The sequence below is a fragment of the Micromonospora sp. NBC_00898 genome (assembly GCF_045207895.1).
Taxonomy (GTDB): Bacteria; Actinomycetota; Actinomycetes; order Mycobacteriales; family Micromonosporaceae; genus Micromonospora.
This window is the reverse complement of record NZ_CP108775.1, coordinates 5,235,442-5,460,423: the sequence shown is the minus strand read 5'-3', so window position 1 is coordinate 5,460,423 and position 224,982 is coordinate 5,235,442. Positions and strand designations below refer to the sequence as shown.

Genomic DNA, 224,982 nt, shown 5'->3' with positions numbered 1-224,982 from the left:
CAGGCGGCGGGCGAGCACGGCCTGGAGGGGGTGATGGCCAAGCGGGTCGACTCGGTCTACCGGGCCGGGGTGCGCTCGCCGGACTGGGTGAAGGTCAAGCTGGAGGTGACCGGCGACTTCGTGGTGGGCGGCTGGCGGCCCGGCGCCCGGAAGATCGGCGGCCTGCTGGTGGGGGTGCCCCGCCCGGACGGCCGGCTCACCTATCGCGGGCGGGTCGGCGGCGGGATCGGCGCGGCCCTGGAACGGGAGCTGCTGCGTGAGCTGGAGCCGCTGCGCACCTCGGACCCGCCGTTCGCCGGGGACGTGCCGCGTGAGGATGCCCGGGGCGCGAACTGGGTAACCCCGCAGATCGTGGTGGAGGTGAAGTACGGCCAGCGCACCCCGGACGGGCGGCTGCGCTTCCCCCGGATCCTGCGCCTGCGCCCCGACAAGCCGGCCGAGGAGGTCGAGGATGCCAGCTGACCGGTTGAAGGTGGACGTCGAGGGGCGCCCGCTGGAACTGTCCAACCTGGACAAGGTGCTCTACCCGGAGGCCGGCTTCACCAAGGGCGAAGTGATCGACTACTACACCCGGATCGCCCCGGTTCTCCTGCCGCACCTGGCCGACCGGCCGGTCACCCGGATCCGCTACCCCAACGGGGTGGGCGGTGGCTCGTTCTTCGAGAAGAACGCCCCGGCCGCCACCCCCGCCTGGGTACGCACCGAGACCCTGCCCGCACCCGGGTCGAGCAAGGGCCGGGAGACCATCGACTACGTGGTCGCCGACGACCTGCCCACCCTGGTCTGGCTGGCCAACCTCGCCGCCCTGGAGCTGCACACGCCGCAGTGGAAGATCGGCGAACACCCGGACATGATGGTGGTCGACCTGGACCCGGGTGCCCCGGCCGCGCTGAAGCAGTGCTGCCAGGTGGCGCTGCTGATGCGGGACCGCCTCGCCGAGGACGGTATCGACAGCTACCCGAAGACGTCCGGGAAGAAGGGCATGCAGCTCTGCTGCCCGATCGCCGGGACGCAGTCCTCGGACGGGGTGTCGGCCTATGCCCGGCGGATCGCCCAGGAACTGGAGAAGGCGCACCCGAAGTTGATCGTGTCGAAGATGGCGAAGAACCTGCGGCCGGGGAAGATCTTCATCGACTGGAGTCAGAACAACGCGGCGAAGACGACGGTGGCGCCGTACTCGCTGCGCGCCCAGGCGGTGCCGTCGGTGTCCACCCCGCTGACCTGGGACGAAGTCGAGGCGGGCGCGGCGGGGAAGCGGCCATCGACGAAGCCGTACACGGCGGGTGAGGTGCTCAAGCGCGTCGAGAAGCAAGGCGACCTGCTGGCCCCGCTACTGGACGGCGGCCCGGAGCTGCCCACCGCGTGACAACGCGCCCGCGCCCCGGCCGCTCGTCGGTCGGCATCTCCGGAAACGTCCGCAGCCCGTGACAACCTTCTGCGACACGGCGACGTGTTAGGGGCGTGACCGACCAAACGCAACCCCTGTCCGCGGCGGACCGGTCGTACGTCGCATTCGTCGAGGTGGCATGGCAGCGACATATCCGGCTGGCCATGCTGCTGACCGGTGACCGGTGGCGGGCCGAGGAACTGCTCCAGGACAGCCTGGTCAAGGTGTACGAGCGGTGGCGGCGGCTGTCCCGGCTCGACGACCCGCACGCCTACCTGCGCCGCGCCCTGGTCAACAACCACACGTCCGGTTGGCGACGGCGTCGCCGCGAGAGGCTCGTCGCGGACGTCCCCGACCGGGCCGCCCCGGCCGGCGACGTCGGCCCCGATGCCGTCGTCCTGCGCCGGGCGCTGATGTCGCTACCGACGAAGCAGCGCGCGGTGGTGGTGCTCCGCCATTACGAGGACCTGACCGAGCGTGAGGTGGCTCAGCTGCTGGGTTGCTCGGTGGGCACCGTCAAGAGCCAGAACGCTCGGGCGTTGGACAAGCTTCGCCACTTTCTCGATGAACCCTCCTACCCAGTGAGCAGGTGATCAGCCATGAACACACTTGATGAGCGTCTCGCCAACCGGCTGCACGACATCGTCGACGGCGAGTCGGCCTCCGTACCCCCGGTGGGGGCGCTGCTCGATCGCGGCCGGCGGGCCCGCCGACGCCGGACGACCACGATGGTCGGTGCGACGTGCGCGCTGCTGGCGCTGGGCGTCGCCACCGCGGCGACCGTGGCGACGACGCCGACGTCGAGCCGTCCCGGCGTCACCGCCGAGGCGTCGCAGCCGGGGCCGGCCTCGCCGGCGATGGAGCTGGTCGCGGCCGTCACCGCCAGCGAGAACCTCAGTTACCGGATGCGGCTGACCAACTCAGCTCCGGGCGGGCTGACGTACGAGGGCGCGTTCGACCCGAGGACCGCCACCGGGTACGTCCGTGCGCCAAAGGACGACTCGGTCATGACTGAGCTGCTGATTAACGGCACCCGGTACGTCGGCGGGGAACGACCGCTGGGCAAGCTGCCGGCCGACAAGGGCCCGGGCGAGACGTACGGCCGATACGGCCAGTACCCGGGCAGGTACGACCGGCTGTCCCTCTACGACGAGGGGAGCGGCGTCCTGGGTGCCGTGTCGCCCGACCCGGCGGCCCTGTCCACGGCGCTGAAGAGCGCGAACGCCACCATCACCGAGAACCGGGACGGCACCCTGCATTTCGCGTACACCACGATGCAGGAGATCGGGTCGACCAGCGCGGCCGGTGACGTCACGCTGGACCGCTACGGTCGGATCGCGAAGGTGGCGCTCACCGTAACGTGGCAGACGACGGCGAAGGGCCGGCTCGACCAGGGGACGTCCACCTTGACGCTCGAACTGTTCGACTACGGCGTCGCGGTGACCGTGAAGCGCCCGACCGACGTCGTCATGTTCAACAAGTAGTCCCATGCCCCGGGACGACCGCCAACCGGTTGGTGGTCTCCCAGCCAGTGACGATGGGCCCGAACTGCCCGCCTCCTGAGCGGCCCGGGCAGTTCGGGCCCGGGGGTCAACGGCGGGCGGCGTCCCAGGCGGGGCTGCTACGGAAGTACGTGTCGTACAGCTCCTGCACCTCCAGCAGGCTCTCCGGCGGCACCTTCCCGTACGCGATCCGCTCCAGGTGGCGGAAGTACTCGAACCGCTCGACCCCCGGCGTGATGACGATGAGGATGTCGGCGTTCTCGCCCGGGGCGGCGGCGAACGCGTGCGCCAGGCCGGGCGGCACGATGACCAGGTCGCCGCGTTCGGCGGTGACCACCTGCTCGCCGGAGAGCAGTTGGGCGGTGCCGTCCAGCAGGTAGAACAGCTCGGCGGAGTTGGCGTGGTGGTGCGGCCGGGCGCCGTCCGCGCCGTCGTGCAGGGTGACCCGCTGGGTGGAGAGCGCGCCACCGGTGACGCTGCTGTCGGCGAGCAGCCGGATGGTGGTCGGTGCCCGCCCCACCACCTCGGCGTCGGCGTCCCGGACGATGACGGACCGGTCGAAGTCGGGCGTGATCAGGGACATCTGAGGGCTCCTTCGCGGGGATGGCGGGTGTCTACAGGGCGAACAGCAGGACGGCGTCGAGGAGTACGACCACGGCGGTGGCGAAGTGGATGCCGAAGGCGGCCGCCTTCGTACCGCCATTCCGGAGCACGATCACGGTGTCGCCCAGCGGTTCGAGCGCGCCGAGCAGCATGTACCAGGCGACCGCGGTGGGGGTGGCGAACGCGATCAGGGCGAGGCCGAGCAGGCCGTAGGTGAGGTCGCGCAGTCCCTTGACGGTGAGGTAGGCGCGGTCACCGTCCGGCTTGGCCGGCACGCCGTAGCCGGCGGCGGCAGCCTCGGGCTGCAGGAGGAAGCGGGCGCCGATGACGACGACGAGGAGGCTGATGACGACGGCGAGTCCGTAGGCGAGGGGGCTGAGCATGTCCGACTCCCAGGTGCTAGCGCTGCTAGGTCTGAGATCGAAGCTAGCAGAACGTCGGCAGAATCGCTAGCAGTGCTAGAGTTACGGTCATGGCTATACGAGAGCGCCGGGAGCGCGAGCGGGCGGAACGGGAGCGGGCCATCGTCGCCGCCGCCCGGGAGCTGGCCGAGTCGGAGGGCTGGGACGCCGTCACCACCCGCCGTCTCGCCGCGCAGATCGAGTACAGCCAGCCCGTCCTGTACAGCCACTTCAAGGGCAAGGACGCCATCATGGCGGCCGTCGCCGTGGAGGGCTTCGGCGATCTGGCCCGGGACCTGGCCGCAGCGCGTACCGCCGCGACCGACGAGCGGCAGGCGGTGGCCGACGTCGCCGCGGCCTACGCCGCGTTCGCCGAGCGGCGGCCCGCGCTCTACGACGCGATGTTCACCCTCGCGGTCGACCTGCCGTTCGCCAGCCAGGACGTCCCGGTCGACGTGGCCCGGGCCTTCGCCGAGCTGGCCGAGATCCTGCGGCCGGTCGCCGGCGACGACGACCTGGAGACGTTCACCGAGACCTTCTGGAGCGGGCTGCACGGCCTGGTCACGCTCATGCGCAGTGGCCGGCTCCGGCGTACGGACCATGAGCGGCGACTGGCGATCCTGGTGGACCGATTCTGCCGCTGACGCTGGATCGTTAGGGTGGGCGGACCGGCAGGGAGGAGCGACCCGATGGCTGTCCACACGCCCATATCCGTTCCGGCCGACGCGCGGCGCGAGGCCGACCTTCCGCTGCTCACCTACTACGACGACGCGACCGGGGAGCGGACCGAGCTGACCGCGCAGCAGCTCGGCGGCTGGGCGGCGCGCAGCGCGGGCCTGCTCCGGGACGGCTGCGGACTCGGGCCCGGCAGCCGGGTGGCGGTGCTGCTGCCGCCGCACTGGCGTACCGCCGCGGTGCTGGTCGGCGCCTGGTCGATCGGGATGGCGGTCTCGTTCCGGCCGCGGGCCACCGCCGGCCTGCCGGTCCTCGAACCCGGCGCCGACCGGCCGTACGACGCGGTCTTCGTGACCCCGGAACGCCTCGACGACTGGCTGGAGGACGTGCCCGACGGAGTGCACCGCTACCTCGTCGGCACCGGGCCCGGCCCGCTGACCGACGTGCCCCTCGGTTGGCTGGACTGGTCCGCCGAGGTGCTCCGGCACACCGACACTCCGCCCGACTACACCGGCATCCGCCCGTCCGACCCGGCCAGCCCGGACGGCACCAGCTACGGCGAGTGGGCCGCCGTGGCGAAGGGGATCGCCGAGCAGCTCGACCTGCGGGCCGGGGATCGGCTGCTGGTCGACGCGGCCGAGTACGAACAGCCGCTCAAGTGGCTGCTCGCGCCGCTCGCCGCCGGCGCGTCGGTGGTGCTCTGCGCCAACCTCGACCGGGCGCGGCTCGACGCCCGCACCGCCGCGGAGCAGGTCACCCGGGTCCTGTGAGGCGTCCGTCACGGACAGCCGGGGATCCACCGTGCCCGCTCGCTGTGCGAGGCTGGCGATCATGACGAATGCACTCGTACTCGCCGGGGGCGGAGTGGCCGGAATCGCGTGGGAGCTCGGCGTCCTGCGCGGCATCGCCGACGCCGATCCGGCGCTCGCCGACCGGATCCTCACCGCCGACCTGGTCGTGGGCACCTCCGCCGGCTCGTCGGTCGCCGCGCAGATCACCAGCGGCGTCGCGCTCGACGAGCTCTACGCGGCCCAGCTGCGCCCGGAGACCGCCGAGATCGAGGTCGACGTCGACACCGAGAAGCTCTTCGCCGAATACGCCGCCGTGCTGACCGGCGCGTCCGGGCCGGAGGACGCCCGCCGCCGCCTGGGTGAACTCGCCCTCGCCGCGCAGACCGTGGACCCGGCCGTCCGGCTCGCCGCCATCGACGCCCGCCTCCCGGTGAAGCAGTGGCCCGACCGGCGCATGCTGCTACCCGCGGTCGACGCCGAGTCTGGCGAGGTCGCGCTCTTCAGCCGCGAGTCCGGCGTCACCCTGCTCGACGCCGTCGCCGCCAGCTGCGCCGTGCCCGGCGTCTGGCCGCCGGTCGCGATCGGCGGCCGGCACTACGTCGACGGCGGTGTGCGATCCATGACCAACGCCGACCTGGCCGCCGGCGCCGACCGGGTGCTGATCATCCAGCCCATCCTCGCCGACGCGCCGCAGCCCTGGGGCAGCCTCGACGCCGAGATCGCCGCGCTCGCCCCGGCCACGGTTCACGTGATCAGCGCCGACCAGGCGTCCGTCGACGCGTTCGGCACCAACGCGCTATCGCCCGCGACCCGGGCACCGTCCGCCCGCGCCGGCCGCACCGTCGGCGCGACGCACGCAGCCGCCGTGGCGGCCCTGTGGGGATGACGCGCCGGGACCACCAGGACGCGGTCGAGTCCGGACGCGGCGGAATCGAAACCAGTTGACGCTGCTCCGGGTCGGGGTGCCTACTAGCCCACCGGGTGCCGTCACACCGGCCCGGCACCAGCCGGCACGGCCGGACGACGGGTGATCGGCGGCAGGCGACAGGGGCGAGGATGACGGTGGACCGGACGGAACCGGGCGCGGACGCGCTGACCTGCAAAGAGTTCGGCGAGGAACACCTCGCGGCGCTGACGGAACTGGCCGAGGCGTGCCTGGCCGTCGACGGTGGGCTGCCGCTGTTCACCCGCCCTCCGCTGCTGCGGGCCCGGCTGCTCCAGACGCGTACCCTCGGCGCCTGGCACGACGGCAGCCTGGTCGCGGCCGTGGGCGTCGGCACCGGCCGGCAGCCGGCCACCAGCACCGGCCTGGTGCATCCGACCTGGCGCGGGCGCGGCCTCGGCGGCCGGATGCTGAGCTGGGCGGACGAGCAGGCCGGCGACCCCGACCTGCTGGTGACCACCGAGTCCTGGAGCCCGGGCGCGGAGGCCCTGTTCACGGCGCACGGCTTCGAGCGGACCTTCGCCGAGTGGGTGCTGCGGCACGACCTCACCGCCCTCCCGGTGGTCGCCCGCCCCGACGGCGTGACCACCGAGCCGGTGACCTGGGAGATCGGCCCCGAACTCTTCGAGACCTACCGCGCGTCCTTCGCCGACCGACCCGGCTTCGCCGCGCCCACGGCCGAGGACTGGTTGGCTGAGCTGCGGGAGGACGACGAGTACCGGCCGGACCTGTCGATCATCGCGCGCGGTCCCGACGGCACGGCCATCGGCTTCGGAAACATCATCGACAACTGGATCGACCAGGTGGGCGTCGTCCCCGGCTGGCGGCACCGCCGGGTCGGGGCGTACCTGGTGGCGAGCGCGCTGCTGGCGCTTGCCGCCGACGGCGCCGGCGAGGCGTGGCTCTGCGTCAACGACAACAACCCGGCCGCCGCGCTGTACCGGCGGCTCGGCTTCCACGACGCCGGCCGCCGCGCCCGCTACCTGCGCCGCCGCCCGTGACCGCCGCCGCGCGCTCGCCCCGCCGCGGCTCCCCGAGGCTCGCCCAGCGATCGACTCCGTCCCCGCAATAGGGCGGTGTTGGCGACTTCACCGGCGGCTGAGCCACGGCGCGCGCCGCGCGCAGGGCGAGGTGTGGTCCACCGGCAACGCACACCGCCCGCCGGTCGGCAGTGGTCGGTCGCAGAAGACCCAGTGGCGTACGCCCTGCTGGTCCTCGGCCGAGACGGTCACCCCGCCCGGCTCGACGCGGGCGCTGAGCCGGGCCAGTACCCGGGCGGCGGTCCGGGCGAAGATCCGGGCCCGCAGCAGGTCGGGCGCGGTGACCGGCAGGTGGATTACCCAGCGGTCGGTCATCGGTAGCGGTGGTTCGCCGACTGGGCGCTCTGCCAGGCGCGCAGGGCGTTCTTGATCCGTACGTTCTCCTCCTGCACCGCGACCAGGGCGGTCTGCGCGACGGTGAGTTCGTCGGCCACCCGGTGCAGGAAGGCGCGGATCTCGACCGGGTCGACGCCGCGCCGGCGGACGTTGAAGCACCGCTCGCGGATCTGCCAGGGCCGGAGGGGAAGCCGGCCGTGGGCCTCCTCCATCGGGTGTCGTTCCTCGTGTCGGCTCGCCAGCCGACGGATCAGGTTGCGCACGGGTGCCCGCCCTTCATCGGATCGCGTCGAAGTGGAGGGGGCGGTCTCCGCCGGTTGCGGTCGGCGGAGGCCGCCCCGCCCTGCCAGCGCAGCCTTGATCGGCGGTACGACAGCAGGGCCGCGCTGGGGGAGCGCGGAGGGTGAGGTCTCGGCGGCGATGCGAGACCGGTACGAGAGGCGCCAACCGACCGCAGCAGCACCGCATCACCGAGAGCGACGCTACCGATGCAGCATCACTTACGTCAAGTACAGCTCTGTCCTCTTATACCGAACCTCCATCATCATCAGCCAAGTCACCACTGTCACCTCTTTCAGTAGATGCATTGCCTAGGTCGACGGCGTAGATCAATACTGGGTGGGCCAACCGACTGCAAGGGGCCACATCGTGCCTATTCCGCCCACCATGGACGAGCTGCTAGACGACCTGCGGAGCAAGATCAAGGACGGGACGTATCCACCGGGGAGTCAGTTGCCCGCAGGTCGCGTGCTCGCCGACTCCTACGACGTCTCGCACTCGACCATTCAGCGGGCGATCGCGACGTTGCGAGAGCAGGGCGTGCTGGTCGGGCGCCCGGGTCGTGGTGTCTTCGTCGCGGAGTCCCGCCGGCGCTGACCCGCGCTGGCCGGCCGTGAGCTGGCCACGGCCCGGTTGGCACACAGTGGTTCAACCTTGGGACTGGAAGATCAAAACCTCAGTAGGCCGGGGCTCCCGAGATCTGAACGGGAACAACGTGGCGTTCGGTCGCGATGCTGATCTTCCCCGAGTAGGGCTCACTCATGCCGCTGGCCGTGGGATCGTGCCACCCACCTGCGGGAGCCGGCGTCAAGCATGTCCGTGACAGGACGCGACGGGTTGCCGGGAGCAATGCTCGAAACCTGTGGATGAGCGCCGTGGGGCGTACCCTCCCGGCGAGTCCAAGTCCAAGGAATCGAGTAGAGCCCGCGCGCCAACGCGGGTCGGGAAGGTACGCCCGTGCTTACGGTAGTCAACCCCGAGGACCCGACGCCACCGGCCGCGCCCGACGCCGGCTCGACCGGCGGTTCGTTGATCGACGAGATCGTGCGTGACGGTGCGCGGCGGATGCTGGCTGCGGCGTTGGAGGCCGAGGTCGCCGCGTACATCGCCGCGCACGCCGACCAGGTGGATGAGCAGGGCCGCAGGCTGGTGGTACGCAACGGTCACGCGAGGCCCCGGGAGGTGCTGACCAGCGCCGGGGCGGTCGAGGTGGTCGCGCCGCGGGTCAACGACAAGCGCGTCGAGGAGACGACCGGCGAGCGCAAGCGGTTCGCCTCGGCGATCCTGCCGGCGTGGTGCCGCAAGTCCCCGCGGATCAGCGAGGTGCTGCCGCTGCTGTACCTGCACGGCCTGTCCTCGCAGGACTTCGTGCCGGCGCTGGAGCAGTTCCTCGGCACCAGCTCCGGGCTGTCCGCGGCCACGATCACCCGGCTGACCGGGCAGTGGCAGGACGAGTCCCGCGCGTTCGCCGACCGGGACCTGTCCAGTGCGGACTACGTCTACGTGTGGGCCGATGGCGTGCACCTGAACGTGCGCCTCGACGAGGCGAAACTGTGCCTGCTCGTGATCGTCGGGGTGCGCGTCGACGGCCGCAAGGAACTCGTCGCCCTCGCCGAGGGCTACCGCGAATCGGCCGGGTCGTGGGCCGACCTGCTCCGCGACTGCAAGCGGCGGGGCATGCGCGCCCCGATCCTGGCCGTCGGCGACGGCGCGCTCGGGTTCTGGAACGCGCTACGCGAGGTGTTCCCCGAGACCCGGGAGCAGCGCTGCTGGTTCCACAAGATCGGCAACGTCCTCGCCGCCCTGCCGAAATCAGCTCATCCCGGGGCGAAGAAGGCCCTCGCCGAGATCTGGAACGCCGAGGACCGCGACCACGCCCGCCGCGCCGTGGCCGCGTTCAAGCTCGCCTACGGGGCGAAGTTCGGCAAAGCCGTCGCCAAGGTCGTCGACGATCTGGACGAACTCCTCGCCTTCTACGACTTCCCCGCCGAGCACTGGGTGCACCTGCGCACCACCAACCCGATCGAGTCGACCTTCGCCACGGTCCGGCACCGCACCAAGGTCACCAAAGGCCCCGGCTCCAAGGCCGCCGGCCTCGCCATGGCGTTCAAGCTCATCGAAGCCGCCCAGCAGCGATGGCGGGCCGTCAACGCGCCCCACCTGGTCGCCCTGGTCCGCGCCGGCGCCCGCTTCGAACGCGGCAAACTCGTCGAACGACCCGCCACGAGCACGGCCACGGCTGCCTAATCAAGATTTCTCATCCACAAGTCTTGACTATTGCTCGTTGCCGGCGATGCCTGCCGATGCGCGGCGAGGCGGTCCAAACTTTCTGTACCTCTATCAAGGCGGCCCTGAACGGGCCGCACGCGCCGCCGCCAGGGCGCGTGCCAGCCGCTGCCGCTGTCGCTCTGCGGCCGTCACGCCTGATGCCCGGCGGCTGGCGCGGAGAGCGGGGAGCCCGGAGGGCCGCCGCAGAACGACAGACCGTCGACGGGTGGAGTGGTGGGCCGGCAGCCGGCCGGGCCGCGCGGCTAGGACCCGCGCGGCGTAGGGGAGGGCACGTCGGCTGCGTCGGCGACCTGGGGTACCGGGCGGGGTTGCGGCAACTGCGCCTCCGGCGGGGGCGCTCCGGCTCCAGGACGGCCGAAGCCGCCGGCAGCCACCGGGTCCGTGGGTGGTTGCGCAAGGCCATCCCGCCTGCCCTCGACCCGGGCAAGCCGAGCAGACCGCCTCCCGACCCGCCAGCGTCCGTACATGCGTCAAGGTCCGCTTGACATGGCGGGCCGGGCGGCGACCCGCTCCCCAGTAGGGCGGGTCGAGGGCAGACGGGATGGCAGAGTATTGCCGTCGTTCAGACGGCGTTACTCGCCTTCTTGCGCACCGTCCGAATGGGCGACTCTCGCAGCGTGCCAAGTTCCTCGCCGGTCGAGGCGATACGCCAGATCTTCCAGCCGTTGGTGCTGCCGTGCAGCTTTGGGTTTTCGGCCTGGATGACGGCGGCGCTAGCTCCGCTTGGCGACTTAAAGTGCTCGCCCTTTAACGGCCCTGTCGTTACTTCAATTGCGCCCGTCTCGACGTCAAACAGCGCTTCCGTCCGAACGTGACGATATCGGCAATAGACTGGGACTCTGCTACTTCCGGACCTCCGTGGTGCACTCATTCACGCCTCCTGGGAGCGGGAGCACTTCATCTGGCTAAGCTTCCGGGTCCTGTACGGTCTCATCCATCACCTGTTGCGCTCCGCTGGCGCGGTTACGGTCCAACCGCCGTCGTTGAAGGATGTAGCGGGCATCTGCAATGGACGCCAACAAAGAATCGGTAAGGCCATCCACGGCCTTGGAAAGACGCCGATCGGTCTCCTCAACAAGCGACTCGTCCTTGTCCGGGTCGGTGGACCGAGCGATGGTATCCAACTTTTCCAGGTCGTCGGCTAGTGCTGGAGCCACGAAGACGCGGAGCCGACGGACCTCGCTTGGCACGAGCGCCGATGTGGCGCAGGCTCTGAAGGCGAGGCGTCAGGTCCCGCCGAGCAGCCAAGCAAGCAGCCAAGCCGGCGAGCATGAGCGGACTGTCGCGGACCTGGGCACCATGCCGGGCACGAGGACTAGGCGGTGGACCAGCGCCGCGGAACCGACTCGTAATGCGTAGGTCACCGCCGGCGGTTGTCAGTCAGCTGCCTCGAAAGCCTGGGGCTGCCGGTACCGATGGACCTGGGTGTCCTGTCCGTGTCATTAAGCCTGTCAGGGACGTACACGGGCTCAATCGCGGCGGAGGTTCGACCGGCGCAGCGGGCGCCCGACCCGCTCGCGGAAGACGAGGGCTCGCGGGTCCGGGTCGCCGGCCTCGGTACGTAGCTGACACAGCGCAGATGCCAGGAAGTCCGGCAGGAGCACCGTCCGAACGTCGGCCCGGCTCTTGGGGTACGGGCGGAGCACGATGCCGCCGTGAGTCTCCTCCGCGACCTGGCCGAACGCCTGATTTGGTTTTCCCGGGCGCGAAGGTAGCCGTCTTCCTCGACGACATCGAGACAGACGCGTTGATCAAGCGCGCTGGGTGGGCGTCCTGCGGGTATGGGAGCACGAAGACCCCATTATCGCAGCAGACCGCATTGCCAAGAATGCAATTGGCGCTAAGGCCAGGACGGGGCCCAGCGAATCCTAAATCAAATCTGTGACGTGGCCGAGATCCTGGCCTGACAGCTTTTTATGCAAGGTGAGGGCCATGCTTTCAGTCAAGCTAACGATGTAGTCGGCGACTGCACGGAGAACGTCTCCATGCTCCTGCAGCTCCTCCGCCCTGTCTTCGGGGAGCAGTCGTTCCGGGTCGGCGGCCAACCAGTTAACGAGGTTGGTGACAATTCGGTCCTGACCAAACTGCTGAGCGGCAAACTGCGGGCGGCGGATGACGTAGAACCAGATCAACTTCTTGAGTAGCTCGCACGCGATCCTACGTTCATCGGGCACCTCGAGCTTGGTCTCGTAACCGGCACCAGGGCCACTAACCGCAGTAATGTCAGCGAAGTATTTGATCAGGTCACTTGTCGTGGTCTGCATCATCCCCTTGTGATACCGAGACGAACGGTAGGGCTCTGCGACACTGATATTATCGGCCAGTTCGTGTAGGAGCTTCACGAACTCAGTCTCGTCGTATGGACCAAATAGGCTCTCACTCCAGTCCTTTGCAACGAACTCCAGAAAGCGCTGCAGTTCCTCGCTAGAATCTCGGCCCGCTTGAGGATGCTCTGCGGGGAGTGAGAATTGAAAGATCCGGTGCAGCGGAATGAAGCCCAGCCGATAAAAGTCTTCCACATCATGAACGGCGTACGTGATGTCATCGCACCAGTCCATGAGTTCCGCCTCGACGGAACGGATCGCACCCTCAGGCCGGCCGTCGAGAATCCACTCCAAGGTCTTCCGCTCAGCTTCGAAGGCCCCCCATTTCTTCGCCTGCTTTCCCGTTAATTCCCGAGTCCAAGGATATTTGAGGGTAGCGACCAGAGTGCCTCTAGTTAAGTGCAGCCCACGGGTGTTCCAGACTCTATGCGTCGAGAGGCACGTCAATATCCGGAGATTCTGGGCGTTGCCCTCGAAGCCGTCTAGCGGCTGCGTTGGCTCTTGTTCCCCCGATAGCCCGAGCTCTTTCCGGCGATGCGCGTCCATGGCGAGACCAAGGGCTTTTTCGCCGACATGACCGAACGGCGGGTGACCAATGTCGTGGGCAAGGCAGGCGGCCTCAACAAGGTCAGGGTGAGGACCAGCGCCCGAATCTCTGAGACGTCCCGCGACGGCCCGGCCCAGTTGCGCGACCTTGATCGAATGCATCTGCCGGTTATGAGCGTAGCCCAACTCCCCGGCGGCCATTACCTGGGTCTTGCCATGCAATGCCCGGAAGGCGCTGCTGTACAGAACGCGATCCCGATCCCGCGCGAAGTCATTGCGCCCGGAGGCCTCGCCCGGAGGATCTTCGTCGTTGTGCCGCGCCAACCAGGCATCGACGTAGCCCTCAATCCCCATGGTCGCTATTAGACCAAGGCAGCCTCTTAATTGCTAGGGTGCAACCGGGTCTATCGCGGCTCTACGTCCCAGCGGGCTCGAAGATCCCTGATAGACAAAACAGCCTCACGAAGGCGTTCGTTCGTGGTGTTGTCGCCGCCTAGGGCCCGGAGCAAGTCCTGGCCCTCCTCGGTCAGACGGAACCCGTCCTCCTCCAAGGCGACCAGTGACCGAGTGCGGAGGCTGTGCAGTGCTTCAGCCAGGGCCAGCCTGAGACCACCAGCCGAAACGTCTGCCGCCCACGAACTAGCCTGACTGGCGCCGAGCCGCGCATACGCCTCAAGGGTCGTACGGCGCACGGTGGGAGAGCTTGTTGCCTGCTGGTGCGCGCCGAGTAGCATCAGAACCTCTTCCTCCACTGGTGCCAGCTCGAGCTCTGCCGCACGCATCGGAGCCTCCAATCGATCGTCGTCGCTCATGTCAACGCTGCTGCATACCTTTCCAGGCTACGTAGCTCTGGGAAACCCCCCGACTGGATTGAGTGTGGTGACGTTCTTAGAGGCCGCCGCACCCGCACAGCACTTGGGCTATCTCCCCTCCGCCGGCTCGCCTTGGGACCCATGGGGCTGGATGTCACCCCCATCATCCGGTCCCAGACCTGGACATCCCCGCATTTCGCGGCCTAAAACGCTGTCCGGCTTAAGTCGTTACCGTCGCAACCACCTGCTAGGAGCCTCGGATCAGCCAGGCCCGGTGCGGAGCCCGTGCACAGACGCGTGATTGGACCTCGCGGTCCGTGACGTGCCAGCGGCGTCGACCGGTACAGGCACCGTGGCCGCTGCGGCCTGGGGGGCGGCTCGGACCGAGCGCACAGAGCTTGTTAGCGAGGCGGCCCAGGGGCTCGCCGGGCGAACTTACGACCAGGACGAGGACCAGGACCTGGGGGTCCGGCAGTCACGGTCTGCGGAGTCAGCAGGGAGTCAGCAAACGGTCTGCTGCGCGACGATGACGGGCGGATCGAGCGACAGAGCCGCCGCGCCTAAGCGCACAGGACGATGTCCGATGACAACGGCTGACGACCGCGACCAGACTCCCCCCGGCGGGGGTCAGGTCCGGCCGGAGCGCCGGCGGGAACGCTGTCGACAGCAACGCCGACAGCAGCACAGTGGACGGCTGCCGTCCCACCGGATCTCCACCTGCACGGCGGGGCGGGTCCAGGCACCCGGAGCATGTCGACCGTGGCGGCAGTTTGTCGCGGCGAACCGCCCGGTACTCCGGGATCTTGACTGTGGCCAAGTCGCAGCGGACCGCACCCGTCCAGTAGCTGGCCGGGGCGCTCCAAGGCGATCTTCACCTCGCCCGGATCGGCGGCCTTAGCCGCTTGGACTCGGAGTGTTCGTTGTCGAGTCGAGGAAGGCGCTGACGGCTGAGTCGTTTACGACATCAGGTCCATAGCGAGTACGAAGGACAGCCGGTCCCGGCGGCGGTCGTCCCAAGGCTCGCACAGTGATCAGCTCCGTTTCCGGCACATGGGGTGTCGGGGTGACCCGACACCGCAACATCCCGCAAGCGGAGTCGACCAACGCGGGGTCAGTCGACTGTGGGGAGCTTGGGGCCGAGGACGTCGTCGGCGTCCACGATGGTGTACGCGCACCCCTGCTCCGCCAGAAACCGCTGCCGGTGGGCGGCGTACTCGGTGTCGATGGTGTCCCGGGAGACCACCGTGTAGAAGTGCGCCTGCCGGCCGTCGGCCTTGGGCCGGAGCACCCGGCCGAGGCGCTGCGCCTCCTCCTGCCGGGAGCCGAAGGTGCCCGACACCTGGATCGCCACCGCCGCCTCGGGCAGGTCGATGGAGAAGTTGCCGACCTTGGAGATCACCAGGGTGCGCAGTTCGCCGGAGCGGAATGCGTCGAACAGCCGCTCCCGCTCCTTGTTTGTGGTGGAGCCCTGCACGATCGGCGCGTCGAGGTATTCGCCGAGCTGGTGGAGCTGGTCGATGTACCCGCCGATCACCAGGACCTGGTCGCCGGGGTGCCGGTCCACGAGCGCGCGGACCACCGGCAGCTTCGTGCGGGCGGTCGCCGCCATCCGGTAGCGCTCCTCGGCTTCCGCCGTCGCGTACGACATCCGCTCGGCGTCGGTCAGGGTGACCCGTACCTCGGTGCACTCGGCCGGGGCGATCCAGCCCCGCGACTCGATGTCCTTCCACGGCGCGTCGTACCGCTTGGGGCCGATCAGGCTGAACACGTCGCCCTCCCGGCCGTCCTCGCGGACCAGCGTCGCCGTCAGCCCCAGCCGGCGGCGGGCCTGGAGGTCCGCGGTCAAAAGGGGGTTTCTTGAAGATCACCAAGGTAAGCGCCCGGCCCAGGATCGGATGATCCTGGGCCGGGCCGGATTCGTCCGCGCGTCAGTCGAACGCGGCGGCGAACATGCCGGGCTGGTAGGAGCCGCCCTGCTGGTGCACGATCACGGCGAGCCGGTTGGCTGCGTTGATCAGGGCGACCAGGGAGACCAGCGCGGCGACCTGGTCGTCGTCGTAGTGCTTGCGTACCTGAGCCCAGGTCTCGTCGGACACGCCCTGGTGGGCGTCGGCGAGCCGGGTGCCCTCTTCGGCGAGCGCCAGCGCGGCCTGCTCTGCCTCGGTGAAGACGGTGGACTCGCGCCAGGCGGCGACCAGGTGGAGCCGGACCGCGGTCTCGCCGGCGGCTGCGGCCTCCTTGGTGTGCATGTCGATGCACCAACCGCAGCCGTTGATCTGGCTGGCGCGCAGCGACACCAACTCCTGCGTGGACTTCGGCAGCGGCGACTGCTGGATCACCATGCCTGCGTTGGCGAACCGCTTGAAGAACTTCATGGCGATCTCGTTGTCGAACATGTTGAATCGGGCGTCCATGGTTCCGTCCTTCACTCGTGGTGTTCGGTGGACGAACATGAGATGCCGGCGATCGGATCCCTGTGACGGCGCGGCCAGGTGACGGCCGCCACTCCCCGGAGGTGTCACACAACGGCGGGGTCCGGCATCTGGTGGGCGACACAGTCGAGAGCGAACGGGAGTCACCCATGGTGGGCACGCCGCAGACCGCAGCCGGCGATCGAGGCCGGGGCATGGGCCGTGACAACCGCCCGGATCCCGCCACCGAGGCGTTCCTCGCCCACCGCAACCTGCTGTTCACCGTCGCGTACGAGATGCTCGGCTCGGCCGCCGACGCGGAGGACGTCCTGCAGGAGACGTGGTTGCGGTGGGCGGGCGTCGATCTTGGCACGGTGCAGGATCATCGTGCCTACCTTGTCCGGATCACCACCCGCCAGGCACTCGGCCGGCTGCGTACGCTCGGCCGCCGCAAAGAGTCCTACGTCGGCTCCTGGCTGCCCGAGCCGCTGCTCACCGCGCCCGACGTGGCCGAGGACGTCGCGTTGGCCGACAGCGTCTCGATGGCGATGCTGCTGGTGCTGGAGACGCTCGCGCCGACCGAACGGGCGGTGTTCGTGCTCCGCGAGGTGTTCGACGTCGGGTACGACGAGATCGCCGAAGCCGTCGACAAGAGCCCGGCCGCGGTCCGTCAGATCGCACACCGGGCACGGGCACACGTCGCGGCGCGCCGGCCGCGCCGGGTCGTCTCAGCGGCTGAGACGCGGTACGCGCTCGATGCGTTCCAGCGGGCGGTCGAAACCGGCGACATCCAGCGCCTGCTCGACATCCTCGCACCCGATGTCGTCCTTCTCGGCGACGGTGGCGGGATCAAGCAGGCCGTCCCGCGGCCCATCGTCGGGGCCGACAAGGTGGCCCGCCTGCTCGCCGGCGGCTGGGGCAAGATCGCGGACAGCACGTCGTGGCGGCCGGCGCAGGTCAACGGCTACCCGGCGCTGATCGTCCAACTCGACGGAGAGCTCGACACCGTCCTGGCCGTGCGCATCGACGACGGCCTCGTCACCGGAATCTACGCCGTGCGTAATCCCGAGAAGCTGTCGCACATGGAGCGGGAGACCACTCTGAGCCGCTGAGTCGGGAGCGGACGCGCGGCCGGCTGATTCGTTTACGACATCAGCTCCACAGCGCGTGAGACAGACACCTGCGCCGGGCCGCGCGTCAGTCGACCGTCGGCAGCTTCGGCCCCAGCACGTCGTCCGCGTCCACGATCGTGTACGCGTAACCCTGCTCGGCCAGAAACCGCTGCCGGTGCGCCGCGTACTCGGTGTCGATGGTGTCCCGGGAGACCACCGTGTAGAAGTGCGCCTGCCTGCCGTCGGCCTTCGGCCGCAGCACGCGGCCGAGCCGCTGCGCCTCCTCCTGCCGGGAGCCGAAGGTGCCCGACACCTGGATCGCGACCGCTGCCTCGGGCAGGTCGATGGAGAAGTTGCCGACCTTGGAGATGACCAGGGTGCGGACCTCCCCGGAGCGGAACGCGTCGAAGAGCCGCTCGCGCTCCTTGTTGGTGGTCGAACCCTGGATGATCGGCGCGTCCAGGTACTCGCCGAGCTGGTGCAGCTGGTCGATGTACCCGCCGATCACCAGCACCTGGTCGCCCGGGTGCCGGTCCACCAGCGCCTTCACCACCGGCAGCTTTGTGCGGGCGGTCGCCGCCATCCGGTAGCGCTCCTCGGCTTCCGCCGTCGCGTACGACATCCGCTCCGCGTCGGTCAGGGTGACCCGTACCTCGGTGCACTCGGCCGGGGCGATCCAGCCCTGCGACTCGATGTCCTTCCACGGCGCGTCGTACCGCTTGGGTCCGATCAGGCTGAACACGTCGCCCTCCCGGCCGTCCTCGCGGACCAGGGTGGCGGTGAGCCCTAGCCGGCGGCGGGCCTGGAGGTCCGCGGTGAACCGGAAGATCGGCGCGGGGAGCAGGTGCACCTCGTCGTAGATCACCAGGCCCCAGTCGCGGGCGCCGAACAGGTCCAGGTGGGTGAACGTGCCGCCGCGCCGCGAGGTGAGCACCTGGTACGTGGCGATGGTGACCGGGCGGATCTCCTTGCGCTCGCCGGAGTATTCCCCGATCTCGTCCTCGGTCAGCGAGGTGCGGGCGATCAGCTCCCGCTTCCACTGCCGGCCGGCCACCGTGTTCGTCACCAGGATCAGCGTGGTCGCCTTCGCCTCGGCCATCGCCGCCGCCCCGACCAGCGTCTTGCCCGCGCCGCAGGGGAGCACCACCACGCCCGACCCGCCGGCCCAGAACGCCTCCACGGCCTCCCGCTGGTACGACCGCAGCGTCCACGGCTTGCGCCCGTCCTTGCCGGCCTCGGCCAGCTCGATCGGGTGCGCCTCGCCGTCGACGTACCCGGCCAGGTCCTCCGCCGGCCAGCCCAGCTTCAGCAGTGCCTGCTTCAGCCGGCCCCGCTCGGACGGGTGCACCTGGATGGTGTCGTCGTCGATCTTGTCGCCGAGCATGCCGGCGAGCTTCTTGCTCTTCGCCACCTCGACCAGCACCACCCGGTCCAGCGCCCGCAGCACCAGGCCGTGCGCCGGGTCGTTGGCGAGCTGGAGCCGGCCGTACCGGTCCATCGTCTCGGCCACGTCCACCAGCAGCCCGTGCGGTACCGGGTAGCGGGAGTACTTGATCAGGGTGTCCACCACGCCCTCGGCGTCGTGGCCGGCGGCCCGGGCGTTCCACAACCCCAGCGGGGTCAGCCGGTAGGTGTGCACGTGCTCGGGAGAGCGCTCCAGCTCGGCGAAGGGGGCGATCGCCATCCGGCAGGCCTGCGCGTCCGGGTGATCGATCTCCAGCAGCAGGGTCTTGTCCGACTGCACGATCAGTGGTCCACCGCTCACGCCAGTGTCCTCTCCCTTGCCGGATTTCCGCACCCGTCGGCCGGCTGACCTGCCGAAGGCGGACCATCCAGTGTTGCACGCGCGGAGCTGTCGGGAAAAAGTCACGCGCGACAGGCAACGTGACGCTCCTCCCGTACGTCTAGAAAGCGGGACGGCTGTCCAGGGAGGGCCTATGAAGCATGTCCGGATTGTCGCTCGGGCCGTCGCCCTGGGAGCGGTTCTGCTGGTCGGCGTCGGTGCGTGCGCGCTCGATCCGCAGGGCGACGGGTCCGGCGCGGGTGCGCCGGCCCCCGTCGGCGTGACGGAACGGGCATCGGGGGCGAGCGCGGCGCCCACGCCGGACCCGACCACCGGTCGTCCGACTCCGGAGCCGAGTCGGACGACCACGCCGAGGCCGAGCCGGACGGCGACGCCGAAGCCGACCGCCACGGCCAAGCCGAGCAGCTCCGGCTTCACCGGCTGCCCACAGGGCGAGCAGCAGCGGGCCGTGGAGACGTACCTGGCCCGGCTGGGCGGGTTCGGGAAGCTGACCGTGGACGGGCGGCAGTCCGCCGCCGACTGCGCCGCGATCAAGAAGTTCCAGCGCCGGTACGGGATCAGCCCCGCCGCCGGTCGCGCCGGCGCCACCACGTACGACGTGGCGAAGCGACTCGCCACCACCGACGTAGGCCGCTGCCGGGCCGGCTCCGGGCTGACCTTCTGCGTCGACCTGACCCGGCAGACGGTCTGGGCGATGCGCGGCGGCACCGTGGTGCTGGGTCCCACCGTCACCCGCACCGGCATGGCCGGGTACGCCACCCCGGCCGGCACCTACCACGTCGGCGGGCGGAACCTGCGCGAGTGGTCCAACCCGTACGAGGTGTGGCTGCCGTACTGGCAGCAGTTCAACGGCGGGATCGGCTTCCACGAGACCACCACGTACCTGCACAACGGGTCGATCGGCTCGCACGGCTGCGTCAACCTGCTGCACGCCGACGCGGTCCGGCTCTGGGAGCTGGGCTCCATCGGCACCCGGGTGGTCGTCATCGGCCGCCGCCCCGGCACCTGAGACTGATCGCGGCCGGGCCGTCACCGGGCCGACCGGATCGGGGTTTTATCCCCTGTCACCGCCGCCCGCCGGGTGACACGCTGGAGGTCAGGTCCGGACGGGACGGGGGCGGAAGATGACGGTCCACCACGACGCGGTCCCCGACGACGATCAGGCCCCGGCCCACGAGGTCACCACCGCCGCCCTGCTCGGCTACGCGGCGGCTGCCGTCGGCCTCGTCGGCTGGTTCTTCTTCGGGCTGCTGGTGCAGCGGCAGGGTTTCGTCGACTCGGTCGGCGAGTCGGCCGGCGCCGGGTTCGCGCTGCTGCTGGCCGTCTCGGTGATCGGCACCGTGCGGCGCAACGGGCGCTGACCGGCCGGCTCAGTCCTCCAGCACCGCCGCGGTGATCCGGTGCAGCGCGAAGGTGTGCAGCATCTCCGTCCGCTCGTCCTCGGCGCGCAGATAGCCCGCCCCGATCGACACCGGCCGCACCAGCCGCGACGCGGTCGCCCCGTGCGCGTCGACGTACCCGACCCAGACCAGCGCCTTGTCGCGGACCGCCTGCTGGAGCACGGCCAGGGCCTCGCCGTGCCCGTGCGCGGGCGCCGGGCCGGTGCGCGCCGCGCCGCCGCGGACCACCGCCGGGGCCCGCCGGGCCGCCCGCGCCGCCGCCTCGCCGCGCCGGATCTGCTCCACCACGCCGAGCAGCCGGGGCAGGGGCAGCTTCGGCGCCGCCAGCGGGTCGAGGGCGCGGGTCGACACCGGCACCCGGGCCGGCGCCCGCCGGGTCTTCGGCCGGGCCAGCACCGCCGCGCCGCTGGCGTCCTCCGGCACCGGGGCGTAGCCGGCGTCGCGCAGCGCGACCAGCATCCGCTGCACCTGGTACGGGGTGGACAGCACCGTCGGGGCCAGCCGGCGGAACGCCAGCGACTCCAGCCGCTTGTCGGCCAGCACCTCGGTGAGCAACGCCTCGTCGTCGCTGCGCACGTACCCACCGGCGGAGCCGACCCGCAGCCCGCCGTGCTTGCGGGCCACGTCGTCCACCAGGTAGGTCAGCCCTTGCGGGACCGGCGTGCGGGACCGGCGGCGGAACAGCTTGTGCAGGTCGTCGGCCGAGTAGCCGGCGTCCAGGGCACGCCGGACGCTGGCCGTGGTGACCCGGTGCACGCTGGCCCCGCCCGCCGACTCGTGCTCGGCCACCACCTCCAGCTCGCCGGCGAGCGCCGGGTCGGGCGGGCCGGGCACCACCACGGTCAGGTCGGCCTGCACCAGGAAGTGGTCGACCGGGGCGGGGAGCAGGGCGTCCAGCGCGCGTACCGCGGTGGACGGCTCGCCCGACTCGGCCTCGGAGCGCAGCCCCAGCGGGTCGTCCGCGCCCCGCTCGTCGGCCTCGGTCACGTCGGCCAGCAGCAGCCGCCCGTACGAGGTGAGCGCGCCGAGCCCGGTCACGCCCAACTGGGCCGCCTCGGCCAGCACCTCCCGGTGCGCGGTCTCCCGGCCCCGGGCGCGCCGGGGCGCCCGCCAGTCCAGCAGCTCCAGCAACTCGTCGGGGGTCGGCGCGGTCGCCGGTTCCAGGTCGGCCAGCACCCCCAGCACGGCCCGGCGGGCGGCCGGCGCCCCGGCCCGTTCCGCCTCGGCGGAGAGCACCGAGATCGGCCGGTCCCGGTCGTCCCGCTGGCCCACCAGGCCCACCTGGCGGGTCATGGTCAGCCAGGCCCGGGCCAGCTGCTCCCAGCGCTGCGCGAGCGAACCGGCCCGCCACACCTCGTACCCGCCGGTGGGCAGGACCTGCTGGTCGTCGCCGTACCGGCTGGTGGCGCTGCCGGTCAGGTCCAGCTCGCCGAGCAGCCCGGCCGCGTACGCCACCTCGAAGAGCAGCGCGGTGGTCGGGTCGTCCAGGCCGAGTCCCCGGGCCAGCCGGCGCAGGTCACGGACGCCGACGCCGCCCGAGCGGAGTACCGGGGCCGGTTCGGCGGCGAGCGCCTCCAGCAGCGCCTCGGTGTGGCGTACCACCTCCATGGTCTGCCCGGCCCCGGCGGAGTCGGCGGCCTTCGGCTCGCGCGGCGGGCTCGACACCACGGGCGGGCTGGTGCGCAGCGGGCCGAGCGGGCCGCTGTCCCGGCGCAGCAGCAGCCCCACCTCGCGGGGCAGTTCGACGGTGCCGCCGTCCTTGCCGCCCGATACCCGCACGAGCAGCCGGTGGTCGACCAGCCAGCGGATCGGGGAGCCGGTCGGCGCGCCGCCGTTGGTGGCGTCCGGGGGCACGGTGTCCTCCGCGCCGACGGCGGGCGCCTGCAGCGCGCCCGGGGGCACGCTGCCCACCGGCGGGCCGGCGGCGAGCCGGTCCAGGATCGCCCGCGCGGAGGGGGGTGCGGCCAGCAGCGTCCGGCGCAGCTTCGCCGGGTCCGCACAGAGGGCCGCCGCCCGTGGGTCCAGGTCCGCCGCCGGTCGGCCCAACCCCGCCGGGTACGGGGAGACCTCGTCGACGCCGGCCACCACGTGCAGGTCGTGCTCCGGGCCGTACAGCAGGAAGAGCGCGCGGAGCCTGCTCACCGCGGCGCGGATGGCCGTCGGGGCGGGCGGGTGCGGGCCGGCGGTGGCCATCGCCAGGATCGCCTCGGTGGCGGTGCCACCGGAGCCGGGGTCGCGGGTGAGCCGGGCGGCGTCCAGGATCTGGAGGGTGAACTGGTCCAGCCCGTCGAGGGCGCGGGCCACGGAGACGCGGGACTGGGCGCGGATGGCCAGGGCGGAGATGTCGGCCGGCACCGGCACGACGAGGTCCGGCCGCAGTTGGAGCAGGGCGGCGAGGGACTCGTCGGGGAGCGTCCGCAGTTGGTCGGCGAGTGAGGTGGTCATCGTCGTTCCACGCTAGCCCGGCCGGGGGCCGTCCCGCCCCTCGGACGTCCGGCTCGCCGGGGTTGGGCGGGTACGTTCTCGGCATGCCTGCTCTGATGGTCGGATTCGACCTCGACATGACCCTGGTCGACTCGCGTCCCGGCATCGCGGCCGCCTACCGGGCCCTGACCGCGCGGACCGGCGTGTACGTGGACGCCGACGCGGCGGTGTCCCGGCTGGGCCCGCCGCTGCGTACCGAGATCGCCCGCTGGTTCCCGCCGGAGCGGGTGGCGGAGGCGGTGACCGCGTACCGGGAGCTCTACCCGGCGTACGCGATCACACCGACCCTGCCGATGCCCGGCGCGCAGGCGGCGATCGGGGCGGTGCACGCGCGCGGCGGTCGGGTGATGGTGGTGACCTCGAAGATCGGCCGGCTGGCGAAGCTGCACCTGGACCACCTCGGCCTGGCGGTCGACGAGCTGGCCGGGGACCTGTTCGCGGCGGAGAAGGCCACCGCACTGCGGGAGCACGGGGCCTCCGTCTACGTCGGCGACCACGTCGCGGACATGGTGGCGGCGACCGCGGCGGGCATCCCGGGCGTCGCGGTGGCGACCGGCCCCTGCTCGCCGGCGGAGTTGTCGGCCGCCGGAGCGCACCTGGTGCTGGATGATCTCACCGGATTCTCGGCGGCGCTGGACCGGATCATCGGGCTAGCCTTGGAGGAGTAGACATCTCGAGCGAAGCAGGGGATTTCAGGTGCCGACGGGTCGAGTGAAGTGGTATGACGCGGCCAAGGGATACGGGTTCGTCACCAGTGACGAGGGTGGCGACGTGTTCCTGCCCAAGGGCGCGCTACCGGCGGGCGTCAGCGACCTGAAGGGTGGTCAGCGGGTCGACTTCAGCGTGGTCGACAGCCGCCGGGGCGCCCAGGCGATGGGGGTCAAGCTGCTGGAGGCGCCGCCGTCCGTGGCGGAGCTGCGCCGCCGGCCGGCCGAGGAGCTGCACGGCCTCGTGGAGGACATGATCAAGGTGCTGGAGGCGAAGGTCCAGCCGGACCTGCGCCGGGGCCGCTTCCCGGACAAGAAGACCGCGCAGAAGGTCGCTCAGCTGGTCCACGCGGTGGCCCGCGAGCTGGAGGTCTGAGGGACGAGCCCGGCGTCGGCGGCCCGGCCCAGCAACGCCTCGACGGCGGCGAAGCCGGCCTCTCCCAGGTCGGCGGTGAAATCGTTGACGTAGAGGCCGATGTGCCGGTCCACCACGTCGGGCTCCATCTCCTGCGCGTGCGAGAGCACGTACTCCCGGCTGGCCTCCGGGTCGGCCCACGCCTGGCGTACCGACTCGCGGATCCAGGCGGCGGCCTCGACGGGGTCGACGGTGCCCTTGCGGGCCAGGATCGCGCCGAGCGGGATCGGCAGGCCGGTGTCGCCCTCCCACCACTCGCCGAGGTCGACCAGGGCGGTCAGCCCGTGCCGCGGGTAGGTGAACCGGGCCTCGTGGATCACCAGCCCGGCGTCGTACTTCCCGGCGGCGACGCCCGGCATGATCTCGTGGAACGGCACCACCTCGATCCGCGCCGGCGGCCGCTCCGCCGACCAGAGCCGGAAGAGCAGGTACGCCGTGGTCCGCTCGCCCGGCACCGCCACGGTCGCGCCGGTGAGGTCGGTCCGGTCGCCCCGGGTGAGCACGAGCGGGCCGCAGCCGCGGCCGAGCGCCCCGCCGCAGGGCAGCAGGTGGTAGTCGTCCAGCAGCCACGGCAGCGCCGCGTAACTCACCTTGACCAGGTCGAACGCCCCGCGCTCGGCGGCCGTGTTGGTGACGTCCACGTCGGCGTAGGTCACCTCGACCGGCGGGGCGCCGGGCACCCGCCCGTGCACCAGGGCGTCGAAGACGAACGTGTCGTTGGGGCAGGGCGAGATCGCCAGAGAGAGCGCCACGCCCCCACGTTAGCCCCGTCCCTGTTCCCACCTCCCGCCCCGGGCCTCCGGGTGTGACCCCGGGCCGGCCGCCTGGCGCCCGCCGGTGGCGCGCGTCTCTTGCCGGCGGCGCGCGTCTCTTGCCGGCGGCGCGCGTCTCTTGCCGGCGGCGGATGTCCTCAGCACTCGCTTTGGAGCTGATGTCGTAAACGAATCGGTTCCGCGCTCACCCGTCACCCCTGCCACTCACCTACTCGGCCGTGCGCCGCTCGCCCGGCCGCCGCTCGGTGCCCGTCGCCCGTGGGCCGTGCGCCGCTCGCCCGGCCGCCGCTCAGGGCCGGGAGTCCCCGGGGCCGCCCACCCGCCCGCCGCCCGCTGCTCGCCACGTGCGGCCGGCCATCCCGGCGCCGATATCACGGACGATTCAGCTCCAAAGCGTCCTGCCATCCACATCCCGACCGCGCGTAAACGAGATGTCCACAGGGTTTTCCACAGGGTCGCGGCGCCTGTTGAAGACGCCGCCCGGACGCTGGAGCATCGGGGTGTGGCTGACCGGGATCCAGGGATCGACCAGCCGACCGATCTGGGTGATCTGCTCCGACGCCTACGCCGGCGGGCGGATCTGAGCCAGCGTGAGTTGGCCGAGCTTGCCGGCGTCCCACAGCCGACGGTCGCCCGGATCGAGTCCGGCCGCGCCGCCGATGCGAGGTTCCGGACCGTGGAGCGGCTCGTCCGGGCGGCGGGTGGTGACCTTCGGGTCGACCTCGCGGGCGACGTGCCGGGCGAGCGACCGCACTCGGGGCTGCCGGCGGCGGTGCCGCACGACGAGTTGCGGGACGAGGCGGGCCGTCGCTACCCCGCCCACCTGGATGTGTGGGAGGTCCGGGAGCCGAGGGACTGGCCGGGCGCCTGGTGGGCGGAGTGGTACAACCTGCCGCCGGAGCGGTGGCCGCGGCCGGTGCCGCTGGCGACGTACGAGCTGAACCGGGTCTACCGGGACCGGCGGCGCCGGACGGAGCAGGTCCGCGGTGCGGTCGTGGTGCGGCGGGTGAGCGGGGCCGCCCTGCCGGCGACGTCGTGGCGGTTCGTGGCGGAGCTACCCGGTGGTGAGCTGGTCGGGGAGCTGCGCGCCCACGAGCAGAGTCCGCACCTGCGCTGGGGCGGCGACGAGCGGCCCGGGGAACGGGAAGTGGTGCTCGACGGGGTGCTGGTCGCCGCCGAGCATCGTCGGCTGGGCATCGGGCGCCGGCTGGTGGAGGCGTTGGTCGCGCAGCTCGACCGGGCCGGGATCCGGACCGCCCGCGCGCTGACCGAGCAGCACGGGATCGGTTTCCTGCTCTCGTGCGGTTTCCGGGTGACAGCGCCTCGCCCGGCGGCGCTGCGGCTGGAGCGGCCGGTCAGCGGAGAGCGGCGGCCGCCGCGGTGAGGGCGGCGAAGGCCTCCTTCAACCGCCAGGCCCCCCGGTCCCGCGGCCCGATCGGGTTCGACACCGTCCGCAGCTCGGCGAAGGGCAGGCCGGCCTGGGCGGCGGCGACGGCGACGCCGTACCCCTCCATGGCCTCGGCCACCGCGTCGGGGTGCCGGTCGGCCAAGGCCTCGGTGCTCGCGGCCGTGCCCGTCACCGTGCTGACCGTGAGCACCGCGCCGACCGTCGCCGCCGGCAGCGCCGTCCGCAGCGCCCCGAGCAGCCCGGGATCGGCGGGGACGGCCACCCCGCCACCCAGCAGCTCCGCCGGCATGCCCAGCTCGTCGACCGGGATGAAGCCCTCCGGGGACTCGGCGCCCAGGTCCGCGGCCACGCTGCGGGTCGCCAGCACGGTCCCGCCGACGGTCACCCGGCCGGCGAAGCCGCCGGCTATCCCGGCGCTCAGCACCGCCCGGTACGGTCGCCCGGCCGCCTCGGCCAGCGCGAGCAGCCGGGCGGTCGCGGCACCGGCGACCGCCGGGCCCACGCCGACCGGGACGACGGTCACGCTGGGCTCGGTGAGGCCCGCCCGGACCGCCTCCGCCTCGGCCGGCACGGCCGTCACCACCAGCAGGCCGGTCACGCCACCGGTCCCCGGGGCTCCCGCCGGTTCTCGTCCTCGATGCCGCCCGGCCCGCCCACAGAGGAGGAGGGGCGGTAGATGTGGTAGCCCGGCGGCGCCAGGCTGTCGTCGTCGACCGGCGCCGCCGCACCGCTCTGGGAAGGGGCCGGGGAGGTGGGCGTCGGGTCGGCTAAGTCAGCCCGCTGGTCCTCGGTGCCGAGCGGCCCGGTCTGCTCGGCGGCCAGTTCGTTGTCGCCGAGTGGCCGCCCGAGCAGCCGCTCGTTGCGCAGGCGGCCGGCCATGACCAGGCCACGCGCGGCCACCAGGGCCGCGACGCCGGCCACCACCGCGACGCCGACCCGGCCGGTGAAGGGCACCAGCCCGAGCCCGCCGCCGGCCACGAAGGCGAGCATCAGCGCGGTCTCCGAGTGGGCGAAGGAGCTGGCCCGCAGCCGCTCCGGGATCCGCTCCTGGATCGACGCGTCGACCGTGAGCTTGGCGATCCCGCTGATCAGGGAGGTCACCAGGCAGAGCAGCGCCACCATCGGCAGCGAGAACTTCAGTGCGGCGAGAACCGCCACGCCGGCCACGATGACCGTGCCGCTGGACTGGATCGCGGCCGGTCGGTGGATGCGCAACCGGGTGCCGACCGCGGTGGCCAGGAAACTTCCCACGGCCAGCGCGCCGCCCACCAGGCCCAGCGCGCCCTGGGCACCGAGGGTACGACCGAAGAAGTCCGTGGTCAGGTCGCCCGCCTTGATCGCGAAGGCGAGGAAGAGCAACAGGAAGCCGTACACGCCGCGCAGCGCCGCCGCCCCGATCAGGGTGGCGATCACCAGGCGCCCGGCCGGGCGGCCCCGGCCCAGTGGCCGTTCCCCGTCCCGCCGGCGCAGCGCCCGCAGCGGCCGGGGCGCCCGCTCCGGCGGGTCCGAGTCGGCGCGCGGCGGCAGGCGCAGCGAGATCACCATGCCGATCAGGAAGATCACCGAGGCGACCCGGAGCGGCCACTGCGGTCCGAGCCAGAACGCGGCCAGCCCGATCGGGGCGACCAACGCCCCGGCCACCGTGCCGTAGACGCTGGCCCGGGCGCCGACCTGGGACAGCCCGATCCCCTCCGGCAGCAGCCGGGGCACGGCCGCCGAGCGGGCCACCCCGTACGCGCGGGAGAGGGCGAGCACGCCGAACGCGGCGGGGTAGAGGCCGAAACCGCCGATGTAGTCGGAGATCAACCAGGCGAGGAAGGCCCGGCCCAGCATGGTCGCGGCCAGCGCGTACCGGCGGCCGTGGCGGAAATGGTCGAGCAGCGGCCCCACCACCGGCGCCAGCATGGCGAACGGCACCATCGTCACGAGCAGGTAGAGCGCGACCTTGTTGCGGGCCTCGCCGAGCGGCACGTCGAAGAAGATCGTCCCGGCCAGGCCGATCGCGATCAGGGTGTCCCCGGCGCAGGAGAGGGCGTGCAGGTCGAAGAGGCGGACCATGCCCACCTCGTTGCCGGCGCTGCGCGCCCGGGCCCGCCCGGCCCGCCTGGTCATCCAGCGCCCGCTGCTGACCGAGCCGCGCAGCAGCAGGCGGGTGGCGCGGATGCCCGTGCCGACGGTCCGCCCGAGGACGGACCGCCCGGAGCGGGAGGACAGCGGCATGTCCACCATCCTCGCCCATCTGATCCACGTGCGCCCCACCACCCGGGGAGAACGACTCCGGGGAGTGCCTGTCGGTCGACCGTGGGCATGGGGAACAATGGGCGGGTGACCAGGCCCGCCTCCGCCCGTGCCGCCCGTCTCGACCAGGTCTGCGCCGCCGCCGTCGAGGTGGCCCGCGCCGGCATCACCGAGGTGGACCCCGCCGACGTCGGCGACCACCTGCAGGCCGTCGCTGAGGGTGACCGACTCGTCACGCACTACTTCGAGTGCCGGCTCGCCGGCTACCGCGGCTGGCGCTGGGCCGTCACGGTGACCCGGGTGCCGCGCAGTCGCCAGGTCACCATCTGCGAGACGGTCCTGCTGCCCGGCCCCGACGCGCTGCTCGCCCCGGGCTGGCTGCCCTGGCAGGAGCGGCTCAAGCCGGGCGACCTCGGCCCTGGCGACCTGCTGCCCACCCCGGCCGACGACGAGCGGCTGGCCCCCGGCTACCTGCTCTCCGACGACCCGGCCGTCGAGGAGACCGCCTGGGAGCTCGGCCTGGGCCGGGCCCGGGTGCTGTCCCGCGAGGGCCGCACCGAGGCCGCCCAGCGCTGGTACGACGGCGACCACGGCCCCTCCGCCGCGATCTCGGTGGCCGCGCCCGCGGCCGCCCGCTGCGGCACCTGCGGGTTCTACCTGCCGCTCGCCGGCACGCTCCGGCGGGCCTTCGGCGCCTGCGGCAACTTCTACGCCCCGGACGACGGTCGGGTGGTGAGCGCCGACCACGGCTGCGGCGCCCACTCGGAGACGTTGGTGGAGGCGGCGGAGACCCCGGTCGACGAGCTGCCCACCATCTACGACGACAGCGCGGTCGAGGCGATGTCGGTCAGCCGGGCCCCGGGCTCGGTGGAGTCGGCCGAGCCGGCGGAGCCGTACGGCCACTCCTGACCGTCAGTCCTGCCGGGCCGCCGCCCGGCGGCGACGCCGGTTGGCGTCGTGCCGCATCATCACCGCGAGCCCGGGAAAGCCCCACAGGAATCCGGCCAGGCAGGTCCAGAGCCAGTTCTGGTGCCCGTGCTCGGTGAGCCAGCGGCGGCAGAAGATCAGCAGGACGAGCCCGACCACCGCCCAGGCGACCAGCCCGGCGACGGCGATCGGCACCATCGGGGGGTCGAGGGGTTCGGGACGCGGCGGTTGCTCTTCCAGCACGGGGAAAGGGTACGCGATCGACCTTTCCCGCCGGCCGGGTGATCTGGGACGATGCGCGCGACCGTCGACGGCTCGAACCCGCGGCGGAACCGGGTCACCCCGCCCGGGGCAGGACGAACTTCCTGGTGAGCATGGTCATATCCCATGTCGTTAGCCAGGCTCATTAGTTAAGCTAACTATCGTGACGGAGCGGACGGTGACGGCGAAACGCGTGCCACCGGCGCAGCTGGCCCCTCAGCTGCGTGATGCGATCACCCGGTTCAACCGGCGGGTCCGACGGGCCCGCCCGGTCGGCGACCTGACGGTCACCCAGCTCTCCGCGCTCACCAGCCTCACGCTGGCGGGCGCGCTGACGCCGCGGGAACTGGCCGACATCGAGCGGGTGCAGCCGCCGACGATGACCAAGATCGTCGCGAAGTTGGAGGAGCGCGGCCTCGTGCAGCGCACCCCCCATCCGACCGACGGCCGACAGGTCATCCTCGCGGCGACCGAGGGGGGACGGGCCGTGCTCGAGCAGTTCGAGCGGGCCCGCAACGAGTGGCTGGCCAGCCGCCTGGCCGCGCTCACGGAGGACGAACGCGACACGCTGCGGCGCGCCGCCGAGATCCTCCAGCAGCTCGCTCGCGCCTGACTCGAGCGTCCCGCGGTCCGCGCCGTCCATCGTCGATGACGCGTACGACCGCAAGGAGGCGCACCAAGAGTGCAGGCCAAGCTGAGCACGATGTTCCAGTCCCTACGAGTCCGTAACTACCGACTCTTCGCCACCGGACAGCTGATCAAACTGATCGGCGTCTGGATGATGTTCATCGCCCAGGACTGGCTCGTCCTCGAGCTCTCCGACAACTCCGCCACCGCGCTCGGCGTGGTCACCGCGCTCCAGTTCACCCCGGTACTGCTGCTCACCCTGCTCTCCGGCCGCCTCGCCGACCGGTACGACAAGCGGCTGCTGCTCTTCATCGCCAACGCGTTCTGGACCGTGCTGGCGCTCGGGATGAGCCTCCTGGTGCTCACCGGCCTGGTGCAGCTCTGGCACGTGTTCGCGTTCGCGGCCCTGCTCGGCGTGGCCAACGCGGTGGAGACCCCGGTCCGGCAGGCCTTCGTCTCCGAACTGGTCGGCATGCCGCTGCTGCCGAACGCGCTCTCGCTCAACGCGGCGGTGTTCAACTCCGCCCGAATCATCGGCCCGGCCGTCGCCGGCCTGGCCATCGCCGCCTTCGACGTCGGCCCGGTCTTCCTGATCACCGCGTTCAGCTCGATCGCTCCGCTGGTCAACGTGGTCCGGATGCGCCCGGCGGAGCTGCACCGGCCGGACCTTCCACCGGTCGGCGAACGTGCTCAGGCGAAGGTGGTCGACGGACTGCGCTACGTCTGGCGCCGCTCGGACCTGTTGCTGCCGATGGTGCTGATGTCGGTGAACGGCATGAGCCTGTTCAACTTCCAGCTCACCCTCGCCGCGCTGGCCAAGACCGTCTTCAAGACCGGGGCGGCCTCGTTCGGCCTGTTCACCACCGCGCTCGCGGTCGGCGCGCTGGTCGGCGCGCTGGCCGGCACCGGGCGACGCAGCCGCCCCTCGGTCTGGCTGGTGCTCGGCGCGGCGATCGGCTGCGCCAGCTTCGGCACCCTGGTCGGGCTCGCGGGGGCGTACTGGCTGGTGGTGGCGCTGCTGCTGCCGACCGGGTTCTTCATGGTCTTCTTCGCCCAGGCCGCCAACCAGCGGGTCCAGCTCGGCGTCGACGCCGCCTTCCGCGGCCGGGTCATGGCGCTCTGGGTGCTGGTGTTCCTGGGCACCAACCCGGTGGGCGCGCCGGTGATCGGCTGGGTGGCCGAGACCTTCGGCGCCGGGGCGAGCATCTGGATCGGCGGGCTGATCTCGCTGGCCGCCGCGCTGCTCGCGCTGACCTGGCAGCTGCGCCGCTCCGGTGCCCGGCTCCGGATGCGGGTGCTGCCCATGCCGCGCTTCTACGTGGTGTCGCCCACCGGCGAGTGACGCCGGCGATCGCCGCCGAAAGACCGGTTCCCGCCGCGGGGACCGGTCTTTCCGCACTCATTCGCGTCCGGATACCGGCAATCGGGTGGCGGGCGGTCACGGCGGGGCTTAGCGTCGATTCGTGGGACTGGGACGGGGTCTGCTGCTGGTGCTGGCGATCCTCGCCGTCTGCTGCCTGCCCGCCGCCTTCGCGCTGCTCTTCTGCGCCGACGAGATCATGGACCGGGTGGCCTGCCGGTGGGCCGAGTGGCGGGAGGAGCGGCGCGAACGACGCGCCATCGCCCGGCTGGACCGGGCCATCGAGGCGGACGCGCTCACCCGCGACATCGACCTGACGGAGTTCGACCGGGCGGACCGGCGCCCGCTGGAACAGATCGCCGCCGACCTGCGCCGGTTCGGTGGGCACCGGCTCGCCGCCGCCGACCGCTCGGTGGTCTGGCACGGCGCGGTCATCGACGCGTACGACGAGCGGCTGCGCGCCGCCTGCCGGGCGCTGGGCATCACCGAACACCTGGCCGAGCTGGACGGTGTGGACCGGGAGATCGAGCGGGTCCGGGTGGAGGGGCTGCTGCACGCCGCCGGGATCACCCTGCCGACCGCCCGGGCCGGGCACCGCCAACGGCACCGCTGAGCAAGGCCTCCGGGTGCGGCTCTTCGTCGCGGTCTACCCGCCCCGACCGGCGGTCGACGACCTGACCGCCCAGGTGGCCCGGCTCCGGGTGGGCGCCGCCTCCGCCGCCGGCACCAACGTCCGGCTGGCCGACCCGGCCCACGCCCACCTGACCCTCGCCTTCCTCGGCGACGTCGAGGAGGGGCGGCTGGTGAACGTGGCGAGCACGCTCGGGCTGGCCGCCGAGACGTTCCGGGACGGCCGGGACAGCTCGCCCCGGCTGCGCCTCGGCGGCGGGGGAAGCTTCGGGCGGGGCCGGTTCACCGTGCTCTGGGTGGATCTCCAAGGCGACGTCGAGGCGCTGGCGACGCTGGCCGGGCTGATCCGGTTCGGGCTGCGCCGGGCCGAGCTGCCGCACGACGAGAAGCCGTTCCGGGCGCACCTGACCATCGCCCGCCCGGGCGATCGGATCGACCCCGCCGACGTGCTCGCCGACCGGGAGACCCTGCACGACTACCTCGGCCCGGAGTGGCCGGCCACCGAACTGGTCCTGGTCCGCAGCCACCCGGGCCCACGCACTACGTACGACCGCCTCGCCGCCTGGCCGATCTGATCGTTGCTTGCGGCATGTCGCGGTCCTACCCGTGCGGGAGACCGCGACATGCCGCACAGCGCAACGGGAGTTACCAGGCCCAGGCCTCCGGGCCGGGGCCGCCGTTGCCGACCGGGGGGAAGAGGTCGTCGAGGCGCTTCAGCGTCGACTCGTCGAGGTCGACGGTCAGGGCGCCGAGGCTGCGGTCGAGCTGGTCGAGGGTGCGCGGGCCGATGATCGGGGCGGTCACCCCGGGGCGGGAGAGCAGCCAGGCCAGGGCCACGTCCGCCGGGTCGTGGCCGAGGTCGGCGCAGAGCTTCTCGTACGCTTCGATGGTGGGTCGGTGCTCGGCGAGCGCGTCGGCGGCCCGGCCGCTGGTGCCGCGCGCCGCGCCGCCCTCGGCCATCTTGCGCAGCACCCCGGCGAGCAGCCCGCCGTGCAGCGGTGACCAGGGGATGATGCCCAGCCCGTAGTGCTGGGCGGCGGGGATCACCTCCAGCTCGACGTGCCGGGTCATCAGGTTGTAGATGGACTGCTCGGAGACGAGGCCGAGGAAGTTGCGCCGACCCGCTGCCGCCTGCGCCTGCGCGATGTGCCAGCCGGCGAAATTGGACGATCCGATGTAGATGACCTTGCCCTGGGCGACCAGGGTCTCCATCGCCTGCCAGATCTCCTCCCACGGCGTGGTCCGGGAGACGTGGTGCATCTGGTAGAGGTCGATGGTGTCGGTCTGCAACCGGCGCAGCGACTCCTCGCAGGCCCGGATGATGTGCCGGGCGCTCAGGCCCTGGTCGTTGGGCCAGTCGCCCATCTTGCCGTAGACCTTGGTGGCCAGGACGACCTTGTCGCGGCGACCACCGCCCTGGGCGAACCAACGGCCGATGATCTGCTCGGTGATGCCCTCACCGAGCTGCCAGCCGTAGACGTTCGCGGTGTCGAAGAAGTTGATCCCGTGTTCCAGTGCGCGGTCCATGATGGCGAAGCTGTCCGGCTCGGTGGTCTGCGGCCCGAAGTTCATGGTGCCGAGGCAGAGCCGGCTCACCGACAGACCGGTGCGTCCCAGGTTCGTGTACTCCATGGGTCCACCCTGGCACGCGGACACTTCGAGTGCCTCGCGACAACTCCAGTTCGGCTGACGGCCATAATTCGGCCTCCGCGCCGCTTGGCGGCGCTCCGGACCGAATGAAGGCCGGTCTGACGCCGCGCTGCGACCTGGAGCCGTCGCGCGGTACCAGGGTGGCGAAGAGATCAGGAGGACTCGCGGGCTGCGGGACCGGTGCCGAACAGGACGTCGTCCCAGCTCGGCAGCCGCTTGCGCGGCTTCCCGTTGGCGTCGGTCGACTCGCCGCCACCGGCGGCCGCCGCGCCCGTCCGGCGCGGTCGGAGCACCGCCAGCGACGGTACGGCCGGGATCTCCTTCGGCGCGTCCGAGTCGTCGTCGAACGCCGAGCCCTGACCGCCGCCGAGCAGCGCCGCCGCGCCGCCGCCGACCGCCCGCTGCCGGGGTGCGTCCTGCGCGGCCGGCGAACGCGGGTCGAGCCCGCGCCCGGAGGTCGAGCCGAGCGGCCGGTCCAGCGAGGCGAGCAGCGCGTCCCGCCCGGCCCGGATCGGGTCGCGGCCCGGACGGGCGTGCTCGCCCGCCGACGGCAGGCCGTGCCCGCCCCGGCTGGGCTCGCCCCGCGACGGGCCGGGCAGCGCGTGGCCGCCCCGCTCCGGCGCCGGCTCCTGGCCGAGGATCGGCGTGGGCCGTTCGGCGCAGAGGTATTGCGCCATGTCGTCGTGCGGGGTGACGTTCTGCCGGAGCTTGTCGAGATCCCAGACCGCCTGGGCGGTGGCCTTGCCCGACGGCCAGGTGGCGATGATCCGCCAGGTGCCGTCGTCGCGCCGGTAGGCGTCCCAGGAGATCTTCTCGGTGTCGATGCCGTGCTGGGCCAGCCGGCCGTTGACCACCTCGGCCAGCGGGGTCGGCTTCTCCGCGCCCTTCAGCCGGGTGCGCCGGGCATGCTGGGCGAGCATGGCCCGCTCCTGGAGCACCGGGCCGGCGTAGCGCAGGACCCGGTCGACCGGGACGCCGGCGATCCGGGCGACGTCCTCTGCGGACTCGCCGGAGCGGATCTTGGCCTGGATGTCCCGAGGGGAGAGTGACGGCATCGGGTCGGCGGCGGTCGGCACCACCGCGAGGGGGGCCGCGCCGGGCTCGGCGTGCAGCGCCGAGGCGATGCGTTCGTCGATGGGGAGGGCGAGCAGGCGTCCAACCTCGTCGGCGAGCACCATAGCCTGGCCGTCCTCGGAGAGGGCGACGAAGCGTACTGGGCGCATGGCGTTGCCTCCGTCCCGCTTCGCTGGCCGTCACGCCACGAGCCGGCCACCCGGGCGTCTCGGACCACCGTACGCTCATCTACCCGGAGGTGGGGGATGCGACACCCCGGCATGTCGTGACTGAGCTGCGCCGATGATCACAATGGGTGGTCGACGAAGGCGCGTCGACCACCCATCGTGACGACCGGTTAGAGCCGCTCCACCACGTGGTCGATGGAGGCGGTCAGCGCCTCCACGTCGGCCGGCTCGACCGCCGGGTAGAGGGCGATCCGGAGCTGGTTGCGGCCCAGCTTCCGGTACGGCTCAGTGTCGACGATGCCGTTGGCGCGCAGCGCCTTGGCGATCGCGGCGGCGTCCACCCCGTCGGCGAAGTCGATGGTGGCCACCACGTTGGAGCGCAGCGCCGGATCGGTGACGAACGGCGACGCGACGGCGGAGCGCTCGGCCCAGCCGTACACGATGCCGGCGCTCTCGGCGGTGCGCTTGGCCGCCCAGGCCAGGCCGCCCTGCGAGTTCATCCAGTCGGTCTGCTCGGCGGCCAGGAAGATGGTGGCCAGCGCGGGCGTGTTGTAGGTCTGCTCCAGCCGCGAGTTGTCGATCGCGGTGACCAGGTCGAGGAAGGCCGGGATGTAGCGGCCCGAGGCCTTGATCTCGGTGGCCCGCTCCAGCGCCGCCGGCGACATCAGGGCCAGCCAGAGGCCGCCGTCGGAGGCGAAGCACTTCTGCGGGGCGAAGTAGTAGACGTCCGTCTCGCCGACGTTGACGTCCAGGCCGCCGGCCGCGGAGGTGGCGTCGACCAGCAGCAGCGAGCCCTCGTCGGCACCGGCCACCCGGCTGATCGGCACGGCCACGCCGGTGGAGGTCTCGTTCTGCGGGAGGCCGTAGACGTCCACGCCGGCCTCGGCCACCAGGGTGGCCGCGGTGCCCGGCTCGGCCTTGCGGACGGTCGGCTCACCCAGGAACGGCGCGTCGGAGACCGCCTTGGCGAACTTGGCGCCGAACTCGCCGAAGCTGGCGAACTGGGCCCGGTCGCGGACCAGGCCGAAGGCGGCGGCGTCCCAGAACGCGGTGGTCCCGCCGTTGCTGAGGATCACCTCGTAGCCCTCGGGGAGGGAGAAGAACTCGGCGATGCCCTGGCGGAGCCGGGCCACCTGGTCGCGGACCGTCTTCTGCCGGTGCGAGGTGCCCAGGTAGCCGGTGGCCACGTCGGCGAGGGCGGAGACAGCCGCCGGACGGATCTTGGACGGCCCGCAGCCGAACCGCCCGTCGGCGGGCTTGATGTCGTCGGGAATCCGGATGGTCGGTGCGTCAGCCACGGTGGTCGAGATCCTTCCGCAAGGGCGAGGGCGGGCCCGTTCAGCGGGCGCGGATCGACGGCGGACGCGTGCGCGGGGCGCACGTCACGGCCGGGATCCGGGCCCGGTCCGGCGACACTGCCGGCCTTCATCCTCGCACCCGGGGCGGGTCGCCCGTCGGCTGGTCCCATCCGGCGGGGTGAGGCATACGCCACAGGACGCGCGAAGGGGCCCCGCCCGCGCGGACGGGGCCCCTTCGACGGGTACGCGGATCAGACGCCGTGCGGGATGGCGTCCCAGCCCTCGACCTGCTGCGGCTTGCGGGTGCCCGGGCCGATGTAGCGGGCCGACGGGCGGACCAGCCGCTGGAGCTTCTTCTGCTCCAGGATGTGCGCGGACCAGCCGCCCATCCGGGCGCAGGTGAACATCGAGGTGAACATGTGCGCCGGCACCTCGGCGAAGTCCAGCACCACGGCCGACCAGAACTCGACGTTGGTGGCCAGCACCCGGTCCGGGCGGCGGGCCTGAAGCTCGGCCAGGGCGGCCTTCTCCAGCGCCTCGGCGATCTCGAAGCGCGGCGCGCCCAGCTCCTTGGCGGTGCGGCGCAGCACGCGGGCGCGCGGGTCCTCGGCCCGGTAGACCCGGTGGCCGAAGCCCATCAGCCGCTCGCCGCGGTCGAGGACGCCCTTGACGTACCCCTCGGCGTCGCCGCTGCGCTCGACGGCCTCCAGCATGCTGAGCACCCGGGACGGCGCGCCGCCGTGCAGCGGGCCGGAGAGGGCGCCGATGCCGGAGGAGATGCAGGCCGCGGCGTCGGCGCCGGTGGAGGCGACGATCCGGGCGGTGAAGGTGGAGGCGTTCAGGCCGTGCTCGGCGGCCGAGATGAAGTAGGCGTCGACGGCCTTGACGTGCCGCGGGTCGGGCTCGCCCCGCCAGCGCTTCATGAACCGCTCGACGATCGTCTCCGCCTTGTCGATCTCCTTCTGCGGCACGGCCGGCAGGCCGAGGCCGCGGGCGGACTGGGCGACGAAGGAGAGCGCGGTGACCGACACCCGGGCCAGGTCCTCGCGGGCCTGCTCGTCGGAGATGTCGAGCAGCTGGTCGAGCCCCCAGTACGGGGCGAGCATGGCGACGGCGGACTGCACGTCGACCCGGATGTCGCCGGAGTGCACCGGCACCGGGAACGGCTCGGCCGGCGGCAGGCCCGGGCCGAACCGGCCATCGACCAGCAGCGCCCAGACGTTGCCGAAGGAGACCTGACCGATCAGATCCTCGATGTCGACGCCGCGATAGCGCAGCGCGCCGCCCGCGCGGTCCGGTTCGGCGATCTCGGTCTCGAAGGCTACGACGCCTTCCAGGCCCGGTTTGAAGTCGGACATGTCGTCTCCTGGCTTCCGGCTCGGTGCGCCCGAGCGGGCTCCATCCGGCCCCGCACCTTAGGCGACCCTCAGGGATGTGTTCGTGACATCTTGCCTGCTGGCCAACCGAGAGCGCGACCCACTGCGACTGTGCCGCACGCGACATCCCCGCGGGTGGACAAGCTCACAGGCTCGGCCAGACTTGGCGGTGGGGTCTGGCCAGCGTCTCCGGGACGCGGGCGGCCCGACAAGGGGGAAGAGCAACGTGACGGGCGACACAGTGGCGCCGGCGGCCATGCGTAACGAGTACGCCGCCGACCAGGGCCTTTCCGAGGCGGATCTGGCACCGGACTGGCGCACCCAGTTCGACCGTTGGTTCGCCGACGCGGTGGCGTTCCCCCTGCCCGAGCCGAACGCGATGGTCGTCGCCACCGCAGACGCCGCCGGGCGGCCCAGCGGCCGGACCGTCCTGCTCAAGGGGTACGACCCGGAGGGCTTCGTCTTCTACACCAACTACGACTCGCGCAAGGGCGCCGAGGCGACCGCCAACCCCTGGGCCAGCCTGGTCTTCCCCTGGTTCCCGATGCAGCGTCAGGTGGTGGTCACCGGGCAGGTGGCTCGGGTCGACCGGGCGGAGACCGAGGCGTACTTCGCCAGCCGGCCGCGCGGCTCCCAGCTGGGGGCCTGGGCGAGCGCCCAGTCCCGGGTGATCGCGGACCGGGCCGCGCTGGACGACGCGTACGCGGCGGTGGTCGAGCGGTTCGCCGGGGTCGAGCCGATCCCGGCGCCGCCACACTGGGGCGGGCTGCGGGTCCGCCCCGAAACGGTGGAGTTCTGGCAGGGGCGGGCCAGCCGGCTGCACGACCGGCTGCGGTTCCGGCGTACCGAGGGCGGCGGCTGGGTCACCGAGCGGCTCGCGCCGTGACCGGGGTCACCCAGGCCCGGCCGCGCGGGGCGCGCCGCTGGGCGATCGACCTGCGTCCGCTGCGGGTGCCCGCGTACCGGCGGATCTGGCTCGGCGGCAGCATCGCCATGCTCGGGTTCCAGTTCACGGCGGTGGCCGTGCCGGTGCAGATGTACGCGCTGACCCGGGACTCGTTCTGGGTCGGGCTGCTCGGGGTCGCCGGGTTCCTGCCGCTGCTGGTCTTCGGGCTCTGGGGCGGCGCGGCGGCCGACGCCCGGGACCGGCGGGCCGTGCTGCTCGTCAGCCAGGCGGTGCTCTGGGCGTCGATGCTGGCGCTGCTGTTGCAGGCGGTGCTGCGGGTGGGCAGCCCGGTGCTGCTGCTGGCCCTGGTGGCGCTCCAGTCGGCGGGTTTCGCGATCAGCGGGGCGGCCCGCACCGCGAGCATCCCCCGGCTCGTCCCGGCGGAGCTGGTGCCCGCCGCGAGCACGCTGAACTTCACCACCTACACCGCCGCGTCGGTGGTCGGCCCGCTCGTCGCCGGGCTGATCTTCGCGACCTGGGCGATCGGGGTCGCGCTGCCGATCGCGTACGGCCTGGACATGCTCTTCTTCACCGCCGCGGTCTGGGCGACGGTCCGGATGCCGGCCCTGCCGCCCGAGCCGGACCCCGACGGCGACGGCTCGCCCCGCCGGGCGGGGCTGGCCAGCATCGTCGACGGGCTCCGCTACCTGAGCACCACGCCGGTGCTGCTGCTCTCGTTCGCCATCGACCTGATCGCGATGGTCCTGGCCATGCCACGGGCGCTCTTCCCCGAGGTGGCGCTGGAGCGGTTCGGCGGCGGCGCGGCGGTGGGCTGGCTCTACAGCGCGATCGCCATCGGGTCGATGCTCGGCGGGCTCACCTCGGGCTGGATCGGGCGGCTGCGCCGGCAGGGGCTGGTGCTGGTGGTGGCGGTGGTCGGCTGGGGGCTCGCCGTCGCGGCGGCCGGGCTGGCCGGCCGGCTCTGGCTGATGATCGTCCTGCTCGCGGTGGCCGGCGCGGCCGACCTGGTCAGCGCGGTGCTGCGGCAGTCGATGCTGCTGGTCTACGCGCCGGACCGGATGCGCGGCCGGCTCCAGGGCGTGAACACCGTGGTGATCGCCGGCGGTCCACGCCTGGGCGACCTGCGGGCCGGCGGGGTGGCCGCCGGCTTCGGCACCGGCGTCGCCTGGGTCGGCGGCGGCCTCGTCTCGGCCGCCCTGGCGGTGCTGCTGGCGGTGGTCTTCCCGGCCCTGGTCCGGTACCGGGCCGCCGCCACGTCGGCCGCCGACCGCGACTGACAGCCGCACCGGGGCCCCTGGTGTTGAGAAGGGGCCCCTGCGCTACCGCAGGCGTCAGGAGGGGGCCCCTCCTTGCCCGGGTCCAGCGGGGGGCGCCGGGGACCGACTAAGGTCGCCGGCATGGAGCACGCCGCGAACCGGGCACCGTCCGGTGCACAATGGACAATTGCCGCCAATGGCCACGAGGCGGTCATCGTCGAGGTGGGCGGTGGGCTGCGGGCGTACCGGCACGACGGGGTGCACTACGTCGACGGGTACGAGGCGGACGAGCTCTGCCCTGGCGCGGCCGGGCAGGTGCTGGCGCCCTGGCCGAACCGCATCCGGGACGGGGCGTACACCTTCGGCGAGCGGTCGTTGCAGCTCGACCTGAGCGAGCCGGCCCGGCACAACGCCATCCACGGCCTGGTCAACTGGGTCTCCTGGGAGCTGGTCGAGCAGTCCGCCGACGCGGTGACGGTCGGCTACGACCTGCCGCCGACCCCGGGCTACCCGTGGCCGCTGCGGCTGCTTACCCGGTGGAGCGTCGGCCCGGCGGGGCTACGGGTGGAGCACGAGACCACCAACCTCGGCGGCGAGCCCTGTCCGTTCGGCTACTCCATGCACCCCTACCTGCGGCTGCCCGGGGTCGCGGTGGACGAGCTGACGCTGCGGGTGCCGGGGCGTACCCGGGTGCTGCTGGACGTCCGACTGCTGCCGATCGGCGTCACGCCGGTCGCCGGCACCGAGTACGACTACACCGAGCCCCGCGCGATCGGCGACGCGGTGCTGGACGTGGCCTTCGGCGACATCGTGCGGGACGACGACGGCACCTCGGCGGTGACCCTCGCCGCGCCGGACGGCTCGGCCGCGGTGCACGTCTGGGCGGACCGGGAGTTCGGCTGGTGGCAGGTCTTCACCGGGGACACCCTCACCGGGGAGCGGCACCGGCGTTCGGTCGCGGTCGAGCCGATGACCTGCCCGGCGGACGCGTTCCGTTCCGGCAGGGACGTGATCGTCCTCGCGCCGGGGCAGAGCTGGCGGGGCGCCTGGGGCATCCGGCCCGGCGTCTGAGGGGCGCGGGAGAGCGGCATGGAGTTCGCCGAGCTGGTCCGGCGCCGCCGGATGGTGCGCAACTACGACCCGGACCGCCCGGTCCCGCCCGACGTGGTGGACCGGCTGCTCGACCACGCGGTGCGGGCGCCGTCGGCAGGTTTCGCGCAGGGCTGGGGCTTCCTGGTGCTGGAGACGCCGGAGGATCGGGAGCGGTTCTGGGCGGCGGCCACCCCGGGTGGCGGCGGCCGGGAGCGCTGGCTGGCCGGGATGCGCCGGGCGCCGCTGATCGTGGTGCCGCACGCCAACCGGTCGGTCTACCTGGAGCGGTACGCCGAGCCGGACAAGGGTTGGGCGGACCGCTCGACCGAGCGGTGGCCGGTGCCCTACTGGTACGTCGACACCGGCTTCGCGGCCCTGCTGATGCTGCTCACCGCGGTGGACGAGGGGCTGGGCGCGTGCTTCTTCGGCATCCCGCCGCAGCGGCTCGACGCCTACCGGGAGGCGTTCGGGGTGCCGGCGGAGTACCAGCCGATCGGCGCGGTGACGATCGGTTACCCCGCACCCGACCACCGGTCGCCGTCGCTGCGCCGGGGTCGGCGTCCGGTCGGCGAGGTGGTTCACCGGGGTCGGTGGAGTTGAGGGTGATTCGTCCGGTCCAGGCGGCGGACGGGCGGTAGTGAAACCGACATGAGGGAGTAAAACGCGGTGTGGCGGGGGCGGCTAGGCTGGCACGGACATCAGCGCCACGCCGCGTGGTGCCCCGCCGCTCACCGGCGCGGCGCCGGGGGCCGGCCGGATCAGGGGGAGGGAGCGTGCCGTGATCTTCAGAGCGGTCCGGGACGGGCGTCCCTACCCGGAGCACAACCTCACGCTCAAGCAGTGGGCGGAGATCCCGCCGCGCCCGCTGCGGCTCGACCAGCTCATCACCACCAAGCGGGAGCTGGCGCTGGACAAGCTCCTCGCCGAGGACTCGACCTTCTACGGCGACCTCTTTCCGCACGTCGTGCAGTGGAACGGCGGCCTCTACCTGGAGGACGGCCTGCACCGGGCGCTGCGCGCGGCGCTCCAGCAGCGCAACCAGATCCACGCCCGGGTGCTGGTGCTCAGTGGTCAGGCCGAGTGACGCCCGCCTGAAGACTCGTTAAGGTGGCCGCCATGAGCACTGCGCTGGATCTGCTGGACATCGACGCGTCGCTGAGCGAGGAGGAGCGGCAGATCCAGGCCGTCGTGCGCCAGCTCATCGACGACCGGGTCCGCCCGCACGTCGCCGGCTGGTACGAGGACGGCCAGGTGCCCGCCCGCGAGCTGGCCCGGGAGTTCGGCAAGCTCGGCCTGCTCGGCATGCACCTGACCGGGTACGGCTGCGCCGGTGCCTCCGCCGTCGCGTACGGGCTGGCCTGCCTGGAGCTGGAGGCCGGTGACTCCGGCGTCCGCTCGCTCGTCTCGGTGCAGGGTTCGCTGGCCATGTACGCCATCTGGCGCTTCGGCAGCGAGGAGCAGAAGCAGCGCTGGCTGCCCGCGATGGCGGCCGGCGAGGCGATCGGCTGTTTCGGCCTCACCGAGCCGGACCACGGCTCCGACCCGGCGTCGATGGCCACCCGGGCCCGCCGGGACGGCGACGACTGGATCCTCAACGGCGCCAAGATGTGGATCACCAACGCGCCGATCGCCGACGTCGGGGTGATCTGGGCGCGCACCGACGAGGGGGTGCGGGGCTTCGCCGTACCGATGGACACGCCCGGGGTGACGGCGCGGGAGATCCGGCGCAAGATGTCGCTGCGTGCGTCGCTGACCGGCGAGATCGCCCTCGACGACGTCCGGCTGCCCGCGGACGCCCGGCTGCCCGAGGCGATCGGGCTCAAGGCGCCGCTGAGCTGCCTCACCGAGGCCCGGCACGGCATCGTCTGGGGTGCGCTCGGCGCGGCCCGCGACTGCCTGGAGACGGCCCTGTCGTACGCGACCACCCGGACCCAGTTCGGCCGGCCGCTGGCCGGCTTCCAGCTCACCCAGGCCAAGCTCGCCGACATGGCCGTCGAGTGGAACAAGGGCCTGCTGCTGGCGCTGCACCTGGGCCGGCTCGCCGACGCCGGGAAGCTGCGCCCCGAGCAGGTCAGCGTCGGCAAGCTCAACAACGTGCGGGAGGCCCTCGCGATCGCCCGGGAGTGCCGGACGATCCTCGGCGCCAACGGCGTCTCCGGCGAGTACCCGGTGATGCGGCACGCCAACAACCTGGAGAGCGTGCTGACCTACGAGGGCACCTCGGAGATCCACCAGCTGGTCATCGGGCAGCGGTTGACCGGGCTCTCCGCGTTCGCCTGACCTGCGGATTCACCCGTTCGGGTCGCTCGGCGAGCGGGTGTCGTACCGGGGACGTACCGTCATCATCAGTCGAGGTGTCTGACGAGGACGGTGAGGGCGATGGCCCGCGACGGTGGCATCAACGAGCCCACCAGGGAGTTCCCCGGTTACCCGACCGGCGACGACCTCCGGGCCCGGTCGGACGTCACACCCGAGCCGGCGCCCGGCTCCCCGGCGTCGCCCGGCGGACCGGCCCGCGGCCTGCTCTGGGTGCTCGGCGCCGCCGCGCTGGCGGTGGTGGTGCTGCTCGGCGTGCAGGCCACCGGGATCCTCCCCGACTTCCGTAACCCGTTCGCCAAGGAGCAGACCGACCGCAGCCAGCCGCCGCTGCTGAAGTCGATCCGCGACCTCAGCCGGTACGTGGCCGCCGAGGGCAACTTCCAGGTGGTCGTCGACCTGCAGAACGACCGGCAGAACGTGCCGGAGTTCCTGCTCAACGAGCGGACGCTCTTTGTCGGGGCGGGCAGCGTCGAGGCGTACGTCGACTTCACCAAGATCGCCGACGGGGCGGTGGTCGAGTCCGCAGACGGGAAGTCGGTGGAGATCAAACTCCCCGCGCCGCAGCTCGGCGAGACCAACCTCGACCTGGAGAAGAGCTACGTGTTCGCCGAGCAGCGCGGCCTGCTCAACCGGCTCAACGACCTGGTGAAGGGCGACCCCAACCGGCAGCAGCAGGTCTACAAGCTGGCCGAGGACCGGATCACCGCCGCCGCCCGGGACAGCGGGCTGACCGCCCGCGCCGAGGAGAACACCCGCAAGATGCTGGAGGGGCTGCTCCGCTCGTTGGGTTACGAGAAGGTGACCGTCAGCTACACCGCGCCCTGATGCGCCGAACGGACGACGCCCGCCCCGGAGTGTCCGGGGCGGGCGCGTCGCGTTCCAGCGAGGGGATCAGTAGCGGGCAGCGGCGTATCGGTCCTCGTTCGGCATCAGGATCCACAGCACCAGGTAGACGATCACCTGGGTGCCGGGCAGCAGCAGCGACAGCAGGAACAGCAGCCGGACCATGCCGGCGGACATGCCGAACCGCTGCGCCAGGCCGGCGCAGACACCGGCGAGCATGCGCCCCTGACGGGGCCGGACCAGTTTGCGACTCATCGTCGTACTCCCACTCTGCGGCGATCCGCCGCGCTGCACTCAACGGTAGGAAGGGGCGCCCACCGTGCCCTCGGCCGCGAGGAGGATCGGCGGCCCCGGCCTCCGTAGGTGCTTACCCCGCCGGGTCCGCGCCGACGCGCCGTGCCGGATCGTGTTGTTGCCGGCCGCCCCGGCCACGGCCCGGGACGGGGGCTGAGCTGGGCGGGTAGGCTCGCCGGTTGGGCGCCCACACCCCGGGCACCCCGCCAGCCGGCCCGGACCAGGGTCGGCACGACCGGGCCGGACTCCGCACAACGGGTACGACGGCGAGGAAAGTGCAGCCATGATCAGTGTTTTCGACCTCTTCAGCGTCGGCATCGGGCCGTCGAGCTCGCACACCGTCGGGCCGATGCGGGCCGCCCGGACCTTCGTGACCGGGCTCAAGGCGGACGGGCTCCTCGCCGACACGGCACGGGTGCGGGCCGAGCTCTTCGGTTCGCTGGGCGCCACCGGGCACGGCCACGGCAGCGACCGGGCGGTGCTGCTCGGGCTGGAGGGCGAGGCCCCGGAGACGGTCGACACCGACACGGTCGGGCCGCGGGTGGACCGGATCCGCGCCGAGCGGCGGCTCAGCCTGCTCGGCGCGCAGGAGGTCGACTTCGACCCGGACCGGGACCTGACGCTGCACCGCCGCCGGTCGCTGCCGTACCACCCGAACGGGATGACCTTCGTGGCGTACGACCGGGCGGGGGCGGAGGTGCGATCCCGCACGTACTACTCGGTGGGCGGCGGGTTCGTGGTCGACGAGGCGGCGGCGGGTGCGGACCGCATCGTGCCGGACACCACCCGGGTCCGGTACCCGTTCCTCACCGGCGCGGAGCTGCTCGCGGTCACCACCGACACCGGCCTGTCGATCAGCGAGGTGATGCTCGCCAACGAGCTGTCCTGGCGTACCGAGGGGGAGGTGCGCGCCGGGCTGCTGGAGATCTGGCGGGTGATGCGGGAGTGCGTCGAGCGTGGCTGCGAGCGGGACGGCACCCTGCCGGGCGGGCTGAAGGTCCGGCGCCGGGCGGCCGAGCTGCGGCGCAGCCTGGAGGCGGAGGTCGACTCGACCGACCCGCTGCGCGCGATGGACTGGGTCACCCTCTTCGCCTTGGCGGTGAACGAGGAGAACGCGGCCGGCGGCCGGGTGGTCACCGCGCCGACGAACGGGGCGGCCGGCATCATCCCGGCGGTGCTGCACTACTACACCCGGTTCGTGCCGGACGCCTCCGAGGACGGGGTGGTGCGGTTCCTGCTGGCCGCCGGCGCGATCGGAGTGCTGTTCAAGGAGAACGCCTCGATCTCCGGCGCGGAGGTCGGCTGCCAGGGCGAGGTCGGCTCGGCCTGTTCGATGGCGGCGGCCGGGCTGGCGGAGGCGTTGGGCGGCACCCCGGAGCAGGTGGAGAACGCGGCCGAGATCGGCATGGAGCACAACCTGGGGCTGACCTGCGACCCGGTCGGGGGCCTGGTGCAGATCCCCTGCATCGAGCGGAACGCGGTGGCTAGCATCAAGGCGATCACGGCCGCCCGGCTGGCGCTGCGCGGCGACGGGGTGCACGCCGTCTCGCTGGACAAGGTCATCAAGACCATGCGGGAGACGGGCGCCGACATGAAGGTCAAGTACAAGGAGACAGCGCGGGGCGGCCTCGCGGTCAACGTGATCGAGTGCTGAACCGGACGGGGTGACGCCACCACGGCGGCGGGCGCGAAGGAGGGCACGGTGACCACAGGCGTCGCGGCGCTCTGGTCGGCCCGCAACTCGCTGCGCATCCTGGTCAAGCGGGACCTCGCGGTGAAGTACCAGCAGTCCGTGCTGGGCTACCTGTGGTCGCTGATCGAGCCGCTCGGCATGGGGGCGATCTACTGGTTCGTGTTCGGGGTGCTCTACTCCGGGGCCACCCGCCGGCACCTGGGCGACGCTGCGGGTTCGTACCCGCTGTTCCTGATCACCGGCATCTTCGCCTGGATGTGGGCGAGTTCGGCGATCAACGAGGCGACGAACGCGCTGACCGGCCAGGCCCGGCTGATCACCACGATGAACGTGCCCCGGCAGGTCTTCCCGATCGGGCGGGTCACCGGCCGCTTCGCCGAGTACGCCGCCGGCCTGCCCATCCTGATCGGCATCGCCGTGGCGTACGCCGCGCACGGGAAGATCCACCTCGGCTGGTCCCTGCTCGCCCTGCCGCTGGCGGTCACCGTGCAGCTCGTCCTGCTGGTGGGGGTCGCGCTGCTGCTGTCGGCGTGGAACGTGCTGATGCGGGACATCGAGCGGTTCATGCGGCTGATCATCCGGGTGCTGTTCTACGCCACCCCGATCATCTACCCGCTCAGCCTGGTCCGGGATTCCGGCATGCCGACCTGGGTGAAGGTGGCGTACGAGCTGAATCCACTCGTCGGGATCTTCCAGCTGCAGCACGCGATCTGGTACCCGGACGAGTTCCCGGACGCCCGGCTGCTCGCCACCACCGTGCTGGGCAGCCTGCTGGTGCTGGCGTTCGGCTGGTGGTCGTTCCGTCGGCTCGAACCGGCCGTGCTCAAGGAACTGTGAATGGCGATCATCGAGGCGGAGGGCCTCGGCATCCGGTTCGTCCGCAACCGGCGTCGCCAGCTGCGGCTGCGGGAACTGCTCATCCACCGGGGCGGCCGGAACGCCGCCACCGGCCAGTTCTGGCCGCTGCGCGACGTGTCGTTCCGGATCGAGGCCGGCGAGACGGTCGGCGTGGTGGGGCGCAACGGCACCGGGAAGAGCACGCTGCTGCGACTGATCGCCGGGGTGCTGATCCCGGACGAGGGTCGGATCCGGGTGCACGGGGACGTGGCGCCGCTGCTGGAACTCTCCGCCGGCTTCTCCAACGACCTGACCGGCCGGGAGAACCTCTACCTGGTGGGCGGCCTGCACGGGCTCTCCACCGGCTACCTGCGCCGGCACTTCGACGAGATCGTCTCGTTCGCCGGTGAGCAGGTCGAGCGCTCCATCGACACCTCGGTACGCCACTACTCGTCCGGGATGAAGGTCCGGCTCGGCTTCGCGGTGATCGCGCACCTGCCGCACCCCATCCTGCTGGTGGACGAGGTGACCGCGGTCGGGGACGCCGAGTTCCGCGCGAAGTGCTATGCGACCATCGAGCGACTTCTCGCGGAAGGGCGCACGCTGGTGCTGGTGTCACACAACGAAAAGGACCTCACCCGGTTCTGTCGTCGGGGGCTCTACCTCGACGCGGGTCGGTTGACCGTCGACGGGACGATCGACGAGGCGCTCGCCGCCTACGCCAGCGCGGCGCAGCGGTGACGCTCGCGATCGTGCTCGCCGCCGGCGCGGCGGGCGGGACGAACCACGCCGGGGAGAGTCTGGCCGGGCAGTGGCGGCGGGCCGGGGTGGCCGACGTCCGCATCGCCACGGACCTGTCCGAGCTGGCCGCGCTGGTCGATGCCGCGGCCGGAACGGTGCTGGTCAGCGGCACCGACCTGGTCGCGCACACGGCCGTACTCAAGCATCTGGCGACCAGCCCGGTGGGGCCGACGGTGGCGTTGGTGCTCACCGACCCGCCGGCCGCCGGGCAGGTCGCGGTCCGGGAGGAGCGCGGCCAGGTGGTCGCGGTGGGCGCGCCCGGCGAGTTGGCCGACGCGACCGGCGTCTTCGGCGGCGCCCTGCGGGTCGGCGCCGACGACCTGCCGGCGCTGGCCGCCGCCGCCCGCGCGGCCACGACCGCCCCGGGCGCCGGCGCCGCGTCGACCGACGGCTCCGCCGCGGCCGAGCCGGCGGTGGCCGGCGGCGGCCCGCGGGCGGTGGCCGCGGCGTCCGCGGTGGACCGGCTCTTCGCCGACCTCGCCGCCCGCGGCACCCTGGCCTTCGCCCATCGGGTACGCCTGCTCGTCGCGCACCGGGTCGCCGACCCGGCCGGGCGGGCCGCCGCCGAGGCGGCCGTGGCCGCGGTCGACGAGGACAAGGCGGAGCTGCGGTTGTCGGTGAAGGAGCGGGACGACTTCTTCACCACGTTCTTCGTCAGCACCTGGTCGCCGTACGTGACGAAGGCGGCGGCCCGGATCGGGTTGGGCCCGACCGCGGTCACCATGATCTCGGTGGTCTTCGCGGTGGCGGCGGCGGTGCTCTTCGGCGTCGGCGGGCGGCCCGCGCTGGTCGCCGGGGCGGTCCTGCTCTACCTGGGCTTCGTGCTGGACTGCGTGGACGGCCAGTTGGCCCGCTACACCCGGCACTTCAGCGCCTGGGGCGGCTGGCTGGACACCATGGCCGACCGGGCCAAGGAGTACGTGGTCTACGCCGGTCTCGGCTACGGCGCCACGCACGCCGGGTTCCGCTACGGCTGGGCCCTCGCCATCGCCGCGATGACCCTGCAGACCGTCCGGCACATGACCGACACCTGGTACGGCGTGCTGCACGACGAGGCCGCCCGCCGGCCCCGCCCGGCGACCGGGGACGCCGGCGGCATCGGCGGGAAGCTTAACGCCGCCTCGACGAAGGTGCAGGCGGACACCGGCTCGGTGTCGTACTGGCTGAAGCGGACGGTGGTCTTCCCGATCGGCGAGCGGTGGGCGTTGATGGCGGTGACTGCCGCGCTCTTCGGACCGCTGGTGGCGCTCTGCGCGGTGCTCGTGTGGGGGACGTTGGCGTTCGCGTACACCGGGGCGTTGCGGACGCTGCGGGCCCGCTGGATGCGGGTGCCGGTGCTGACCACGGTCGACGCCGGCCTGCACCGCGACGACGGCCCGCTGGCCCGGACGCTGCCGGTGACGCGCGGGCCGCTGGCGCTGGCGGTGTTCGGCGCGGCGGGCGCGGCGGGCCTGCTGGTCTGGGCGTTGGTGACGGTCCACGCCGGGCACCGGCTGCCCGGCTGGGCGGTGTCGGTCGGGCTGCTGGTGCTGCTGGCCGGTGCGCTGGGGGCGCGGGCGGCGCACGACGGGCCGTTGGACTGGCTGGTGCCGGCCGCGCTGCGGGCCGGGGAGTATCTCTTCGCGATCGCCGTCGGGGTGGCGGGCCACGCGCCGGCGTGGCTGATCTTCGGGTACGTCTTCGTGCTCACCCTGCATCACTACGACCTGACCGCGCGGCTGGAGAAGCGGCAGGCGGCGCCGCCGCTGCACGCCGCCACGCTGGGCTGGGAGGTGCGCTCGGCGTTGCTGGCCGTCGCGTCAATCGCCGGAATTGTGAGTATCGCTCTGGCTACACTCGGTGCGTACCTTCTCGTGGTTTTCGTCGCGAGTGTGGTCCTCGCCTGGGTGATTCTGCCGGCCCGCGCCCGACGCACGCTGGTCCCGGTTGGCGGAGGTGACCGCTCGCCGGGCTGACGGAGGGCCAGGCCGGGATGACACTGATCAGCTTCGTCGTACCGGCCTTCCTGGTGCAGGGCTACCTGCGCGAATGCCTCGACTCGATCCTCGACCAGCCGTACGCCGACCTGGAGGTCATCGGCGTCGACGACGCCTCCCCGGACGACAGCGGCGAGATCCTCACCGAGTACGCGGCCCGCGACCCCCGGGTCCGCCCGGTCCTGCTCACCGAGAACGTCGGCCTCGGTCCGGCCCGCAACACCGGGCTGGACCGGGCCGTCGGCGAGTACGTCTGGTTCGTCGACGGCGACGACTGGCTGGTCCCCGGCTGCCTGCCGCACGTCGCGGACCGGCTCGTCGACACCCGCCCCGACGTGCTGATCGTCGACCACGTCCGGACGCACTGGAACAACGTCGGCACCCGCAGCGCGATGCGCGACGTCTTCCCGGAGCCGCCCGACGAGGTGACGTTCCGGCTGCGGGACCGGCCGGAGACCATGCGGCTGCTGCACACCGCCTGGAACCGGCTGGTCCGCCGGCAGTTCCTCGTCGACCACCGGGTGCTCCGGTTCGCCCCGGGCTGGTACGAGGACGTCTCGTTCAGTTACCCGGTGCTGATGGCCGCCGAGCGGATCGGGGTGCTGGACCGGGTCTGCCTCAACTACCGGCAGCGGCGGACCGGGGCGATCACCCGGACCCGGGGCGACCGGCACTTCGAGGTGTTCGCCCAGTGGCACCGGGTGTTCCGGCTGATGGACGAGTGGGGGCCGGCGGTCGCGGAGCTGCGGCCCGCCGTCTTCGAGCGGATGATCTGGCACTACCTGACCGTGCTCGGCAACGGCGAACGGATCGCCCCGGAGCTGCGGCCCGCGTTCTTCGCCCAGATCCACGCCGACTTCAACCGGTTCCGGCCGCCCGGCGGCTACCCGGTGCCCGGCGGCGTCGAAGGGCTGAAGCACCGGCTGGTGGCGGCCGGCCGGTGGCGTACCTTCAGCGCGCTGCGCGGCGCCAACCTGGCCGGAGACGCCGCCCGGCGTTCGGTGCGGCAGGCCCGCCGCCGGGTGCTGCCGGTGGCCCGGCGGGCCGCCCGGGGGACCCGGGCGGCGGCGCTGCGTGAGTACTACCGGGCCGAGCTGCACCGGCCGCTCGACCCGACGCTCGCCGTCTACGCCGCCTACTGGTACCGGGGGTACGCCTGCAACCCGGCAGCCGTGTACGCCGCCGCCCGCCAGCTCGCCCCCCAGGTACGCGGGGTGTGGGTCGTCCGGCGGGACCGGGTCGGCACCCTCCCGCCCGGCGTGGAGTACGTCGTCGCCGGCACCCCGGCCTACTACCGGGCGCTGGCCCGGGCCCGCTGGCTGGTCAACAACGTCAACTTCCCGGACTTCGTCCGCAAGCGGCCCGGCTCGGTGCACGTGCAGACCCACCACGGCACGCCGGTCAAGGTGATGGGCCTGGACCAGCAGCGGTACCCGGTCGGCGCGGTGGGCATGGACTTCGCGAAGCTGCTGCGCCGGGTGGACCGCTGGGACTACAGCGTCACCTCGAACGGCTTCTCGACGCAGATGTGGGAGCGGGCGTACCCGGCCGCGTACACCACGCTGGAGGTCGGCTATCCGCGCAACGACCGGCTGGCGCTGGCCACCCCGGATGAGGCCCGGAAGATGCGGGCGGAGCTGGGCATCGGCCCGGACGACCGGGTCGTGCTCTACGCGCCGACGCACCGGGAGCACCTGCCGGGCTGGCGGCCGCCGTTCGACCCGGACCGGCTGCTCGACGTGCTGGGGCCGGCCGGCCGGCTGCTGATGCGCAGCCACTACTTCCATGACCGGGCCCGGCGGCCCGGGGGGCCGGCGGCCGAGCGGCTGCTCGACGTCAGCTCCCACGACCGGGTGGAGGACCTCTACCTCGCCGCCGACGTGCTGGTCACCGACTACTCGTCGGCGATGTTCGACTATGCCGTCCTGGACCGGCCGATCGTCGTCTACGCGCCGGACTGGGAGGCGTACCGGGTGGCCCGGGGTGTCTACTTCGACCTGCTGGCGGAACCGCCGGGCGCGGTGGCCGTGGACTTCCCCGGACTGCTCGACCTGTTCCGCTCCGACGCGGTCCGGTCGACGGCCGCCGAGCAGGCCCGGCAACGGTTCCGGGCCCGGTTCTGCCCGCTGGACGACGGGCACGCCGCCGAGCGGGTGGTCCGCCGGGTCTTCCTGGACGAACCGGCCTGAATGGTTACTCGCCGGTTACCTAACCGATCGGGGCCTACCGATCCCGCTTAATAGGTCTGTCACGAGACGAACATCGCACGTTTACCCGATGTGCTGATCCGATGATCCTCGTCACAGTCATTCCCGGATTCGGCCGACGAGCTGGGGGAGGAGACGGTGACCACCGTCGCGCTCAAGGATGTGACCAAGGTATTCCAGGACGGGACAGTCGCGGTCGACACCATCAATCTGGACGTCAACGACGGCGAGTTCATGGTGCTGCTCGGCCCGTCCGGCTGCGGCAAGTCCACCGTGCTGCGGATGGTCGCCGGTCTGGAGGATCCGACCACCGGCGCGGTGATGCTCGGTGGCGAGCTGGCGAACGACCTGCCACCCCGGGAGCGGAAGATCGCCATGGTCTTCCAGGACTTCGCGCTCTACCCGCACATGACGGTGGGCGACAACATCGCGTTCCCGCTGCGACTGGCCGGGGTGGAGCCGGCGCCCCGCGGCGAGCGGGTCGGCGACGTGGCCAGCGCGCTGGGCATCGGCGACGTGCTCGGCCGCAAGCCGAGCCAGCTCTCCGGCGGCCAGCGGCAGCGGGTGGCGATGGGGCGGGCGATAGTGCGGCGTCCCGGGCTGTTCCTGATGGACGAGCCGCTGTCCAACCTGGACAGCGGGCTCCGCGCGGAGCTGCGGGCGGAGATCTCCGGTCTCACCCGGCAGCTGGGCGTCACCACCATCTACGTCACGCACGACCAGGCCGAGGCGCTGACCATGGCCGACCGGGTCGCGATCATGCGCAAGGGCGTGCTCCAGGACGTGGGCACCCCCACCCAGGTGTACGGCCGACCGGCCACCCTCTACGTCGCCGCGTTCCTGGGCAGCCCGCGGATGAACCTGCTGGAGGCCTCGGTCTACGTCCACCTCGACCGGTACGTGACGCTCAACCTCGGCGACCAGGCGCTCTACCTGCCCTGGGACGACATCCGCAGCCGGGCGGTGGCGCACTACCACGGCGAGCGGATCATCGTGGGGATGCGGGCCGAGGCGCTCACCCCGGTCGCCCCGGACACCCAGGGCGACGTGCTCCAGGGGCGGATCCGCTACCTGGAGCACCACGGGCACGAGTCGCTGGCCTTCCTCGACATCGGCGCCACCGCGATCATGGTCGACGAGATGGGTGGCCCGGTGGAGTCGGGCGAGAACGGCCAGCGCGGCCTGCGCCGATTCGGCCAGGTCATGCAGCGGCTGACCGGCCGGGCCGCCGAGGCGCCGGTTTCCGCCCCGACCGGCGGGGGCAACCGGACCAGCGTGCTCAACGACCCGGGCCGTCACCACCGCCGCCCCGCCGAGCTGGCGGTCCGGCTGGCCCCGTACCCGGCCGTGTCGGCGGGTCACCCGCTGGCCGTGCAGGTCCGGATGGACGCGCTGCACTTCTTCGACGAGCGCGGCGACCGGATCGACATCGGCTGGCGCTGATCGTGACCTGCGGCCGGGCGGGTCTTGCCGGGGAAGTTACCGGCGAGTAGCGTCTGGGCATGTCCATCGACTCTCGCCAGGTGGCGGCCGGTCTGCTGGAGGCCGTGCCGTTCGCCCGCACGCTCGAAATCGAATTCGTCGAGGTCGCGCCCGAGGCGGAGGGCGGCGTCCGTGCGGTCGTCCGGCTCCCCGACTCGCCGGCCACCCACAACCATGTCGGCGGCCCACACGCCGGGGCGATGTTCACCCTCGGGGAGACCGCCTCCGGCGCGGTGGTGCTCGCCGCGTTCGGGCCGGTGCTCGACCGGGCGGTGCCGCTGGCCGTCCGCGCCGAGATCGCCTACCGGAAGGTGGCCATGGGCCCGGTGCTCGCCACCGCCCGGCTCGGCCGCCCGCCGGCGGAGGTGATCGCCGAGTTGGACGCCGGCAAGCGGCCCGAGTTCCCGGTCGAGATCGAGATCGGCACCGAGGACGGGACGGTCACCTCCGTGCTCACCGTGGTCTGGACGCTGCGCCCGAACCGCTGACGCCGGCACGAATCGGGTTTGTCCGGCCGGATCGCTGGATAGATTCATACCGTGCTGGGCCTACCCGCTCATGTGACCGCCTGTCTCTTCGATCTGGACGGTGTGCTGACGCAGACCGCCAAGGTGCACAACGCCGCCTGGACCGAGACCTTCAACGCGTTCCTGCGGGACCGCGCGGCGGCCACCGGCGAGCCGTACCGCCCGTTCGACCCGGGACCGGACTACAACCGGTACGTGGACGGCAGGCCGCGCGCCGACGGGGTGCGTTCCTTCCTGGCCTCCCGCGGGATCACCCTCCCCGAGGGCACGCCGGACGACCCGCCCGAGGCGGACACGGTCAACGGGGTGGGTAACCGCAAGAACGTCATCCTGCTCAAACGGATCCACACCGACGGCGTCGACGTCTACCCCGGCTCGGTGGCCTACCTGGAGGCGGCGGCCGCCGCCGGGCTGCGCCGGGCCGTGGTCTCCGCCAGCGCCAACTGCCGGGCCGTGGTCGCCGCCGCCGGGCTGGACCCACTGCTGGAGGCCCGGGTCGACGGGGTGGTCGCCCGGGAGCGGGGGCTGCGCGGCAAGCCGCACCCGGACACCTTCCTCGCCGGCGCCGACCTGCTCGGGGTCGCCCCGGCGAACGCCGCCGTCTTCGAGGACGCCCTCGCCGGGGTCGCCGCCGGCCGGGCCGGCGGCTTCGGGTACGTGGTCGGGGTCGACCGGGTCGGCCAGGCCGAGGAGCTGCGCGCGCACGGCGCCGACGTGGTGGTCACCGACCTCGCCGAGCTGCTGAAGGAGCCAGTGGCATGATCCGCGAACGCGCCTATCCGGTCGAACCGTGGCACGTCCGGGAGGTCCGCCTCGACATGGACGTGCTGGCCCAGTCCGAGTCGGTCTTCGCCCTCTCCAACGGGCACATCGGGCTGCGCGGCAACCTCGACGAGGGTGAGCCGCACGGCCTGCCCGGCACCTACCTCAACTCCTTCTACGAGCTGCGCCCGCTGCCGTACGCGGAGGCGGGGTTCGGCTTCCCCGAGTCGGGCCAGACCGTCGTCAACGTCACCAACGGCAAGCTGATCCGGCTACTCGTCGACGACGAACCGCTCGACGTCCGGTACGGCGAGCTCCTCGCCCACGAGCGGACCCTCGACCTGCGCGCCGGCACCCTGCACCGGGAGGTGCACTGGCGCTCCCCGGCCGGGCGGGAGGTCAAGGTCCGCAGCACCCGGCTGGTGTCGTTCACCCAGCGGGCGGTCGCCGCGATCCACTACGAGGTCGAGGCGGTCGACGGGCCGATCCGACTGATCCTCCAGTCCGAGCTGGTCGCCAACGAGAACCTGCCGGCGCAGAGCCGCGACCCGCGGGTGGCCGCGGTGCTGGAGTCGCCGTTGCAGGCCGAGGAGGAGCTGACCACCGACGACGGCGGGCTGCTGATCCACCGCACCAAGGTCAGCGGCCTGCGGGTCGCCGCCGCCATGGCGCACGACGTGCAGGGCCCGGAGCGCACCACCATCGGGTCGGAGGGGTACGAGGACTGGGTCCGCACCACCATCGGCTGCCGGATCAAGCCCGGCCAGGCGCTGCGGGTGGTCAAGTACCTGACGTACGGCTGGTCCAGCCGGCGGTCCCTGCCGGCGCTGCGCGACCAGGTCGGCGCGGGGTTGGCCGCCGCCCGGCTGGACGGCTGGGACGGGCTCCGCCGGGCGCAGCGCGAATACCTCGACGAGTTCTGGGACGCCGCCGACGTACGCGTGGAGGGCGACCCGGAGGTGCAGCAGGCAGTCCGCTTCGGGCTGTTCCACGTGCTCCAGGCCGGCGCCCGGGCCGAGCGTCGACCCATCGCGGCGAAGGGGCTGACCGGGCCCGGCTACGACGGGCACGCGTTCTGGGACACCGAGATGTTCGTGCTGCCGGTGCTCACCTACACCCACCCGAGCGCGGTCCGGGACGCGCTGCACTGGCGTTTCTCCACCCTCCCGCCGGCCCAGGAGCGGGCCCGGACGTTGAACCTGGCCGGCGCCGCCTTCCCGTGGCGGACCATCGAGGGGCCGGAGTCGTCGGCGTACTGGCCGGCCGGCACCGCAGCGTTCCACATCGCCGCCGACGTCGCCGATGCGTTGCGGCGGTACGTCCTGGTCACCGGGGACGAGGGGCTGGAGCGGGAGATCGGCCTGGAGCTGCTGGTGGAGACCGCCCGGCTGTGGCGCTCGCTGGGTCACCACGACCGCGACGGCCAGTTCCACATCGACGGGGTGACCGGCCCGGACGAGTACACCGCGGTGAAGAACGACAACATCTACACCAACCTGATGGCGCAGCGGAACCTGCTGACCGCCGCCGACTGCGCGATGCACTACCGGGACCAAGCGGCTGACCTCGGGGTGAGTGAGGAGGAGGCGGCCGCCTGGCGGGACGCCGCGCACGCCATGCACGTCCCGTACGACGACGACCTCGACGTGCACGAGCAGGTCGAGGGCTTCACCCGGTTGCAGGAGTGGGACTTCGAGCACACCCCGCCCGAAAAGTACCCGCTGCTGCTGCACTACCCGTACTTCGACCTGTACCGCAAGCAGGTGATCAAGCAGGCCGACCTGGTGCTCGCCATGCACTGGCGGGGGGACGCCTTCACCGGCCAGCAGAAGCTGCGCAACTTCCTCTACTACGAGCGCCGCACCGTGCGGGACTCGTCGCTGTCGGCCTGTACCCAGGCGGTGATGGCGGCCGAGGTGGGTCACCCGGAGCTGGCCCACCGCTACCTGCGCGAGGCCGCCCTGATGGACCTGCACGACCTGAGCGAGAACACCCGCGACGGCGTGCACATGGCCTCGCTGGCCGGCGCCTGGATGGCCCTGGTCGCCGGCTTCGGCGGCCTGCGCGACCACGACGGGACGCTGTCCTTCTCACCACGGCTCTCCAGCCGGCTCAGCCGACTCGAGTTCTCGCTCCAGTGGCGGTCCATGCACCTGCGGGTGGACGTCCGGCCGCACCAGACGACGTACTCGCTGCGGCACGGCGGGCCGGACGCCGTGCTGGAGCTGCGCCACCACGGCGAGGCGATCCGGGTCACCCGAGACCGGCCGGTCACCGTGCCAGTGCCGGCGGCCCACGCGTCCGGTCCACAGCCGGAGCAGCCACCCGGCCGCGAGCCGCTGCTGCACCTGCCTGAGAACGCCACCTGAGCGGCAAGGCACGCGGCGCGTCCCCGCCCGGACGGGCGGGGACGCGCCGGCGCGGTCAGAACTGGCGGCCGTTGGACGGGCGGCCCGCCGCGTCCCGGGGCGCCACCGCCCGCGGGTCCTCCGGTGTCCGGGCCTCGGCCGCTTCGTCCCCGAAGTTCCGGGCGTGCTCGGCGTCCCTTTCCTGCCGTTCAAGCTCGGCGATCTGCTGCCGGGACCTGTCCTGCTGCTGAGCCATGACGATCCTCGCGATCCGTCGGGGCGCGGCTGCGCCGATCTACGGTCCCTGGTCGCCTTCCCGATCGGCCCGGCGGCAAACGGCCGCTCACCCCTCCAGGTGCCCGGCGAAACTCAGCCGGAGGTGGTTCTTCGGTCGGGCGCCGACGATCGAGCCGACCACCTCGCCGTCCCGGAAGACCAGCAGCGTCGGCATCGACATCACCCCGTACGCCCGGGTGGTGGCCGGGTTCTCGTCGGAGTTCAGCGTGGCGAAGAGCAGCGCGTCGCCGAACTCCGCGGCCAGCTCCGCCAGGTGCTTCGAGACGGCCCGGCACGGCGGGCACCACTCCGCCCAGAAGTCGACCACCACCGGCCGGGTGCTGGCCAGCACCGTCGCGGCGAAGGTGGCGTCGGTGACGGTGGTCAGTCGGGCCTGTTCCGTGTCCTGAGGCATGTCTTCTCCCGGTGGGCGATCGCGCGGGCCAACTGGTCGTGCAACTGCCGCCGTACCGTGCCGAGCCGGTCGAGGTAGTCGTCCACCTCGGCGAGCTTGCGGCGCAGCACGGCGACCGAGTCGGGGCAGACGTCGCCGGAGCTGTTGCCGGCCCGCAGGCAGGCCACGAACGGCCGGATGTCGTCGAGGTCGAAGCCCACCGCCAGCAGCGCCCGGATCTCGTGGACGACGCGCAGCTCCGCCTCGTCGTAGACCCGGTAGCCGTTGGCGGACCGGCGCGGTCGGACCAGCCCCCGGGTCTCGTAGTACCGCAGGGTGCGAGTGCTCGTGCCGGCACGTTCCGCCAGCTCACCGATCAGCATCCGACCTCCCTCGCCCGCCCTCGACGTCACGCTAAACCTTGCCGCCAACGTCAACGCAACAGGTGAGCGGGCCGCCCCACCGGGGTATGCGCCGCCGGTCGGCCGTGTCGGCCGGCGGTTGCGGAGGTGGAGATGCGCACGCGTGAGGTGACGATCCCGGTGGCCGACGAGGGCCTGCCGGCCGACCTGATCCTGCCCGAGCGGCCAGCCGGGGTGGTGCTCTTCGCCCACGGCAGCGGCAGCTCCCGGCACAGCCCGCGCAACGTGGCGGTCGCCCACGTGCTCAACGACCGGTCGCTGGCCACCGTGCTGGTCGACCTGCTCACCCCGGCGGAGGACGCGGTGGATGCCCGCACCGCCGAGTTGCGCTTCGACATCGGGATGCTCGCCGACCGGCTGGCCGCGATCGTCGACTGGATGGCCACCGATCCCGACCTGGGTCCGCTGCCGGTAGGGCTGTTCGGGGCCAGCACCGGCGCCGCGGCCGCGCTGGTCGCCGCCGCCGCCCGGCCGGACCGGGTCCGGGCGGTGGTCTCCCGCGGCGGCCGGCCGGACCTGGCCGGCACCGCCCTGTCGAAGGTCCGGGCGCCGACGCTGCTGCTGGTCGGTGGCCTGGACGAGCAGGTGATCGTGCTCAACGAGCAGGCGCAGGCCGAGCTGGGCGACGTCGCGGAGCTGCGGATCGTCCCCGGCGCCACCCACCTCTTCGAGGAGCCCGGCACCCTCGACCAGGTCGCCGACCAGGCCGCCGGTTGGTTCGCCAACCGCCTCGCCGTCCCCGCCTGACCAGGCCGCGCCGCCCCGATCTTCCGGTCCGCGTGACTCAGGCGGGTGGCGCGGTGGACGGCTCCCGGTGGCGCTGGACGGTGTCGATGACCCGCCACGTCACGGCGGCGATGGGCACCGACACGAACGCGCCGGCGATGCCGGCGATCAGCGTGCCGGCGGTGACCACGACCAGGATGACGGCGGGATGCAGCTGCACCTGACGCTTCATGATCAGCGGTTCCAGCAGGTTGCCCTCGATCTGCTGGACGGCGATCACCGCGGCCAGCGTGAGCAGCGCGGTGGTCGGGCCGTTCGCGGCGAGGGCGACCAGCACCGCCACCGCGCCCGCGACCGTCGCGCCGATGATCGGCACGAACCCGCCGAGGAAGGTGATCAGCGCCAGCGGCAGGGCGAGCGGCACCCCGAGCAGCACCAGCGCGAGCCCGATGCCGAGCGCGTCGATCGCCGCGATGATCATCGTGCCCCGGCTGTACGAGCCGAGCGTCCGCCAGCCCACCCGACCGGCCGCCGCGGTGATCGCCCGGTTCGGGCCGGTCATCCGGCGCAGTACCCACCGCCACTTCGACCGGCCGTCCTTCAGCAGGAAGAAGAGCAGCACCAGCGCCAGCAGCACGGAACCGGCCACCTCGGCGGCGGTACGCGCCCCGCCGACCGGGTCCGGGGCGCTGCCGCTCAGCCCGTCCCGGGTCTGCTGGATCAGCCGGTCCAGCTGGGCGTCGGTGATCGGCAGGGTGGAGGTGACGAAGTCGCGGCTGCGTGCCAGGCCCTGGTCGAGCTGCTGGCTCAGCTCACCGAACTGGCTCGCGGTCAGGTTCCACACCAGCACGCCCACCCCGACCAGGACCCCGAGCAACAGCAGGATGGTGAGCAGGGCGGCGGGTGCCGCCGGCACCCGGAGCCGGCGCAGCAGGAGCAGCACCGGGTCGAGCAGGGCGGTGAGGAAGAGCGTTCCGGCCAGCGCGATGGCCAGCGGTGCCAGCAGCACCGCGATCTTGCCCAGCAGCCACGACCCGGCGATCACCACCACCAGGCAGGCGCTCCACGTCACCGCGGTCCGGACCGGCCAGGGCAACCCCGCCCACGCCTGTCGGGGCCCCGGCGCGGAGGTGCGCTCCGCCGTCACCTCGGGCGTCCGCCCGGCATCGTCCTCGGCCACGTCGACCCTCCTCGATCGTGGCCGCACGGTACCCGCACCGTCCCGATCCGACACCCCGGCCCGGTGTGGCCGGCATCCCGGCCCGGTCCGGCGATCACCCGGCCCGGCACGCCGGGCGCGTGGGTGGCGTCGCGGCGAGGGCGACACCGACCGGCGCTGACCGCACCGCGCTCCCGGGCCGCCGCACCGTCGGTGGCCCGGGAGCGGCGTTTCCGGTCAGCGGAAATCTCCACCGGAGCCGCTGGTCTGGATCGACGGATCTCGCTACTATCCGCAGTCGGAGCATGATTCGGCGTCGAGGCCAACCGGGACGAGACCATCTTCCCCGACGTGAGCCGGCAGAGCGGCCTGCTGGTCCGGGGTCGCGATGCCGGTGGCCTGTTGCCGAGGACGGCCCTTCCCGATCAAGGGCAGCAACCTGACCTTCAACCTGGACTGGACCACCAGCGGCCACACCGGCGTCGACGTGCCGGTCACCGCCGACGGCCCGCTGGCGGAGGAGTTCACCGGCAAGCACCCGAACACCCACGTGCACGACGTGCTCGCCAGGATTCTGAACCGCTGACGACCCGACCGCGGCCTCCCGTCCCGACCCGGGGCGGGAGGCCGCGGCGTTTCCGGCGGGGGAAATTCTCAGCGGCGCAGCAGGGCGGGCAGCTCGGCGAGGGTGGCGAGCGCCGGGCCGTCCCAGGCCGGGTCGGTGTCGTTGTGCTCGATGGTCCGCAGCACCGTCATGCCGACCCCGGCCGCGCCGGCCAGCTCGCCGTCCGCGCCGTCGCCGACGTACACGCAGGCGGCCGGCGCGACGCCAAGCCGCTCGGCGGCGGTGCGGTAGATCGCCGGGTCGGGCTTGGCCACGCCGATCTCGCAGGAGAAGACGGCCACGTCCAGCCGGCGGGCGAGGGCGCTGGCCGGCCACGCCTCGAATGTCTCCGACGTCGCGTTGCTGATCAGGGCGAGCGGGTGGCCGGCGGCCCGCAGCGCGTCGAGCGCGTCCAGGGTGGCCGGTGACACCGCGGCCAGGACCCGGCGGGCCAACGCGCGCCGATGTGCCCCGGCCCGGGTCACCGCCTCGTCCGATGGTGTGCCGCCGAGCCGCCCGGCGAGGATCCGGACGGTTTCCTCCACGTCCCAGCGGACCAGCCGGTCTCGCCAGGTGGCGTGGTATTCGCCGACCAGCGCCGCCGGCTCCACCCCGACCAGTAGGGCCATCTCGCCGACCACCCGGTCGCGTTCGTCGTCGGCGCCGTGCACCAGGGTGTGGAAGAGATCGAAGATCACCGGCCGTGGCACGTCCACATTCTACCGAGTCGGGTCGCCCGGGCCGACCGGTCCTGATCACGACGAAGGGCCGGCCTCCCGCTCGGGGAGACCGGCCCTTCGTCGGTCGTGCTCCTGGATCAGGAGCTGTAACCGCGGCCCGCGATCCAGTTGGCCAGCTCGGTCACGTCCATCCAGTACTCCGGCTCGTTCGGGCTGGCCGGGTCGGCGATCATCACCGTGTTGCCGTCGTCCTTGTACTCCACCACGGTCACGTAGTGGCCGGGGAAGCCGTGCTGCACACCGTCGATGTCCAGCGCGGTGCCCATCGCGTTGGCGACGACCGGGCGACCGTCGTCCACCGCCGCCTTGACATCGGCCCGCAGGCTCTCGACCTGCTCCTTGGTGGCCACGTCGTCACGGATCTCGGTGGTCTTGTACTTGCCACCGCTGTACTCGTTGAGCACGCGGGTGACGTCGAAGGCAGAGTCGGTGCCGTTCTCGGTCGTGCCGAGCTTCTGCGCCAGCTCGTCGAGGCCGACGAACTTGCCCTCGGCGGACAGCGCCATGGCGGTCGACGTCGGGCCGCAGTAGTAGAAGTTCGGCTGCGCCTCGTACTGGTAGTTGGCGCGGCGCTCGCCCTTGCCGGTGCTCTTGTCGGCGGTCATCGAGCTGACCGGCTTGGCCTGCGCCGGGGCGGCCTGCGCGGCCACGGCCGGACCGGCGATGACACCACCGGACATGATCAGACCGGCGACGGACAGCATGCTGTTACGCATGATCGTGTTCATGTCGAAGCTCCATTCGGGGTTGGCTCCGGGGGTACGGAGGCGCAGCACCTTGAGTGGCGCTCGGCTTTCGGCCGTCCTGCTCGGCCGTCGTGCTCGGTCGTACGGAGGATGTAACGACCCGGCTCCCGCCGTGATTCCACCGGCGGTGTGACGGCGGCCGGCCAAAAACCGGACATCCGGGCCGATTGCCCGCGCCGAGGTCGCCCGTCGGGGTGGTATGCCTGAGGAGCGATATACCTGAGCGGCATATTTATGACTGACCGGTATATCGCTCGCCGCACGGTCCGGCGCGCCCGAAGGTGCAGTGCCGGCAGCGATCAGACGGACGGGTCGGCGGCGGGCAGACTGCCCAGCAGGCGCGTCACCGCGATCTCGATGACCACCCGCTCCGGATTGGGCCGCGGCTGGCGGTAGCGCTCGGCGTACCGGCGTTCGGCCTCGGCCACCGACCCGGGATCGCGGCGGAGCACCGCCCGGCCCTCCACGGTCAGCCACCACCGGCCGTCGACCTGACACACCGCGACCGGGGTGCCGTCGCGGCCGGCCGCCGCGACGTGCCGGGCCTTGGCGGAGGTTCCCGAGGTGATCACGCGGGCCAGCCCGGCGTCCGCGTCGAAGGTGACCCCCACCGGTACGACGTGCGGGGTGCCGTCCGCGCGCAGGGTGGTCAGCGTGGCGAGGTGCCGCACCCGGAAGAACGCGGTGACCCGTTCGTCGTGCGCGTCCAACCGGTGGTCGCCCGCCATGTTCCGTCCCCTGTCCGTCGACCCGGGCCGACCGCCGGTCCGGGCCCGATCATGACACGGGACCGCGGAGCCGACCCGGTTCCGGCGACTCCGCCGGGCCGGGCAGCCGGCGCTGCGCCGCCCGGTGCTTCCGGACCTGCCGGCCGAGGTAGATCAGGGCACCGGCCAGGACACCCATGTCGTCCAGGTAGATCGGGTCGGGGAGCACGTCCACCGGAAGGATCGTGTAGATCAGCGCGCCGTAGAAGGCGACCTTGCCGCCCACCCCGAGCGCGCCGAGCAGCCGGCGGGTGCGCACCACCCGGACGGCGAGCAGCACGGCCCCGACCAGCGTCGCCAGCGCGACGACGGCGGCGAGCACGACCAGGATCCAGGTCTCGCGGGACACAGGGTCACGCTATCCGAAACCGGCCACCGCCGCCTCAGTACGCCGGCACGGCCGCCCGACCGCGGGCCACGGTCGCGGTCTCCCGGGTGGTCTCCGTCGCCGCCCGGGTCGCCGCGACCTCCTGACCGGTGGCGGCGCGGGCCAGGTCCACAGTGGCGAGCAGCGACTGCGCCCCGGGTGCCCGGCCGGTCGCCGTGTACGCCTCCTCGCGGAGGCTGCGCGCGGCGGCGGCGGCCAGCTCGGCTGCCCGCCAGGCGGCCTGCTCCCGCTCCCGGGCCACCTGCTGCCGGGTACGCAGGTTGTCCCGGACCAGCCGCTTCAGCAGCAGCTCCTGCTCCACCGGGTGCCGGCTCGGATCCCATCCGCGGTGACCCAGGATGTCGCTGAGCTGCTCCACCGTGATCTCCCGCCGCCACTGCGCGTCGAGCGCCGCCCGGTGCAGCCAGCGCTCCCGGTCGGCGTACTCGGCGGGCGTCCGGGGCGTACGTGGCAGCGGCAGCGCGGCGGCGGCCGCCAGCCGGCGCACGTCCTCCTCCGCCGCCTCGTACGCCCGCCAGGTCGCCTCGGCCTCCTCCTGGACGGCCAGCCACTCGGTGCGGCGCCGCTCGGCGGTGGTCGTCGCGCGCTCCGCGGCCACCGCCACCTCCTGCGCGTAGCGGGCCCGTTCCCGGGCCTCCTCGGCCAGCTCGAAGCTGCTCGGCATCGCGGCTTCGCTGATCCGGTCGCCGAGCACCGACCGGAACCGGTCCGGGCGCACGATCAGCGCGGCGACGGCGATCGCCGCGACGGCGAGCAGGGCCAACCAGATCCCGGCGGCCTGTGGGACGTCGGGCAGGACGGTGGAGAAGACGGTCTGCATCACCAGCACCTCGTGGCGGATCGTTAGGAACTGAAGGGTCCGTGGACCGGTCGGCGAGGTCGGCCGGGGCTCGACGGCGGCGCGGAACGGTCCGGATGGCCGTACCCGATCGGCTCGGCGGGCAATCAGCAGGCGCCAGCGCGGGTGGGGCTCGGCAGGGCCGTACCAGGGCCGGGACTCAGCAGGGCCGCTTGGCGGCGGGACCTCCCGACGGCGGTCGGCGGGATCAGTGGCGCGGCGGACCGCGCCGGCCGACGGCGTCCCGACCCGGGTCAACGAGGGCCGGGCCGGCCGCGGAGGCTGCCGGAAGGGCGGAAGATCCGACCGGCCGCCCGACGCCGGCCCCGGTCGGGCGACCGCCCGGCGTGCCGGTGGCCCGCTCGGCTGTGGCGGCGCCGCTCGGGGCGGCGACCCACCCGCCGGCGCCGGCGCTCTGGCCGCTGGTCGCCGGGGCGGCGAACGTAGCTGGAGGAAGCGGGAACGCGGCGACCTGGCCGGGCTCCGCGGTCGGCCGGAAGGCCTCGGCGGGGGCGGCGGAGGCGGCCGTGCCGCCGAGCCCGACGACGAGCACCAGGGCCGTCACCGCCAGCCGGGCCAGCTTCCGCAGAGTGCGCAGCGTCGCGGCCCAGAGGGGCGGGGCGAACGCTACGGGCAGCACCACCTCAACCTATCGGTCAGGTCCGCCTCATGCAGCTCGACGATCTACCGGGCCGACGTGACCCGCCCCACGATTCCCTGTGGACGGAGGCACCGCCGGGCGGGCCGCTACGCCTCACTCGGCGCGCAGCCCGTCCGGACGGGTCAGCCGCCACAGCACCGGTAGGCTCGCCACGGTCACCAGCAGCACCACGGCCGCGCCGAGGCCGACGCCGAGGGCGACCACCGGCCAGCTCACCACGACCTGAGCGCCGACCATCCGGAGCAGGGCGGCGCCCAGGCCGAGCCCGAAGGCCACCGCGAGCACCAGTCCGATCGTCACCGGCACCCCGGTCTGCCCCAGCACCGACCAGCCCAGCGTGCCCCGTCGGGTGCCCACGGCGACCAGCATGGCCAGCAGCCGCCGCCGTTCCCGCAGCTGTTCCAGCACGCCGACCTGCATGCTCAGGCCGATCAGTGCGAGGGTGACCACCGCGCCGATGTAGAGGCCGCGGCGCACGTTGACGAACCGTCGGGACTCGGTGGAATCGGTGAGCGTGGTGACCGAGGCCAGCATGTCGATGCTCGCGGCGGTGCTGCGTACCCGCTCCAGCGCGTCCGGGTCGGCTCGGTCGATGCTGACCAGCGCGTTGGCGTCCATCCGGCCGAACCGGGTCAGGTCGGCGGCGCTCGGGGTGACCAGCAGCGCGCCGGTGAGCCGGCCGGTCGGTTCCACCCGGGCCGGCACGTCGCGGGTACGGGCCGGCAGCGTCCAGGTGGCGGTGCCGTCGCCGGACGTGAGGCGGGCGCCGGGGGTGAAGCCGACGATCTGCTGCTCCGGTGTGGATGGTCGCGCCACGAACACGTCCCCATCGGTGCAGGAGTCGAGGTGGGCGAACTCGGCCAAGGCGGCGCAGTCGCCGATTCGCAGTTCCAGGGCGGACCGGTCGGCGCCCCCGGATCCGGCGGCGTGCCAGCTGACCCCGGTCGTCAGCGTGCCGACGCTCTGGACGACCCCGGGGGTGGCAGCCAGCCGGGCCAACGCGGCAGCGGCGTCCGGCGGCGCCGGCAGCCGGATGTCGACCTGGGCGCGGGAGGTGTCCTGCCCGCTCGGCCGGGTGAACTCGTCCTGCACTCCGACGAAGAGCATCTGCAGGCCGATGGTGCCGGCCACCGCGACCGCCACCCCGTTGACCAGCCGTGCTGACATGGCGCTGTCCAGCTGGAGCCGGCGGACCGCGAGCTGCCACGGTACGGGACCGCCGCGGAGGCGGCGCACCACCAGGTCGACCAGCCACGGGAGCAGGGTCACCGTGCCGCTCAGCAGCAGCACCGCGCCGACGGCCACCTGCCAGTCCGACGTGCCGGGGCGACCCGCCGTGCTCCGCGCCAACGGGTAGAGCAGGCCCAGACCGGCGACCGGCAGCAGCAGGCGCCACCAGAGGCGGCGCCGGACCGGGGTGCCGCGCCGGACCACGCCGAGCGGCTCGATCACGATCCCGCGCAGGGCGACCAGGGTCACCCCGACTGCCAGCGCCGGCACGGTGACGACGACGGCCGCCACCAGCGGCAGCACCGGCCGGACGTCTGCGGCGTAGACGCTGAGGTCCCAGAGGGCGACCAGCGGCGCCAGTTGCCGGCCCGCGGTGAAGAACAGGCCACCGGCGACCATCCCGAGCAGCGCGGCGGCCGCGGCCTCGCCTGCGGCGATCCGGCGCACCATCGCCGCATCGGCGCCGAGCAACCGGAGGGCGGCGAGGCGCCGGTCGCGGCGTTCGCCGCCGAAGCGCACCGCCGCGCCCAGGAAGACCACCACGGGCAGCAGCAGCACCACGAAGATGACCACCACAAGCAGGGTGAGCACTGGTCCGAACCCCTCACCGGGCAGCCCACCGCCGAACGCGTCGAGGCGCGTCGCCCGATCCGCCGGCAAGGTGTCGCTGCCCAGGTAGAAGGCGAGTTCCCGGGGGCCCGCCAACCCGTCGGAACCGATCGTGCCGGTGACCCGGGCGCCGCCCAGCCGGGGCGCCAGCAGCGGCCCGTCGGGGGAGTCCAGCAACGTCTTCAGCGCCGGGGAGACGACCACCTGGCCCGGGCCGGGCAACGCGCTCAGTCCCGGTGGCACCGGCGCGGCCGGGCCCTCGGCGCGGAGCATCCGGCCCCGGACGGGCTGGCCGCGGAACATCGTGTCGAGTTGCGCCACGAGCAGGGTGTTCGCCGCCGCCGGCAGCTCCTGGCCGATCCGCAGGTCGTCGCGGGCGTCACCGCGCGCCTGCCGGGCCTGGAGGGCACCCGGCACGGCCGCCGCGAGCAGCAGCATCGCCACGCCGAGGCCGACGCCGAGCGCGGTCAGCGCGGTACGCGTCCAGCCGTCCCGCCCACCGGTGACCGCCATCCGGGCCCCCATCAGCAGGTCGCCCAGCGCGGCCCCGGTCCGCCCGCCGCGCCGGCGGGTTCCCACCCCGGTCACGCGACCTGCTCCACGCTGCGGGCCTGGCCGTCGCGGACCACCACCTCCCGGTCGGAGTACGCGGCGACCCGCGCCTCGTGGGTCACCAGCAGCACGGCGGCGCCGGTCTCCCGGGCCGCCCGGGTCAGCAGGCGCATCACGCGCTCGCCGTTCAGCGAGTCGAGCGCGCCGGTCGGCTCGTCCGCGAAGACCACCCGGGGACCGGTGACCAGCGCCCGGGCCACCGCCACCCGCTGCCCCTGCCCGCCGGAGATCTCGCCCGGCCGCTTGCCGGCCACCTCGATGACCTCCAGCCGGGACAGCCACTCGGTGGCCCGCCGCTCGGCCTCGCGGCGAGGGACGCGCTCCAGCCGCAGCGGCAGCGCCACGTTCTCCAGGCAGGTGAGCTCGGGTACCAGCTGCCCGAACTGGAACACGAACCCGAACTCCCGGCGGCGCAGCGCGCTGCGCTCGGCGTCGGAACGGGCGCTCAGGTCGACCCCCTGGTAGCGCACCCGGCCGGAGTCGGGCCGGACGATGCCGGCGAGGCAGTGCAGCAGGGTGGACTTGCCCGAGCCGGACGGGCCCATCACCGCGACCACCTCCGCGCCCCGTACGGCGAGCGAGGCGCCGGCGAGGGCGGGTGTGGGGCCGAACGACTTGTGCAGCTCCTCGGCGACCAGCAGCGGCTCCCCGGTCATCCCCGGACCTCCGTCGCCAGCTCGTCGAGGCGGGCGGCGGTCAGCTCCAGCCAGCGCAGGTCGGCCTCCAGATGGAACAGAGCGTGGTCGCAGATGAGCTGCTCGGCGAGGTCGCCCTCGGCCTTCCGCCGGGTCAGCTCGCGCATCAGCCGCAGGTGCTCGGCGCGCTGGGTGTCCAGCAGATCGGCGGCGGCGCGGCCGGTGAGCAGCGCGAGCACGACCTTGGTGTAGAGCACGCTCTGCAGGTAGGGCTCGGGCCTTTCGGGCTGGGCGAGCCACTGCCCGACGTCGGTCACCCCGGCCTCGGTGATCGCGTACCGCTTGCGCTCGGGGCCCTCGCCAGGTTCGACCGAGTCGACCTCCACCAAGCCGTTGCGCAGCAGCCGGGACAGGGTCGAGTAGACCTGTCCAAAGTGCAGCGGCCGGGCATGGCCGAACCGTTCGTCGTACGCCCTCTTCAGGTCGTAGCCGTGCCGGGGGCTGGACTCCAGGAGCCCGAGAAAGGTCTGACCGATCGACATGGGCGAAACTATACACATGAGGTATACGCAGTAGGTATACCTGAATGCGGCAACGCGAACGGCGCGACGCCCCGGTGCGGGACGCCGCGCCGTGGCGGTGTCAGATCAGTTGGTGCCGAGCACCGGGGGCGGGGCGGACCCGCCGTCCCCCCAGACCATCTCGTCCTCGGTCAGCCAGGTCAGCCGCTCGTCCGACTCCTCCCCGTCCGACTCGCCGCGCCCGCCGAGCACCCCGTTGCGGCCGGCGCCGGCCATGGCGGACCGGCTGCCGGCCCCGCGGCCGCCGGAACGGCCCTCCCCGTCGACCGCGCCCGCCCGACCCGACGCCAGTCGACCGGTGCCCGCAGCCGAGCGGCCCTCCGCGCCGGCGCCCGTCCGGGCGGAGGTCGACGCGGCCTGCCCCGACCCGGCCAGCGATCCGGTGCCGACCACGCCGCCGGCCGGCGTACCGCCGGGGAAGCCGGAGAGCGGACCGCCGCCGGTTGAGACCGCCGTGGTCGCGCCGGCCAGCAGCCCCCCGCCGAGCAGCGGGCCCGCGCCCGCCAGCGAGGTGCCCGCATCCGGGTCCACCGCGGGGGCGCCACCGGCGCCGACGATGTGACCCGTCGTGCCGGAGCCCACCGAGCCGTCGTGCCCGGTCGTGCCCGGGCCCGCGGAACCGCTGGTCGGGGCGGCATGGTGCACGCCGGAGGTGGTCGCGGTGGCGCCGGGGGCACGGGTGAACGTGCCGGAGTGCGGTGCCGCCGCCGGGGTGCCCACGGACGGTCCGCCGCCCGGCGTCGAGCCCGACGTGTCGGTGTGGCCCGGCAGGTCCGGATCCGGCGTGGGGGCGGTGACGACCCGCCCGTACGCGGAGAAGTCGTAGCCCTCGGCGAGCGTGGCCACCACCTGCACCATCCGCTGTTGCGCCTTCTCCTGCTCGGCCTTGTCCTGCTCGTGGCCGATGAACCCGCCGACCAGCGCACCGGGCACACCGCCGAGGAGGAAGCCCTTGCCGGCGCCGGAGAGCGTCTTGTCGTTGTCGTCGGTCGCCTCGGGGCTCTCCGCCTTCGCCTGGGCGGTGCGCAGCTCGTCGGCCATCATGGTGAGCGCGTGGTGGACGTCGGTCATCCCCTGGGCGAGGTCGCCCGAGTAACCGACCACCAGGTCCAGCCGGCGCTGGAACTCGCGGGAGGCGTCCCCTGTCCACCTCCGCGCCAGCGCGTCCAGGTCGCCGCCGAGATCCCGGCCGAGGCCCTCCAGCGTGCCCTTCAGCGAGCTCCACTGCGCGCTGAGGCCGTCGATCTGGCGCGGGTCGCCGGACTTGACGCCGTCGTACAGCTCCTGGTGGCTGACGTGCTGGTAGCGCTGAATGTATTCAGACACGCGGGTCCCCCTCCGCCGGCTTCAGCGCCTCGTCGACGCCCGCGAGGGCGGCCATGATGTCGGCCGCGGTCGCCGCGTTGCGCGCCTCGGTGGTCCGGTAGTTGGCCATGATCGTGCTGGTCGCCGTCTGCGCCGCGATGATCGCCTTGCGCAGCCGCTCGACCTGCGCCGCGTAGCTGGCGTGGGTCTCGGTGTAGCGGCGGGCATTCCCCGTGGCGTCGGCGAACGTGCCGAGCGCCGGCGGCCGGCACTGCAGCTCGGTGTTGAGCTTCCGCAGCACCGACTCGACCTCGGTCAGCCGACCCGCCAACCGCAGGTGGAAGTCCTCCAAGGACAGTACGTCGACTGTCGTGCGCCCGGTCATGGCTGCATCCCCGTAGTCATCGTCGATAGCCGTTGCCCGTGCCCAGGTTAGTCGACCGGAGCCAACCGGGGCGACCCGTCAACCACGCACCGCTCATCCACTTCGAACCATGCCCGCTCAGCCGCCCTGGGCCGGCGTCGCGTCCGGGCTCCCGGTCGCGGGTTCCGCCGGGGCGGGCGACGAGCCGCCGGCCCCGGGCTCGAAGTAGGCCAGTGCGTCCGCCCGCTCCAACGCCGGACCGGTCGGGATCAGGGCCAGCAGCGACGCGGGCACCGCCAGCGGGGTCACTCCGCCGTACCCGAGCGCGGTCAGCGCGTCCCCCGAGCGGGTGCCCAGCGGGTAGCGGACGCCCTGGGCGCTGACCAGGTAGACGGTCGAGCCGGCCGCCGCCGCGCCACCCTCGCCCGACCCGGCCGCGGCCTGCACCAGGACACCCTTCCCGCCGGGCAGCAGCACGCTCTCCGCGGTGCGGACCGCGTCCCGGTCGCCCTGGCGTACGGCCACCCCGGCATCCCCGGTCAACTCGGCCGGCGGCCGGTCGAAGACCTCCAGGGTGGTGGTCGGCGGCCCGCCGGCGGCGCCGGCCCGGTAGCTGGCGCAGAGCACGGTCTGACCCGCGCGGACCTCGTGCAGGGCAGGCAGCCGCTGCGGCGTGCCCTCGGCCTCCAGCCGCTGGTCGGTGAGGACCTCGCCGGCCTGGTCCGGGGTGATGTCGGTGACCTGACCGCCGTCGCCGAGCAGCAGCAGCGCGGTGACCTCACCGATCGCGGCGAGCCCCTGCCGGGTCAGCACGTAGTGTTGCCCGGCGGCCCGGAACACCTGGCCGATCTTCGCCGGACCGTCCCCCACCCGCAGGCCGCTGGGGCTCCCGTCGCCGTCGATGGTCGGCTTGCGCAGCGGCGGGCCGGCCGGCACCGCGTTGAGCAACTGCTGCCCGACGCTCGCCGTGGCCGCGCCGGCCATCTTCAGCGCGACCAGTGCCTGCTCACCCCCGATCAGGCGCAGCTGCGACCCGGCGGTGAGCAGATACCGGTCTTCGTCGGTCCGGACCAGCACGGCCTGGTCGGTGAGCGGGGTGCCGCCCGGCATCGGGTGGTCGATCACCAGCCGGGTGCGGGACCGCCGCGGGTCCGCCGGGTCGGGCACGTCACAGACCGACCAGGGCAGCCCCACCAGCGACTTGCGGTCCGGCAGGTCGTCGGGGGCGCCGACGATGCCGACGGCGTGACCGCGCGGGCGGTCCTTGATGGAGGCCTGCGACATGGTCCGCACCTGCGGGTCCGCCTCGTTGAGGATGAGCCGGGCGGAGGCGTAGTTGAGCGTCGGGTGCAGCAGCCCGTCGGCGAAGACGTAGGTGGCGCCGGTCTCCCGCTCGATCACCAGGGTGTTCGCCTCCAGCGGCGCGGCGTTGCCGGTGAGCTGGCCGTACGCGCCGGCGCCGCCGAGCACGATGGCCGCCACGAGGACGCTGCCGACGACCGCCATGCCGAGCCGCCGCATCGGCAGGTCGTTGGTCTCCGGGTCACCGGAGAGCAGGGCCGAGACGATGCGGCGGGTGACGAAGCGGTACGCCTGCACCTGGTCGCGGCGGGTCCGCATGACTAACCTCCGGCGGGGGTGGGTCCGCGACGATCAGGTCCGAACTCCGTCGCGGGCTTCCCTACGATAAGGGGCCGTCGGGGGTTCACCGGGACCCCGCCCGTCCTCCGGCGGCGCACCGATCCGGCGGATGCCCAGGATGTCCAGAAGGGACGCTCACCGATGACGCAGCTCCAGGCGCCACCCGGTCGTACGGCCACCGTCCCCGCCGTGCCGGCGGACCGACCGGTCACCCCGGTCGACCGGCGGCGCCGCGGCCGGATCGGGCCGGTGGTCGTCGGCCAGCTGGTGGTGCTGGAGTGCGCCGCGCTCGCCGTCTGGCTCGCCACCGCCGGCCCGGACTGGCTGCTGCCCGTCGTCGCCGTGGTCGCCGCGCTGGCCGTCGGCGCGGCCTTCGGTCGGCGGGGCGGCCGCTGGTGGTACGAGGACCTGATGCTCCGCCGCCGGCTGCGGCGCCGCCGGGAGCGGTCGCGGGCGGCGGTGCCCGCCGGCGATCCCCGACTGGCCGCGCTCGCCCCGGAGCTGACCGTCGTCGAGCTGACCGAGCGAAACACCCGACTCGGCATCGGCCAGGACGACCGGGGCTGGTTCGCCGCGGTCGCGTTGACCGGGCGGTCCGGCGCGCCGGCCGGTTCCGTCGAGGCGGCCGTGGTGGACCGGGCGCTGGCGGTGCTCGCCGACTTCACCGGGCCGGTCACCCAGACGCAGGTGGTCTCGCACACCCTGGTCTGGTACCCGGCGCCGGGCGCGCCGCCGGCCGCGCACCGGACCGTCTGGGTGGCGCTGCGGCTGTCGGTGTCCGACGCCCGCGCCGAGGCGGTCAGCCGGGGCGGCGGGATGCGCGGCGTGCACCGTACGGTGGCGGCCGGGATCGGCCGGCTCGGCAAGGCGCTGAACGCCGCCGGCCTCAGCCACCGGGTCCTCGGCCGGGACGAGTTGTCCGCGGCGGTGGTCTCCGCGGCCGGGCTGGACCTGGCGCCGGAGTCTCCCGCGGAGAGCTGGACCAGCCTGCGCGGTGGCGGCTGGACCCAGCGTTGCCTGGTCCTGCGGCCACGGCCGAACGGCTCGCTCGGCGGGCTGGTCGACGCGGTGACCGCGACCTCCGCCCCGTCGCACACGGTGGCCGCGGTGGTGCTGCCCGGCGGGCGCCGGGTGCCCCCGCTGCTGCGGGTGGCGGCGATGGACGGCCACGCGGCGGCGCTGGTGAAGGCCGTCCGGGACGTGGCGAAGCGCTGCGGCGTGCCGGCCCGCCCGCTGGACGGCCAGCACGGTCCCGGCGTCTACGCCACCGCGCCGGTCGGCACCGCGATGGGCACGGTCACGGTCGAAGGTTGACGATCCAGCCGTAGAGGCCGCAGACCCAGGCGGCCAGCGGCACCAGGCCGACGATCAGCAGGACCTCGACGATGTCGAGGGTGCGCCCCCACACCGGCGAGATCCGCTTGCCGGCGACGGTCAGCCCGTAGATCAGGCTGATCACCGCGGCCAGCAGCAGCCCGCCCAGGATCAGGCCCAGCCGGACCGGGAGCGATCCGGCGCCGAAGGCGGCCGCGGCGGCCAGCCCGAGGCCGGCGGTGCCCGCGAAGAGCACCGGTGTGCGCTGGGCCCGGCCGGTGAACGGCCGCGCCCGCAGCAGCGACAGCAGCGCCAGCACGAGGCAGAGCAGCACCGCCGGCAGTCGCCCGTTGTCGGCCAGGACGACCTGCCCACCGAGGACGAGCAGCGCCACGGTCCACAGCAGACCGGTGAGGAACTGGTCGGCGCGTTCGCTGTTGCGCAGCACCTGCCGGCCGTCGACGGTCTCCGCGTCGGTCTTCAGGTCCTCCGGGCCGGTGGGGATCGACGGCACGGGCAGCCGGGCCAGCCGGTACGCGATCATCGGCAGGGCCGGCAGGGCGGCGAACGCGACGGTGGCGACCACCGCGGCGGCGGCCGCCGCGCCGATGCCGAGGGCCAGGCAGAGCACGGCGCCCAGCGCGACGGCGGCGCCGACCGCGGTCGCGCCGAAGAACAACGGCAGCCGGTCGCCGACGGCCAGCGCCGCGATCGCGCCGACGAGCACCACCGCGGTCGCGGCCAGCAGCACGTGCGGGCTGGCCAGCTCCGCCAGCTTCCGGTCGCCGGCCAGGACCAGCAGCCCGCCGACCGCCGCGTAGCCGAGGGCGCCCACGGCCAGCATCGCGCCGGTCCGGCTGTCGCCGCCAGCCCGGGACACCACCGCGGCGCTGACCAGCAGGACGACCGCGACCACCAGCGCGGCCAGCGCGCCGGGCAGTTGGGGTGGGCCGGCGAGGAGCGCGGCCAGCGCGCCGGCCGACAGGGCCACCCCGGCGAAGAGCGCCGCGAAGGACCGGGTGGTGCCGACCTGCCAGGTGCCGGGCCGCTGGTTGGTGGCGGTGGCGACCGCGTCCACCACGTCGTCGAAGACGATCTCCGGGGCCGCGGCGGCGCGCGGGCTGAAGTAGAGCACCTCGCCGTCGCGGACGCCGAGCTGCGCGGCGGTACGACCACCGTCCAGCGGCTGCCCGCCGAGCCGGGACAGGCTCCACCCGCCGTGCCGGACCCCCTCGTCGGCGAGGTCCTCGCCGGCGTACCGCAGCAGGGTGGGCAGCAGGTCGGCCAGCGGCACGTCGGACGGCAGCGCGAGATCCATCCTGGTCCGCGGCGCCACGATGGTGATCCGGCTCAGCCCGCCGGTCGCCGTCTTCGTCGCCACTGTGGCCTCCTCGTGCTCGCCTACGATCCACCTCGGCCGCTGACGTCGCCCCCGTGGGTCCACGACGCCCACGGGAGATTACCTACGATGGCGGGCGCATAGGATGCCCACCCGACGACTCCGGTCGGTCGCGAACCGCATCAGGGCCGCTCTTGGGGAGGAGACAGCCGTGAGCACCGTGGTGTTCCGCCGGCTTCCGCGTCAACCGGGGCCCGCGCTGCCGCGGGGCGAGGTGCTGCTGGAGTCCCCGCCCGAGCTGCCCGAACCGCAACCGCGCGGGATGGGTCAGCTGCTGATGATCCTGCCGATGATCTGCGGCGTCGGCGCGATGGCGTTCCTGTACGCCGGCCGGGGCGGCGGCATGATGACGTACGTCGCGGGCGGCCTGTTCGGCGTGTCCATGTTGGGCATGGCCGTCGGCACGATGTCCAACGGCGGCAACGACAAGGCCGAGCTGAACGCCGAGCGGCGCGACTACATGCGCTACCTGGCCCAGATGCGCAAGCGCACCCGGCGGGCCGCCGAGCAGCAGCGCGCGGCGATGTCCTGGCGGCACCCCGAGCCGGACGCGCTCTGGTCGATCGCCTCGTCCCGTCGGCTGTGGGAGCGGCGGATCACCGAGGACGACTTCGGCGAGGCCCGGATCGCGCTCGGCCCGCAGCGGCTGGCGGTGGAGATCGTGCCGCCGGAGACCAAGCCGGTGGAGGACCTGGAGCCGATGAGCGCGATCGCGCTGCGACGCTTCGTCCGCGCCCACTCCACCGTGCCGGACCTGCCCACCGCCCTGTCGCTGCGCGCGTTCAGCCGGATCGTGCTGCGCGGCGACCGGGAGCCGGTGCTCGACCTGACCCGGGCCGCGCTGGGCCAGCTGGTCACCTTCCACGCCCCGGACGACCTGATGGTCGCGGTGGTGGCCGCGCCCGACCGGCAGCCGGTGTGGGACTGGGTCAAATGGCTGCCGCACGCCCAGCACCACGGGCGTACCGACGCGGCGGGCGCGCGCCGGCTGGTCTTCGACAGCCTCGCCGAGGCCGAGTCGGCGCTGGCCGACGAGCTGGCCGGCCGGCCCCGGTTCGCCCCGGAGGCGAAGCCGCTCACCACCGTCCCGCACGTGGTGGTGGTGGTCGACGGTGGCGAGCTCTCGCCGACCTGCCACCTGATGGGGCCGGGCCTGCTCGGCGCCACCGTCATCGACCTGTCCGGGACGGTGCCGCGGGACGCGGGCCGGTGGCTGCTCTGCCTCGACGCCGGTGACGGCAGCGGGCTGGACCTGGTCCGCGGCGCCTCGACGTCCCGGCTGGGCCGCCCGGACGGGTTGAGCGAGGCGGCCGCCGAGGGGCTGGCCCGGCTGATCGCCCCCTACCGCCTCTCCCAGCAGCAGGCCAGCACCGACGAGCCGCTGGCCCGCAGCACGGAGCTGCCCGACCTGCTCGGCGTCGGCGACGCCGCCGCGGTGGACGTACGGCAGAGCTGGCGGCCGCGCAGCCACCGGGACCGGCTGCGCATCCCGCTCGGCGTCGGGCCGGACGGCAACGTGGTGGAGCTGGACTTCAAGGAGTCCGCGCACGAGGGCATGGGCCCGCACGGCCTGGTCATCGGCGCGACCGGCTCCGGCAAGAGCGAGCTGCTGCGTACGGTGGTCGCCGCGCTGGCGGTGACGCACTCGTCGGAGGAGCTCAACTTCGTCCTGGTCGACTTCAAGGGCGGTGCCACCTTCGCCTCGCTGGACGCCCTGCCGCACACCAGCGCGGTGATCACCAACCTCTCCGACGAGCTGCCGCTGGTCGACCGGATGCGGGACGCCCTGGCCGGTGAGATGAACCGGCGGCAGGAGGTGCTGCGGGCGGCCGGCAACTACGTCTCCCGGTACGACTACGAGCAGGCCCGGGCCGCCGGCGAGCAGCTGGAGCCGATGCCCAGCCTGCTGATCATCTGCGACGAGTTCAGCGAGCTGCTCGCCGCGAAGCCGGACTTCATCGACCTCTTCGTGATGATCGGCCGGCTGGGCCGGTCGCTCGGCGTGCACCTGCTGCTGGCCAGCCAGCGGTTGGAAGAGGGGAAGCTCCGGGGGCTCGACACCCACCTGTCGTACCGGATCGGTCTGCGGACCTTCTCGGCGGTGGAAAGCCGGATCGTGCTCGGCGTGCCCGACGCGTACGAGCTGCCCAGCGCCCCGGGCCACGGCTACCTGAAGACCGACACCAGCACCATGCTGCGGTTCCGGGCGGCGTACGTGTCCGGGCCGTACCGGGCGCCGGGGCAGGTGCAGCGGTCGACCCGGGCGCAGGTGCAGCGCCGCATCGTGCCGTACGGGGTGGACTTCGTGCCGGTGCCGGTCGCCCAGACCGCGGTGGAGGCGACGCCGGAGCCGGAGCAGCCGGCGGACGGCAAGGCGGTCGCCATGCTGGATGTGCTGATCGACCGGCTCAAGGGCCAGGGCCGGCCGGCGCACCAGGTCTGGCTGCCGCCGCTGGCCGAGCCGCCGGGCCTGGGTGAGCTGCTGCCGCCGCTGGGGGTGCACCCGACGTTCGGGCTGTGCACCGCGAACTGGCCCGGCCGGGGCCGGTTGGCGGTCCCGGTGGGCGTCGTGGACCGCCCGTACGAGCAGCGGCGCGACCCGATGATGGTGGACCTGGCCGGTGCGGGCGGCAACGTGGTCGTCGTCGGCGCCTCGCTGAGCGGCAAGAGCACCATGCTGCGGTCGATGATCGCGTCCCTGGCGCTCACGCACACCCCGCGCGAGGTGCAGCTCTTCTGCCTGGACTTCGGCGGCGGGGCGTTGCGCAGCGTGGAGGGGCTGCCGCACGTGTCCGGGGTGGCCGGCCGGCGGGACACCGAGGCGGTCCGCCGGACGGTGGCCGAGGTGGTCGCCGTGCTCGACGACCGGGAGACCCGGTTCGCCCAGCACGGCATCGACTCGGTGGCCAGTTACCGGCGGCGGCGGGCGGCCGGCGAATTCTCCGACGACCCGTTCGGCGACGTGTTCCTGGTGGTCGACGGCTGGAACACGCTGCGCCAGGAGTACGAGGAGCTGGAGCAGACCATCACCAACCTGGCCAACCGGGGGCTGGGTTTCGGCGTACACGTGGTCATCTCGGCCGTGCGCTGGGCGGAGGTCCGGATCAACATGCGGGACCTGCTGGGCACGAAGCTGGAGCTGCGGCTCGGCGACGCGGCCGAGTCGGAGATCGACCGGCGCGCGGCGCAGAACGTCCCGGTCGGCTCGCCCGGTCGCGGCCTGACCCGCGACAAGCTGCACTTCCTGACCGCCGTGTCGCGGATCGACGGCAAGCGCGACGTCGACGACCTGACCGAGGCGTCGGTCGCGCTGGCCGGGCACGTGGCGGCGAACTGGCCGGGCCGCCCGGCCCCGAAGGTGCGGCTGCTGCCGCGCAAGCTGCCGGTGACCGAGCTGGCCAAGGTCGTCGACCGGTCCGCGCCGGGTGTGCCGATCGGGGTCAACGAGGCCGCGCTCGCCCCGGTCCACCTGGACCTGGCGAACGAGCCGCACCTGACCGTCTTCGGCGACGCGGAGTGCGGCAAGACCAACGTGCTGCGGCTGATCGCCCGGGGCATCGTCGAGCGGTACACCCCGGCTCAGGCCCGGTTGGTGATCGCCGACTACCGGCGCGGCCTGCTCGGCGCGGTGGAGGGCGACCACCTGCTGGACTACGCGCCGTCCAACCAGGCGTTCAGCCAGGGGCTCGGGTCGATCCGCAGCGCGCTGCAGAACCGGCTGCCGGGGCCGGACGTGACCACCGCGCAGCTGCGCGACCGGAGCTGGTGGAAGGGGCCGGAACTCTACATCCTGGTCGACGACTACGACCTGGTCGCCTCCGGCGGCAGCAACCCGCTCAGCGCGCTGCACGAGCTGCTGCCGCAGGCGCGGGACATCGGCCTGCACCTGATCGTCACGCGCCGGGTCGGCGGGGTGGCCCGGGCGCTGTACGAGCCGGTGCTGCAACGACTGCGGGAGCTGGACTCGCCCGGGCTGCTGATGTCGGGCAACCGGGAGGAAGGCGCCGTCTTCGGCACCCTGCGGCCGAGCCCGCAGCCGCCGGGCCGGGGCACGCTGGTGCGCCGGCGCGACGGTCAGCAGCTCATCCAGACGGCATGGGCGGAGCCGACCTGATCCGGGCCGCTCCATGAACTCCCTTGTAGACGGTCAGGCGCCGACCGATGTCGCGAACTCCATTGCGGACTCGCGCCATTTGCCGCTTTGGCGGGCTGCGACCGCTTGCCGCCGTGGGTTACCGTCTCAGCGAGGATGTCCGTCGGTGGGGTTGGTTGCCTTGCCGCGGGGGTGGGGCGCGGCAGATCCGCCGCCACGAAGATGACGGAAGGGTGTGAAGCATGGCGTTCGAGGTCGAAGCTGCGACTCTCCATACCGCCGCGAGTGACGTGCGGTCCACGCGCAGCGAGGTTGACGGCGAGCTGAAGAAGCTCTGGAACGTGGTCGACGACCTGGCCATCGCCTGGAAGGGTCAGGCGTCCGCGGGCTTCCAGCAGCTCATGAACCGCTGGAACGAGGACACCGTCAAGCTGCTGACGGCGATGGACAGCATCGCCGACCTGCTCGACAAGTCGGGTACGACGCACCAGGTCAACGACGAAGAGCAGCAGCAGATGCTGGACAAGTTCCACTCTGCTCTCAACCCGTGATCCGCGCAGACGAGCAGAGGAGGAACTCATGAGCATCAAGGTTGACTACGCAGTCCTCGAGAGCAGCAACCAGCAGATGCAGGCCATCTCGCGGACCATCGACGAGAAGCTCGACACGCTGCGCTCGATGCTGACCAAGCTGGAGTGGGACGGTCAGGACCGCGCCGCGTACCAGCAGCACCAGGCCCAGTGGGACGCCGCCGTGCGGGACATCAACAAGGTCCTGAACGACATCGGCGGGGCCGTGGGCATCGCGCGCGAGAACTACGTCTCCACCGAGATGAGCAACGCCAAGGTCTGGCAGTGAGATAATCGACCGCTGCGGCTCCGGTCCGGCTCGACCGGACCGGAGCCGCAGCGCGTCACATGTCGACCGAGGTCCTGGGAGTGCCATGGGTACGGGGAAGCGCCGGCCGCTGCTGAGTTCCGCCGCCGCCATGCTGACGCTGGTCGCCACCGCCGGCGCCGGCCTGCTGGCCGGGCCCGCCCCGGCGCGCGCCGCCGACACGGTGCGCGGCCTCCAGTGGTACCTCGACCCGTTGAAGATCCCGCAGGCGCACAAGCTCTCCCGGGGCAAGGGCGTGGTGGTCGCGGTGGTCGACTCCGGGGTCTACGCCGCGCATCCCGACCTCAAGGGCCAGGTCCTACCGGGCAAGGGGCTCAGCGCCGACGTGGCCGCCGACGGCCGCAGCGATCCGGACGCGCAGAAGGGCCACGGCACGGGGATGGCCGGCGTCATCGCCGGTCGTGGCGGTGGCGTGATGCACGAGCTGGGGATCGCCCCGGAGGCGAAGATCCTGCCGGTCGGTCTCGGCGCGGACGACCGCAACGCCGACATCGCCGCGGGCATCCGCTGGGCCGCGGACCACGGCGCGGACGTCATCAACGTGTCGCTGGCGAACGACTCCCTCAAGCGTGAGCTGGCCGACGCGATCCGGTACGCGCTGAGCAAGGACGCGGTGGTGGTGGCCGGCGCCGGCAACGTCGACCAGGGGATGGTCGGGGTGCAGGCGCCCGCCAGCATCCCGGGCGTCGTCGCGGCCGGTGGCACCGACCGCGCCGGGGGCCTGTGGACCGGTTCGGCGACCGGCCCGGAGCTGGTGCTGGCCGCGCCGGGGGAGCGGATCATCGCCCCGGCCCCGCCCACGGTCTCCCCCAACGGCTACGTGGTGAACGACGGCACCAGCCTCTCCACAGCGATCATCTCCGGGGTGGCTGCCCTGGTCCGGTCGCGCTACCCGGACCTCGACGCGGCCAACGTGGTCAACCGCCTGATCCGCACCGCCCGCGACGAGGGGCCGTCGGGGCGGGACCCGCGGTTCGGGTTCGGCGTCGTCGACCCGCTCGCGGCGCTGACCCGTTCGGTGCCCCCGGTCTCCGCCAACCCGCTGCTCGAGGCCGCGCCGCCGGCGCCGACCGCCAGCAGCAGCCGGGACAGTCGTGACGACGAGCCGATGGTCACCTTCGGGCTGGCCAAGGGCGCGGGTCCGGCCATCGCGACCGCGCTCTGCCTGCTGGTCGTGGTGGCCGTGGTCGTGCTGCTGGTGTGGCTCACCCGGCGCGGCGTGCGTCGCCCGGCGGCGCCGACGGCACCCGGCCCGCACCCGCCGCTCGGCCCGCCGCCAGGGCACCGTCCGCCCGGCTTCGGCCCGCCGACCGGCCCGGGTCAATTCCCCGGCTACCCGCCACCGTCGGGTAACGGCCCGCCGCCCGGCTTCGCGCCGTCCGCCGGCCCGGTGCCGGCGCATCCGTACCAGCCCCGGCCGGTGAGCCAGCCGACGGCGCCGCATCCGTACCCGCCGCCGGCCGGGCCGGTTCCACCGGCGACCGGGCCAGTTCCACCACCTACCGGCCCTGAGCAGGGCTGACGCCGGGCACCACGAGCACCGCCAGGGGGAGGACAGGATGAGCTGGGACACCAGCCACAACGTCAGCAAGGATCCGGACCGGGTCGAGCAGCGGGTCGACGTCCCGCTGCCGCTCAACCCGGGCATGCCGCTCGCCGGTGACCTGCGCGGCATCAACTTCGACCGGGTCGGCGTCGACCAGGCGGAGACACCGAGCAAACTGGTCGCCGGCGACGGCGAGCGGGGCGTGGAGACCGAGTGGGACGCCGGCAGCCTCGACTCGGCCGTGACCTGGCTGGAGACCCACGCCAGCTACGTGCACCGGCTCTCCTACGACATGTCCGCCATCAAGGACGAGCTCGCCCCGGGCGAGGGGGCGGAGCCGGGCCACGGCGCGCTGGGCGGGTTCCCGAACGCCCAGGAGCTCACCAGGAATCACGACGCCCTCTTCTCGTCCACCCAGCAGGGCCTGCGCACCCTCTCCGACGGGCTCTGGGCGGCCGCCGAGGCGCTGCGTGAGGTCAAGCGCAAGTACGAGGACGCCGAGCACGCCAACGCCATGTCGGCGCAGGAGATGCAGCAGGCGTTCAACGATGCCGCCAGCGGCGGCAACGGCTAGACGGGGGAGCGGGAAGATGGCGGACTGGGAGCAGATGGCCCGCGAGGTGCTGGTGGCGGGCCGGCCGGACAAGGTGCAGAGCGCGGCGCTCGGTTGGCAGGAGCTGCTCAAGAACGTCGGGCAGGTGCAGGAGAGCCTCCAGCAGAACGTGAAGGATCTGGGCGCGGTCTGGAAGGGTCCCGCGTACGAGGCGTTCAAGTCGCACGTCGAGGGGCTGGCCAAGCAGGCCGGTGGTCTCGTGGACGCGGCCGAGAAGCCCGGCCGGGGCCGGGTCGGCATCGTGACCAACCTGGAGACCGCGGCCAAGCAGCTCCAGCAGGCCCAGGACACCATGCCGATCCCGGCCGCCTGCGTCGGCGATGTGCTGGCCGCCCGCAACGGCGAGCTCGTCCTCGGCGTCGGGCTGTTCGAGACGCGGGTCAAGGCGGACCTGATGGGCAGCTGGCCGATGGAGAAGATGGGCGAGCTGGGCGACTGGGTGTCTGGCTGGTTCTCCGATCAGGAGGGCGACGCCCGCAAGGTCTACAACGAGGTCAACGGCAACTACCAGGACCGGGTGCTGGAGTCGCCGAGCGGCGGCCCGAGCGGCAGCATCTCCAGTCCCCGTCCGGACATCCCGAACCTGGGCACCGGGCCGGGCACCGGCGGGGGCGGTGGCGTGCCGGGGATCGGTGGGACGCCCTCCACCGGCGGTCTCGGCGGCGGCCCGTCGGCGGGTGCCGGCAAGATGCCCGGCCTGGGCGCGGGCGGCCCGAGCATCGGGTCGAGCGCGCACCCGGACCTCACCTCCGGCGGGGGCTACACCCCGTCCACCGGCACCGGTTACACCCCCTCCGCCGGGTCGACGGGCACCGGCAGCTACGGCACCGGGCTGGCCGGCGCGGGCACCGCGACCGCCCCGGGCCTCGGCTCCGGCTTCGGCTCGGGCGGTGGGCTGCCTGGCAGCACCGGCCTCGGTGGCAGCGGCGGTGGGCTGGGCGGTGGTCTCGGCGGTGGCGCCGGGGTCGGCCGGGCGGTGAGCCCTGGAATGCCCCCGATGATGGGCGGCGGCGGTATGGCCGGCGCTGGCGGCCGGGGTGGCGGTGGCCGGATGGGCGCCGGGAAGCTCGGCGCGGGCGGGATGGCGCCCGGCATGGGTGGCGGCATGGCCGGTGGCCGGGGCGCGGCCGGTGGCGGCCGGGGCGGTGCGGCCGGTGGCGCCGCCGGTGCCCGAGGCGGCATGGCCGGCATGGGTCACGGTGGCGGCGCCGGGTACGGCGAGGAGGACACCGACCGTAACACCTGGCTGGAGGAGGACGAGGACATCTGGGGCGCCGACAGCGGCGGCACCCCGGGCATCCTGCGCTGACCGCTCGACCGGTGCCGGCCACGTCATAGTGGTCGGCACCGCTCACGGGTGCGCCTCCGTCCGATGTCCACGGTCAGGCGCCGAGCGGCCGGCCGCCAACGGTCAGGCGCCGACGGTCGGGCCTGGAAGGTCGCGGGCGCCGTCGGTCAAGTCTCCTCGAGCCACCCGCTCGACCGCGCAGCGTCGCGGCCGGGTCGGTCAGGCGTCGAGCGGCGCCGAGCGGCGTCCGGGGCGCCAGCCCCGCCGACGGCCGAGGGCCAGGACGGGCCGGGCCGCCAGCAGCACGCCCGCCAGGAGCACGCCGACCGTGGCCACCCAGACCGCGACGGTCCGCTGCCAGCCCAGCGAATCGGCCGGCGGGACCGGCTTCGCCATCGCGCCGGCCGGCGGGTCCGTCCGCGTCCCCAGCAGGCTGGTCACCGCCCGGTACGGGTTCACCACCCCGTACCCGACCTCGGCGTTGTGCCCGTCGGGCGGGTTGTCGGCCGTCCGGGTGAGCCGGAAGGCGACGTCGGCCGGGGTGAGTTCCGGGTGGGCGGCCCGGACCAGCGCGGCCACCCCGGAGACGTACGCGGCGGCGAAGCTGGTGCCGCCCTGCGGCTCGGCGAGGTAGCCCGCGCCCTGCGGCGCCGGACCGACGATGTCCAGTCCCGGCGCGGCGATGTCGACGTAGTCACCGGCAACTGAGGTGCCGACGTGGCCGCCCTGGGGGTCGACCCCCGCCACGGCGATCACCCCGGGGTACGCGGCCGGGTACGCCGGCTGGTCCTGCTGGTTCTCCTGCCGGTTGCCGGCGGCGGCCACCACGACGACCCGCTTGCGGAGCGCGTAGTCGATCGCGTCCTTCAGCTCCGGCCGGTCCAGCGTCACCAGGGAGAGGTTGACCACATCGGCGCCCTGGTCCACCGACCACCGGATCGCCTTGGCGATCTCAGCGGGGAGTGCCTCGTCGGTGGTGAGCTTGGTGGAGGCCAGCACCCGTACCGGCAGGATCCGGGCCGCCGGCGCGATTCCGCTGTACGGCGTGCCGGTCCCTTCCTGGCCCGCGATGATGCCCGCCACGATGGTGCCGTGGCCGGCCTGGTCGCACTGCCCCCGTTGCCGGGCCAGGCCGTTGAAGTCGTCGCCTGCGAGCACCCGGCCCTTGAGCAGGGGATGGGTGGACGAGACGCCGGAGTCCACGACCGCCACGGTCACGCCCTCGCCCCGGGTGATCCGCCACGCCGACGACGGGTCGAGCCGGCGTAGCGCCCAGGGGGCCTCGGTCGGGCCCGGGCCGCCGGGCCGGCCGCACTTCGGGGCCGCCTCGGCGGGTGCCGGAGCCACCAGCAGCGTGCCGAGCAGCGCCGCGACCGCTCCACACAGGATGGATCGGGACCGGTGTCCGGCACGGGCGCGCAAGGTCGTCCCGTCCGGCCGCAAGCTGTCGCGCACGCGGTGAGATTACCGTCGCGGCGCCCGTCGCGCGGTGACGGGAGCGCCCGGCCGCCCGGGACCCGCTGCCGTGTCGCGGGACGGTCGGGTCAGGACCCGGCGGCGGGTTCGGCGGTGAAGAGGGCGAGCAGGGCGCCGACCTGCTGGTCGGCCTCGGCCGGGTGGCGGAAATGGCCGCTCGGGTTGATCGTGTACTCGTTGCGCCGGCCCACCCGGGTGCGGCGCAGGTAGCCGCCCGCTTCCAGGTCGGCGACGATGGCCTGGGCGGCCCGCTCGGTCACCCCCACCTCGTCGGCGACGTCGCGCAGCCGGGCGGTGGGGTTGCGTGCGATGGCCAGCAGCACGTGCCCGTGGTTGGTGAGGAACGTCCAGTTCCGGCTGCTCCCGTTCTGGCCTGCTGTCGTCGCCATGTGCGTCATCGTATGGCCCTTCGTTCGGGTTTCTCGGCCCTGCCTCGCCCGGGCGGCGCGGGGGCGGCCCGGCCGCGGTGGCCGTACTCGTCCCGCGGTCAAGTCCCACTCAACGTATGAAATCCGTATCACGTAAATCTTGACGTACCTTTGCCTGCGTGTGACGGTTGGTGGCGAGGCCGCCTCCGCCGCCGGCCGGGCTGACCAGGTCGTTTCGCGCGAGGACGAGGTGAGGTAATTGACCCCGACCACTCCGGAGCAGGCGCTCGCCGAGCTGCACGCCGGAAACCAGCGGTTCGTCACCGGCGTCCCGCGCCACCCCAACCAGGACGCCGGCCACCGGGCGGCCGTCGCCGACGGTCAGCACCCCTTCGCGGTGGTCGTCGGCTGCTCCGACTCCCGGCTCGCCGCCGAGATCATCTTCGACCGTGGGCTGGGTGACCTCTTCGTGGTCCGGACCGCCGGCCACACCACGGGCCCCGAGGTGCTCGGCAGCGTCGAGTACGCCGTCACGGTGCTCGGCACGCCGCTGGTGCTGGTGCTCGGGCACGACTCCTGCGGCGCGGTGCAGGCCGCCCGGGAGGCCGTCACCACCGGCCGGGCCCCCGGCGGCCACCTCGGCGCGTTGGTCGACGCCGTGGTGCCCAGCCTGCGCCGGGCGGCGGCGGAGGGCGTAGAGGAGATCAACGGGATCGTCGACATCCACATCGCGCAGACCGTCGAGGCGCTGCTGGCCAACTCTTCCGTCCTGGCCGCTGCGGTGGCCGCCGGGCGGTGCGCGGTGGTCGGCATGTCGTACCGGCTCAGCGCGGGCGAGGCGCGGACGGTGGCCACGGTCCCGGCGGGTGCGGCAGCCGCGCCGCCACCCGCGCAGGTCGAGCGCGCCGCGCCGACCACCGTCGGCGGCTGACCTCCCTACGATCACGACGGCCGAGGGGCCGCCCCGCGGTTCGGCGGGACGGCCCCTCGGCCCGGTTGCCTCGTCGGTCAGAGCAACGACATGTGCACGTGGTCGGTGTGGTTGGACGGCCCGCTGTAGGACTTCCAACCGGTCGCCGGGAACCAGATCTGCCGATTCCAGATCACGTAGTAGATGCCGAGCCGGTCCGCGTTGCGGATCAGGAAGGCGGCGACGTTGTTGCCGTACATCCGGGTGTCGTTGTTGTGCCAGGGGGCGAACCCGCTGTTCTGCAACGACCAGTCGCAGGCCCGGCCCTTCGGATGCTCCCACGGCCCGCCGGGCCGGTAGCAGCCGACGAACCGGTTGAAGCCGGCCCGCTTGACCTCCTTGTACGCGTGCAGCGTCCGAGGCGTGATGCAGCCGGAGGTGGTGGGGTCGTTCTCGCTGCACGACTCGGGCTTCCAGTCCCCGTCGGCGGTGCGACCGGGGCCGATCCGGGCGACCGGCGAGGTGGCCGAGACCAGGCCGCCGGTGAAGCCCTTGCCGCCGACCAGGGCGAGCGCCTTCTCCGCCGCGTTCTTCTCCCGAGCCATCGCGTTCGTCAGCGTCTGCTGCGCGCGCACCTCGGCGTCGAGTGCCAGCTTGGCCTGCTCGGCGCGGGTCTTGGCCGCGTTGACCTCGGCGAGCTTCTGCGCGTTGACCATGTTCAGCTCGTCGAGGGCGGCCGCCCGCCGGACGAACGAGTCCGGGGTGTTGCTCTCCAGCAGCACGGCCACCACGCCGATGCGGCCGGTCCGGTACGACTGCGCCGCGATCTTGCTCACCTGCGGGCGCATGGCGTCCAGCTGACTCTGCGCCGCGCGTACCTCCACCGCCAGTTGGAGCTGGTGTTGCTTCGACTGCGCCAGTTTGGTCTTCGCCTGCACGTAGCCGCGGTTGGCCGCCTCGATGGCGTCGGTGATGAGCATCGGCTCGCCGTCCTCCGCGTGCCCCGAGGGGGTGGGGGGCGTCGTCGGCGCCGCGATCGCGGGGGCGGGGCCGACGACGACGGCGAACGCGGCGAGCGCGGCCACGACGGGTGTCAGCCAGCGGCGCAGGGGTGCCGTCACAGTGTTCCCTTCCGTCGACCGCCGACCGAGTTAGCTGACGGGTTCGGGACGGAAGTGGCCCCTACCGCTGGCGCGGATTCACCCCAGGTACCTGGTTCCCCGGTTCGCCGTACGGCGATTGGGCGGCGGCACCGCAGGCGCCGCTGCGCGCCTTCGGCGGTGACCGGCAGCGAGGTTACCCGAGAGGCGTGCCGAGGATCTACGTCCGTAAGCCGACTAAAGCGGTAATTCGACGGCCAGTGCCGTGACCAGCATCGCGTTTGGCGCGGACGGTCACGCTGCGGAGTGTCGCCGTACGGCGTCCGTGCTCGTCTGCGGTCCGGTCCCGCCGCCGGGTGACCCCCGCCGCCCACCCGGGCCGGCGCGAGGATCGGTTGGCCCGCGGAGGCCCGCCCCACCCAGCGGTGGGGAGTCGCTCGCCCAACAGGCGCGGATTCACAACACCCACCGCAAACCCGGCGCCGGGGCCGTGCGCGGTCCGGGCGCCCGGCGGCCTCGGTCGGCCCGGCGCCCCGGGGTTGCGGTGCCGGCACGGCGGCGTGGGTCAGGCCAGGCCGGCGCGACGGCGCCGGTACTCCTCCTCGTCGATCTCGCCACGGGCGTACCGGTCGTCGAGGATGCGGCGGGCCGAGGAGGTGCCGGTCCCGTCCCGGCCGCCGCCGGTCAGTCGGACCACCAGCCACACCAGCAGCACCAGGACCGCCAGCCCCACCAGCGACCAGATCCACATCCAGCCCATCATCGGGCCGTTCCGCATCATGGCTGCCCTCCCCGTCGTGCGAGGGTCGGCCGGTCCGACGCGCCGAGGGCTCCGGTACCGGTCGCCACCTCGACCTTACGGTGGGCGGGGCGCGGCGGAGCCGGGTCGAAAGGACCCGGCGCACGGGTCGCAGGTCCCGGTCAGCCGCGCTTCATCAGCCGGCCGACGGCGGCCATCATCTCGCTGGCCATCTCGTCGGCCCGCCCCTCGGCGGCGCCCTCGTGCATGCAGTGCCGGGCGTGCCCGTCGAGCAGGCCGAGGCCGACCTTGTCCAGGGCGGCCTGGATGGCGGAGATCTGGGTGAGCACGTCGATGCAGTAGCGGTCGTCCTCGACCATCTTCTCGATGCCGCGGACCTGGCCCTCGATGCGGCGGAGCCGGGCGAGGAGCTGGTCCTTGCTGGCGGTGTAGCCCCGGGTCGGGGTCGTCGGTGCGGTCATGAGGTCCAGGATAGCGTACCCCTCGGGGGTATGGTACGGTCCCATCGTTGCCGATACCCCCACCGGGTACAGGTAGCGGAAGAGTAGGCTGAGCACGGCGGAAGGGGAGTTGCGATGGTCACCACCACCTACCAGGTCCAGGGCATGACCTGCGGGCACTGCGTCAGCTCGGTCAGCGCCGAGGTGGGCGCGATCCCGGGCGTCAGCGACGTCCAGGTGGACCTGGCCTCCGGGCAGGTCACCGTCACCAGCGAGAGCCCGTTGGACACGGACACCGTCCGCGCCGCCGTGGACGAGGCCGGCTACGACCTCGTCGGGGCGTGACGGGTCTGAGGACCCGAAGGAACCGAGGTACCACGATGAACACGGCGACGAAGCTGAGCGGCTTCGCCCTCGGCCTCGCGGCGGTGTTCGGCGCGGCGTACGGGGTCGGCCAGGTGGCCGGCCCCGACACCCCCGCCGCCACCAGCCGCCACGATGCCACCGACGCCGGTCACACCGACGGTGACCATCCGGCCGGCGCCGCCACCACCGACCACCTGCCCGGCGGACTGCTCGTCTCCGACCGGGGCTTCACGATGCAACCGATGACCGCACCCGCCGGGGAGTTCGCCTTCCGGATCACCGGCCCGGACGGCGCGCCGGTCACCCGGTACGACGTGGCGCACGACAAGCGGATGCACCTGATCGTCGCCCGCCGCGACCTCTCCGGCTTCCGGCACGTCCACCCGGAGCTGGTCGCCGACGGCACCTGGCGGGTGGCCTCGCCGCTCGCCGGCCCCGGCGTCTGGCGGGCGTTCGCCGACTTCACGCCGGCCGGCGGGCAGCCGCTGACCCTCGGGGTCGACGTCACCGTCCCCGGTGCGCTGGACGCCCGGCCGCTGCCGGCGCCGGCCGCCAGCACCACCGTCGACGGCTACACGGTCACCCTGGCCGGCGCGCCGCAGCCCGGTCGCACCGCCGAGCTGACCCTCACCGTCAGCCGGGACGGGAAGCCCGTCACCGACCTCCAGCCCTACCTCGGGGCGTACGGGCACCTGGTGGCGCTGCGGCAGGGCGACCTGGCGTACCTGCACGTCCATCCGGACGGCGCACCCGGCGACGGGCGCACCCCGGCGGGGCCGGCGGTGACCTTCTACGCCGAGGTGCCCTCGGCCGGCAGCTACCGCCTCTACCTGGACTTCCGGCACGGCGACGCGGTGCACACCGCCGAGTTCACCGTCGTGGCCGGCGACCCGGGCGCACCGGCGACCAGCGCGCCGGCCGCCACCACCGCACCGACCGCCGACGCCGGGCACGGCGAACCCGGTCACGGGCACAATTGACAGGAGGTGCCGCGATGACATCGACCGCCAAGTCCCTGCCGGTCGCGCCGAATCTGATCGAACTCGCGATCGGCGGCATGACCTGCGCCTCCTGCGCCGCCCGGATCGAGAAGAAGCTCAACCGGATGGACGGCGTCGAGGCCACCGTCAACTACGCCACCGAGAAGGCCACCGTCCGGTACGCCGACGAGATCAGCCCGGCCGACCTGATCGCCACCGTGGAGAAGACCGGGTACACGGCCGTCGTACCGCCCCCGCCCGCGTCGGCCGGGACGGAAGCCGTCGCCGAGCCGGTGGACGAGCTGCGCGGGCTACGTACCCGGCTGTGGATGTCGGTGGCCCTCGCGGTGCCGGTGGTCCTGCTGGCCATGGTGCCGGCCTGGCAGTTCGACTACTGGCAGTGGCTGTCGCTGACCCTGGCCGGCCCGGTCGTGGTCTACGGCGGGCTGCCGTTCCACCGGGCCGCGTGGATCAACCTGCGACACGGCGCGGCCACCATGGACACCCTGGTGTCGCTGGGCACCCTGGCCGCGTTCGGCTGGTCGCTCTGGGCGCTCTTCCTCGGCGATGCCGGCATGCCCGGGATGACCCACCCGTTCCGCTTCGACATCACCCGCACCGACGGCGCCGGCAACATCTACCTGGAGGCGGCGGCCGGGGTGACCGTCTTCATCCTCGCCGGCCGCTACTTCGAGGCCCGCTCCAAGCGGACCGCCGGCGCCGCCCTGCGCGCCCTGCTGGAACTGGGCGCCAAGGACGTCGCGGTGCTCCGCGGCGACCAGGAACTCCGCGTCCCGGTCGACCAGCTCGCGGTGGGGGACCGGTTCGTGGTCCGTCCCGGCGAGAAGGTCGCCACCGACGGCGTGGTCGAGGAGGGCAGCTCGGCGGTCGACGCCAGCATGCTCACCGGCGAGTCGGTGCCGGTGGAGGTCCGGCCGGGTGACACCGTGGTCGGCGCGACCGTCAACGCGGGCGGCCGGCTGGTCGTCCGGGCCACCCGGATCGGCGGGGACACCCAGCTCGCCCAGATGGCGAAGCTGGTCGAGGCGGCGCAGACCGGCAAGGCGGTCGTGCAGCGGCTCGCCGACCGGATCTCCGGGGTCTTCGTGCCGATCGTGATCGCCCTGGCCGTCGGCACCCTCGGCTGGTGGCTCGGCACCGGGGCGGGGCCGACCGCCGCCTTCACCGCCGCGGTGGCCGTGCTGATCATCGCCTGCCCGTGCGCCCTCGGCCTGGCCACCCCGACCGCCTTGCTGGTGGGCACCGGCCGGGGCGCCCAGCTCGGCATCCTGATCAAGGGCCCGGAGGTGCTGGAGTCGACCCGCCAGGTGGACACCGTGGTGCTGGACAAGACCGGCACCGTCACCACCGGGAAGATGACCCTGGTCGACGCGCGCCCCGCCGTGGGAGAGGACCGCGCCGAACTGCTGCGGCTGGCCGGCGCGCTGGAGGCCGCCAGCGAGCACCCGATCGCCCAGGCCGTCGCCGTCGGCGCGGCCGAGGCCGGGGCGCTGCCAACGGTGACCGGCTTCGCCAACGTCGAAGGGCTCGGCGTGACCGGCTCGGTCGAGGGCCGCGAGGTCGTCGTCGGGCGGCTCCGGTTGCTGCGGGAGCGGGGTCTGGACGTACCCGAGGAGGTCGTGCGGACGGTGACCGACGCGGAGGCCGCCGGACGGACGGCGGTCCTCGCCGGCTGGGACGGCCGGGCCCGCGGGGTTCTCGCGGTGGCCGACGTGGTCAAGCCGACCAGCGCGGCGGCGGTCGCCCGGCTGCGCGAGCTGGGACTCACCCCGGTGCTGCTGACCGGCGACAACGCGACCGTCGCGAAGGCGGTGGCCGCCGAGGTCGGCATCGACGAGGTGATCGCCGAGGTGCTGCCCGCCGACAAGGTCGACGTGGTGCGGCGGCTCCAGGGCGAGGGACGGACCGTGGCGATGGTCGGTGACGGGATCAACGACGCCGCCGCACTCGCCCAGGCCGACCTGGGGCTGGCCATGGGCACCGGCACCGACGTGGCGATCGAGGCCTCCGACCTGACCCTGGTCCGGGGTGACCTGACCGCCGCCGTGGACGCCATCCGGCTCTCCCGGCGGACCCTCGGGATCATCAAGGGCAACCTGTTCTGGGCCTTCGCCTACAACCTGGCTGCTCTGCCGCTGGCCGCCGCCGGCCTGCTCAACCCGATGATCGCCGGGGCGTCGATGGCCTTCTCGTCGGTGTTCGTGGTGGCCAACAGCCTGCGGCTGCGCCGGTTCCGCCCGGTCGGCTGACCGGCGCCCTCCGCACCGTCGGTGAGCGCCGCCGGTGACGGAGGGTTGGGAATCGGACGTGGGGGTACTTCGGGGGGCGTAGCGAAAACCGCTGAGTGGAGGTTCGCATGGGTATCGACGACAAGATCGACAACGCGTCCGAGAACACCGCGGGCAAGGTCAAGGAAGGCGTCGGCCGGGCCACCGACAACGAGCGCCTCGAGGCCGAGGGTCGCAACGACCAGGCCAGCGCCAACCTCAAGCAGGCCGGCGAGAAGATCAAGGACGCCTTCAAGAGCTGACGTACGCCTTTCGCACGCCGGGCCGGCAACCGCCGGCCCGGCGTGCTGCGCGCCCGAGCCGACCTCCGGTCGGGGCGCGCGTCCTGCGGCGGCGCCGCCGCGTTGGCAGGATGTTCAGTCGCCGCCCGATCTGGCTCGGGGCGCGGGCGGCAACACGACAGCGCGCCCCGGTTGACCGAGGACCGTCCGCGCGACGGCCACCGACCGCACGGGGAGAACGATGTCCGGTACCACCGCGATCCGTACCGCCACCCTGCTGACGCTGACCGCGCTCGCCGGCGGCTGCCAGGCGACCGGGGAGGAGACCGCCGCGCCGGCCGGCGCCACGGCCGCCACGCCCAGCGCCTCCGCCGTCGCCACCGGGACCCCGGGCGCCACCGCCGTGCCGTCCCCGGTGACGGCGGCGAACACCGCGACCGTGTGCGCCGAGGTCGACAAGCTGATCATCGCCGGCAGCCGGAAGATCGCCGACGACTCCGCGGCGGCGACCCGCCGCAAACTCACGCCGGAACAGGTCAACGGGCAGCTCAAGGGCAACCTCAGCGCACTGGCCGACGACGTACGCGGGCAGGCCGCCCGGGCGCGGGACCCCGAGATCAAGGCCCTGCTCACCGACACGGCCGACCGGATCGACGCCGGCGCCAGGTCGGCCACGCCGGTGAAGTGGCTCAGCTCGACCTTCGTCGACATCCCGCGGCGGCTCACCGCCGAGTGCCACGCCTGACCGTCCGAAATCATCGGTCGGCGGCCAGCCGGGCCGCGCGTACCTCCAGATAACGTCGCTCCGGCAGGCTGGTCGTGCCCCGGGCGGCGGCCAGGTACGCGGCCCGCGCCGCCGCCCGCTCCCCGGCCAGTTCCAGCAGGTGGGCGCGGACGGCGGCGAGCCGGTGGTGCCCCGCCGTGCGCTCGTCGGCGTCCAACGGCGCCAGCAGGGCGAGCCCGGCGCGCGGGCCGTCCACCATGGCCACCGCGGCGGCCTGGTTCAGGGTGACCATCGGGTTCGGCGCGATCCGGGCCAGCAGCCGGTACAGCGCGACGATCTGCCGCCAGTCGGTCCCCGCCGCCGACGGCGCCTCGGCGTGCACCGCGGCGATCGCCGCCTGCACCTGGTACGGCCCGGGCGGCGACCAGGTCAGCGCCTCGGTCACCAGGGCGACCCCCTCGGAGATCGCGGCCCGGTCCCAGCGGCTCCGGTCCTGCTCGGCCAGCGGGACCAGCTCACCCGCCGGCCCGGTCCGGGCGGCCCGGTGCGCGTCGGTGAGCAGCATCAACGCCAGCAGCCCGGTGACCTCGCCGTCGTCGGGGAGCAGCCGGCGCAACTCCCGGGTCAGCCGGATCGCCTCCCCGGTCAGTTCCGCCCGGTGCAGGTCCGGCCCGCTGGAGGCGGTGTAACCCTCGTTGAAGACCAGGTAGAGCACGTGCACGACGGCACCCAGCCGGTCGTCGCGGTCCGTCGGCGCGGGCAGGACGAAACGGGCGCCGGTCGCCTCGATCCGCTGCTTGGCCCGGCGGATCCGCTGGCTCATCGTCGCCTCCGGCACCAGGTAGGCCCGGGCGATCTCCGCGGTGCTCAGGCCGCCGACCGCGCGCAGCGTCAACGCCACCTGCGCCGGGACGGTGAGCGCCGGATGGCAGCAGAGGAAGAGCAGCTTCAGCGTGTCGTCCCCAGCCGGCGGCTCCTCGTCAGCGGGCGGCGCCACCGCCGCGTACCCGGGCTCGCGGAGCGCCACCGCGACCTCGCGGTCCCGGCGGGCCCGCTCGCTGCGCCACTCGTCGGCGAGCCGGCGGGTCGCCACGGTGACCAGCCACGCGCGGGGGTGCTCGGGCACACCCTGCTCGGGCCACTGCGTGGCGGCGGCGAGCAGGGCCTCCTGCACGGCGTCCTCACAGGCGTAGAACTGGCCGTGCCGCCGCACGAGGACGGCGAGGACCTGCGGCGCCAGGCTGCGCAGCAGGTCCCCGACGGCGTGTTCGGCAGCGGTCACATCTCCGTCCCGGCCTCGTCCATGACCGGCCGCACCTCCAGCACGCCGAAGCCCATCCGGACGTCCGGCCAGCGGGCGGCGATCTCGGCGGCCCGCTCCGCGCTCTCGCAGTCGACCATCAGGTAGCCGGCGAACTGCTCCTTGCTCTCCATGAACGGGCCGTCGGTGATCTCGGCGCGGCCGCCGACGGACCGGACCGTCCGGGTCTGCGACGGGTCGGCGAGCGCCTGGCCGCCGACCAGCTCACCGGACTCGGCCAGCTCCTTCATGATCACGTCGACCTCGCCGAAGATGGCGTTCCGCTCCTGCTCGGAGAGCTCCTCCACGAAGCCGGGACGGTTCCAGATCAGCAGCATGTACTTCACGGTGCACTCCTCGGGTACGGGGGCCACAGGTGCGGGCGCCTCTCGGTGAAGGGTCGGAGCCGAGTCGCCGTACCCGACATCCTCGCCCGAGGAAGTTCGGAACGGGGTCAGCGCCGCCCGCGTACCGGCCGGCGGGCCGGGGCGCCCGCGTCCAGCGAGGCCCGGTCGGCGGCGGAGGTCCCGGAGGACCAGCCATCGGCGTCGCGCACCTGGAGGCGGTGCCGGGTGACCCCGGGGAACAGGGTGTCCAGCCGCTCCCGGACGGCGTCCGAGCGGGCCGCGAGGACCGGCAGCAGCCGCTCGTCGCCCCGCTCCTCGACCGCATCGCGGTTCGCCGCCTCGGTGGCCGCCCGCAGCCGTTCGCCGATCCGCAGCGCGAACGCGTTGAGGAACGACTCGTCGTAGCCCTTGGTGCGCCGGCTCCCGCCCTTCGCCCGCCGCTCGCCCCGGCCGCGCAGCATCGCGGCGGTGGCCTGCACCAGCAGCGAGGTGTGCAGCAGCTCGACCGCCGCCAGGTCCGCCGGGAAGCCGAGCACGGTGGCGAAGCCCAGATCGTCGGACCAGACCGACTCGCACCGGTTGGCCGCCGCCACCTCCTGCACCAGCAGCGCCTTCGCGGCCGCGTACGGGGCGTCGGTGCTCAGCCGCACCCCACCCGGCTGGTCGGGCCGCTCGGCGGTCGCGTCGAGCAGCGCCGCGTCGATGCTGTGCCGGGCCATCAGCTCCTGGGCCTTGCCGGTCAACGCCTCCGCCTCGGCCGGGAAGGTGGTCGACTCGGCCTTGGCCAGCAGGGCGCGTACCCGGTCCAGCATGCGTGACCCGGACGCCGCGACGGCGACGCGCGGGGCGGCGGCCGGACCGCCGGGCGGCGGCCGGAGCAGCGCGATCGGCGGCAGCGACGCGACCAGTCCGAGGGCATCCACCGCGTCGCGCAGCGCGGTGATCCGGTCGACGCCCTCCCGGGCCGCCCACCGGTTCAGCCAGTCGGTGTCGGTGTCCCACCGGGTGTCCAGCTCCGCGAGCTGGTCGTCGAACCACGGCGGGACCGGGCCGGCCTGGTGGGGGCGCTGGGCCGCGGCGGCCAGCCGGACCAGCCGGGCGGCGCGCGGGTCGAGTCGCCGGACGGCGAGCCGGTCCAGGTCGGCCGGCTGCCAGCCGCGCTGCCAGAGCCGGCCAACGCCGCGGACCAGCCGGGCGAGGAGGGCGGCGTCCACCGCGGGGCCGGCGCCGACCACCAGCCGGTCCAGGGCGCGTTCCGCCGCGCGGATGTCGGTGCCGCGCGCCGCCATGAGGGCGTCGGCGACCAGGTTCTCGGCGTCCGGCACGGTCGGGTCCCCTTCTCCACGGTCGTTCCGGTGCGGCCGACCCCCGGGCGGCGAACTGCGCACCCGCCCGGAACGGTACCGGCGGCACGGCCGCCGCGACCCGTGAGCGCCCTCACGGTCGGTGCGCGGGCGGGATTTCCGCCCCGGTTGTCATCCGACCGGGCCCGTCGTCCGTATTCCTGGGCGGACCACGGGCGGCGCGACGGAGGGAGAGCGATGTGGGCGGGCGTACCGGGCGGGACAGCGGCCTGCACCGCCGGCGTCGGGCATCCCGCGCCGGCTCGGTGACTCTGCTGGCGCTGGTGCTGGCGGTCGGGCTGGCCGCCGGCGGCGCGTACGCCGCCCGGCCCGGCGGCCCCGACCTGCTGATCACGGCCGGCGTCCGGTCGGCCGGCCCGGCCCCGGCGCGCCCGGCCCCGACCCGCTCGGCGGCGACGTCCGGGCCGGCCGTGCCCGCGGCGGGCCGGGTCGCCCGGCCGCCCGCGCCGGCCATCAACTACCCACCCCGGGGTACCGGGAGGTTCCGCACCGCCACCGCCTTCGGCGCGGTGGCGGGCCGCAGCGGCCGGCTGCTCCGCTACCGGGTGGCGGTCGAGGAGGGCATCGACGAGGTCGACGTGGAACGCTTCGGCCGGGAGGTCGCGGTGGTCCTCGCGGATCCGCGAGGCTGGACCGGCGGCGGCGAGTGGCGGCTGCAGCGGGTGGGCCCGGACAGCCCCGCCGACTTCACCGTGCTGCTGACCACCCCGGTCACCCGGGGGGAGCTCTGCGCGGACCCGGCCGACCGCTACACCTCGTGCCGCAACGGCGACCGGGTGGTGATCAACGTAGCCCGGTGGGCCCGCGGTGTCCCCCAGTTCGACGATCTGGGCAGCTATCGGCAGTACCTGCTAAACCACGAGGTCGGTCACCGCCTGGGCCGGGGCCACGAGCTGTGCCCCCGGGCGGGCGGGCCGGCGCCGGTGATGGAACAGCAGACGCTCGGGCTGCACGGCTGCACCCCGAACGCCTGGCCCCGGGTGGCCGGCGCCCCGCACACCGGCCCGGCCGGCCAGTACGACGACCCGATCCCGGCCGAGGACTGACCGACGCCGCCGGGGTGAATACTGGCCGGGTGGAGAGCGTCCGGCCCCGCCTGCTGCTGGTCGAGGACGACCGTGCCCTGACCGGGCTGCTGGCCGACCTCCTCGACGAGGAGGGGTACGACGTCGACGTGGCCGGCGACGGGCACAGCGGCCTGCACCTCGCGCTGACCCGGGACTACCAGCTCCTGGTGGTCGACCGGGGGCTGCCCGCCCTGGACGGGCTGGCGCTGCTCACCCGGCTGCGCGCCCACGGGGTGACCTGCCCCGTCCTGATGCTCACCGCCCGGGGCGCCGTCGAGGACCGGGTGGAGGGGCTGGACGCCGGCGCCGAGGACTACCTCGCCAAGCCGTTCGACGTGGCCGAGCTGCTGGCCCGGCTCCGCGCGCTGCGCCGCCGCCACCCGGACGCGGCGGGTTGGCTGCCGCTGGGCCGGCGCCGGCTGGACGTGGCGAACCGCCGGGTGCTCGACGGCCCGGCGGAGATCCCGCTGTCGGCCCGCGAGTTCGCCGTGCTGCACGCCCTGGCCGGCCGGCCGACGAAGGTCTTCACCCGCGCCGAGCTGCTCAGCGCCGCGTTCGACCACGCCGATGCGCCGGGCACCGTGGACGCCTGCGTCCACCACCTGCGCCGCAAGTTGGGCCGGGAGACCGTCCGGACCGTGCACGGGCTGGGCTACCGGCTCGGCGCGGGCTGAGGCGGGCGGGGAGCGGCGTGGACGAGGCCCGGCTGGCGTACGCCCGCCGGCGCAGCGTCGCCCAGACGGCGGGCGCCATCGGGCTGGTGCTGCTGCTGGTCGGCGCGCTGACGTTCGTGCTGACCAGCCGGCAGCAGTCCCGGGCGCTGGACGCCGGGATGGCCCAGGTGCTGGCGATGGCCGAGGACGTGGACGACCCGCCGCCGGGGCAGTTCCTCGCCCGGCAGCGTCCGGGTGTGGACGCCGGGCCGGAGGTGACCTCGGGCGCGTCGCCGGCGCTGGCGCGCGTACTCGACGACGCGGTGCGGCGGCCGCCGGGACGTTTCGACAGCAGCGCGGGCGACGACCGGCCGGTCCGGGTGCTGGTCGCCCGGCGCTCGGACGGCAGCCGGTGGGCGGTCGCCGCCGACCTGGCGCCGCTGCGCCGGCAGCGGGGGCAGCTCGCCGTCGCGCTGCTCCTGGCCGAGCTGGCCGGGTTGGCCGGCGCGCTGGTGGCCGCCGCGCTGCTGGCCCGCCGGGCCGTCGCGCCGCTCGCGACCGCGCTGACCCTGCAACGCCGCTTCGTCGCCGACGCGTCGCACGAGCTGCGCACCCCGCTGACCGTGCTGCACACCCGGGCGCAACTGCTGGCCCGGCGGGCCCGGACCCGGCCGGCGGAGAGCCTCACCGACCAGCTCGACCAGCTCGTCGCGGACACCCGGGCGCTCGGTGAGGTGGTCGAGGACCTGCTGGTCTCCGCCGCCGCCGAGCACCGGCCGCTGCCCGACACGGTGGTCGACCTGGCCGAGGTGGCCCGCGAGGTGGCGGCCAGCATGACCGAGTACGCCCGGAGCCGGGAGGTGGAGCTGGTGGTGGCGGCCCCCGGCCCGGCGCCGGTCCGGGGCGCCCGGACGGCGCTGCGCCGAGCGCTGATCGCCCTGGTCGACAACGCCGTGGGCCACGTGTCCGCCGGGGGCCGGGTGCGGGTGAGCGTGCAGCGGCGGGACGGGCGGGTGGCCGCGGCGGTGGCGGACGACGGGGTGGGGCTCGACCCGGCCGACGCCGATCGGCTCTTCGACCGCTTCTCGCACGGCGGGTCGGGGGCGGGGCGGCGCTTCGGGCTGGGGCTGGCGCTGGTGCAGCATGTCGCGCAGGCGCACCGGGGGAGCGTCGAGGTGGCCGGGGCGCCCGGGCAGGGCGCGACGTTCACGCTGGTCCTGCCGGCGGCGTGACCCGGCGGCGGGTCGCGCCGCCCGCCGCCGGCCCGGCGCCGGGCGCAAGAACTTCGCAAGAAACGCTGGGCACTGTGGGCCGGAGAGCGAACCCGACCGACGAGGAGAGATCGTGCCCGACACCGTCAACGGACTGCCCGTGCACCCGCTCGTGGTGCACGCCGTCGTCGTCCTGCTGCCGCTGGCCGCGCTCGGCGTGGTCGCGCTGGCCGTCCGCCCGGCCTGGCGGGGCCGCTTCGGCGTGCTCGTCGTGGTGATCGCCGCGCTGGCCACCGCCGCTGTCCCGCTGGCCACCGACAGCGGCGAGAGCCTGGAGCGCCGGGTCGGTGATCCCGGCCAGCACGCCGAGCTGGGCGACACCCTGATCTGGTTCGCGCTGCCGCTGCTGGTCGCCGCGGTCGCCCTGGTCTGGCTGCACCGCCGGGCCCGTGGCCCGGTCGACGGCCCCGCGGAGCGGACCCGTCCGGCCGGAGCGGGGGCGGTGGGCGTGGTGGTCGCCGTGCTGGCGGTGGCCGTCGCGGCGGCGAACCTGGTGCAGGTCTACCGGGTCGGTGACTCCGGCGCGAAGGCCGTCTGGGGTGACACCCCGGCGGCGACCGCCGGCGGGCACGGGAACGACGACGGCATCCCCGGTCCCGCCCCCGCGCCGCGGGCCCGCTGGTGGTGAGATGGACCGCGGGCCCGCGCGGCGGGCGGAGGGGGGCACCGGATGAGTCGGGTCGTGGTCACCGGAGGTAGCGGCAAACTGGGCCGGGCCGTCGTGGCGGAGCTGGTCGACCACGGGTACGACGTGGTGAACGTGGACCTGGCCGCGCCGGCCGAGCCGCGCTGCCCGTTCACCCGGATCGACCTTACCGACCAGGGACAGGTGCTCGAGGCGTTCACCGGCATCGACGAGCGTTACGCGGGAGTGGACGCGGTGGTGCACCTGGCCGCCATCCCCGGGCCGGGCGTGGCCGGGAACGCCGTGACCTTCCGTTACAACATCACCGCCAGCTACCACGTCTTCTCCGCCGCCCGCGCGGTCGGCGTCACCAACGTGGTCTGGGCGTCCAGCGAGACGCTGCTCGGCCTGCCGTTCGAGACGCCGCCGCCGTACCTGCCGGTGGACGAGGAGTACCCGGCCCGGCCGGAGACCTCGTACGCGCTGGCGAAGCACCTGGAAGAGCAGATGGTGGCCCAGTTCTGCCGCTGGGAGCCGCGCCTGAAGGCGATCGGGCTGCGCTTCTCCAACGTGATGGAGCCGGCCGACTACGCCGCCTTCCCCGGGTACGACGCTGACCCGAGGCTGCGCTCCTGGAACGCCTGGGGCTACATCGACGCCCGGGACGGCGCGCAGGCGGTCCGGCTCGCGCTCCAGCACCAGGCGACCGGGATGGACGTCTTCATCATCGCCAACGCCGACACGGTGATGAGCCGCCCGAGCGCCGAGCTGGCCGCCGAGGTCTTCCCGGACGTGGCGCTGCGCCGGGAGCTGACCGGCAACGAGACCCTGCTCTCCATCGACAAGGCCCGCCGGGTGCTCGGCTACGAGCCGAAGCACGGCTGGCGCTGAGGGGGACGACGGCATGGAGTACGTGAAGTTCGGGTCCACCGGCCTGGAGGTGTCCCGGCTCTGCCTGGGCTGCATGAGTTACGGCGTGCCGTCCCGTGGGGCGCACCCGTGGTCGCTGCCGGAGGAGGAGAGCCGGCCGTTCATCCGCCAGGCGTTGGAGCTGGGGGTGAACTTCTTCGACACCGCCAACGTCTACTCGGACGGCACCAGCGAGGAGATCGTCGGCCGGGCGCTCAAGGACTTCGCCGACCGGGACGACGTGGTGATCGCGACGAAGGTGCACGGCCGGATGGGTCCGGGACCGAACCGGGGCGGGTTGTCCCGCAAGCACATCATGAGCGAGATCGACGCGAGCCTGCGCCGGCTGGGCACCGACTACGTGGACCTCTACCAGATCCACCGCCTCGACCCGACCACCCCGATCGAGGAGACCCTGGAGGCGCTGCACGATCTGGTCCGCGCCGGCAAGGTCCGCTACCTCGGCGCCTCCTCGATGTACGCCTGGCAGTTCGCCAAGGCGCTCTGGGCCGCCGAGCGGCACGGCTGGACCCGCTTCGTCTCGATGCAGAACCACTACAACCTGCTCTACCGCGAGGAGGAGCGGGAGATGCTGCCGCTCTGCGCGGACCAGGGGGTCGCGGTGATCCCGTGGAGCCCGCTGGCGCGGGGGCGGCTGACCCGGGACTGGGGGGAGCGCACCGCGCGGGCGGAGGCCGACGAGTTCGGGCGGGGGCTCTACGCGCGTACCGAGGAGCCGGACCGCGCGGTGGTCGAGGCGGTGGCCCGGGTCGCCGAGGCGCGGGGCGTGCCGCGGGCGCAGGTGGCGCTGGCCTGGGTGGCGCGCAACCCGGCGGTGACCGCGCCGATCGTGGGCGCGACAAAGCCGCACCACCTGACCGACGCGGTGGCCGCGCTGGAGCTGAAGCTGACCGGCGAGGAGGTGGCGGCGCTGGAGGCGCCGTACGTCCCGCACCCGGTGGCCGGCTTCTAGTCGGCCGTCGGGCCAGGATCGACAGGTCCTCCGGGCGGGCGTGGTGGGAGTGCCGCAGCAGGACGTGCAGCGCTTCCCGCTCGCTCATCGGATTTCCCTTTTCCACCGTCGTCCGTGCCGTCCCCGGGGCACACCCCGTCCCCGGGTCGGCGAAAGGTGGGCAGCCCGGCTCAGTGGGCGGCGTCGAGGAGGAGTTCCGCGAGCTTCCGGGCGGCGCGGGCCGGGTGTGCGTTCGGGCGGGTGACCGCGTGGGCCAGTACACCGTCGATGAGGACCAGCAGCTGGTCGGCGGCGTCGGCTGGGTCGGGGTGGCCGTACCGGGTGAGCTCGTCACGCATGAGCCGGTGCAGGCCGTCCTTGTAGGCGCGGACCTCGGCGTGCGCGGGGTGGGCCGGGTCGGTGAGCGCCAGCTCGGCCGAGGTGTAGCGGCAGCCCCGGAACGAGGGGTTGGTGGTGACCTGCTCCAGTTCGTCGAAGACGGCCAGGATCCGCTGTCGTGGGTCGTCGCCGCCGCGCCGCATGGCCTCCTGGTAGCGGGCCGGCACGGACGACGTGCGCAGCACCTCGGCGATCAGTTCGTCCTTGCCACCGAAGTGCTGGTAGAGCGAGCGGCGGGCGACGTCGGCCTGCTTGAGGATGGCGTCGACGCCGACGTGCACGCCCTCCCGGTAGGTGAGGTCGCGGGCGGCGTCGAGGAGGCGGTCCCGGGGGCCGGGGCGATCGGTCACGGACCGATTCTGGCACGGGGGTTGACGGTAGAACAACCGGTCGATCTAATACCGACATGAGTAGACCGACCGTTCTATCTAACCCTGCTGATCTGGTCTCGACCGTCACCCTGCCGACCGTGCTGGCCGGGGTCTTCATGACGATCCTCGACTTCTTCATCGTCAACGTCGCCATCCCGGCCACCCAGCGTGACCTGCACGCCGGGCCGGCCCAGGTGGAGTGGGTGATCGCCGGGTACGGGCTCGCCTACGGCTCCGGGCTGATCCTCGGTGGCCGACTCGGCGACCTGCTCGGCCGGCGGCGCGTCTTCGTGGTCGGGCTCGCCCTGTTCACCCTCGCCTCGGTCGCCTGCGGCCTCGCCCCGGACGCCGGCAGCCTGATCGCCGCCCGGGTCGTCCAGGGCGGGTCGGCGGCGCTGCTCGCCCCGCAGGTGCTGGCCATCCTGCGCACCACCTACCACGGGCCGGCCCAGGTCCGGGCGGTCAACGCGTACGCGCTGACGATGGGGCTGGCCGCAGTCTTCGGTCAGCTCGTCGGCGGCCTGCTCATCGAGGCCGACCTCTTCGGGCTGGGCTGGCGGGCGTGCTTCCTGATCAACGCCCCGATCGGGGTGGCGGCGCTGCTGCTCGCCGGGCGGGTGGTACCGGAGAGCCGGGCCGCCGACGGCGTACGGCTCGACGTCGGCGGCGGCGTCCTGGTGACCGCCGCGCTGGTCGGGATCCTGCTGCCGCTGATCGAGGGGCGCGAGCAGGGCTGGCCGTGGTGGACCTGGCTCTCCTTCGCCGGCTCCGCCGCGCTGCTCGTCGGTTACGCCCGCCGCCGCCATGACCAGCCGCTGATCGACCCGGCGCTCTTCCGGGACCGGGCCTTCACGGCCGGCCTGCTCACCCAGTTCGCCTTCACCATGGGGATGGCCGCGTACTTCCTGATCTTCGCCCTGTACGCGCAGCAGGGCCGCGGCCTGGACGCGCTGCGGGCCGGGCTGGTTTTCGTCCCGATCGGGGTCGGGTACCTGGCGGCGTCCCTGCTCGCGCCGAGGCTGGTGGTGCGGCTCGGCCGTCAGGTGATCGCCCTCGGGGGGCTGACCCGGGCCGCCGCGCTGGCCACCCTCCTCGTCGCGGTGGCCGGGGAGCGGCCGATCGGGTGGCTGGTCCCGGCGCTCTTCGTGGACGGCGTCGGGATGGGGCTGGCCCTCGCGCCGATCATGGCTACGGTGCTCGCCCGGGTCGCGCCGCGGCACGCCGGCGCGGCGGCCGGTGTGCTCACCACCGCCCAGCAGGTCGGCGCGGCCGTCGGGGTCGGCATCGTCGGGATCGTCTTCTACGGCGGCCTGCGCGACGGCGTGACCCCCGCCTTCCAGCACGGGCTGTGGTATCTGATCGCGGTCACCCTGGCCGTCGCGGCCCTGGTGCAGCTCCTGCCGAGGAGCGCGGTCCGGGCCTGAGGCCGGTGCGCCGTTGCTGATCGACGGGTGAACGTGCGGGGCCGCCGGGCGGGCGGCTCAGCGGGGGAAGGAGGCCCAGATGTTCTTGGTCTCCTCCGTCGCGTACCAGCCGACGGCGAGGGAGACGGACTGCGCCAACAGCAGCCCGCGACCGCCCGAGTCGAGTGGCTGGGTGTCGGCCAGTTCCGGCACGGTGGTCAGGTCGTGGTCCGCGACGTCGAGGATGAAGCAGTCGTCGGCGGCGAGCAGCGTGACGATGGTCGGCGGGATGCCGTGTCGCAGCGCGTTGCTCGCCAGCTCGGTGGCGACCAGGACGACCAGGCCCGGCACCTCGTCGAGTTCCTCCCCCTGGGCCAGGCCGCAGCGGGTCAGCGCCGAGCACAGCGACGCCCGCAGCTCGCGCAGCTCCGCGGCCGTGCCCAGGTCCCACCGCTCGAGTTCGGTGGCCCGTGGCGGCGGCGGCGAGGTGCGCAACTGTTCCATGATCCTGCCTTACCCTGCGTAGCCGTCCGCTAAGCGGGTGAGCGCGTACGGGCCATCAGGCGGAGCCCCGGACGACGAGCCGGGTGGGAAAGACGAGCGCGTCGGCGCGGCCCCGCCCGCGCCCGGTCGCGCCCGCGCCCGAGCCTGCCAAGCGGGGCCGGTCCCTTCAACGGCCAGCGTCGGGACCGGCCCACCGGTCAGCGCCGGATGAGGGCGAAGACGCCCCAGCCCAGGTACTCCCGCCGGTAGCGGACGTGGCGCAGCGGACCCTCGGTCAACTCCCGCCGCAGCTCCCCGGCGAGCTCGTCGTCCGGGTTGTCGTCCAGCCAGCGGCGCAGGTTGAGCCAGTGGGCGGCCGCGTACCGGTCCCAGCTGTCCTGGTCGGCGAGGACCATCTCGACCAGGTCCCACCCGCACTCGCCGAAGAGCCCGACCAGGCCGGGCAGGTCCCGTAACTGGTCCTTCGTCTCGGCGCGGCACCCCTCGACGGTTTCCCGGTCCGGCGGGTCGAGCCGCCAGTAGGGCTCCCCGACGAGCACCATCCCGCCGGGGCGCAGGCCGCGCGCCAGGATCTCCAGGGTGCCGGGCACACCCCCGCCGATCCAGGTGGCGCCGACGCAGGCGGCCAGGTCGACGGGCTGATCGGGTACGAACGTCGCGGCGTCGCCGTGCACGAACCGCACCCGGTCGACGACGCCCAGCTCGCCGGCCCGCTCCCGGGCGGCGGCGGTGAAGGCGGTGCTGATGTCCACCCCGGTGCCCACCACGCCGTGGTCGCGGGCCCAGGTGCAAAGCAGCTCGCCCTTGCCGCTGCACAGGTCGAGGACCGACGTGCCGGGCCGGAGCTTGAGGGCCCGTCCGAGGGTGGCCAGGTCGAAATGGGGGTGCGGCGGGACTGACGCTGGTCGGCTCGGATCGACACACTCGCAACCGGCACGTATTTCGGGTGTGCCACCCACATGCCCGGTGGCGCGCAGGTGTCGGCCGCGCGGATATCGGCCGTGGTCTATCTCACGTTAGCGTCCTCGCACGCCGGCGGGGCCGCCGGCGCTCCGAACGGGAGAACGCCATGAAGACACCGTGGAAAGCCGCCACCACCCTCGCCGCGGCCCTGCTCCTCGTCCTGCCCGCCACCACCGCCGCCCGGGCCGCCAGCACGCCGTACACGAAGACCCCCGTCGCCGGGTCGCTGCGCAGCTATCCGGTCTCCGCCGTCTACGTCGCCGGGGTCTCCTCCGGCGGGTACATGGCCACCCAACTCCAGGTCGCCTACTCCGGGCGGATCCGGGGCGCCGCCGTCTTCGCCGCCGGGCCCTTCTACTGCGCCCAGAACAACGTCACCCAGGCGCTCTACGGCTGCGGCGACAACAGCTACCCGACGTACGTGTCCACCCTGGAGAGCTACGCCCGCAGCTGGGCGTCGTACGGCTGGATCGACGGCACCGGCAACCTCGCCGGCCAGCCCGTGTACGTCTACCACGGGGGCAGCGATAGCACGGTGAAGAAGTCCGTCACTGACGACCTGGTCCGCTGGTACCAGGACTTCGGGGTCAGCGTGCGGTACGACTCGGGCAGTGCGGCCGGGCACTCCTGGGTCACCCCGTACGGCACGGTGGGCTGCACGGCGACCGCCTCGCCATACCTCAACGACTGCGGCACCGACCCGCAGGGTGCCTTCCTCGGCAAGCTCCTCGGCTCGGTGGCCGCGCCGAACACCGGCCCGCTCGGCGGCACGCTGATCCGGTTCAACCAGGACACCTTCGCGGTCAACGGCTGGGCCAACGGCCTGAGCATGGACGCCAACGGCTTCGCGTACGTGCCGAGCGCCTGCGCGGCCGGGCAGACCTGCCGGCTGCTGGTCGCCCTGCACGGCTGCGTGCAGGGCTACTCCAAGGTGGGCACCGCCTTTGTCGACCGGGCCAACCTCAACCAGTACGCCGACACCAACCGTCTGATCGTCCTCTACCCGCAGGCCATCGCGTCCGGGGTGAACCCGAACGGCTGCTGGGACTGGTGGGGCTACCTCGGTGGGACGAACTACCCGATAAAGGGCGGCGCCCAGGTCGAGACGATCATGAACATGGTCCGCCGGCTGGACGGCTGAGCGGGGCCGTCGGGGGCGGGGTCGTGCTCGACGCCGTCGACCTGGACGTCCCGGAGGCCACGGTCTTCGCCCTGCTCGGCCCGAACGGCGCCGGCAAGACCACGACCGTGCAGATTCTCTCGACGCTGATCCGGGCGGACGCCGGCACGGTCCGGGTCTTCGGGCACGACCTGGTCACCGAGCCGGACCCGGTCCGGGCCGCGATCGGGGTCACCGGGCAGTTCTCGGCGGTAGCCGGTGCAGTGCGGGCGATCAGATCGGCCCCGAACTCGGCCCGGGCGCGGGAGACGAGGATCTGCAGCGCCTTGGCCGGGTGCCGGGGCTGCTCGTCCGGCCACAGCGCCTCGATCAGCGGGGTCGTGCCGCAGCCGGTACGGAGCTGGCCGGCGAGGAGCGCGAGGAGCCCGCGCAGTCGGGGCCCGGTGACCTCCCGGCCGCGGCAGACCACCCCCGACAGCAGGGTCAGTTCGGTGGTCACCCGGACAGGTTATGCACTGGCCGCACCCGCATCGAGGCGCGGCGGGACGGAAGAGCCCCCGCGCGGGCTCCGCCGGCCGCCGGGCGGCGGCTTCTGTCCGGTGCGTCCCGGGTCGCGTGGTCGGCCGGCCCCGATCCGGCTGCCGGGCGATGCGGTCTTGCCACCTGGTGAGATACCGTCGCAAGGTGATCGTCGAGGAGCACTGGTGGAACGGGGACGCGACGGCGCGTGGACGTCGCGACGTGTACATCCGTACGGATGGGCATCGGTGGGAGGTCCAGGCGCAGATTGGTGGCGCCCTCGGCCGGTCGAAGGTGCAGGAGTGCCCCAGCCGTGGTTCGGCCAGCATCCTCGCCGGAGCGTGGCGCGGGGGCGACCCGGCCTGGCGCGAACTGAGGCGCTGACCCCCGCCGCGCGGGCCTGACGTCGGCTCCCGGCGGGCGCCGCCCGGTCAGCCGGTCGGCTGGTCGTGGGTGCCCGCGTACGGGAAGTGCAAGCGGACGCTGGTGCCGCTCGCCCCGGAGTGCACCGTCACCACGTCGGCGAGCTGCCGGGCCAGCCAGAGACCCCGACCGCCGACCCGGCCCGCGCTGCCGGGCCGGTGGAAACCGGCCGTCGGGGGGATTCGCTGGCCGCCCGAGTCGGCCACCTGGACGATGAGCGTGTCCCCACGGTGCCAGCTCCGGACCGGGGGTGCCCCGTGGACCAGCCCGTTGGTGGCCACCTCGGTGACCGCGACGACGATGTCACCCGTCGCGTCCGGGTCGAACGATCTCGCCTCGGCCCAGCCGCGCAGCGCGCCGCGGAGCGGGGTGAGCTGGTCGAGGTGCACGAGGCCGGCGTCGAGGTCCACCACCGGCGGCACCGCGTCGAGCGGGATCTGGCTGCGTCGCCGCAGGTAGTCGGCCGACCCGACGTAGCCGGAGTTGGGCTCGCAGCCGTGCTCGGTGAGCTCGTGGTTGTGCAGGGTCCGGGCGCTCTCGACGAGGAGCGTGAGCCGTCATGCGGCACCCGCAGTCGGCACCCTGCCGTGGCAGCCAGCGGCGGCACCGACCCACCCCGTGCCGTCGGAGACGCCGACGAGGGTGGTTACCGGGGTCGGAGGCCACTCCGCCATGTGAGACCACGCCTTCCGGGAAGGAGGGTGCAAAGCCGGGGCGGTACGGCGTCGGCGGAGGTGTCGAAGTCGGTGAATGCCCGACGGGGTAGGTCCCGTGGGACGAGCCTAGCGCTGTCCCCCGACCCCCGCTCAGTTCGACGGTCACCCGGCGCGCTGCTACTCCCTCGGTCCGTTCGCGGCCCGCGCGACCAGGGACTGGGCGACCTCCCGGAGCGTGAGCGGCCTTCCCGGGTGTTGGGTGGGGCGTCGGATAGGTTGGTCACCGGTGTGCCGGGAAGTCTGGTCGGCGATGGATGAGCAACCCCTGTCGACGAGGAGACCCCGTGACCGACGCCCCCCGGCGCCGTGCCAGCCTGTTCGCCCGCCGCTCCTGGGCCGAGACCAGTCGCATCTCGGCCATCCTCCGCAAGGAGACGGTCGGCGGGGCGCTGCTGCTCGTGGGCGCTCTGCTGGCCCTGGTCTGGTCGAATTCCCCCTGGTCGGAGGGTTACCAGTCGCTGCGCGACCTTCGTTTCGGTCCGGCGGCGCTGCACCTCGACCTCAGTGTGGCCAGCTGGGCCGCCGACGGGCTGCTGGCGATCTTCTTCTTCGTCGCCGGGCTGGAGCTGAAGCGCGAGTTCGTCGCGGGTGATCTGCGGGATCCGCGCCGGGCGGCGGTGCCGGTGGCGGCGGCGGCGGGCGGCGTGCTGGTACCGGCGGTCCTCTACACCCTGATCGCGGGAGGCGACGGCGCGAAGGGGTGGGCGATCCCCACCGCGACGGACATCGCCTTCGCCCTCGCCGTGCTGGCCGTGGTCGGCCGCTTCCTGCCGTCGGCGCTGCGTACCTTCCTGCTCACCCTGGCGGTCGTCGACGACCTGCTCGCGATCGTGATCATCGCCGTCTTCTACACCGCGCATCTGTCCGTTGTACCGCTGCTGGGCGCGCTGGTCCCGCTCGCGATCTTCGCCGTGCTGGTGCAGCGGCGCGTCCGGTCCTGGTGGCTGCTGCTGCCGCTGGCGGCCGTGACCTGGGCGTTGGTGCACGCGTCCGGGGTGCACGCCACCGTGGCCGGCGTCCTGCTGGCCTTCACCGTGCCGGTGATCCGCAGCCAGGCCGCGGGTGGTCCCGACGCCGGCCCGGGGCTGGCCGAGCATTTCGAGCACCGGTTCCGGCCGATCTCCGCCGGCATCGCGGTGCCGGTGTTCGCGTTCCTCTCCGCCGGGGTCACCGTGGGCGGCATCGCCGGCCTGGCCACCGCGCTGACCGACCGGGTGGCGCTCGGCATCGTCGTCGGCCTGGTCGTCGGCAAACCGGTCGGCATCATGACCGCCACCTGGCTGGTGTCCCGCTTCACCCGCGCGAACCTGGAGGAGGGTCTCAACTGGCTCGACGTGTTCGGCCTGGCCCTGCTCGGCGGCATCGGGTTCACCGTGTCCCTGCTGATCGGCGAGTTGGCGTTCGGCCTCGGCAGTGCCCGGGACGGTCACGTCAAGGTCGCCGTGCTGACCGGGTCGCTGCTCGCCGCGATGGTGGCCACGGTCATCCTGCGCGCCCGTGGCCGCCTCTACCGCAGGGTGTACGAGGCGGAGACCGTCGACCGCGACCACGACGGCGTGCCGGACATCTACCAACCGCAGGCCGAGGGGCAGACCGGCTGACGTAGCGTGTCCCGTCCGGCTGGGTCAGACCTTTCGGCGGTGACCGAGCTCTGCCCAGAGTCGCTCCTCCACCGGCGACATCGGCACGTGCGCCGCGAGCCGCTCGGGGTGCCCCTCGGTCGGGGTGCTGGCCGCCGTGCTCGCCCGGCCCGCGGGGCTCGATGCGCCGGGGGGCGGCAGCAGGATCAAGCCGGTGTAACCGGCGCCGCAGTGTTGCAGGCCCAGCCACAGTGTCCGCGACACCGTCCGGAGCCATCGCACGTACCCTGCCGGCACCGACCTCACCACCCACACCGATTCTGCCCGCATCGCCCCGAAATCCGGTAGCGCCCTGGTGGCCATGGTCGGCCGACCGGCTCGAAGAACGCTCGACGGACGGACGGACGGACGGACGGGCGGGCCGCCGTCCGTCGTACGAGGCGATGAAGGTCCGGCTGGGACAATCCCGATCCTCGGCCTGTCGGGTCACCTCACCGACGTCGATCCGGCGACCAGCGGTTCCGGCGTTGCCGTGCTGCCGACCGAGCGGGCGGGTACCGGAAACCGCATGCGGCAGACGATGGCCTCGCTGTGCCGGCGTACGGCGCGTTCGAGCACGGCGCCGCGGTTGTTGCGCAGCAGCCGCTCCCAGCGGCGGTCGGGCTGCACCTCCGGAATGATCACGAAGACGTGCCGACCGGCGTAGCGATCCCGCAGGTGGGCGGCGAGCGGCCGGCCGAGGTCACGGTCCGCGGCGGCGATCACGGCCAGCGGCACGTCGGGGTGCCAGGCCTCCCAGGCGACGCGGAACCGGGCGGCGGCGGTGGCGGGCTCGTCGGTGTAGGCGACGTGGACAGCGGCGACCTCGTCGCCGAGGGACAGGGCGGCGGCCAGTGCCCGGCGGGTCAGTTCCGAGACCTCACCGACGGGGACGATGACGATCGACGGGCCGGGGTGGGGCGGCACGGGGGTGCGGCCGAGCCCCAGGGTGCTGCCGATGCGCTGGTACGCACGGTGTACCCGCTCGAAACCGAGCACGAGCAGCGGCAGGGCGATCGCGATCAGCCAGGCTCCCTCGGCCAGCTTGCTTCCGGTGGTGACGATGGCGGCGGCGAGGGTGAGCAGGGCACCGAAGCCGTTGAGCGCGAGCTTCCACCGCCAGCCGCGGCCGCATACCGCCAGCCAGTGGCGCACCATGCCGTACTGGGCGATGGTGAAGCCGACGAAGACCCCGATCGCGAAGAGCGGCACGAGGGTGTTCACCTGGCCGCGCGCGGCGACCAGCAGCACCGCGGCGATCGCGGAGAGCACCAGTACGCCGTACCGGTAGACCTGCCAGCGGGCGCGCAGGGCGAACACGTGCGGCAGGTAGTTGTCCTCGGCGAGCAGCTTCGCCAGCACGGGCAGCCCACCGAAGGAGGTGTTCGCGGCGAGCGCGAGCAGCACCATGGTGGTGACCTGCACCAGGTAGAAGCCGATGCCGTGGCCGAGGGTGGCGTCGGTGAGCTGGGCCAGGACGGTGACGCCCTCGACCGGGGTGATCTGGAAGCGGCTGATCAGGGTGGCCAGGCCGATCAGCATGATGCCGAGGAGCGCGCCGAGCGCCACCTCGGCACGCTGGGCGCGGCGGACGGCGGGCTCCCGGAACGCCGGGACCGCGTTGGCGATTGCCTCCACGCCGGTGAGCGCCGCGCAGCCGTTGGCGAAGGCCTTGAGCAGCAAAAGTGCCCCGACCGCCTGCACCGGCCCGGCGGCCGCCGCCGGCTCGGCCGTGGCGGCCGGCGCGTCCCGCAGCAGGCCCACGACGATAACGGTGAGGATGGCGCCGACGAAGAGCGCGGTGGGTGCGATGAACACCCGCGCACTGGCGGCGATGCCGCGCAGGTTCACCGCCGTGATCGCCACGAGGATGGCCAGGCACAGCTCGACCGTGTACGGCAGCAGTGCCGGGAACGCCGAGGTCAGGGCGGCCACCCCCGCGGCGACGGAGACGGCCACGTTGAGCACGTAGTCCACCACCAGCGAGGCCGCCGCCACCAGGCTGGTCCGCCGGGACAGGTGCCGCTTCGCCACCGCGTAGGCGCCGCCGCCGTCGGGGAAGGCCCCGATGACCTGCCGGTACGACAGGACGAGGACCGCGAGCAGCCCGGCGATGGCCAGGGTGACCGGCAGCGTGAAGCCCAGCCCGATCCCCCCGGCGGACGCCAGGACCAGGACGATGGCCTCCGGGCCGTAGGCCACCGACGCCATCGCGTCCAGCGACAGGGCGGCCAGTCCGCCGAGCACGCTCAGCCGGTCGCGACCGGCGGCGCCGCCAGCGCCCGGTCGGACGGGTCGCCAGGACCGCCGCCAGCGTGGCAGGCCGGTCTGGCCGGTCGGGCTGTGGTCGGACGCGGGATCCACCAGGGTCGCGGCATCGGGCATGAGCCCGAATATGCGCCGCCGGGAACCGGATCCGCCGGATCCGATACACGATGTTGATGCCGGGAGCCGGTCTTTTGACGTGGCTTTCACGCCCTCGGGAGGGGCCTCCCGGAACGGCGTCGGAGGTGGCGGCCGGCAGGCCGTCAAAGCGATGTCAAAAATCGAGCGCCCGGCGTAGCGAACGTGTGAAAGCCATCGACGGTGGCTGCCGGCCGGACTGGTATGGCCGGAGGCGGGCCTGAGGTGCGGGCTCGCGTTGTCGCCGGAGGCGTGCCGTGGCTGTCGATCGAAATCAGGAAACCGGGACGTACGCGGAGCCGACCCCGACGGGGATCAGCGTCGCGGTCGGCTGGGCGGCGATGGTCGGGGCGGTGCTGCTGGCTGCTGCCGTGTTCCCGCCGGTGGACCTGGCGGCCCGGGCGTTCCTCGTCGCCGTCGCCGCCGGGGCGTACGCGGCGCTGGTGGCTGACCTGCGGGCGGTCGCCGCGGTGACGGCCCTGGCGATGGCCACGTTCGTCGGGTTCCTCGCGCACCGGTATGGCGAACTGACCGGTGGCGGTGGCGCCTGGACCTACGCGGCGCTCATCGCGTTCGCCGCGGTCCTCGGCGTCGGTTACCGGCACCTGCGCGCGATGGCCTCGGCCGATGGTCAGGAGGCGGACCGGTACCCGTCGGTGGTCGGGTCGCGTACCAGCGTGGTGGCGCCGCCGGACGACGCGCCGGGCGGTCCCCGTGCGGCGTGAGTCCGCCGGAGCTGCCGAGGACGGGACGGCTGGCGCCGGCCTGTCGATCGCTGTGGAGTTGGTGACGGGGCGTGGCCAGAGCTGGTGGCCGCGCCCCGGTCGCGTTTTCGCGGCCAGTTCGGCGCACACCTTCGCCGACCTCGCGGAGGCCATCGACGTCGCCTTCGGCCGCCGGGACCTCGACCACCTGAGGATGTTCGTACTGCCCGGCGGGGTCGAGGTGAGCTGGTCGGCGTGGCGGGACGGGCCCGCCTTCCCCGGCACCCTGGACGGCCGGCTCTGCCGGCTCGACCTCCTGCCCCCCGGCGCCTCGTTCGCCTACGTGTTCGACCTGGGCGAGGACTGGACCCACCTGTGCACCGTCCGCCGCGCCGACGACCGCTGCTTACGGGCTTCGCGGACGCCGTACCCCATGCACGGTTGGGGAGCCGTCCCGGACCAGCACGCGCGGAACCTCCCCGGCGAACACGCCCCGACCCGCCCGTCGCGGCACGCGATGGCGGATCTGCCGCCCATCCTGCCCTCCTGGGGTGCGCGCCGCTGACCGCCGGCGCGCGGTGACCGTCGTCACCCGATCAGGGGTCAACGTCAAAAACGCGTCAAGAATCGCCCGCTCCCCGTCATGGTCGCGTTATAGCCCCTGTCCCTCGACTGGGTGTGGCGCTTTGATTGCCCGGCGCGACCGGAAGGCGGTCGTGAGAACTAGTCCGCGATGAGGAGTCAGCTGTGTCTGACGTGGTGTTCGTGCTGTTGACGGTGGCGCTGTTCGCGGCGCTCACCCTCGTGGTGAGGGGCGTGGAGAAGCTGTGAACGCGGTCAACGCGGTCGGTCTGGTACTGGCGATCGGGCTGGGCATCTTCCTGGTCGCCGCCCTGCTCTTCCCGGAGCGTTTCTGATGAGCACGACAACAGCCGGGGTCATCTTCATCCTGGTGCTGGTGGCGGCGTTGGTCGCCGCCTACAAGCCGTTCGGCGACTACATGTTCCGGGTGGTCTCCGGCACCCGGCAGTCGCGCATCGAGCGCGGCATCTACCGCCTGGTCGGCGTCAACCCGGCCGCGGAGCAGTCCTGGGGCGTCTACGCCCGCAGTATGCTGGCGTTCTCCGCCGTCTCGATCCTGTTCCTGTACGCGTTCCAGCGGCTGCAGAACCACCTGTGGCTGTCGCTGGGCTTCGACCCGGTGATGACCCACGGCGCGTGGAACACCGCGGTCTCGTTCGTGACCAACACCAACTGGCAGTGGTACTCGGGTGAGTCGACCATGGGTCACCTGGTGCAGATGGCCGGCCTGGCGGTGCAGAACTTCGTCTCCGCCGCCGTGGGCATCGCGGTCGCGGTCGCGCTGGTCCGCGGCTTCGCCCGCAGTCGCACTGGGGAGCTGGGCAACTTCTGGGTCGACCTGACCCGGATCGTGCTGCGGATCCTGCTGCCGATCGCGGTGCTGGGCGCGATCGCCCTGATGATCGGCGGCGCGGTGCAGAACCTCTCCGGCGGCACCGACGTCACCACCCTGACCGGCGGCGCTCAGACCGTCACCGGCGGACCGGTGGCGAGCCAGGAGGTGATCAAGGAGCTGGGCACCAACGGCGGTGGCTTCTACAACGTCAACAGCGCCCACCCGTTCGAGAACCCGACCACCTGGACCAACTGGCTTGAGATCTTCCTGATCCTGCTGATCCCGTTCAGCCTGCCCCGGGTCTTCGGCCGGATGGTCGGGCAGAACCGGCAGGGCTACGCGATCGCGGCCGTGATGGGGATCCTGGCGTTCGCCAGCATCGCCCTGACCAACGTCTTCGAGCTCGCCGGGCACGGCACCGTGCCGCAGGCGGTCGGCACCGCGCTGGAGGGCAAGGAGGTGCGGTTCGACGTGTCGAACTCGGCCACCTTCGCCGCCGCCACCACGCTGACCTCGACCGGTGCGGTGAACTCGTTCCACGACTCGTTCACCTCGCTCGGCGGCATGATGGCCATGGTCAACATGATGCTCGGCGAGGTCGCGCCCGGCGGCACCGGTTCCGGCCTCTACGGCCTGCTCATCCTCGCGGTGATCACCGTCTTCGTCGCCGGCCTGATGGTCGGCCGGACCCCGGAGTACCTGGGCAAGAAGATCGGGTCTCGGGAGATCAAGTTCGCCTCGCTGTACTTCCTGATCACCCCGGCACTGGTGCTGGTCGGCACCGCGGCCGCGTTCGCGACCGGCAACAACTCGACGGCGCTCAACGTCGGCCCGCACGGCCTGTCCGAGGTGCTCTACGCGTTCACCTCCGCCAGCAACAACAACGGCTCCGCGTTCGCCGGTATCACGGTGAACACGGCGTGGTGGAACACGGCGCTCGGGTTGTGCATGCTGCTCGGCCGGTTCCTGCCGATGATCTTCGTCCTCGCCCTGGCCGGCTCGCTCGCCCGCCAGAAGCCCACCCCCGCGTCCGAGGGAACCCTGCCGACCCACCGGCCGCTCTTCGTCGGCATGGTCGTCGGCGTCACGGTGATCCTCGTCGCGCTGACCTTCCTGCCCGCGCTCGCGCTCGGCCCCCTCGCTGAGGGGCTGTGACAATCATGAGGAACAAGGACATGTCCGTCACACCAGTGACATCCGGGGCCGGCCAGGAGCCGACCGCCGGCACCCCGGCCATCCACGGCGACCGGGTCGGCGCTGGCCTGCTCGACCCGAAGCAGTTGCTCCGGTCCCTGCCGGACGCGCTGCGCAAGCTCGACCCGCGCACCCTGTGGCGCAACCCGGTCATGCTGATCGTCGAGATTGGCGCGGCCTTCACCACCGTGCTCGCGGTCGCCGACCCGTCGGTGTTCGCCTGGGCGATCACCGTGTGGCTCTGGCTGACCGTGGTCTTCGCCAACCTGGCCGAGGCGGTCGCCGAGGGTCGGGGCAAGGCGCAGGCCGCGGCGCTGCGACAGGCGAGGCGGGAAACCGTCGCCACCCGGCTGGTCGGCTGGACGCCCGGCGCCGCAGCGAACACCTACCGCGACGAGGCCGTGCCGGCTCCCGCACTGAAGCAGGGCGACGTCGTCCTGGTCGAGGCGGGCGGGATCATTCCGGGCGACGGCGACGTGGTCGAGGGCATCGCCAGCGTCGACGAGTCGGCGATCACAGGCGAGTCGGCCCCGGTGATCCGCGAGTCCGGCGGCGACCGCAGTGCGGTCACCGGCGGCACGAAGGTGCTCTCCGACCGGATCGTCGTCAAGATCACCCAGAAGCCGGGGGAGAGCTTCATCGACCGGATGATCGCCCTCGTCGAGGGCGCCAACCGGCAGAAGACGCCGAACGAGATCGCGCTGAACATCCTGCTCGCCGCGCTCACGATCATCTTCGTGCTGGCCGTGGTCACCCTCCAGCCCCTGGCGATCTTCTCCAAGGGGTACCAGGCGGCCGCGCCGGACAGCGGCGCGATCACCGACGCGGGCGTCACCGGCGTCGTCCTGGTGTCGCTGCTGGTCTGCCTGATCCCCACCACCATCGGCGCGCTGCTCTCCGCGATCGGCATCGCCGGCATGGACCGTCTGGTGCAGCGCAACGTGCTCGCGATGAGCGGGCGCGCGGTCGAGGCGGCCGGCGACGTCAACACCCTGCTGCTGGACAAGACCGGCACGATCACCCTCGGCAACCGGCAGGCAAGCGAGTTCCTGGCGGTCAAGGGTGTCACCGCGGACGAGGTCGCCGACGCCGCGCAGCTGTCCAGCCTGGCCGACGAGACCCCCGAGGGCCGCTCGATCGTGGTGCTCGCCAAGAACGACTTCGGGCTGCGCGAGCGCGAGCCCGGGCTGATCCCGCACGCCACCTTCGTCCCGTTCACCGCCCAGACCCGGATGAGCGGCGTCGACCTCGGCGCCGAGGGTGTCGACGGGGGCGTCCGCCGGATCCGCAAGGGCGCCGCGGCGGCGGTGATGAAGTGGGTACGCGACAACGGCGGCCACCCGACCGAGCAGGTCGGCCAGCTCGTCGACGAGATCAGTGGCATCGGCGGCACGCCCCTCGTCGTCGCCGAGCACGTCGACGGCGAACCGGCCCGGACTCTCGGCGTCATCCACCTCAAGGACATCGTCAAGACGGGTATGCGGGAGCGGTTCGACGAGATGCGCCGGATGGGCATCCGGACCGTGATGATCACTGGCGACAACCCCCGTACGGCGAAGGCGATCGCCGACGAGGCCGGCGTGGACGACTTCCTCGCCGAGGCCACCCCGGAGGACAAGCTCGCCCTGATCCGCAAGGAGCAGGAGGGCGGCCGACTGGTCGCGATGACCGGCGACGGCACCAACGACGCCCCCGCGCTGGCCCAGGCCGACGTCGGCGTCGCGATGAACACCGGGACGTCGGCCGCCAAGGAGGCCGGCAACATGGTCGACCTGGACTCCGACCCGACCAAGCTGATCGAAATCGTGGAGATCGGCAAGCAGTTGCTGATCACCCGCGGGGCGCTGACCACCTTCAGCATCGCCAACGACATCGCCAAGTACTTCGCGATCATCCCGGCCATGTTCGCCGGGCTCTACCCGAGCCTGGACGCCCTGAACGTCATGCGGCTGGACAGCCCCGAGTCGGCGATCCTCTCGGCGGTCATCTTCAACGCCCTGGTGATCATCGCGCTCATCCCGCTCGCCCTGCGCGGTGTCCGCTACCGGCCCGCCGCCGCGTCGAAGCTGCTCAGCCGCAACCTGCTGGTCTACGGCCTCGGCGGCATCATCGTGCCGTTCATCGGCATCAAGCTCATCGACCTGCTCATCCAGTTCATCCCAGGGATCTCGTGATGCGCCTACCCACCTGGCTCGCCCAACACCTCGCCGCCCTGCGCGCGCTGCTCGTCTTCACCGTCCTGCTGGGGCTGGCGTACCCGCTCGCCCTGGTCGCGGTCGGCCGGCTGCCCGGCCTCAACGACAAGGCGGACGGCTCGCTGCTCGCCGCGAACGGGAAGACCGTCGGCAGCGCGCTGATCGGGCAGTCCTTCACCGACGCGGACGGCAACCCCGTCCCGCGCTACTTCCAGTCCCGGCCGTCCGCCGCCGGCGACGGCTACGACCCGACGTCCACCGCGGCCAGCAACCTCGGCCCGGAGAGCGTCGTCGACACCATCGCCACCGACCCGGCCGAGTCGACCCCGAGCCTGCTCACCCAGGTCTGCGCCCGCAGCAAGGCGGTCGGGGAACTCGAGGGCGTCGACGGGCGGCGACCGTACTGCACGTCCGACGGGGTCGGCGCCGTGCTCGCGGTGTTCCGCGCCGACGGCCTCACCGGCCGGATCACCCGGGTGGTCAGCGTCAACCAGACCGCCCCGGCCACGCCGTTCGTCGCCTCGTACCAGGGCGTGCCGGTCGAGCTGGCCAAGGCCGGCGAGGACTACGTGGCGGCCGGCGGCCTGATCACCCCGATCCGTGGTGACGCCCCCGCCGACCCGGCGGTGCCGTCCGACGCGGTCACCGCGAGCGGCAGCGGCCTCGACCCGCAGATCTCCCCGGCGTACGCGAAGTTGCAGGTCAACCGGGTCGCGCGCGAGCGGGGCGCGGACCCGGCGGCGGTCCGTCGCCTGGTCGACGAGTACACCACCGGGCGGTCGCTGGGCTTCATGGGCGCACCGGGCGTCAACGTCCTGGAACTCAACCTCGCCCTGGACCGGAAGTTCCCGGCCCGCTGATCCACTCGGGGCGAGGCCGGACCCGACCGGCCTCGCCCCGGCCGCCGGCCCCCACGCCACGGCACCGACCCGGTCGGTGCCGTGGCGGCTCGCGATCAGGAAGGATGTTCTGCGTGCCACGAGGAGAACTCCGGATCTACCTGGGGGCCGCCCCCGGCGTCGGCAAGACGTACGCGATGCTGGAGGAGGCCCAGCGCCGCGCCGAACGCGGCACCGACGTGGTGGTCGGCCTGGTCGAGACCCACGGCCGCGCGCACACCGACGCGATGATCGGCGACCTGGAGGTCGTGCCGCGGCGTGAGATCACCTACCGCGGCACCGGGTTCACCGAGATGGACCTCGACGCCCTGCTGGCTCGGCGGCCCGAGGTCGCCGTCGTCGACGAACTGGCCCACACCAACGTCCCCGGCTCCCGGCACGAGAAGCGCTGGCAGGACATCCAGGAACTCCTCGACGCCGGCATCAGCGTCCTCTCCACCGTCAACGTCCAACACCTGGAATCGGTCAACGACGTCGTCGCCCAGATCACCGGCACCACCCAGCGGGAGACCGTCCCGGACGAGATCGTCCGCGCCGCCGAGCAGGTGGAACTGGTCGACATGACGCCGGAGGCGCTTCGCCGCCGGATGGCCCACGGCAACATCTACCGGCCCGACAAGATCGACGCGGCGCTGGGCAACTACTTCCGGGTTGGCAACCTCACCGCGCTGCGTGAGCTGGCGCTGCTCTGGCTCGCCGACAAGGTCGACGACCAGCTCGACCGCTACCGCGCCCAGCAGGGCATCTCCGCCACCTGGGAGGCGCGTGAGCGGGTAGTGGTCGCGCTCACCGGCGGGCCGGAGGGCGAGACGCTGATAAGGCGTGCGGCCCGGATCGCCGCTCGGAGCAAGGGCGCCAACCTGCTCGCCGTGCACGTCGCCCGCAGCGACGGGCTGGCCGACGCCGACCCCGCCCAACTCGCCCGGCAGAGGGTGCTGGTGGAAAGCCTCGGCGGCACCTACCACCAGGTCCTCGGCACCGACGTACCCGCCGCGCTGCTCGACTTCGCCCGCGGCGTCAACGCCACCCAGCTCGTGCTCGGCGCCAGCCGGCGCGGCCGCTTCGCGCAACTGTTCTCGCGCGGCGTCGGGGTGACCACCACCGCGCTGTCCGGGCCGATCGACGTCCACCTGGTCACCCACTCGGAGGCCGGGCGGGGCCGGCGCGCCGCCGCGGTACCGGCGGCGCTGTCCCGGCGACGCCGGCTGCTCGGCTTCGCGCTGGCCGGGCTCGGCATGCCGCTGCTCACCCTGCTGCTGTGGGCGCTGCCGGACCTCAGTCTCACCAACGACATCCTGCTCTTCCTCGCCGGCGTCGTCGGCGTCGCGCTGGTCGGCGGGATGTGGCCGGCGCTGGTCGCCGCGCTCGTCGGCTCCCTGCTGCTGAACTGGTTCTTCACCCCGCCCTTCTACACGCTGACCATCGCCGAGGCGGACAACCTGCTCGCCCTCGGCGTCTTCGTCGGCGTCGCGGTCGCGGTCAGCTGGGTGGTGGACGTGGCCGCGCGGCGGACCCGGGAGGCCGCCCGCGCCTCCGCCGACGCGCAGACCCTGGCCACCGTCGCCGGCGGCATCCTGCGTGGCGAGCGGCCGCTGCCGGCCCTGCTCGACCAGCTCCGGGAGACCTTCGGACTGCGTGCGGTCAGCGTCCTGGAACTGGCCGTGGACGCCGAGGGGCGACCCGACCGCGCCCGCGACGAGGGCGCCTGGCGGGTGGTGGCCAGCGTCGGTGACCGGCCGGCGTGCAGCCCGAGTGCGGGGGAGACCGCGGTGCCGGTCGACGACCGGCTCACCGTGGTGCTCAGCGGCCGGCGGCTCGAGGCCGCCGACCGGCGCATCGTCGAGGCCTTCGCCGCCCAGGCCGCCGTCGCCCTCAAGCAGGAGCGCCTCGCCGAGGAGGCCGCCACCGCCCGCCCGCTCGCCGAGGCCGACCGGATGCGCACCGCGCTGCTCGCCGCGGTCAGCCACGATCTGCGTACGCCGCTCGCGTCGGCGAAGGCCGCGGTGAGCAGCCTGCGCAGCCCGGACATCGAGTTCGACGCCGACGACCGGGAGGAGCTGCTGGCCACCGCCGACGAGTCCCTCGACCGGCTCGGCCGGCTGGTGGCGAACCTGCTCGACATGAGCCGGCTGCAGGCCGGCGTGCTGGGCGTGACCCACGCCGCGATCGGCCTGGAGGACGCCGTACCGCGGGCACTGGACGAAATCGGCCCGGCGGCGGCCGACGTCAGCACCGACATCCCCGCCGACCTGCCCGCCGCCGCCGCCGACCCGGGCCTGCTGGAGCGAGTGCTGGTCAACCTCGTCGCGAACGCACTGCGCTTCAGCCCACCCGGGCAGCAGCCCACCGTCACCGCCAGCGCCCACGCCGGGCAGGTCGAGCTGCGGGTCATCGACACCGGCCCCGGCATCCCCGAGGACCAGTGGGAGCACGTCTTCCTGCCGTTCCAGCGCCTCGGCGACCGGGACAACCAGACCGGCGTCGGCCTCGGTCTCGCCCTGTCCCGCGGTCTCGCCGAGGCGATGGGCGGCAGCATCATCCCCGAGACCACGCCCGGTGGTGGGCTCACCATGGTCCTGCGGCTGCCGGCGGCCACCGAGACCGCGACGGAAGGACCGCCGGAATGACCCGCATCCTCGTCGTCGACGACGAACCGCAGATCCTGCGCGCCCTGCGGATCAACCTGCGCGCTCGCGGCTACGACGTCCAGGTCGCCGAGACCGGCACCGCGGCGCTCAAGGCCGCCGCCGCCCACCCCCCGGACCTGGTGGTGCTCGACCTCGGGCTGCCCGACCTCGACGGCGTCGAGGTCATCCGCGGCCTGCGCGGCTGGACCACCGTGCCGATCATCGTGCTCTCCGGCCGGGCCGGCAGCGAGGACAAGGTCGCCGCGCTGGACGCCGGGGCCGACGACTACGTCACCAAGCCCTTCGGCGTCGACGAGCTCCTCGCCCGCATCCGGGCGGTGACCCGCCGCCTCTCCGCCACGCCGGCCGACGCCGCCTCCGTGGTCGCTCCACGGGTCGGTCGCCACACGATCAACCTCGCCGACCGGACCGTCACCCGCGACGACGGCACCGAGGTCAAGCTCACCCCCACCCAGTGGGCGATGCTGGAGAAGCTGCTGCGCCACCCGGGCAAGCTCATCAGCCAGCGCCAGCTGCTGCACGACGTGTGGGGCCCGGAGTACCAGCACGAGACCAACTATCTACGCCAGTACATGGCGCAGCTGCGGCGCAAGCTGGAGGACGACCCGGCCCGGCCCCGCCACCTCATGACCGAACCGGGCATGGGCTACCGGTACCGGCCCTGACCGCCGGGAAGGCGGAGATACCACCGGCAACGAGCCCCACGACGGGTGTTGCGGCCGGCCCGCCACCCCGCGCCCGGTCAGTCGGCAGCCTGCGGCGACAGTTCGACCGCCAGGAGCTGGTCGTCGGGCCCGACCCGCACCGCGTGGCGCCGCGCGTAGACATCCGCCGCCACGCCGAACGCCGGATCAGGGGGCGTGAGGATCCGGCCGAGCCCGGTGCGGCACCGACCGCCTCGACGCACCTCGACCGGGCCGGGCTGCCGGAAGTGGCGCCACCAGCGCTTGTCGGAGGCGTCGCCGACCAGCACCACGTACCGGTCTTCGGTGCCGGCGTACAGCACCGGCAGGCTGATGTCGCGGCCGTCACCGGCCCGGTAGCGCAACTCGCAGAGCTGAGCGTCCAACAGCCGGTGCCAGCGTGGGGAGCGCAGGACCGCCAACGTCGCCCGGTTGACCAGCGCCGGCGGCCGGTGGGCATGACGGTGGCGTCGGCCCGTACCCCGGTTCGTGCTCACCGCTGTCCGCCTCCTCGCCGCTGGTACCCACGTGGCGGCCCTGCTCCCGCCATACCCCGATCCTCGCGCGGTTGCCCGGGCCGGCGCAGGGCCATCCGGCCCGTCCGGCCGACGGGCGGGGTCAGCCGGCGTGCACGTGCGGGCGGCGCGACCGGTCCGGCTCCTGCTGGCGCAGGATCTCCCGGGTGACCGGGGCGATCTCGCCCTGGCCGAAGATCAGGTAGCGCAGGAAGTTGCCGGCCGGGTTGCCCTCGGTCCACTCGAAGTAGATGTGCGGACGGCGGTGGGTGAGATCGCGGATGTGCAGCAGCAGCGCTGCGAGCGCGTTGGGCACCGAGGAGCTGGACAGGCGCAGCACCCGGTACCTGCCGTGCAGGACCGCCCCGGTGACCCGCAGTTCGGTCTCGAAGTCCGAGGGGTCGGTGACGGTCACCTCGACGAAGATGACGTCGCTGTCGGCGGAGAAGTCGTTGTCGGCCACGATCTGGGCCAGCTTGTCGCGGTACTCGGCGGCGTCCCGGCTGGCCGACTCGTGGGCGATGAGCCGGATTCGGCGCCGCGCGCAGTCGGTGATGAACTGCCGCGCGGTCGGGTCCAGATCGACGGTGTTGACCCGCAGCTCGAACGCCCGGAACAGGCGGGACAGCAGCGACACCCCGATGATCCCGGCGATGAAGCAGGCGGCGATCTTCACGCCGTCCGGGCGTTCCACGATGTTGGCGATGGTGGTGTAGACGAAGATCACGGCGATGATGCCGAAGGCGACCGTGAGACCGCGCTGGCGGCGGCGCCGCGCGGACAGCGTCACCGCGGTGGCGGCCGAGGTGATCAGCACCAGCACACCAGTGGCGTACGCGCCGCCCTGGGCGTCGACGTCTGCCCTGAAGATGACGGTGAGAAGGAACGCCACGGCGGTGAACACCAGCACCAGCGGTCGCACCGCCCGCGCCCAGGTGGGAGCCATGCCGTAGCGGGGCAGGTAGCGGGGGACGAGGTTCAGCAGACCGGCCATTGCGGACGCGCCGGCGAACCAGAGGATGGCGATGGTCGACAGGTCGTAGACGGTGCCGAACGCCTCGCCGAGGTTCTGGTGGGCCAGGAAGGCCAGCGCCCGCCCGTTGGCGGGTCCGCCCGGCTCGAACGCCTTCGCGGGGATCAGCACGGTGGTGGCGATGCTGCTGGTCACCAGGAAGATGCTCATGATGGCCGCGGCGGTGGTGAGCAGCCGCCGCGCACCGCGGATTCGCCCGGTCGGCTTCTCCTCCGTGTCGTCCGGGTCGCCCTTGACGTGCGGCATCACCGCGACACCGGTCTCGAAGCCGGACAGGCCGAGCGCGAGCTTGGGAAAGACCAGCAGCGCGATCGCGACCATGAGCAACGGGTCGCCGTGCTGGGTGGTCAACGCCGTCGTCCAGTCGCTCACCGCGCTCGGGTGGGTGAGCACCCGCCACAGCGCGTCGGCCACCACCACCGCGTTCAGCGCCAGGTAGACCCCGACGAGCCCGACGGCGATCCCGATCGCCTCGCCGAAGCCCTTGAGGAAAACCGCTCCCAGCAGCGCCACCAGCAGCAGCGTGATGATCACCTCGTGGCCCCGGAGGCTGTCGGGCCAGAACGGGTTCTCGTCGATGTGCGCGGTGGCGTCCGCCGCGGACAGGGTGATGGTGATGATGAAGTCGGTGGCGGCGAAGCCGAGCAGGACGAGGACGAACAGCTTGCCCTGCCAGTACGTCAGCAGCTTCACCAGCATGGCGATGGAGCCCTCGCCGTGCGGGCTGTCGTGCGCGACCCGCCGGTAGACCGGCAGCGCGCCCAGCAGGGTGACCAGCACCAGCACCAGGGTGGCGATCGGGGAGAGCACCCCGGCGGCCAGCGCCGCGATGCCGGGCTGGTAGCCCAGGGTGGAGAAGTAGTCCACGCCGGTGAGGCACATGACCTTCCACCAGGTGTGGTGGCGCTGCTCGGGCGGGCGGGCGTACGGGCCCTCGGTCTGCGCGGGCCGCGCGGACATGTCCGACAGCAGCCAGTCGCGCAGCGGACGTTTCTCCCGGGTCCGCGCCCGGTTGCGCGTGCCGACGCTCATCGTGCCTCCCCAGCTCGCCATGGTCGCCGCGAGTATGCGCTGCGCGACCGCCGGGCCAGCAGCCAGTACCCGACACGCGTCTCCCGGCGCCTCCGCGGGCCCGGCCGGCGTCGCCGGGGCCGGGTTTCACCCCGATCGGGTGGGGGAACCGGCGGCAGGACCAGCGCCGCGTGACGGCGTCGTGCTCGGTGGACGACTTCCGGGAGGGCGATGGGCGACAAGGAGTGGCCTCCCCGGACGGGAGGCTTCGGACGCCGCCTGGACGAGCATGAGCCGGATGAACCGCGGCCGGAGCCGACCCGGAGCCGAGTGGTCGACAGCGCCGTCTACGCCCGGGGCCGCCGCCACGCCTCCCCGGGCACTCTCGCCGACACCTACCGCTGCCTGCAGGAACTCGACGGGGCGATGGCCTGGATCGGTCTCTACCGGCCCGGCACCGGCCAGATCCGATCCCTGGCCCGGGAGTTCCAGCTGCACGACCTGGCCGTCGAGGACGCCATCAACGCCCACCAGCGGCCCAAGCTGGAACGCTACGGCGACACGCTGTTCGTGGTCCTGCGCGCCGCGCGTTACCTCGACGACCGCGAGGAGGTCGAGTTCAGCGAACTGCACCTGTTCCTCGGACCCGGGTTCGTCATCACCGTCCGCCACGGCGAGGCGCCCGACCTCGCCGCCGTCCGCCGCCGGCTGGAGGCCGACCCGCAGGTCCTGGCACTCGGGCCCGAGGCTGTGCTGTACGCCGTCCTCGACCAGGTCGTCGACGGCTACGCCCCCGTCGTCGCCGGCCTGGAGAACGACATCGACGAGATCGAGACCCAGGTCTTCGGCGGCGACCCCAACGCCAGCCGTCGCATCTACGCACTCAGCCGCGAGGTCATCCAGTTCCAGCGGGCCGCCCGCCCGCTGGTCAAGGTGCTCGACGCGCTCACCGCCGGGTTCGACACCTACGGTACGGACGAGGAGCTGCGCCGCCGGCTGCGCGACGTGGCCGACCACCTCACCCAGGTCGTCGAGCGGGTCGACGGGTTCCGGCACCTGCTGCAGAACATCCTCACCGTGAACACCACCCTCGTGACCCAGGCGCAGAACGAGGAGATGCGCAGCCTCACGGCCGCCAGCTACGCCCAGAACGAGGAGATCAAGAAGGTGTCCTCCTGGGCGGCGATCCTGTTCGCGCCGACCCTGATCGGCACCGTCTACGGCATGAACTTCACCCACATGCCGGAGCTCGCCTGGCGCTACGGCTACCTGTTCGCCCTCGCCCTGATGGCCCTGGTCTGCGGCACCCTCTATCTGATCTTCAAGCGCCGCGGCTGGCTGTGACCCGGCGCCGGAGGCCCGCGCGGGTGGACATCGCGCTCACCCTCCGGCTGCCGTCATGCCGGCGGCTGCCAGATCGAGGGGCCGCAGGATGGTGTGCGCCGCCACCACCTCCGCTCCGCCACGCCGCCGCAGATCCGCCACCGCCCGGTGCAGCGCCGTCCGGCTCGGCGACGACAGCAGGACCACCGCGTCGATGTCGGCCGCGATCCACCAGGCCTGGACCGCGCACGGCTCGGCGTGCAGGAAGTCCAGCAACCGGCTGCCCGGGGTGGCCGCGGTCAGCCGGACGCACACCAGCATCGTGTGCATCCGCACGTTCGGCTCGGACGCCGCCGCGGCCCCGGGGACCTGCTCCGGTTCGGCCGCGGCCGGTGCCCGGTCGGTGACCGGCAGGTTCCACCGGTCACGCCGTCTGACCAATCCCGACGTCATGCCGTCCATGCTCACGCTTCCCTGCGGTGTCGCAGGCGGCCGCTACGGCGAATTGACGGCCCGGGCCGACATTTTCACGTCCCCTTGACACCCGACGGGGCGAAGGGACGGTTGCCTGGCGGAGGAATGGTCGGCCGCTGACCGGGTACGAGCCGCCATGGTCGGCGACGGTCCGCCGAGGGGAGGCAGCCGACGGGCACCGGCCGACCGGGCCGCGGACGCCCGCGGGGCGGTGGCGCAGCTGCGGCGTCGGTCCGCGCAGTCGGTGCGTGAGCGGCTGCGGCGGGTCCGGGCCGGCACCGGCCTGGCGGCGCAGGCGGGGCTGGCGGCGGGACTGGCCTGGTGGGTGGCCGCCGACCTGCTGCACATTCCGCTTCCGTTGTTCGCGCCGATCTCCGCCGTCGTGGCGCTGGCCGCGTCCGTCGGCCAGCGGCTGCGCCGGACCGTCGAGCTGCTCATCGGGGTGTCGGTCGGCGTGCTGGTCGGCGACCTGTTGATCTTTCTCATCGGGGCCGGGCCGTGGCAGCTCGGTCTGATCGTGGTGCTGGCCATCATCGTCGCGGTCTTCATCGGCGGCAGCCCCGCGCTGGTGGTCCAGTCCGCCGCCACCGCCGTGCTCATCGGCACCCTCACCCCGTCGGTACCGAACCTGGAGATCCCCCGGTTCGTCGCCGCTCTCGTCGGCGGCGCGGTGACATTGGTGGTGACCGCGGTGTTGCTGCCGCTGAACCCGCTCCGGGTGGTCAACCGGGCGGCTGGACCGGCGTTGGACCTGCTCATCGACCAGTTGGAGGCCGCCGCCGAGGCGATGAGAGGTCGGGACGCCGACCGCGCCCAGGCCGCCCTGGACCGGCTGCGCGACAACAAGAAGCAGCTGGGTGCGTTCGGCGAGGCGGCACAGGGGGCCCGGGAGGCGAGCACCCTGTCCCCGCTGCACTGGGGCAACCGGCGCGGCCCCATGGAGCGGTACGCGCAGTCGGTGGAGCCGGTCGACCGGGCCATGCGCAACAGCGGGACCCTGATCCGCCGCGCCGTGACGATGATCGAGGACGGCGAACCGATCCCCGAGGCCATGCCGGCGGCGGTGGTCGCACTGGCTCAGGCCGTGCGGGTGCTGCGGCGCGAGTTCACCGCCGGCAACGATCCCGACAGGGCCCGCGAACAGGCGTTGCGGTCGGTGTGCGAGGCAGGCCGGGCGTACCGGGCGGGGGTGGGATTCTCCGGTGAGGTGGTGGTCGCCCAGGTCCGTACCGCAGCCAGTGACCTGCTCGTGGCGACCGGGACCAGTCAGGACGACGCGAACCGGACGATCCGGCACGCCTTCGGCCCGCTCACGCCGCCAGCCGGTCCCACCCCGCCGGCCGCCTCCAGGTGAGGGAAGTGCCCGGAGCCCGGCGGGTGTGGCATGTGCGACGCCGGCATCGCCAGCGCGGCGCTGAGCTCGGTGATGGCGGGGTGCCAGCGGGCCTTGTCCGGGCGGTTACGGCTCGCCGGGCTACCGGGCCGCAACTGGGGGCTGGGTCGCCCGGACGAACCGGGCGGCCGCGTCCCGGTCACCCCGACCCGCCGCGAGGGCCCACGCGGTGATCTCCGCGTCGTCATCGGATCAACCGAGGTGAGATCGCGAGGGCTCGGACGGCACTGCCATGTCGGCCGGGCTGCGCACCTCCAGCCCCACCATCCGCGCACTGAGCTGCCACAGCCGTTCCACCGCCGCCGGGTCGCCCACCAGCGGGGCCGGCACCGCGGGCAGGCAGCCCTCGTAGTAGCCCCCGTTGACCGGCGTCGCGTCCCCGGTCGCCGCGCGCAGCACCGCCAACGCGCCGTCGACCACCGGCGCGCCGCTGCGGCCGTAGATGGTCATCAGGCCCGTCCGCACCACCCCGGGATGGACGTTCACCGCGGTCAGCCCTGGGTCGGCGTGCCGGGCCAGCGCCACGCCGAACATGGTCAGCGCGAGCTTCGCCTGCGCGTACACGGCGACCGGGGCGTAGCGTCCCGTGCGGTTGAGGTCGTCCCAGGCCAGATTGCCCATCCGATGCAGGCTTGACGAAAGGTTCACCACCCGCGACCCGCCGCCGGGGCTGAACGCCGGCAACAGCGACCGGGTCAGCAGGTAGTGCGCCAGGTAGTTGACCTGCCACGACAGCTCGTTGCCGTCAACGGTCTCCGCCCGCCGCGCGGCACCCCGCACAGCCGCGTTGTTCACCAGGAGGTCCAGCCGGTGGGGTCGGGCGGCGACCGCGCCGGCGAGGTCGCGCACCGCGGCCAGCCGGGCGAAGTCGGCGACGACCAGCTCCACCCGTCGCGGGTCCGCGCCGCCACGCACCAGGCGGTCGACCGCCCGCCTGCCGTCGGCGTCGTCGCGGGCGTGCAGCAGCACGTGCCAGCCGGTGGCGGCCAACCGTCGGGTGACCTCGAGGCCGATGCCGGTGGTGGCGCCGGTGACGAGGGCGGTCCTGGCCGGGTCGGACCTCAGGTCCCTCGGCGCCGGTGGCCGGGCGGTTCCAGTGGTTGCGGTTCTTGCCATGGTTGACCCTCTTCTTGCGGTGTCGCTCCGTGCGGGTGCCGCGCTGTTTGAGATCAGCTGTTCGTCAGGCCCCAGAAGGCCCGCCCCGGATGGGACCGCACCGAGTCCGCGCGCTCGATCGCCTCGAGGCACGCGCCGGCCAGCTCGCCCGCGGTCAGGTCGTACATGGCATGGGGGTTGATCCGAAGTGCCGTCAGGCGGCCGTCCCGCCGCATGGTGACCTCCACGTACCCGGCGGGGTCGGCGCCGGTGACGGCGCCGGCAACGTTGTCGTCGTGCATGGCTGCGCTCTCTCAACGATGGGCACGCGGCGGGCCAGGGCCGTACAACCCTGACCCGCCGCGTGGTGGAAGGGACAGGGCTGGCGGCGTCCGTGGCCCGGATGCGGGAGACGATCACGCCCTGTCTGGACCGCACCGACCGCCCACCGACCGCGCCGGACCACGCGTCCGCGTACCGGAACGCGCCGGGTCGACCTGGCCACCGTCGTCCTTCCCACCTGGTCGGGATCCGTCGTCCCGACCAGCCCAGCACACTCCACCCGGCCGACCCCGGACAAGGCCGTTGACGCCGTCTATACGCGCGACACCCTCGATTTCACGCCGTCTATACAGCGCCTGGGGACCGCAACACTCCGGGGATGAGGGAGGGCGGTCAGTCCCGCTGGGCACCGACGAGCGCGGGCGCGCCCGGGTACGGCACGGGCAGGGTCGGCTGGACCCTGACGTCCGGGCCGACGGCGGGTGCCACCAGGAGGGGATCGACCTGGATACGGTCGATGCCGAGCGGGCGCAACATGGACCGCAGCGCCGACTCGCAGAGCTCCACCATGGCTGCTCGGCGCCCATCGCGGCGGCGAGCAGGTCCGGTCGGGTGAAGGCGATCCCTACCCGCTGACCCTGCGGAGATCGGCCGGTCCGCACGGTCTGCAGCTGCCGTCCTGGCAGCGTGCGGACCGGAACGGCGAAGACTCTCGGGCCCTCGTCCATGGTCGTCGCGATCCTTCCAGTTCAGGCCGCCGTGCTGGCGGCGGATCGGACGCTACGGTGTGCGAGGTCGCCAGCTGCTGGTCAGCTACGCGATTGTCACGGCGACGCCGCGAATCGCTACGCGCCTTTGACGTGACCGTGCCGACCGGTCCTGGCGTGGGCTTCGAGGCATCCGCCGGCGGGGGAGAGGCGCTCACCGGCGTCCCTGCCTGCTGATCGCACGCCCTGCCACGCGGGGTCGCCGGCGACCGGCAGGGTGATTCCAGCGCGGTGCAGCAGGCACCGGGGCGTTGGCCGGACGAGGTCGGCCGCCGGGCACCGGAGCGGCCGTCGCGGCGTCGGTAGACTCGCGGCGCGCGTAGGCACTCGTCGGAGGGAGGGGGTCACCGCCATGGGCAGCGAACCTCCCAGTACCGCCACCACACCCGTCACGACCGCCCCTCCGGCCACCGCACGCTGACCAGCGACCGGTTGCAGGGGCGCTGTCCGCTCGTCCCTCGCACCGAGGAGTTCCCATGCCTGCGAAGCGTCGCACCTTTCCCCTGGGCACCACGCTCGGCCGCCGGCCGAGCCGGAACGGCACCGACACCACCGAACCTGTCGCCGTGCCGCCGGTCGTACCCGTCCCGCAGCCCGCGCCCAGCCGCCTCGTCGACAGCGCCGTCTACACCCGGGGGCACCGCTACGCCTCGCCGGGCACGCTGGCCGAGACGTACCAGTGCCTGCACGAGCAGGATGATGCGATGGCCTGGATCGGGCTGTACCGGCCCGACGCCGACCAGATCACCTCCCTGGCGCAGGAGTTCAAGCTGCACGACCTGGCCGTCGAGGACGCCATCACCGCCCACCAGAGGCCCAAGCTGGAACGCTACGGCGAGACCCTGTTCGTGGTGCTCCGCGCCGCGCGCTACGTCGACGCGCTCGAGGAGGTCGAGTTCAGCGAACTGCACCTGTTCGTCGGGCCCGGCTTCGTCATCACCGTGCGCCACGGCGAGGCTCCCGACCTCGCCGCGGTCCGGCAGCGGCTGGAAGCCGACCCGAAGATGCTGGCCCGGGGCCCCGAAGCCGTCCTGTACGCGATCCTCGACCAGGTCGTCGACGGCTACGCCCCGGTCGTGGCCGGCCTGGAAAACGACATCGACGAGATCGAGACCGAGGTCTTCCGGGGCGACCCGACGGTCAGCCGGCGCATCTACGAACTCAGCCGCGAGGTCATCGACTTCCAGCGCGCCGCCGGCCCGATGCTCGGCGTGCTCGACGCCCTCAGTGCCGGATTCGTCAAGTACGGCACGGACGAGGAGCTGCAGCGCTACCTGCGTGACGTGGTCGACCACCTGACCCAGGTGGTGGAACGGGTCGACGGGTTCCGGCACCTGCTGCAGAACATCCTCACCGTCAACGCCACCCTGGTCTCCCAGCAGCAGAACGAGGAGATGCGCAGCCTCACCGCGGCCAGCTACGAGCAGAACGAGGAGATCAAGAGGATCTCCTCATGGGCGGCGATCCTGTTCGCCCCGACCCTGATCGGCACCGTCTACGGCATGAACTTCGACCGCATGCCGGAGCTGCACTGGCGCTTCGGCTACCTGTTCGCCGTCATGCTGATGGCTCTGGTTTGCGGCAGCCTCTACCTCATCTTCAAACGTCGCGACTGGCTGTGACGCCCGCGGTCACCCCCGGCGGCGGCTCGTCGGCGCCTGGCCGGGAGCGGCGAGGTGGGCGAACAGTGGTCACATCCCCTGCGGCGACGACTCCTGCCAGTCCTACGAGTCGCCGAGCGGCGAGGTCGTGGACACCGTGGACCGCCGGATGGAATCCGTTCAGCAGGCTCGGCAGACCATCACCGGCGCGCCGGCCAACGGTGAAACCAGCGGTTCGGTCGACCTGCCCTAAGTCGACCAGGGGCCCAAGGATTTCCCGGGCTGTGACGATAGGCTTTCGACGTGCAGCGATGAGATCGAGTTGGTGACCGGGATGAGCAGATTGGCCGCGCTGGTCCTGGCCGTGCTGGTGCTCGCCGGTTGCTCGTCGTTGGATTCCCTTGCCAAGGATGATCGGGTCGACCTGAGCCAGGCCGAGGTCCTCGGCAGATGGCGGCAGGCGGCGTCCGGAGGAATTGTGTCCTTCGCCGACGACGGCAGCTTCACCGCTACCGACCTTCCGCACCAGATGTTCGACGATTTCACCGGCGTGCTACCCGCCGGGTACCAGGCCGGGCGGGACAAGCTCCCGGGCTCAGGTCGTTGGGAGTTGCGGGCTCCGTCGGTCGACCCGGGCGGCCCGAAGAATCATCTCTACCTTCATGTACGGAAACTTTCCGATCATGCGGTGGCGACGGGCGGCGACCTGCGGGCCGAGAAGGGGGAGAACGGCGTGGTCCTGGCGTTCTACATCGGTGACCCGGACGCGAACCAGAAGATCGTCTACACGAAGTGTCCGGACAGCCCTTCGGTGCCGTCTTCGCCTGGTTGCTAGTCGAAGGGTGGATCGCGCGCTCGACGGCCCGCCCTTCAGCTCGCGCCGCGACGGCCCGCCGGCGTGGCTGCCCGGGACGATCGACCGCGGTGGCGGACCGGAAGCGAGGCTGGCCCGCCAGCTCTCCGTCATTCGGACAGGTCGATCAGGCAAGTGACGGCCCGCTGGACAGCCTTCCGCCGAGCCGATCGGTGGAGCGGGTCTGGATCCTAAGGTGACGGGGCCGGCCGGTGGGGCCGGAATTGATGTCGAGCAGTGGTTTCCAGCCGGCCTCGGTACCGCAAGGGGTCCCTGCCTCCTACGGTGACTTCCGGCACGCCGGGGAGTGGACGTTGCTGGGGGCCGACCCGGTGGCGCGATTCAGGCGTTACAGGGGGTTGTCTCGATGCATGTTCGGAGCCGCGCCGTTGCGGGTCTGGTTGCCGGGGCCGTGGTGTTGCTGGGCCTACCGGCGGCTGCGGACACGGTGGCGGGCAAGCTCGCCAGCACCGTCACCAGCCCTACCGCTGGCACCACCGTCATGAGGGCAGTCGGCAGCGACGCCACGCGCGTCGCCGCGAGCACGGTCACGGTCGCGTCCGAACCGGTGCCGGCGCACACCCGGCTGGTGCCGAGCACGCCGCGCACCGACACGCCGAGGATCACCAGCGGCGAGATCACCGACATCGAGGTGATCGGGAACCGGGTCTTCATCGCCGGCACCTTCACGTCGATTGCCAACGTCGGCGCAACGCCGATCGCCCAGAAGTCGCTGGCCTCGTACAACATCGACACGGGCAAGATTGACACCGGCTTCCGGCCGACGTTCGACGGATCCGTCGAAGCCGTCGAGGCCTCGCCCGACGGGTCGTCGCTCTACGTCGCGGGGTCGTTCAACACGGTCAGTGGCGTCACCAAGCGCAAGATCGCCCGGCTCAACCCGCTCACCGGCGCCCCGATCGCGGGGTTCACCGCCACCGCGGACGGCCGCGCGACCGCGCTGGCCGTGAGCAGCACGGCGGTGTACGTGGGTGGCCAGTTCTCGAAGGTGAACGGCGTGAGTCGCCGCAGCCTGGTCGCCCTCAACCCGACCACGGGCGCGGTGGACAGCGGATTCAACCTGCCCCTGTCCGGCGGCATCGGCGTCGGCGGCCTGCTCACCGTGCAGCAGCTCAAGCTGACGCACGACGACAGCAAGCTGCTGGTCGTCCACACTGGTCGGCAGATCGCCGGCCAGGACCGCTACGGCGTCGGTCTCGTCAACACCGCCACCAGGGCCCTCCTGCCCTGGCGCTCGCGCCTGTGGGAGGACAACCTCTCCTTCGTCGGCGGCATCCAGCGGGTCTTCGCCGGTGACATCGCGCCGGACGACTCCTACTTCGTCGTCACCAGCGGCTCGGGTGGCGACCGTCCGCCGATCAACGACACCGCGATCGCGTTTCCGACGACCGGGAACGACAACGTCGAGCCGCTCTGGGTGTCCCGGCACTTCGACAGCGTCTACTCGGTCGCCATCACCGAGAAGGCCGTGTACGTCGGCGGCCACTTCAGCTGGCAGGAATCGCCGACCTCCCCCGTCCCGTGGCCCGGCCTGGACAACGTCGGGTACGGCACGGGCCAGGGCCTGAGCGGTTACGGCCTCGGCGACCAGGTGGTCCGCCGCGACCACCTCGGCGCGCTCGACCCGAAGACCGGCACGGCCCTGGAGTGGAACCGGGGCTCCAACTCGTACGAGGGGGACAAGGCCATGCTGGCCACCCCGCGCGGTCTCTTCGTCGGCGGCGACGGCAACATCAAGGGCGGCAAGACGGTCGGCCGGGTCGGCTTCTTCGACCTCAGCAAGGAGCCGGCGGCCTCGGCGGTCGACACGACGATCGTCACGCCCATCGAGGGCTCGGTGAAGCAGGCCAACGAGGCGTTCGTGCTCGACGGCAAGGCGACCGCGCCGGCCGGCGTCAGCCGGGTCCAGATCGAGATCCAGAACCGGGGCTCCAAGCAGTACCTCCAGGACGACCTGACCACCTGGGGCGCCGCGAACAGCATCAACGCGACGCTCGCCGCGCCGAACGCGACCTCGACCGGGTGGTCCCTGTCGGTGGCGCTGCCCGTCGCCGAATACCAGGTCCAGGCGAAGGCGTTCGGCCGGGACGGGACCAGCGACCCCACGAAGGCCGTCAAGAAGATCGAGACCTTCCGCTTCGACGACCTGCCGCCGACGACGGCGGTCACCGCGCCGACCGCCGGCCTGCTCACCACCACGAGCTTCGTCGCCACCGGCACCGCCAGCGACGACAAGGGCGTCAGCGCGATGACGTACTGGCTGCGCACCCCGGACAACCGATACCTCCAGGACGACGGGACGCTCGCCCCGGTCTACAACACCTTCCGCGGTGAGCCGGACGTGATCGGCGCGTTGTCGACCACCTGGCAGTTGGAGGTGACCCTCCCCATCGAGGGCGACTGGAAGCTGATGGCCACCGCCATCGACACCGCCGGTCAGAGTGACCTGCGCGGTGCCACCCGGGAGTGGACCGTCTCGTCCACCGGTGTCGCGCCGACCGTGGCCATCAGCACCCCCGTGCCGATGACCCCGCCCACCTCCGCCGCACCCATCACCGTCGCACCGGGCGGCTCGATCACGTTCTCCGGTACCGCCGGCGACGACGACACCCTGAAGTCGGTCGAGATCTATCTCCGCAACACCACCACGCGGGAGTCGCTGGCCGCGGACGGCACGTGGGGCGTCGACTCGATCGCGGCCTACCACCGGGTCTCACCGACGAACCTCAGCGGCAAGTCGTACAACTGGTCCTTCACCACCGTGCCGCTCACGCCTGGCGTGTACGACTTCCGGGTTCGGGCCACCGACAACCTGGGCCTGACGACGGCGACCGCCAATCAGGGCCGGCTCTCCGTCACCGCCCAGGTGCCCGGCGACGCGTTCCCGAACGGCCTGTTGAGCTTCACCGGTGTCGACCAGAACATCGAGCAGCTGCACCTGGGCCTGGCCGGCACCGCGACCGACGACAAGGGCGTGCAGAGCGTGCGGGTGGCGCTGCGCGACCTGGACACCGGCCGGTACGTGCAGGCGAACGGCACCATGGCGGCGAGCTTCGCCACGGTGAACGCCACGCTCGCCTCGCCCGGTGCGACGAGCACCAGTTTCACCCTGCCGATCGACCTGCCGACCAAGGGTGAGTACAGCGTCGAGGCCTGGGCCGTCGACACGGCGGGCCAGCAGGACGTTTCGACCTCCGGCGCGACCGCCCGATACCTCGTGTACCCGGGCGACCTCGACCCGCGGCTGGAACCGAGCCTCACCCCGCAGGACGGCCAGGTCTACACCGACTCGAGGATCGTGGTCACCGGACGTGCCGTGGACGACGTCGGGATGCTTCGAGTGGAGATGCAGATCGTCAACAGCGGGGGTCAGGGGATGAACTCCTCCGGTGCGTTCAGCACGGGCGCCGCACCCTGGATCGCGTCCTTCCTCACCAGCCCGGGTTCCCCGGGGTCGAACTTCGCCTACACGTCGCCGGTGATCCCGGCGGGTGCCTACACCGTCTCGATCAGAGCTGTCGACAACTACGGGCAGCTGCAACAGTCACCGAAGACCGTCGCGGTGACCGTGAACTGAGCCGATCGGCCGCAGACCGATCTGCGTCGGGGCAACGTTCTGGCCCCAACAGCAGATCGGTCTGCGGCTCTGCGTGAGGTGGCCAAGCGCGCAACCGTTGCCTGCCGCGGCACTAGTGCCGCATGTCGCGGCGCTGATAGCCCCACATGCCGGCCGCCACGGCCGCACCCGCGACCGCGACCGCGACCGCGACCATGGTCGCCGCCGTCGGCCAGGCCGGCGACGCCTGGGGTACGGCCGCGAGATGAGCGTACGGCGACGGTGCCGCCGAGGCGGGCTCCTGCAGGCCAGCGGCTCCCGCCCGACGGAGTGGGCGAGAGCCGACGTTGGCCACGTCATGATCTTGCGTGAGGTGCGCGGTGTGTGCTCTCCAGCCGGTGCCATCGCGCGTCAGCCGGTGCCACTTCGGGTCAACCCGGGCCAATGATCATGGTCTCTGGGGCGCCCCGTGTGGTCCACGTGTGGCCATCACCCGGGCCGGCCGACCGGGACAACGCAGGTCAACACAGGCCACACTCCCTGCCACCCCGTACCAACCCGCAGGTCGCTAGACCAGGCCCTCGCGCCCTCGTAGCTCAGGGGATAGATCATCGGTTTCCTAAACCGATGATCGTCGATCATTTGCAGGCGCGTGACCTGCTGCACCGTCTCCTGACCGGCACCGGTCTGCGGACGCATTCGCTCGAATGATGCTCGGTGGGTCGGTCGCCGGTCTCTGTCCTGCGTCTGCCGCCTGCAGTAATCCCGGTGTCATGGATAGGCAAACGTGGCCCGTCCGGGGAGCAGGCCGAGCGGTCACGGGCGAGGCGGGTCTGACCGGCGGAGATCTGGGTATGCAGGGCGGCATGGAGCGGCCGCCGATCGCCGACTACGGCTTCCTGTCCGACTGCCGCTCGGCGGCGCTGGTCAGCCGGGACGGCTCGGTGGACTGGTGGTGCCCGGCGCGGTTCGACAGCCCGTCGGTCTTTGGCCGGATCCTTGACTCCGACGCCGGCCACTGGGTCCTGCGCCCGAGCGGCGAGCGGGACGGCCGGCGCATCGAGCGGGCGTACATCGGCGACAGCCTCGTGCTGCGCACCGTGCACCAGACCGACGGCGGCAGCGTCGCGGTCACCGAGGCGCTCGCCGCCGAGCCGGGTGCCCGCGGCCACGACCTGGGCTCCGCGTCACCGGCGGTGCTGATGCGCCAGGTCGAGGGGCTGAGCGGGCGAGTGCGCATGTCGACCGACTTCGTGCCCCGCCCCGAATACGGGCTGCTCACGCCGTATCTGCGCAGCCAGCCGGACCGGGTCGTTGCAGCCGCCGGACCGGTCAGCCTGACCTTGCGGGCAGGCGTACCGCTGACCTGCGAGCGCGGGCGTGCCCACGCGGCCTTCGACGTCTCTGCCGGTCAGGTGGTCGGGTTCGATTTGGCGTACGCCCCGTCGTTCGGTGGCCCGCCGGCTGCCGAGTTGGATCCGGTCGCGGCGATCGCCGAAACCGTTGAAGCGTGGCAGGTTTTGCAGGACAGCCACCACTACGATGGCCGCTATCCCGATCTCGTACGCCGCAGCTCCGTGATCCTGCAGGGCCTGACCTATCAGCCCAGCGGTGCGATCGTGGCCGCCGCGACCACCTCGCTGCCCGAGCAGCTCGGCGCCGACCGCAACTACGACTACCGGTTCGCCTGGCTGCGCGACTTCTCGTACACCCTGCACGCGCTGTGGGTCGCCGCCTGCACCGAGGAGACGTCCCGGCACTTCGGCTGGGCGGTCCGCTCGGTTGGCCGACTCGGAACCGAGCCCGGGCCGATCATGTACGGCGTCGGGGGCGAACGGGACCTGTCCGAACACGTCCTCGATCATCTAGGCGGTTACGCCGGCAGCCGGCCGGTACGCACCGGGAACGACGCCTGGCGGCAGCGACAATTGGATGTGCCCGGCGAGGTGCTCGAGGCCGCGTACCTGCTCCGCGACCGGTTGGGGCAGTTCGACGAGGAGCTGCGGCAGATGCTGGTGGACCTCGCTAATCAGACGGTGAACATCTGGCACAGGCCCGACGCCGGCATGTGGGAGGTGCGAGACGAGGAGCGGCACTACACGTCGTCGAAGGTGGGGTGCTGGGTGGCGCTGGACCGGGCGGTGCGGCTCGCGCCGCGGCTCGGGGAGGGGGCGGACCCTCGGCGGTGGGCCGTGGCCCGTGACGAGATCCACCGGACAGTGCTGGAGCAGGGCTGGAACGAGCGGGTTGGGGCCTTCACGGGCGCCTTCGGGTCGGACGAGTTGGACGCCTCGGTGCTGTTGATGCCGCTGGTGAACTTCCTGCCGGCCACCGACGGGCGGATGCGGGCGACGATCGAGGCCATCGAGCGGGAACTCACCACCGACGGCCTTGTGCGGCGCTGGGCGAGCGCCCCCGCCGGCTTCGTGTGGTGCTCGTTCTGGCTGGTGGGGTGCCTGGTGCTCGCTGGCGACAACCAACGGGCGACGGAGCTCTTCGAGCGCACCTGCACCAAAGCCAACGACCTTGGCATCTTCGCCGAGCAGTACGACCTGGTGACGGGTGAACACCTGGGCAATACGCCCCAGGCGCTGTCGCATATAGGCCAGATCATCGCCGCCGCGCGGCTCACTGACCCGACCGTCCATTTTTGATCCCTCGGGCGTGGCACGCGCCGGGCTAAGCCACCGCACCCGGCCGAGCCACCGCGCCAGGCCGATCCCGATCCGGAAACCTCACCGGCGGAGGCATGGTCGGCGCGGATGCGGGTGGCTCTGGCCGCGCGGAGCGGGTAGCCGTCGGCCGGGAGGGGGGACCATGGTCGCGCTGGCAACCTCGGTGCGCTCGGAGGAGGGGATCTGCCAGCGGCCCGCGGGCACGCCGCGGTGGTACCCGTTGCACGCGGGGTTCGACGTAGCGTCCATCTTCGCCGGCCTCACCCCGCTCGGTCTGGACGATCCGGCACGCGAGGCCGGGCACCTGGCCCGCATCTTCGATTTGCCCGTTGCTCTATGAGGGTGGCCGACATCGCGCAGTGACGCCGACGTTCACGCGCCTGGCTGGCGGGCAACGCCCGGATCTCGCCGATCAGGGCGGACGCGGCGGCGGACGGCGTCCTGGCGGTGGCGGTGGCGGTGGCGAGGACACGGGCTGTTCTTCGTCCGCCCCGACGGCAAGCCATGGCACCCCAACTCAGTCACCCAACGCTTCCGTCGACTCGTCAAAAAGGCCGGCCTGCCACCCATCCGACTGCACGACCTACGCCACGGGGCCGCCACCCTCGCCTGGCGTCGACGTGAAGGTCGTCTCTGAGCAGCTTGGGCACCCAGAATCCACTGAACGGATGAGGAAGAATGAGCCAACCGGGACCCGATCACTTGACGATCTCCAGGACGGCCATCATGCCCGCGTCCTCGTGTTGGAGGATGTGACAGTGCAGGACGGTCCTACCTACGTAGTCCGTGAAGTGTGTCCGGATGACGATCTCTCCGCTGGCGGGGACGACCGCGGTGTCCTGCAGGCCGCTGCTGTGGTGCGGGGCGCCGTTGACGCTCATCAACTGGAAGTCGTTGGTGTGGACGTGGAAGGAGTGTTGCTCGTTGCTGTCGTTGCGGATGGTCCACTCCTCCACCGTGTTCAGCTTCGACCGGACGTCCACCCGGTTCGGATCGAACTGCTTGCCGTTGATGAAGAACTGGGTCCCTGCGGGGTTCTCGGAAAACACGATGGTGCGGCGCGCGTCGACTGCGGCGCTGCCGAGGTCCTCTGTCGGGGCGAAGGTGGACGGCAGCGCGGACTGGGTGGTCGGCTGCCCCTCGGAGACCAGGGTGGCCAAGTTTGCCTGCGGGAACTGGTCGCCGCCCGATCCGGTGCTGTACGGCAGCGTCTCCAGTTGAGTGCTGCCGGGCGGGCCTCCTCGGACGAGGACGTCGAACCGGGCGCCGGCCGGGAGGACGAGTGAGTCCGCCGCGAAGATCCGGTTGACGGGGTTGGCGTCCTGGGCGATCACCTGAAATTGCTGTCCCTGGAGGCGTAGGTAATAGGTGATGTTGGCGCTGATGTTGGCCAGCCGCCACAGTTGAACCTCACCTGGCCGGATGCGGATAGTCGGGTTCAGCTGGCCGTTGACGGTGCGATTGGTGGGTGCGGCGATTGCCAGGCCCTGTGTCTTGATCGCGTCGCCCTGGGTCTGGAAGTCCTTGAGTGCGATGACGTGTTCGGTGATGTTGCGCAGGTTCGGCGGCAGGTACTGCTGGAGTCCGTCGACGATGATGATGCCGGACATTCCGCCCGCAACCTGCGCTTCCGACGTCGGGTGCGCGTGGGAGTGGTACCAGTAGGTGCCAGGCGCGAGATTGCCCGGGAACTGATAGGAGTAATTGAACGTCTCGCCGGGATGGATGTGGATGAACATGTTGTCGGAGTTGCCGCTGGGAGAGACGTGCAGTCCATGGACGTGCAGGTTGGTGTGCTTGTCCAGCCGGTTCTCCATCGCCAGCTCCAGCCTGTCTCCCGGCCGGAACCGCAATGTGGGTGGCATGTAATCGCCGTTGTAGGTCAGGGCCCACAGCTTCCGGCCGGCCACGTCCACCTGCCGTCTCTCCACGCGTATCTGCACCCGCAACACCCCGTTGTGGCTCACCCACTGCGCTGGATCCCGCAGCGGGAGGCCCGCTTGCCCGGACGGCGACGGCGACGGCTTCCTCGCGACCTCGCTTCCCCCCCACAGCCCAGCAGCCTGCGACAGTGATCACCGCAAGGATTTCGACGAAGAGCCAGGTTAGGGTTAGGTGGATTCGAGATCGCATTACACCCCTCCTCGGGGACGGGGCTGCCCACGCCAAGCACCACGCTCTGGACTTACCGGATCGGGTGTCGGGGGCGAGTTGTCGTCCGCCGTCGGAGCACCGGCACACCAGGGTGACGGGTCCCACCGTCAGCCGGCGTCTCTCTCCAGCCCCATCCGCGCGAGCCGCCAGCACCGCTCATATTTCGCCCCTTCCCCGCCATCGTCGGCCAACGGGAGCCGAGCCCGAGGGCAGATCAGGAACAACGAATGCATCGGGCCAGGCATTACGAGTCAGGTCCCGTTGATCTTGCCGTCCACGTCCTGTACCGCGTCATTCCGGCCAACCACCACACTGTGCCGACCTACGCTGCGGAGAGAACAAGTCCCTGGGGTTCAGGTGGCTGGGATACGGCGTATGGCCGTGCTCGATGACGCTCGGCCGCGCACTCGTGCGGCCAGGGGTTGGCCCCCGGCGGAGACGGCCTCGCGTTGATCTCCGAGACGGAACCGGCGGACCGCGAAGCGGATCGTTGGTGAGGCTGCCGATTCTCGCCAGATCGGCTGGCCTGGCGAGGCAGGTGCCCGCAGGAGACGGCAATCGGGAGGAAGCAGATGGGCGCGAGCGCAGCCGCTGGACAGGACGAGGCATCGCCCTCGCCGGCGCCCGACCAGGTCACCGTAATCGCCCAGTTAGTCGCGAAACCCGGTCGGGAATCCAACGTGTGTGACGCGCTGCTGCAGTTGGTCGGGCTCGCACGCGCAGAGTCGGGCAACGTCAGCTACGACCTTCATCGGCTGAAGAACAATCCGGCGGCGTTCTACGTACTGGCCAACTGGCGGGACCAGGCTGCCCTCGATCAGCACATGGCGAGCGCGCACGTCCGCACCCTGCTGAACGAGCAGACGGTGCCGGATCTGGTGGCTGCGCCCATGCTGAGCTGCGCGCGGCCGCTCTCCAGCCCAGACACCAGACCGGACCGGCCCCGAGCGACGGCGAACTCCCCCGCCCAGGTGACCCTTGTTCCGTTCTTCACCATCAAGCCGGGTGCGGTCGACGCGGTGCGTCGGGCCCACCTCGTGATGGTGGAGCCGACCCGGGCCGAACCCGGCTGCCTCGACTACGACCTGTACCAGTCCCGGGAGGACCCGTCGGTGATGTTCTTCTACGAGAACTGGACCGACCAGGACGCGCTCGCCAAGCACATGAACACGCCGAACTTCTACCGGTATGTTCGGGGCGAGGTGGACGCGCGCCTGGTGGTTCCCTGGACCGCGCACATGATGGCGATGTTCAGCCAGCCCTCCAGCTAGACCAGCGGGGCGGCCTCGGAATCCCGGCCCTGGGCCTGCTCGGCGCCGGACGTAGGCCCGGCCCGGGCGGGAGTCCAGCCCGGTCTGCTGCCACGCTTCGACGACACCGATCATGTCCGCGCCATACACCGACCGACGCGGGCGCTCCGATCCCGACGGGTCGCTCTTCGACTTCGCGGTAAGCGCCTGTCCAACCCATTGCGCTCGCTTACCTTTCGGGGACCCGACCGGTCTGGCCGTCACAGTGAACATTTTTCGGGGGCAGGACATGCGGTTGGGACGGAGTGTCGTCAGCTGGCTCCGCCGCCGGGATCCGGGATATCGGGCAGTTCGCCGGGCGGCGCGGCTGACCCTCGTCGCCTCCGTCAATTTCTACGGCTGCCGGTACGGTCTGGGCAGCACGGTCCTGGCGACGTACGCGTTGTTCGCCACGGTCGCTACCGGCATGTTCGCCCAGTTGTCGGGCGACGCGTCCCAGCGAGCGCGCACGCTTCTCGCCGCACTGCCGATGGCGTGGGTGCTGGTGGCCATCGGCACCGTCCTGGCATGGAGCACCTGGGCCGCGGCGGCCGGCATGCTGGTCGTCGGGTTCGCCGTGGCGTTCGCCGGCGTCGGCGGCCCGCGCCTGGTCGGGCTGGCCAACGCGTTCCAGCTCTTCTACATCCTGGCCTGCTTCCCGCCGTATCAGCCCGGCACGCTGCCGGCCCGGTTGGCTGGTGTGACGCTGGGCGTCGTGCTGGTGAGCCTCGCCGAGGTGGCGCTGTGGCCCGACCCGGCACCGGTTGCCTTCCCGCACCGCCTGGGCGACGCGGCGAAGGGGGTCGCCGCGTTCCTCGAGGGGATCGCGGACGTGATGTCCGGGCAGCAAGGTGCAGACGCGGAGGTGGCGCGGCGCCACACTCGGGCCATCCGTGCAGTCGAACAGGTGCGGATACTGCAGCTACCCCCTACCCGGCGGCCCATGTCCGCCAGCGTGCGGGACCGTGCGTTGCGAGATGCTGCCGCCGCCGTACACGAGATGCTCGCGCTCGCCGAGTCGCTCGCGACCGAACCGGGGACAACCGAGACCAGGGACGCCGACGCGGCGCGGCTGCTGCGGCAGTCCGCAGTATCGATCCGCTCCTCCGGCGACATCGCGCTCGGGGAAGCACAGGCCGCCGGCACGGACGACCACCTTGATGCCGCGGGCGCCGCACTCGAAAGGCGGCGGGCACGGGCGGGGCAGCGGGCCCACGCCACTCGTCTGCGCGTAGACGCCATCGCTCAGGCAGTGGTCGAACAGGCCGGCATCTTTGCGACCGCCACGCGGGTGGCTGGTGGTTTCCGGACCAGGCAGGCCACAGAGCGTCCGGCCACCGGGCCCGACCAGTTTTGGTACGCCCGGCGCAGCGTCCTGTCGTTGTACTGGCAGCAGTTTCGCGCACACCTCACCCCACGCTCGGTGTATTTCGAGGGAGCGGTCCGGCTTGCCGTGGCTCTCGCCGCCGCCCGCATCATCGCCGGAACGTTCAACCTGCTCCACGGCTTCTGGGTGCTTCTCGCCATCCTCACTCTCCTGCGGACCTCCGGCGCAGACACCCGCACCACGTTGCGTCCCGCACTGGTCGGCACCCTCATCGGCGCCGTCGCTGGCGGCCTGCTGCTCCTCAGTTCTCCACCGCCCGAGATCTACCTGGCGCTGCTGCCGATCACCATGGTGCTGGCGTTCGGCGTGGGCCCTCTGCTGGGCATGGGCTGGTCGCAGGCCATGCTGACACTGCTGCTCATCTTCGTCTTCGCCCAGCTCACGCCGGTGAACTGGCAGCTGGTCGGGGCCCGTGTGGTGGATGTCCTGATCGGTGCGGCGGTCGGCGTTCTTGCCGGGTTGCTGATGTGGCCCCGAGGCGCCAGCAGCGAGCTGCGGCGCAACGCCGCCGCCTACCTCGGGGCCGCTGCGGAGGCCATCGCACAAACCGTGAAGGTGCTCGCGGGGAAAGAGGAAACGCCCGAGGCGGTTGACGCAGCGCGTCGAGGAAAGATCCTCACCGACGCATCCTTCGCCCAGTACCATTTCGAGCGCCACGATCCGCGGATGTCGCATGTCGACTGGGAGGTCGTACTGATCGCCGGGAATCGCATCCTGCACGGCGCAGAGGCGCTTCTCGCCCGCGATCGGCCCGGCGTTCTGGCGTCCTGGCCCGACTCCGCAGCCCAGCTCGTCGGCTGGGCCCAACGACTGCGGTCCGCCTACGCCGACCTGGCCAGACAGTTGCCGCAGGGCCAGATCCGCCGTCCCGTCGCGCCGCCGGCGGCTGCCACGGACGTCGTCGACCGCGTCGATGAGAGCATCCGGGGTGGCGAAACCCGCCCCGAGGTCCTGCGCCTGGTCGAGATCGACGTGTGGCTTGCCGGCCTCACAAGCCACATCGCGCGAATCCAGTCACCACCGATGGCGCCAGCGGAACATCGGAAGAAGGCGTAGCCGGATCCCCCGGCATCCCGAGTCCCTCACTGCGGGTGCCTTCGCCGCAGTTGCGATCCGTTCGGCGAAACCCGTCCTGGCTGAGGTGATGTCCGCGCGTGTGTCCCGATCGGCGGACCGGAAGGCCCGGTCCGGTCGCGGTGACACCAGCGGGACGTGCTGCGCCCGCGATCACTCCAAGGCACCTCCCAGCTTGGCTTATTACTTTGGGTGACGATCGGGCGACCGGGTGGGCGTCCGGCTGGGGCGTAGGGGGCTGGGGCGGGTGCAACGAAGATCACGACGGATTCTGGTGGGCGTGCTGGCGGCACTGCTGGTGCTGGGCGGCGGCGCAGCCTTCGGCATCGGGGCGTACGGCCGTTCGCTCAACGACAACCTGGCCCGCGCCGACGCCTTCGCCGGACTGCCGGACAGCGCTCGCCCGACGCAGCCGGTCAGCGGCGCCATGAACGTGCTGCTGCTCGGCAGCGACTCCCGCGACCCGGACACGACCGCGAACTCGCGGACCGACACGATCATGCTTCTGCACCTCGACGCCGACCATAAGAAGGCAGAGGTCATCTCGATCCCTCGGGACACCTGGGTCTTCGTCCCGAAGTCGACCGACGGCCGGCACGGCGACACCATGGCGAAGATCAACTCGGCGTACGCCTGGGGCGGCACACCGCTCATGGTGCAGACCGTGGAGACCTTCACCGGCGTCCACATCGACCACGTGGGACTGGTCGACTTCGCCGGTTTCGAACAGGTGGTCAACGCCTTGGGTGGCGTGGACCTGAAGATCGAGAAGACCATCACGTCGATCCACCCGCCGTACCGGACCTTCGACAAGGGCACCCAGCATCTGAACGGCGCGGAAGCGCTCGACTACGTGCGCCAGCGTTACCAGTTCGCCGACGGCGACTTCGGCCGGGAACGGCACCAGCGGGAGTTCCTGCAGGCACTGCTCGACCGGGCGGTCAGCCTCGGTACGCTGTCCAACCCGGTGAAGCTCAACTCCTTCCTCCAGGCCGTCACCACGTCGGTCACCGTCGACAAGGACTTCGACCTGGTCGACGTCGCGCTGGAACTGCGGGACCTGCGCAGCGAGGACCTGACCTTCCTCGGCAGCCCGAGCGCCGGGACCGGCACCAGGAGTGGGCAGAGCGTGGTGCTGCCGGACACTGCCCAGGCGCGGGCGCTCTTCCAGGCGGTCGCCCACGACACGGTCCAGGAGTACGTGCGGGGAAGCGAGGGCTCGACACCGTCCCCGACCCACTCCGCCAACCCCCGCCTCTAGAGCGGTCGCCACGAACGCTCACCGGGTCGGGGCAGTCAGCTCGCAGCCGGGGCCGGTTTGAGCGCCTTGCACGCCTCCAGCGCCGCGCTGGCCGTCGGATCGCTCGCGTCCGGGGTGGTGCCGGGCTGCACTCCGTGGTCCGAGAGGCAGTTGGCGTACGCCGGGTCCGTCCCCGACCCTGCACTTGCCGAAAACCTCGTCCGTGCAGGTCACGCGGCATGCTCGTACTCGTGGTGGATGCCGCCGAGGCGATTGCGTCTTCGAATGTCGAGGCGGGCCAGCTTGTCCGGATCGGTGACCTGCGCAGGCAACGGGTACAACGGGCGCGCGTTCGCGATGCACTGGTACGGGCGGTGCCCGTTGTAGAACTGTTCGAACTCGCGCAGGGCGTGGAGCAGGTGTTGCTGGTTCCAGTTCAGGGTGCGGTCCAACAGTTCGCGTGGGCAGGTCTGTATCCAGCGTTCCATGATCGAGTTCATGCGGGGCATCCGGACGCCGCTGAGGACGACGTCGATGCCCGCGTCCTTGAGAACGGCGTCGAACAGGGCGGGGAACTTCCCATCGCGGTCCCGGATCAGGAACCGCGCCCGGCAGCCGGCGTCCTCGAGGTCCATGACGAGGTTCTTCGCTGCCTGGCACACCCATGAGGCGGTCGGGTGCGCGGTCGCGCCCAGGATCCGGATCCGACGGCTGGCGTGCTCGATCACCGCGAGCACGTACATCCGCGCTCCGGTGAGGGTGATCGTTTCCAGGAAGTCGCAGGCCAGCAGGGCGTCGGCCTGGGAACGGAGGAAGTCGGCCGAGGTGTTGGAGGACCCCTGGGGCGCCGGGTCGATCCCGGCCTCCTTCAAGATCTCCCACACTGTGGACGCGGCCACGTGCAGGCCGAGCACCAACAGTTTCCCGTGCAGGCGTCGGTAGCCTCAGCTGGTGGCCGGTCTGGCACACCGCCGCGCCCGGCGCAGACGGGAGGCCCGCGAGGTCCTCGGCACGGCGGCCGCCGAGTTCGCCGCGCTCGGCGCCGCCGCCTTCGCCCATCGGGCGCACGCGGAACTGGCCCGGATCGGCGGGCGGACGCCCACGCCGACCACGCTCACCGCGACCGAGCAGCGGGTGGCCCGACTGGCCGCGCAGGGCCGCACCAACCGGGCCATCGCCGACGCGCTGTTCATCAGCCCGAAGACCGTCGAGGCCAACCTCGCCCGGGTCTACCGGAAGCTGGGCATCTCCAGCCGCGCCGAACTCGGGGCGGCCATGGCGCAGTCACCCGCGGCCGAATAGAGCCAGCGGCCAGCATCGGACCGGGAGCAATTTAGGGTCCCGGAGTCGCGGTAACAGATGGTCACGCCGGCCGGGACGTCGGCAGCACCATTCTGAGGAGTGCATCCGTGGCTGGGCTCGACGGAGCGGCCGTGGGGACGGCGACGGACACCTGCCACCTGGGGGCGGCCGGATCGCTGAGGGTGACGACATGGAGCCGCTTCGCGGATGGCTTGCGGGCGACGGGGGCTGGGACCAGTGCGACGCCAAGTCCCTGGTCGACGCATTCGAGCAGGGTGTGTACGTCGTTCACCTCCAGGGGTACCTGCCGTTCGAGGCCGACGGCGGTGAAGGCCCGGTCGGTGAGTTGGCGGGCCCCCCAGTCGGAGGAGAAGTCAACGAACAACTCGTTACGCAGCGATTCCCAGTCGACGGTGTCACGGGCCGACAGCGGGTGCTCCGGGTGGCAGAGCAGCAGCATCGGCTCGGTCGCCAGCGGCATGAGCGTCACACCGTCTGGTGGTTGCCCCGGCAAGGCGACGAAGGCGACATCGAGGCGTCCGAGGCGAACCTGATCGGCCAGGTGTGTTGATCCGCCGTGCCGCAGCCGGATCTCTACTCCTGGGTAGGTGCGCCGGAAGCGGGCTAGCAACGGGGGGAGGTTGATCACACCGAGGCACTGCTCGGTGCCGACGGACACTGTGCCCCGCAGGAGCCCCTGCACGGCAGCGACGGCATCCCGCGCGGCGGCGACGCTGGCCAGGGTGCGGTGCGCCTCGATCAGCAGCGCCCGTCCCGCCTCGGTGAGCTCGACGCGGCGGGTGCTGCGGATGAACAGGTCCGCGCCAAGCTCCCGTTCCAGTGTGCGGATCGACGCGGACAGGCCCGACTGGGCGACGCGCATTCGTTCCGCGGCCCGGGTGAAGTGCCTCTCCTCGGCGACCGCGATGAAGTACTCAAGGTGTCGCAGCTCCATGATTGAGCAGCATATCTGCTCAATCTCAGCGGTTTTTGCTGTTGGACCGCAGGATGTGGGTGGGTGAGTCTGGTGACTGCCGCTCTGACGAGTAGGTCAGCGGACTGTGAAGTCGGAGGTTGTCATATGCAGACCCGCCACATCGGCGAGGTGCAGGTAGGGCAGATCGGGTTGGGTGCCATGCCCATGTCGATCGAGGGCCGTCCCGACGAACGCCGCTCCATCACCACGATTCACGCCGCGTTGGACGCAGGCGTCACGCTCATCGACACCGCCGACGCCTACCACATCGGCGCCGACGAGGTCGGCCATAACGAGCTCCTCATCGCCAAGGCGCTCGCCACCTACCCCGGTGACACCAGCCCAACCCTGGTGGCGACCAAGGGCGGCCATCTGCGTCCCGGCGACGGTTCCTGGACGGTGGACGGATCTCCGGCCCACATCAAGCGGGCCTGCGAGGCGTCGCTGAAGCGGCTCGGCGTGGAGGCGATCGGCCTCTACCAGTTCCACCGCCCAGATCCGACGGTGCCCTACGCCGAGTCCATCGGTGCGCTGAGCGATCTGCTGGCGGAGGGGAAGATCCGCATGGCGGGGATCTCGAATGCGAACCTGCAGCAGATTCGCCAGGCGCACGAGCTGCTGGACGGACGGCTGGTGTCAGTGCAGAACCAGTTCTCGCCGGCCTTCCGGAGCAGCACGGGCGTTTCAAGATCATTGATCTTGGGCTGGTGGGGTCGGTGAGCTGCTCGGGACGGGTCGCGTGTGGACGGTGATGTCTGCCGCGGTCTGCTCGTCGGCGGTGTGTCGCTCAGTCGATAGGGGCGAAGCTCCGGTATGACATGGGGTCCTCTCACAGATCCACGTCACCCCGGAGCTTCGTTGTGGACCAGTCTGCCATCAGGGTCGTCGAGGCGCCGGCCCTAGCGTCCGAGGTTTGCCTTCCCGCGACGGCGGGGCGGGTTGGACTGCTCGAACTGTTCGCCGCGGTGTCGGACGGGCGCTCGGAGCAGGGCCGGGATCACCCGGTCGCGGTGGTCCTGGCGTTGGCCGCGGGAGCGGTCGTGGCCGGGATGCGTGGCTACACCGCGATCGCCGGCTGGGTCGCCGACGTGCCCGAGGCGCTGCGGCGGCGCCTGTACGAACGCGGCGGTGGCAAGCCCACGGTCAGGTTCCCGCCGTCGAAGGCGACGATCTGGCGGGTCGTCACCGACACGGACGCGCAGACATTCGACCAGGTGGTGGGGACCTGGCTGATGACCCGAATGGCCGATGAGCGCCCGGATACCGCACCCGACGCCGCCGGTGAGCCCGACGGTAGTGGCCCGTCGGGGTTGATGCAGGTACGCCTCGACGGCAAGGTGGTCCGCGGCGCCACCGACGCCGACGGCACCCAGGTTCACCTCCTCGCGGCGTTGGCCGGCCGGCCCGGCGACGTCACGGTCGTCGCCGCGCAGACCCAGATCGACACCAAGTCCAACGAGGTGCCGCACGCCACCGAGGTTCTGGACCGGATCCGGGATCTACGCGATGCGGTGGTCACCGCCGATGCGTTACACACCGTCAAGGCGACCGCGGCGCACATCCACGCCCGCGACGGCTTCTACGTGTTGCCCGTCAAGGAGAACCGCCAAGCCCTCTACACCGCGGTCAACGCCCTGCCCTGGTCGCAGACCCCGATCACGTACTGCCACACCGACATCGGCCACGCCCGGATCACCCGACGCACGATCCGGGTGCTTCCCGCGCCACCCGACCTGCCGTTCCCCCACGCCGCACAGGTCTACCTCGTCGAACGCTACGTCACCGACCTGGCCGGAGAGCACCCCAGCGCCGCCGCCGCGCTCGGCGTCACCAACCTACCCGCCACCGTCGCCAGCCCCGCCGACCTGGCCGGCTACACCCAAAGCCACTGGGGCGTCGAGTCATTGCACTGGCTGCGCGACACCCTCTACGCCGAAGACGCCTCCACCACCCGAACCCGCTCCGGCCCCCGCATCATGGCCACCCTCCGCAACCTCGCCATCGGAGCGATACGCCTGGCCGGACGCCACGACATCACCGAAGCCACCCGCTGGGCCAGCCGCGACATGCACCGACCCTTCACCATCCTCCAACTCACCACATGATCTTGAAACGACCGTGTCCGGAGCAGCGAGCCCGAGTTGCGGCTGTGCAGCGAGTTGGGTATCGCATTCCTGCCATGGAGCCCACTGGGCGGCGTCGCCCGAGCCAACGATCTCGGCACAACTTTCATCGCGTTCCAGCGGGTCGCCCGGCAGCACGACGTGAGTGCGCAGCAGGTCTGCCTCGCCTGGATGCTCGCCAAGTCGCCGATGGTCGTGCCGATCCCTGGAGCCAGCCGACCTCAGACCATCCGCGACTCGGCGGCTGCGGCGGACCTGGTCCTCACCCACGAGGAAATCGCTGATCTCGACGCCGCCGGCGCAGCGGCCTGACACTTACTACACATACCGGGGGACTTTCTGATGAGTTACACCGCCGAACCCACCCGCTACGGCAGCATGAGCTACCGCCGCTGCGGACGCAGTGGGCTTCGCCTACCGGCAATGTCGCTCGGCTTGTGGCACAACTTCGGGGGCGATCGGCCGCTCGAGAGCCAGCGCGCGATTCTGCGTCGCGCCTTCGACCTCGGGATCACGCATTTCGACCTCGCGAACAACTACGGCCCACCTTACGGCTCCGCTGAGCAGAACTTCGGACGCTTGCTCGCCGAGGATTTTCGGCCGTACCGCGACGAGTTGGTCATCTCGACGAAGGCCGGGTACGACATGTGGCCTGGCCCGTACGGCGAAGGGGGCTCGCGAAAGTACCTGCTCGCCAGCCTTGATCAGAGCCTGCAGCGGATGGGGTTGGATTACGTCGACATCTTCTATTCGCACCGCTTCGACCCGCAGATCCCACTTGAAGAGACAATGGGAGCCTTGGACACCGCCGTACGGCAAGGCAAGGCCCTGCACGTCGGGATCTCGTCCTACTCGCCCGGCAAGACCGCTGAGGCGGCCGCAATCCTGAAGGATCTCGGCTCGCCGCTGCTCATCCACCAGCCCTCGTATTCCATGCTCAACCGCTGGATCGAGCAGGATCTCCTCAGTGTGCTTGAGCAGGAGGGTGCCGGCTGCATCGGATTCTCGCCGCTCGCCCAGGGAATGCTTACCGACCGTTACCTTGGCGGCGTGCCCGAAGGTTCGCGCGCCAGCCGAGACAGTTCGCTGTCGCCGGAAGCGCTGAACGAGGAGAACCTCGCCAAGATCCGGGCATTGAACGAGATCGCCGCACGGCGTGGACAAACGCTGGCTTAGATGGCGCTCGCCTGGTCGCTACGCGATCCGCGAATGACCTCGACCCTGATCGGCGCCAGCAGCGTCGCACAACTGGAGGCCAACGTGGCCGCCCTCGACAACCTGACGTTCACCGAGGACGAACTGACCGAGATCGACAGATTCGCCACGGAGTCCGGCATCAATCTCTGGGCGCGTTCCAGCAGCGAGTAGTCCCCGCCCGAGGCGTGATTTCGAGGTGAGGCCTACCAACGCTCCACCAGATGCTCGCGGCCCGACGGCGGGTCGTACGACTCCGGCCAGTAGTCGACGACCCGAGTGATCAGCCCGTCATCGGAAAACTCGAACCACATACACGCGTCCTGGTGCTCATTGCCGACGCATGCATCGATCCACGCCGCCGCATGACGGCCATCGGCGACGATGCGACGTACCTGAAGATGCCAGTCCCCGGGGTATTCCTTATTGAACTGCATGAAAGCCGATCTGCCAGGAATCCGTTCACGGCTCTGCGGCAGCTCGTACACCATGTTTTCAGTCAGCAGATCGCTGAGCCGTTGCCAGTCGCGCTGCTCGGCGCTCTCTACGTAAGCGCGCACGGCGTCTCGGGTTCTCGATGTCTCGTCCACGGGCCGCACGCTACAGGGCAGCACCGACAGCGGGTCAGGTTCACAGGCGCGCCAAGATTCATCGCTCTCAACGATCGAATTGATCAGTTCCTTCTGTTGGACAGCTCAATCCGGGTCGATCAGACTCCGGGGTGGATCTCGTCGAGGGAGGCAGACCGATGGAATACCGCACCTTGGGCAACACCGGCACGGTGGTGTCCTCGCAGTGCCTGGGCACGATGACGTTCGGCAACGAGAGCAGCGAGGAGGTGTCGCACGCCCAGCTCGACCGGTTCACCGAACGCGGCGGGAACTTCATCGACACCGCCAACGTGTACTCCCGAGGCTTGTCGGAGGAGATCGTCGGTCGCTGGCTGGCGGCCCGGCGGGGGGTACGGGATCAGCTGGTCATCGCGACAAAGGGACGTTTTCCCATGGGGGACGGGCCCAATGATGCGGGCCTCACCCGCACCAACCTGTCCCGGGCGTTGGAAGCGAGCCTGCGCCGGCTCGGGGTCGAGACCATCGACCTCTACCAGGCGCACGCCTGGGACCCCCTGACCCCGATCGAGGAGACCCTCGGCTTCTTCGACGACGCGGCGCGCGCCGGCAAGATCCGATACGCGGGCGTCAGCAACTTCCTCGGCTGGCAGTTGCAGAAAGCGGCGCTGCTGACCCAGTTCCGCGGGCTCGCGCCGATCGTGACGCTGCAGCCCCAGTACAACCTGCTGGTGCGCGACATCGAGTTTGAGCTGGTGGATGTGTGCCGCAACGAGAACATCGGGATCCTGCCGTGGTCGCCGCTGGCCGGTGGCTGGTTGACCGGAAAGTACACGCGTGACCATGTGCCGACCGGCGCGACCCGGCTCGGCGAGGACCCGAAGCGTGGCATGGAGGCCTATGCCCCGCGCAACGCGCAGGAGCGCACGTGGCGGGTCATCGACACGGTGCGGCAGGTCGCCGAGGGGCGTGGTGTGTCCATGTCACAGGTGGCGCTGGCCTGGGTCGCGGACCGCCCCGCCGTCACGTCGGTGATCCTCGGCGCACGCACGCCCGAACAGCTCGACGACAACCTCGGCGCCGCCGATCTGCACCTGTCGGAGAAGGAGACAGCTCTGCTCACCGAGGCCAGCTCGCCGAGCGTGTCCGACTATCCGTACGGCACACCGGGCGTCCAGCAACGCTCGCGTACCCTGCCCCTCTCCAGTTGAGCGACTCCAGCGGCCCCCGGGTCAGCAGCGTCACCGTGGCTGCGCCCGATCTCCGGACCGGGCGAGGATCGCAACACCACCCAGGACGGGATCGGCGGGCAGGACAACATGCTGCGCCCGGTCTCCGGACCGGGCGAGGATCGCAACCCGGGCTGGACGCCCCGCTTCCGCCAACCGGCCCGGCGCTGCGCCCGGTCTCCGGACCGGGCGAGGATCGCAACTGATCTTCATCATTGGGCCAGGCCTGGAGCCGGTCACGCTGGTCCTTAGCAGAGTTATTTGCCTGCGTTCTGTAGTTGGACCAGAAGGTCGACGACGTTAAGAGCCGGCCGCTACAGAGCGTAGGGACCCGGTCTGTTCCTCAACGGACTTCCGGAGATCGTTGATCTCTAGGCTCTGCTCGCAAGTTGCTCGGTGAGTCATCGGCACAGTTGGGCACCTTTGGTCACCGCTCGGCCGTCGGTGGGCACCCGGCGCCTACGGAGGGGGTGGCATGCTCCGTGTATGCTCCATCGGTCCGATCAAACGGCGGCAGACACCGGTGAGCGCAGGAGGGCACTCCTGGGCACGCGTGGGTATCCGCTGGCAGGTACGCTGGGCCCTCGCGCCCTCGTAGCTCAGGGGATAGAGCATCGGTTTCCTAAACCGTGTGTCGCAGGTTCGAATCCTGCCGGGGGCACGTCACAGAACTGCAAACGCGCAGCGCGACCGGCCGATCACTGATCGTAGAGGCCAGTTTCGCGTTCGAGTAGACGTTTAAGGATGCCCCGGCCGAGCGGCTGGGGGCATCCTCGCGTTGGCTCGATGTACGGGCGCGGAACGCGCCGGGATCGCTGCTACATGTTGACTGGCGGTACGACCGCAGCCCGGCCAGGCTTGGTCGAGGTGACCGGCGGGATCGCTCCTATCGCGGCTGCCCACCGTAATTTGGTGTGGCTCTCATCCGGCATGCGTCCTGCCTGATTTCGGCAAGTTGAAGTGGCCCCGGTTCGGCATTCTGAAGTGGCCCCGGTGTCTGGGTTGCGGGGTCGGGCGGTATCTTGATTTGGCCCACTCGCCGGTCGCTGCGAAGTGCGGCACTCTGATTGGGCCTCACCTCGTTTGGGTGTTTCCGCCGGCCGCGTGAAGTTGCTAGCCCGGTGACGATGGCGTGGTGGAAAGGCAAGTTTCTGGCCCGGGTGATGCTGATGTGGGTCCTGGACGAGGTGTTCATCGGGTACTACGGCGGCCTGTGTCTGACCTGGAGCACCTACCCTGGATCGGACCCGACCCATCCGCCCTGACGAACGGCCCGGTGTCAGCGGCTTCACCGATCAGAATTCTTCCGCCACGTCGTCGGTTCTGGTAGCCCCCTCGCACCGGTGGAAGGATTGGCGACCATGACCGACGCTAGACCGCTGGGCGCTGATGAGGCCTCGTTCATCGCGGTGGTTCGCTCAGGCGATACGGCGCGGTTTGCGCTCATCACGGAGCGCCACCGGCGTGAGCTGCAGGTGCACTGCTACCGGATGCTTGCGAACTACGAGGACGCCCAGGACATGACGCAGGAGACGTTCCTGCGAGCGTGGAACAAGCGGGAGTCGTTCAAGGGCCACGCTGCGCTGCGGACCTGGCTGTACCGGATCGCGACGAACGTCTGCCTTGACTTCCTGGAGAAGCGCAATGACCGCACACCCGTACCGTCCGGGCTGTCGGACTCCGGCTCCGAGGTGCTGTACCTGCAGCCGTACCCCGACCGGATGCTCCCCGAGGACCCGCAGGAATCGGTGGTGGCGCGGGAGACGATCGAGCTGGCGTTCATCGTCGCCGTCCAGCACCTGCCGCCGCGGCAGCGGGCGGTGTTCATCCTGCGCGACGTCGTCGGCTGGCCGGCGTCGAAGGCCGCCGACGCCCTCGATCTGACCATCGCATCGGTGACCAGCGCGCTGCAGCGGGCGCGCGTGACGATGCGCGAGCAGCTGCCCGACCGCCGCCTCGACTGGCGGAGCCCCGCCGCCCACGAGCTGTCGAATGACGAGCGCGGCGTGGTGAAGTCGTACATCGACGCCCATGAGCGCAACGACCTCGACGGGCTGATGTCCCTGCTGCGCGACGACCTGCGCTTCGTGATGCTGCCCGAGGCGGGCACCTCGGTCATCACGGCCAAGGACGCGGTGGACGGCTGGGTCTCCGGTGGGCTCTTCCAGCCCGGCTACGACGACTGGCGCTGTATCGCCACGACGGTCAACCGCATGCCCGCCGCCGCGCTGTACCTCCGCACCCCTGACGACCCGGAGTACCGGTTGTTCAACATCGCGGTCCTGCACATCGTCGACGGGAAGATCGCCGAGCTCACCGGATTCGACGCCACCGACAAACCATGGCTGGACCTGCCCCCGACACTGTGATCAGACAAGTCCCCGTCGTCGACGAGTCCAGCGCCACGGGCCGGCGTCACCGAAGTCACCGCGGAATGAGCACCCCGACCAGCTGAACACCAACGCGACAACGCGAACACCACCGCCCCGCCGGCGTTGCCGGCGGGGCATCTTGATGCCCGAAGAACGTCAGGAAGGATTTCGACCCGGCCTCACGAACCGAGCAACTGGCCCGTGCTCATCGCCTCGTCTCGTATCGGGTCAGCACGACGCCGCCGGGAAATGTCCGCGTCTCCACGAGGTTCAGGTTCACCCAGCTGTCCAGCGCGGTGAAGAACGGCGTGCCGCCGCCCACCAGGACCGGCACGGTGACCAGCATGTACTCGTCGATCAGCCCGGCCCGCATGGCCGCCCCGGCGAGCGTCGCGCCGCCGATGTCCATCGGGCCGGCGTCCTCTGTCTTGAGCCGGGTGATCTCGGTGACCGCGTCGCCGGTGACCAGGCGGGTGTTCCAGTCGACCGTGCTGGTCGTCGAGGAGAACACCACCTTCGGCATGTCCCGCCAGCGGCGGGCGTACTCGATTTCCGCCTGTGTGGCGCCGGGCTGCTGGTCGGCGGTCGGCCAGTGGGAACTCATCGCCTCCCACAGCTTGCGCCCATACAGCGCCAGGCCCGTCGCCCCCACCCGGTCGGACCACCACTGGAACAGCTCGTCGCTCGGCGACGAGTCCGGTCCCTCACCGCCACTCCAGCCGAGGTCGTCGCCGGGCGCGGCGATGTAGCCGTCCAGGGTCACATTCATGCCGAAGGTCAGTTTCCGCATCATGCCAGCCTCTCGTAAGTCGATCTCATACGTACAGACGGGCGCTGCGCGAAAACCTCATCGGTGCGCGCTGCTGGCAGACACAAGGTCACCGCGCAGACATGGCCAGCCAACCGCATCGGCGAAGACGGTCATGAGACGTACGCCGATCCGACATGCGGACACTCCGACAACTCTCCCGCAGGATCTGATGCGTCCTGGCCGACACGGAGGGCATGGTGCGAGCGCCGGCAACGGGCCGGCCGTCAGCGCACGAAGCACCGTTCGGAACCGCCAACCTGCAACCGCCTTGGCAGCTCGAACACGAGGTCAGCCCGCGCATCGGCGCAGCTCAACCCAGGCAACGTCACGGTCAAGCCGTGCAGGTTTGTCTCTAGCCGGGGGCACCAGGTCATCGCCTTGATCGACCGTCACTGTTGCCCCGTCTCCGCCGTTGGGCCTGGCGGAACCGGGGGTGCTGGCCGACACCCGGCTGTTACCCTCCGTCGAGGAGCGCGGAGCGTGACGATCGGGCCTCGCGGGCCCCCGGAACGTCACTCGGTACCCTGCTAGTTCTGGCCAGCCCGCGACGACATGGTGGTACCTGATGAACGATCTTCGAGTGGTGGCGTTCGACCTGGACGACACCCTGGCGGTTTCCAAGTCCCGGATCGATCGTCGCATGGCGGAACTGCTCGGCCACCTGCTGAACGAGGTCGAGGTACTCATCATCTCCGGTGGGCGGTTCGAGCAGTTCGAGTCGCAGGTGCTCGCGCACCTTGAGCTCACCGAGGAGCAGCGCGGCCGGCTGCACCTGATGCCCACCTGCGGCACCCGTTACTACCGCTGGCAGGACTTGGCGTGGCGGCAGGTCTACGCGGAGGACCTGAGCGCGGCGGACAAGGCCCGGGTGATCGAGGTCCTGACCGAGTCAGCCAAGGCGCTGGACCTCTGGGAGGCCAAGACCTGGGGGGACGTCATCGAGGACCGGGGCAGCCAGATCACCTTCTCCGCGCTGGGCCAGTCCGCCCCGCCGGACGAGAAGTACGGCTGGGACCCGGACGGCGGCAAGAAGAAGCGGCTGCGGGACGCGGTCGCGGAGAAGCTGCCGGACCTCGAGGTGCGTGGCGGCGGGTCGACGTCGATCGACGTCACCCGCAAGGGTGTGGACAAGGCGTACGGCATGCGGAAGCTGCTGGAGTGCCTGGACCTGAAGACCGACAACGTGCTCTTCGTCGGCGATCGGCTGGACGACGGCGGCAACGACTACCCGGTGAAGGCGATGGGCATCCAGTGTGTGCCCGTCACCCGCTGGCAGGAGACGGCCGACTACGTCGAGGCGCTCGTCGACGACCTGGTGAAGCTGCGCGCGCAGCGCGCCTGACCCGCCGGGCGGTCGGCACCGCCGCCCCTGGCGCGGGGGTCGGGGCGGCGGCGCCGAGTCGTCACAGCGCGGCGCGGATCGCCTCGGCGAGGGTGGCCGGCGCGCGGCCGAGCAGGGTGGCCAGATCGTCGCCGGCCACTTCCAGCTCGCCCCGGGCCTGTCCCCGGTCGCCGTCGGCGATCACGGCCGCGTACCCCTCGGGGAGGCCGGCCGCGACGAGCAGCTCGGTGTACTTCGCCACCGGCAGGTCGGTGTAGCCGACCTCGGCGCCGGTCTGCCGGGACACCTCGCCGGCCAGTTCGGCCAGCGTGAAGGGGGCGCCGCCCAGCTCGTACACCCGGTTGGTGTGTCCCTCGGTGGTGAGCACCGCCGCGGCGGCCTCGGCGTAGTCGGCGCGGGTCGCGGCGCTGACCCGCCCGTCGCCGGCCGCGCCGGCGACGCCGTGCTGGCGGTACGTCGCGAGCTGGCCGGTGTAGTTCTCCAGGTACCAGCTGTTGCGCAGCAGGACGTACGGCAGGCCGGACGCGCGGATCTCCGCCTCGGTGGCCCGGTGCTCGGCGGCGAGGAGGAGGTCGGAGGTGTCGGCCTTGACGATGCTGGTGTAGACGACCAGCCCGACGCCGGTCTCCTTGGCGGCGGTGACCACGTTGTGGTGCTGGGCCGCCCGGCGGCCGACCTCGCTGCCGGAGACGAACATCAGCTTCTCGGCGCCGGCGAACGCGGCCCGCAGCGACTCGATGTCGTCGTAGTCGGCCTGCCGGGTGACCACCCCGCGCCCGGCGAGGTCGGCGAGGCGGTCGGTGTCGCGGCCGAGCGCCACGATCCGGTCGGCCGGTACGCCCCGGCGGAGCAGCGAGTCGACGATCAGGCGGCCGAGCTGGCCGGTGGCGCCGGTGACGACGATGGACATGCGAACTCCCGTGGTGCTGTCAGGTGGAACTGTCATCGGGAAGCAACGGGGAACACCCGAGGCTTACTTCCCGTTGGAGAGTAGGCACCTCAAAGTTCGGTACGAACTGAAAGAGAGTAAAGGCGTGAACCCGGATCCTTTCAACCGGAACTGCGGCAGCCGGAAGGTCCTCGACCGGATCGGCGACCGCTGGAGCGTCCTCGTCGTCCTCACCCTCGCCGACGGTGGGAAGCGCTACGGCGAGCTGGCCGAGCGGATCGACGGGATCAGCCAGAAGATGCTCACCCAGACCCTGCGTGGCCTGGAGCGCGACGGTCTGGTCACCCGCACCGTGCACGCCACCGTCCCGCCCCGGGTGGACTACGCACTGACCGACCTGGGGCGCAGCGTGCTCGACCTGGTCGCCGGCCTGGAGGCCTGGGCCACCACCCACCTCGCCGAGGTGGAGGCCGCCCAGGCCCGCTACGACGGCCGCTGAAGTTCCGGAACCGGCGCCGTCTGGCGCGACCGGCGTCGACGGGGTAGAAACAGGACGTCCCGGTCGTGAGAGCGCTCTCCACGCCCAAGGTCGATCCCGTACCCCACCGACAGGCAGGCTGATGAGACCACTCGACCCCTCCCGCCGCCGTTTCCTCACCCTCACCGCCGCCTCGACGGCCTCCCTCACCGCCCTCGGACTTCCCGCGCTGCCGGCCGTCGCCGCCCCCGCCGCCGCGGAGGACCGCGCGGAGCCGGACTTCGGCCCGAACGTCTTCGTGTACGACCCGTCGACCCCGACCGCCGAGATCCAGTCCACCCTGGACCGGCTCTACGCCGCCCAGGAACACAACGAGATGGGCGCCGACCGGTACGCCGTGCTCTTCAAGGCCGGCCGGTACGAGGTCAACGCCAAGCTCGGCTACTACACCACCGTCGCCGGCCTCGGCTCCCACCCCGACGACGTCGAGATCCACGGCGCGGTACGCGTCGTCGGCCAGCCCGACCCGAACTCGCCGGCCGGCATCTCCGCCCTGACCAACTTCTGGCGTTCCGCGGAGAACCTCTCCGTCACGCCCACCGACTGGTCGAACCAGTGGGCCGTCTCCCAGGCCTCCCCGATGCGCCGCGTCCACATCAAGGGCATCCTCTGGCTGGAGCCCGGCAACGGCGGCTACTCCAGCGGCGGCTACATCGCCGACTCCAAGGTGGACGGCATCACCATCAACGGCTCCCAGCAGCAGTGGCTGACCCGGGACAGTGAACTCGGGGGCGACTGGACCAACGGGGTCTGGAACCAGGTCTTCTCCGGGGTGCTCGGCGCGCCCGCGCAGGGCTTCCCGAACCCGCCGTACACCACGCTGCCGACCAGCCCGGTGACCCGGGAGAAGCCGTACCTCTTCGTCGACGCCGACGGTGGCTGGCGGGTGGCCGTACCCGGGCTGCGGCACGACACCGCCGGCACCACCTGGGGCGCGGGCGCCCGGCCGGTGCCCTCGCTGCCGCTGGGCGACTTCTTCGTCGCCAAGCCCATCGACTCCGCCCAGCGGATCAACCAGGAGCTGGCCCGGGGGCGGCACCTGCTGCTCACCCCCGGCGTCTACCACCTGGACCGGGCGCTGCGGGTCAAGCGCCCGGACACCGTGGTGCTCGGCCTCGGCATGCCGAGCCTCGCCCCGACCACCGGCGACGCCGCCCTGCGGATCGAGGACGTCGACGGCGTACGGATCGCCGGCGTGCTGGTCGACGCCGGGCCGCAGGAGTCGGAGGTGCTGGTCGAGGTCGGCAAGCGGCACAGCCACCGCAGTCACGCCACCAACCCGATCTCGCTGCAGGACGTGTTCTTCCGGATCGGCGGTCCCGGCGTCGGCCGGGCGGTGACCAGCCTGGTGGTGAACAGCCGGCACACCATCGTCGACAACATCTGGGCCTGGCGCGGCGACCACGGCAACGGCATCGGCTGGACCTCGAACACCGCCGACACCGGGGTGGTGGTCAACGGCGACGACGTGACCGCGTACGGGCTCTTCGTCGAGCACTACCAGCGGTACCAGACGATCTGGAACGGCGAGCGCGGGCGCACCGTCTTCTACCAGAGCGAGCTGCCCTACGACCCGCCCAGCCAGGCGGCGTGGAGCAGCCCGACCGGGCTGGGCTGGGCTTCGTACCAGGTTGCCGACCAGGTGCGCGAGCACGAGGCGTGGGGGCTCGGCGTCTACTCCTACTTCAATCAGGGCGTCGACATCCGCTGCGACCGGGCGATCGAAGCGCCGAAGCGGGCCGGCGTGCGCTTCCACGACGCGGTCACGGTCTTCCTCGACGGCAGCGGCGGCATCGAGCGCACGGTCAACGAGGCCGGCACCCCGGTCGTCGGCTCGTACGGCACCAGCCCGGTGGTCAGCTACCCGTGACAGCGGGCGGGCGCGGCGTACCGGCGATGTAACAAGAATTCGTTGGAATGCGCTGCGCCCGCTTCGCGGTGCGCGGGCACATCGCCGGCAATAGGCTCCGGCATATATCGAGGACCGGCGTTTCGCGGCCGCCCAGGAGGAACGGGAGACGGACGCGATCGAGGGGGCGCGTCCGCCGCCGGCCGCCGCCGGTGCCTCGACCACCGCTCCTGTGAACCGGAGGGCCCATTGCGTCGTCCCGCACTGCTCGCCGCACTGACCGGCACGGCCGTCGCCGCCGTCCTGGCCGCTGCCGCACCAGCGTCCGCCATCAACTCCTACAACGCCCGCCCCGCGCCCGAACGCACCGAGGTCGGCGCCCTCATCGTCCAGTGGGACAAGGACGGAAATCCCGCCACCCCGGACGACGTGGACTGGCACTGCACCGGCACCATGATCGACCGGAACACCTTCCTCACCGCCGGCCACTGCACCACCGACTGGTCCCCGGGCGCCCGCTTCTACGTCTCGCTCGCCCAGGACGTGCAGGGCGAGTTGGACGCCGCGCACGCCGCCGGGCTCAGCCCGGAGCAGGTCGCGGCGGCGGTCGCCGTCGAGGGCATCGAGCACACCAGCCCCGACTACCCGGGCAACTCCGCCGATGCGCACGACATCGCGGTGGTCGAGTTCTCGGACACTCAGGCCGCCGCGCTCGCGAAGCGCTGGCCGTTCACTCCGGCCACCCTGCCGACCGCCGGCCAGCTCGACGCGCTCGGCTCCCGTGGGCTCGACGCGGCGACCTGGCAGGTCACCGGCTACGGCACCGAGGAGGCCGCGCGCGGCCCGGGCGGGCAGACCCACCCCGGCGGCGGGGTCCGGCTGAAGGCCGAGGTCGGCTTCAACGCGCTCAACAAGACCTGGGTCCGGCTGGCCATGAACGAGAGCCGGGGTTACGGCGGCGCCTGCTACGGCGACTCCGGCGGCCCGAACTTCGTCACCGTCGACGGCGCGCTGGTGCTCGCCGCCACCACCATCACCGGCGACGGCCCGTGCTACGCCACCAACGTGTCGTACCGGCTGGACACCCCGAGCGCCCGGGGCTTCCTCGACGCCTACGTCGACCTGCCCTGACCCTCACGCACCAGCGGCGGCCGGCGGGACCCATCCCGCCGGCCGCCCCCGTGCCGGCCGGCGGGTCACGGACCGTCAGGCGGGCAGCTGCTCCGCGCTGCTGAGCACCCGGTCGACCAGGCCGTACTCGCGGGCCTGCTCGGCGGTGAACCAGCGGTCGCGATCCCAGTCGCGCTGGATCTCGTCCAGCGTCCGCCCGCTGTGCTCGGCGATCAGCTGCTGCATCGTCCGCTTCACATGCAGCATGTTCTCCGCCTGGATGGTGATGTCCGCCGCGGTGCCGCCCATCCCGCCCGACGGCTGGTGCATCATGATCCGCGAGTGGGGGAGCGCGAACCGCTTCCCGGCCGCCCCCGCGCAGAGCAGGAACTGCCCCATCGAACCGGCCATCCCCAGCGCCAGGGTGGCCACGTCGTTCTTCACGTAGCGCATCGTGTCGTAGACGGCCATCCCGGCGCTGACCGAGCCGCCCGGCGAGTTGATGTAGAGGTAGATGTCCCGGTCCGGGTCCTCGGCGGCCAGCAGCAGGATCTGCCCACAGATCTGGTTCGCCGACTCGTCGGTGACCTCGGTGCCCAGGAAGATGATCCGTTCCCGGAGCAACCGCTCGAAGACCTGGTCACCGAAGGACGGCTGCCCGCCGTCCAGCATCCACACGCCGTGCCCCATCATCTGACCGCCCTCCGCGCCGCCGGCGGGCGACGGACCGCCCGGGGAACCGGCGGTCTCCAGCCTCCGGCGGCCCGGCCGCCGGGGCCCAACGATTCTGCCCGGGGCAGATCGGCCGTGGGCAGAACCCGCCCGGCCTAGCCGACGGTCAGCCGCCGCCGGCCCGCCCGGGCCCGCCTGCGGGCCAGCAGGCTTGAGGTACGCGGACCGGGGCGCCCGGCCGGCGTGGAGGCGATCAACCGGACCCGCAGGCCCGCCCCGCCGACCGTCGACCCGACGTGCCCGGTCGACCCGCCGGCGAACAGCCCTCCCCCGGCGGGCAGCAGCGTCCCGGCCGGGCCGGCGATCCGCGGCAGGTGGCCGCCGAGCCGCGCGCCGCCGACGTACGGGACCCGCCCGCCCGTCCCCGGCGTGGCGTCGGCCGAGGCAGCGTCCCGGCGCGGCCTCCCGCCGATGGCGGCTCCGTCCAGGTGTGGCGTCCCGCCGTCGGGGTGGAAACCGATCCGCAGGCGGGGGCCGGCGGTGTCGCGGCGGGCGGCCGGCACCCGGTCGAGCCGGGCCAGGGCCGTCCCGGACGTGGCGGGGACCCGCCGCTCGACTCGGCGCAGCTCGTCGCGGGCCTCCTCCAGCAGGTCGGAGAGGTTGATCCCGAGGGCCCGGCAGATCGCCGCCAGCACCTCCGAGGAGGCCTCCTTGCGACCGCGTTCCACCTCGGAGAGGTAGGGCAGCGACACCCCGGCCGCCAGGGCGACCTCACGCAACGTGCGGCCCTGCCGCAGCCGCACCCGGCGCAGCACCCCGCCGATCACCCGTCGCAGCAACGACATGCGGGCCTCCTCGCGGTCGTCGTCCCGGGACAACCCCATCATGCCCGCCGGCCGGCGTCACCGGGCGTCCGGGCGGGCCGGGCGCCCACCCGGTCCGGCCGGACATCGATACCGGCCACCCGGGAGGCCGGCGGACGCCGTACCCGCTATGTTGTGGGCGTGCGAGCGACGGTGGCGGGGCAGGACCGACGGTGATCCATTTTCCCGCGCAACGGCGGGGGCCACTGAGCGCGCTCAGCCTGCGCCTGCTCGCCGCCCTCGGCCTGATCCTCGCCGTGGTCACCGCGGTCTACCTGGACCGGGACGGCTACCGCGACGTCAACGAGGACGGGCTCACCCTCCTCGACTGCTTCTACTACGCGGTGGTCTCGCTCTCCACCACCGGGTACGGCGACATCACCCCGGCGGCGCCCTCGGCGCGCCTGGTCAACGTCCTGTTCGTCACCCCCGCCCGGGTGCTCTTCCTGATCATCCTGGTCGGCACCACCCTGGAAGTCCTGACCGAGCAGTACCGGACCGGCCGTCGCCTGTCGCGGTGGAGGAGGACCGTGAAGGACCACGTCATCATCTGCGGCTACGGCACCAAGGGCCGCAGCGCCGTGTCCGCCCTGATGGAGAACGGGCTGGACAAGTCCCGGATCGTGGTGGTGGAGCGCAGCGGCCCGGCCCTGCGCCAGGCCACCTCGGCCGGGCTGGTGGCCATCGAGGGTTCGGCCACCCGCTCGTCGGTGCTGGAGGAGGCGCACGTACGCAACGCCAAGGCGGTGATCATCGCGACCGACAGCGACGACGCCTCGGTGCTGGTGGCGCTGACCGTACGCCAGCTCACCGCCGGCCAGGTCCGGATCATCGCGGCGGTCCGCGAGGCGGAGAACGCGCCGCTGCTCAAGCAGAGCGGCGCGCACCACGTGATCGTCTCCTCGGCCACCGCCGGTCGGCTGCTCGGCCTCTCCACCTCCGCCCCGCCGCTGATCGACGTGGTGGAGGACCTGCTCACCCCGGGGCAGGGCATGGCGCTGGCCATGCGCTCGGCCGAGCGCGACGAGGTGGGCCGCTCCCCGCGGGAGCTGGAGTCCCTGGTCATCGCCCTGGTCCGGCGGGGCAAGGTGGTCGCGCTGAACGACCGGGCCGGCGCGGTGATCGAGACCGGCGACATGCTGGTCCACGTCCGCGACGACCGCCCGCAGGCCGCCACCTCCATCCCCTGACCCCGCACGAAGGGCGGCCGTCCCCTCGGTGACGGCCGCCCTTCGACGTCGTGTCTCAGTGCGTCACATGATCGTCCAGGTGTCGCCGCTGGACAGGAGCCCGGCGAGCTGCTGCTCGGGGGTCTCGCTGACCTTCGCCTTCGCCGTGGCGACCTGCTCCTGCACCGCGCTGTCGTAGGACGGGCGACGGACCGAGCGGAACACGCCGATCGGGGTGTTGCGCAGGTCCAGCCCGGGCAGCCGGGACAGCGCGAAGGCGTACGCCGGGTCGGCGACCGTCGCGTCGTGCACGACGATCTCCTCGGGGTTCACGTTGGCGGTGTCGCGGACCTCGAGGCCGAAGCCGCCCGGTGGGTGGACCACGCAGAACTGCCCGTCCTTGCCGAAGGTGATGGGCTGCCCGTGCTCCAGCCGGATCAGGTAGTCGTCCCGGGTGCCCGGCTCCTTGAGCTGGTCGAACGCGCCGTCGTTGAAGATGTTGCAGTTCTGGTAGATCTCCACGAAGGCCGAGCCCTCGTGCTCCGCCGCGGCCCGCAGTACCGACTGGAGGTGCTTGCGGTCCGAGTCGATGGTGCGGCCGACGAAGGTGGCCTCGGCGCCGAGCGCCAGCGACAGCGGGTTGAACGGGGCGTCCGCCGAGCCGACCGGGGTCGACTTGGTGATCTTGCCGACCTCGGAGGTGGGCGAGTACTGCCCCTTGGTCAGGCCGTAGATCCGGTTGTTGAACAGCAGGATCTTCAGGTTGACGTTGCGGCGCAGCGCGTGGATCAGGTGGTTGCCGCCGATGGAGAGCGCGTCGCCGTCACCGGTGACCACCCAGACCGACAGGTCCGGCCGAGACACCGACAGGCCGGTGGCGATCGCCGGGGCGCGGCCGTGGATCGAGTGCATCCCGTACGTGTTCATGTAGTACGGGAAACGCGACGAGCAGCCGATCCCGGAGATGAAGACGGTGTTCTCCCGGGGGATGTTCAGCTCCGGCATGAACTGCTGGACGGCGGCCAGGATCGCGTAGTCGCCGCAGCCGGGGCACCAGCGCACCTCCTGGTCGGACTTGAAGTCCTTGGCGGTGAGCTTGAGGGCGACGGGCTCAGACATTCTTCAGGACCTCTTCCAGCATCGTCTCCAGCTCGGCGGCCGTGAACGGCAGGCCGCGGACCTGGTTGTAGCCGATCGCGTCGACCAGGTACTTCGCCCGGATGACGTGGGCAAGCTGGCCGAGGTTCATCTCGGGGATGACGACCCGGTCGTAGGCGCGCAGCACCTCGCCCAGGTTGGCCGGCATCGGGGCCAGGTGCCGCAGGTGCGCCTGGGCGATGGGCAGCCCGCGCTGGCGCAGGCCCCGGCAGGCCGCCCCGATCGGCCCGTACGTCGAGCCCCAGCCCAGCACCAGCACCCGGGCGTCGCCGTCCGGGTCCTCCACCTCGATGTCCGGCACCGGGATCGCCTCGATCCGGGCCGCCCGGGTGCGGACCATGAAGTCGTGGTTCGCCGGGTCGTACGAGATGTCGCCGGTCTTGTCGGCCTTCTCCAGGCCGCCGATCCGGTGCTCCAGCCCCGGCGTGCCGGGGATGGCCCACGGCCGGGCCAGGGTCTCCGGGTCGCGCAGGTACGGCAGGAAGGTGGTGCCGTCCTCGCCGTTGGGCGCGGTGGCGAACTCCACCCGCAGGTCGGGCAGGGACGCCACGTCGGGCAGCAGCCACGGCTCGGAGCCGTTGGCGACGTAGTTGTCCGACAGCAGGATCACCGGGGTGCGGTAGGTCAGCGCGATCCGCGCCGCCTCCAGGGCCGCGTGGAAGCAGTCCGACGGCGACTTCGGCGCGATCACCGCGACCGGGGCCTCGCCGTGCCGGCCGTGCAGCGCCAGGTTGAGGTCGGCCTGCTCGGTCTTGGTGGGCATGCCGGTGGACGGCCCGGCCCGCTGCACGTCGACGATCACCAGCGGCAGCTCCAGCGCCACCGCCAGGGAGATCGTCTCGCTCTTCAGCGCCACGCCGGGGCCGCTGGTGGTGGTCACGCCGAGCGAGCCGCCGTAGGAGGCGCCCAGCGCGGCGCCCACCGCGGCGATCTCGTCCTCCGCCTGCATGGTGATCACGCCGAACCGCTTGTGCTTGCTCAGCTCGTGCAGGATGTCCGAGGCCGGGGTGATCGGGTACGCCCCGAGGAAGACCGGCAGCCCGGAGCGGACCCCGGCGGCCACCAGGCCGAGCGAGAGCGCCGCGTTGCCGGTGATGTTCCGGTAGGTGCCCGGCAGCATCTTCGCCGGCTTCACCTCGTACCGGACCGAGAAGTCCTCGGTGGTCTCGCCGAAGTTCCAGCCGGCCCGGAAGGCGGCCACGTTCGCCGCGACCAGTTCGGGCCGGGCGGCGAACTTGCGCTCCAGGAAGCGCAGCGTCGACTCGTACGGCCGGGAGTACATCCAGGAGAGCAGGCCGAGGGCGAACATGTTCTTGGCCCGCTCGGCGTCCTTCTTGGACACGTCCTGCTCGGCCAGGGCGCCGACCGTCATCGAGGTCAGCGCCACCGGGTGCACCACGTAGCCGGCGAGCGAGTCGTCGTCCAGCGGGCTGACCGTGTAGCCCACCTTGGCGAGGTTGCGCCTGGTGAACTCGTCGGTGTTGACGATGATGTCCGCGCCGCGCGGCAGGTCGGCCAGGTTGGCCTTGAGTGCCGCCGGGTTCATCGCGACCAGGACGTTCGGGGCGTCGCCCGGGGTCAGGATGTCGTAGTCGGCGAAGTGCACCTGGAAGCTCGACACGCCCGGGAGGGTTCCGGCGGGGGCCCGGATCTCGGCCGGGAAGTTCGGCAACGTCGAGATGTCGTTGCCGAGCTGCGCCGTCTCGGAGGTGAACCGGTCGCCGGTGAGCTGCATGCCGTCGCCGGAGTCGCCGGCGAACCGGATGACCACCCGGTCGAGTTGACGGATCTGCTTGGTCACGCCCGCACCTCGCTTCGCTCAGCGCCGTCGCACGGGCGGCTGAACATGTTGGTGACCCCGCCTTGCCCGGCCACGTGACCTCCTTGACGCGCTGCTGTCGCCGACCGTCCGAAGCTGTCCGGCCCGCTCCGTTCCTCACGTCAGAGCCTACGTCGGTCCCTTAGGGCCACCTTGGTGGAGGTCCGACGTATGGGACCTGATCGGGCCGCTGTATGCCCGGCTTTGCGGTGTTTAGTACCGGGACCCGTAATCCAGATCACCGCACGGTGGCCGCGCTGGCCGGGGCGCCCCGGCCCGGCGGCGTTCACTCGCCGCCGGCGGGGGCGGCGGCCGGGTCGGTCGGCGCGGCGGTCATCCGCCGGCGCAGCGAGGTGGTCGCCAGGACCAGGGCCAGCACCACCAGGAATCCGGAGACCCCGATCAGGGTGATCGCCGTCCGCTGCGCCGAGCTGAGGCCGCCGCCGTCGGAGGCCTGCTCGGCGGCGGCGAGCGCGCCCTGGGAGCCGGTCGGCGCGGGGGTGGCGACCGGCGGGGTGGACAGGGCGGCCGCGGCGGTGATCCGGAAGCTCATCTGCACCTGCCGGCTGCGGCCGCTGCGCGGGTCGAGCCGGCCGACGACCGCGCCGGCCAGCGGGGCCCGGCGCTGCGCCTCCGGCGTGGCGGTCACCGGCAGCCGGAGGGTGGCCGTGCGCCCCGCGGGCACCGTGCCGAGGTCGCACCGCGTGCGGGTCGGCGCCAGCGGGACGCAGCCGGCCGGCGGGCCCGACGCGGTCACCCCGTCGGGCAGGATCACCTCGATCCGGCCGGCGGCGTCCACCCGGCCGGTGTTGCCGAGCCGGACGGTCAGCGCGCTCGGGGCGCCACTGATGTCGAAGAGCACCTCGTCGGTGCGGAGCGAGATGCCGGGCACCGGCGGGCCGGGCGGGAAGAGCACGGCGAAGCCCTCGTCGTCCGCCGCCGCGCCGGTCACGCCCGGGGCGGTGGCGGTCACCCCCACCGAACCGCCGAGCGGCATCGAGCGCCAGGCCGCCCCGTCGACCCGGACCCGGATCGAACTGCTGAACCGGGCGCCGGGCGCGGTGGTCCACTCGCCGCAGCGGTAGGTTCCGCCGCCGGCGGGCGCGCAGCCGGTGGTCCCCGCGTCGGTCAGCCCGGCCGGCAGCGTGTACCCCAGCCGGATCAGCTCCGGCCCACTGCCGGTGTTCGTGACGGTCACCCGCAGCGTGGTCACCGTGCTGTCGGCGTTCCAGTAGGCCGCGGTGAGCGCGATGTCCTCGGTGGTCACCCGCACCCCGAGCTGGCCGGCGGCCGGCTGGCCGGGGCCGGGCTGGACCGGGGGTCGCACCGGCGGCACGACGGGCGGGGGCGGCGGGGGCGGGGCGGTGGTGGGGGCCGTGGTGGTCGGCACCGGGTCCCCGGGCGCGGTGGTGACCGGCACGGGCTCGGTCGTCTCCGGGGCCGGCGGGGTGGTCTCCGGTGGCGCGCTCTCGGTCGGTGGCGCCGTGGTCGGCACCGGGTCCGTGGCGGTCGGTTCGACCGGGGGAGTCGTGTCGGTCGGGTCGGTCTCGGGGTCGCCCCCCGGATCCGTGGCCGCCGTGACCACGCCCGTCGCCACCGGTGACGCCGTCGCCCAGCCGGGAGCGACCGCTACCGCCGTGGCCAGGCCGACCGCGAGCGACGCCGCCAGCAGTGCGGAGGTACGTCGCCGCGCCACCCGCCGGTCGGGGCGTACGGGCAGGTCGGCCATCTGTCCTCCGTGACGGTCAGTGAGATTTCATTATTCGGTAATGGTTGCCGCACGGCACTAGTTCCGCAAGGAAACAAATCCGTAACGTGTTCGGTCTGCCGCGAAGGTGGGGCACGGTAGGCTCGTCCCCCGTGACCGGTTACCTCGGCTCGTACGCCACGCTCGGTCTCCTGCTGCTCGCCAGCGTCCTCTTCTTCGTTACGGCGTTCTCGGCCAATCGGGTGTTACGTCCTGGCCGTCCGGCCGATCCCTGGGGCAAGCGGACCAGCTATGAGTGCGGTCTCGATCCGGTCGGCGGCGACTGGGCGCAGATGCAGATCCGCTACTACGTCTACGCGTACCTGTACGTGCTCTTCGCGGTGGAGGCGGTCTTCCTCTTCCCGTGGGCGCTGGTCTTCGACCGCCCCGGATTCGGCGCGACCACCGTCGTCGAGATGGGGATCTTCGTCGCCGTGGTCGCGCTCGGCATCCTCTACGCCTGGCGGAAGAACATCCTGCGCTGGACCTGACCCCGCCAGCCCGGCCGACCACCCGGTCAGGCCGGGCCGCGCCCGGTCAGGCCAGGCCGCGCCGGGTCAGGGTGGGCGGCCGGTCGCCCCGGATCGAGGCGACCATGTCCAGCACCCGACGGGTCTGCAGCACCTGGTGAGCGCGGAACACCCGGGCCCCCAGCCACGCCGAGACCGTCGTCGCGGCGAGGGTGCCCTCCAGCCGTTCCGGCACCGGCAGGTCCAGGGTCTCGCCGATGAAGTCCTTGTTCGACAGGGCCACCAGCAGCGGCCAGCCGGTGCCGGAGAGCTCCGCGAGCCGCCGGGTGATCTCCAGCGAGTGCCGGGTGTTCTTGCCGAAGTCGTGCGCCGGGTCGATCAGGATGCCGTCGGGGCGTACGCCCAGGCCGACCGCCCGCTCGGCGAGCCCGGTCACCGTCGCGACCACGTCGGCCACCACGTCGTCGAAGGCGGCCCGGTGCGGCCGGGTCCGCGGGCTGAGCCCGCCCGCGTGCGAGCAGACCAGCCCGGCGCCGGTCGCCGCGGCGACCCGGGCCAGCGCCGGGTCCGCCCCCGACCAGGTGTCGTTCAGCAGGTCGGCGCCGGCCGCCACCGCCTCCACCGCCACCTCGGCCCGCCAGGTGTCGATCGAGATGACCACGTCGGGGAAGGCGGCCCGGACCGCGGCGATGGTGTCCACCGTGCGGCGGATCTCCTCGGCGACGTCGACCTCCTCGCCGGGGCCGGCCTTCACCCCGCCGATGTCGATGATCTCCGCGCCCTCGGTGACCGCGCGTTCCACCGCGCGCAGCGCGCTGTCGGCCGCGAAGGTGGCGCCCCGGTCGAAGAACGAGTCCGGCGTGCGGTTGACGATCGCCATCACCACCAGTTCCCCGGGGGCGAACGTCCGCCCACCGAGCCGCAGCGCCCCGGCCATCCCGCCTCCTGGTCTCCGCCCGCCGTCGGCCGTACCGCCGGCCGCCCCCGACGCTATCCGGTCCGTCCCCGAGCGCCGGAGTCCGGTACGTCCCGGGGTTGCGAATCATGATCGGAGCGGGTGGTGGGCTCGCCCGGGGCCGGCCAGCGTGCCACGATCTCCCCATGGGTGAGGTTCTGCTCCTCTTGGTCGTCGCGCTGACCGTCGCGGCGGTGGTGTTCGGGGTGACGGTGCTGATTTCCGGACGCGATCCGGGCCTGGCGCCGGCCGAGCCGGACGGGCGGGCCGTGCCCCTGCCGGGCAGTCGCCCGCTGCGGGAGTCGGACGTCGCCGAGGTCCGCTTCGACACGGCCCTGCGCGGCTACCGGATGGCCCAGGTCGACCAGGCGATGCGCCGGGCGGCCTACGACATCGGCTACAAGTCCGAGCTGATCGGCGTGCTGGAGGCCGAGGTCGCCGCCCTTCGGGAGGGGCGGACCGAGGAGGCCGAGACGCTGCGCCGCGCCCGGGAGGAGGCCGCCGGCACGGCTGCCACCGCCGCGCCGGCCGCCGCGTCCAGGGAGCGCCCCGCCGGCCCGGTGGGCCCGGCCCCGGACGGTCCGGCCGCCGACGCTCCGGCCCATGCGCTCACCGCCGAGGCGGGCGTGGCGGAGGCGCCGGCCGCCGCCGCGGTGGAGGACGAGGCGACGTTGCCGACCACCGACGCGCGGCCGACCACCGACGCCGAGCCGACGACCGCCCGGCCGACCACCGGCGGCGAGGTCGCCCCGGCCGCGGCCGTCGAGCAGCCGGCGACCGACGTCCCCCTCCGGCCGCCGGCCGAATCCACCGCCGCGCCGGTGGCCTCGCCCGGCGCCGCCGAGGCCGACGAGTCCGACGACCGGGACCGTGGCCAGGTGGTCCGGTCGGAGTCGGCGTGACCCCGCCGGAGGACGCCGACGGCTTCGCCGAGGCGGCCCAGCCCGGTGCCGGCGAGATCACCGCCACGGTGATCGTCAACGCCCCGGCCGAGCGGGTCTTCGCCGCGCTGACCGCCTGGGAACGGCAGTCCGACTGGATCCCCTTCACCACGGTCCGGGTGGTCGAGGGCGACGGCGGCGAGGGCAGCCTGGTGGAGGCGGTCACCGCGCTCGGCCCGGCCGCGCTGCGCGACGAGATGCGGGTGGTCCGGGTCGACGCGCCGTACGAGGTCGGCGTGGTGCACTGCGGCCGGCTGCTGCGCGGGCCGGGCGTGCTGCGCTGCACGCCGATGGAGCGCGACCGGACCCAGGTGGTCTGGCACGAGTGGTTCCACCTGCCCGGCGGGGCCGCCGGCCGGGTGGCCTGGCCGGTGCTCTGGCCCGGCTCGAAGTTCAGCCTGACCCAGGCGCTGAAGAAGTTCGCCCGGCTGGTGGAGCAGGGCCGGCTGCCCTGACCGCCGCCGATTGTCGGTGGGCTGGCCTAGCGTGTAGGCCGTGACTGACCTGGTGACCGGCCCCGACGGGCTGCCCCGCTGCGCCTGGGGCGCGAGCACCCCCGACTACGCCGTCTACCACGACACCGAGTGGGGCCGGCCGCTGCGCGGCGACGACGCGCTCTACGAGCGGATGACCCTGGAGGCGTTTCAGTCCGGCCTGTCCTGGCTGACCATCCTGCGCAAGCGGCCCGCGTTCCGGCTCGCCTTCGACGAGTTCCGCATCGACAAGGTCGCCGGCTACGGCGAGGCGGACGCCGCCCGCCTGCTGGCCGACGCCGGCATCGTCCGCAACCGCGCCAAGATCGAGGCGGCGATCGCCAACGCCCGGGCCGCGCTGGAGCTGCCCGACGGGCTCTCCGCGCTGCTCTGGTCGTACGCGCCGGCACCGCGGGCCGGCCGGCCCCGGTCGTTCGCGGAGGTGCCGGCGCTGACCCCGGAATCCACCGCGATGGCCAAGGCGCTCAAGAAGCGCGGCTTCCGCTTCGTAGGACCGACCACCGCGTACGCGCTGATGCAGGCCACCGGGATGGTCGACGACCACCTCGCCGGCTGCCACGTGACGATCGACCCGACCGGGGCGGGCGGCGCCTGAGGCGGTGGCGCCCGGCGCGGGTGACGTCGGCGGCGGCCCGGCGACGTGGCGGCGCCGGCGGCGACCCGGCGTGATGGGATTGGACCATGACCGACACCGAGGTCCGCGCGAGCGGGACGATCGACGGCGGCAGCGGGCCCGGCGCCTGGGCGGTGCTGCTGCCCGCCGAGCGGTACGAGGCCGAGCGGCTCGTGCACCACGACACCCTGGAGCTGACCGGGCTGGACGGATCGGCCCGGCCCCGGCCCGGCGACCCGGTGGCGGTGCTGGCCGACGCGCCGCCCCGGCTGGTGGCCCTCGGTCGGGTCGCCGCGGCCACCGCCGAGACCCGGGAGGATCCGGACGACCCGCAGTCCGAGGCCGGCCCGGGGTCGCTCGTGGTGACGTACACCCGGCGGGTCTTCGACGAGCCGGTGCCGGCGGACGGCCTGGCGCTGGACGGGCCGGTGACCGGGCTCGACGCGGCCACCTGGCGGGAGCTGGCCGACCGGGTCGGTCCGCCGCCGGCGCGCCGCTCCTGGCTGGTCAGCCTGGACCTGCCGATCGAGGCGGCCTCGGCCGCCGAGGCGGTCCGGCTCTTCTGGGCCTACGTGCAGGAGCTGGGGCCGCGGGAGCTGCCGGCCTTCGTCTCGCCGTCCGGCGACGAGCTGGCCATGCAGGCGTTCGTGCTCGGCGCGGAGGCCAACCAGGATCCCGAAGAGGACGACTGACCGGCCGGCGCCCGGTTACGGTGCCCGGGGAGGGCCGGCGCCGGCCGGTCGGGCGAGGGGGTCCGATGCGGTTCGAGGACAGGGTCGCGCTCGTCACCGGCGGGGCGTCCGGTCTCGGTGCGGCGGCGGCCCGGCGGTTCGCCGCCGAGGGCGCGAAGGTGGTGATCGCCGACATCGACGCCGAGGGCGCCGAGCGGGTCGCCGGCAGCCTCCCCGACGGGTACGCGGTGACCATGGACACCGGCGAGGCCGCCTCCGTGGAGCAGGGCATCGCCGACGCCATGCAGCGGTACGGCCGGCTCGACGTGATCTTCAACAACGCCGGCATCGACGGACAGCAGCAGCCGCTGCACGAGATGGACGTGGCGAACTGGGAGCGGGTGCGCCGGGTCAACGGCGACGGCGTCTTCTTCGTCCTGCGGTACGGCATCGAGGCGATGCTGCGCGGCGGTGGCGGCGCGATCGTGAACACCTCCTCCACCACCGCGCTGGCCGCCCAGGAGAACATCTCCCCGTACACCTTCACCAAGGCCGGAATCGTCGGCCTGACCCGCTCGGCGGCGATCGAGTACGCGGCCCGCGGCATCCGGGTGAACGCGGTCGCCCCGACGGTGGTGCTGACCCCGCTGGTGGAGCATTTCATCGACGGCGCGCCGGACCCGGGGCAGATGCGCCGGCAGATGGAGTCGTTCAACCCGAAGCCCGGCATTCCCACCCCGGACGACGTGGCCGGGGTGGTCGCCTTCCTCGCCTCGGACGAGGCCGCCTGGATAACCGGCCACACCGTCCCGATCGACGGCGGCTACGTGGCCCGCTGACGGGGCGCGCGGGACTGCCGCGCGCCCCGGCGCGTCAGCGTCCCTCGAAGACCGGTTTCTGCTTGTTCACGAAGGCCATCGTGGCGGCCCTGTGGTCGGTGGTGGCGCCGCAGATCGACTGGGCCTGCGCCTCGGCGGCGAGGGCGTCGGCGAGGGTGCCCGCGTCGGCGATGGAGAGCTGCCGCTTGATCGCCCCGTACGCCACGGTCGGGCCGGCGGCGAGCCGGGCGGCCAGCTCCTGCGCGGTGGGCAGCACCTGCTCGTCGTCGTCCACCAGCTTGTTCAGCAGGCCGAGCCGGGAGGCCTCTTCGGCGCCGACCGGCTCGGCGAGCATCAGCAGTTCGACGGCCTTGGCGTGGCCGACCAGGCGGGGCAGCGTCCAGGAGGCGCCGGTGTCGGCGGCGAGCCCCACCCCGGCGAAGGCCATCAGGAATTTCGTCTTCGGGCCGCCGATCCGGAAGTCGGCGAGGAAGGCCAGGGAGGCGCCGGCCCCGGCCGCCATCCCGCGGACCGCGGCGACCACCGGCTTGGGCAGGTTGGCCAGCCGGGCGGCGATCGGGTTGTAGTGGGCCCGCACGGTCGCGAGCGGGTCGGCGTCGGCGGCTTCCAGGGTCTGCACGTGTTCGCGGAGGTCCTGCCCGGCGCTGAACGACCCGCCCGCCCCGGCCAGCACGACCGCCCGGCAGGAGCGGTCGGTCTCCAGCTCGGCGAGGGTGTCCCGGAGCGCCTCCTTGAGCGCCACGTCGAGCGAGTTCATCGCCGTCGGGCGGTTCAGCGTCAGGGTGACGACGGCGTCGGTGCGGTCGACGAGCAGCGGCTCGGTCACGTTCTCAACGACCCTTCTGTCGGGCGAGGCGGTTGTTGGCGTCGAGGCACCGCTCGACGTACCGGTCGGCGGCCGGCCGGAGCCGGGCCGCGTGGCGGTCGAAGAAGCTGGCCGCGCTGGTGCCCGGCCAGCGCTCGGGGAGCAGCGCCGGGGGCAGCTGCGGGTCCTGGAAGAGGAAGGTACGCCACGCGTGCACGAGTCGGAACCGGGCGGCGTACGCCTCCTCGTCGGTGCTGCGTACGGTCACGCCGGCCAGCAGCGGCTTCTGCTCGCCGACGAACCGTTCGTACGCCCGGCCGATCTCGGTGAGGTCCCAGGCGCGGCGGACCACGCCCATCGCGCCCGGGGTGCCGGCGGCGTGCGCGGCGGTGAACCGTTCGTAGCGCACGCCGGCCTCGGCGAGCAGCAGGTCCACGTCCTCGCCGGGGCGGGTGGCGACCCAGGTGCAGTCGTCGAGGGTGCCGTAGCCGAGGAAGGTCAGGTTGGCGGCGAGCCGCTGGCGGTCCCGCCGGGAGGCGGGGGCCGCCAGGACCAGCAGGTCGAACCGGCCGTCCCAGCTGTGCCGTCCGGTCCGGTAGATCCGGGCGGCCGCCTCGTCGAGCCGGCGGGCCGCCTTTGGCGTGATCGAATATCCCGGGCCGGAGGCCAGTCGGAGCGGGTCGAGCCAGCCCTGGCGGACCATCCGGGAGACCGCGGTGCGCACGGCCGGAGGGGCGATCCCGAGCGGCGCCAGCAGCTTGACCAGGGCGGCGACGGGTGCGCGCCCACCCCTGGCCCGGAGGTGGTCGCCGTACAGGTCGAAGAGTGCCGACCGTGCCTGCATGACCGCACATTGTGACAGGCCTATCCAAGATAAGCTAGATGCTGTTACATCAATGCTGCTTCGGTTTGGGTCCGGCGGTGTTCATCAGGGAAAATCATTGGTCGACACCCCGCGAAGGCTGCGGCGGTGATGACGAAGTGGCTGTGGGGCAACCCACCGACCCTGGTGTAGGTCTGAGGGGAGACAACATGGCGGCGATGAAGCCGCGGACGGGCGACGGTCCGCTGGAAGTCACCAAGGAGGGCCGGGGCATCGTCATGCGGGTCCCGCTGGAGGGTGGTGGCCGGCTCGTCGTCGAGATGACTCCCGACGAGGCCAACGCGCTCGGTGATGCGCTGAAGGCAGCCGCCGGCTGATCGAGGAGCGGTGCGCGCGGCACCCGCCGTGCGGACGGTTCATCCTGCCCTGAGCCACCGGCCCAGCCGGTGGCTCAGGGTCCTCGCAGGCCGGGAAGCGGCGGTCTGTCCTGCTTCGTGAACTTTCTGGAGGTACGGTCCAGCGTGCTGGCCATTCGTCTGGTGAGCGGGCCCGAGTGGCTCGACACCCTCGTCCTGCCCATTCGTCCCGCCGGGCCGGCCGAGGGCCCGGACGCCCCGGCCGCGCTGGTCCCGACCACCCCACCGGCTCCCGGCGACGTGCTGGCCGAGGCGGGCGCCCTGCTGCCCGCCGCGCGGCTGACCGGACGCGCCGGCGAACTGCGCGAGCACCTGCGACCCGGCGGGACGCCGCAGCGGCTGATCCTGCTCGGCGTCGGCGCGGGCGACGAGCCGGGCTGGCGGGCGGCCGGCGCGGCGCTCGCCCGGGCCGCCAAGGATGAGACGCAGATCACGGTGATGCTGCCGGCCGGCGACCCGGCGGCGCTGCGCGGCCTGGCCGAGGGGCTGCTGCTGGGGTCGTACCGGTTCCGGATGACCGAGGCCGGCGCAAAGCCCGCGCTGACCGAGGTGGACGTCGTGGCGGGCGACCCGGATGCGCTCGCCCCGACCCTGACGGCGGCCCGGACCACCGCCGAGATGACCCGGCTGGCCCGGGACCTGACCAACACCCCCTCCTCGCTGAAGAACCCGCAGTGGTTCGTCGAGCAGGTCGCGGCGGCCGTGGCCGGCCAGGCCGACCTGCGCCTGCGGGTACGCCAGCCGGAGGAGCTGGCGGCCGAGGGCTTCGGCGGGATCCTCGCCGTCGGCGGCGGCTCGGCCAGCGGTCCCCGCCTGGTCGAGCTGGACTGGCACCCGGCGGACGCGCGTACCCACGTCGTGCTGGTGGGCAAGGGGATCACCTTCGACAGCGGCGGCATCTCGATCAAGCCGGTGCCGGCGATGAAACTGATGCGCAAGGACATGGCCGGCGCCGCCGCCGTGCTCGGCGCGACCCTGGGCGCCGCCGCGCTCCGGCTGCCGGTACGGATCACCACGCTGACGCCGCTGGCGGAGAACATGGTCAGCGGTTCCGCGTTCCGCCCCGGCGACATCGTCCGCCACTACGGCGGCCTGACCAGCGAGACCACCAACTCCGACGCCGAGGGGCGGCTGGTGCTCGCCGATGCCATGGCGTACGCGGTGCGGGAGCTCGCCCCCGACCTGCTGGTCGACCTGGCCACGCTGACCGGCGCGAACGCGGTGGCCCTCGGCAAGCGGCACGGCGCCCTCTACAGCGAGAACGACCAGCTCGCCGCCGACCTGCTGACCGCGATCGACGCCGCCGGCGAGCACGCCTGGCGGATGCCGCTGCCCGCCGACTACGTCGAGTACCTGGGCAGCGACCTGGCCGACCTGCACAGCTCCCCGGAACCGGCCAAGTCGGTCACCGCCGCCCTGTTCCTGCGCGAGTTCACCGGCGACCTGCGGGACCGCTGGGTGCACGTCGACATGTCCGCCCCCTCCTGGGCGGAGGAGGACGACGCCGAGCTGACCCGGGGCGCGACCGGCTGGGGCGTACGCGGACTGCTGCGCTGGCTGGCGACGCTCTGAGCCCCCGGTCCGACCGCGCGCCCGGCGGCGCGGGTCGGACCGCTCAGCACTTCACGGCGGCGAGCAGGCCGTGCCCGACCGGAAGCAACGCGGGGATCCAGTGCTCCGACTCCCGGATCGCCTTGATCGTCTCCCGGACGGTGACCGTCTCGAGGTCGCGGGCGGCCGGGTCGCCGATCCGCCCGCCCGCCAGCGTGCCGTTGAGCGCGAGCACCCCGCCCGGCCGCAGCAGCCGCAGCGCGGCGTCCACGCAGGCGGTGAAGCCGGTCGCCTCGGCGTCGACGAAGACCAGGTCGTAGGCGCCGTCCGCGAGCCGCGGCAGCACGTCGAGGGCCCGGCCGGTGATGATCCGGGTACGCCCCGACGGGAACCCCGCCTCGACGAAGATCCGCCGGGCGATCCGCTGGTGCTCCACCTCCACGTCGATGGTGGTGAGCACCCCGTCGGGCCGCATCCCGCGCAGCAGCCAGACGCCGCTGACCCCGGTGCCGGTGCCGATCTCCACCACCGCCCGGGCGTTGCCGGCGGCGGCGAGCAGTCGCAGCGCGGCGCCGGCGCCCGGCGTCACCGCGTCGACGCCCACCTCGCGGGCGAGGCTGCGGGCGGTCCGCAACACCAGATCCTCGGTGACGTAGGACTCGGCGAACTGCAGGGCCTGGGCCGTCGAGTTGCCGGAACTGGCGACCGTGGCGATGGGACACCTCCGGGCGGCGGGAGTGGTGCGGGGGGCGGGTTGGCGGTATGAGCCTAGAGGCGGGGTCCGAAGGGCGCAGCCGCGAGTCGGCGCTTGACGATCACGGGCGGCAACCGCTGACTCCACCCGGGGCATCCGTGCAATCCTGGACGGTATCCCGCGTGGCGTTGCCGGACGGCTCCGCCGGATCGCGGCGCGGGATGCGGGACGGACTGGGAGGCACCGACGTGACCGACGGCTGGGACTGGCGCCAGCCCGGCGGAACTCCGGCACCGGCGGGACGGCCGGCGTCCGGGTCCCCGCCAGGGCCGTACGGGGGCGGCCAGGCGTCGCCCTGGTGGTCCGACGCGCTCGCCGACCCGTGGCGCGACCCGTACGCGCCCGCCGCGGTGGTGGTGCCGGCCGTTCCCGCCGGCGGCAGCGAGCCGGAGCCGGTCACCGACCCGGACGCCCCCGGCCGGCCGAAGCTGCGCCAGGTCGTGCTGATCTCGCTGGTCACCGCGTTGCTGGCCGGCTCGCTCGGCAGTGCCCTGACCTACGCCTTCCTGCGCGGCGGGGGCGGCGCCACCGTGCTCGGCGCCCGTCCCGCCGAGGGCCCGGCCCTGGCCCAGCGCAAGCCGGAGTCACTGGCCGGCGTCGCCGAGAAGGTCCTGCCCAGCGTGGTCACCGTCCGGGTGGCCAGCCTCGGCGGGATCAGCGAGGGCTCCGGCTTCGTCGTCAGCGCCGACGGGCACGTGATCACCAACGACCACGTGGTGTCCGGCGCCACCGGCAAGGCGACCGTGGTCTTCAACGACGGCTCCACCGCCGCGGCGACCGTGGTCGGGCAGGACCCGGAGTCGGACATCGCGGTGATCAAGGTGGCCCGTTCCGGGCTCAAGCCGGTGGAGTTCGGTGACTCCGACGCGCTGGCCGTCGGCGACCCGGTGCTCGCCATCGGCTCGCCGCTCTCGCTGGCCAACACGGTCACCGCGGGGATCGTCAGCGCCCTGGACCGGACCATGCAGGCCGGCGAGCCGGGCGGCCCGGTGCGCTACTACGCGGCGATCCAGACCGACGCGGCGGTCAACCACGGCAACTCGGGCGGCCCACTGGTCGACGGGGCGGGCCGCGTGGTCGGGGTGAACTCGACGATCAAGTCGCTGGTCGCCGACGGGCAGGAGGCCGGCAACATCGGCCTCGCCTTCGCCATCCCGATCAACCAGGCCAAACGGGTCACCCAGGACATCATCGGCACCGGCAAGGCCCGGCGTACGGTGATCGGCGCCCAGGTCGGCGGCACCGGCGCGGCGGCCGGCGCCGGCGTACGCCTCAACGCGGTCGAGCCGTCCGGTCCGGCGGCGGCGGCCGGCCTGAAGGCCGGCGACGTGATCCTCCGGCTGAACGGCCGGCCGATGACCGAGCCGACCGACCTGGTGGCGCTGGTCCGCAAGTACGCGCCCGGCTCGGTGGTGACGGTCGAGTACCGGCGGGGATCCACCCGGCAGAACGCCTCGGTGACGCTCGCCGCAGATGCGAAGTGAGCACCGGTCACCCCCTCCCGGAGCGGCCTCCGACGTGCGTAGTCTTGCCCTGACACGGACGAGGAGGCCGGAGTGCTCGACAACCTGAACTGGTGGGAGATCGGCGCGCTGTTGCTCCTGGCGCTGCTGATCTTCGGGGACCGGCTGCCCACCGTGATCAACGACGGCCTCCGGATGGTCCGCAACCTGCGCAACATGGCCCGCAACGCCACCGGGGACCTGAGCCGCGAGCTGGGCACCGACATCCAGCTTGAGGATCTGCACCCGAAGGCGTTCATCCGGAAGCACCTGCTCACCGAGGAGGACGAGCAGGCCATCCGGAAGCCCCTGCAGAGCATGTACGACAACCTGCGCTCGGACGTCACCGGCGTGCACAACGAGCTGAAGGACGTCGCGAACGCGGCCGACCTGCGCGGCAACGGCACCCGCCCGGCCACGGCCGCCGGCGGCACCGCCCCCGCCCCGGCCCCCCGCCCCAGCTACGACGACGCCACCTGACCGTCGGGCCGGTCCTGCCCCCTCGTCACTGTCGCCGGCTCGCCGGCTCACTTCGGCTCGCTTGCCGGGCGGAAGGTGCTCGCCCGCCTCCTTTACTCTGCTTCACTCCCGGCAACACCCTGGGCACCCCGCCGGGCCGGCGGGCGGCCACGGGGAGCGCGAGGTGTTGCCTCCGCTGCAGCAGAGCAAAGGGCGCGCGGGGTAGGTCCCCGGTCGGTCACCCGGGGCGCCACGACGGCCCGGGAGCGGGATCCGGACACGAGAAAGGGGCACCCCGCAGCGGGGCGCCCCTTTCTGATCAGGCAGCGGTCAGCGGCCGGCGGGCTTGAGGCCGAGCGGCTTGCCGATCAGCGACTCGCGGCGGACAGCCAGGCGGTCGGCGACCTGGTTGAGCGCCTTCGCGGCCGGGGCGTCCGGCTCGGCCAGCACGATCGGGGTGCCGGCGTCGCCGCCCTCACGGACCCGGGTGTCGAGCGGGATCTGACCCAGCAGCGGCACCTGCGCGCCGATGGTCCGGCTCAGCGACTCGGCGACCGCCTCGCCGCCACCGGCGCCGAAGACCTCCATCCGCGAGCCGTCCGGCAGCTCCATCCAGGACATGTTCTCGATGACCCCGACCACCCGCTGGTGGGTCTGCAACGCGATCGCGCCGGCCCGCTCGGCGACCTCGGCGGCCGCCGTCTGCGGGGTGGTGACCACCAGGATCTCGGCGTTCGGCAGGAGCTGGGCGACCGAGATGGCGATGTCGCCGGTGCCTGGCGGCAGGTCCAGCAGCAGCACGTCCAGGTCGCCCCAGTACACGTCGGCGAGGAACTGCTGCAACGCCCGGTGCAGCATCGGGCCGCGCCAGACCACCGCCGCGTTGCCCGGGGTGAACATGCCGATCGAGATGACCTTCACGCCGTGCGCCTGCGGCGGCATGATCATGTCCTCGACCCGGGTCGGGGCGCCCTCGGCGCCGAGCATCCGGGGCACCGAGTGGCCGTAGATGTCGGCGTCGACCACGCCGACGGCGAGGCCGCGGGCGGCCAGCGCGGCGGCCAGGTTGACCGTGACGCTGGACTTGCCGACGCCGCCCTTGCCGCTGGCCACCGCGTACACCCGGGTGCGCGAGCCGGGCTGGGCGAACGGAATCACCGGCTCGGCGGTGGCGCCGCCGCCGCGCAGCTTCGACTGGAGCTCCTGGCGCTGCTCGGGGCTCATCACGCCGAATTCGATCTCGACACCCGTCACACCGGGCACCGCGGCCACGGCGGCGGTGATGTCGCTGCGCAGCTTGTCCTTCAGCGGGCAGCCGGCCACGGTGAGCAGCAGCTCCACCCGGACCACGCCGTCGTCGCCGATCTCGGCGGAGCGGACCATGCCCAGCTCGGTGATCGGCCGACGGATCTCCGGGTCGTTGACGGTGGCCAGGGCGGCCTGGATCGCGTCGGAGACGGTGCTGACGGGTGCTGACATGCCGGCAATGTTACGTCGGTGGTCATCGGCGTCCGGCGCTGGCAGGGGGCGGTGTGAGCGAATCGATGGCACCGACCGAGGGGTGGACGGGTCCGCCCGCGCCGCCGCCGGGCGGTCCGGCTCAGCCCTCCGCGCGGCCGTCCCGGGCGAAGTCGCCGTCCAGGTCGTCGCGGGGCTCGTCCAGCGGGTCGCCGCCACCGCGCGGGGCGCGCTCCTGCTGCCGGCGTTCCAGCCTCTGCCGGCGTTGCGCCGCCTCGTCCAGCTCCTCGGCGAGCCGGGCCAGCTCCGAGCGGAGGAAGTCCCGGGTGGCGACCTCGCCCATCGCGATCCGCAGCGCGGCGATCTCCCGGGCCAGGTACTCGGTGTCCGCCTTCTGCAGGGTCGCCCGCCGCCGGTCCTCCTCCAGCGCCACCCGGTCCCGGTCCGCCTGCCGGTTCTGCGCGAGCAGGATCAGCGGCGCCGCGTACGAGGCCTGCAACGACAGCACCAGGGTCAGGAACGTGAAGGTGTACGGGTCGAACTGCAGGTTGGCCGGGGCCAGCGTGTTCCAGACGAACCAGATGGTGATAACCACCGTCATGTAGACGATGAAGTTCGCCGTGCCCATGCCCCGGGCGATCCCCTCGGACCACCGGCCGAAGGTCTCCTGGTCGATCCGGGGCAGCCGGAGGCCCCGGGGCTCGCGGGGCTGGTCCAGCCGCTCGGCCCGCCGCTGTTCGCTCATCCGCCGTCCAGCTCCTCGTCGGCGGCGGCCGGGCTGGTCGCGAGGTCCCTGTCCCGCCAGTCCGGTGGCAGTGAGTGGTCCAGCACGTCGTCCACGGTGACCGCGCCGACCAGCCGCATGCTGCGGTCCACCACCGGCATGGCGACCAGGTCGTAGGTGGCCATCCGGCGGGTGATCTCGGGCAGCGGGGTGGTCGGCCGCAGCGGGTCGATGTCGTTGACCACCACCCCGCCGAGCAGGTCCGCCGGGGGCTCGCGGAGCAGCCGCTGGAAGTGGACCATGCCCAGGTACCGGCCGGTGGGGGTGGTCATCGGCGCCCGGGTCACGAAGACCTGCGCGGCCACGGCGGGGGAGAGCTGCTCCTCCCGGATCCGGGCGAGCGCCTCCGCGACGGTGGCGTCCGGCGGCAGGATCACCGGCTCCGAGGTCATCACGCTGCCGGCCGTACCGGAGGCGTAGCGGAGCAGCTGGCGGACCGGGTCGGCCTCGTCCGGCTCCATCAGGTCGAGCAGCACGTCCTGCTCGGGCGGGGGCAGCTCGTTGAGCAGGTCCGCCGCGTCGTCCGGGTCCATCTCCTCCAGCACGTCGGCGGCGCGTTCCCGGTCCAGCGCGGCCAGGATCTCCACCTGGTCGTGCTCGGGCAGCTCGCTGAGCACGTCGGCCAGCCGCTCGTCGTCCAGCGCCGCGGCGACTTCGTTGCGCCGGGCGTCGGGCAGGTCCTGCAGGGCGTTGGCCAGGTCGGCGGGGCGCATGTCCTCCAGCACCGCGAGCAGGTTGGCCGTACCCCGGTTGGCGGCGATGTCGCCCAGGCCGCGGACCCGGTCCCACTCGACCTGGTGCAGGTGCCCACGGCGGGTGAGTCGGCCGGTCTGCTCGCGGACCGCGACCCGGGTCAGCGACCACTCGCCGCCCCGGCTGTGCTCCATCGCCACGTCGACCACCGTCCCCGGTTGGCCGCCTGGCTGCACCTGCACCCGCCGGTCGAGCAGTTCCTGGAGCACCAGCAGCTCGTTCGGGCGCTTCTCGAAGCGGCGCAGGTTGAGGGTGCCGCTGCCGAGCACGACGGCGTCCGCGTCGATGGAGGTGATCCGGTTGATGGACAGGAAGATCCGCCGCCGCATCGGCATCTCGGCGACCAGGCCCACCACCTCCGGCGGACGCTGGGTCGCCCGGAGCCGGGCAACCGCGTCGCGCACCCGGCCCACCTGGTCACCGTTCGGGTCGAAGACGGCGACTCCGGCGAGTCGGGCGATGTAGACCCGGTTCGGCGTGCTCACGGGCACCAGCCTAAAGGCCTAGTGTTTATCAACATGTCGACCTTGTCCTACGAGATCGTGGACGTCTTCACCGACCGCCCCTTCGCCGGCAACCCGCTGGCCGTGGTGTTCGGCGCCGAAGGGCTGGCCACCGAGCAGATGCAGGCGCTCGCGCTGGAGTTCAACCTGTCCGAGACGGTGTTCGTGCTGCCGCCCACACAGGTCGGGGCGACCTACCGGGCGCGGATCTTCACCCCGGCCGAGGAGCTGCCGTTCGCCGGGCATCCGAGCGTCGGCGCGGCGGTCACCGCCAGCCGGCGCGGGCTGTTCGACGTGGGCCGGGTCACCCAGGAGTGCGGCGCCGGCGTGCTGCCGATCGAGGTGACCGCGTCGGGCGCCACGCTCACCGGCGGCACACCCACCCTCGGGCCCGAGCTGGACCCGGAGCCGCTGCTGGAGATGGCCGGCCTCACCGCCGCCGACCACGCCGGCCCCGCGCCGCGGGTGGCCGGCTGCGGCCTGGAGTTTCCCTACCTTCCGGTACGCCCGGACGCGGTGGCCCGCGCCCGGGTGAACGCGGCGGCGGCGGAGCGGTACGGCGTGGAGCACGTCAGCGTCTTCTCCTGGGACGCCGACACGCAAACCGCGCACGCCCGGGTCTTTGTGCCCGGCCTCGGCGTCCCGGAGGACCCGGCGACCGGCTCGGCCGCCCTCGGGCTGGGCGTCTGGCTGGTCGCCAGCGGGCTGCTCCCCGGCGAGGGAAGCTCGACGTACGCGGTCCGCCAGGGCGTCGAGATCCACCGCCCGTCGGCGCTGGCCTGCACGGTGACCGCGATCGGCGGGTCCGCGGTCGGTGCCACCGTGTCCGGCCAGGTGATGCCGGTGGCCAGGGGCGAGATCGCCGTACCGCCCTTCGTCGGCTGAGCGGACCCCGCGGCGGTGCGCCTGACGAGACACGGGGGCGGCTCCCGCCGGCTGAGCCGGCGGCGTACGAGAGGATGGCCGGTGTGACGGACGAGCTGGACAGCCGGGAGACGACGCCGCTGGTCGACGAGGCGGTGAAGAAGGCGGCGGTCTGCTGGGTGAGCGTCGGCGGCGGGCCGGCGTACGCGCTGTGGTGCCTGCCGCTCGACGGCGCGCTCCTCGTCGTCACCGGGCCCGGCGAGCAGTCCGCGCCCGGCCTGGCCGACGCCACCGAGGCGCGGGTCACCCTGCGCGGCGACCACGGCGGGCGGATCGTCACCTGGCCGGCCCGGGTGACCCGGCTGCGGCCCGGCACCGAGGAGTGGACCACGGCCGCCCCGCTGGTCGCGGCGAAGCGGCTGAACGCGCCCGGTCCCTCGGCCGACCTGGTGGAGCGCTGGGCGGCCGATAGCTGCGCGCTGAACCGGCTGGCTCCGGCCGGTGCGCCGGCCGCGGGCGCGGACCTGCCGGCGGAGTCGCTGGCGGAGGAGCCCCGGCCGGCCCCGGTGGTGCGGGCGACCCGCAAGCCGTTCCGGCTGCACAAGGTCCGCCGCCGCTGACCCGGGCGGGTCAGGGTACGGCGCAGGCGATCGGCTCGACGGCCGGGTCGACCAGTTCGAGCACCTCGGTCAGCGAGGTCAGCGCCCGTCCCGCCCAGCCCCGCTCGGCGTTGAAGACCAGGTGCCCGGTCAGGTCCGGCGCGGCCAGCCGGACCGCCGTCATCCCGGCCCGCTCGGCGCCGGTGAGTTCCTGACTGCCGCCGTCACCCACGTACAGGCAGTCGGCGGGGGCCAGTTCGAGCCGCCGGCACGCGGCCAGGTAGAGCGCCCGGTCCGGCTTGCAGCGCCCCACCTGCACGGAGAAGACCCGGACGTCCAGCAGCGGGGCGATCGCCAACTGGGGCAGGAACGCCGGCAGCTCGTGGGTGCAGTCGCTGATCAGCCCGGTGCGGACGCCCCGCTGGCGCAGCCCGGCCAGCACCGGCACCGCCTCGTCCCGCAGCCGGGTGTCGGCGCGAACGGCCCGGTGACGGGACGCCACGGCGGCGCGTACCGCCCCGTCGGACGGGTGCACGCCGGCCTGGTCGCAGACCCAGCGCAGGGTCGTCTCGGCGTTGCCGAGCAGCCCGCTGGCCCGCTGGTAGTAGGTGCGGTCGAGCACCTCCACCAGGGTGTCGTTGGGGCAGCCGAGCAGTTCGGCGGTGGACCGGTGGGCCGGGCCACGCTGGACGGACCGGGTGAGCGTGCCGAAGAAGTCGAACAGCACGGCCTGGAACCTGGGCATGGGGAAGCGCCTCCGGGCGTCGAGGGGGGTCGCCGGCGCGGACAAGCATGATCGTAACGGAATGCTGACGTTCCGTGCTGTCTGGTGACGTGTGAGGATTGCTCTCCGTGTCCTCCGATCCGCACCCGCCCCTGGACCCGCTGACCGTCGGCGTGGTCGTGGTCGCCGTCGCGGCCGTCTCGTCCTCCGCCCCGCTGGTCGCCTTCGCGGCCGCTCCCGCCCTCGCCGTCGCGTTCTGGCGCAACCTGCTCTCGGTGGCCGTGCTCGGCCCGTTCTCGCTGGTGAAGCGGCGGGCGGAATTCCGCGCGCTGACCGTCGGCGCCGGCCGGCGGGAGGGCCTGTACTGCGTGCTGTCCGGGGTGGCCCTGGCCGCGCACTTCGCTACCTGGATGCCGAGCGCGCAGCTCACCTCGGTCGCCGCGGCCACCGCGCTGGGTGCGACGCAGCCGGTGTGGCAGGGGCTGATCGCCCGCTGGCAGGGCCGGCGCCTGCCGGTGGCGGTGTGGGCGGGCATCGCGGTGGCGGTGGTCGGCGCGGCGGTGGCCACCGGCGCCGACTTCGGCGCCTCCGGCCGGGCGTTCGCCGGTGACCTGCTCGCCGTGACGGGCGGGATGTTCGCCGCCGTCTACACCGCGTTCGGCGAGCGGGCCCGGGCCACCATCAGCACCACCACGTACACCACCATCTGCTACGGCGTGTGCGCGGCGATCCTGCTGGTGGTCTGCCTGCTCGGCGGGGTACGCCTGCACGGCTGGGACGGCGGCACCTGGCTGGCCATCCTCGGCCTGGTGGCCGGTGCCCAGCTGCTCGGCCACTCGATGTTCAACTACGCCCTGCACCGGATCTCCGCCACCACAGTCAGCGTGCTGATCCTGTTGGAGGCGCCCGGCGCGGCCCTGATCGCCTGGGTGTGGCTCGGTCAGCTGCCCCGGCCGCTGGCGCTGCCCGGCCTGGCCCTGCTGCTGGCCGGCGTCGTCGTGGTGGTCCTCGCCGGCGCTCGCACCCCCCGCCGCCCCGCCCCCGTCCCCCTCCCCGCCGACCCCACCCCGCTCGCCGACTGAGCCCCCGCGCGCCGCCCCGGATTCCCGGCAAGAGTGGCGATTCTCCAGCCGGAGGAGCCACTTTCCGTGAAAGTGCGGGGGGAGGGGGCGGGATGGCACAGGAGCAGGCGGGTGACGACGAGGCCGAGCGCGGCACCGTCGTCACGCCCTCGGCCGAGTTTCCCCCGCTGGCGCCGGAGGAGCGGGCGGCGCTGCGCCGGATCGGCGAGCGCTGGCGCGACGCCGGCCGGCCGGACGAGCTGCCTGTGGACCCGACGCTGGGTCGCCACCGTCGTGAGCCGGCGCCGAGCCGCTTCGGCCGGTTGGCGCCGATCGAGATGTTCACCGTCGAGGAGCCGGACGAGCTGGTCGCGACCGAGCCGGCACAGGTGCCCGGCACGCGGCTGGGGCGAGGGCTCAGCCGGCTGCGGGGGGCGCTCTTCGGCCCGCCGCTGCGCAGCTCCGCGGTGCTGTACGAGCGGATGCGCAAGCTGGTCGCCCTGCCGATCCTCTCCTCGGACCTGCTCAGCTCGGTCGCGTACGGACCGGAGGCGATGCTGACCGTGCTGGTGCTGGCCGGCGGTGCCACGCTCGGGCTGTCCCTGCCGCTGGCCGCTGCGTTGGTCGTGCTGATGATCGCGGTGGGGCTGTCGTACCGGCAGACCATCCCGGCCTATCCGCACGGCGCCGGTTCCTACATCGTGGCCAGCGACAACCTCGGTGCCACGCCGGGGCTGGCGGCCGCGGCGGGTCTGATGCTCGACTATGTGCTGACCGTGTCGGTATCGGTGGCGGCCGGGGTCAGCGCGATCACCTCGGCGCTGCCCGGGCTGGGGCCGGCCACCGTGCCGCTCGGGGTCCTGGTGATCGCGGTGCTGCTGGCCGGGAACCTGCGCGGGGTACGTACCGCCGGCAACATATTCGTGCTGCCCACGTACGCCTTCGTGGCCGCCCTCCTGGCGTTGCTGGTGGTCGGCTACCTGCGCGCGGCGGGCCGGGGGTTCGCGCCGGTGCCCCCGCCGGCGGTGCCGGCGGCAGAGGGGCTGGGGCTGCTGTTGGTGCTGCGCGCGTTCGCCTCCGGGGCGGTGTCGATGACCGGCATCGAGGCGGTGTCGAACGCGATACCGGCATTCCGGCCCACCGAGTGGCGTAACGCCCGCACCACCCTCGGCTGGATGGTCGCCATGCTGGTGGTCCTCTTCGCCGGGCTGGTCGTCCTGATCCACCTCGACGGCCTGGCGCCCCGGCCGGACCAGACCCTGCTCTCCCAGCTCGGCCGACTCACCTTTCCCACCGGCCCCTGGTATGCCCTGCTCCAGGCCACCACCGCACTGATCCTGCTGCTGGCGGCGAACACCGCGTTCAACGACTTCCCCCGGCTGCTCTTCTTCATGGCCCGCAACGGTCACGCGCCCCGCCGGTTCCTGCACATGGGGGACCGGCTGGCGTTCACCAACGGGCTGGTGACGCTCTCCGTCGCAGCGGGAGCTATCTTCGTCGCGTTCGGCGGGCACACCACGTCGCTCATCCCGCTCTATGCCGTTGGGGTGTTCCTCGCCTTCACCCTCTCCCAGGCCGGCATGGTGGTGCACTGGCGACGCCACCGTGGGCCGGGTTGGCGGCGGCGGCTGGCCATCAACGCGGTCGGCGCGAGTCTGTCCGGCGTCGTGCTGCTGACCGCCGCGTTCTCCAAGTTCACCGAGGGCGCCTGGGTGGTGGTGATCGCGGTACCTCTGCTGGTGCTGCTCTTCCAGCAGATCCACCGGCATTACGCGACGCTGCACCGGGCGCTGGCGCTGCACCCGCCGCCGGCCGCCGGGTCCGCGGTGGGCGGCGGGCCCGCGGAGGGCGGCGGGCCCGCGGAGGGCGAGGAACTGCCCCAGGAGGTACGCCACCTGGTGATCGTGCCGGTCGCCCGGCTGAACCGGGCGTCGCTGCGCGCGCTGGCGTACGCGGCCTCGCTGGGTCAGCCGACCCTGGCCGTGCACATCGCCCCGGAGGACGCCGAGGCGGACCGGTTCCGCGAGCAGTGGCAGGCGTGGGGCGACCACGTGCGGCTGGAGATGATCGTGTCGCCGTACCGGGCGGTGATCGGGCCGCTGGCGCACTACCTGGAGGCGTTGCACGCTTCCCGGGCCGATCTGACGCTCACCGTGATCGTGCCGGAGGTGGTGCTGCGCCGCCGCTGGCACCGGCCGCTGCACAGCCGGGCCGAGCAGCGGCTGCGGGCCGCCCTGCGGGCGCTGCCGGGGGTGGTGGTCACCAGCGTCCCGGTGCACATCTCCGACTGAGGCTCACAGGCGCGCCGAGAGTGGAGTGAGCAGGTATCCGATCCGCGCGGACCCTTGGTTTACGGTGTGCGACGTGATCGAGCCGAAGTACTGGGAGCGCATCAGGTCCGCCGACGGAGTCGTTCCGACGGACCTACCGTTGCCCCGCCTTGTCGCGGAACTCGAGGACATGCTTGCGCTGCCGGACGCGCACACCCGCGACGAGATCGCTTACGAGGTTCTCGGCGACTGGGTGCTGCAGGGGGTGTGTGACGCCGACCTGGTCGGGTTGGGCGACCGACTGGTCGCCGCGATCGGCCGGGGGCTGGGTGAGGTCGGTACGGACAGCGTTTTCGGGCGCAGCTTCGCCGCGTTGGTCCTCGGCCTGGTGATCGAACGCGACATCGTGGCCGAGATCGTGGACGGCGAGACGATGACCCAGTGGCTGAACGACTTTCTCGACTGGTTCGCGGCCGAACGCGACCTGCGAGGCGTCACCGATCCGCGGCGAGGCGTGGCACACGTGCCCGCCCACGCCGCCGATGTCATCGCCACCCTCGCTCGCAGCCGTCATGTCGACGCCGCCGCTGCCGGCCGGCTCCTCGACGCGATACCGGCACGGTTGGTCGACACCGCTGGCACCACCCTGCTGCTCTCCGAGGACGAGCGCCTGGCGTACGCGTCGATGGCCCTGCTGCACCGCGGTGACCTGCCCGCCGGCCGGCTCGAGCGGGCCATCGCCCCACTGCGGGAGCTGTCGACGGTACGTCACCGCCATGACCTCGACCCGCGCGCCCACGCCCGTCTCAACGCGATCAACTACCTCAGGGCGCTCTACCTGCAGCTCGACCTCGGAGTCAAGGCCATGCCCTGGTACGCCGCCGACGACCACTTCGCCGCACCGCCGCCCGATCGGAGAGCGATGTGTGCGGTGATCGCGGACGTGTTGCGACCGTTCTCCTACTGGTACGCCGACGCCGGTACTCCTGACTAGTGCACCTGCGGGGCGCTGCGGCCGGTCGGCAGCTGGACCTCGTGGACCTCCAGCACGTGGGTGGTCGGAGCGGCGTCGCCGAGGGCGGCGCGCAGCGCGGCCCGGTCCGGGTCGCCGAGGAACGACTCGTAGCCCGCGCGGGAGGCGAACCGGATCACGTGCACCTCGGTCCGCCCGTCGCCGGTACGCAGCCGCCGCTCCAGCCGCCCGTCGTGCCGCCCGAGCAGGGCGAGCACCGTGTCCTCGTACCGCTGACCGGCCTCGACCGCGTCGGCGGCCAGCTCGACCAGCGCGACTAATCGCAGCGCGGCGGCCGGGTCGTCGACCAGCGACTTCCAGAAGTGGTGGTCGACGTGGCCGCCCGGGATGCCGTCGCGGATGCCGGTGTCGGAGTAACCGTGCCGCCGGTAGAAGCCGGGTGCCTGGAACGAGAAGGACGACACCGAGATTTCGGTGCAGCCCCGGCGCCGGGCCTCCTCCTCGGCGGCCCGCAGCATCCGGCCGCCCCAGCCCTGGTGTCGGCGGTCCGCGCGGACCCACATCGTGTTGAGCCCGGCGCGGCCGCCCCAGGTCCAGCCGGTCAGCCCGCCGACCAGCTCACCGTCGGCGTCGGTGACCCGTACCGAGAGGTCTGCCTCGTCGTCGGTGCCGGTAGCGGCGTTGTTGAACGCGGTCAGCTCCCGCCCGATCCGGGCCTCCAGCTCCGCGTCCGCGCCGCCCACCCGCATCGTCGCGCCGTCGGCGCGACCCGTGTCGGCGCTGCCCGTCCCATTGTCGTTCTCCGTGGTCATGGCGCGGAGTGTGGCAGCGGTCCGCGGCCGGACGCCACCGGGAAACCCGTCACCCGTCGATGCCGACGGCCTTCGCGCTGGCCGTCCAGAGCCGGGCGGCGAGCCGCGGGTCGGCCGCCTTGGCCAGCGGCCGGCGCGGCCGCCGGTCGGCGTAGTAACCGCCGTCGACCAGCCGGGACGGGTCCTGGTTGGCCAGCCAGACCAGTGTCTCCGCGCCCTTCTCCGGGCTGCGGAACGGCAGCAGCCGCATGCCGAGGGCGACCAGCCGGCTCTCGTTGCCGAACCGGGTCCGCACCACGCCCGGGTGGAACGAGTACGCCGGCACGTCCGGCCAGCGCCGGGCCGCCTCGGCGGTGAAGAGGATGTTCGCCTGCTTGCTGGTCCCGTACGCCCGCATCGGCCGGTAGCGGCGCAGCGCGGCGTTGAGATCGTCGGGGTCGAGCGCCCCGCTGCGGTGCGCGCCGGAGGCGGTGACCACCATCCGCCCGATCCGGTCGCGGAGCAGGTTGCTGAGCAGGAACGGGGCCAGGTGGTTGGCCTGCATGCTCAGTTCGAACCCGTCGAGCGTGGTCACCGGCTGGAGCACGATGGCGCCGGCGTTGTTGGCCAGCACGTCGATCCGGTCGTACGACTCCCGCAGCCGCTCGGCGAGCCGGCGGACGTCGTCGAGGACGGCGAAGTCGGCGCGGAACAGCTCCGGGCGCTCGCCGCAGGACTCGCGGACGCGGTCCCCGGCCGACTGCAGGCGGGCCGGGTCCCGGCCGACCAGCACCACCCGGTCGCCCCGGCGGGCCAGGTCGACGGCGGCGGCCAGTCCGATGCCGGAGCTGGCGCCCGTCACCACCACGGTCCGACGGCCAGTGAGATCTTCCACAGGTCCATTCACCCCGGTCACGGCACGAGGTTACCGTGGCGTCACAAAGACCTTTGGGATCGTTAAGTTCTCGGCTTGTCATTCAGGTGGCGTCGGCGTGCCCGCCGGGCGCTGGAAGGAGCGCATCCATGGCCGCTGTCGGTCGCCCCCGCCGGTCCTGCCTCGCGGTACCCGGTTCCAGCGTCAAGATGCTCGGCAAGGCTCAGGGCCTGCCGGCCGACCAGGTCTTCCTGGACCTGGAGGACGCGGTCGCCCCGCTGGCCAAGCCGGACGCGCGGAAGAACATCGTCGCCGCCCTGAACGAGGGCGACTGGGCCGGCAAGACCCGGGTGGTCCGGGTGAACGACCTGACCACGCCGTGGACCTACCGGGACGTGATCGAGGTGGTCGAGGGCGCGGGCGCGAACCTGGACTGCATCATGCTGCCGAAGGTGCAGAACGCCGCCCAGGTGCACTGGCTGGACCTGACGCTCACCCAGATCGAGAAGACGCTCGGCCTGGAGGTGGGCCGGATCGGCATCGAGGCGCAGATCGAGAACGCCGCCGGCCTGGTCAACGTCAACGCCATCGCGGCCGCCTCGCCCCGGGTGGAGACCATCATCTTCGGGCCGGCCGACTTCATGGCCTCGATCAACATGAAGTCGCTGGTGGTCGGCGCGCTGATCCCGGACTACCCGGGCGACCCGTACCACTACATCCTGATGCGGATCCTGATGGCCGCGCGGATGCACGACAAGCAGGCCATCGACGGCCCGTTCCTGCAGATCCGGGACGTCGACGCGTTCCGCGAGGTGGCCAAGCGCTCGGCGGCGCTCGGCTTCGACGGCAAGTGGGTGCTGCACCCCGGCCAGATCGACGCGGCCAACGAGGTCTACTCCCCGGCCCAGGCCGACTACGACCACGCGGAGCTGATCCTCGACGCGTACGAGCACTACACCTCGGAGGCGGGCGGCAGGCTCGGCGCGGTGATGCTCGGCGACGAGATGATCGACGAGGCGTCCCGCAAGATGGCCCTGGTGATCGCGGCCAAGGGTCGCGCGGCCGGGATGACCCGTACGTCGAGCTTCACCCCGCCGTCGGAGTGAGCGGAGGCCGCCGCGGCCGGGGTGCGGAAGGGCCGTCCCGGTCGACCGGGACGGCCCTTCCGCGTCAGAAGCTGCTGCTGCTCGTGTCGCCGTTGGCGATCGCGATCACGATGACCACGACGTAGAAGGCGATCAGCAGCACCAGCAGGCCGGTGAGGATCCAACCGACGATGATGGCGGCCTTGGCCATCCCCTCGCCCTGCTCGCCGGTCTGCCGGATCTGCTTGCGGGCGGCGTGCCCGAGGATCGCGCCGATCGGCGCGGTGATGCAGGAGGCGAAGCCGACCAGCGAGAGCACCAGCGCCACGATGGCCAGGGTGTTGGTCTTCGCGGCGGCCGGGTAGCCGTACCCCGGGTAGGCCGGCGGCGGGTAGCCGCCCGCGGCGTACGGGTCGGCCATGGGCTGCCCGCCCGGTGCCGCGGCGTACGGGTTGGTCGTGGCCTGCCCGCCCGCGTACGGGTTGGTCGGGGCGTACGGGTCGGCGGAGGTCGGCTGGGCGGGGATCGGGCTGCCCATCGCGAGGGTCGGGTCGGCGGGCGGGGTGGACTGCTGGCCGGCCGCGGACGGGTCCTGCCAACCACCGGACGGCGGGGGATAGCTCATCAGGTTTCATCTCCGTTGAATGCGGGTGCGCCGTCAGGGTAGCCAGCCCTTCCCAAAACCGAGGACCCCCTTTCCGGGTGCCGCGTTGCCCGGAAGGTCCACAGCGGGCAGGATCGCGGCATGGCACTTGACGCGCGTGGTGGTCGACCGAGACGGGACGTGAGCCGCCCGGGCCTGGTCCGGCGCAGCCGCGGCACCGCCCCGGCGGGCGCCGAAGACACCGACCAGCCGGCGCCGCTCGCCGAGCCGGTCACCATGCGTCTCGACGGCCGGGTCGCCCTGGTCACCGGGGCGGGCAGCCCGGACGGCATCGGCTACGCCACCGCCCGTCGGCTGGCCGACCTGGGGGCGCGGGTCGCGATCGTCTCCACCACCCGGCGGATCCACGAGCGGGCCGGCGAGCTGGGCGTGACCGGTTTCGTGGCCGACCTGACCGACGAGTCGGAGGTGGGCGCGCTCGCCGACGCGGTGGCCGAGCAGCTCGGCGACGTGGAGGTGCTGGTCAACAACGCCGGCCTGGCCAGCCGGGCCAGCCCGGAGGTGCTGCGGCCGGTGGCCCAGCTCAGTTACGACGAGTGGCGCGGCGAGATCGACCGGAACCTGACCACCGCGTTCCTGTGCAGCCGGGCGTTCATCAACGGGATGGCCGAGCGGGGCTGGGGTCGGATCGTCAACCTGGCGGCGACCGCCGGTGCGATCAACGCGCTGCCCACCGAGGCCGCGTACGCGGCGGCGAAGGCGGGCGTGGTGGGGCTGACCCGGGCGCTGGCGATGGAGATGATCGCCGACGGGGTGACCGTCAACGCGGTTGCCCCCGGCACCATCTACACGGCGGCGTCCACGATGGCCGAGATCAAGCAGGGACTGGGCACCCCGGTCGGTCGGCCGGGCACGCCGGACGAGGTGGCCGCGGCGATCGCCTTCCTCTGCTCGCCGGCCGCCTCGTACATCACCGGGCAGATGCTCGTGGTCGACGGCGGGAACAGCGTGCGGGAGTCGCAGTTTCGCTGAGTCATGCGGCGGCGGGCGCGGGTCAGTTGTAGGAGCCGCCGCTGTCGGAGTTCGCCCAGATGGCCACGGCGATCCAGCCGCAGCAGGCGAGCAGCCCGATCGCGGTGAAGACGTAGCTGAGCACCAGGCCCCAGGTGGCGAGCTGGCCGCCCTCCTCGCCGGTCTGCCGGATCTGCCGCTTGGCCAGGTGGCCGAGGACGATCCCGGCCGGGGCGAAGACGAAGGCGAAGACCAGCGACAGGACCGCCATCACGTTGGTGCCACCGCCGCCCCCGCCCGGCGGTGGGCCGTACTGGCCGTACGGCGGCTGCGGCGCGTACGGCGGCTGCTGCCCCCACTGCGGCTGCTGGCCGTAGGGGTCGTGGTGCGGCGGCTGGCTGTAGGACGGCGGCTCGCCGTAGGGCGGCGGCTCGTATGGCGACGGGGGCTGATCCGGCTCCCCGGGTGGTGGATAACTCACCCTCGCTCGCCCCCTCCGTCGCAGCTCACCGGCCTTCTCTCTTGCGGACGCTACCCGCAGCGGTGAACCTTTTCACAGCGGTTGTGTGGACTGGTCACCTTGGCGTCGCCGGTCGCGGGGCCGATACTGACCGAGCGTTCAGTTACCCACGAGTAATGCGCCGATCCCCGGAGGCTGAGATGGCCCGACTCGCCCAGACGCCCGGCCTGACCGATGTGCAGCGGTCGATCCTGGAAACCGTCCGGGAGTTCGCCGACAAGGAGATCATTCCGCACGCCCAGCGGCTGGAGCACGCCGACGAGTACCCCGCCGACATCCTCGACGGGATGCGCGAGATGGGGCTGTTCGGCCTCACCATCGACGAGGAGTACGGCGGGCTCGGCGAGTCCCTGCTGACCTACGCCCTGGTGGTCGAGGAGCTGTCCCGCGGCTGGATGTCGATCTCCGGCATCGTCAACACCCACTTCATCGTGGCGTACCTGATCTCCCAGCACGGCTCGGCCGAGCAGAAGGCCCGGCTGCTGCCGAGGATGGCCACCGGCGAGGTGCGCGGCGCGTTCTCGATGTCAGAGCCGGAGTGCGGCTCCGACGTCTCGGCGATCAAGTCGAAGGCGGTCCGCGACGGCGACAACTACGTGCTCAACGGCCAGAAGATGTGGCTGACCAACGGGGCGTACTCCTCGGTGGTGGCCACCCTGGTCAAGACCGACACCGGCGCCGACTCGGTCTACGGCAACATGAGCACCTTCCTGCTGGAGAAGGAGCCCGGCTTCGGCGAGACCGCCCCCGGCCTGACCATCCCCGGCAAGATCGACAAGATGGGCTACAAGGGCGTCGAGACCACGGAGATGGTGCTCGACGGGGTGACCGTCCCGGCCTCCGCCGTGCTCGGCGGAGCGGAGAAGGTCGGCCGCGGCTTCTACCAGATGATGGACGGCATCGAGGTCGGCCGGGTCAACGTCGCCGCCCGCGCCTGCGGCATCTCCGTCCGCGCCTTCGAACTGGCCGTCGCGTACGCCCAGCAGCGCCGCACCTTCGGCCAGCCGCTCGCCCGGCACCAGGCCATCGCCTTCAAGCTCGCCGAGATGGGCACCAAGATCGAGGCCGCGCACTCGCTCATGGTCAACGCCGCTCGGCTCAAGGACGCCGGCCAGCGCAACGACGTCGAGGCCGGCATGGCCAAGCTGCTCGCCTCCGAGTACTGCGCCGAGGTCGTCCAGGAGGCCTTCCGCATCCACGGCGGCTACGGCTACTCCAAGGAGTACGAGATCGAGCGGCTGATGCGGGAGGCCCCCTTCCTGCTCATCGGCGAGGGCACCTCGGAGATCCAGAAGACCATCATCTCCCGCGGCCTGCTCAAGGAGTACAAGCTCTGACGGGCGTGCCGGTCACCCGCCGGCCGGCGCGCCGGCCGGCTCCGGCGCGGTGACCGGCAGCCCCACCGCTAGCGCTTCCGGCCGAGCCCGGAAGTGGTCGATCGCGGCCAGCAGCCGCTCGTCAGAGACGGCCACGCCGCGGCCACCGACCACGGGCGCCGGCTCCAACGCCTTGCGGACGATCAGGCGCAGCCGTACGCCGTCCACCCGGCCGTCCACCACGGCGAGGCGCGCCCGGTCGATGTTCGACCACGCGTACTGCCGGTCGCGGTGCCGGACCCCGCTCGCGGTCAGCGCCAGCCGGCCGGTGAACCGGGCCTCGCCGTACGCGACCCGGCCCAGCCCGGCCGCGACGCCGACCAGCAGCACGGCCCGGGCGTCCCGGGCCGACCCCGGCCCGTCGGGCAGCAGCGAGATCAGGGCCACCGCGACGGGCGTCGCCCAGGCCAGTTCCGTCATCTGCACCGCCCAGCCCGCCAGCGACCGCCGGGCCACCAGGCCGCTCTCCACGGCGTACCGGCCGGCCACCCGGGGCCGCCAGACCAACCGGGCCGACCGCCGGGGCCACCAGTGCCCCTCCGCCAGCCGCAGCCCGGTCGCCAGCCAGACGGGGAACTGCAGGTCGTGCACGTCGAGTTCCGGGCCGCCCAGCAGCACCCCGGCGGCCGCGGTGAAGACCACCGCCGCGACCGCCAGCGCCAGCAGCCGCCGGGGCCAGAGGCCACCGCCGGAGACGTACGCCGTCGCCCTGGCCGGCCCCGAGACGGACACGGCGGTAGGGTACGTCGCCCCCGCCACCGTCGTCGTCCCTGATGGTCCGGGAGTTGTCGCGGGACCGGGTCGCCATGGCCCGGCGTGGCTCTCCGGCCGGGTGAGACCCACCGTCAGTTGCCGGCGGGCCCGGGCGACCAGCGCGTGGGGGTCGTCGGCGTAGAGCCGGACCTCGGTGACGGCTCCGCTCGGCCCCTTGGGCAGCGAAACGGCGAGCGGCTCCCGCAGGACGACGTCGACGCTGGTCTGGCTGCCCGCGCTGATGTGCAGGACGATCCCGTCGTCCGCCGCCTCGAGCTGGACCGCCCGGCTGGAGGGCAGCGACCGGTAGCGGGCGTCGACCCGGGCGACGGCCGGCCAGGGCAGCACGAAGTCGACCGACACGCCGTTGCGGACGCGCAGGCCGGTGGCGCCGACGACGTGCGGGTGGACCCGCAGGCTGGCGAAGAGCCCGATCATCCACAGCAGGTCGGGCTGCTGGCGATCATGGAAGGACTGGGCGTCTACCTGCTCGGCGGGCACTACCCGCCGGAGACCGCGCTCGCCGCGCTCGATGCCCAGCTGGACCTGGTCTTCCACCAGGACGAGCCGGGGCAGCGACCAGCGCGAGCCGGCCCGCTCAGCCGAGCCGGGTGAGGCCGCCGGCGGCCCGTTCGACGACGAGGCAGCGGTCCTCGACGTAGTCGATGCCGGCCTCCTCGGCGATCCGCCGCGCCTCGGCCGAGAAGATGCCGAGCTGCAGCCAGACCGCCGGGGCGCCGATCGCCACCGCCTGCCGGACCACGTCGACCGCGTCCCGGGCGGGCCGGAACACGTCGACCAGGTCGACCGGGTGCGGGATGTCGGCCAGCGACGGGTACGCCTTCTCGCCGAACAGTTCGTCCACCGTCGGGTTCACCGGGATGATCCGCCAGCCGTACTGCTGCATCTGCAACGGAACGCGGTGCGCGGCCTTGCCCGGATCGCGGGACGCGCCCACGACGGCGATCACGGTGGAGTCGGCGAGAATCTGCTGAGCTGAGCGCATCAGCCGAGCGTATCCCCGCGGCCCACCTCCCGCGCCGGTCACCCGACGACGGTCGGCCGGCGGCGTTACCACCACAGACGTGGCCGCGGACGTCGCGAACGGCCACGCTGCCGGTACGTCAACTCTGTCCAGTGCGCCGATCGCTCTCGAGAGGGCCGGGCGCATCAGCCGCGCCGCCGGGCGTTCCCCGAACCGGTGGATGCACCATGCCGCGACCATCATGACCACGATCAGGCCGAGTCGGCGCGGAAGATACGGCAGGTGGGCCAGCTCCGCGAGGACCGTCCAGCCGACGTACTGGTGGATGAGGTAGAGCGGATACGTGAGGGCCCCGGCCACGCTGAGCCACTTCCAGCTCAGCCGCAGCCAGCCCGGTGCCACCGCCGCCATCAGCGCGAAGAACAGGGCCAGCATCAGGGCGGCTGGCCAGCCCGGCAGGTCGGCACGCCCGGAGAGCTTGTTCGCGCGGACGGCCAGCCCGACGACGTGGTTCGCCGAGAGCAGGAAGCAGACGCCGACGAGGCCCCACAGCAGCAAGGTCTGGCCGTACCGGTGGATCAGGAAGAACGCGATACCGGCGATGAAGTACGGCGCCCACGCCGAGACGAGGACGGTGTTGGCGACGCCCGGGGTTTCATCGTGAGCACGGCACCGAAGAGCCAGGCGACGCAGAACACGACGGCCCGCCGGTAGGTCACGCCGAACACACGACGGCCGAGAAGAGCAGGTAGAACCGCAGCTCGGCCCAGAGCGTCCAGTAGACGCCGTCGATCGACCGTACGCCCACCCCACCCTGCAGCATGGTCAGGTTGACGGCGATCTCACCCAGGGACGGTGCCTGGCGGACCTCCCAGATCAGCAGGACGGCGCTGGTCAGCAGCACGCCGAACCAGTACGCGGGAAACAACCGCACGATCCGCGAGGTCGCGAACTGCCCCACCGTGTGGCCCATGCTGCTCATGCAGATCACGAAGCCGCTGATGAGGAAGAAGAGCTCGACCCCGAGCCAGCCGTACGCGGTGGGCATGGAGACGAAGCCGAAATAGTGGTAGCTCACCACCATCAGCGCGGCGAAGAGACGCAGGCCGTCGAGCACCCGGATCGGACATGCCGGCCGGGTAAGGCCCTCTGTCGTCGCCCCGGCCCACCGGCCGGTGGTCCTAGAGCAGGGTCAGCTGTTCGGCCGGGGCTGGCGACGGTGGCTCGGGCAGCCGTCGGTTGTCGCCGACCTCGGCCCGGTGCAGCCCGTGCCGACGGGCCGCCATCCGCACCCGCGCGGTCAGCTCCCGCTGATACGCCTGCGGCGCGTACGCGCCCGCCTGGTAGAGCTGGCGGTAACGGGGGACCAGCTGCGGGAACTCCCGGGCCAGCCAGTGCGCGTACCACTCGCGGGCGCCGGGGCGCAGGTGCAGCGCCAGGGGCGTCACGCTGGTCGCCCCGGCGGCGGCGATCGCCGCCACGGTCGACTCGACCGACTCCTCGTCGTCGCTGAGGCCGGGCAGGATCGGGGCCATCAGCACGCCCACCTCGAACCCGGCGTCGGTGAGCTGGCGGACCGCTTCCAGCCGTCGCCGCGGACTCGGGGTGCCCGGCTCGACGGCGCGCCACAGCTCCTCGTCGACGAAGCCCACCGAGAAGGAGAGACCGACCCGGGTGACCTCGGCGGCCCGGCGCAGCAGCGGCAGGTCCCGCAGGATCAGCGTGCCCTTGGTGAGGATCGAGAACGGGTTGGCGAAGTCGCGCAGCGCCTCGATGATCGGCGGCATCAACCGGTAGCGCCCCTCGGCCCGCTGGTAGCAGTCCACGTTGGTGCCCATCGCGACGTGCGCGCCGCGCCAGCGCGGGGCGGCCAGCTCGCGCCGGACCAGCTCGCCGGCGTTGACCTTGACGATCACCTTGCGGTCGAAGTCTGCCCCGGCATCCAGGTCAAGATAGGTGTGGGTGGTTCTCGCAAAGCAGTTGTGGCTTACCACCCCGTTGGCAATGAAGTCACCGGTCCCCGTGGTGATGTCCCACAGCGGCAGCTCCAGCCCGAGGTCCTCGATGCTCACCACCTGCAGCTTGGCTTTGCACTTCAGGGCTGCTCCCTCGACCGACCGCTTGCGGGTGATGGCGGGATCGGTGAGGTGGAAGAAGCGCAGACGCTCTGGTAGACCGCCGGTGAGGCGAATGTAGCGTAGGCGATTTGTCTGCTTGCGATCTTCCAGGACGGCGGCGAATCCGAAGGCGCGCAGCGCCCGCACCGTGTGGTCGAGAATCTGATCGTCGCAGTTGCAGATCCGCAGGATGCCGCCGCTGCAACTGCCTTCGGCGTCGAAGATGCCGGCGAGAAAGCCGCGTTGCCAGTCACTGCTGGGGTCAGCCGGCCATCGGATCATCTGCCTGATGGCCTCGACATCCCGGCGTTTGCCAGTGCGAATTGCGACCATGGCTCGCCTCGTCGCACTGGCCGGAGAGAAGGAGTGACGCCGCGTTTCGATGCCTGCGGCGGCGAGAAACCGTTCTGCGCGATCCAGCGCCTCGTCGTCCGCCAATGCCAGTCGGAACTGGTGCACTGGGCTGGTCCGGTTGCGATTCGGGTAGGTGCCGATGCTGGCATCGCCACGCACCATGCCGCAGAGGTAGCCGCGACGGTAGTCGGCCGACTCCTTAGGCAAGGTCGTGAAGCGGCCGGTGCCGATCAGACGGTTGTTCGTGGTCAGATAGGGACGCTGATCAGCTCCGTTCATCGTCCCGGTGACGTACTTCCAACCTCGGTCGGACAGGAACCGATGATCGCCGCTGGCGACCAGTGTGGTGCCGTCCTCCAGTGTGACCCGGAAGGCCGGCTTCATCGTGGACCACTTGTCGAGGACCGTGGTGACGACGTAGCGGCGGTAGGCGCCGCGACGTTCAGTGCCGTAGATCCGGTCCCCGATCTCCAGGTTACGGATTTCCTTGGTCCGCCCGTCTGCCATCAGAACGGGAGTGTCAGAGGACATGCAGTAGCGGCAGGCATGTGAGCAGCCCCGGTACGGGTTGATCGTCCACTCGAACGGAACGCGGGACTCGCCGGGCACCCGGTTGATGATCGACTTTGCCCGCACCTCGTAGAAGGTCATCCCGGCGAAGCCCGGGGTGTCGAACGTGCGGGCGATCGCGCCGGGGAGCGCCAGCGGCAGGGGTGGAGTCGCTGGCGCTGCCCCGTCGGGATTCCCCTCGTCCGGGGGAGCGGAGAGGTTCTCCCAGCGCATGGACCTCATTCGAACACGCGTACGAACGATGTGCAAGTGACTCGCCGGACACCGGTGCCCGGCGCGCGCCCGGCGGGTGGAGGATGGGGGCATGGAGACGTCGACCTTCGTCTACGACGGCGACTGCGCCTTCTGCAGTCGCTGCGCCGAGTTCATCGAGCGCCGGATCCCGACCGGCGTCCGCGTGCTGCCCTGGCAGTTCGCGGACCTCGCCGCGCTGGGCCTGACGGAGGCCGAGTGCGAGGAGGCGGTGCAGTGGGTCGGCGCCGACGGCTCCCGCGCGGCGGGTCCCGACGCCATCGCCAAGCTGCTGGGCGACAGCGCGCCGCTCTGGCGGTTCGCCGGGGCCGGCCTGCGTTTCCCACCGGTACGGGCGGCCGCCTGGCCGGCGTACCGCTGGGTGGCCCGCAACCGGCACCGGTTGCCGGGCGGCACCGCGGCGTGCTCGCTGCCCCAGGAGGCCCGCGAACGCCTCTACGGCCCGACCGGCCGGCCCACCGCCGGCTCCTGACCCGCCGCTTCGCACGCCCCGGGACCGCCACCCGGCTGGGCCTCGTCCCGGTCCCTGATCGACGCACCAGCTCGGTGACGTGGCGGCAGCCGGGAAGCGCCCTGCCGCACCAGCTCGGTGACGTGGCGGCAGCCGAGGGCCGGCCCGCTACGGCGTGGCGGGTCCGACCGCCGGCCCGGGGCCGGTCAGGACGGTCGGCGGGTGCGCCTCGTCGTCCGGCCTGGTCCGGGCCCCGGACCGGCGGCGGGTGAGCAGGCGACGCGCCCAGAGCACCGGCCGGACCTTCTCCAGCGGCAGGAAGCTGGTCATCGCCACCAGGTGCGGGGCGAACGAGATGGTGATCGTCGCGACGGTGACCAGGTGGAACGAATAGAAGAAGGCCACCATCGCCAGCCGCCACCGCTCGGGCAGCACGAACACCACCGGGCTGAGCAGTTCGAAGGCGAGGATGCCGAACTGGGCGACGATCAGCAGGTGCGGTACCTGGGCGATCAGGTCCGCCAGGTCGGTGCCGCGTCGGATGATCGCGCGCGCCAGCACCGAGCCCGTCGCCCAGTCCAGCCCGCCGAACCGGAACTTGGCCCAGGCCGCCAGGAAGTAGGTGCAGATCACCGCGATCTGGGTGACCCGCAGCGCCCAGCCGCCGGCCTCGGTGCGGGTGGCGTCGCCGTGCCGGGCCCGTCCGGCGGTGGGCAGCGCGGCCAGCGCGACGAGCAGTCCGACCCGGTCGTGGTCGACCTTGCCGTAGCTCATCGCGACGATCATCCACTCGAAGTAGAGCGCGAAGACCGCCCAGCCGAGCAGTCGGGGCGCCCGTCCGGTCGCGGCGAGCAGGGCCAGCGCCAGCAGCGCCCAGAAGAGCACGCCGACCAGCGCCGGGGTGGGGGTGGGCAGCGGAAGCAGCCGGCCGATCAGCAGCGGGTGGTACAGCTCGCCGGGCACGTCGACGCGACTGCGCACCCAGGGGGTGAAGACGACCAGGTCCGCGGCGACGAAGAGGTAGACCAGGGTGCGGAAGGCGGCCACCCGGCCGCGGGGGACCGCCTCGGTCAGCCAGCCGGTCATCGGCCGGCCTGCCAGCGCACGGCGGTCTCGTCGGTCCACCGGCCGGTCGGGCGGCCGTCCCGGATGCCGTACCAGCGGATGACGATTCGCACCTCGACCAGCGCGGGCGCGGCGGGGTGCCGTTCGGCGTACGCGTCGGCCACCTGGCGCAGCAGCGCGGGGTCGGCGGCGTAGCGGCCCTGCTGGCCCTCGATCTCGGCGCGGCGGATGCCGGTGGCGTCCTGGCCCAGGTCGACCACCGCGCCGGTGCGGTCCACGCCCTCCACCCGGGTGTCCGGCGCGGGCGCGTCCGGCGGGTCCGAGGTGGAGTACATCCGGAAGGGGCCGAACGGGAAGTCGTCGTCGGTGCCGCGGACGGTGCCGACGATGAGCAGCGCCAGCCCCAGCGCGGTCGCGCCCAGCCGGACCGCGCGCCCGCGGGTGGTCAACGTCTCCATCGGTTGGGGACGATACGGGATCGGGGCGGCCGGAAGATGTCCTTCCGTCGTCCATTCCTCGCTGGCCGTGTCGGCGGTCGGGGCGTCCGGAGGGCGGCGGGGAAGTGCGGAAACGGCACCGGCCGGGCCCCCGTCGGGGACCCGGCCGGCGCCGGAGTGGTTCAGTGCTTGTGCTCGGCCATCTGCTTGCGGACCTCGTCCATGTCGAGCTGCTCGACCTGCTCGATCAGGTTCTCCAGCGCCGACTCCGGCAGGGCGCCCGGCTGGTTGTAGACGATCACGCCGTCCTTGATCGCCATCACCGTCGGGATCGAGCGGATGTTGAACTTGGCACCCAACTCCTGCTGCGCCTCGGTGTCGACCTTGCCGAAGACGATGCCCGGGTGCTTCTCCGACGAGCGCTCGTAGACGGGAGCGAACCGCTTACACGGGCCACACCAGTCGGCCCAGAAGTCGAGCAGGACGATGCCGTCGCTCTCGGTCACCTCGTCGAAGTTGGCCGTGGTCAGCTCAACCGTTGCCATTGCACTCTCCGATCAGCGCGGATTACTACGTCCACTGGAACCAGGGCGGGTGACGTCGAATTCCCGGCCCGGGCGTGCCGAAACTCTCAGCAGTGGACCGGTGACGGAGGGAACCATCGAATGATATCTGTCCGTTCCGGTGTGCGGACCGCAAGTGCACGACGCACTTGCGTGACCAGACGTGATGGGAGCGCTTCCAAGGAGATCGCCGCATGCTGCTGCTACGAAGCGGTAACTTGACGCTTGACAAGGACCGATCGGGCTTCCCGAGATCGCCTGGCCGATTGACTACGACCACTCTGTGTAGTGTTACAAAAGGATAAATGTGACGCCCGTCTCTGTCCGCCCGGCGTCGGTGTACGGCAGAATCTGTCGCATCAGAGCGTGGGCGGCGGGTGCCGGGGAGGGCCCCGCCGCTCATTGCGTCTCCCCCCCGGTTGTGGTCGCTGTGACATTTCCTCACCGCCAGCGCCCCGGTCGTCGCCTTAACAAGCGGTAAGGCATGCTGTGCCGAACTCCATCGCCGCCCGTCGAAGGGGACAAGGATGCAGTTCGGCCGCTACTACGAGGAGTTCGAGGTCGGCGCGGTCTACCGGCACTGGCCGGGCAAGACGGTCACCGAGTACGACGACCACCTCTTCTGCCTGCTCACCATGAACCACCACCCGCTGCACATGGACGCCCACTACGCCGAGACGGCGAGCCAGTTCAAGCGCAACGTGGTGGTCGGCAACTACATCTACTCGCTGCTCCTCGGCATGTCCGTGCCGGACGTCAGCGGCAAGGCGATCGCCAACCTGGAGATCGAGTCGCTGCGGCACGTCGCTCCCACCTTCCACGGCGACACCATCTACGGCGAGACCACCGTGCTGGACAAGCGGGAGTCCGCCTCGAAGCCCGACCGCGGCGTGGTCGCGGTGGAGACCCGCGGCTACAACCAGGACGGCACGCTGGTCTGCGTCTTCCGCCGCAAGGTCATGGTCCCCAAGAAGGAGTACGCGGCGGCCGCCGTGCCCGACGGCGTCGACCCGGAGCGGCCGAGCTTCCCCGAGCCGCGCTGACCTCCGGCACGACCCAGGGCCCCTTGCCCACCGCGTTCCGGTGGGGAAGGGGCCCTTTTCGCTGTCCGGGGCATATGCTGACGCCGGAGGTCCCCATGAGCCACTCCGTCGCCGGAGAGCCGCCCTCTGCCGGCCGTCGTGCCGCACCGCTGACCACCGCCGTCTACTCCGCGGCGGAGTGGGACCTGCTGACCGACCTGCCGGGCCGCGTCCTCGTCGCCGCCGCCTCGTCGGGTCCGGGACGGCCGCCCCGGGGGGTCGCCGCCGGACTCGCCGGCCTGGACGCGGTGGCGGCCGGCCGGGGCTTCGACAGCGACCTGGTCCGCGCCGTGGTCGCCGCGATCTACGCCCGGCACGACGGGACCGCCCCGCGGGACGAGCGCCTCACCGACCTGGTCGACCTGCTGGCCGCCTGCCGGGCGGCAATACGCGTGCTCGACCGCCGCGCGGACCCGGCCGACTCGGCCGCGTACCGGCAGTGGGTGGAATCGGTCGCGGCGCGGGTCTGCCGGTCCGCCGCCGGTGAGTCGAGCCCGGCCGACCGGCGCTTCCTCGACCGGCTGGGCGGTGCGCTGGGGCTGCGCTGAGCCCTGGCCGACCACGCCGGGACCCGATCGGCACCGGGCTGGGCGCGGCCGCACCGACCGCCGGGCGGATCAGCCGTCCCGCTGAGTGAACCGCGGCTCGGCGAGCACCAGCCGGCCGAGCACCTTGCCCGCCTGGTCGTAGAGGACGCAGACGGCACGCTGCCCGGCGGGCGCGTCCGCCACCATCGACCGACCGGGGCGGGCCGCCCAGAACAGGGTTGTGCCGGGGTCTCCGCCCCAGGGCGCCACGGTGAGCGTGGCCGTCGGATAGCCCGGTTGGACGATGGTCGCCCGCGCCACCCGGGCCGAGGCGAACCCGAAGGTGATCAGCCGGCCGTCCGGGGCGGGCCGCTCGCGTACCTCGAAGAAGGGTAGCGAACGGTCGTCTCCGTAGGCCGAGCGGAAGTTCTCGTCCTCGGGCAGGGGGTGGTAGCGGCCGGTGCGGGTGTCGAACCAGGCGGTGTCGATGATGTGGCTGGTGGACGGGCTGAGCATCAGCTCGTCGTCGCCGATCCGCATGCCCGTGCGCAGCACCCGGTCCATCGGCCGGGCGCTCGGATTCGGCCACGGTCCGGGGGCCGGGCCGGCCGCGGTGCTGGCGCTCGTCGCCCGGTCGGCGGCGGTCGTGCTCGCCGTGCCGCCCGGCCCGGTCGCGTCGGTGGCCGGGCCGCAGCCCGCCGTCGCCAGGCCGGCGAGCACAGCCGTCGTCGTGATCCGTACCCGTGCGTTCATCCCGCACCCCCGTCCGTGGCCGAAGCCTAGGTGGCGGAGGGTCGGGCCGGGGCCCCGCGCGGTGACGGAGACCGGACACCGGCCGGCCGCGGGCGGAACCCTCGGCGCGGGGGCGGCCGGCAGGGGCCGTACCCTCTGAAAACCGTGACCGGTGACCAGCTCGACGTGGGTGTGGGGCCGTGGCCCGGCGACCTCCCGGACGACCCGCGGTACGACCCCGAACTGCTCGCCGAGGGCGACCGGCGCAACGTGGTCGACCGCTACCGCTACTGGCGGCGGGAGGCCGTGGTGGCCGACCTGGACCGGCGTCGGCACGACTTCCACGTGGCCATCGAGAACTGGCAGCACGACTTCAACATCGGCACGGTGGTCCGCAACGCCAACGCCTTCCTCGCCGCCGAGGTGCACATTGTCGGCCGTCGGCGGTGGAACCGACGGGGCGCCATGGTCACCGACCGGTACCAGCACGTCCGGCACCATCCGACGATCGAGGAGTTCGTGGCCTGGGCGGCGGCCGAGCGGCTGCCGGTGGTCGGCATCGACAACCTGCCGGGCTCGAAGCCGCTGGAGAGCACCACCCTGCCGCGCCGCTGCGTCCTCCTCTTCGGCCAGGAGGGGCCGGGCCTCTCGGACGCCGCCCGGTCCGCGTGCGACCAGCTCTTCTCCATCGCCCAGTACGGCTCGACCCGCTCGATCAACGCCGGGGTGGCCAGCGGCATCGCCATGCACGCCTGGATCCGCTCGCACGCCGGCCCGCCGCCGGACCGACCCGCACCCGACTGCCGTGCCCTCCCGGACGGCCCGGCGGACTGAATCCCCTGGCCGTCCGTCCGCTCCGCTTGACGGGCCGTCCGCCCGGGGTGACGGTGGGGGTGTGAGTGTCGCGGTGAGTTGTCCGAGATGTGCGGGGCCGGTACGCGAGCCGGACCTGATGCACGGTGAGTCACGCTGCCTGCGGTGCGGGCCGGTGTCCCCGCTCCACGTGCCCGAGCACATCGGCGCCGAGATCGTGGCGAGCGTGGTCGACCAGGTGGTGGCCGCCGCCGACCCGCCCGACCGGCCGGGTGTGCCGCTCTGGTGCCCGTGGCCGCTCCCACCCGGATGGACGCTGACCGGGGTGGCGTGGGCCGGGGACGAGCGGGGCGGCGTGCGGGCCACGGCGGTGGCCTGCGCCGGCCCGGCGCCGCTCGACGGTGGACCGGCCGACCTGCTCTTCGTCGCCGAGGAACCGGGCGTCGGCCTGGGCACCCGGTTCGCCGGCATGCCGGGGCCGGACCCGGGACCCGAGCTGGCGGCGGCGCTGACCGATCCCGGCCCTGGTCACGCCGAACGCGTACCGCACGCCAAGATCCGGGTGGGCGGCCATCCCACTCCACTGTGGCTGGTGAATTCCCCGACGGATCGAAGTGCGTACGCCGGCGAGGCTCGGGGAATGTGGCTCCATGCGATAGCCTGGCCGGCGAGTGCGGGTCACCTCCTCGCGGAAGAAGTCGTGCTGCACGACCTCGCCGAGTGGACACCGCCCGAACTCGTGTACGGCGCACCCTCTCCGTACCTGCACGGAGCGGCCTGACCGGCCGTTTCCGGGCGAGTCGGAGTACATACGCAGATATTCACTGTACGACACCATACTGATACTCTGGGTGCCGCAGCGGTAAAACGGACCCGGCTCCGTGCGAGAGGATGGCCCGCTATGAAGAAGGTCCTCACCTGGGCCGGCATCGCATTCCTGATCTTCTTCGTTGCGTACCGGCCGAACTCCGCCGCCGACGTCTTCAAGTCGCTCGGCGGCGGCATCATGGACATCGCTCAGGGCTTCGGCGACTTCTTCACCAGCCTCGTCGCCTAGCCGCCGATGGGAAGCCCCTCCGGTCCCCCCTTCGACCCCGACGATCCCGACCGGGAACGCCGGGAGCGCGACACCGAGCCGATCCCCCGGATCGGGCCCGACGACGGGCCCGGCTACGGCGCCGGCCCGGGCCTCGGCGACGGCCCCTCCCTTTCGGACGACGTCGGCTACGGCGACGGGCCGGGCTACGCCGGCGAGGGCCGCTCCGGACGGGCCTGGATCCGGGACCCGGAGGCCGGCTACCAGCCGCCGCAGATCTCCGAGGACGAGCTGGCCGGGCTGCGCGCCGACGCGGCCGGCATGACCCCCCGCCGGGTGCTGCCGCTCGAGGACGAGCCCAGCTCGCTGGTCGCCCGCTACCTCTTCCCCACCGAGCGCTACCGGGGCGAGTGGAAGCGGCACTGGATCCACCTCTCCACCCCGATCATCGTCGGCATCGTGGCGACCTTCGTGCTCGGCTACCTCTCCGGCTTCCTCGCCGGGCGGGACGTGGGCGCGTTGACCACCGTCGCGGTGCTGCTCTGGTTCGCGGTGATGGCCTGGGTCGCCTGGCGGGTCGCCGACTGGTGGTACGACCGCTTCATCCTCACCAACAAGCGGGTGATGGTGGTCAACGGGATCATCACCCGGCGGGTCGCGATGATGCCGCTGGTCCGGGTCACCGACATGAAGTACGAGCAGACGCCGACCGGCCGCGCGCTCAACTACGGCACCTTCGTGCTGGAGTCCGCCGGCCAGGAGCAGGCCCTCCGCGAGATCAAGAATCTGCCCAACCCGAACGAGCTCTACCTGCGTGTGGTCGAGGAGATGTACGAGCCGCAGGCGGTCGAGGCGCGGTTGGGCAAGGAGGCGGACGAGGCCAAGGCCGACGACGGGGCGTGAAACTTTTCGTCCGAACATCGGATGAACTGCGCACCATTTGCCGTCGACTCGACCCTCCCGGCCGTGGCAGCCTGCCATGGAGGACGGGGCGCGGAGGTGAGCGGTGGCGAGCAGGGACCCGCTGGAGGAGGAGTTCCGCGAGTTCGTCGCGGCCCGCTCCGGTGCCCTGCTGCGCACCGCCTACCTGCTCGCCGGGGACTGGGCGACCGCCGAGGACCTGCTCCAGACCGCGCTGACCAAGACCTACCTGGCCTGGAAGCGGCTCGGCGGGATCGAGGCCATCGAGCCGTACGCCCGCAGGGTCCTGGTCAACACCTCCACCAGCTGGTGGCGACGCCGGTGGCACGGTGAACGCCCCACCGACGTGCTGCCCGAGCGGGCCGGCGTCGACGAGATCGAGCAGCAGCTCGACCGCGACGCGCTCTGGCGGCACCTGAGCGCGCTGCCCGCCCGGCAGCGGGCCGTGCTGGTGCTCCGCTTCTACGAGGACATGTCCGAGGCGCAGACCGCCGCCCTGCTGGAGATCTCGCCAGGCACCGTCAAGAGCCAGACCTCGCGGGCGCTGTCCACCCTGCGCCGCCGGCTCGGCTCCCAGGCCGCCCTCGGCCTGCCGGCCGAGGACGGTACGCCGCCCACCCGGCCGGCGCCGCGTACCCCGGAACGCCCCCGACCCGCGGCGGCCCCGACCCGCGCGGCGGCCCCGGCTCCCGCGGTGGCCCCGACCCGCGCTGCCAGCTCGTCCGCGGCCCGGGCGGCCGCCCTCGCAGGCCGTTCGGCCGCCGCCCGACCCGCCACCGTGCCGGTGGAGACCCGATGAGCCGGACGCCGAATCCCTGCGACAACCAGACCGCGGGTCCGGAGCGTCCATTCGCCGTGACGCAGGACGAGCTGGAGCGGGCGCTGCGGGAGACGTTCGCCCGTCGGGTCGCCGCGCCGGCGCCGCTCGCCGCCGACCCGGCCGCCCTGGCCATCCGCCGGGCCAACCGGGCGGTACGCCGGCGCGCCCTGACCGGCCTCGCCCTGGCGGGGGCGGCCACGGTGCTCGTCACCACGGGCATGGCCCAGCTCGGCGACCGGCCCGGCCACCAGGGCAGCCCCACCGTGGTGCTCGGCGACCCCCGCAACCCGCCGGCGTCGCCGCTGCCGACCTCGTCCCCGCCCACGCCGCCCATGAAGGGGCCGGTCCGGGCCGAGCTGGATCTGGTCGTCGGCTCCTGGATCGAGGGCAGCGGGGGTGTGCGGCGGGAGCTGACCGGCGTGGGCCCGGTCGACCGGGCGCAGCGGGTCGCCGACTACGGCGGCTGGCTCGTCACGTCGGTGGCCAGCGCCGCCGGTCGTACCCTCTGGTGGGTCCCGCCCAACGGCAGCGCGCCGCAGGTGCTGCTGGCCGGCGCGGACGCGATCGCGCTGGCCCCGGACGGGCGACAGGTTGCCTGGCGCGACGGCCGGGACGTGCTCGCCGCCGGACTGGTCGGCGGCCAACTCCTCGCGACCATCCGCACGCCGGCCCCGGACGGGGCGGTGCCGGTCGGCTTCGCCGGTGACACGGTCCTGGTCCGGCAGCCCGGTCAGGGCGGCTTCGCCGTCTGGCCCCGGATGGCCGGTGCGGTGCCGTCCACCCCAGCCCGGAGCGTGCTGAACGTCTACGGCGTGCTGCCCGACGGTCGGGTGGTCGGCCAGGTCTCCGCCGGTACGCCCCGACGACCCTGCCTGGCCCTGCTCGACCCGGCCCGCGGCCTGACCCCGGTACGCACCGGCTGCGGTCCCGAGCTGGGCACCGACGGCCGGGGCGGGGTGTCCACCGACGGCCGGTGGCTGCTGGTGAACGGGGCCGCGAAGGACGCCCTCCTGGTCGACCTGAACACGCTCGGCTCGACGGTGTCCGCCCGGCCCGCCGGGCCCGCGCTGACCGGCGTGGTGGCCTGGACGCCAACCGGCACCGCGCTGCACGTCGACGGCGACGGCGAGCTCGTCCGGGTCCGGGTCGAGCGGGTGCTGGCCGGTGAGCGGCCCGAGGCGGCGCCGGTCGGCGGCGTCGCCCCCGGCGACCGGCCGGTCCTGGTCAGCGACACCGTCTCCTGACCCGGCGGCCATCTGCCCGGACCGGTAGCGTCGGCGGATGACCGCGGCGCCCCGGATCGACCTGCACACCCACTCCACCGCCAGCGACGGCACCCTCAGCCCCGCCGAGCTGGTCCGGGCCGCCGCCGACGCCGGGCTCGACGTCGTGGCCGTCACCGACCACGACACCACCGCCGGCTGGGACGCCGCCGTACGCGCCCTGCCGCCCGGGCTCACCCTGATCCGCGGCGCCGAACTCTCCTGCCGCTGGTACGGGGTCGAGCCGGCGATCCCGCTGCACCTGCTCGCGTACCTCTTCGACCCGACCGAGCCGGAGCTGGTCGCCGAGCTGGCCCGGGTGCGGCTGGCCCGGGAGGTGCGCGGCGAGCGGATCGTCGCGCTGCTGCGGGCCGACGGCATCGACGTGAGCTGGCCCGAGATCCTGGCCGGCGCGGCCGGCGGGACGGTGGGCCGGCCGCACATCGCCCAGGCGCTGATCCGGGCCGGGCTGGTGACGACCACCACCGAGGCGTTCGGGCCGGAGTGGCTGGGGGCGCGGTACCGGCTGCCCAAGGAGGACATCGACGTCTTCCGGGCGGTGGCGCTGGTGCGGGCGGCCGGCGGCGTCCCGGTGTTCGCCCACCCGCGGGCGAGCCGGCGGGGCCGGATCGTGCCGGACGAGCTGATCGTGGAGCTGGCCGCGGCCGGGCTGGCCGGCCTGGAAGCCGACCACGAGGACCACTCGCTCGCCGAACGGGCGCACGTCCGCGGGCTCGCCGCCGAGCTGGGCCTGCTGGTCACCGGGTCGTCGGACTTCCACGGCACACACAAGACGGTCCGGCTCGGCGCGTACACCACCGACCCCGGCGCGTACGAGCGGATCGTCGCCGCGGCCAGCGGGGTGACCCCGGTCGCTTCAGGCTGAACCGCCTGGACGGCGCGGCTACCGTGTCCGGGTGGATCTCAAGCTGTTCGGCGAGGTCTTCGTGACCCTGCTGGTGATCGTCGACCCGCCGGGCATGATGCCGATCTTCCTCGCGCTGACCGGGCCGCTGCCGGCCCGGGACCGGAACCGGGCCGCCTGGCAGGCCGTCGCGCTGGCGCTCGGGGTGATCGTGATCTTCGCGGTGGCCGGGCAGACGCTCCTCGCGTACCTGCACGTCGACCTGCCGGCGTTGCAGGCCGCCGGCGGGCTGCTGCTCATCCTGGTCGCCCTGGAGCTGCTCACCGGCAAGGCGGACGACCCCAGTCAGCAGGTGACGTCCAACATCGCCCTGGTGCCGCTGGGCACCCCGCTGCTGGCCGGCCCGGGCGCCATCGTGGCCACCATGCTCTTCGTTCAGCGGGCCGGCGGGCTGGCCGACTACACCGCCATCGCCGCCGCGATCGTCGCGGTCATGGTGGCGGTCTGGATCGTGCTGCGCTTCTCCGGCGGGATCGTCAAGATCCTCCGGCCGGGCGGGATCGAGGTGCTGACCCGGATCGCCGGCCTGCTGCTGGCCGCCATCGCGGTGCAGCTCATCGCCGACGCGATCGCCGCCTTCGTGACCCAGTACCTGACCATGAACTGACCCGGCCCGACCGTGAGCCGGCCCGCCGTCGCCGGGGTGTCGTACCGGGGTGGCAGGATCTCAGGCGTGCGACGACCCTCCCCGACCGGACGACCGGGCACCGGCGGCCGGGCCCCCCGGCCCCGCGCCGAGCAGGCCGAGCAGCTCGGCTTCGAGGGCATGCCGGAGCGACTCTTCGTCTGCACCCCCAGCAAGCTCGGCGCGTACGCCGACTGCCCGCGCCGCTACCGTTACTCCTACGTCGACCGTCCGGCGCCGCCGAAGGGGCCGCCTTGGGCGCACAACTCGCTCGGCGCCAGCGTGCACACCGCCCTGAAGAACTGGTACGCGCTCGCCCCGGAGCGCCGCCGGCCGGAGGCCCTGGCCGCCCTGCTCCGTGGCACCTGGGTCCGCGAGGGCTACCGCGACGACGAGCAGGAGCGGGACGCCTACCGCCGGGCGCTGACCTGGCTGGAGTCGTACGTCGCCGGCCTGGATCCCGGGGAGGAGCCGCTCGGCGTGGAGCGGGTGGTGGCGGTCAAGACCGGTGTGCTGGCCTTCAACGGCCGCACCGACCGGATCGACTCCCGCCCCGGCGCGGACGGCCCTGAGCTGGTCATCGTCGACTACAAGACCGGCCGCACCGGCCTGGACGCCGACGACGCGCGCGGCTCGCAGGCGCTCGCCCTCTACGCGTACGCGGCCGAGCGGGTGTTCCGCCGGCCCTGCCGCCGGGTCGAGCTGCACCACCTGCCCACCGGCACGGTCGCCGCGCACGACCACACCCCCGAGTCGCTGGCCCGCCAGCTCAGCCGGGCGGAGGAGGCCGCCCGGGACATCATGGCCGCCGAGCGGGCGGTCGCCGAGGGCGCCGATCCGGACGAGGCGTTCCCCACCACCCCCGGTCCGCGCTGCGGCTGGTGCGACTACCGCCGCACCTGCCCGACCGGTGCCCAGACGCCGGGCAAGGACCCCTGGGCCGCCGTGGAACGGCTCGCCGAGGACTGACGTTCAGCCCCGCCCGCGGGGTGGGCGACGGCGTCCCCGCTCGCGGAATGCCCTGGGGTCCGGGCCGCAGGACACCCCGGGATGCCGCACACCGAATCGATCGAGGGCCGACTCAGCCGGCGGTGGCCGGGTCGGCGAGACGGGCGGCGCGCTCCTTCGCCGCCTGCTGCAACGGCCCCTCCCGGTAACGGCGGGGCAGCGCGGCCAGGGCGAGCCTCAGCGCCCGGACACTCAGGTCGGCCGAGAGCGCGGTGGTGGGCAGCCCCAGGCCGCCGTACAGCCGGCGCGCCCAGGCCGGCAGCAGCCCCAGCGCGGTGCCGGCGATCCCCAGGTACGCCCACCTCGGCGGACCCAGGTGCAGGCCCAGCTTCACCGGCAGGCTGAGCTTCCACGGGATCGGCGGGGCGGTGAGGAAGAGCGCCGTCTCGGCCGCCTCCCTGGTCATCCGCAGGTCGCCGCGGATCCGCCGGTAGTAGTCGGCCACCTCCGCGGCCGTGCCGGGCACGTCCGCCGGGTCCAGCCCGACCAGGGCCGCCGCCCGACGCTGCTCGGTGTAGTAGCCGTCGACCTCGTCGTCGGTCAGGGCCAACCCTGCCCGGCGGGCCGTGCTGACGAAGGACTCCACCTCGGTGACGTGCACCCAGCGCAGCAGGTCCGGGTCGTCGATCCGGAACTCCTCACCGGTGAACGGGTCGCGGGCCCGCAGCCGGGCGTGCAGCGTACGCAGCCGGCGGCCCGCCGCCTCCGCCTCCGCCGTGGTGCCGTAGACCGTGGTCGCCACGTAGGTCGCGGTGCGGACCAGGCGACCCCAGGCGTCGGTCTGGTAGCTGCTGTTCTGCGCGACCCCCGCCATCGCCCTGGGGTGCAGCGCCTGCAGGTAGAGCGAACGCAGGCCGGCGATGATCAGGATCGGCTCCTCGTGCACCTTCCACGTGACCGATCCGGGACCGAAGAGGCCGAGGTCGTCGGAGTCCACCGATCAAGAGTGCCACGCCCGTGCCCGATGCGGGCAGGCCGGGACGTCGGCGACGTGTCCTCGCCAGCCGGGACGGGCCGGCGTGCCCGACGTCAGTGGTCGGCGGAGCGGCGGGCCTGGCAGGTGGGGCAGAGGCCCCAGAAGGTCACTTCCGCCTCGTCCACCTCGAACCCGTGGGCGGTGTTCGGGTCGAGGCAGGGAGCGCTGCCGGTCGCGCAGTCGATGTCGGCGATCTCGCCGCAGCCCCGGCAGACCACGTGGTGGTGGTTGTCCCCGACCCGGGCCTCGTAGCGGGCGGGACTGCCGGCCGGCTCGATCCGGCGGGACAGCCCGGCCCGGGAGAGCGCGCCGAGCACGTCGTAGACCGCCTGGGTGGACACCGAGTCCAGCCGCTCGCGGACCCGGCGGGTGATCTCGTCGACCTCCAGGTGACCCCCGGCGGCGAGCACGTCCAGCACGGCGAGGCGCGGTCGGGTCACCCGCAGGCCCCTCGACCGGAGCAGCTCCTCACCACTGGACATGACGTAATGACAGCACGGGCTCACCGGGGCGACAAGTGACCCGGCACCGGGGTGGCCCGGCACACAGCCATCGGGTGAACCGGTTTCCGGTGAACCGCGACCCCGGCCACCGCGTGTACCGCAGTGACGAGCAGCGACGGCCGTCACAGCGTCGTACTCTGATCGCTCGCGGTACCCGTCCACTCGCCGGAGGTGTCGGTGTTCAGGGAAGTCAATGGTCTGCCGGGTCACGTCCTGGTCATCCACGCCGTGGTGGTGCTGGTGCCGCTGCTGGCGCTGCTCTCCGTCGCGTACGGGGTGCTGCCCCGCTGGCGGTCCCGCTTCGGCTGGGCGGTGGCCGTCCTCGCCGTGCTGACCCCGATCGTCACCTTCGTGGCCACCGAGTCCGGCGAGGAGCTGCAGGAGGTGCTCAGGAGCCGCGGCTACCCGCCGGAGGGCCTCCAGAAGATCCACGAGCACTCCGAGTACGGCGACACCCTGCTCTGGTTGACCGTCGCCCTCGCCGTGGCGGCCCTCCTGCTGCTGTTGCTGACCAGCGGCCTCGAACGGGTGCGCGGGTTGCCCACCTGGCTCGTCTGGGCGCTCACCGCGGTCATCGCCGTCCTCGCGGTGTTCGCGCTGGTGTACGTCTATCTCACCGGGGACAGCGGGGCCAAGATGGTGTGGAGCAACATCGTCTGACGCCGGGCTGCCCGGCTCAGAAGACCACCCGCGAGCAGAGCAGACAGACCAGCAGGACCAGCACCACCGCGGCCACCGCGCCGACGCCGTAGGTGAGCCGCTGGGACTGCTGCTCGGCGTTGTCCATGCCGGCCATGTCCTGCGGGGGTAGCTGTCGCGGCGGCGGCACCTGCACGTGCACCGGCGGTCGCCAGCCGGGCGGCGGCGGGACGGTCGGCGGGGGACCGGTGTAGCCACCCTGCCCGGCCGCCGCGCCGCTGCCCGGGCCGACCGCAGGTCCACCGGCGCCCGGTCCCGCCGGGCCCGGGGCCGGCAGTGCGGTCCCGTCCGTCGGCGGTGGGGCCGTTCCGTCGGTCGGTTGCTGGTCCGGCGGGCACCGCCAGAACTCGTCCCCGGGGCTGGTCCCGCTCGGCGTCGTCACGCCGTCCGACGCTACCAATGGCTCGGCCGGCCGGCTCCCCGACGCGGCCGGCGATCGCCCGATGACCGGGCGCCGCTCCGCCGCGCCCGACTCCCCGACGCGTCGGCTGATCTTTCCGGCGATGGGGTGCTGGTCCGCGAGCCGCCGCGTGCGCCGGGTTGCTTCCGTCCGGCGGTATCCTTGCCGTTCGTGAGCACCGAGGACCCCGGCGTGCGGGGCGCGCGCGGCGACGACGACCGGACGGTCGACCTCAGCGACGACTTCGTGGTGTTGCCCGAGCAGACGGCGGACGACACCGACCGTGGCTGGGGCGAGCGGGCCGGCGGCAACGACGACTGGCTGCTCGCGGAGCGCCCGCCGCACTGGGACTGACCCGCGCCGGGACTGACCCGCACCGGGAAATAGCCGCACGGGGAAATAGCCGGCACGGGCACTGATTGGCTCGCGCCGCCATCGGCGCGACCGGTTCAGCCCCGGACGACCACGGCGAACCGGCTCCCCTCGGGCAGGCCGACGGCCCGCTGGGCCTGCTCGGGCCGTAGCGCCAGGTAGAGCGCCGACGACCCGTCGGCCGTGTCCGCGCCCACCACGTCGAGCACCAGCGCCCGGGTGGCGAGGAGGACAGCCGCTCCGGCCGCCCCGCCGGCCGGTACGACGAGCAGGTCCACCCGGGCGCCCGGGTGGAGCACCGCGAGCGCGGCCGGCTCGGCCAGCCGTACCGGTACCCCCACCGCGCCGTCGGGCAGCGGCAGTGCCCCACCACGCGACCCGGGCGGGGCGGCGGTCGGGTTGGCCGACGGGGTCGGAGCGAGGGTGGCCGGCACCGCCCCGGGCGGGCACCCGGAGGGTGTCCGCAGGACAGCGGCGGCCAGGCCGAGCAGCATCGCGACGAGCGTCACCCGGAGCAGTGTCCCGCCCCGGGGCAGCCCGCGCCAGCGCGCCGGACGCAGTGATCCCTCGCTCGCCGTCACGCCAGCGCCTCCCCGCCTGGGCCGCCCGGGCGCCGCCGTCCGGACAGCGCCCACTCAGCAGGCTAGGAGCGGGAGGGCTTGGAGGCAGGCCGGCGCCGGTCGCCTGTGGACAACTGGCCCGCCTGTGGACAACCCCCACGTCGGCCGGACATGTGCTATGCCCGCGGGTCGGCCGGGCCGGCGCTCAGCGCCGGGCGGCCGGAGCCGATCGGGCCGGTCCGGACAGGTGATCAACGCGGGCTCGCCGTTTGGGGGCGTCGGCGGGACCGGGATGACCCCACCTGGCCGACCTTGACTGGATCGACTCCGGGCGCGAGCCGGCGGGCGGCCGGCTCGCGCGGCGATGTCAGGACGAGGAGCTGGAGGTGCTGGCGGCCGGGGTCTTGGCGGCTCCGCCGCTGGACGAGCCGGTCGACGTGCTGCTCGACGAGCCGGAGTCGCCGCCGGAGGTGGACTCCGACTTCGCCGCCTTGGTCGGGGTGCTCGACGCGGTGTCCGAGCCCGACGAGCGGGAGTCGGTGCGGTAGAAGCCCGAGCCCTTGAAGACGATGCCGACCGAGTTGAAGACCTTGCGCAGCCGCCCCTCACACGCCGGGCACTCGGCCAGCGGCTCGTCAGAGAAGGACTGCACCGCCTCGAGCTGGTGGCCGCACGCGGTGCAGGCGTACTGGTACGTGGGCACGTTCTCCTCCGGATCTGGCACGGCCTGTTGGCACTCGACGTATTCGAGTGCCAATGGTGCGTCATCGGGGCCGGGTTCGTCCAGCGGAAGCGGGCCGTCCCACACCGGGTGCCTCCGCAAGGGTACGCAGCCCGCCGGCGGGCGTTATGACGGCGCGGACGGGGCGGTCGTGCGGCTGGGCGGGGATGCTCGCCACCAGCTCCCCGTCGTGCAGCAGCGCCACCGTGACGGTCGCCACAGGCACCCGGGCCAGCGCCCGGTCGTACGAGCCGCCGCCGCGGCCCAGCCGCAGCCCTCGATGGTCGACCGCGAGGGCCGGGACGACCACCAGCTCGGCGTCGGCCACCGCCGACCGCCCCAGCCGGGGGCCGGCGGGCTCGCGCAGCCCTCGCCCGGCCGCCACGAGCGACTCCGGGGCCGTGTAGGCCGCCCAGTCCAGGTCCAGATCGTCGCGGAGCACCGGCAGCAGCAGCTCGGCCGCCGGCTCCAGCGCCGCCCGAAGCACCGCCGGCAGGTCCGGACCACCGGGTTCCGAGCCGACCGGGACGTACGCGGTCATCCGGGCCGGGCGCAGCCGGCGTACCAGGGCGACCAGCTCGGCCTGGACGCGCGTCGCGGCGTCGGCGCGCTGCGGACCGGTCAGCGCCCGACGGCGGGCGAGCAGCGCGACCCGCGCCTCCCGCTTCGCCTCATGCGTCACTTCCGCTTCATCCGCGAAATCCGGCAACGCAACACTCCTCACGCAACGCTCGCCTGACGGTAGCTCTGTGTCAGCATCGCAACATCGGGCGCGCAACTTCCGGGGGGAAGCGTTGACGCTACGCGGGCGGTTGACGGCGGCCTTCCTCGCGGTGGTGCTCGGCCCCGTCCTGCTCGGCGCGTTCTTCGTCGGCTCCACCATGTCGGCCGTCGACCGGGGCCGCTCCACCGAGCGGCTCGGGCTGGCCGCCGCCGCGGTGCGTACCTCCGTGGACGCCCTCTGCCAGCAGTTGCGCGCGGCGGCCGACGCGGTCGCGCTGGTCGCCGACCCCGCCGCGCGGCCCGGCGCGGCGACCCAGGTGGTCGGCCGCGGCCTGGCCGCCGCCGTCCGGGTCACCGACACCGCCGGCCGGACCAGCTACGCCACCCCCGGCGGCCCGGCCGAGCCCTGGCAGGACTGCTCCGGCGACCAGCCGGCCAGCGGGCCAGTCCGCGCCCTCGCCGTCCGGGTCCAGCTCCGCGATCCCAGCGGCGCCGACCTGGGCGCGGTCGTCGCCGCGCAACCCGTCGACCCGGCCTTCGTGGCGCGCCTCGCCGCGGTGACCGGGGTCGCGGTCACCCTCCTCGACGACGCCGCCGGCCCCGTCCGGGTCACCCACACCACCGAGAACCGGGGGGTACGCGAGGCGGTGCTGGCCGCCGCCACCCGGGTCGACGGGGACCGGGTCACCGAGACCGCCGACGGCCGGTACGTCCGCCGGGCGGGTCCCGCCCCGGGGCAGCCGCTGCCGCTGGTGCTGTCGGTTCCCGGGGAACGGCCACCCGGCCTCTACGCCGCCCTGGTCGGCGCGGTGGTGCTGGCCGCGCTGCTGGCGGTGCTGGCCGCCTGGCGGCTGGCCCGGGTCACCACCCGGCCGCTGGTGGAGCTGGCCGGCGCGGTGGACCGGGTGGCGCACGGCGACCTGAACACCTGGGTGCCGGTGCGCAGCCGGGACGAGATCGGCCGGCTGGCCCTCGCCTTCAACCGGATGACCCGGGAGACCGGTACCTACGTGACCGCGCTGACCAGCAGCCGGGACCAGCTGCGTGGCCACCTGGCGGTGCTCGGCGACACCCTGGCCAGCACCCACGACCTGCAACGCATCCTGCGGGTGCTCCTGCACAGCGCGATCGCGGCGACCGGTGCCCGGGCCGGGGCGGTGCTGCTGCTCGACGGCGCCGGCGTGCTGGTCGGCCAGTGCGCCGAAGGGCTGGAGGGGCGCTGGGCCGCGGACGACCCGACCGACGCGGCGACGCTGCGGGTGCCGGTCGGCGCGGGGGTCGTCGGCGCGGTGGCCGCCACCGGGGAGCCGCTGCGCGGCCGGTGGGAGCCGGCGACCGGGTCGACCGGGGAGCCGCTCTGCGAGACGTACATCGCGGTGCCCTTCGCGGCGCCCGGGGCGGCGGAGCTGGGCGGGCGCGGCGGCCCCGACCGGCCCGGGCACCCGCCGGCCGGCGCGGACGGCGACGGCGGCGCGGCGGGCGGCGGGACGCTCGGCGTGCTGGCCCTCTACGACCGGCTCGGCGCCGACGAGTTCGACGACGACGACCTGGAGACGCTGCGCACCTTCGCCGGGCACGCCGCGGTCGCGGTGGACAACGTGCGGGTGCACGAGGAGGCCCAGCGGCTGTCGCTGACCGACCCGCTCACCGGGCTGTGGAACTACCGCTACCTGCGCGAGTCGATCCGCCGGGAGGTGGAGCGGGCCAACCGGTTCGGCCGGATGCTCAGCGTCCTGGCGCTGGACCTGGACCGGTTCAAGGACGTCAACGACACCTGGGGCCACGCCGCCGGGGACGCCGTCCTGGTGGAGTTCGCCCGCCGGGTACGCGGGGAGATCCGCGAGATGGACCTGGCCTTCCGGCACGGCGGCGAGGAGTTCGTGGTGCTGCTGCCGGAGACCGACGCCCGGGGCGCGGCCATCGTCGCCGAGCGGCTCGGCGCGGTGGTCCGGGACAGCCCGGTGCCGGTGGACGGGCACTCGGGTGAGCCGGTGCTGGTGCCGGTGACCGTCTCCATCGGTATCGCCGTGTACCCCGTCCACGCCGCCACCGGACAGCAGGTGCTGGACGCGGCGGACGACGCCCTGTACGCGGCCAAGGCCGCCGGCCGGGACGGCTACCGGGTGGCGCAGCCCCCGGACCCGGCGCCCACGCAGGAGATCGCCGTGGTCGCCGGGGCGGTCAGCCCGCCCGACGGACTGCCCCGGGCCGGCGCGGTGGACGCCGCGGGCGGGGTTCCCGGCGGCGCGTCTTCCGGTCCTCACCCGCCGCGGCAGAGCCGTGGCCGATAGTCTCGCGACATGTCGGAGCACTCAGCTAATCCCTCAGCGACCGCCGCGACCGGTCGTCCGCGCGCCGTCAAGGCCGTGATCCCGGCCGCCGGCCTGGCCACCCGGTTCCTGCCGGCCACCAAGGCGGTGCCGAAGGAGCTGCTGCCGGTGGTCGACCGGCCGGTGCTGCAGTACATCGTCGAGGAGGCCACCCAGGCCGGCATCGGCGACGTCCTGCTGATCACCGGTCGGGGCAAGACGTCGATGGTGGACCACTTCGACCGCCGCCCCGACCTGGAGGCCCGGCTGGAGGAGAAGGGCGACACCAAGACGCTGGCCGAGGTGCAGCGCCCCAGCGAGCTGGCCGAGATCTACACCTGCCGCCAGCCCGAGCAGCTCGGCCTGGGCCACGCCGTCGGGTACGCCGAATCGCACGTCGGCGACGCGCCCTTCGCGGTGCTGCTCGGCGACGAGTTCGTCAAGCCCTCCGAGCCGCTGCTGCCGGCGATGCTGGAGCTCCAGGCCCGCACCGGCGGCATCGTGCTGGCCTTCTTCGAGGTCGACCCGGCCGAGACCAAGCGCTACGGCATCGCCTCGGTCGAGCCGGCCGAGCCGGGGTTCAGCGACATCGCCGAGGTCGTCAAGGTCACCGGCCTGGTGGAGAAGCCGAAGCCGGAGGAGGCCCCGAGCAACCTGGCCGTCCTCGGCCGGTACGTGCTGCCGGGGAAGATCTTCGACGCGATCCGGCGGACCGAGCCGGGCAGCGGCGGCGAGATCCAGCTGACCGACGCGATGGAGCTGCTGCGTACCGAGGGCACCCCGGTGCACGCCATCGTCTACCGCGGCACCCGCTACGACACCGGCATGCCGCTGGGCTACCTGCAGACCGTCGTGCAGATCGCCGCCGAGCGGGACGACCTGGGCGCCGAGTTCCGCAAGTGGCTGGCCGAGTTCGTCAACTCCGACGCGTCGCGCGGTCCCAGTACATGACCGCGACGGCCGACGCCGAGGCGGCCGCGAACGAGTTGACGCCGCTCGCCGACTACCTGGGCAGCGTGCTGCGCAGGTTACGCGCGCTGCCTCCGCTCGACCTCGACCTGACCCAGGCGTACGGCAACGTCCTCGCGGAGGACGTCGTCGCGCCGCACTCGTTCCCCGCCTTTGACCAGGCGGCGGTGGACGGGTACGCCGCGCGCTGGGAGGACATCTCCGGCGGGAGCCGGGGGCCGGGATACGTCCCGGCCCCCTCCGGCACGCCCGGCGGGCGCAGCATCCGGCTCAACGTGGTCGGCGACCTCGGCGCGGCCAGCTGGCGGCCGGTCCGGCTCACCCCCGGCTCCTGCTTCTCCGTGGCGGCCGGTGCGCCGCTGCCCATCGCCGCCGACGTGGTGGTCCCGGTGGAGTGGACCGACCAGGGCATGGCCGCGGTGGAGATCTTCCGCGCCCCCAAGCGGGGGTACGGCGTCCGCCGCGCCGGTGCGGAACTGCCCGCCGGCACCCTGCTCGCCCGCGCCGGCACGTACGTCTCGCCGGCGCTGGTCGCCGTCTTCGCCGCCACCGGCATCGGGCACGTGGTGGTCCGCCCCAGCCCCCGGGTGGTCATCGTGGCCACCGGCGACGAACTGGTCGACGTGGGCCGGGGCAGCCAGCCGGGCCAGGTGGTGGACGCGAACTCGCACGCGCTGACCGCCGCCGCGGCCGAGGCGGGCGCGCTCGCGTACCGGGTGGGGATCTGCGACGACGACCCGGACGGGCTGCGCGGCCTGCTGGAGGACCAGACGCTGCGGGCCGACCTGATCATCACCACCGGCGGTACCGGCACCGGCCCGGGCGACATGGTCCGCCGGGTCCTGTCCCGCCGGGAGGGCGGCCGGGCCGGGCCGGTGGCCTTCACCGAGGTCGCCCTCTATCCCGGAACGGCCCTCGGATTCGGTACGGTCGGCGCCGAGGAGGTGCCGGTGGTCTGTCTTCCCGGTGAGCCCGGCGCGGCGCTGATCGGCTTCGAGGTGCTGGCCCGACCGGCCATCCAACTGCTGGCCGGCGCGGAGCCGGTGTTCCGGCCCAGCGTCCGCGCGCACCTGCTGGAGACCGTCTCCTCCCCGGTCGGGCTGCGCGAGTTCCGCCCGGCGCACGTGGCCGAGCGGCGCGGCGGCGGGTACACGGTGCAGCCGCTCAGCGGGGGACCGTTCACCCTCTCCGGCCTCGCCGAGGCCAACGGGCTGCTGGTGCTCGGCGAGCGGGTCACCACCGCCGCCGCCGGGTCCACCGTGGACGTCCTCCTGCTGGATCGGCGCCGGTGAGCTGGTTCCAGCGGCCGCCCGGGTGGCCGGCGGTGCTGGTGGACGGTCCGGTGGTGCTGCGGCCGTACCGGCGCTCCGACGCGGCCGCCTGGTCGGAGGTGCGGCGCGCCAACCGGGCCTGGCTGTCCCCCTGGGAGTCGCACCTGCCCGGGAGCTGGGACGAGTCGAACTCGCCGGCCGCATTCCGTTACGTCCACGCCGACCAGCGCCGCTCGGCGCGCACCGGTGACGGCCTGCCGTTCGCCGTCTGCCTGCGCGAGCACGGCCAGGATCGGCTGGTCGGCCACCTCAACATCGGCAGCATCGTCCGGCGGGCGTTCTGCTCCGGGTACGTGGGCTACTGGGTGGACTCCCGGGTGGCCGGTCGCGGGGTGATCCCCACCGCGGTGGCGCTGGCCGTGGACCACGCGTTCGGCCCGGGCGGGCTGCACCGGGTCGACGTGAACATCCGACCCGAGAACCGCCCGTCCCGGCGGGTGGTGGAGAAACTCGGCTTCCGCGAGGAGGCGTACCACGTGCGCTACATGCACATCGACGGTGCCTGGCGGGACCACATCGGATACGCGATGACCAGCGAGGAAGTCGCCGCCGAGGGCGGGCTGCTGGCCCGCTGGCACCGCGTACGTGACAACGCGGCGTGAAGCGTCCCACCCTCGACGCCCGGCGCGGCGCACGGTCAACTCGGTCGGCGGCCCGTAACCTCAAGTAACTGCAAGCTGTGGCAAGCGCTGCCCGCCCGCAGGATCTGCGCCGTGGACGACCATCCATAAAAGATCCTACGGCCGACCGGCGGTTGCCCCGAACTCGGTGACGGGAGGGGTGAGGGTGCCGACCTCGGTGCTCCTCGCCGTCCTCGCCGCCGCCGGCCTGCTCGCCCTCGCGCCGGCGCTGGTCCGCCGGTACGACGCCACCGAGCGGCTGGTGGCGGAGCGGGCGCAGTCGACGGCGCGGGTGCTCCAGCGCCGCCGGCGGCGCCGCACTGTGCCGGGACAACGCCCGGTCAACCCGTCCCGCTCCCTCGTCGTCACGCTGAGTAAGGATGCGACCACAGACGGTCTGAGTGCACCGGTCTCGGCGCCGCCCGCCCCGCGCCGGCCCAACCGCCTGCGCGCGGTGCCGCCCGCCCCGAACAGGTCCCGCCGACGGCACCCGCCGAAGCGGCGCCACCACACCCCGGCGATCTACCGCCGCCGCCGTGTGCTCGCCGCGCTGCTGCTCCTCAACTTCGTCGAGTTGATCGGCGTGGTCCTGGTCAGCCCCGGGTTCTGGATCAGCGTCTCCGTCACCGGGGCGCTGCTGCTGGCGTACGTCGGGCACCTGCGGCAGCGCGCCCTCGACGAGCGCCGACGGCGGCGCGCCGAGGCCCGCGAGGCGGCCTGGCTGGCCGCCCGGCAGGCCGAGGTGCGCCGCGAGCAGGCCCGCCGCGCCGCCGCCCGCCGTGAGGCCCAGCGCCGCCTGGCCGCCCAGCGCGAGGCGGTCCGGCGTACGGCGATGGGCCTGGACCGCCCCGCGGACCTGCCCCCGGCCGCGGCGGCCGGCGGGTCGGTCTCCTACCGGCGGGCGGGTGGCCTCCGTGGT

At 72.8% G+C, this 224,982-nt stretch carries 225 protein-coding genes, 1 tRNA gene, 4 pseudogenes and 1 riboswitch (2 of these 231 cut by a window edge); of the genes and pseudogenes, 133 read left to right on the top strand and 97 right to left on the bottom strand.

Features of this window, described 5'->3' with window-relative positions; genetic code table 11:
* From ligD (OG799_RS26510) to OG799_RS26495, 4 genes are all read left to right on the top strand, one after another.
* Window positions 1-462 carry the 3' end of a non-homologous end-joining DNA ligase gene (ligD, locus tag OG799_RS26510; RefSeq protein WP_406038618.1) on the top strand. The gene continues 486 nt to the left of window position 1, outside the view, so the window shows 462 of its 948 coding nt (coding positions 487-948); its start codon lies off the left edge, out of view; it ends in the stop codon at window positions 460-462.
* Complete coding sequence (gene ligD, locus OG799_RS26505; RefSeq protein WP_406038616.1) at window positions 452-1,366, top strand: non-homologous end-joining DNA ligase; 915 nt, start codon at window positions 452-454, stop codon at window positions 1,364-1,366. Before ligD (OG799_RS26510) ends, ligD (OG799_RS26505) begins: the two co-directional genes overlap by 11 nt.
* Window positions 1,367-1,461: 95 nt before the next feature.
* Window positions 1,462-1,980 carry a SigE family RNA polymerase sigma factor gene (locus OG799_RS26500; RefSeq protein WP_406038614.1) on the top strand — a complete coding sequence of 173 codons (519 nt, stop codon included), beginning with the start codon at window positions 1,462-1,464 and terminating at the stop codon, window positions 1,978-1,980.
* A 6-nt stretch (window positions 1,981-1,986) separates the two neighbouring features.
* Window positions 1,987-2,871: a hypothetical protein gene (locus OG799_RS26495; protein ID WP_406038612.1), complete on the top strand. Its 885-nt coding sequence runs from the start codon at window positions 1,987-1,989 to the stop codon at window positions 2,869-2,871.
* A 106-nt stretch (window positions 2,872-2,977) separates the two neighbouring features.
* Here the strand turns inward: OG799_RS26495 and OG799_RS26490 are convergent, their stop codons facing one another.
* Complete coding sequence (locus tag OG799_RS26490; RefSeq protein WP_406038610.1) at window positions 2,978-3,472, bottom strand: cupin domain-containing protein; 495 nt, start codon at window positions 3,470-3,472, stop codon at window positions 2,978-2,980.
* A 31-nt stretch (window positions 3,473-3,503) separates the two neighbouring features.
* Window positions 3,504-3,875 carry a DUF4267 domain-containing protein gene (locus tag OG799_RS26485; protein ID WP_406038608.1) on the bottom strand — a complete coding sequence of 124 codons (372 nt, stop codon included), beginning with the start codon at window positions 3,873-3,875 and terminating at the stop codon, window positions 3,504-3,506.
* Window positions 3,876-3,964: 89 nt separating this feature from the next.
* Here OG799_RS26485 and OG799_RS26480 point away from each other — a divergent pair, with 89 nt between their 5' ends.
* The 4 genes from OG799_RS26480 (at window position 3,965) to OG799_RS26465 (ending at window position 7,303) form a co-directional block, all read left to right on the top strand.
* A complete protein-coding gene (locus OG799_RS26480) occupies window positions 3,965-4,537 on the top strand; it encodes a TetR/AcrR family transcriptional regulator (protein ID WP_406038606.1) in 573 nt (190 codons plus the stop codon).
* 45 nt (window positions 4,538-4,582) lie between these two features.
* On the top strand, window positions 4,583-5,338 hold the full coding sequence (locus OG799_RS26475) for a TIGR03089 family protein (RefSeq protein WP_406038604.1): 756 nt from the start codon (window positions 4,583-4,585) through the stop codon (window positions 5,336-5,338).
* A gap of 61 nt (window positions 5,339-5,399) precedes the next feature.
* Window positions 5,400-6,245 (top strand): patatin-like phospholipase family protein, encoded by an 846-nt coding sequence (locus OG799_RS26470; protein WP_406038602.1) that lies wholly within the window; start codon window positions 5,400-5,402, stop codon window positions 6,243-6,245.
* Window positions 6,246-6,421: 176 nt separating this feature from the next.
* A complete protein-coding gene (locus OG799_RS26465) occupies window positions 6,422-7,303 on the top strand; it encodes a GNAT family N-acetyltransferase (RefSeq protein ID WP_406038600.1) in 882 nt (293 codons plus the stop codon).
* A gap of 87 nt (window positions 7,304-7,390) precedes the next feature.
* Here OG799_RS26465 and OG799_RS26460 read toward each other — a convergent pair whose 3' ends face one another.
* Both OG799_RS26460 and OG799_RS26455 read right to left on the bottom strand, forming a co-directional pair.
* Window positions 7,391-7,657, bottom strand: coding sequence for a hypothetical protein (locus OG799_RS26460; RefSeq protein WP_406038598.1), 267 nt, complete (start codon window positions 7,655-7,657; stop codon window positions 7,391-7,393).
* The gene (locus OG799_RS26455; RefSeq protein WP_406046411.1) at window positions 7,654-7,890 is read right to left on the bottom strand and encodes a DivIVA domain-containing protein; all 237 of its coding nucleotides are present in this window, start codon (window positions 7,888-7,890) and stop codon (window positions 7,654-7,656) included. The genes OG799_RS26460 and OG799_RS26455 overlap by 4 nt, the downstream gene beginning before the upstream one ends.
* A gap of 454 nt (window positions 7,891-8,344) precedes the next feature.
* Between OG799_RS26455 and OG799_RS26450 the strand changes: the two genes are divergently transcribed.
* Both OG799_RS26450 and OG799_RS26445 read left to right on the top strand, forming a co-directional pair.
* A complete protein-coding gene (locus OG799_RS26450; protein ID WP_406038596.1) occupies window positions 8,345-8,554 on the top strand; it encodes a winged helix-turn-helix domain-containing protein in 210 nt (69 codons plus the stop codon).
* 360 nt (window positions 8,555-8,914) lie between these two features.
* Entirely contained in the window at window positions 8,915-10,204 is a 1,290-nt protein-coding gene (locus tag OG799_RS26445) for an IS256 family transposase (protein ID WP_406036440.1), read from the top strand.
* Between the two features lie 947 nt (window positions 10,205-11,151).
* Here OG799_RS26445 and OG799_RS26440 read toward each other — a convergent pair.
* From OG799_RS26440 to OG799_RS26415, 6 genes and pseudogenes are all read right to left on the bottom strand, one after another.
* Window positions 11,152-11,436 (bottom strand): hypothetical protein, encoded by a 285-nt coding sequence (locus tag OG799_RS26440; protein WP_406038594.1) that lies wholly within the window; start codon window positions 11,434-11,436, stop codon window positions 11,152-11,154.
* A gap of 279 nt (window positions 11,437-11,715) precedes the next feature.
* The gene (locus tag OG799_RS26435) at window positions 11,716-11,892 is read right to left on the bottom strand and encodes a hypothetical protein (RefSeq protein ID WP_406038592.1); all 177 of its coding nucleotides are present in this window, start codon (window positions 11,890-11,892) and stop codon (window positions 11,716-11,718) included.
* A gap of 222 nt (window positions 11,893-12,114) precedes the next feature.
* Window positions 12,115-13,470 (bottom strand): deoxyguanosinetriphosphate triphosphohydrolase family protein, encoded by a 1,356-nt coding sequence (locus OG799_RS26430; protein ID WP_406038590.1) that lies wholly within the window; start codon window positions 13,468-13,470, stop codon window positions 12,115-12,117.
* Window positions 13,471-13,520: 50 nt separating this feature from the next.
* The gene (locus OG799_RS26425; RefSeq protein WP_406038588.1) at window positions 13,521-13,928 is read right to left on the bottom strand and encodes a hypothetical protein; all 408 of its coding nucleotides are present in this window, start codon (window positions 13,926-13,928) and stop codon (window positions 13,521-13,523) included.
* Between the two features lie 1,111 nt (window positions 13,929-15,039).
* Window positions 15,040-15,771 (bottom strand): annotated as a pseudogene (locus OG799_RS26420) (helicase-related protein); the annotation flags it as partial.
* 85 nt (window positions 15,772-15,856) lie between these two features.
* Window positions 15,857-16,342 (bottom strand): carboxymuconolactone decarboxylase family protein, encoded by a 486-nt coding sequence (locus OG799_RS26415; protein ID WP_406038586.1) that lies wholly within the window; start codon window positions 16,340-16,342, stop codon window positions 15,857-15,859.
* A 212-nt stretch (window positions 16,343-16,554) separates the two neighbouring features.
* Between OG799_RS26415 and OG799_RS26410 the strand changes: the two genes are divergently transcribed.
* On the top strand, window positions 16,555-17,451 hold the full coding sequence (locus OG799_RS26410; protein ID WP_406038584.1) for an RNA polymerase sigma-70 factor: 897 nt from the start codon (window positions 16,555-16,557) through the stop codon (window positions 17,449-17,451).
* Between the two features lie 85 nt (window positions 17,452-17,536).
* On the opposite strand, the gene OG799_RS26405 is transcribed toward OG799_RS26410, so the two are convergent.
* Window positions 17,537-19,216, bottom strand: coding sequence for a DNA repair helicase XPB (locus tag OG799_RS26405; RefSeq protein ID WP_406038582.1), 1,680 nt, complete (start codon window positions 19,214-19,216; stop codon window positions 17,537-17,539).
* A 172-nt stretch (window positions 19,217-19,388) separates the two neighbouring features.
* Here OG799_RS26405 and OG799_RS26400 point away from each other — a divergent pair, with 172 nt between their 5' ends.
* The gene (locus OG799_RS26400; protein WP_406038580.1) at window positions 19,389-20,264 is read left to right on the top strand and encodes a L,D-transpeptidase family protein; all 876 of its coding nucleotides are present in this window, start codon (window positions 19,389-19,391) and stop codon (window positions 20,262-20,264) included.
* A 115-nt stretch (window positions 20,265-20,379) separates the two neighbouring features.
* Entirely contained in the window at window positions 20,380-20,616 is a 237-nt protein-coding gene (locus OG799_RS26395) for a hypothetical protein (protein ID WP_406038578.1), read from the top strand.
* A 9-nt stretch (window positions 20,617-20,625) separates the two neighbouring features.
* Here the strand turns inward: OG799_RS26395 and OG799_RS26390 are convergent, their stop codons facing one another.
* A complete protein-coding gene (locus tag OG799_RS26390) occupies window positions 20,626-23,100 on the bottom strand; it encodes a helicase-associated domain-containing protein (RefSeq protein ID WP_406038576.1) in 2,475 nt (824 codons plus the stop codon).
* An 83-nt stretch (window positions 23,101-23,183) separates the two neighbouring features.
* Between OG799_RS26390 and OG799_RS26385 the strand changes: the two genes are divergently transcribed.
* A complete protein-coding gene (locus OG799_RS26385; protein ID WP_406038574.1) occupies window positions 23,184-23,807 on the top strand; it encodes an HAD family hydrolase in 624 nt (207 codons plus the stop codon).
* A 28-nt stretch (window positions 23,808-23,835) separates the two neighbouring features.
* Window positions 23,836-24,222: a cold-shock protein gene (locus OG799_RS26380; protein WP_406038572.1), complete on the top strand. Its 387-nt coding sequence runs from the start codon at window positions 23,836-23,838 to the stop codon at window positions 24,220-24,222.
* Here the strand turns inward: OG799_RS26380 and OG799_RS26375 are convergent.
* A complete protein-coding gene (locus OG799_RS26375; protein ID WP_406038570.1) occupies window positions 24,183-25,013 on the bottom strand; it encodes a 1,4-dihydroxy-6-naphthoate synthase in 831 nt (276 codons plus the stop codon). The two genes, OG799_RS26380 and OG799_RS26375, sit on opposite strands and share 40 nt — an antisense overlap.
* A 523-nt stretch (window positions 25,014-25,536) precedes the next feature.
* Here OG799_RS26375 and OG799_RS26370 point away from each other — a divergent pair.
* Complete coding sequence (locus OG799_RS26370; RefSeq protein ID WP_406038568.1) at window positions 25,537-26,418, top strand: GNAT family N-acetyltransferase; 882 nt, start codon at window positions 25,537-25,539, stop codon at window positions 26,416-26,418.
* Here the strand turns inward: OG799_RS26370 and OG799_RS26365 are convergent.
* Both OG799_RS26365 and OG799_RS26360 read right to left on the bottom strand, forming a co-directional pair.
* Window positions 26,390-27,040 (bottom strand): futalosine hydrolase, encoded by a 651-nt coding sequence (locus OG799_RS26365; RefSeq protein WP_406038566.1) that lies wholly within the window; start codon window positions 27,038-27,040, stop codon window positions 26,390-26,392. The genes OG799_RS26370 and OG799_RS26365 overlap by 29 nt on opposite strands.
* Window positions 27,037-28,662 carry an MFS transporter gene (locus OG799_RS26360; protein ID WP_406038564.1) on the bottom strand — a complete coding sequence of 542 codons (1,626 nt, stop codon included), beginning with the start codon at window positions 28,660-28,662 and terminating at the stop codon, window positions 27,037-27,039. Before OG799_RS26360 ends, OG799_RS26365 begins: the two co-directional genes overlap by 4 nt.
* Before the next feature lie 87 nt (window positions 28,663-28,749).
* Here OG799_RS26360 and OG799_RS26355 point away from each other — a divergent pair, with 87 nt between their 5' ends.
* Window positions 28,750-29,589 carry a DUF3027 domain-containing protein gene (locus tag OG799_RS26355; RefSeq protein ID WP_406038562.1) on the top strand — a complete coding sequence of 280 codons (840 nt, stop codon included), beginning with the start codon at window positions 28,750-28,752 and terminating at the stop codon, window positions 29,587-29,589.
* Between the two features lie 3 nt (window positions 29,590-29,592).
* On the opposite strand, the gene OG799_RS26350 is transcribed toward OG799_RS26355, so the two are convergent.
* On the bottom strand, window positions 29,593-29,850 hold the full coding sequence (locus tag OG799_RS26350; RefSeq protein ID WP_406038560.1) for a DUF2530 domain-containing protein: 258 nt from the start codon (window positions 29,848-29,850) through the stop codon (window positions 29,593-29,595).
* Between the two features lie 181 nt (window positions 29,851-30,031).
* Between OG799_RS26350 and OG799_RS26345 the strand changes: the two genes are divergently transcribed.
* The 4 genes from OG799_RS26345 to thpR all read left to right on the top strand — a co-directional run bounded on the left by OG799_RS26345 (window position 30,032) and on the right by thpR (window position 33,060).
* The gene (locus OG799_RS26345) at window positions 30,032-30,481 is read left to right on the top strand and encodes a MarR family transcriptional regulator (protein ID WP_406038558.1); all 450 of its coding nucleotides are present in this window, start codon (window positions 30,032-30,034) and stop codon (window positions 30,479-30,481) included.
* A gap of 69 nt (window positions 30,482-30,550) precedes the next feature.
* Window positions 30,551-31,837 (top strand): MFS transporter, encoded by a 1,287-nt coding sequence (locus OG799_RS26340; protein ID WP_406038556.1) that lies wholly within the window; start codon window positions 30,551-30,553, stop codon window positions 31,835-31,837.
* Between the two features lie 121 nt (window positions 31,838-31,958).
* Entirely contained in the window at window positions 31,959-32,468 is a 510-nt protein-coding gene (locus OG799_RS26335) for a hypothetical protein (protein ID WP_406038554.1), read from the top strand.
* A 13-nt stretch (window positions 32,469-32,481) separates the two neighbouring features.
* On the top strand, window positions 32,482-33,060 hold the full coding sequence (gene thpR, locus OG799_RS26330; protein ID WP_406038552.1) for an RNA 2',3'-cyclic phosphodiesterase: 579 nt from the start codon (window positions 32,482-32,484) through the stop codon (window positions 33,058-33,060).
* Window positions 33,061-33,130: 70 nt separating this feature from the next.
* On the opposite strand, the gene OG799_RS26325 is transcribed toward thpR, so the two are convergent.
* From OG799_RS26325 to OG799_RS26310, 4 genes are all read right to left on the bottom strand, one after another.
* Window positions 33,131-34,117 (bottom strand): aldo/keto reductase, encoded by a 987-nt coding sequence (locus OG799_RS26325; protein WP_406038550.1) that lies wholly within the window; start codon window positions 34,115-34,117, stop codon window positions 33,131-33,133.
* 170 nt (window positions 34,118-34,287) lie between these two features.
* On the bottom strand, window positions 34,288-35,358 hold the full coding sequence (gene sepH / locus OG799_RS26320; RefSeq protein ID WP_406038548.1) for a septation protein SepH: 1,071 nt from the start codon (window positions 35,356-35,358) through the stop codon (window positions 34,288-34,290).
* Window positions 35,359-35,546: 188 nt separating this feature from the next.
* Window positions 35,547-36,674: a phosphoserine transaminase gene (gene serC, locus OG799_RS26315; protein ID WP_406038546.1), complete on the bottom strand. Its 1,128-nt coding sequence runs from the start codon at window positions 36,672-36,674 to the stop codon at window positions 35,547-35,549.
* A gap of 251 nt (window positions 36,675-36,925) precedes the next feature.
* The gene (locus tag OG799_RS26310; protein ID WP_406038544.1) at window positions 36,926-38,032 is read right to left on the bottom strand and encodes a citrate synthase 2; all 1,107 of its coding nucleotides are present in this window, start codon (window positions 38,030-38,032) and stop codon (window positions 36,926-36,928) included.
* A gap of 274 nt (window positions 38,033-38,306) precedes the next feature.
* On the opposite strand from OG799_RS26310, the gene pdxH reads away from it, so the two are divergent.
* The 7 genes from pdxH to OG799_RS26275 all read left to right on the top strand — a co-directional run bounded on the left by pdxH (window position 38,307) and on the right by OG799_RS26275 (window position 44,449).
* Window positions 38,307-38,936, top strand: coding sequence for a pyridoxamine 5'-phosphate oxidase (gene pdxH, locus OG799_RS26305; RefSeq protein WP_406046410.1), 630 nt, complete (start codon window positions 38,307-38,309; stop codon window positions 38,934-38,936).
* Window positions 38,933-40,234: an MFS transporter gene (locus OG799_RS26300; RefSeq protein WP_406038542.1), complete on the top strand. Its 1,302-nt coding sequence runs from the start codon at window positions 38,933-38,935 to the stop codon at window positions 40,232-40,234. Before pdxH ends, OG799_RS26300 begins: the two co-directional genes overlap by 4 nt.
* A 120-nt stretch (window positions 40,235-40,354) precedes the next feature.
* Window positions 40,355-41,284 (top strand): aldose 1-epimerase family protein, encoded by a 930-nt coding sequence (locus OG799_RS26295; protein ID WP_406038540.1) that lies wholly within the window; start codon window positions 40,355-40,357, stop codon window positions 41,282-41,284.
* A gap of 18 nt (window positions 41,285-41,302) precedes the next feature.
* Window positions 41,303-41,905, top strand: coding sequence for a nitroreductase family protein (locus tag OG799_RS26290; RefSeq protein ID WP_406038538.1), 603 nt, complete (start codon window positions 41,303-41,305; stop codon window positions 41,903-41,905).
* 178 nt (window positions 41,906-42,083) lie between these two features.
* A complete protein-coding gene (locus OG799_RS26285; protein ID WP_089011473.1) occupies window positions 42,084-42,389 on the top strand; it encodes a type II toxin-antitoxin system VapB family antitoxin in 306 nt (101 codons plus the stop codon).
* 32 nt (window positions 42,390-42,421) lie between these two features.
* Window positions 42,422-43,585 (top strand): acyl-CoA dehydrogenase family protein, encoded by a 1,164-nt coding sequence (locus OG799_RS26280; protein WP_406038536.1) that lies wholly within the window; start codon window positions 42,422-42,424, stop codon window positions 43,583-43,585.
* A 99-nt stretch (window positions 43,586-43,684) separates the two neighbouring features.
* Window positions 43,685-44,449: a DUF4230 domain-containing protein gene (locus OG799_RS26275; protein WP_406038534.1), complete on the top strand. Its 765-nt coding sequence runs from the start codon at window positions 43,685-43,687 to the stop codon at window positions 44,447-44,449.
* A 66-nt stretch (window positions 44,450-44,515) separates the two neighbouring features.
* Here OG799_RS26275 and OG799_RS26270 read toward each other — a convergent pair whose 3' ends face one another.
* Entirely contained in the window at window positions 44,516-44,722 is a 207-nt protein-coding gene (locus OG799_RS26270; protein ID WP_406038532.1) for a PspC domain-containing protein, read from the bottom strand.
* Window positions 44,723-45,044: 322 nt separating this feature from the next.
* On the opposite strand from OG799_RS26270, the gene OG799_RS26265 reads away from it, so the two are divergent.
* The 9 genes from OG799_RS26265 (at window position 45,045) to OG799_RS26225 (ending at window position 57,415) form a co-directional block, all read left to right on the top strand.
* Window positions 45,045-46,415: an L-serine ammonia-lyase gene (locus OG799_RS26265; RefSeq protein ID WP_406038530.1), complete on the top strand. Its 1,371-nt coding sequence runs from the start codon at window positions 45,045-45,047 to the stop codon at window positions 46,413-46,415.
* 48 nt (window positions 46,416-46,463) lie between these two features.
* Entirely contained in the window at window positions 46,464-47,291 is an 828-nt protein-coding gene (locus OG799_RS26260; protein WP_406038528.1) for an ABC transporter permease, read from the top strand.
* On the top strand, window positions 47,292-48,032 hold the full coding sequence (locus tag OG799_RS26255; protein WP_406038526.1) for an ABC transporter ATP-binding protein: 741 nt from the start codon (window positions 47,292-47,294) through the stop codon (window positions 48,030-48,032).
* Window positions 48,029-50,047, top strand: coding sequence for a DUF5941 domain-containing protein (locus tag OG799_RS26250; RefSeq protein WP_406038524.1), 2,019 nt, complete (start codon window positions 48,029-48,031; stop codon window positions 50,045-50,047). Before OG799_RS26255 ends, OG799_RS26250 begins: the two co-directional genes overlap by 4 nt.
* 17 nt (window positions 50,048-50,064) lie before the next feature.
* Window positions 50,065-52,257, top strand: a complete 2,193-nt coding sequence (locus tag OG799_RS26245; RefSeq protein ID WP_406038522.1) for a CDP-glycerol glycerophosphotransferase family protein — start codon at window positions 50,065-50,067, stop codon at window positions 52,255-52,257.
* Between the two features lie 156 nt (window positions 52,258-52,413).
* Window positions 52,414-53,718 carry an ABC transporter ATP-binding protein gene (locus OG799_RS26240; protein ID WP_406038520.1) on the top strand — a complete coding sequence of 435 codons (1,305 nt, stop codon included), beginning with the start codon at window positions 52,414-52,416 and terminating at the stop codon, window positions 53,716-53,718.
* 59 nt (window positions 53,719-53,777) lie between these two features.
* Window positions 53,778-54,245 carry a DUF4442 domain-containing protein gene (locus OG799_RS26235; RefSeq protein WP_406038518.1) on the top strand — a complete coding sequence of 156 codons (468 nt, stop codon included), beginning with the start codon at window positions 53,778-53,780 and terminating at the stop codon, window positions 54,243-54,245.
* A gap of 51 nt (window positions 54,246-54,296) precedes the next feature.
* The gene (locus OG799_RS26230) at window positions 54,297-55,046 is read left to right on the top strand and encodes a beta-phosphoglucomutase family hydrolase (protein WP_406038516.1); all 750 of its coding nucleotides are present in this window, start codon (window positions 54,297-54,299) and stop codon (window positions 55,044-55,046) included.
* Window positions 55,043-57,415 (top strand): glycoside hydrolase family 65 protein, encoded by a 2,373-nt coding sequence (locus tag OG799_RS26225; protein ID WP_406038514.1) that lies wholly within the window; start codon window positions 55,043-55,045, stop codon window positions 57,413-57,415. The genes OG799_RS26230 and OG799_RS26225 overlap by 4 nt, the downstream gene beginning before the upstream one ends.
* 55 nt (window positions 57,416-57,470) lie before the next feature.
* On the opposite strand, the gene OG799_RS26220 is transcribed toward OG799_RS26225, so the two are convergent.
* The 3 genes from OG799_RS26220 to OG799_RS26210 all read right to left on the bottom strand — a co-directional run bounded on the left by OG799_RS26220 (window position 57,471) and on the right by OG799_RS26210 (window position 58,447).
* Window positions 57,471-57,650, bottom strand: coding sequence for a hypothetical protein (locus OG799_RS26220; RefSeq protein ID WP_406038512.1), 180 nt, complete (start codon window positions 57,648-57,650; stop codon window positions 57,471-57,473).
* Window positions 57,651-57,737: 87 nt separating this feature from the next.
* Window positions 57,738-58,085: a thioredoxin gene (trxA, locus tag OG799_RS26215; RefSeq protein WP_406038510.1), complete on the bottom strand. Its 348-nt coding sequence runs from the start codon at window positions 58,083-58,085 to the stop codon at window positions 57,738-57,740.
* The gene (locus OG799_RS26210) at window positions 58,055-58,447 is read right to left on the bottom strand and encodes a MerR family transcriptional regulator (protein ID WP_200213657.1); all 393 of its coding nucleotides are present in this window, start codon (window positions 58,445-58,447) and stop codon (window positions 58,055-58,057) included. Before OG799_RS26210 ends, trxA (OG799_RS26215) begins: the two co-directional genes overlap by 31 nt.
* A gap of 132 nt (window positions 58,448-58,579) precedes the next feature.
* Here OG799_RS26210 and OG799_RS26205 point away from each other — a divergent pair, with 132 nt between their 5' ends.
* Window positions 58,580-59,233 carry a dienelactone hydrolase family protein gene (locus OG799_RS26205; RefSeq protein ID WP_406038508.1) on the top strand — a complete coding sequence of 218 codons (654 nt, stop codon included), beginning with the start codon at window positions 58,580-58,582 and terminating at the stop codon, window positions 59,231-59,233.
* 37 nt (window positions 59,234-59,270) lie between these two features.
* On the opposite strand, the gene OG799_RS26200 is transcribed toward OG799_RS26205, so the two are convergent.
* Complete coding sequence (locus tag OG799_RS26200) at window positions 59,271-60,392, bottom strand: AI-2E family transporter (protein ID WP_406038506.1); 1,122 nt, start codon at window positions 60,390-60,392, stop codon at window positions 59,271-59,273.
* A 367-nt stretch (window positions 60,393-60,759) separates the two neighbouring features.
* On the opposite strand from OG799_RS26200, the gene OG799_RS26195 reads away from it, so the two are divergent.
* Complete coding sequence (locus OG799_RS26195; protein WP_406038504.1) at window positions 60,760-60,957, top strand: alkaline phosphatase; 198 nt, start codon at window positions 60,760-60,762, stop codon at window positions 60,955-60,957.
* 68 nt (window positions 60,958-61,025) lie between these two features.
* On the opposite strand, the gene OG799_RS26190 is transcribed toward OG799_RS26195, so the two are convergent.
* From OG799_RS26190 to eccB, 12 genes are all read right to left on the bottom strand, one after another.
* A complete protein-coding gene (locus OG799_RS26190) occupies window positions 61,026-61,685 on the bottom strand; it encodes an HAD family hydrolase (protein WP_406038502.1) in 660 nt (219 codons plus the stop codon).
* Window positions 61,686-61,792: 107 nt separating this feature from the next.
* The gene (locus OG799_RS26185; RefSeq protein WP_406038500.1) at window positions 61,793-62,443 is read right to left on the bottom strand and encodes a C39 family peptidase; all 651 of its coding nucleotides are present in this window, start codon (window positions 62,441-62,443) and stop codon (window positions 61,793-61,795) included.
* A gap of 317 nt (window positions 62,444-62,760) precedes the next feature.
* Window positions 62,761-63,189 (bottom strand): pyridoxamine 5'-phosphate oxidase family protein, encoded by a 429-nt coding sequence (locus OG799_RS26180; RefSeq protein WP_406038498.1) that lies wholly within the window; start codon window positions 63,187-63,189, stop codon window positions 62,761-62,763.
* Between the two features lie 49 nt (window positions 63,190-63,238).
* On the bottom strand, window positions 63,239-63,577 hold the full coding sequence (locus OG799_RS26175) for a hypothetical protein (protein WP_406038496.1): 339 nt from the start codon (window positions 63,575-63,577) through the stop codon (window positions 63,239-63,241).
* Window positions 63,578-63,611: 34 nt separating this feature from the next.
* On the bottom strand, window positions 63,612-64,436 hold the full coding sequence (locus tag OG799_RS26170) for a hypothetical protein (RefSeq protein ID WP_406038494.1): 825 nt from the start codon (window positions 64,434-64,436) through the stop codon (window positions 63,612-63,614).
* A 226-nt stretch (window positions 64,437-64,662) separates the two neighbouring features.
* Window positions 64,663-65,094 (bottom strand): hypothetical protein, encoded by a 432-nt coding sequence (locus OG799_RS26165; RefSeq protein ID WP_406038492.1) that lies wholly within the window; start codon window positions 65,092-65,094, stop codon window positions 64,663-64,665.
* A 114-nt stretch (window positions 65,095-65,208) separates the two neighbouring features.
* Entirely contained in the window at window positions 65,209-67,542 is a 2,334-nt protein-coding gene (locus tag OG799_RS26160) for an FtsX-like permease family protein (protein WP_406038490.1), read from the bottom strand.
* Entirely contained in the window at window positions 67,539-68,222 is a 684-nt protein-coding gene (locus OG799_RS26155) for an ABC transporter ATP-binding protein (RefSeq protein ID WP_406038488.1), read from the bottom strand. Before OG799_RS26155 ends, OG799_RS26160 begins: the two co-directional genes overlap by 4 nt.
* Window positions 68,219-68,743 (bottom strand): PadR family transcriptional regulator, encoded by a 525-nt coding sequence (locus tag OG799_RS26150; protein WP_406038486.1) that lies wholly within the window; start codon window positions 68,741-68,743, stop codon window positions 68,219-68,221. Before OG799_RS26150 ends, OG799_RS26155 begins: the two co-directional genes overlap by 4 nt.
* A gap of 105 nt (window positions 68,744-68,848) precedes the next feature.
* Window positions 68,849-70,108: a hypothetical protein gene (locus OG799_RS26145; protein ID WP_406038482.1), complete on the bottom strand. Its 1,260-nt coding sequence runs from the start codon at window positions 70,106-70,108 to the stop codon at window positions 68,849-68,851.
* The gene (locus OG799_RS26140) at window positions 70,101-70,472 is read right to left on the bottom strand and encodes a hypothetical protein (protein ID WP_406038480.1); all 372 of its coding nucleotides are present in this window, start codon (window positions 70,470-70,472) and stop codon (window positions 70,101-70,103) included. The genes OG799_RS26145 and OG799_RS26140 overlap by 8 nt, the downstream gene beginning before the upstream one ends.
* Window positions 70,473-70,589: 117 nt before the next feature.
* A complete protein-coding gene (gene eccB / locus OG799_RS26135; RefSeq protein WP_406038478.1) occupies window positions 70,590-72,071 on the bottom strand; it encodes a type VII secretion protein EccB in 1,482 nt (493 codons plus the stop codon).
* 162 nt (window positions 72,072-72,233) lie between these two features.
* Here eccB and OG799_RS26130 point away from each other — a divergent pair, with 162 nt between their 5' ends.
* Window positions 72,234-73,406, top strand: coding sequence for a type VII secretion protein EccE (locus OG799_RS26130; protein ID WP_406038476.1), 1,173 nt, complete (start codon window positions 72,234-72,236; stop codon window positions 73,404-73,406).
* Here the strand turns inward: OG799_RS26130 and eccD are convergent.
* Complete coding sequence (gene eccD, locus OG799_RS26125) at window positions 73,390-74,787, bottom strand: type VII secretion integral membrane protein EccD (protein WP_406038474.1); 1,398 nt, start codon at window positions 74,785-74,787, stop codon at window positions 73,390-73,392. The two genes, OG799_RS26130 and eccD, sit on opposite strands and share 17 nt — an antisense overlap.
* 169 nt (window positions 74,788-74,956) lie before the next feature.
* On the opposite strand from eccD, the gene eccCa reads away from it, so the two are divergent.
* The 6 genes from eccCa to OG799_RS26095 all read left to right on the top strand — a co-directional run bounded on the left by eccCa (window position 74,957) and on the right by OG799_RS26095 (window position 83,263).
* Window positions 74,957-78,919 carry a type VII secretion protein EccCa gene (gene eccCa / locus OG799_RS26120; protein ID WP_406038472.1) on the top strand — a complete coding sequence of 1,321 codons (3,963 nt, stop codon included), beginning with the start codon at window positions 74,957-74,959 and terminating at the stop codon, window positions 78,917-78,919.
* A gap of 221 nt (window positions 78,920-79,140) precedes the next feature.
* On the top strand, window positions 79,141-79,449 hold the full coding sequence (locus tag OG799_RS26115) for a WXG100 family type VII secretion target (RefSeq protein WP_406038470.1): 309 nt from the start codon (window positions 79,141-79,143) through the stop codon (window positions 79,447-79,449).
* Window positions 79,450-79,477: 28 nt separating this feature from the next.
* Entirely contained in the window at window positions 79,478-79,756 is a 279-nt protein-coding gene (locus OG799_RS26110) for a WXG100 family type VII secretion target (RefSeq protein WP_406038468.1), read from the top strand.
* Window positions 79,757-79,841: 85 nt separating this feature from the next.
* A complete protein-coding gene (locus OG799_RS26105; RefSeq protein ID WP_406038466.1) occupies window positions 79,842-81,317 on the top strand; it encodes a S8 family serine peptidase in 1,476 nt (491 codons plus the stop codon).
* A gap of 37 nt (window positions 81,318-81,354) precedes the next feature.
* Window positions 81,355-81,915, top strand: coding sequence for a hypothetical protein (locus tag OG799_RS26100; RefSeq protein WP_406038464.1), 561 nt, complete (start codon window positions 81,355-81,357; stop codon window positions 81,913-81,915).
* 16 nt (window positions 81,916-81,931) lie between these two features.
* The gene (locus OG799_RS26095) at window positions 81,932-83,263 is read left to right on the top strand and encodes a WXG100 family type VII secretion target (protein ID WP_406038463.1); all 1,332 of its coding nucleotides are present in this window, start codon (window positions 81,932-81,934) and stop codon (window positions 83,261-83,263) included.
* Between the two features lie 198 nt (window positions 83,264-83,461).
* On the opposite strand, the gene mycP is transcribed toward OG799_RS26095, so the two are convergent.
* Together mycP and OG799_RS26085 are read right to left on the bottom strand one after the other, a co-directional pair.
* Window positions 83,462-84,697, bottom strand: coding sequence for a type VII secretion-associated serine protease mycosin (gene mycP, locus OG799_RS26090; RefSeq protein WP_406038461.1), 1,236 nt, complete (start codon window positions 84,695-84,697; stop codon window positions 83,462-83,464).
* 89 nt (window positions 84,698-84,786) lie between these two features.
* On the bottom strand, window positions 84,787-85,116 hold the full coding sequence (locus OG799_RS26085; RefSeq protein WP_406038459.1) for a helix-turn-helix transcriptional regulator: 330 nt from the start codon (window positions 85,114-85,116) through the stop codon (window positions 84,787-84,789).
* A 229-nt stretch (window positions 85,117-85,345) separates the two neighbouring features.
* Here OG799_RS26085 and OG799_RS26080 point away from each other — a divergent pair, with 229 nt between their 5' ends.
* Complete coding sequence (locus tag OG799_RS26080) at window positions 85,346-86,017, top strand: carbonic anhydrase (RefSeq protein WP_406038457.1); 672 nt, start codon at window positions 85,346-85,348, stop codon at window positions 86,015-86,017.
* 77 nt (window positions 86,018-86,094) lie between these two features.
* Here the strand turns inward: OG799_RS26080 and OG799_RS26075 are convergent, their stop codons facing one another.
* The 3 genes from OG799_RS26075 to OG799_RS26065 form a co-directional block, all read right to left on the bottom strand.
* A complete protein-coding gene (locus OG799_RS26075) occupies window positions 86,095-87,117 on the bottom strand; it encodes a coiled-coil domain-containing protein (protein WP_406038455.1) in 1,023 nt (340 codons plus the stop codon).
* 4 nt (window positions 87,118-87,121) lie between these two features.
* Window positions 87,122-87,252, bottom strand: a riboswitch (cyclic di-AMP (ydaO/yuaA leader).
* A 409-nt stretch (window positions 87,253-87,661) separates the two neighbouring features.
* The gene (locus OG799_RS26070; protein WP_406038453.1) at window positions 87,662-87,877 is read right to left on the bottom strand and encodes an SHOCT domain-containing protein; all 216 of its coding nucleotides are present in this window, start codon (window positions 87,875-87,877) and stop codon (window positions 87,662-87,664) included.
* A 140-nt stretch (window positions 87,878-88,017) separates the two neighbouring features.
* Window positions 88,018-88,317, bottom strand: a complete 300-nt coding sequence (locus tag OG799_RS26065) for a metal-sensitive transcriptional regulator (protein WP_030504325.1) — start codon at window positions 88,315-88,317, stop codon at window positions 88,018-88,020.
* Window positions 88,318-88,431: 114 nt separating this feature from the next.
* On the opposite strand from OG799_RS26065, the gene OG799_RS26060 reads away from it, so the two are divergent.
* The 5 genes from OG799_RS26060 to OG799_RS26040 all read left to right on the top strand — a co-directional run bounded on the left by OG799_RS26060 (window position 88,432) and on the right by OG799_RS26040 (window position 92,917).
* Window positions 88,432-88,641 (top strand): heavy-metal-associated domain-containing protein, encoded by a 210-nt coding sequence (locus OG799_RS26060; RefSeq protein ID WP_406038451.1) that lies wholly within the window; start codon window positions 88,432-88,434, stop codon window positions 88,639-88,641.
* Window positions 88,642-88,676: 35 nt separating this feature from the next.
* Window positions 88,677-89,642, top strand: coding sequence for a hypothetical protein (locus tag OG799_RS26055; RefSeq protein WP_406038449.1), 966 nt, complete (start codon window positions 88,677-88,679; stop codon window positions 89,640-89,642).
* Between the two features lie 14 nt (window positions 89,643-89,656).
* Entirely contained in the window at window positions 89,657-91,912 is a 2,256-nt protein-coding gene (locus tag OG799_RS26050; RefSeq protein WP_406038447.1) for a heavy metal translocating P-type ATPase, read from the top strand.
* Window positions 91,913-92,019: 107 nt separating this feature from the next.
* The gene (locus OG799_RS26045; protein ID WP_406038445.1) at window positions 92,020-92,193 is read left to right on the top strand and encodes a CsbD family protein; all 174 of its coding nucleotides are present in this window, start codon (window positions 92,020-92,022) and stop codon (window positions 92,191-92,193) included.
* 220 nt (window positions 92,194-92,413) lie between these two features.
* Window positions 92,414-92,917, top strand: a complete 504-nt coding sequence (locus tag OG799_RS26040; RefSeq protein WP_406038443.1) for a hypothetical protein — start codon at window positions 92,414-92,416, stop codon at window positions 92,915-92,917.
* A gap of 10 nt (window positions 92,918-92,927) precedes the next feature.
* On the opposite strand, the gene OG799_RS26035 is transcribed toward OG799_RS26040, so the two are convergent.
* The 3 genes from OG799_RS26035 to OG799_RS26025 form a co-directional block, all read right to left on the bottom strand.
* Complete coding sequence (locus OG799_RS26035) at window positions 92,928-94,178, bottom strand: RNA polymerase sigma factor (protein WP_406038441.1); 1,251 nt, start codon at window positions 94,176-94,178, stop codon at window positions 92,928-92,930.
* Window positions 94,175-94,534, bottom strand: coding sequence for a YciI family protein (locus OG799_RS26030; protein ID WP_406046409.1), 360 nt, complete (start codon window positions 94,532-94,534; stop codon window positions 94,175-94,177). Before OG799_RS26030 ends, OG799_RS26035 begins: the two co-directional genes overlap by 4 nt.
* 116 nt (window positions 94,535-94,650) lie before the next feature.
* Complete coding sequence (locus tag OG799_RS26025; RefSeq protein ID WP_406038439.1) at window positions 94,651-95,868, bottom strand: DUF2786 domain-containing protein; 1,218 nt, start codon at window positions 95,866-95,868, stop codon at window positions 94,651-94,653.
* Between the two features lie 218 nt (window positions 95,869-96,086).
* On the opposite strand from OG799_RS26025, the gene OG799_RS26020 reads away from it, so the two are divergent.
* From OG799_RS26020 to OG799_RS25995, 6 genes are all read left to right on the top strand, one after another.
* A complete protein-coding gene (locus tag OG799_RS26020) occupies window positions 96,087-96,953 on the top strand; it encodes a DUF3152 domain-containing protein (RefSeq protein WP_406038437.1) in 867 nt (288 codons plus the stop codon).
* Window positions 96,954-96,982: 29 nt separating this feature from the next.
* Window positions 96,983-97,648 (top strand): response regulator transcription factor, encoded by a 666-nt coding sequence (locus OG799_RS26015; protein ID WP_406038435.1) that lies wholly within the window; start codon window positions 96,983-96,985, stop codon window positions 97,646-97,648.
* 17 nt (window positions 97,649-97,665) lie between these two features.
* Window positions 97,666-98,859, top strand: coding sequence for a sensor histidine kinase (locus OG799_RS26010; RefSeq protein ID WP_406038433.1), 1,194 nt, complete (start codon window positions 97,666-97,668; stop codon window positions 98,857-98,859).
* Window positions 98,860-98,971: 112 nt separating this feature from the next.
* Window positions 98,972-99,526 carry a DUF2231 domain-containing protein gene (locus tag OG799_RS26005; RefSeq protein WP_406038431.1) on the top strand — a complete coding sequence of 185 codons (555 nt, stop codon included), beginning with the start codon at window positions 98,972-98,974 and terminating at the stop codon, window positions 99,524-99,526.
* Window positions 99,527-99,568: 42 nt separating this feature from the next.
* Entirely contained in the window at window positions 99,569-100,414 is an 846-nt protein-coding gene (locus OG799_RS26000) for an NAD-dependent epimerase/dehydratase family protein (protein ID WP_406038429.1), read from the top strand.
* 13 nt (window positions 100,415-100,427) lie between these two features.
* A complete protein-coding gene (locus OG799_RS25995; protein WP_406038427.1) occupies window positions 100,428-101,405 on the top strand; it encodes an aldo/keto reductase in 978 nt (325 codons plus the stop codon).
* Window positions 101,406-101,575: 170 nt separating this feature from the next.
* Here the strand turns inward: OG799_RS25995 and OG799_RS25990 are convergent, their stop codons facing one another.
* Complete coding sequence (locus tag OG799_RS25990) at window positions 101,576-102,133, bottom strand: TetR/AcrR family transcriptional regulator (RefSeq protein WP_406038425.1); 558 nt, start codon at window positions 102,131-102,133, stop codon at window positions 101,576-101,578.
* A 56-nt stretch (window positions 102,134-102,189) separates the two neighbouring features.
* On the opposite strand from OG799_RS25990, the gene OG799_RS25985 reads away from it, so the two are divergent.
* Window positions 102,190-103,578: an MFS transporter gene (locus tag OG799_RS25985; RefSeq protein WP_406038423.1), complete on the top strand. Its 1,389-nt coding sequence runs from the start codon at window positions 102,190-102,192 to the stop codon at window positions 103,576-103,578.
* Between the two features lie 57 nt (window positions 103,579-103,635).
* On the opposite strand, the gene OG799_RS25980 is transcribed toward OG799_RS25985, so the two are convergent.
* A complete protein-coding gene (locus OG799_RS25980; RefSeq protein ID WP_406038421.1) occupies window positions 103,636-104,061 on the bottom strand; it encodes an ATP-binding protein in 426 nt (141 codons plus the stop codon).
* Window positions 104,062-104,258: 197 nt separating this feature from the next.
* A complete protein-coding gene (locus tag OG799_RS25975; RefSeq protein ID WP_406038419.1) occupies window positions 104,259-105,020 on the bottom strand; it encodes an SAM-dependent methyltransferase in 762 nt (253 codons plus the stop codon).
* Window positions 105,021-105,130: 110 nt separating this feature from the next.
* On the opposite strand from OG799_RS25975, the gene OG799_RS25970 reads away from it, so the two are divergent.
* The 3 genes and pseudogenes from OG799_RS25970 to OG799_RS25960 all read left to right on the top strand — a co-directional run bounded on the left by OG799_RS25970 (window position 105,131) and on the right by OG799_RS25960 (window position 107,047).
* Window positions 105,131-106,165 (top strand): poly(3-hydroxybutyrate) depolymerase, encoded by a 1,035-nt coding sequence (locus OG799_RS25970; protein WP_406038417.1) that lies wholly within the window; start codon window positions 105,131-105,133, stop codon window positions 106,163-106,165.
* Window positions 106,162-106,398, top strand: a pseudogene (locus OG799_RS25965) (ATP-binding cassette domain-containing protein); the annotation flags it as partial. The gene OG799_RS25970 and the pseudogene OG799_RS25965, both read left to right, overlap by 4 nt.
* 430 nt (window positions 106,399-106,828) lie before the next feature.
* A complete protein-coding gene (locus tag OG799_RS25960; RefSeq protein ID WP_406038415.1) occupies window positions 106,829-107,047 on the top strand; it encodes a hypothetical protein in 219 nt (72 codons plus the stop codon).
* Window positions 107,048-107,094: 47 nt separating this feature from the next.
* Here the strand turns inward: OG799_RS25960 and OG799_RS25955 are convergent, their stop codons facing one another.
* On the bottom strand, window positions 107,095-107,499 hold the full coding sequence (locus OG799_RS25955) for an ATP-binding protein (RefSeq protein WP_406038413.1): 405 nt from the start codon (window positions 107,497-107,499) through the stop codon (window positions 107,095-107,097).
* 557 nt (window positions 107,500-108,056) lie between these two features.
* Between OG799_RS25955 and nhaA the strand changes: the two genes are divergently transcribed.
* On the top strand, window positions 108,057-109,403 hold the full coding sequence (gene nhaA, locus OG799_RS25950; RefSeq protein WP_406038411.1) for a Na+/H+ antiporter NhaA: 1,347 nt from the start codon (window positions 108,057-108,059) through the stop codon (window positions 109,401-109,403).
* A gap of 24 nt (window positions 109,404-109,427) precedes the next feature.
* Here nhaA and OG799_RS25945 read toward each other — a convergent pair whose 3' ends face one another.
* Entirely contained in the window at window positions 109,428-109,646 is a 219-nt protein-coding gene (locus OG799_RS25945) for a DUF6059 family protein (protein ID WP_406038409.1), read from the bottom strand.
* Window positions 109,647-109,868: 222 nt separating this feature from the next.
* Window positions 109,869-111,806, bottom strand: a complete 1,938-nt coding sequence (locus tag OG799_RS25940) for an APC family permease (protein WP_406038407.1) — start codon at window positions 111,804-111,806, stop codon at window positions 109,869-109,871.
* 275 nt (window positions 111,807-112,081) lie between these two features.
* Here OG799_RS25940 and OG799_RS25935 point away from each other — a divergent pair, with 275 nt between their 5' ends.
* From OG799_RS25935 to OG799_RS25900, 8 genes are all read left to right on the top strand, one after another.
* Entirely contained in the window at window positions 112,082-112,549 is a 468-nt protein-coding gene (locus OG799_RS25935; protein WP_406038405.1) for a hypothetical protein, read from the top strand.
* Window positions 112,539-113,093: an IS1096 element passenger TnpR family protein gene (locus OG799_RS25930; protein WP_406038403.1), complete on the top strand. Its 555-nt coding sequence runs from the start codon at window positions 112,539-112,541 to the stop codon at window positions 113,091-113,093. Before OG799_RS25935 ends, OG799_RS25930 begins: the two co-directional genes overlap by 11 nt.
* 262 nt (window positions 113,094-113,355) lie before the next feature.
* Window positions 113,356-113,445, top strand: a complete 90-nt coding sequence (gene kdpF, locus OG799_RS25925; RefSeq protein WP_406038401.1) for a K(+)-transporting ATPase subunit F — start codon at window positions 113,356-113,358, stop codon at window positions 113,443-113,445.
* Window positions 113,445-115,100 (top strand): potassium-transporting ATPase subunit KdpA, encoded by a 1,656-nt coding sequence (gene kdpA / locus OG799_RS25920; RefSeq protein ID WP_406038399.1) that lies wholly within the window; start codon window positions 113,445-113,447, stop codon window positions 115,098-115,100. The genes kdpF and kdpA overlap by 1 nt, the downstream gene beginning before the upstream one ends.
* A gap of 20 nt (window positions 115,101-115,120) precedes the next feature.
* Window positions 115,121-117,313, top strand: a complete 2,193-nt coding sequence (kdpB, locus tag OG799_RS25915; RefSeq protein WP_406038397.1) for a potassium-transporting ATPase subunit KdpB — start codon at window positions 115,121-115,123, stop codon at window positions 117,311-117,313.
* The gene (locus OG799_RS25910) at window positions 117,313-118,194 is read left to right on the top strand and encodes a potassium-transporting ATPase subunit C (protein ID WP_406038395.1); all 882 of its coding nucleotides are present in this window, start codon (window positions 117,313-117,315) and stop codon (window positions 118,192-118,194) included. Before kdpB ends, OG799_RS25910 begins: the two co-directional genes overlap by 1 nt.
* A 113-nt stretch (window positions 118,195-118,307) precedes the next feature.
* Complete coding sequence (locus tag OG799_RS25905) at window positions 118,308-120,860, top strand: DUF4118 domain-containing protein (protein ID WP_406038394.1); 2,553 nt, start codon at window positions 118,308-118,310, stop codon at window positions 120,858-120,860.
* Window positions 120,857-121,546 (top strand): response regulator, encoded by a 690-nt coding sequence (locus OG799_RS25900; RefSeq protein WP_406038392.1) that lies wholly within the window; start codon window positions 120,857-120,859, stop codon window positions 121,544-121,546. Before OG799_RS25905 ends, OG799_RS25900 begins: the two co-directional genes overlap by 4 nt.
* A 77-nt stretch (window positions 121,547-121,623) precedes the next feature.
* Here the strand turns inward: OG799_RS25900 and OG799_RS25895 are convergent, their stop codons facing one another.
* Both OG799_RS25895 and OG799_RS25890 read right to left on the bottom strand, forming a co-directional pair.
* On the bottom strand, window positions 121,624-122,061 hold the full coding sequence (locus OG799_RS25895) for a hypothetical protein (protein WP_406038390.1): 438 nt from the start codon (window positions 122,059-122,061) through the stop codon (window positions 121,624-121,626).
* A 121-nt stretch (window positions 122,062-122,182) separates the two neighbouring features.
* Entirely contained in the window at window positions 122,183-124,144 is a 1,962-nt protein-coding gene (locus tag OG799_RS25890; protein ID WP_406038388.1) for an amino acid transporter, read from the bottom strand.
* A 309-nt stretch (window positions 124,145-124,453) separates the two neighbouring features.
* Between OG799_RS25890 and corA (OG799_RS25885) the strand changes: the two genes are divergently transcribed.
* On the top strand, window positions 124,454-125,467 hold the full coding sequence (corA, locus tag OG799_RS25885) for a magnesium/cobalt transporter CorA (protein WP_406038386.1): 1,014 nt from the start codon (window positions 124,454-124,456) through the stop codon (window positions 125,465-125,467).
* A 36-nt stretch (window positions 125,468-125,503) separates the two neighbouring features.
* Here corA (OG799_RS25885) and OG799_RS25880 read toward each other — a convergent pair whose 3' ends face one another.
* On the bottom strand, window positions 125,504-125,899 hold the full coding sequence (locus OG799_RS25880) for a hypothetical protein (RefSeq protein ID WP_406038384.1): 396 nt from the start codon (window positions 125,897-125,899) through the stop codon (window positions 125,504-125,506).
* Window positions 125,900-126,056: 157 nt separating this feature from the next.
* On the opposite strand from OG799_RS25880, the gene OG799_RS25875 reads away from it, so the two are divergent.
* On the top strand, window positions 126,057-127,274 hold the full coding sequence (locus tag OG799_RS25875) for an FUSC family protein (protein WP_406038382.1): 1,218 nt from the start codon (window positions 126,057-126,059) through the stop codon (window positions 127,272-127,274).
* Window positions 127,275-127,505: 231 nt separating this feature from the next.
* Here the strand turns inward: OG799_RS25875 and OG799_RS25870 are convergent, their stop codons facing one another.
* The 4 genes and pseudogenes from OG799_RS25870 to OG799_RS25855 form a co-directional block, all read right to left on the bottom strand.
* Window positions 127,506-128,429, bottom strand: coding sequence for an SDR family NAD(P)-dependent oxidoreductase (locus OG799_RS25870; protein ID WP_406038380.1), 924 nt, complete (start codon window positions 128,427-128,429; stop codon window positions 127,506-127,508).
* A 53-nt stretch (window positions 128,430-128,482) separates the two neighbouring features.
* A complete protein-coding gene (locus tag OG799_RS25865) occupies window positions 128,483-128,710 on the bottom strand; it encodes a hypothetical protein (protein WP_406038378.1) in 228 nt (75 codons plus the stop codon).
* Window positions 128,711-129,083: 373 nt separating this feature from the next.
* Window positions 129,084-129,260: a hypothetical protein gene (locus OG799_RS25860; protein ID WP_406046519.1), complete on the bottom strand. Its 177-nt coding sequence runs from the start codon at window positions 129,258-129,260 to the stop codon at window positions 129,084-129,086.
* A gap of 38 nt (window positions 129,261-129,298) precedes the next feature.
* A pseudogene (locus OG799_RS25855) lies at window positions 129,299-129,418 on the bottom strand (hypothetical protein); the annotation flags it as partial.
* Window positions 129,419-129,933: 515 nt separating this feature from the next.
* Here OG799_RS25855 and corA (OG799_RS25850) point away from each other — a divergent pair.
* Both corA (OG799_RS25850) and OG799_RS25845 read left to right on the top strand, forming a co-directional pair.
* Window positions 129,934-131,079, top strand: coding sequence for a magnesium/cobalt transporter CorA (gene corA, locus OG799_RS25850; RefSeq protein ID WP_406038376.1), 1,146 nt, complete (start codon window positions 129,934-129,936; stop codon window positions 131,077-131,079).
* A gap of 304 nt (window positions 131,080-131,383) precedes the next feature.
* Window positions 131,384-131,893, top strand: coding sequence for a hypothetical protein (locus tag OG799_RS25845; protein WP_406038375.1), 510 nt, complete (start codon window positions 131,384-131,386; stop codon window positions 131,891-131,893).
* A gap of 360 nt (window positions 131,894-132,253) precedes the next feature.
* Here the strand turns inward: OG799_RS25845 and OG799_RS25840 are convergent, their stop codons facing one another.
* Complete coding sequence (locus tag OG799_RS25840) at window positions 132,254-132,586, bottom strand: hypothetical protein (protein ID WP_406038373.1); 333 nt, start codon at window positions 132,584-132,586, stop codon at window positions 132,254-132,256.
* Between OG799_RS25840 and OG799_RS25835 the strand changes: the two genes are divergently transcribed.
* The 3 genes from OG799_RS25835 to OG799_RS25825 all read left to right on the top strand — a co-directional run bounded on the left by OG799_RS25835 (window position 132,564) and on the right by OG799_RS25825 (window position 138,503).
* Window positions 132,564-135,509 carry a hypothetical protein gene (locus tag OG799_RS25835; RefSeq protein ID WP_406038371.1) on the top strand — a complete coding sequence of 982 codons (2,946 nt, stop codon included), beginning with the start codon at window positions 132,564-132,566 and terminating at the stop codon, window positions 135,507-135,509. The two genes, OG799_RS25840 and OG799_RS25835, sit on opposite strands and share 23 nt — an antisense overlap.
* Before the next feature lie 845 nt (window positions 135,510-136,354).
* Window positions 136,355-138,142: a glycoside hydrolase family 15 protein gene (locus OG799_RS25830; RefSeq protein WP_406046408.1), complete on the top strand. Its 1,788-nt coding sequence runs from the start codon at window positions 136,355-136,357 to the stop codon at window positions 138,140-138,142.
* A 163-nt stretch (window positions 138,143-138,305) separates the two neighbouring features.
* Window positions 138,306-138,503 (top strand): hypothetical protein, encoded by a 198-nt coding sequence (locus OG799_RS25825; RefSeq protein WP_406038370.1) that lies wholly within the window; start codon window positions 138,306-138,308, stop codon window positions 138,501-138,503.
* 358 nt (window positions 138,504-138,861) lie between these two features.
* On the opposite strand, the gene OG799_RS25820 is transcribed toward OG799_RS25825, so the two are convergent.
* On the bottom strand, window positions 138,862-140,106 hold the full coding sequence (locus tag OG799_RS25820) for a multicopper oxidase family protein (protein WP_406038368.1): 1,245 nt from the start codon (window positions 140,104-140,106) through the stop codon (window positions 138,862-138,864).
* A gap of 783 nt (window positions 140,107-140,889) precedes the next feature.
* On the opposite strand from OG799_RS25820, the gene OG799_RS25815 reads away from it, so the two are divergent.
* From OG799_RS25815 to OG799_RS25805, 3 genes are all read left to right on the top strand, one after another.
* Entirely contained in the window at window positions 140,890-141,588 is a 699-nt protein-coding gene (locus OG799_RS25815; RefSeq protein WP_406038366.1) for a putative quinol monooxygenase, read from the top strand.
* Between the two features lie 268 nt (window positions 141,589-141,856).
* A complete protein-coding gene (locus OG799_RS25810; protein WP_406046407.1) occupies window positions 141,857-144,049 on the top strand; it encodes an FUSC family protein in 2,193 nt (730 codons plus the stop codon).
* A gap of 298 nt (window positions 144,050-144,347) precedes the next feature.
* Window positions 144,348-145,328 (top strand): LCP family protein, encoded by a 981-nt coding sequence (locus OG799_RS25805; RefSeq protein ID WP_406038364.1) that lies wholly within the window; start codon window positions 144,348-144,350, stop codon window positions 145,326-145,328.
* Between the two features lie 209 nt (window positions 145,329-145,537).
* On the opposite strand, the gene OG799_RS25800 is transcribed toward OG799_RS25805, so the two are convergent.
* Window positions 145,538-146,221, bottom strand: a complete 684-nt coding sequence (locus tag OG799_RS25800) for an integrase (RefSeq protein WP_406038362.1) — start codon at window positions 146,219-146,221, stop codon at window positions 145,538-145,540.
* A 37-nt stretch (window positions 146,222-146,258) separates the two neighbouring features.
* On the opposite strand from OG799_RS25800, the gene OG799_RS25795 reads away from it, so the two are divergent.
* On the top strand, window positions 146,259-146,609 hold the full coding sequence (locus OG799_RS25795) for a helix-turn-helix transcriptional regulator (protein ID WP_406038360.1): 351 nt from the start codon (window positions 146,259-146,261) through the stop codon (window positions 146,607-146,609).
* A 61-nt stretch (window positions 146,610-146,670) separates the two neighbouring features.
* Here OG799_RS25795 and OG799_RS25790 read toward each other — a convergent pair whose 3' ends face one another.
* On the bottom strand, window positions 146,671-147,564 hold the full coding sequence (locus OG799_RS25790; RefSeq protein WP_406038358.1) for a LysR family transcriptional regulator: 894 nt from the start codon (window positions 147,562-147,564) through the stop codon (window positions 146,671-146,673).
* Window positions 147,565-147,690: 126 nt separating this feature from the next.
* Between OG799_RS25790 and OG799_RS25785 the strand changes: the two genes are divergently transcribed.
* The 4 genes and pseudogenes from OG799_RS25785 (at window position 147,691) to mgrA (ending at window position 151,076) form a co-directional block, all read left to right on the top strand.
* Window positions 147,691-148,305, top strand: a complete 615-nt coding sequence (locus OG799_RS25785; protein WP_406038356.1) for an aldo/keto reductase — start codon at window positions 147,691-147,693, stop codon at window positions 148,303-148,305.
* A gap of 140 nt (window positions 148,306-148,445) precedes the next feature.
* The gene (locus OG799_RS25780; RefSeq protein ID WP_406037500.1) at window positions 148,446-149,690 is read left to right on the top strand and encodes an ISAs1 family transposase; all 1,245 of its coding nucleotides are present in this window, start codon (window positions 148,446-148,448) and stop codon (window positions 149,688-149,690) included.
* 36 nt (window positions 149,691-149,726) lie between these two features.
* The gene (locus OG799_RS25775; protein ID WP_406038354.1) at window positions 149,727-150,020 is read left to right on the top strand and encodes an aldo/keto reductase; all 294 of its coding nucleotides are present in this window, start codon (window positions 149,727-149,729) and stop codon (window positions 150,018-150,020) included.
* Window positions 150,021-150,050: 30 nt separating this feature from the next.
* Window positions 150,051-151,076 (top strand): annotated as a pseudogene (gene mgrA / locus OG799_RS25770) (L-glyceraldehyde 3-phosphate reductase).
* A gap of 32 nt (window positions 151,077-151,108) precedes the next feature.
* Here mgrA and OG799_RS25765 read toward each other — a convergent pair.
* Window positions 151,109-151,492 carry a nuclear transport factor 2 family protein gene (locus OG799_RS25765; RefSeq protein WP_406038352.1) on the bottom strand — a complete coding sequence of 128 codons (384 nt, stop codon included), beginning with the start codon at window positions 151,490-151,492 and terminating at the stop codon, window positions 151,109-151,111.
* Window positions 151,493-151,650: 158 nt separating this feature from the next.
* Here OG799_RS25765 and OG799_RS25760 point away from each other — a divergent pair, with 158 nt between their 5' ends.
* From OG799_RS25760 to OG799_RS25745, 4 genes are all read left to right on the top strand, one after another.
* Window positions 151,651-152,682 carry an aldo/keto reductase gene (locus tag OG799_RS25760; protein WP_406038350.1) on the top strand — a complete coding sequence of 344 codons (1,032 nt, stop codon included), beginning with the start codon at window positions 151,651-151,653 and terminating at the stop codon, window positions 152,680-152,682.
* A 606-nt stretch (window positions 152,683-153,288) separates the two neighbouring features.
* A tRNA-Arg gene (locus OG799_RS25755) sits at window positions 153,289-153,361 on the top strand.
* A gap of 466 nt (window positions 153,362-153,827) precedes the next feature.
* On the top strand, window positions 153,828-153,965 hold the full coding sequence (locus OG799_RS25750; protein ID WP_406038348.1) for a hypothetical protein: 138 nt from the start codon (window positions 153,828-153,830) through the stop codon (window positions 153,963-153,965).
* A gap of 96 nt (window positions 153,966-154,061) precedes the next feature.
* Window positions 154,062-155,069 carry an RNA polymerase subunit sigma-70 gene (locus tag OG799_RS25745; protein WP_357115311.1) on the top strand — a complete coding sequence of 336 codons (1,008 nt, stop codon included), beginning with the start codon at window positions 154,062-154,064 and terminating at the stop codon, window positions 155,067-155,069.
* A gap of 208 nt (window positions 155,070-155,277) precedes the next feature.
* Here OG799_RS25745 and OG799_RS25740 read toward each other — a convergent pair whose 3' ends face one another.
* A complete protein-coding gene (locus OG799_RS25740) occupies window positions 155,278-155,865 on the bottom strand; it encodes a dihydrofolate reductase family protein (protein ID WP_406038346.1) in 588 nt (195 codons plus the stop codon).
* A 583-nt stretch (window positions 155,866-156,448) separates the two neighbouring features.
* Between OG799_RS25740 and OG799_RS25735 the strand changes: the two genes are divergently transcribed.
* On the top strand, window positions 156,449-157,225 hold the full coding sequence (locus OG799_RS25735; protein ID WP_406038344.1) for an HAD-IIB family hydrolase: 777 nt from the start codon (window positions 156,449-156,451) through the stop codon (window positions 157,223-157,225).
* Window positions 157,226-157,286: 61 nt separating this feature from the next.
* Here OG799_RS25735 and OG799_RS25730 read toward each other — a convergent pair whose 3' ends face one another.
* The gene (locus OG799_RS25730; protein ID WP_406038342.1) at window positions 157,287-158,135 is read right to left on the bottom strand and encodes an SDR family oxidoreductase; all 849 of its coding nucleotides are present in this window, start codon (window positions 158,133-158,135) and stop codon (window positions 157,287-157,289) included.
* 124 nt (window positions 158,136-158,259) lie between these two features.
* On the opposite strand from OG799_RS25730, the gene OG799_RS25725 reads away from it, so the two are divergent.
* The 3 genes from OG799_RS25725 (at window position 158,260) to OG799_RS25715 (ending at window position 161,632) form a co-directional block, all read left to right on the top strand.
* On the top strand, window positions 158,260-158,613 hold the full coding sequence (locus OG799_RS25725; protein WP_406038341.1) for a winged helix-turn-helix transcriptional regulator: 354 nt from the start codon (window positions 158,260-158,262) through the stop codon (window positions 158,611-158,613).
* 121 nt (window positions 158,614-158,734) lie between these two features.
* Window positions 158,735-160,522 carry an adenylyl cyclase gene (locus OG799_RS25720; protein WP_406038339.1) on the top strand — a complete coding sequence of 596 codons (1,788 nt, stop codon included), beginning with the start codon at window positions 158,735-158,737 and terminating at the stop codon, window positions 160,520-160,522.
* A gap of 228 nt (window positions 160,523-160,750) precedes the next feature.
* Window positions 160,751-161,632: a trypsin-like serine protease gene (locus OG799_RS25715; RefSeq protein ID WP_406038337.1), complete on the top strand. Its 882-nt coding sequence runs from the start codon at window positions 160,751-160,753 to the stop codon at window positions 161,630-161,632.
* 75 nt (window positions 161,633-161,707) lie between these two features.
* Here the strand turns inward: OG799_RS25715 and OG799_RS25710 are convergent, their stop codons facing one another.
* Together OG799_RS25710 and OG799_RS25705 are read right to left on the bottom strand one after the other, a co-directional pair.
* Window positions 161,708-162,304, bottom strand: a complete 597-nt coding sequence (locus tag OG799_RS25710) for an ATP-dependent Clp protease proteolytic subunit (protein ID WP_406038335.1) — start codon at window positions 162,302-162,304, stop codon at window positions 161,708-161,710.
* Between the two features lie 134 nt (window positions 162,305-162,438).
* Window positions 162,439-163,128 (bottom strand): helix-turn-helix domain-containing protein, encoded by a 690-nt coding sequence (locus OG799_RS25705; RefSeq protein WP_406038333.1) that lies wholly within the window; start codon window positions 163,126-163,128, stop codon window positions 162,439-162,441.
* Between the two features lie 191 nt (window positions 163,129-163,319).
* Here OG799_RS25705 and OG799_RS25700 point away from each other — a divergent pair, with 191 nt between their 5' ends.
* Window positions 163,320-164,336 carry a potassium channel family protein gene (locus tag OG799_RS25700; RefSeq protein ID WP_406038331.1) on the top strand — a complete coding sequence of 339 codons (1,017 nt, stop codon included), beginning with the start codon at window positions 163,320-163,322 and terminating at the stop codon, window positions 164,334-164,336.
* A gap of 63 nt (window positions 164,337-164,399) precedes the next feature.
* Here the strand turns inward: OG799_RS25700 and OG799_RS25695 are convergent, their stop codons facing one another.
* The 3 genes from OG799_RS25695 to OG799_RS25685 all read right to left on the bottom strand — a co-directional run bounded on the left by OG799_RS25695 (window position 164,400) and on the right by OG799_RS25685 (window position 169,021).
* A complete protein-coding gene (locus tag OG799_RS25695; protein WP_406038329.1) occupies window positions 164,400-165,434 on the bottom strand; it encodes a 2-oxoacid:ferredoxin oxidoreductase subunit beta in 1,035 nt (344 codons plus the stop codon).
* Entirely contained in the window at window positions 165,427-167,274 is a 1,848-nt protein-coding gene (locus OG799_RS25690; RefSeq protein WP_406038327.1) for a 2-oxoacid:acceptor oxidoreductase subunit alpha, read from the bottom strand. Before OG799_RS25690 ends, OG799_RS25695 begins: the two co-directional genes overlap by 8 nt.
* Window positions 167,275-167,578: 304 nt before the next feature.
* On the bottom strand, window positions 167,579-169,021 hold the full coding sequence (locus OG799_RS25685) for a hypothetical protein (RefSeq protein ID WP_406038325.1): 1,443 nt from the start codon (window positions 169,019-169,021) through the stop codon (window positions 167,579-167,581).
* Between the two features lie 131 nt (window positions 169,022-169,152).
* Here OG799_RS25685 and ndhC point away from each other — a divergent pair, with 131 nt between their 5' ends.
* Window positions 169,153-169,530 carry an NADH-quinone oxidoreductase subunit A gene (ndhC, locus tag OG799_RS25680; protein ID WP_406038323.1) on the top strand — a complete coding sequence of 126 codons (378 nt, stop codon included), beginning with the start codon at window positions 169,153-169,155 and terminating at the stop codon, window positions 169,528-169,530.
* 46 nt (window positions 169,531-169,576) lie between these two features.
* Here ndhC and folP read toward each other — a convergent pair whose 3' ends face one another.
* The gene (gene folP / locus OG799_RS25675; protein WP_406038321.1) at window positions 169,577-170,446 is read right to left on the bottom strand and encodes a dihydropteroate synthase; all 870 of its coding nucleotides are present in this window, start codon (window positions 170,444-170,446) and stop codon (window positions 169,577-169,579) included.
* 164 nt (window positions 170,447-170,610) lie between these two features.
* On the opposite strand from folP, the gene OG799_RS25670 reads away from it, so the two are divergent.
* The 5 genes from OG799_RS25670 (at window position 170,611) to OG799_RS25650 (ending at window position 174,022) form a co-directional block, all read left to right on the top strand.
* Complete coding sequence (locus OG799_RS25670; RefSeq protein ID WP_406038319.1) at window positions 170,611-171,366, top strand: DivIVA domain-containing protein; 756 nt, start codon at window positions 170,611-170,613, stop codon at window positions 171,364-171,366.
* Entirely contained in the window at window positions 171,363-171,860 is a 498-nt protein-coding gene (locus OG799_RS25665; protein WP_406038317.1) for an SRPBCC family protein, read from the top strand. The genes OG799_RS25670 and OG799_RS25665 overlap by 4 nt, the downstream gene beginning before the upstream one ends.
* 40 nt (window positions 171,861-171,900) lie before the next feature.
* A complete protein-coding gene (locus OG799_RS25660; RefSeq protein ID WP_406038315.1) occupies window positions 171,901-172,494 on the top strand; it encodes a DNA-3-methyladenine glycosylase I in 594 nt (197 codons plus the stop codon).
* 86 nt (window positions 172,495-172,580) lie between these two features.
* Complete coding sequence (locus OG799_RS25655; RefSeq protein ID WP_406038313.1) at window positions 172,581-173,204, top strand: hypothetical protein; 624 nt, start codon at window positions 172,581-172,583, stop codon at window positions 173,202-173,204.
* Between the two features lie 65 nt (window positions 173,205-173,269).
* Window positions 173,270-174,022, top strand: coding sequence for an SDR family NAD(P)-dependent oxidoreductase (locus OG799_RS25650; protein WP_406038311.1), 753 nt, complete (start codon window positions 173,270-173,272; stop codon window positions 174,020-174,022).
* 34 nt (window positions 174,023-174,056) lie between these two features.
* Here OG799_RS25650 and OG799_RS25645 read toward each other — a convergent pair whose 3' ends face one another.
* Together OG799_RS25645 and OG799_RS25640 are read right to left on the bottom strand one after the other, a co-directional pair.
* Window positions 174,057-174,848, bottom strand: coding sequence for an enoyl-CoA hydratase/isomerase family protein (locus tag OG799_RS25645; protein WP_406038309.1), 792 nt, complete (start codon window positions 174,846-174,848; stop codon window positions 174,057-174,059).
* 4 nt (window positions 174,849-174,852) lie between these two features.
* Window positions 174,853-175,671 (bottom strand): PaaX family transcriptional regulator C-terminal domain-containing protein, encoded by an 819-nt coding sequence (locus OG799_RS25640; protein ID WP_406038307.1) that lies wholly within the window; start codon window positions 175,669-175,671, stop codon window positions 174,853-174,855.
* Window positions 175,672-175,859: 188 nt separating this feature from the next.
* Here OG799_RS25640 and OG799_RS25635 point away from each other — a divergent pair, with 188 nt between their 5' ends.
* Both OG799_RS25635 and OG799_RS25630 read left to right on the top strand, forming a co-directional pair.
* Window positions 175,860-176,027, top strand: a complete 168-nt coding sequence (locus tag OG799_RS25635; protein ID WP_007455245.1) for a DUF3117 domain-containing protein — start codon at window positions 175,860-175,862, stop codon at window positions 176,025-176,027.
* Between the two features lie 144 nt (window positions 176,028-176,171).
* Window positions 176,172-177,638 carry a leucyl aminopeptidase family protein gene (locus OG799_RS25630; RefSeq protein WP_406046406.1) on the top strand — a complete coding sequence of 489 codons (1,467 nt, stop codon included), beginning with the start codon at window positions 176,172-176,174 and terminating at the stop codon, window positions 177,636-177,638.
* Between the two features lie 43 nt (window positions 177,639-177,681).
* Here the strand turns inward: OG799_RS25630 and OG799_RS25625 are convergent, their stop codons facing one another.
* A complete protein-coding gene (locus OG799_RS25625; protein WP_406046405.1) occupies window positions 177,682-178,290 on the bottom strand; it encodes an O-methyltransferase in 609 nt (202 codons plus the stop codon).
* A gap of 254 nt (window positions 178,291-178,544) precedes the next feature.
* Between OG799_RS25625 and OG799_RS25620 the strand changes: the two genes are divergently transcribed.
* A complete protein-coding gene (locus tag OG799_RS25620) occupies window positions 178,545-179,855 on the top strand; it encodes a S1C family serine protease (RefSeq protein ID WP_406046404.1) in 1,311 nt (436 codons plus the stop codon).
* 72 nt (window positions 179,856-179,927) lie between these two features.
* Window positions 179,928-180,353: a preprotein translocase subunit TatB gene (locus OG799_RS25615; protein ID WP_406038305.1), complete on the top strand. Its 426-nt coding sequence runs from the start codon at window positions 179,928-179,930 to the stop codon at window positions 180,351-180,353.
* 309 nt (window positions 180,354-180,662) lie between these two features.
* Here OG799_RS25615 and OG799_RS25610 read toward each other — a convergent pair whose 3' ends face one another.
* From OG799_RS25610 to OG799_RS25600, 3 genes are all read right to left on the bottom strand, one after another.
* The gene (locus tag OG799_RS25610) at window positions 180,663-181,811 is read right to left on the bottom strand and encodes an Mrp/NBP35 family ATP-binding protein (protein WP_406038303.1); all 1,149 of its coding nucleotides are present in this window, start codon (window positions 181,809-181,811) and stop codon (window positions 180,663-180,665) included.
* Window positions 181,812-181,932: 121 nt separating this feature from the next.
* Window positions 181,933-182,535: a DUF1003 domain-containing protein gene (locus tag OG799_RS25605; protein ID WP_406038301.1), complete on the bottom strand. Its 603-nt coding sequence runs from the start codon at window positions 182,533-182,535 to the stop codon at window positions 181,933-181,935.
* Window positions 182,532-183,812 (bottom strand): magnesium transporter MgtE N-terminal domain-containing protein, encoded by a 1,281-nt coding sequence (locus tag OG799_RS25600; RefSeq protein WP_406038300.1) that lies wholly within the window; start codon window positions 183,810-183,812, stop codon window positions 182,532-182,534. Before OG799_RS25600 ends, OG799_RS25605 begins: the two co-directional genes overlap by 4 nt.
* Window positions 183,813-183,845: 33 nt before the next feature.
* Between OG799_RS25600 and OG799_RS25595 the strand changes: the two genes are divergently transcribed.
* Window positions 183,846-184,715: a PhzF family phenazine biosynthesis protein gene (locus OG799_RS25595; RefSeq protein ID WP_406038298.1), complete on the top strand. Its 870-nt coding sequence runs from the start codon at window positions 183,846-183,848 to the stop codon at window positions 184,713-184,715.
* Window positions 184,716-184,789: 74 nt separating this feature from the next.
* Window positions 184,790-185,314, top strand: a complete 525-nt coding sequence (locus OG799_RS25590; RefSeq protein WP_406038296.1) for a hypothetical protein — start codon at window positions 184,790-184,792, stop codon at window positions 185,312-185,314.
* A 10-nt stretch (window positions 185,315-185,324) separates the two neighbouring features.
* Here OG799_RS25590 and OG799_RS25585 read toward each other — a convergent pair whose 3' ends face one another.
* On the bottom strand, window positions 185,325-186,038 hold the full coding sequence (locus OG799_RS25585) for an HAD family hydrolase (protein WP_406038294.1): 714 nt from the start codon (window positions 186,036-186,038) through the stop codon (window positions 185,325-185,327).
* A gap of 98 nt (window positions 186,039-186,136) precedes the next feature.
* Between OG799_RS25585 and OG799_RS25580 the strand changes: the two genes are divergently transcribed.
* From OG799_RS25580 to OG799_RS25570, 3 genes are all read left to right on the top strand, one after another.
* Window positions 186,137-187,099: a DMT family transporter gene (locus OG799_RS25580; RefSeq protein WP_406038292.1), complete on the top strand. Its 963-nt coding sequence runs from the start codon at window positions 186,137-186,139 to the stop codon at window positions 187,097-187,099.
* Between the two features lie 92 nt (window positions 187,100-187,191).
* The gene (locus OG799_RS25575; RefSeq protein WP_406038290.1) at window positions 187,192-189,369 is read left to right on the top strand and encodes an amino acid permease; all 2,178 of its coding nucleotides are present in this window, start codon (window positions 187,192-187,194) and stop codon (window positions 189,367-189,369) included.
* A 73-nt stretch (window positions 189,370-189,442) separates the two neighbouring features.
* Complete coding sequence (locus OG799_RS25570) at window positions 189,443-190,342, top strand: DUF2785 domain-containing protein (protein ID WP_406038288.1); 900 nt, start codon at window positions 189,443-189,445, stop codon at window positions 190,340-190,342.
* Here OG799_RS25570 and OG799_RS25565 read toward each other — a convergent pair.
* Window positions 190,339-191,133, bottom strand: coding sequence for a GNAT family N-acetyltransferase (locus OG799_RS25565; protein WP_406038286.1), 795 nt, complete (start codon window positions 191,131-191,133; stop codon window positions 190,339-190,341). The two genes, OG799_RS25570 and OG799_RS25565, sit on opposite strands and share 4 nt — an antisense overlap.
* A gap of 49 nt (window positions 191,134-191,182) precedes the next feature.
* On the bottom strand, window positions 191,183-192,007 hold the full coding sequence (locus tag OG799_RS25560; protein ID WP_406038284.1) for an SDR family NAD(P)-dependent oxidoreductase: 825 nt from the start codon (window positions 192,005-192,007) through the stop codon (window positions 191,183-191,185).
* A 128-nt stretch (window positions 192,008-192,135) separates the two neighbouring features.
* Between OG799_RS25560 and OG799_RS25555 the strand changes: the two genes are divergently transcribed.
* A complete protein-coding gene (locus OG799_RS25555; RefSeq protein WP_406038282.1) occupies window positions 192,136-193,092 on the top strand; it encodes an HpcH/HpaI aldolase/citrate lyase family protein in 957 nt (318 codons plus the stop codon).
* A gap of 64 nt (window positions 193,093-193,156) precedes the next feature.
* Here OG799_RS25555 and OG799_RS25550 read toward each other — a convergent pair whose 3' ends face one another.
* Window positions 193,157-193,696 carry a DUF4190 domain-containing protein gene (locus OG799_RS25550; RefSeq protein WP_406038280.1) on the bottom strand — a complete coding sequence of 180 codons (540 nt, stop codon included), beginning with the start codon at window positions 193,694-193,696 and terminating at the stop codon, window positions 193,157-193,159.
* 120 nt (window positions 193,697-193,816) lie between these two features.
* On the opposite strand from OG799_RS25550, the gene OG799_RS25545 reads away from it, so the two are divergent.
* On the top strand, window positions 193,817-194,707 hold the full coding sequence (locus OG799_RS25545; RefSeq protein WP_406038278.1) for an SDR family NAD(P)-dependent oxidoreductase: 891 nt from the start codon (window positions 193,817-193,819) through the stop codon (window positions 194,705-194,707).
* A 22-nt stretch (window positions 194,708-194,729) separates the two neighbouring features.
* Here OG799_RS25545 and OG799_RS25540 read toward each other — a convergent pair whose 3' ends face one another.
* Window positions 194,730-195,167: a DUF4190 domain-containing protein gene (locus tag OG799_RS25540; RefSeq protein ID WP_406038276.1), complete on the bottom strand. Its 438-nt coding sequence runs from the start codon at window positions 195,165-195,167 to the stop codon at window positions 194,730-194,732.
* Between the two features lie 179 nt (window positions 195,168-195,346).
* Here OG799_RS25540 and OG799_RS25535 point away from each other — a divergent pair, with 179 nt between their 5' ends.
* On the top strand, window positions 195,347-196,543 hold the full coding sequence (locus tag OG799_RS25535; RefSeq protein ID WP_406038274.1) for an acyl-CoA dehydrogenase family protein: 1,197 nt from the start codon (window positions 195,347-195,349) through the stop codon (window positions 196,541-196,543).
* Window positions 196,544-196,555: 12 nt separating this feature from the next.
* Here the strand turns inward: OG799_RS25535 and OG799_RS25530 are convergent, their stop codons facing one another.
* Entirely contained in the window at window positions 196,556-197,773 is a 1,218-nt protein-coding gene (locus OG799_RS25530) for a hypothetical protein (RefSeq protein ID WP_406038272.1), read from the bottom strand.
* Window positions 197,774-197,800: 27 nt separating this feature from the next.
* Between OG799_RS25530 and OG799_RS25525 the strand changes: the two genes are divergently transcribed.
* The gene (locus OG799_RS25525) at window positions 197,801-197,950 is read left to right on the top strand and encodes a hypothetical protein (RefSeq protein ID WP_406038270.1); all 150 of its coding nucleotides are present in this window, start codon (window positions 197,801-197,803) and stop codon (window positions 197,948-197,950) included.
* On the opposite strand, the gene OG799_RS25520 is transcribed toward OG799_RS25525, so the two are convergent.
* The 3 genes from OG799_RS25520 to OG799_RS25510 form a co-directional block, all read right to left on the bottom strand.
* A complete protein-coding gene (locus OG799_RS25520) occupies window positions 197,934-198,341 on the bottom strand; it encodes a CoA-binding protein (RefSeq protein ID WP_406046403.1) in 408 nt (135 codons plus the stop codon). The genes OG799_RS25525 and OG799_RS25520 overlap by 17 nt on opposite strands.
* A 694-nt stretch (window positions 198,342-199,035) precedes the next feature.
* Entirely contained in the window at window positions 199,036-199,437 is a 402-nt protein-coding gene (locus OG799_RS25515; RefSeq protein WP_406038268.1) for an acyltransferase family protein, read from the bottom strand.
* A gap of 64 nt (window positions 199,438-199,501) precedes the next feature.
* On the bottom strand, window positions 199,502-201,574 hold the full coding sequence (locus OG799_RS25510; protein ID WP_406038266.1) for an intein-containing Rv2578c family radical SAM protein: 2,073 nt from the start codon (window positions 201,572-201,574) through the stop codon (window positions 199,502-199,504).
* A gap of 91 nt (window positions 201,575-201,665) precedes the next feature.
* Between OG799_RS25510 and OG799_RS25505 the strand changes: the two genes are divergently transcribed.
* Window positions 201,666-202,085: a thiol-disulfide oxidoreductase DCC family protein gene (locus OG799_RS25505; RefSeq protein ID WP_406038264.1), complete on the top strand. Its 420-nt coding sequence runs from the start codon at window positions 201,666-201,668 to the stop codon at window positions 202,083-202,085.
* Between the two features lie 147 nt (window positions 202,086-202,232).
* Here OG799_RS25505 and OG799_RS25500 read toward each other — a convergent pair whose 3' ends face one another.
* The 3 genes from OG799_RS25500 to trxA (OG799_RS25490) all read right to left on the bottom strand — a co-directional run bounded on the left by OG799_RS25500 (window position 202,233) and on the right by trxA (OG799_RS25490) (window position 204,111).
* Window positions 202,233-203,150, bottom strand: coding sequence for an MFS transporter permease (locus tag OG799_RS25500; RefSeq protein WP_406038262.1), 918 nt, complete (start codon window positions 203,148-203,150; stop codon window positions 202,233-202,235).
* Entirely contained in the window at window positions 203,147-203,587 is a 441-nt protein-coding gene (locus OG799_RS25495; protein ID WP_406038261.1) for a hypothetical protein, read from the bottom strand. The genes OG799_RS25500 and OG799_RS25495 overlap by 4 nt, the downstream gene beginning before the upstream one ends.
* A 161-nt stretch (window positions 203,588-203,748) precedes the next feature.
* Window positions 203,749-204,111 carry a thioredoxin gene (trxA, locus tag OG799_RS25490; protein WP_406038259.1) on the bottom strand — a complete coding sequence of 121 codons (363 nt, stop codon included), beginning with the start codon at window positions 204,109-204,111 and terminating at the stop codon, window positions 203,749-203,751.
* Window positions 204,112-204,656: 545 nt separating this feature from the next.
* Here trxA (OG799_RS25490) and OG799_RS25485 point away from each other — a divergent pair.
* Both OG799_RS25485 and OG799_RS25480 read left to right on the top strand, forming a co-directional pair.
* Complete coding sequence (locus OG799_RS25485) at window positions 204,657-205,172, top strand: MaoC family dehydratase (RefSeq protein WP_242796585.1); 516 nt, start codon at window positions 204,657-204,659, stop codon at window positions 205,170-205,172.
* Between the two features lie 95 nt (window positions 205,173-205,267).
* Window positions 205,268-205,759: a hypothetical protein gene (locus OG799_RS25480; protein WP_406038257.1), complete on the top strand. Its 492-nt coding sequence runs from the start codon at window positions 205,268-205,270 to the stop codon at window positions 205,757-205,759.
* Window positions 205,760-205,828: 69 nt separating this feature from the next.
* Here OG799_RS25480 and OG799_RS25475 read toward each other — a convergent pair whose 3' ends face one another.
* Window positions 205,829-206,491, bottom strand: a complete 663-nt coding sequence (locus tag OG799_RS25475; protein ID WP_406038255.1) for a hypothetical protein — start codon at window positions 206,489-206,491, stop codon at window positions 205,829-205,831.
* A 144-nt stretch (window positions 206,492-206,635) separates the two neighbouring features.
* Between OG799_RS25475 and OG799_RS25470 the strand changes: the two genes are divergently transcribed.
* The 9 genes from OG799_RS25470 (at window position 206,636) to OG799_RS25430 (ending at window position 213,841) form a co-directional block, all read left to right on the top strand.
* Window positions 206,636-207,304: a TrmH family RNA methyltransferase gene (locus OG799_RS25470; RefSeq protein WP_406038253.1), complete on the top strand. Its 669-nt coding sequence runs from the start codon at window positions 206,636-206,638 to the stop codon at window positions 207,302-207,304.
* Between the two features lie 61 nt (window positions 207,305-207,365).
* Entirely contained in the window at window positions 207,366-208,064 is a 699-nt protein-coding gene (locus OG799_RS25465) for a DUF6758 family protein (protein WP_406038251.1), read from the top strand.
* A 120-nt stretch (window positions 208,065-208,184) separates the two neighbouring features.
* Window positions 208,185-208,340 (top strand): hypothetical protein, encoded by a 156-nt coding sequence (locus OG799_RS25460; RefSeq protein WP_406038249.1) that lies wholly within the window; start codon window positions 208,185-208,187, stop codon window positions 208,338-208,340.
* Between the two features lie 6 nt (window positions 208,341-208,346).
* Entirely contained in the window at window positions 208,347-209,222 is an 876-nt protein-coding gene (locus OG799_RS25455) for a PH domain-containing protein (RefSeq protein WP_406038247.1), read from the top strand.
* A gap of 103 nt (window positions 209,223-209,325) precedes the next feature.
* The gene (locus OG799_RS25450) at window positions 209,326-210,039 is read left to right on the top strand and encodes a SigE family RNA polymerase sigma factor (protein WP_406038246.1); all 714 of its coding nucleotides are present in this window, start codon (window positions 209,326-209,328) and stop codon (window positions 210,037-210,039) included.
* A complete protein-coding gene (locus tag OG799_RS25445; protein WP_406038244.1) occupies window positions 210,036-211,304 on the top strand; it encodes a hypothetical protein in 1,269 nt (422 codons plus the stop codon). Before OG799_RS25450 ends, OG799_RS25445 begins: the two co-directional genes overlap by 4 nt.
* A gap of 37 nt (window positions 211,305-211,341) precedes the next feature.
* Window positions 211,342-212,208 (top strand): PHP domain-containing protein, encoded by an 867-nt coding sequence (locus tag OG799_RS25440; RefSeq protein ID WP_406038242.1) that lies wholly within the window; start codon window positions 211,342-211,344, stop codon window positions 212,206-212,208.
* 31 nt (window positions 212,209-212,239) lie between these two features.
* A complete protein-coding gene (locus OG799_RS25435; protein WP_406038240.1) occupies window positions 212,240-212,854 on the top strand; it encodes a MarC family protein in 615 nt (204 codons plus the stop codon).
* Between the two features lie 159 nt (window positions 212,855-213,013).
* On the top strand, window positions 213,014-213,841 hold the full coding sequence (locus OG799_RS25430; RefSeq protein WP_406046402.1) for a RecB family exonuclease: 828 nt from the start codon (window positions 213,014-213,016) through the stop codon (window positions 213,839-213,841).
* 112 nt (window positions 213,842-213,953) lie between these two features.
* On the opposite strand, the gene OG799_RS25425 is transcribed toward OG799_RS25430, so the two are convergent.
* Both OG799_RS25425 and OG799_RS25420 read right to left on the bottom strand, forming a co-directional pair.
* Window positions 213,954-214,817 carry an oxygenase MpaB family protein gene (locus tag OG799_RS25425; RefSeq protein WP_406038238.1) on the bottom strand — a complete coding sequence of 288 codons (864 nt, stop codon included), beginning with the start codon at window positions 214,815-214,817 and terminating at the stop codon, window positions 213,954-213,956.
* A gap of 92 nt (window positions 214,818-214,909) precedes the next feature.
* Entirely contained in the window at window positions 214,910-215,338 is a 429-nt protein-coding gene (locus tag OG799_RS25420; RefSeq protein WP_406038236.1) for a Fur family transcriptional regulator, read from the bottom strand.
* Window positions 215,339-215,536: 198 nt separating this feature from the next.
* Between OG799_RS25420 and OG799_RS25415 the strand changes: the two genes are divergently transcribed.
* Complete coding sequence (locus OG799_RS25415; protein WP_406038234.1) at window positions 215,537-216,019, top strand: DUF2231 domain-containing protein; 483 nt, start codon at window positions 215,537-215,539, stop codon at window positions 216,017-216,019.
* Window positions 216,020-216,035: 16 nt separating this feature from the next.
* Here OG799_RS25415 and OG799_RS25410 read toward each other — a convergent pair whose 3' ends face one another.
* Window positions 216,036-216,440, bottom strand: coding sequence for a hypothetical protein (locus tag OG799_RS25410; protein ID WP_406038232.1), 405 nt, complete (start codon window positions 216,438-216,440; stop codon window positions 216,036-216,038).
* Between the two features lie 189 nt (window positions 216,441-216,629).
* On the opposite strand from OG799_RS25410, the gene OG799_RS25405 reads away from it, so the two are divergent.
* Window positions 216,630-216,812: a hypothetical protein gene (locus OG799_RS25405; RefSeq protein WP_406038230.1), complete on the top strand. Its 183-nt coding sequence runs from the start codon at window positions 216,630-216,632 to the stop codon at window positions 216,810-216,812.
* Window positions 216,813-216,907: 95 nt separating this feature from the next.
* Here the strand turns inward: OG799_RS25405 and OG799_RS25400 are convergent, their stop codons facing one another.
* The 3 genes from OG799_RS25400 to OG799_RS25390 form a co-directional block, all read right to left on the bottom strand.
* Window positions 216,908-217,411, bottom strand: a complete 504-nt coding sequence (locus tag OG799_RS25400) for a flagellar biosynthesis protein FlgA (protein WP_406038228.1) — start codon at window positions 217,409-217,411, stop codon at window positions 216,908-216,910.
* A gap of 346 nt (window positions 217,412-217,757) precedes the next feature.
* The gene (locus OG799_RS25395) at window positions 217,758-218,114 is read right to left on the bottom strand and encodes an FmdB family zinc ribbon protein (protein ID WP_406038226.1); all 357 of its coding nucleotides are present in this window, start codon (window positions 218,112-218,114) and stop codon (window positions 217,758-217,760) included.
* Window positions 218,115-218,154: 40 nt separating this feature from the next.
* A complete protein-coding gene (locus tag OG799_RS25390) occupies window positions 218,155-218,820 on the bottom strand; it encodes a 5-formyltetrahydrofolate cyclo-ligase (RefSeq protein ID WP_406038224.1) in 666 nt (221 codons plus the stop codon).
* Window positions 218,821-218,905: 85 nt separating this feature from the next.
* On the opposite strand from OG799_RS25390, the gene OG799_RS25385 reads away from it, so the two are divergent.
* The 5 genes from OG799_RS25385 to OG799_RS25365 all read left to right on the top strand — a co-directional run.
* Entirely contained in the window at window positions 218,906-221,125 is a 2,220-nt protein-coding gene (locus OG799_RS25385) for a diguanylate cyclase (RefSeq protein ID WP_406046401.1), read from the top strand.
* A gap of 9 nt (window positions 221,126-221,134) precedes the next feature.
* Complete coding sequence (locus tag OG799_RS25380) at window positions 221,135-222,094, top strand: UTP--glucose-1-phosphate uridylyltransferase (RefSeq protein WP_406038222.1); 960 nt, start codon at window positions 221,135-221,137, stop codon at window positions 222,092-222,094.
* Window positions 222,091-223,404 (top strand): gephyrin-like molybdotransferase Glp, encoded by a 1,314-nt coding sequence (glp, locus tag OG799_RS25375; protein WP_406038220.1) that lies wholly within the window; start codon window positions 222,091-222,093, stop codon window positions 223,402-223,404. Before OG799_RS25380 ends, glp begins: the two co-directional genes overlap by 4 nt.
* Before the next feature lie 32 nt (window positions 223,405-223,436).
* Entirely contained in the window at window positions 223,437-224,045 is a 609-nt protein-coding gene (locus OG799_RS25370) for a GNAT family N-acetyltransferase (RefSeq protein ID WP_406046400.1), read from the top strand.
* 178 nt (window positions 224,046-224,223) lie between these two features.
* Window positions 224,224-224,982: the 5' portion of a hypothetical protein gene (locus tag OG799_RS25365; RefSeq protein WP_406038218.1), read on the top strand. 39 nt of this gene lie beyond the right edge of the window; the window shows 759 of its 798 coding nt (coding positions 1-759); its start codon is at window positions 224,224-224,226; the stop codon falls past the right edge of the window.

Coding starts and splice junctions, on each gene's coding strand:
- ligD (WP_406038616.1), top strand. CDS start 452: ATGCCAGCTGACCGGTTGAAGGTGGACGTCGAGGGGCGCCCGCTGGAA.
- OG799_RS26495 (WP_406038612.1), top strand. CDS start 1,987: ATGAACACACTTGATGAGCGTCTCGCCAACCGGCTGCACGACATCGTC.
- OG799_RS26490 (WP_406038610.1), bottom strand. CDS start 3,472: ATGTCCCTGATCACGCCCGACTTCGACCGGTCCGTCATCGTCCGGGAC.
- OG799_RS26485 (WP_406038608.1), bottom strand. CDS start 3,875: ATGCTCAGCCCCCTCGCCTACGGACTCGCCGTCGTCATCAGCCTCCTC.
- OG799_RS26480 (WP_406038606.1), top strand. CDS start 3,965: ATGGCTATACGAGAGCGCCGGGAGCGCGAGCGGGCGGAACGGGAGCGG.
- OG799_RS26475 (WP_406038604.1), top strand. CDS start 4,583: ATGGCTGTCCACACGCCCATATCCGTTCCGGCCGACGCGCGGCGCGAG.
- OG799_RS26470 (WP_406038602.1), top strand. CDS start 5,400: ATGACGAATGCACTCGTACTCGCCGGGGGCGGAGTGGCCGGAATCGCG.
- OG799_RS26460 (WP_406038598.1), bottom strand. CDS start 7,657: ATGACCGACCGCTGGGTAATCCACCTGCCGGTCACCGCGCCCGACCTG.
- OG799_RS26455 (WP_406046411.1), bottom strand. CDS start 7,890: ATGGAGGAGGCCCACGGCCGGCTTCCCCTCCGGCCCTGGCAGATCCGC.
- OG799_RS26450 (WP_406038596.1), top strand. CDS start 8,345: ATGGACGAGCTGCTAGACGACCTGCGGAGCAAGATCAAGGACGGGACG.
- OG799_RS26430 (WP_406038590.1), bottom strand. CDS start 13,470: ATGGGGATTGAGGGCTACGTCGATGCCTGGTTGGCGCGGCACAACGAC.
- OG799_RS26425 (WP_406038588.1), bottom strand. CDS start 13,928: ATGAGCGACGACGATCGATTGGAGGCTCCGATGCGTGCGGCAGAGCTC.
- OG799_RS26415 (WP_406038586.1), bottom strand. CDS start 16,342: ATGGACGCCCGATTCAACATGTTCGACAACGAGATCGCCATGAAGTTC.
- OG799_RS26410 (WP_406038584.1), top strand. CDS start 16,555: ATGGGCCGTGACAACCGCCCGGATCCCGCCACCGAGGCGTTCCTCGCC.
- OG799_RS26400 (WP_406038580.1), top strand. CDS start 19,389: ATGAAGCATGTCCGGATTGTCGCTCGGGCCGTCGCCCTGGGAGCGGTT.
- OG799_RS26395 (WP_406038578.1), top strand. CDS start 20,380: ATGACGGTCCACCACGACGCGGTCCCCGACGACGATCAGGCCCCGGCC.
- OG799_RS26390 (WP_406038576.1), bottom strand. CDS start 23,100: ATGACCACCTCACTCGCCGACCAACTGCGGACGCTCCCCGACGAGTCC.
- OG799_RS26385 (WP_406038574.1), top strand. CDS start 23,184: ATGCCTGCTCTGATGGTCGGATTCGACCTCGACATGACCCTGGTCGAC.
- OG799_RS26360 (WP_406038564.1), bottom strand. CDS start 28,662: ATGCCGCTGTCCTCCCGCTCCGGGCGGTCCGTCCTCGGGCGGACCGTC.
- OG799_RS26355 (WP_406038562.1), top strand. CDS start 28,750: ATGGGGAACAATGGGCGGGTGACCAGGCCCGCCTCCGCCCGTGCCGCC.
- OG799_RS26325 (WP_406038550.1), bottom strand. CDS start 34,117: ATGGAGTACACGAACCTGGGACGCACCGGTCTGTCGGTGAGCCGGCTC.
- sepH (WP_406038548.1), bottom strand. CDS start 35,358: ATGCGCCCAGTACGCTTCGTCGCCCTCTCCGAGGACGGCCAGGCTATG.
- OG799_RS26310 (WP_406038544.1), bottom strand. CDS start 38,032: ATGTCCGACTTCAAACCGGGCCTGGAAGGCGTCGTAGCCTTCGAGACC.
- pdxH (WP_406046410.1), top strand. CDS start 38,307: ATGCGTAACGAGTACGCCGCCGACCAGGGCCTTTCCGAGGCGGATCTG.
- OG799_RS26295 (WP_406038540.1), top strand. CDS start 40,355: ATGGAGCACGCCGCGAACCGGGCACCGTCCGGTGCACAATGGACAATT.
- OG799_RS26290 (WP_406038538.1), top strand. CDS start 41,303: ATGGAGTTCGCCGAGCTGGTCCGGCGCCGCCGGATGGTGCGCAACTAC.
- OG799_RS26280 (WP_406038536.1), top strand. CDS start 42,422: ATGAGCACTGCGCTGGATCTGCTGGACATCGACGCGTCGCTGAGCGAG.
- OG799_RS26275 (WP_406038534.1), top strand. CDS start 43,685: ATGGCCCGCGACGGTGGCATCAACGAGCCCACCAGGGAGTTCCCCGGT.
- OG799_RS26270 (WP_406038532.1), bottom strand. CDS start 44,722: ATGAGTCGCAAACTGGTCCGGCCCCGTCAGGGGCGCATGCTCGCCGGT.
- OG799_RS26265 (WP_406038530.1), top strand. CDS start 45,045: ATGATCAGTGTTTTCGACCTCTTCAGCGTCGGCATCGGGCCGTCGAGC.
- OG799_RS26255 (WP_406038526.1), top strand. CDS start 47,292: ATGGCGATCATCGAGGCGGAGGGCCTCGGCATCCGGTTCGTCCGCAAC.
- OG799_RS26245 (WP_406038522.1), top strand. CDS start 50,065: ATGACACTGATCAGCTTCGTCGTACCGGCCTTCCTGGTGCAGGGCTAC.
- OG799_RS26235 (WP_406038518.1), top strand. CDS start 53,778: ATGTCCATCGACTCTCGCCAGGTGGCGGCCGGTCTGCTGGAGGCCGTG.
- OG799_RS26225 (WP_406038514.1), top strand. CDS start 55,043: ATGATCCGCGAACGCGCCTATCCGGTCGAACCGTGGCACGTCCGGGAG.
- OG799_RS26220 (WP_406038512.1), bottom strand. CDS start 57,650: ATGGCTCAGCAGCAGGACAGGTCCCGGCAGCAGATCGCCGAGCTTGAA.
- trxA (WP_406038510.1), bottom strand. CDS start 58,085: ATGCCTCAGGACACGGAACAGGCCCGACTGACCACCGTCACCGACGCC.
- OG799_RS26210 (WP_200213657.1), bottom strand. CDS start 58,447: ATGCTGATCGGTGAGCTGGCGGAACGTGCCGGCACGAGCACTCGCACC.
- OG799_RS26205 (WP_406038508.1), top strand. CDS start 58,580: ATGCGCACGCGTGAGGTGACGATCCCGGTGGCCGACGAGGGCCTGCCG.
- OG799_RS26195 (WP_406038504.1), top strand. CDS start 60,760: ATGCCGGTGGCCTGTTGCCGAGGACGGCCCTTCCCGATCAAGGGCAGC.
- OG799_RS26185 (WP_406038500.1), bottom strand. CDS start 62,443: ATGAACACGATCATGCGTAACAGCATGCTGTCCGTCGCCGGTCTGATC.
- OG799_RS26180 (WP_406038498.1), bottom strand. CDS start 63,189: ATGGCGGGCGACCACCGGTTGGACGCGCACGACGAACGGGTCACCGCG.
- OG799_RS26170 (WP_406038494.1), bottom strand. CDS start 64,436: ATGCAGACCGTCTTCTCCACCGTCCTGCCCGACGTCCCACAGGCCGCC.
- OG799_RS26155 (WP_406038488.1), bottom strand. CDS start 68,222: ATGACCGGGGAGCCGCTGCTGGTCGCCGAGGAGCTGCACAAGTCGTTC.
- OG799_RS26150 (WP_406038486.1), bottom strand. CDS start 68,743: ATGTCGATCGGTCAGACCTTTCTCGGGCTCCTGGAGTCCAGCCCCCGG.
- OG799_RS26140 (WP_406038480.1), bottom strand. CDS start 70,472: ATGACCGGGCGCACGACAGTCGACGTACTGTCCTTGGAGGACTTCCAC.
- eccB (WP_406038478.1), bottom strand. CDS start 72,071: ATGCGGACCCGCCGCGACCAGGTGCAGGCGTACCGCTTCGTCACCCGC.
- OG799_RS26130 (WP_406038476.1), top strand. CDS start 72,234: ATGACGCAGCTCCAGGCGCCACCCGGTCGTACGGCCACCGTCCCCGCC.
- OG799_RS26115 (WP_406038470.1), top strand. CDS start 79,141: ATGGCGTTCGAGGTCGAAGCTGCGACTCTCCATACCGCCGCGAGTGAC.
- OG799_RS26110 (WP_406038468.1), top strand. CDS start 79,478: ATGAGCATCAAGGTTGACTACGCAGTCCTCGAGAGCAGCAACCAGCAG.
- OG799_RS26105 (WP_406038466.1), top strand. CDS start 79,842: ATGGGTACGGGGAAGCGCCGGCCGCTGCTGAGTTCCGCCGCCGCCATG.
- OG799_RS26100 (WP_406038464.1), top strand. CDS start 81,355: ATGAGCTGGGACACCAGCCACAACGTCAGCAAGGATCCGGACCGGGTC.
- OG799_RS26095 (WP_406038463.1), top strand. CDS start 81,932: ATGGCGGACTGGGAGCAGATGGCCCGCGAGGTGCTGGTGGCGGGCCGG.
- OG799_RS26085 (WP_406038459.1), bottom strand. CDS start 85,116: ATGACGCACATGGCGACGACAGCAGGCCAGAACGGGAGCAGCCGGAAC.
- OG799_RS26070 (WP_406038453.1), bottom strand. CDS start 87,877: ATGATGCGGAACGGCCCGATGATGGGCTGGATGTGGATCTGGTCGCTG.
- OG799_RS26065 (WP_030504325.1), bottom strand. CDS start 88,317: ATGACCGCACCGACGACCCCGACCCGGGGCTACACCGCCAGCAAGGAC.
- OG799_RS26060 (WP_406038451.1), top strand. CDS start 88,432: ATGGTCACCACCACCTACCAGGTCCAGGGCATGACCTGCGGGCACTGC.
- OG799_RS26055 (WP_406038449.1), top strand. CDS start 88,677: ATGAACACGGCGACGAAGCTGAGCGGCTTCGCCCTCGGCCTCGCGGCG.
- OG799_RS26050 (WP_406038447.1), top strand. CDS start 89,657: ATGACATCGACCGCCAAGTCCCTGCCGGTCGCGCCGAATCTGATCGAA.
- OG799_RS26045 (WP_406038445.1), top strand. CDS start 92,020: ATGGGTATCGACGACAAGATCGACAACGCGTCCGAGAACACCGCGGGC.
- OG799_RS26040 (WP_406038443.1), top strand. CDS start 92,414: ATGTCCGGTACCACCGCGATCCGTACCGCCACCCTGCTGACGCTGACC.
- OG799_RS26030 (WP_406046409.1), bottom strand. CDS start 94,534: ATGCTGCTGATCTGGAACCGTCCCGGCTTCGTGGAGGAGCTCTCCGAG.
- OG799_RS26000 (WP_406038429.1), top strand. CDS start 99,569: ATGAGTCGGGTCGTGGTCACCGGAGGTAGCGGCAAACTGGGCCGGGCC.
- OG799_RS25995 (WP_406038427.1), top strand. CDS start 100,428: ATGGAGTACGTGAAGTTCGGGTCCACCGGCCTGGAGGTGTCCCGGCTC.
- OG799_RS25985 (WP_406038423.1), top strand. CDS start 102,190: ATGAGTAGACCGACCGTTCTATCTAACCCTGCTGATCTGGTCTCGACC.
- OG799_RS25980 (WP_406038421.1), bottom strand. CDS start 104,061: ATGGAACAGTTGCGCACCTCGCCGCCGCCGCCACGGGCCACCGAACTC.
- OG799_RS25970 (WP_406038417.1), top strand. CDS start 105,131: ATGAAGACACCGTGGAAAGCCGCCACCACCCTCGCCGCGGCCCTGCTC.
- nhaA (WP_406038411.1), top strand. CDS start 108,057: ATGAGCAACCCCTGTCGACGAGGAGACCCCGTGACCGACGCCCCCCGG.
- OG799_RS25940 (WP_406038407.1), bottom strand. CDS start 111,806: ATGCCCGATGCCGCGACCCTGGTGGATCCCGCGTCCGACCACAGCCCG.
- kdpA (WP_406038399.1), top strand. CDS start 113,445: ATGAGCACGACAACAGCCGGGGTCATCTTCATCCTGGTGCTGGTGGCG.
- kdpB (WP_406038397.1), top strand. CDS start 115,121: ATGTCCGTCACACCAGTGACATCCGGGGCCGGCCAGGAGCCGACCGCC.
- OG799_RS25910 (WP_406038395.1), top strand. CDS start 117,313: ATGCGCCTACCCACCTGGCTCGCCCAACACCTCGCCGCCCTGCGCGCG.
- OG799_RS25900 (WP_406038392.1), top strand. CDS start 120,857: ATGACCCGCATCCTCGTCGTCGACGACGAACCGCAGATCCTGCGCGCC.
- OG799_RS25890 (WP_406038388.1), bottom strand. CDS start 124,144: ATGAGCGTCGGCACGCGCAACCGGGCGCGGACCCGGGAGAAACGTCCG.
- OG799_RS25880 (WP_406038384.1), bottom strand. CDS start 125,899: ATGACGTCGGGATTGGTCAGACGGCGTGACCGGTGGAACCTGCCGGTC.
- OG799_RS25875 (WP_406038382.1), top strand. CDS start 126,057: ATGGTCGGCGACGGTCCGCCGAGGGGAGGCAGCCGACGGGCACCGGCC.
- OG799_RS25870 (WP_406038380.1), bottom strand. CDS start 128,429: ATGGCAAGAACCGCAACCACTGGAACCGCCCGGCCACCGGCGCCGAGG.
- OG799_RS25865 (WP_406038378.1), bottom strand. CDS start 128,710: ATGCACGACGACAACGTTGCCGGCGCCGTCACCGGCGCCGACCCCGCC.
- OG799_RS25860 (WP_406046519.1), bottom strand. CDS start 129,260: ATGGTGGAGCTCTGCGAGTCGGCGCTGCGGTCCATGTTGCGCCCGCTC.
- corA (WP_406038376.1), top strand. CDS start 129,934: ATGCCTGCGAAGCGTCGCACCTTTCCCCTGGGCACCACGCTCGGCCGC.
- OG799_RS25840 (WP_406038373.1), bottom strand. CDS start 132,586: ATGAAGACCCGGTTCCCGATCACCTCGATGTCGGTGATCTCGCCGCTG.
- OG799_RS25830 (WP_406046408.1), top strand. CDS start 136,355: ATGGAGCGGCCGCCGATCGCCGACTACGGCTTCCTGTCCGACTGCCGC.
- OG799_RS25825 (WP_406038370.1), top strand. CDS start 138,306: ATGGTCGCGCTGGCAACCTCGGTGCGCTCGGAGGAGGGGATCTGCCAG.
- OG799_RS25815 (WP_406038366.1), top strand. CDS start 140,890: ATGGGCGCGAGCGCAGCCGCTGGACAGGACGAGGCATCGCCCTCGCCG.
- OG799_RS25810 (WP_406046407.1), top strand. CDS start 141,857: ATGCGGTTGGGACGGAGTGTCGTCAGCTGGCTCCGCCGCCGGGATCCG.
- OG799_RS25790 (WP_406038358.1), bottom strand. CDS start 147,564: ATGGAGCTGCGACACCTTGAGTACTTCATCGCGGTCGCCGAGGAGAGG.
- OG799_RS25785 (WP_406038356.1), top strand. CDS start 147,691: ATGCAGACCCGCCACATCGGCGAGGTGCAGGTAGGGCAGATCGGGTTG.
- OG799_RS25760 (WP_406038350.1), top strand. CDS start 151,651: ATGGAATACCGCACCTTGGGCAACACCGGCACGGTGGTGTCCTCGCAG.
- OG799_RS25750 (WP_406038348.1), top strand. CDS start 153,828: ATGGCGTGGTGGAAAGGCAAGTTTCTGGCCCGGGTGATGCTGATGTGG.
- OG799_RS25745 (WP_357115311.1), top strand. CDS start 154,062: ATGACCGACGCTAGACCGCTGGGCGCTGATGAGGCCTCGTTCATCGCG.
- OG799_RS25740 (WP_406038346.1), bottom strand. CDS start 155,865: ATGATGCGGAAACTGACCTTCGGCATGAATGTGACCCTGGACGGCTAC.
- OG799_RS25735 (WP_406038344.1), top strand. CDS start 156,449: ATGAACGATCTTCGAGTGGTGGCGTTCGACCTGGACGACACCCTGGCG.
- OG799_RS25730 (WP_406038342.1), bottom strand. CDS start 158,135: ATGTCCATCGTCGTCACCGGCGCCACCGGCCAGCTCGGCCGCCTGATC.
- OG799_RS25720 (WP_406038339.1), top strand. CDS start 158,735: ATGAGACCACTCGACCCCTCCCGCCGCCGTTTCCTCACCCTCACCGCC.
- OG799_RS25710 (WP_406038335.1), bottom strand. CDS start 162,304: ATGATGGGGCACGGCGTGTGGATGCTGGACGGCGGGCAGCCGTCCTTC.
- OG799_RS25705 (WP_406038333.1), bottom strand. CDS start 163,128: ATGTCGTTGCTGCGACGGGTGATCGGCGGGGTGCTGCGCCGGGTGCGG.
- OG799_RS25695 (WP_406038329.1), bottom strand. CDS start 165,434: ATGTCTGAGCCCGTCGCCCTCAAGCTCACCGCCAAGGACTTCAAGTCC.
- OG799_RS25685 (WP_406038325.1), bottom strand. CDS start 169,021: ATGGCCGACCTGCCCGTACGCCCCGACCGGCGGGTGGCGCGGCGACGT.
- folP (WP_406038321.1), bottom strand. CDS start 170,446: ATGGCCGGGGCGCTGCGGCTCGGTGGGCGGACGTTCGCCCCCGGGGAA.
- OG799_RS25670 (WP_406038319.1), top strand. CDS start 170,611: ATGGGTGAGGTTCTGCTCCTCTTGGTCGTCGCGCTGACCGTCGCGGCG.
- OG799_RS25655 (WP_406038313.1), top strand. CDS start 172,581: ATGACCGACACCGAGGTCCGCGCGAGCGGGACGATCGACGGCGGCAGC.
- OG799_RS25650 (WP_406038311.1), top strand. CDS start 173,270: ATGCGGTTCGAGGACAGGGTCGCGCTCGTCACCGGCGGGGCGTCCGGT.
- OG799_RS25640 (WP_406038307.1), bottom strand. CDS start 175,671: ATGCAGGCACGGTCGGCACTCTTCGACCTGTACGGCGACCACCTCCGG.
- OG799_RS25635 (WP_007455245.1), top strand. CDS start 175,860: ATGGCGGCGATGAAGCCGCGGACGGGCGACGGTCCGCTGGAAGTCACC.
- OG799_RS25610 (WP_406038303.1), bottom strand. CDS start 181,811: ATGTCAGCACCCGTCAGCACCGTCTCCGACGCGATCCAGGCCGCCCTG.
- OG799_RS25605 (WP_406038301.1), bottom strand. CDS start 182,535: ATGAGCGAACAGCGGCGGGCCGAGCGGCTGGACCAGCCCCGCGAGCCC.
- OG799_RS25595 (WP_406038298.1), top strand. CDS start 183,846: ATGTCGACCTTGTCCTACGAGATCGTGGACGTCTTCACCGACCGCCCC.
- OG799_RS25590 (WP_406038296.1), top strand. CDS start 184,790: ATGGCCGGTGTGACGGACGAGCTGGACAGCCGGGAGACGACGCCGCTG.
- OG799_RS25585 (WP_406038294.1), bottom strand. CDS start 186,038: ATGCCCAGGTTCCAGGCCGTGCTGTTCGACTTCTTCGGCACGCTCACC.
- OG799_RS25575 (WP_406038290.1), top strand. CDS start 187,192: ATGGCACAGGAGCAGGCGGGTGACGACGAGGCCGAGCGCGGCACCGTC.
- OG799_RS25565 (WP_406038286.1), bottom strand. CDS start 191,133: ATGACCACGGAGAACGACAATGGGACGGGCAGCGCCGACACGGGTCGC.
- OG799_RS25555 (WP_406038282.1), top strand. CDS start 192,136: ATGGCCGCTGTCGGTCGCCCCCGCCGGTCCTGCCTCGCGGTACCCGGT.
- OG799_RS25550 (WP_406038280.1), bottom strand. CDS start 193,696: ATGAGCTATCCCCCGCCGTCCGGTGGTTGGCAGGACCCGTCCGCGGCC.
- OG799_RS25545 (WP_406038278.1), top strand. CDS start 193,817: ATGGCACTTGACGCGCGTGGTGGTCGACCGAGACGGGACGTGAGCCGC.
- OG799_RS25535 (WP_406038274.1), top strand. CDS start 195,347: ATGGCCCGACTCGCCCAGACGCCCGGCCTGACCGATGTGCAGCGGTCG.
- OG799_RS25530 (WP_406038272.1), bottom strand. CDS start 197,773: ATGATCGGGCTCTTCGCCAGCCTGCGGGTCCACCCGCACGTCGTCGGC.
- OG799_RS25525 (WP_406038270.1), top strand. CDS start 197,801: ATGGAAGGACTGGGCGTCTACCTGCTCGGCGGGCACTACCCGCCGGAG.
- OG799_RS25520 (WP_406046403.1), bottom strand. CDS start 198,341: ATGCGCTCAGCTCAGCAGATTCTCGCCGACTCCACCGTGATCGCCGTC.
- OG799_RS25510 (WP_406038266.1), bottom strand. CDS start 201,574: ATGCGCTGGGAGAACCTCTCCGCTCCCCCGGACGAGGGGAATCCCGAC.
- OG799_RS25505 (WP_406038264.1), top strand. CDS start 201,666: ATGGAGACGTCGACCTTCGTCTACGACGGCGACTGCGCCTTCTGCAGT.
- OG799_RS25500 (WP_406038262.1), bottom strand. CDS start 203,150: ATGACCGGCTGGCTGACCGAGGCGGTCCCCCGCGGCCGGGTGGCCGCC.
- OG799_RS25495 (WP_406038261.1), bottom strand. CDS start 203,587: ATGGAGACGTTGACCACCCGCGGGCGCGCGGTCCGGCTGGGCGCGACC.
- trxA (WP_406038259.1), bottom strand. CDS start 204,111: ATGGCAACGGTTGAGCTGACCACGGCCAACTTCGACGAGGTGACCGAG.
- OG799_RS25485 (WP_242796585.1), top strand. CDS start 204,657: ATGCAGTTCGGCCGCTACTACGAGGAGTTCGAGGTCGGCGCGGTCTAC.
- OG799_RS25480 (WP_406038257.1), top strand. CDS start 205,268: ATGAGCCACTCCGTCGCCGGAGAGCCGCCCTCTGCCGGCCGTCGTGCC.
- OG799_RS25475 (WP_406038255.1), bottom strand. CDS start 206,491: ATGAACGCACGGGTACGGATCACGACGACGGCTGTGCTCGCCGGCCTG.
- OG799_RS25460 (WP_406038249.1), top strand. CDS start 208,185: ATGAAGAAGGTCCTCACCTGGGCCGGCATCGCATTCCTGATCTTCTTC.
- OG799_RS25455 (WP_406038247.1), top strand. CDS start 208,347: ATGGGAAGCCCCTCCGGTCCCCCCTTCGACCCCGACGATCCCGACCGG.
- OG799_RS25445 (WP_406038244.1), top strand. CDS start 210,036: ATGAGCCGGACGCCGAATCCCTGCGACAACCAGACCGCGGGTCCGGAG.
- OG799_RS25440 (WP_406038242.1), top strand. CDS start 211,342: ATGACCGCGGCGCCCCGGATCGACCTGCACACCCACTCCACCGCCAGC.
- OG799_RS25430 (WP_406046402.1), top strand. CDS start 213,014: ATGCCGGAGCGACTCTTCGTCTGCACCCCCAGCAAGCTCGGCGCGTAC.
- OG799_RS25420 (WP_406038236.1), bottom strand. CDS start 215,338: ATGTCCAGTGGTGAGGAGCTGCTCCGGTCGAGGGGCCTGCGGGTGACC.
- OG799_RS25380 (WP_406038222.1), top strand. CDS start 221,135: ATGTCGGAGCACTCAGCTAATCCCTCAGCGACCGCCGCGACCGGTCGT.
- glp (WP_406038220.1), top strand. CDS start 222,091: ATGACCGCGACGGCCGACGCCGAGGCGGCCGCGAACGAGTTGACGCCG.